The organism is Micromonospora sp. NPDC049114, assembly GCF_040648635.1.
Taxonomy (GTDB): Bacteria; Actinomycetota; Actinomycetes; order Mycobacteriales; family Micromonosporaceae; genus Micromonospora.
This window is the reverse complement of the sequence record NZ_JBEZEA010000007.1, coordinates 56,138-284,765: the sequence shown is the minus strand read 5'-3', so window position 1 is coordinate 284,765 and position 228,628 is coordinate 56,138. Positions and strand designations below refer to the sequence as shown.

At 72.4% G+C, this 228,628-nt stretch carries 204 protein-coding genes, 1 tRNA gene, 1 other RNA gene, 2 pseudogenes and 1 riboswitch (2 of these 209 cut by a window edge); of the genes and pseudogenes, 103 read left to right on the top strand and 105 right to left on the bottom strand.

Annotation, left to right across the window (positions count from 1 at the left end; genetic code table 11):
- The 4 genes from AB0B39_RS21720 to AB0B39_RS21705 form a co-directional block, all read left to right on the top strand.
- On the top strand, positions 1-1,054 hold the 3' portion of the coding sequence (locus AB0B39_RS21720; RefSeq protein WP_357496809.1) for an HD domain-containing protein. Its footprint begins 740 nt before the window's first position; 1,054 of the gene's 1,794 nt are visible here — the last part of the coding sequence; its start codon lies off the left edge, out of view; the stop codon is at positions 1,052-1,054.
- Positions 1,055-1,107: 53 nt separating this feature from the next.
- Positions 1,108-1,650: an NUDIX domain-containing protein gene (locus AB0B39_RS21715; protein WP_357575193.1), complete on the top strand. Its 543-nt coding sequence runs from the start codon at positions 1,108-1,110 to the stop codon at positions 1,648-1,650.
- Entirely contained in the window at positions 1,647-2,513 is an 867-nt protein-coding gene (locus AB0B39_RS21710; RefSeq protein WP_357575192.1) for a sugar phosphate nucleotidyltransferase, read from the top strand. The genes AB0B39_RS21715 and AB0B39_RS21710 overlap by 4 nt, the downstream gene beginning before the upstream one ends.
- A 126-nt stretch (positions 2,514-2,639) precedes the next feature.
- Positions 2,640-2,927 carry an Lrp/AsnC ligand binding domain-containing protein gene (locus tag AB0B39_RS21705; RefSeq protein WP_007463184.1) on the top strand — a complete coding sequence of 96 codons (288 nt, stop codon included), beginning with the start codon at positions 2,640-2,642 and terminating at the stop codon, positions 2,925-2,927.
- 86 nt (positions 2,928-3,013) lie between these two features.
- Here the strand turns inward: AB0B39_RS21705 and AB0B39_RS21700 are convergent, their stop codons facing one another.
- The 5 genes from AB0B39_RS21700 to AB0B39_RS21680 form a co-directional block, all read right to left on the bottom strand.
- The gene (locus AB0B39_RS21700) at positions 3,014-3,694 is read right to left on the bottom strand and encodes a DUF4142 domain-containing protein (protein WP_234586977.1); all 681 of its coding nucleotides are present in this window, start codon (positions 3,692-3,694) and stop codon (positions 3,014-3,016) included.
- A 195-nt stretch (positions 3,695-3,889) separates the two neighbouring features.
- Positions 3,890-5,521: a cytochrome b N-terminal domain-containing protein gene (locus AB0B39_RS21695; RefSeq protein WP_357496710.1), complete on the bottom strand. Its 1,632-nt coding sequence runs from the start codon at positions 5,519-5,521 to the stop codon at positions 3,890-3,892.
- Complete coding sequence (locus AB0B39_RS21690; protein ID WP_234586981.1) at positions 5,518-6,606, bottom strand: Rieske 2Fe-2S domain-containing protein; 1,089 nt, start codon at positions 6,604-6,606, stop codon at positions 5,518-5,520. The genes AB0B39_RS21695 and AB0B39_RS21690 overlap by 4 nt, the downstream gene beginning before the upstream one ends.
- A gap of 64 nt (positions 6,607-6,670) precedes the next feature.
- A complete protein-coding gene (locus AB0B39_RS21685; protein ID WP_357496707.1) occupies positions 6,671-7,507 on the bottom strand; it encodes a cytochrome c in 837 nt (278 codons plus the stop codon).
- A 72-nt stretch (positions 7,508-7,579) separates the two neighbouring features.
- The gene (locus tag AB0B39_RS21680) at positions 7,580-8,179 is read right to left on the bottom strand and encodes a heme-copper oxidase subunit III (RefSeq protein WP_039906645.1); all 600 of its coding nucleotides are present in this window, start codon (positions 8,177-8,179) and stop codon (positions 7,580-7,582) included.
- Between the two features lie 108 nt (positions 8,180-8,287).
- Between AB0B39_RS21680 and AB0B39_RS21675 the strand changes: the two genes are divergently transcribed.
- The 4 genes from AB0B39_RS21675 to AB0B39_RS21660 all read left to right on the top strand — a co-directional run bounded on the left by AB0B39_RS21675 (position 8,288) and on the right by AB0B39_RS21660 (position 11,379).
- Entirely contained in the window at positions 8,288-9,277 is a 990-nt protein-coding gene (locus AB0B39_RS21675) for a cytochrome c oxidase assembly protein (protein ID WP_357496705.1), read from the top strand.
- A gap of 105 nt (positions 9,278-9,382) precedes the next feature.
- Positions 9,383-9,778 carry a hypothetical protein gene (locus AB0B39_RS21670; protein WP_007463197.1) on the top strand — a complete coding sequence of 132 codons (396 nt, stop codon included), beginning with the start codon at positions 9,383-9,385 and terminating at the stop codon, positions 9,776-9,778.
- 89 nt (positions 9,779-9,867) lie between these two features.
- The gene (gene trpD / locus AB0B39_RS21665; protein WP_234586988.1) at positions 9,868-10,932 is read left to right on the top strand and encodes an anthranilate phosphoribosyltransferase; all 1,065 of its coding nucleotides are present in this window, start codon (positions 9,868-9,870) and stop codon (positions 10,930-10,932) included.
- A gap of 240 nt (positions 10,933-11,172) precedes the next feature.
- Positions 11,173-11,379, top strand: a complete 207-nt coding sequence (locus AB0B39_RS21660; protein ID WP_357496702.1) for a hypothetical protein — start codon at positions 11,173-11,175, stop codon at positions 11,377-11,379.
- A 216-nt stretch (positions 11,380-11,595) separates the two neighbouring features.
- Here AB0B39_RS21660 and AB0B39_RS21655 read toward each other — a convergent pair whose 3' ends face one another.
- Both AB0B39_RS21655 and coxB read right to left on the bottom strand, forming a co-directional pair.
- The gene (locus AB0B39_RS21655; RefSeq protein WP_234586992.1) at positions 11,596-12,021 is read right to left on the bottom strand and encodes a cytochrome c oxidase subunit 4; all 426 of its coding nucleotides are present in this window, start codon (positions 12,019-12,021) and stop codon (positions 11,596-11,598) included.
- 9 nt (positions 12,022-12,030) lie between these two features.
- Positions 12,031-13,002 carry a cytochrome c oxidase subunit II gene (gene coxB, locus AB0B39_RS21650; RefSeq protein ID WP_234586994.1) on the bottom strand — a complete coding sequence of 324 codons (972 nt, stop codon included), beginning with the start codon at positions 13,000-13,002 and terminating at the stop codon, positions 12,031-12,033.
- Positions 13,003-13,172: 170 nt separating this feature from the next.
- Here coxB and AB0B39_RS21645 point away from each other — a divergent pair, with 170 nt between their 5' ends.
- Both AB0B39_RS21645 and AB0B39_RS21640 read left to right on the top strand, forming a co-directional pair.
- The gene (locus AB0B39_RS21645) at positions 13,173-14,324 is read left to right on the top strand and encodes an aminotransferase class V-fold PLP-dependent enzyme (RefSeq protein WP_357575191.1); all 1,152 of its coding nucleotides are present in this window, start codon (positions 13,173-13,175) and stop codon (positions 14,322-14,324) included.
- Positions 14,321-14,554, top strand: coding sequence for a sulfurtransferase TusA family protein (locus tag AB0B39_RS21640; RefSeq protein ID WP_234587002.1), 234 nt, complete (start codon positions 14,321-14,323; stop codon positions 14,552-14,554). The genes AB0B39_RS21645 and AB0B39_RS21640 overlap by 4 nt, the downstream gene beginning before the upstream one ends.
- Before the next feature lie 139 nt (positions 14,555-14,693).
- Here the strand turns inward: AB0B39_RS21640 and AB0B39_RS21635 are convergent, their stop codons facing one another.
- From AB0B39_RS21635 to AB0B39_RS21625, 3 genes are all read right to left on the bottom strand, one after another.
- Positions 14,694-15,671, bottom strand: coding sequence for a carbohydrate kinase family protein (locus AB0B39_RS21635; protein ID WP_234587004.1), 978 nt, complete (start codon positions 15,669-15,671; stop codon positions 14,694-14,696).
- Positions 15,672-15,870: 199 nt separating this feature from the next.
- Complete coding sequence (gene erpA / locus AB0B39_RS21630; protein ID WP_234587006.1) at positions 15,871-16,239, bottom strand: iron-sulfur cluster insertion protein ErpA; 369 nt, start codon at positions 16,237-16,239, stop codon at positions 15,871-15,873.
- A gap of 205 nt (positions 16,240-16,444) precedes the next feature.
- Positions 16,445-17,584: a glycerate kinase gene (locus AB0B39_RS21625; RefSeq protein ID WP_357575190.1), complete on the bottom strand. Its 1,140-nt coding sequence runs from the start codon at positions 17,582-17,584 to the stop codon at positions 16,445-16,447.
- Positions 17,585-17,652: 68 nt separating this feature from the next.
- On the opposite strand from AB0B39_RS21625, the gene nadA reads away from it, so the two are divergent.
- The 6 genes from nadA (at position 17,653) to AB0B39_RS21595 (ending at position 28,427) form a co-directional block, all read left to right on the top strand.
- Positions 17,653-18,828 carry a quinolinate synthase NadA gene (gene nadA / locus AB0B39_RS21620; RefSeq protein WP_234587011.1) on the top strand — a complete coding sequence of 392 codons (1,176 nt, stop codon included), beginning with the start codon at positions 17,653-17,655 and terminating at the stop codon, positions 18,826-18,828.
- Between the two features lie 212 nt (positions 18,829-19,040).
- The gene (gene murA / locus AB0B39_RS21615; RefSeq protein ID WP_308195384.1) at positions 19,041-20,396 is read left to right on the top strand and encodes a UDP-N-acetylglucosamine 1-carboxyvinyltransferase; all 1,356 of its coding nucleotides are present in this window, start codon (positions 19,041-19,043) and stop codon (positions 20,394-20,396) included.
- A 113-nt stretch (positions 20,397-20,509) separates the two neighbouring features.
- Positions 20,510-21,103 (top strand): DUF3043 domain-containing protein, encoded by a 594-nt coding sequence (locus tag AB0B39_RS21610; protein WP_357575189.1) that lies wholly within the window; start codon positions 20,510-20,512, stop codon positions 21,101-21,103.
- A 177-nt stretch (positions 21,104-21,280) separates the two neighbouring features.
- Complete coding sequence (locus AB0B39_RS21605; RefSeq protein WP_357496692.1) at positions 21,281-21,841, top strand: XRE family transcriptional regulator; 561 nt, start codon at positions 21,281-21,283, stop codon at positions 21,839-21,841.
- Positions 21,842-22,215: 374 nt separating this feature from the next.
- Positions 22,216-27,384: a WG repeat-containing protein gene (locus AB0B39_RS21600; RefSeq protein WP_357575188.1), complete on the top strand. Its 5,169-nt coding sequence runs from the start codon at positions 22,216-22,218 to the stop codon at positions 27,382-27,384.
- Positions 27,385-27,428: 44 nt separating this feature from the next.
- Complete coding sequence (locus tag AB0B39_RS21595) at positions 27,429-28,427, top strand: aldo/keto reductase family protein (protein WP_357496688.1); 999 nt, start codon at positions 27,429-27,431, stop codon at positions 28,425-28,427.
- Between the two features lie 53 nt (positions 28,428-28,480).
- Here AB0B39_RS21595 and AB0B39_RS21590 read toward each other — a convergent pair whose 3' ends face one another.
- Together AB0B39_RS21590 and AB0B39_RS21585 are read right to left on the bottom strand one after the other, a co-directional pair.
- Positions 28,481-29,278, bottom strand: coding sequence for a site-2 protease family protein (locus AB0B39_RS21590; protein ID WP_357496686.1), 798 nt, complete (start codon positions 29,276-29,278; stop codon positions 28,481-28,483).
- Positions 29,278-29,478 carry a hypothetical protein gene (locus AB0B39_RS21585; RefSeq protein WP_030337978.1) on the bottom strand — a complete coding sequence of 67 codons (201 nt, stop codon included), beginning with the start codon at positions 29,476-29,478 and terminating at the stop codon, positions 29,278-29,280. The genes AB0B39_RS21590 and AB0B39_RS21585 overlap by 1 nt, the downstream gene beginning before the upstream one ends.
- A 145-nt stretch (positions 29,479-29,623) precedes the next feature.
- Here AB0B39_RS21585 and AB0B39_RS21580 point away from each other — a divergent pair, with 145 nt between their 5' ends.
- The 4 genes from AB0B39_RS21580 (at position 29,624) to AB0B39_RS21565 (ending at position 35,735) form a co-directional block, all read left to right on the top strand.
- Positions 29,624-31,462, top strand: coding sequence for a protein kinase (locus tag AB0B39_RS21580; protein WP_357575187.1), 1,839 nt, complete (start codon positions 29,624-29,626; stop codon positions 31,460-31,462).
- 174 nt (positions 31,463-31,636) lie between these two features.
- On the top strand, positions 31,637-33,607 hold the full coding sequence (locus tag AB0B39_RS21575) for a bifunctional adenosylcobinamide kinase/adenosylcobinamide-phosphate guanylyltransferase (RefSeq protein WP_357575186.1): 1,971 nt from the start codon (positions 31,637-31,639) through the stop codon (positions 33,605-33,607).
- Positions 33,597-34,370: an adenosylcobinamide-GDP ribazoletransferase gene (locus AB0B39_RS21570; protein ID WP_357575185.1), complete on the top strand. Its 774-nt coding sequence runs from the start codon at positions 33,597-33,599 to the stop codon at positions 34,368-34,370. The genes AB0B39_RS21575 and AB0B39_RS21570 overlap by 11 nt, the downstream gene beginning before the upstream one ends.
- Before the next feature lie 66 nt (positions 34,371-34,436).
- The gene (locus AB0B39_RS21565; protein WP_357496680.1) at positions 34,437-35,735 is read left to right on the top strand and encodes a DUF2314 domain-containing protein; all 1,299 of its coding nucleotides are present in this window, start codon (positions 34,437-34,439) and stop codon (positions 35,733-35,735) included.
- Between the two features lie 150 nt (positions 35,736-35,885).
- On the opposite strand, the gene gcvT is transcribed toward AB0B39_RS21565, so the two are convergent.
- Positions 35,886-37,016, bottom strand: coding sequence for a glycine cleavage system aminomethyltransferase GcvT (gene gcvT, locus AB0B39_RS21560; protein ID WP_357575184.1), 1,131 nt, complete (start codon positions 37,014-37,016; stop codon positions 35,886-35,888).
- 162 nt (positions 37,017-37,178) lie between these two features.
- On the opposite strand from gcvT, the gene AB0B39_RS21555 reads away from it, so the two are divergent.
- The gene (locus AB0B39_RS21555; protein WP_357496676.1) at positions 37,179-38,753 is read left to right on the top strand and encodes a leucyl aminopeptidase; all 1,575 of its coding nucleotides are present in this window, start codon (positions 37,179-37,181) and stop codon (positions 38,751-38,753) included.
- A 39-nt stretch (positions 38,754-38,792) separates the two neighbouring features.
- Here the strand turns inward: AB0B39_RS21555 and AB0B39_RS21550 are convergent, their stop codons facing one another.
- Positions 38,793-39,122 (bottom strand): hypothetical protein, encoded by a 330-nt coding sequence (locus tag AB0B39_RS21550; RefSeq protein ID WP_357575183.1) that lies wholly within the window; start codon positions 39,120-39,122, stop codon positions 38,793-38,795.
- 178 nt (positions 39,123-39,300) lie between these two features.
- Between AB0B39_RS21550 and lpdA the strand changes: the two genes are divergently transcribed.
- Together lpdA and sucB are read left to right on the top strand one after the other, a co-directional pair.
- Positions 39,301-40,692: a dihydrolipoyl dehydrogenase gene (gene lpdA / locus AB0B39_RS21545; protein WP_357496672.1), complete on the top strand. Its 1,392-nt coding sequence runs from the start codon at positions 39,301-39,303 to the stop codon at positions 40,690-40,692.
- A 67-nt stretch (positions 40,693-40,759) separates the two neighbouring features.
- Positions 40,760-42,604: a 2-oxoglutarate dehydrogenase, E2 component, dihydrolipoamide succinyltransferase gene (gene sucB / locus AB0B39_RS21540; protein ID WP_357496670.1), complete on the top strand. Its 1,845-nt coding sequence runs from the start codon at positions 40,760-40,762 to the stop codon at positions 42,602-42,604.
- A 63-nt stretch (positions 42,605-42,667) separates the two neighbouring features.
- Here sucB and AB0B39_RS21535 read toward each other — a convergent pair whose 3' ends face one another.
- A complete protein-coding gene (locus tag AB0B39_RS21535) occupies positions 42,668-43,603 on the bottom strand; it encodes an SDR family NAD(P)-dependent oxidoreductase (protein ID WP_357575182.1) in 936 nt (311 codons plus the stop codon).
- Between the two features lie 46 nt (positions 43,604-43,649).
- Here AB0B39_RS21535 and AB0B39_RS21530 point away from each other — a divergent pair, with 46 nt between their 5' ends.
- The 3 genes from AB0B39_RS21530 (at position 43,650) to AB0B39_RS21520 (ending at position 45,793) form a co-directional block, all read left to right on the top strand.
- Positions 43,650-43,817: a hypothetical protein gene (locus AB0B39_RS21530; protein WP_357575181.1), complete on the top strand. Its 168-nt coding sequence runs from the start codon at positions 43,650-43,652 to the stop codon at positions 43,815-43,817.
- Between the two features lie 45 nt (positions 43,818-43,862).
- Positions 43,863-45,200: a low temperature requirement protein A gene (locus AB0B39_RS21525; RefSeq protein ID WP_357496664.1), complete on the top strand. Its 1,338-nt coding sequence runs from the start codon at positions 43,863-43,865 to the stop codon at positions 45,198-45,200.
- Positions 45,201-45,292: 92 nt separating this feature from the next.
- Positions 45,293-45,793, top strand: a complete 501-nt coding sequence (locus tag AB0B39_RS21520; RefSeq protein ID WP_357575180.1) for a hemerythrin domain-containing protein — start codon at positions 45,293-45,295, stop codon at positions 45,791-45,793.
- Between the two features lie 150 nt (positions 45,794-45,943).
- Here the strand turns inward: AB0B39_RS21520 and AB0B39_RS21515 are convergent, their stop codons facing one another.
- On the bottom strand, positions 45,944-46,330 hold the full coding sequence (locus tag AB0B39_RS21515; protein ID WP_234590299.1) for a MerR family transcriptional regulator: 387 nt from the start codon (positions 46,328-46,330) through the stop codon (positions 45,944-45,946).
- A gap of 60 nt (positions 46,331-46,390) precedes the next feature.
- Here AB0B39_RS21515 and AB0B39_RS21510 point away from each other — a divergent pair, with 60 nt between their 5' ends.
- Entirely contained in the window at positions 46,391-47,380 is a 990-nt protein-coding gene (locus AB0B39_RS21510) for an aldo/keto reductase (RefSeq protein ID WP_357575179.1), read from the top strand.
- A gap of 145 nt (positions 47,381-47,525) precedes the next feature.
- Complete coding sequence (locus tag AB0B39_RS21505; RefSeq protein WP_357496657.1) at positions 47,526-48,425, top strand: TIGR01777 family oxidoreductase; 900 nt, start codon at positions 47,526-47,528, stop codon at positions 48,423-48,425.
- Between the two features lie 97 nt (positions 48,426-48,522).
- Here AB0B39_RS21505 and AB0B39_RS21500 read toward each other — a convergent pair whose 3' ends face one another.
- Positions 48,523-49,764: a PHB depolymerase family esterase gene (locus AB0B39_RS21500; protein ID WP_357575178.1), complete on the bottom strand. Its 1,242-nt coding sequence runs from the start codon at positions 49,762-49,764 to the stop codon at positions 48,523-48,525.
- A 212-nt stretch (positions 49,765-49,976) separates the two neighbouring features.
- Here AB0B39_RS21500 and AB0B39_RS21495 point away from each other — a divergent pair, with 212 nt between their 5' ends.
- Both AB0B39_RS21495 and lipB read left to right on the top strand, forming a co-directional pair.
- Positions 49,977-51,809, top strand: a complete 1,833-nt coding sequence (locus AB0B39_RS21495; RefSeq protein ID WP_357496653.1) for a DUF2079 domain-containing protein — start codon at positions 49,977-49,979, stop codon at positions 51,807-51,809.
- A gap of 75 nt (positions 51,810-51,884) precedes the next feature.
- The gene (gene lipB, locus AB0B39_RS21490) at positions 51,885-52,526 is read left to right on the top strand and encodes a lipoyl(octanoyl) transferase LipB (RefSeq protein WP_234590279.1); all 642 of its coding nucleotides are present in this window, start codon (positions 51,885-51,887) and stop codon (positions 52,524-52,526) included.
- 21 nt (positions 52,527-52,547) lie between these two features.
- On the opposite strand, the gene aspS is transcribed toward lipB, so the two are convergent.
- Positions 52,548-53,834, bottom strand: a complete 1,287-nt coding sequence (gene aspS, locus AB0B39_RS21485; RefSeq protein ID WP_357575177.1) for an aspartate--tRNA(Asn) ligase — start codon at positions 53,832-53,834, stop codon at positions 52,548-52,550.
- A 439-nt stretch (positions 53,835-54,273) separates the two neighbouring features.
- Between aspS and lipA the strand changes: the two genes are divergently transcribed.
- Together lipA and AB0B39_RS21475 are read left to right on the top strand one after the other, a co-directional pair.
- Complete coding sequence (gene lipA, locus AB0B39_RS21480; RefSeq protein ID WP_354861387.1) at positions 54,274-55,269, top strand: lipoyl synthase; 996 nt, start codon at positions 54,274-54,276, stop codon at positions 55,267-55,269.
- A 52-nt stretch (positions 55,270-55,321) separates the two neighbouring features.
- Complete coding sequence (locus AB0B39_RS21475) at positions 55,322-56,932, top strand: hypothetical protein (protein WP_357575176.1); 1,611 nt, start codon at positions 55,322-55,324, stop codon at positions 56,930-56,932.
- A 12-nt stretch (positions 56,933-56,944) separates the two neighbouring features.
- On the opposite strand, the gene AB0B39_RS21470 is transcribed toward AB0B39_RS21475, so the two are convergent.
- Together AB0B39_RS21470 and AB0B39_RS21465 are read right to left on the bottom strand one after the other, a co-directional pair.
- Complete coding sequence (locus AB0B39_RS21470) at positions 56,945-59,836, bottom strand: AAA family ATPase (RefSeq protein WP_357575175.1); 2,892 nt, start codon at positions 59,834-59,836, stop codon at positions 56,945-56,947.
- A 296-nt stretch (positions 59,837-60,132) separates the two neighbouring features.
- Positions 60,133-60,303, bottom strand: coding sequence for a hypothetical protein (locus AB0B39_RS21465; RefSeq protein ID WP_234590919.1), 171 nt, complete (start codon positions 60,301-60,303; stop codon positions 60,133-60,135).
- Between the two features lie 206 nt (positions 60,304-60,509).
- Between AB0B39_RS21465 and AB0B39_RS21460 the strand changes: the two genes are divergently transcribed.
- The gene (locus tag AB0B39_RS21460) at positions 60,510-61,193 is read left to right on the top strand and encodes a DUF4191 domain-containing protein (RefSeq protein ID WP_234590917.1); all 684 of its coding nucleotides are present in this window, start codon (positions 60,510-60,512) and stop codon (positions 61,191-61,193) included.
- 396 nt (positions 61,194-61,589) lie between these two features.
- Here the strand turns inward: AB0B39_RS21460 and AB0B39_RS21455 are convergent, their stop codons facing one another.
- Positions 61,590-61,988: an RDD family protein gene (locus tag AB0B39_RS21455; protein WP_357496642.1), complete on the bottom strand. Its 399-nt coding sequence runs from the start codon at positions 61,986-61,988 to the stop codon at positions 61,590-61,592.
- 261 nt (positions 61,989-62,249) lie between these two features.
- Between AB0B39_RS21455 and glnA (AB0B39_RS21450) the strand changes: the two genes are divergently transcribed.
- Positions 62,250-63,674, top strand: coding sequence for a type I glutamate--ammonia ligase (gene glnA / locus AB0B39_RS21450; RefSeq protein ID WP_234590915.1), 1,425 nt, complete (start codon positions 62,250-62,252; stop codon positions 63,672-63,674).
- A 69-nt stretch (positions 63,675-63,743) separates the two neighbouring features.
- Here glnA (AB0B39_RS21450) and AB0B39_RS21445 read toward each other — a convergent pair whose 3' ends face one another.
- Complete coding sequence (locus tag AB0B39_RS21445) at positions 63,744-64,211, bottom strand: hypothetical protein (protein WP_357496640.1); 468 nt, start codon at positions 64,209-64,211, stop codon at positions 63,744-63,746.
- Positions 64,212-64,317: 106 nt separating this feature from the next.
- On the opposite strand from AB0B39_RS21445, the gene AB0B39_RS21440 reads away from it, so the two are divergent.
- Complete coding sequence (locus AB0B39_RS21440; protein WP_357496638.1) at positions 64,318-68,625, top strand: hypothetical protein; 4,308 nt, start codon at positions 64,318-64,320, stop codon at positions 68,623-68,625.
- Between the two features lie 167 nt (positions 68,626-68,792).
- Here AB0B39_RS21440 and AB0B39_RS21435 read toward each other — a convergent pair whose 3' ends face one another.
- Complete coding sequence (locus AB0B39_RS21435; protein WP_357496636.1) at positions 68,793-69,395, bottom strand: DUF1963 domain-containing protein; 603 nt, start codon at positions 69,393-69,395, stop codon at positions 68,793-68,795.
- A gap of 135 nt (positions 69,396-69,530) precedes the next feature.
- Between AB0B39_RS21435 and AB0B39_RS21430 the strand changes: the two genes are divergently transcribed.
- Complete coding sequence (locus AB0B39_RS21430; protein WP_357496634.1) at positions 69,531-69,896, top strand: helix-turn-helix transcriptional regulator; 366 nt, start codon at positions 69,531-69,533, stop codon at positions 69,894-69,896.
- Complete coding sequence (locus AB0B39_RS21425) at positions 69,893-70,870, top strand: hypothetical protein (RefSeq protein WP_357575174.1); 978 nt, start codon at positions 69,893-69,895, stop codon at positions 70,868-70,870. Before AB0B39_RS21430 ends, AB0B39_RS21425 begins: the two co-directional genes overlap by 4 nt.
- Positions 70,871-70,964: 94 nt before the next feature.
- On the opposite strand, the gene mptB (AB0B39_RS21420) is transcribed toward AB0B39_RS21425, so the two are convergent.
- Together mptB (AB0B39_RS21420) and mptB (AB0B39_RS21415) are read right to left on the bottom strand one after the other, a co-directional pair.
- The gene (gene mptB, locus AB0B39_RS21420; RefSeq protein ID WP_357575173.1) at positions 70,965-72,458 is read right to left on the bottom strand and encodes a polyprenol phosphomannose-dependent alpha 1,6 mannosyltransferase MptB; all 1,494 of its coding nucleotides are present in this window, start codon (positions 72,456-72,458) and stop codon (positions 70,965-70,967) included.
- Positions 72,459-72,472: 14 nt separating this feature from the next.
- The gene (gene mptB, locus AB0B39_RS21415; protein ID WP_357575172.1) at positions 72,473-73,873 is read right to left on the bottom strand and encodes a polyprenol phosphomannose-dependent alpha 1,6 mannosyltransferase MptB; all 1,401 of its coding nucleotides are present in this window, start codon (positions 73,871-73,873) and stop codon (positions 72,473-72,475) included.
- Between the two features lie 44 nt (positions 73,874-73,917).
- Between mptB (AB0B39_RS21415) and AB0B39_RS21410 the strand changes: the two genes are divergently transcribed.
- Complete coding sequence (locus tag AB0B39_RS21410) at positions 73,918-75,552, top strand: hypothetical protein (protein ID WP_357575171.1); 1,635 nt, start codon at positions 73,918-73,920, stop codon at positions 75,550-75,552.
- Positions 75,553-75,559: 7 nt separating this feature from the next.
- Here AB0B39_RS21410 and AB0B39_RS21405 read toward each other — a convergent pair whose 3' ends face one another.
- Positions 75,560-78,682 (bottom strand): bifunctional [glutamine synthetase] adenylyltransferase/[glutamine synthetase]-adenylyl-L-tyrosine phosphorylase, encoded by a 3,123-nt coding sequence (locus tag AB0B39_RS21405; RefSeq protein WP_357575170.1) that lies wholly within the window; start codon positions 78,680-78,682, stop codon positions 75,560-75,562.
- The gene (locus tag AB0B39_RS21400; protein ID WP_234586542.1) at positions 78,682-79,449 is read right to left on the bottom strand and encodes a type 1 glutamine amidotransferase; all 768 of its coding nucleotides are present in this window, start codon (positions 79,447-79,449) and stop codon (positions 78,682-78,684) included. Before AB0B39_RS21400 ends, AB0B39_RS21405 begins: the two co-directional genes overlap by 1 nt.
- Before the next feature lie 125 nt (positions 79,450-79,574).
- On the opposite strand from AB0B39_RS21400, the gene AB0B39_RS21395 reads away from it, so the two are divergent.
- Positions 79,575-80,510 (top strand): LD-carboxypeptidase, encoded by a 936-nt coding sequence (locus tag AB0B39_RS21395; protein ID WP_357575169.1) that lies wholly within the window; start codon positions 79,575-79,577, stop codon positions 80,508-80,510.
- A gap of 108 nt (positions 80,511-80,618) precedes the next feature.
- On the opposite strand, the gene AB0B39_RS21390 is transcribed toward AB0B39_RS21395, so the two are convergent.
- Positions 80,619-81,509: a virginiamycin B lyase gene (locus AB0B39_RS21390; RefSeq protein WP_357575168.1), complete on the bottom strand. Its 891-nt coding sequence runs from the start codon at positions 81,507-81,509 to the stop codon at positions 80,619-80,621.
- 202 nt (positions 81,510-81,711) lie between these two features.
- On the opposite strand from AB0B39_RS21390, the gene AB0B39_RS21385 reads away from it, so the two are divergent.
- Entirely contained in the window at positions 81,712-82,191 is a 480-nt protein-coding gene (locus AB0B39_RS21385) for a hypothetical protein (protein ID WP_357496618.1), read from the top strand.
- 226 nt (positions 82,192-82,417) lie between these two features.
- Here AB0B39_RS21385 and AB0B39_RS21380 read toward each other — a convergent pair whose 3' ends face one another.
- From AB0B39_RS21380 to glnA (AB0B39_RS21365), 4 genes are all read right to left on the bottom strand, one after another.
- Positions 82,418-82,795, bottom strand: a complete 378-nt coding sequence (locus AB0B39_RS21380; RefSeq protein ID WP_234586532.1) for a VOC family protein — start codon at positions 82,793-82,795, stop codon at positions 82,418-82,420.
- A gap of 127 nt (positions 82,796-82,922) precedes the next feature.
- A complete protein-coding gene (locus AB0B39_RS21375; protein ID WP_357575167.1) occupies positions 82,923-83,615 on the bottom strand; it encodes a YafY family protein in 693 nt (230 codons plus the stop codon).
- 100 nt (positions 83,616-83,715) lie between these two features.
- Positions 83,716-84,141, bottom strand: a complete 426-nt coding sequence (locus AB0B39_RS21370; RefSeq protein WP_234586527.1) for a DUF350 domain-containing protein — start codon at positions 84,139-84,141, stop codon at positions 83,716-83,718.
- 87 nt (positions 84,142-84,228) lie between these two features.
- Entirely contained in the window at positions 84,229-85,578 is a 1,350-nt protein-coding gene (gene glnA / locus AB0B39_RS21365) for a type I glutamate--ammonia ligase (RefSeq protein WP_007463316.1), read from the bottom strand.
- 239 nt (positions 85,579-85,817) lie between these two features.
- Between glnA (AB0B39_RS21365) and AB0B39_RS21360 the strand changes: the two genes are divergently transcribed.
- The 4 genes from AB0B39_RS21360 to AB0B39_RS21345 all read left to right on the top strand — a co-directional run bounded on the left by AB0B39_RS21360 (position 85,818) and on the right by AB0B39_RS21345 (position 90,515).
- Positions 85,818-87,575: an NAD+ synthase gene (locus AB0B39_RS21360; protein ID WP_357575166.1), complete on the top strand. Its 1,758-nt coding sequence runs from the start codon at positions 85,818-85,820 to the stop codon at positions 87,573-87,575.
- Positions 87,576-87,750: 175 nt separating this feature from the next.
- On the top strand, positions 87,751-88,596 hold the full coding sequence (panB, locus tag AB0B39_RS21355; RefSeq protein ID WP_357496609.1) for a 3-methyl-2-oxobutanoate hydroxymethyltransferase: 846 nt from the start codon (positions 87,751-87,753) through the stop codon (positions 88,594-88,596).
- Positions 88,597-88,669: 73 nt separating this feature from the next.
- Entirely contained in the window at positions 88,670-89,911 is a 1,242-nt protein-coding gene (locus AB0B39_RS21350; RefSeq protein ID WP_357575165.1) for a DUF222 domain-containing protein, read from the top strand.
- Between the two features lie 226 nt (positions 89,912-90,137).
- On the top strand, positions 90,138-90,515 hold the full coding sequence (locus tag AB0B39_RS21345) for a hypothetical protein (RefSeq protein ID WP_234586519.1): 378 nt from the start codon (positions 90,138-90,140) through the stop codon (positions 90,513-90,515).
- A gap of 45 nt (positions 90,516-90,560) precedes the next feature.
- On the opposite strand, the gene npdG is transcribed toward AB0B39_RS21345, so the two are convergent.
- The 4 genes from npdG to AB0B39_RS21325 all read right to left on the bottom strand — a co-directional run bounded on the left by npdG (position 90,561) and on the right by AB0B39_RS21325 (position 94,250).
- The gene (gene npdG / locus AB0B39_RS21340; protein WP_234586517.1) at positions 90,561-91,259 is read right to left on the bottom strand and encodes an NADPH-dependent F420 reductase; all 699 of its coding nucleotides are present in this window, start codon (positions 91,257-91,259) and stop codon (positions 90,561-90,563) included.
- 230 nt (positions 91,260-91,489) lie between these two features.
- On the bottom strand, positions 91,490-92,920 hold the full coding sequence (locus AB0B39_RS21335) for an RNB domain-containing ribonuclease (RefSeq protein WP_357575164.1): 1,431 nt from the start codon (positions 92,918-92,920) through the stop codon (positions 91,490-91,492).
- Between the two features lie 86 nt (positions 92,921-93,006).
- Complete coding sequence (locus tag AB0B39_RS21330; RefSeq protein ID WP_357575163.1) at positions 93,007-93,963, bottom strand: histone; 957 nt, start codon at positions 93,961-93,963, stop codon at positions 93,007-93,009.
- 83 nt (positions 93,964-94,046) lie between these two features.
- Positions 94,047-94,250 carry a hypothetical protein gene (locus tag AB0B39_RS21325; RefSeq protein ID WP_357496599.1) on the bottom strand — a complete coding sequence of 68 codons (204 nt, stop codon included), beginning with the start codon at positions 94,248-94,250 and terminating at the stop codon, positions 94,047-94,049.
- A gap of 250 nt (positions 94,251-94,500) precedes the next feature.
- On the opposite strand from AB0B39_RS21325, the gene AB0B39_RS21320 reads away from it, so the two are divergent.
- Positions 94,501-94,998, top strand: coding sequence for an NUDIX domain-containing protein (locus tag AB0B39_RS21320; RefSeq protein WP_357496597.1), 498 nt, complete (start codon positions 94,501-94,503; stop codon positions 94,996-94,998).
- A gap of 9 nt (positions 94,999-95,007) precedes the next feature.
- On the opposite strand, the gene AB0B39_RS21315 is transcribed toward AB0B39_RS21320, so the two are convergent.
- Both AB0B39_RS21315 and AB0B39_RS21310 read right to left on the bottom strand, forming a co-directional pair.
- Complete coding sequence (locus AB0B39_RS21315; protein WP_357575162.1) at positions 95,008-95,874, bottom strand: AraC family transcriptional regulator; 867 nt, start codon at positions 95,872-95,874, stop codon at positions 95,008-95,010.
- A 165-nt stretch (positions 95,875-96,039) separates the two neighbouring features.
- Positions 96,040-96,627 (bottom strand): GNAT family N-acetyltransferase, encoded by a 588-nt coding sequence (locus tag AB0B39_RS21310; protein ID WP_357575161.1) that lies wholly within the window; start codon positions 96,625-96,627, stop codon positions 96,040-96,042.
- A 66-nt stretch (positions 96,628-96,693) separates the two neighbouring features.
- Between AB0B39_RS21310 and AB0B39_RS21305 the strand changes: the two genes are divergently transcribed.
- On the top strand, positions 96,694-97,578 hold the full coding sequence (locus AB0B39_RS21305) for a transglutaminase domain-containing protein (protein ID WP_357575160.1): 885 nt from the start codon (positions 96,694-96,696) through the stop codon (positions 97,576-97,578).
- On the opposite strand, the gene AB0B39_RS21300 is transcribed toward AB0B39_RS21305, so the two are convergent.
- The 3 genes from AB0B39_RS21300 to soxR form a co-directional block, all read right to left on the bottom strand.
- Positions 97,565-98,506: a redoxin family protein gene (locus AB0B39_RS21300; protein WP_357575159.1), complete on the bottom strand. Its 942-nt coding sequence runs from the start codon at positions 98,504-98,506 to the stop codon at positions 97,565-97,567. The two genes, AB0B39_RS21305 and AB0B39_RS21300, sit on opposite strands and share 14 nt — an antisense overlap.
- Positions 98,507-99,733 carry an epoxide hydrolase family protein gene (locus tag AB0B39_RS21295; RefSeq protein ID WP_357575158.1) on the bottom strand — a complete coding sequence of 409 codons (1,227 nt, stop codon included), beginning with the start codon at positions 99,731-99,733 and terminating at the stop codon, positions 98,507-98,509.
- Positions 99,734-99,897: 164 nt separating this feature from the next.
- Positions 99,898-100,356 (bottom strand): redox-sensitive transcriptional activator SoxR, encoded by a 459-nt coding sequence (gene soxR, locus AB0B39_RS21290; protein WP_357575157.1) that lies wholly within the window; start codon positions 100,354-100,356, stop codon positions 99,898-99,900.
- Positions 100,357-100,441: 85 nt separating this feature from the next.
- Between soxR and AB0B39_RS21285 the strand changes: the two genes are divergently transcribed.
- Entirely contained in the window at positions 100,442-101,329 is an 888-nt protein-coding gene (locus tag AB0B39_RS21285; protein WP_357496585.1) for an NmrA/HSCARG family protein, read from the top strand.
- 19 nt (positions 101,330-101,348) lie between these two features.
- Here the strand turns inward: AB0B39_RS21285 and AB0B39_RS21280 are convergent, their stop codons facing one another.
- Positions 101,349-101,795, bottom strand: a complete 447-nt coding sequence (locus tag AB0B39_RS21280) for a hypothetical protein (protein WP_357496583.1) — start codon at positions 101,793-101,795, stop codon at positions 101,349-101,351.
- A 127-nt stretch (positions 101,796-101,922) separates the two neighbouring features.
- On the opposite strand from AB0B39_RS21280, the gene AB0B39_RS21275 reads away from it, so the two are divergent.
- On the top strand, positions 101,923-102,843 hold the full coding sequence (locus AB0B39_RS21275) for an expansin EXLX1 family cellulose-binding protein (RefSeq protein ID WP_357496581.1): 921 nt from the start codon (positions 101,923-101,925) through the stop codon (positions 102,841-102,843).
- Positions 102,844-103,147: 304 nt separating this feature from the next.
- Positions 103,148-105,943 (top strand): TIM-barrel domain-containing protein, encoded by a 2,796-nt coding sequence (locus AB0B39_RS21270; RefSeq protein WP_357575156.1) that lies wholly within the window; start codon positions 103,148-103,150, stop codon positions 105,941-105,943.
- A gap of 50 nt (positions 105,944-105,993) precedes the next feature.
- Here the strand turns inward: AB0B39_RS21270 and AB0B39_RS21265 are convergent, their stop codons facing one another.
- From AB0B39_RS21265 to AB0B39_RS21250, 4 genes are all read right to left on the bottom strand, one after another.
- Positions 105,994-106,434 (bottom strand): MerR family transcriptional regulator, encoded by a 441-nt coding sequence (locus AB0B39_RS21265; protein ID WP_357575155.1) that lies wholly within the window; start codon positions 106,432-106,434, stop codon positions 105,994-105,996.
- On the bottom strand, positions 106,431-106,784 hold the full coding sequence (locus tag AB0B39_RS21260; protein ID WP_357575154.1) for a hypothetical protein: 354 nt from the start codon (positions 106,782-106,784) through the stop codon (positions 106,431-106,433). The genes AB0B39_RS21265 and AB0B39_RS21260 overlap by 4 nt, the downstream gene beginning before the upstream one ends.
- An 84-nt stretch (positions 106,785-106,868) precedes the next feature.
- Positions 106,869-107,144, bottom strand: a complete 276-nt coding sequence (locus AB0B39_RS21255; protein ID WP_357575153.1) for a hypothetical protein — start codon at positions 107,142-107,144, stop codon at positions 106,869-106,871.
- On the bottom strand, positions 107,141-107,407 hold the full coding sequence (locus tag AB0B39_RS21250; protein WP_357575215.1) for a hypothetical protein: 267 nt from the start codon (positions 107,405-107,407) through the stop codon (positions 107,141-107,143). The genes AB0B39_RS21255 and AB0B39_RS21250 overlap by 4 nt, the downstream gene beginning before the upstream one ends.
- A gap of 268 nt (positions 107,408-107,675) precedes the next feature.
- Here AB0B39_RS21250 and AB0B39_RS21245 point away from each other — a divergent pair.
- From AB0B39_RS21245 to AB0B39_RS21235, 3 genes and pseudogenes are all read left to right on the top strand, one after another.
- A pseudogene (locus AB0B39_RS21245) lies at positions 107,676-108,231 on the top strand (helix-turn-helix transcriptional regulator).
- Complete coding sequence (locus AB0B39_RS21240) at positions 108,218-108,409, top strand: DUF397 domain-containing protein (RefSeq protein WP_357575152.1); 192 nt, start codon at positions 108,218-108,220, stop codon at positions 108,407-108,409. Before AB0B39_RS21245 ends, AB0B39_RS21240 begins: the two are co-directional and overlap by 14 nt.
- A 115-nt stretch (positions 108,410-108,524) precedes the next feature.
- Positions 108,525-108,716 (top strand): DUF397 domain-containing protein, encoded by a 192-nt coding sequence (locus AB0B39_RS21235; protein ID WP_357575151.1) that lies wholly within the window; start codon positions 108,525-108,527, stop codon positions 108,714-108,716.
- Between the two features lie 83 nt (positions 108,717-108,799).
- Here AB0B39_RS21235 and AB0B39_RS21230 read toward each other — a convergent pair whose 3' ends face one another.
- A complete protein-coding gene (locus AB0B39_RS21230; RefSeq protein WP_357575150.1) occupies positions 108,800-109,336 on the bottom strand; it encodes a hypothetical protein in 537 nt (178 codons plus the stop codon).
- A gap of 475 nt (positions 109,337-109,811) precedes the next feature.
- Between AB0B39_RS21230 and AB0B39_RS21225 the strand changes: the two genes are divergently transcribed.
- A complete protein-coding gene (locus AB0B39_RS21225) occupies positions 109,812-110,150 on the top strand; it encodes a hypothetical protein (protein ID WP_357575149.1) in 339 nt (112 codons plus the stop codon).
- Positions 110,151-110,300: 150 nt separating this feature from the next.
- Positions 110,301-110,774 carry a hypothetical protein gene (locus AB0B39_RS21220; RefSeq protein ID WP_357575148.1) on the top strand — a complete coding sequence of 158 codons (474 nt, stop codon included), beginning with the start codon at positions 110,301-110,303 and terminating at the stop codon, positions 110,772-110,774.
- Here AB0B39_RS21220 and AB0B39_RS21215 read toward each other — a convergent pair.
- Both AB0B39_RS21215 and rnpB read right to left on the bottom strand, forming a co-directional pair.
- The gene (locus AB0B39_RS21215; RefSeq protein ID WP_357575147.1) at positions 110,762-111,049 is read right to left on the bottom strand and encodes a hypothetical protein; all 288 of its coding nucleotides are present in this window, start codon (positions 111,047-111,049) and stop codon (positions 110,762-110,764) included. The genes AB0B39_RS21220 and AB0B39_RS21215 overlap by 13 nt on opposite strands.
- A gap of 401 nt (positions 111,050-111,450) precedes the next feature.
- Positions 111,451-111,867: RNase P RNA component class A (rnpB, locus tag AB0B39_RS21210), an RNA gene on the bottom strand.
- A 127-nt stretch (positions 111,868-111,994) separates the two neighbouring features.
- On the opposite strand from rnpB, the gene AB0B39_RS21205 reads away from it, so the two are divergent.
- Positions 111,995-112,756: a sulfite exporter TauE/SafE family protein gene (locus AB0B39_RS21205; RefSeq protein WP_357575146.1), complete on the top strand. Its 762-nt coding sequence runs from the start codon at positions 111,995-111,997 to the stop codon at positions 112,754-112,756.
- A 123-nt stretch (positions 112,757-112,879) separates the two neighbouring features.
- On the opposite strand, the gene AB0B39_RS21200 is transcribed toward AB0B39_RS21205, so the two are convergent.
- The gene (locus AB0B39_RS21200) at positions 112,880-114,112 is read right to left on the bottom strand and encodes an MFS transporter (RefSeq protein WP_357575145.1); all 1,233 of its coding nucleotides are present in this window, start codon (positions 114,110-114,112) and stop codon (positions 112,880-112,882) included.
- A gap of 54 nt (positions 114,113-114,166) precedes the next feature.
- Here AB0B39_RS21200 and AB0B39_RS21195 point away from each other — a divergent pair, with 54 nt between their 5' ends.
- Positions 114,167-114,628 carry a MarR family transcriptional regulator gene (locus AB0B39_RS21195; protein WP_357575144.1) on the top strand — a complete coding sequence of 154 codons (462 nt, stop codon included), beginning with the start codon at positions 114,167-114,169 and terminating at the stop codon, positions 114,626-114,628.
- 204 nt (positions 114,629-114,832) lie between these two features.
- On the opposite strand, the gene AB0B39_RS21190 is transcribed toward AB0B39_RS21195, so the two are convergent.
- Positions 114,833-115,723 carry an NmrA/HSCARG family protein gene (locus AB0B39_RS21190; protein ID WP_357575143.1) on the bottom strand — a complete coding sequence of 297 codons (891 nt, stop codon included), beginning with the start codon at positions 115,721-115,723 and terminating at the stop codon, positions 114,833-114,835.
- An 86-nt stretch (positions 115,724-115,809) separates the two neighbouring features.
- Here AB0B39_RS21190 and AB0B39_RS21185 point away from each other — a divergent pair, with 86 nt between their 5' ends.
- The gene (locus AB0B39_RS21185; RefSeq protein ID WP_357575142.1) at positions 115,810-116,352 is read left to right on the top strand and encodes a helix-turn-helix domain-containing protein; all 543 of its coding nucleotides are present in this window, start codon (positions 115,810-115,812) and stop codon (positions 116,350-116,352) included.
- Between the two features lie 81 nt (positions 116,353-116,433).
- On the opposite strand, the gene mctP is transcribed toward AB0B39_RS21185, so the two are convergent.
- From mctP to AB0B39_RS21150, 7 genes are all read right to left on the bottom strand, one after another.
- On the bottom strand, positions 116,434-118,083 hold the full coding sequence (mctP, locus tag AB0B39_RS21180) for a monocarboxylate uptake permease MctP (protein ID WP_357575141.1): 1,650 nt from the start codon (positions 118,081-118,083) through the stop codon (positions 116,434-116,436).
- Positions 118,083-118,325 carry a DUF3311 domain-containing protein gene (locus AB0B39_RS21175; RefSeq protein WP_357575140.1) on the bottom strand — a complete coding sequence of 81 codons (243 nt, stop codon included), beginning with the start codon at positions 118,323-118,325 and terminating at the stop codon, positions 118,083-118,085. The genes mctP and AB0B39_RS21175 overlap by 1 nt, the downstream gene beginning before the upstream one ends.
- Before the next feature lie 219 nt (positions 118,326-118,544).
- On the bottom strand, positions 118,545-119,705 hold the full coding sequence (locus AB0B39_RS21170; RefSeq protein WP_357575139.1) for a bifunctional RNase H/acid phosphatase: 1,161 nt from the start codon (positions 119,703-119,705) through the stop codon (positions 118,545-118,547).
- Positions 119,706-119,708: 3 nt separating this feature from the next.
- Positions 119,709-120,446 carry a C4-type zinc ribbon domain-containing protein gene (locus AB0B39_RS21165; RefSeq protein WP_357496551.1) on the bottom strand — a complete coding sequence of 246 codons (738 nt, stop codon included), beginning with the start codon at positions 120,444-120,446 and terminating at the stop codon, positions 119,709-119,711.
- Entirely contained in the window at positions 120,436-121,272 is an 837-nt protein-coding gene (locus tag AB0B39_RS21160; RefSeq protein ID WP_357575214.1) for a Nif3-like dinuclear metal center hexameric protein, read from the bottom strand. Before AB0B39_RS21160 ends, AB0B39_RS21165 begins: the two co-directional genes overlap by 11 nt.
- A 130-nt stretch (positions 121,273-121,402) precedes the next feature.
- Entirely contained in the window at positions 121,403-121,975 is a 573-nt protein-coding gene (locus tag AB0B39_RS21155; protein WP_234586453.1) for a flavoprotein, read from the bottom strand.
- Between the two features lie 16 nt (positions 121,976-121,991).
- On the bottom strand, positions 121,992-123,221 hold the full coding sequence (locus tag AB0B39_RS21150) for a helix-turn-helix domain-containing protein (RefSeq protein ID WP_234586449.1): 1,230 nt from the start codon (positions 123,219-123,221) through the stop codon (positions 121,992-121,994).
- A gap of 249 nt (positions 123,222-123,470) precedes the next feature.
- Here AB0B39_RS21150 and AB0B39_RS21145 point away from each other — a divergent pair, with 249 nt between their 5' ends.
- Complete coding sequence (locus AB0B39_RS21145) at positions 123,471-124,142, top strand: bifunctional DNA primase/polymerase (protein ID WP_357496805.1); 672 nt, start codon at positions 123,471-123,473, stop codon at positions 124,140-124,142.
- Positions 124,143-124,525: 383 nt separating this feature from the next.
- Here AB0B39_RS21145 and AB0B39_RS21140 read toward each other — a convergent pair whose 3' ends face one another.
- Genes AB0B39_RS21140 through AB0B39_RS21120 form a run of 5 tightly spaced genes read right to left on the bottom strand, consistent with a single transcriptional unit; the run spans position 124,526 to position 130,841 of the window.
- Complete coding sequence (locus AB0B39_RS21140) at positions 124,526-125,248, bottom strand: FAD:protein FMN transferase (RefSeq protein ID WP_357496803.1); 723 nt, start codon at positions 125,246-125,248, stop codon at positions 124,526-124,528.
- Between the two features lie 49 nt (positions 125,249-125,297).
- Complete coding sequence (locus tag AB0B39_RS21135) at positions 125,298-125,894, bottom strand: FMN-binding protein (protein ID WP_357575138.1); 597 nt, start codon at positions 125,892-125,894, stop codon at positions 125,298-125,300.
- Between the two features lie 11 nt (positions 125,895-125,905).
- A complete protein-coding gene (locus AB0B39_RS21130; RefSeq protein ID WP_357496546.1) occupies positions 125,906-127,327 on the bottom strand; it encodes a ferredoxin reductase family protein in 1,422 nt (473 codons plus the stop codon).
- Entirely contained in the window at positions 127,324-128,706 is a 1,383-nt protein-coding gene (locus tag AB0B39_RS21125) for a DUF1501 domain-containing protein (protein WP_357496544.1), read from the bottom strand. The genes AB0B39_RS21130 and AB0B39_RS21125 overlap by 4 nt, the downstream gene beginning before the upstream one ends.
- Positions 128,707-128,714: 8 nt before the next feature.
- Positions 128,715-130,841 (bottom strand): DUF1800 family protein, encoded by a 2,127-nt coding sequence (locus AB0B39_RS21120; RefSeq protein WP_357575137.1) that lies wholly within the window; start codon positions 130,839-130,841, stop codon positions 128,715-128,717.
- Positions 130,842-131,271: 430 nt separating this feature from the next.
- On the opposite strand from AB0B39_RS21120, the gene AB0B39_RS21115 reads away from it, so the two are divergent.
- A complete protein-coding gene (locus tag AB0B39_RS21115; RefSeq protein WP_234586377.1) occupies positions 131,272-131,529 on the top strand; it encodes a DUF3040 domain-containing protein in 258 nt (85 codons plus the stop codon).
- A gap of 4 nt (positions 131,530-131,533) precedes the next feature.
- On the opposite strand, the gene AB0B39_RS21110 is transcribed toward AB0B39_RS21115, so the two are convergent.
- Together AB0B39_RS21110 and AB0B39_RS21105 are read right to left on the bottom strand one after the other, a co-directional pair.
- The gene (locus AB0B39_RS21110) at positions 131,534-132,448 is read right to left on the bottom strand and encodes an SWIM zinc finger family protein (protein WP_357575136.1); all 915 of its coding nucleotides are present in this window, start codon (positions 132,446-132,448) and stop codon (positions 131,534-131,536) included.
- A complete protein-coding gene (locus AB0B39_RS21105; protein ID WP_357575135.1) occupies positions 132,448-135,807 on the bottom strand; it encodes a DEAD/DEAH box helicase in 3,360 nt (1,119 codons plus the stop codon). The genes AB0B39_RS21110 and AB0B39_RS21105 overlap by 1 nt, the downstream gene beginning before the upstream one ends.
- A gap of 158 nt (positions 135,808-135,965) precedes the next feature.
- Between AB0B39_RS21105 and AB0B39_RS21100 the strand changes: the two genes are divergently transcribed.
- The gene (locus AB0B39_RS21100; RefSeq protein WP_357575134.1) at positions 135,966-136,838 is read left to right on the top strand and encodes a PfkB family carbohydrate kinase; all 873 of its coding nucleotides are present in this window, start codon (positions 135,966-135,968) and stop codon (positions 136,836-136,838) included.
- A 17-nt stretch (positions 136,839-136,855) separates the two neighbouring features.
- Here the strand turns inward: AB0B39_RS21100 and AB0B39_RS21095 are convergent, their stop codons facing one another.
- Entirely contained in the window at positions 136,856-137,377 is a 522-nt protein-coding gene (locus AB0B39_RS21095) for a DinB family protein (RefSeq protein WP_234589233.1), read from the bottom strand.
- Positions 137,378-137,459: 82 nt separating this feature from the next.
- On the opposite strand from AB0B39_RS21095, the gene AB0B39_RS21090 reads away from it, so the two are divergent.
- The gene (locus tag AB0B39_RS21090) at positions 137,460-137,666 is read left to right on the top strand and encodes a hypothetical protein (RefSeq protein ID WP_357496534.1); all 207 of its coding nucleotides are present in this window, start codon (positions 137,460-137,462) and stop codon (positions 137,664-137,666) included.
- Between the two features lie 7 nt (positions 137,667-137,673).
- Here AB0B39_RS21090 and AB0B39_RS21085 read toward each other — a convergent pair whose 3' ends face one another.
- Both AB0B39_RS21085 and AB0B39_RS21080 read right to left on the bottom strand, forming a co-directional pair.
- Positions 137,674-138,816, bottom strand: a complete 1,143-nt coding sequence (locus AB0B39_RS21085) for a polysaccharide pyruvyl transferase family protein (protein WP_357496532.1) — start codon at positions 138,814-138,816, stop codon at positions 137,674-137,676.
- A gap of 80 nt (positions 138,817-138,896) precedes the next feature.
- Positions 138,897-139,385 (bottom strand): N-acetyltransferase, encoded by a 489-nt coding sequence (locus tag AB0B39_RS21080; RefSeq protein WP_357575133.1) that lies wholly within the window; start codon positions 139,383-139,385, stop codon positions 138,897-138,899.
- Between the two features lie 159 nt (positions 139,386-139,544).
- Here AB0B39_RS21080 and AB0B39_RS21075 point away from each other — a divergent pair, with 159 nt between their 5' ends.
- On the top strand, positions 139,545-140,477 hold the full coding sequence (locus AB0B39_RS21075; protein ID WP_357575132.1) for a phosphotransferase: 933 nt from the start codon (positions 139,545-139,547) through the stop codon (positions 140,475-140,477).
- Between the two features lie 53 nt (positions 140,478-140,530).
- Here the strand turns inward: AB0B39_RS21075 and AB0B39_RS21070 are convergent, their stop codons facing one another.
- On the bottom strand, positions 140,531-141,160 hold the full coding sequence (locus tag AB0B39_RS21070) for an HAD-IA family hydrolase (RefSeq protein ID WP_357496526.1): 630 nt from the start codon (positions 141,158-141,160) through the stop codon (positions 140,531-140,533).
- Here AB0B39_RS21070 and AB0B39_RS21065 point away from each other — a divergent pair.
- Positions 141,141-141,347, top strand: a pseudogene (locus AB0B39_RS21065) (SDR family oxidoreductase); the annotation flags it as partial. The gene AB0B39_RS21070 and the pseudogene AB0B39_RS21065 overlap by 20 nt on opposite strands.
- A gap of 31 nt (positions 141,348-141,378) precedes the next feature.
- On the opposite strand, the gene AB0B39_RS21060 reads toward AB0B39_RS21065, so the two are convergent.
- A complete protein-coding gene (locus AB0B39_RS21060; protein WP_357575131.1) occupies positions 141,379-141,927 on the bottom strand; it encodes a hypothetical protein in 549 nt (182 codons plus the stop codon).
- 46 nt (positions 141,928-141,973) lie between these two features.
- Positions 141,974-142,525, bottom strand: a complete 552-nt coding sequence (locus AB0B39_RS21055; protein ID WP_357496520.1) for a DinB family protein — start codon at positions 142,523-142,525, stop codon at positions 141,974-141,976.
- Positions 142,526-142,813: 288 nt separating this feature from the next.
- On the opposite strand from AB0B39_RS21055, the gene AB0B39_RS21050 reads away from it, so the two are divergent.
- From AB0B39_RS21050 to AB0B39_RS21040, 3 genes are all read left to right on the top strand, one after another.
- On the top strand, positions 142,814-143,686 hold the full coding sequence (locus AB0B39_RS21050) for a class I SAM-dependent methyltransferase (protein ID WP_357575130.1): 873 nt from the start codon (positions 142,814-142,816) through the stop codon (positions 143,684-143,686).
- Between the two features lie 168 nt (positions 143,687-143,854).
- Positions 143,855-145,300 carry an RICIN domain-containing protein gene (locus AB0B39_RS21045; protein WP_357575129.1) on the top strand — a complete coding sequence of 482 codons (1,446 nt, stop codon included), beginning with the start codon at positions 143,855-143,857 and terminating at the stop codon, positions 145,298-145,300.
- An 817-nt stretch (positions 145,301-146,117) separates the two neighbouring features.
- On the top strand, positions 146,118-146,357 hold the full coding sequence (locus AB0B39_RS21040; protein ID WP_357496512.1) for a winged helix-turn-helix domain-containing protein: 240 nt from the start codon (positions 146,118-146,120) through the stop codon (positions 146,355-146,357).
- Positions 146,358-146,513: 156 nt separating this feature from the next.
- Here AB0B39_RS21040 and AB0B39_RS21035 read toward each other — a convergent pair.
- The 6 genes from AB0B39_RS21035 to AB0B39_RS21010 form a co-directional block, all read right to left on the bottom strand.
- A tRNA-Val gene (locus tag AB0B39_RS21035) sits at positions 146,514-146,588 on the bottom strand.
- Positions 146,589-146,663: 75 nt separating this feature from the next.
- Entirely contained in the window at positions 146,664-147,131 is a 468-nt protein-coding gene (locus tag AB0B39_RS21030) for a peroxiredoxin (protein WP_357496510.1), read from the bottom strand.
- A gap of 88 nt (positions 147,132-147,219) precedes the next feature.
- Complete coding sequence (locus tag AB0B39_RS21025) at positions 147,220-147,657, bottom strand: DUF3052 domain-containing protein (RefSeq protein ID WP_030330240.1); 438 nt, start codon at positions 147,655-147,657, stop codon at positions 147,220-147,222.
- A gap of 112 nt (positions 147,658-147,769) precedes the next feature.
- Complete coding sequence (locus tag AB0B39_RS21020) at positions 147,770-150,268, bottom strand: thiamine pyrophosphate-dependent enzyme (protein ID WP_357575128.1); 2,499 nt, start codon at positions 150,266-150,268, stop codon at positions 147,770-147,772.
- A gap of 51 nt (positions 150,269-150,319) precedes the next feature.
- Positions 150,320-150,724, bottom strand: a complete 405-nt coding sequence (locus tag AB0B39_RS21015; protein WP_357496801.1) for a MarR family transcriptional regulator — start codon at positions 150,722-150,724, stop codon at positions 150,320-150,322.
- Between the two features lie 340 nt (positions 150,725-151,064).
- Complete coding sequence (locus AB0B39_RS21010; RefSeq protein WP_357496506.1) at positions 151,065-151,469, bottom strand: YjbQ family protein; 405 nt, start codon at positions 151,467-151,469, stop codon at positions 151,065-151,067.
- 227 nt (positions 151,470-151,696) lie between these two features.
- Between AB0B39_RS21010 and aceE the strand changes: the two genes are divergently transcribed.
- Positions 151,697-154,435, top strand: a complete 2,739-nt coding sequence (aceE, locus tag AB0B39_RS21005; protein WP_357575127.1) for a pyruvate dehydrogenase (acetyl-transferring), homodimeric type — start codon at positions 151,697-151,699, stop codon at positions 154,433-154,435.
- A gap of 281 nt (positions 154,436-154,716) precedes the next feature.
- Here aceE and AB0B39_RS21000 read toward each other — a convergent pair whose 3' ends face one another.
- Positions 154,717-155,163: an SRPBCC domain-containing protein gene (locus AB0B39_RS21000; RefSeq protein ID WP_234589259.1), complete on the bottom strand. Its 447-nt coding sequence runs from the start codon at positions 155,161-155,163 to the stop codon at positions 154,717-154,719.
- 188 nt (positions 155,164-155,351) lie between these two features.
- Between AB0B39_RS21000 and AB0B39_RS20995 the strand changes: the two genes are divergently transcribed.
- Genes AB0B39_RS20995 through gltX form a run of 3 tightly spaced genes read left to right on the top strand, consistent with a single transcriptional unit; the run spans position 155,352 to position 159,436 of the window.
- Positions 155,352-156,701, top strand: a complete 1,350-nt coding sequence (locus AB0B39_RS20995) for a GH1 family beta-glucosidase (protein ID WP_234589265.1) — start codon at positions 155,352-155,354, stop codon at positions 156,699-156,701.
- Positions 156,698-157,975, top strand: coding sequence for an MFS transporter (locus tag AB0B39_RS20990; protein WP_234589266.1), 1,278 nt, complete (start codon positions 156,698-156,700; stop codon positions 157,973-157,975). Before AB0B39_RS20995 ends, AB0B39_RS20990 begins: the two co-directional genes overlap by 4 nt.
- 51 nt (positions 157,976-158,026) lie before the next feature.
- The gene (gltX, locus tag AB0B39_RS20985) at positions 158,027-159,436 is read left to right on the top strand and encodes a glutamate--tRNA ligase (RefSeq protein WP_357575126.1); all 1,410 of its coding nucleotides are present in this window, start codon (positions 158,027-158,029) and stop codon (positions 159,434-159,436) included.
- 171 nt (positions 159,437-159,607) lie between these two features.
- Here gltX and AB0B39_RS20980 read toward each other — a convergent pair whose 3' ends face one another.
- Entirely contained in the window at positions 159,608-160,246 is a 639-nt protein-coding gene (locus AB0B39_RS20980; RefSeq protein ID WP_357575125.1) for a copper resistance protein CopC, read from the bottom strand.
- 241 nt (positions 160,247-160,487) lie between these two features.
- Here AB0B39_RS20980 and AB0B39_RS20975 point away from each other — a divergent pair, with 241 nt between their 5' ends.
- Entirely contained in the window at positions 160,488-161,138 is a 651-nt protein-coding gene (locus AB0B39_RS20975) for a hypothetical protein (protein ID WP_357496496.1), read from the top strand.
- Positions 161,139-161,173: 35 nt separating this feature from the next.
- On the opposite strand, the gene AB0B39_RS20970 is transcribed toward AB0B39_RS20975, so the two are convergent.
- Positions 161,174-161,506: a hypothetical protein gene (locus tag AB0B39_RS20970; RefSeq protein ID WP_357575124.1), complete on the bottom strand. Its 333-nt coding sequence runs from the start codon at positions 161,504-161,506 to the stop codon at positions 161,174-161,176.
- Positions 161,507-161,611: 105 nt separating this feature from the next.
- Positions 161,612-162,151 carry a hypothetical protein gene (locus AB0B39_RS20965; RefSeq protein ID WP_234589191.1) on the bottom strand — a complete coding sequence of 180 codons (540 nt, stop codon included), beginning with the start codon at positions 162,149-162,151 and terminating at the stop codon, positions 161,612-161,614.
- A gap of 202 nt (positions 162,152-162,353) precedes the next feature.
- Between AB0B39_RS20965 and AB0B39_RS20960 the strand changes: the two genes are divergently transcribed.
- The 7 genes from AB0B39_RS20960 (at position 162,354) to fabF (ending at position 169,122) form a co-directional block, all read left to right on the top strand.
- Entirely contained in the window at positions 162,354-163,556 is a 1,203-nt protein-coding gene (locus AB0B39_RS20960; RefSeq protein WP_357575123.1) for a histidine kinase, read from the top strand.
- A complete protein-coding gene (locus tag AB0B39_RS20955) occupies positions 163,553-164,242 on the top strand; it encodes a response regulator transcription factor (protein ID WP_357496488.1) in 690 nt (229 codons plus the stop codon). Before AB0B39_RS20960 ends, AB0B39_RS20955 begins: the two co-directional genes overlap by 4 nt.
- 47 nt (positions 164,243-164,289) lie before the next feature.
- A complete protein-coding gene (locus AB0B39_RS20950) occupies positions 164,290-165,591 on the top strand; it encodes a helix-turn-helix domain-containing protein (protein ID WP_357496486.1) in 1,302 nt (433 codons plus the stop codon).
- Positions 165,592-165,669: 78 nt separating this feature from the next.
- Positions 165,670-166,626, top strand: a complete 957-nt coding sequence (locus AB0B39_RS20945; protein ID WP_357496484.1) for an ACP S-malonyltransferase — start codon at positions 165,670-165,672, stop codon at positions 166,624-166,626.
- A complete protein-coding gene (locus tag AB0B39_RS20940; protein WP_234589205.1) occupies positions 166,623-167,567 on the top strand; it encodes a beta-ketoacyl-ACP synthase III in 945 nt (314 codons plus the stop codon). The genes AB0B39_RS20945 and AB0B39_RS20940 overlap by 4 nt, the downstream gene beginning before the upstream one ends.
- 86 nt (positions 167,568-167,653) lie before the next feature.
- Positions 167,654-167,893: an acyl carrier protein gene (locus tag AB0B39_RS20935; RefSeq protein WP_007463517.1), complete on the top strand. Its 240-nt coding sequence runs from the start codon at positions 167,654-167,656 to the stop codon at positions 167,891-167,893.
- Positions 167,894-167,895: 2 nt separating this feature from the next.
- Positions 167,896-169,122 (top strand): beta-ketoacyl-ACP synthase II, encoded by a 1,227-nt coding sequence (fabF, locus tag AB0B39_RS20930; RefSeq protein WP_234589208.1) that lies wholly within the window; start codon positions 167,896-167,898, stop codon positions 169,120-169,122.
- A 75-nt stretch (positions 169,123-169,197) separates the two neighbouring features.
- On the opposite strand, the gene AB0B39_RS20925 is transcribed toward fabF, so the two are convergent.
- From AB0B39_RS20925 to AB0B39_RS20915, 3 genes are all read right to left on the bottom strand, one after another.
- Positions 169,198-169,416, bottom strand: a complete 219-nt coding sequence (locus tag AB0B39_RS20925) for a hypothetical protein (RefSeq protein WP_234589209.1) — start codon at positions 169,414-169,416, stop codon at positions 169,198-169,200.
- Between the two features lie 66 nt (positions 169,417-169,482).
- Positions 169,483-171,207, bottom strand: coding sequence for a glycoside hydrolase family 3 N-terminal domain-containing protein (locus tag AB0B39_RS20920; RefSeq protein ID WP_357575122.1), 1,725 nt, complete (start codon positions 171,205-171,207; stop codon positions 169,483-169,485).
- 93 nt (positions 171,208-171,300) lie between these two features.
- The gene (locus AB0B39_RS20915; protein WP_007463525.1) at positions 171,301-171,792 is read right to left on the bottom strand and encodes a DUF3145 domain-containing protein; all 492 of its coding nucleotides are present in this window, start codon (positions 171,790-171,792) and stop codon (positions 171,301-171,303) included.
- Positions 171,793-172,101: 309 nt separating this feature from the next.
- Here AB0B39_RS20915 and AB0B39_RS20910 point away from each other — a divergent pair, with 309 nt between their 5' ends.
- On the top strand, positions 172,102-172,431 hold the full coding sequence (locus tag AB0B39_RS20910) for a hypothetical protein (RefSeq protein WP_007463527.1): 330 nt from the start codon (positions 172,102-172,104) through the stop codon (positions 172,429-172,431).
- A 70-nt stretch (positions 172,432-172,501) separates the two neighbouring features.
- On the opposite strand, the gene AB0B39_RS20905 is transcribed toward AB0B39_RS20910, so the two are convergent.
- A complete protein-coding gene (locus tag AB0B39_RS20905) occupies positions 172,502-173,122 on the bottom strand; it encodes a carbonic anhydrase (protein WP_357496477.1) in 621 nt (206 codons plus the stop codon).
- A 147-nt stretch (positions 173,123-173,269) separates the two neighbouring features.
- Here AB0B39_RS20905 and AB0B39_RS20900 point away from each other — a divergent pair, with 147 nt between their 5' ends.
- From AB0B39_RS20900 to AB0B39_RS20880, 5 genes are all read left to right on the top strand, one after another.
- Positions 173,270-174,214, top strand: coding sequence for an alpha/beta hydrolase (locus AB0B39_RS20900; RefSeq protein WP_357575121.1), 945 nt, complete (start codon positions 173,270-173,272; stop codon positions 174,212-174,214).
- Positions 174,215-174,321: 107 nt separating this feature from the next.
- Positions 174,322-176,439, top strand: a complete 2,118-nt coding sequence (locus AB0B39_RS20895; RefSeq protein ID WP_357496472.1) for an AAA family ATPase — start codon at positions 174,322-174,324, stop codon at positions 176,437-176,439.
- A 106-nt stretch (positions 176,440-176,545) separates the two neighbouring features.
- Positions 176,546-177,463: a cation diffusion facilitator family transporter gene (locus AB0B39_RS20890; protein ID WP_234589214.1), complete on the top strand. Its 918-nt coding sequence runs from the start codon at positions 176,546-176,548 to the stop codon at positions 177,461-177,463.
- Between the two features lie 141 nt (positions 177,464-177,604).
- Positions 177,605-177,736: riboswitch (cyclic di-AMP (ydaO/yuaA leader) on the top strand.
- 53 nt (positions 177,737-177,789) lie between these two features.
- A complete protein-coding gene (locus AB0B39_RS20885; protein ID WP_357496799.1) occupies positions 177,790-178,809 on the top strand; it encodes a hypothetical protein in 1,020 nt (339 codons plus the stop codon).
- A gap of 121 nt (positions 178,810-178,930) precedes the next feature.
- A complete protein-coding gene (locus tag AB0B39_RS20880) occupies positions 178,931-179,479 on the top strand; it encodes a hypothetical protein (protein WP_357496470.1) in 549 nt (182 codons plus the stop codon).
- 472 nt (positions 179,480-179,951) lie between these two features.
- Here AB0B39_RS20880 and AB0B39_RS20875 read toward each other — a convergent pair whose 3' ends face one another.
- The gene (locus tag AB0B39_RS20875) at positions 179,952-180,404 is read right to left on the bottom strand and encodes an SRPBCC family protein (protein WP_234589216.1); all 453 of its coding nucleotides are present in this window, start codon (positions 180,402-180,404) and stop codon (positions 179,952-179,954) included.
- A 171-nt stretch (positions 180,405-180,575) separates the two neighbouring features.
- Between AB0B39_RS20875 and AB0B39_RS20870 the strand changes: the two genes are divergently transcribed.
- Positions 180,576-181,553, top strand: coding sequence for a PfkB family carbohydrate kinase (locus AB0B39_RS20870; protein ID WP_357496467.1), 978 nt, complete (start codon positions 180,576-180,578; stop codon positions 181,551-181,553).
- Positions 181,550-182,377, top strand: coding sequence for a 5'/3'-nucleotidase SurE (locus tag AB0B39_RS20865; RefSeq protein ID WP_357575120.1), 828 nt, complete (start codon positions 181,550-181,552; stop codon positions 182,375-182,377). The genes AB0B39_RS20870 and AB0B39_RS20865 overlap by 4 nt, the downstream gene beginning before the upstream one ends.
- A 10-nt stretch (positions 182,378-182,387) precedes the next feature.
- Here the strand turns inward: AB0B39_RS20865 and AB0B39_RS20860 are convergent, their stop codons facing one another.
- Positions 182,388-182,750 carry an STAS domain-containing protein gene (locus tag AB0B39_RS20860; RefSeq protein ID WP_007463546.1) on the bottom strand — a complete coding sequence of 121 codons (363 nt, stop codon included), beginning with the start codon at positions 182,748-182,750 and terminating at the stop codon, positions 182,388-182,390.
- 401 nt (positions 182,751-183,151) lie between these two features.
- Between AB0B39_RS20860 and AB0B39_RS20855 the strand changes: the two genes are divergently transcribed.
- Positions 183,152-183,292 (top strand): hypothetical protein, encoded by a 141-nt coding sequence (locus AB0B39_RS20855; RefSeq protein ID WP_234589220.1) that lies wholly within the window; start codon positions 183,152-183,154, stop codon positions 183,290-183,292.
- Between the two features lie 137 nt (positions 183,293-183,429).
- Positions 183,430-183,837 (top strand): hypothetical protein, encoded by a 408-nt coding sequence (locus AB0B39_RS20850; RefSeq protein WP_234589221.1) that lies wholly within the window; start codon positions 183,430-183,432, stop codon positions 183,835-183,837.
- Between the two features lie 174 nt (positions 183,838-184,011).
- Here AB0B39_RS20850 and AB0B39_RS20845 read toward each other — a convergent pair whose 3' ends face one another.
- The gene (locus AB0B39_RS20845; RefSeq protein WP_357575119.1) at positions 184,012-186,837 is read right to left on the bottom strand and encodes a cellulose binding domain-containing protein; all 2,826 of its coding nucleotides are present in this window, start codon (positions 186,835-186,837) and stop codon (positions 184,012-184,014) included.
- Positions 186,838-187,260: 423 nt separating this feature from the next.
- Between AB0B39_RS20845 and AB0B39_RS20840 the strand changes: the two genes are divergently transcribed.
- The 3 genes from AB0B39_RS20840 to AB0B39_RS20830 are packed head-to-tail and all read left to right on the top strand — an operon-like array spanning position 187,261 to position 189,050.
- Positions 187,261-187,947, top strand: coding sequence for a BON domain-containing protein (locus AB0B39_RS20840; protein WP_357496460.1), 687 nt, complete (start codon positions 187,261-187,263; stop codon positions 187,945-187,947).
- 60 nt (positions 187,948-188,007) lie between these two features.
- Entirely contained in the window at positions 188,008-188,505 is a 498-nt protein-coding gene (locus AB0B39_RS20835; protein WP_357496458.1) for a redoxin domain-containing protein, read from the top strand.
- The gene (locus tag AB0B39_RS20830) at positions 188,502-189,050 is read left to right on the top strand and encodes a thioredoxin domain-containing protein (RefSeq protein ID WP_234589225.1); all 549 of its coding nucleotides are present in this window, start codon (positions 188,502-188,504) and stop codon (positions 189,048-189,050) included. The genes AB0B39_RS20835 and AB0B39_RS20830 overlap by 4 nt, the downstream gene beginning before the upstream one ends.
- Before the next feature lie 32 nt (positions 189,051-189,082).
- Here AB0B39_RS20830 and AB0B39_RS20825 read toward each other — a convergent pair whose 3' ends face one another.
- Positions 189,083-191,890 (bottom strand): LuxR C-terminal-related transcriptional regulator, encoded by a 2,808-nt coding sequence (locus tag AB0B39_RS20825; protein ID WP_357575213.1) that lies wholly within the window; start codon positions 191,888-191,890, stop codon positions 189,083-189,085.
- A gap of 201 nt (positions 191,891-192,091) precedes the next feature.
- Between AB0B39_RS20825 and AB0B39_RS20820 the strand changes: the two genes are divergently transcribed.
- The 5 genes from AB0B39_RS20820 (at position 192,092) to serS (ending at position 197,455) form a co-directional block, all read left to right on the top strand.
- Entirely contained in the window at positions 192,092-192,541 is a 450-nt protein-coding gene (locus tag AB0B39_RS20820; protein ID WP_357575118.1) for a hypothetical protein, read from the top strand.
- Entirely contained in the window at positions 192,538-193,686 is a 1,149-nt protein-coding gene (locus AB0B39_RS20815; protein ID WP_357575117.1) for an alcohol dehydrogenase catalytic domain-containing protein, read from the top strand. The genes AB0B39_RS20820 and AB0B39_RS20815 overlap by 4 nt, the downstream gene beginning before the upstream one ends.
- Before the next feature lie 49 nt (positions 193,687-193,735).
- On the top strand, positions 193,736-194,941 hold the full coding sequence (locus AB0B39_RS20810) for a saccharopine dehydrogenase NADP-binding domain-containing protein (protein WP_357575116.1): 1,206 nt from the start codon (positions 193,736-193,738) through the stop codon (positions 194,939-194,941).
- Positions 194,942-194,966: 25 nt separating this feature from the next.
- Complete coding sequence (locus AB0B39_RS20805) at positions 194,967-196,076, top strand: MerR family transcriptional regulator (protein ID WP_357575115.1); 1,110 nt, start codon at positions 194,967-194,969, stop codon at positions 196,074-196,076.
- 95 nt (positions 196,077-196,171) lie between these two features.
- Complete coding sequence (serS, locus tag AB0B39_RS20800) at positions 196,172-197,455, top strand: serine--tRNA ligase (RefSeq protein ID WP_357575114.1); 1,284 nt, start codon at positions 196,172-196,174, stop codon at positions 197,453-197,455.
- A gap of 20 nt (positions 197,456-197,475) precedes the next feature.
- Here the strand turns inward: serS and AB0B39_RS20795 are convergent, their stop codons facing one another.
- The 4 genes from AB0B39_RS20795 to AB0B39_RS20780 are packed head-to-tail and all read right to left on the bottom strand — an operon-like array spanning position 197,476 to position 202,122.
- Positions 197,476-198,348, bottom strand: a complete 873-nt coding sequence (locus tag AB0B39_RS20795) for a cytochrome c biogenesis CcdA family protein (protein ID WP_357575113.1) — start codon at positions 198,346-198,348, stop codon at positions 197,476-197,478.
- Positions 198,345-198,962: a thioredoxin-like domain-containing protein gene (locus AB0B39_RS20790; RefSeq protein WP_357575112.1), complete on the bottom strand. Its 618-nt coding sequence runs from the start codon at positions 198,960-198,962 to the stop codon at positions 198,345-198,347. Before AB0B39_RS20790 ends, AB0B39_RS20795 begins: the two co-directional genes overlap by 4 nt.
- A 41-nt stretch (positions 198,963-199,003) precedes the next feature.
- A complete protein-coding gene (locus tag AB0B39_RS20785; protein WP_234584438.1) occupies positions 199,004-200,467 on the bottom strand; it encodes an NADH-quinone oxidoreductase subunit NuoF family protein in 1,464 nt (487 codons plus the stop codon).
- Positions 200,467-202,122, bottom strand: coding sequence for a hypothetical protein (locus AB0B39_RS20780; RefSeq protein WP_357575111.1), 1,656 nt, complete (start codon positions 202,120-202,122; stop codon positions 200,467-200,469). Before AB0B39_RS20780 ends, AB0B39_RS20785 begins: the two co-directional genes overlap by 1 nt.
- Before the next feature lie 268 nt (positions 202,123-202,390).
- On the opposite strand from AB0B39_RS20780, the gene AB0B39_RS20775 reads away from it, so the two are divergent.
- Both AB0B39_RS20775 and AB0B39_RS20770 read left to right on the top strand, forming a co-directional pair.
- Positions 202,391-203,836, top strand: a complete 1,446-nt coding sequence (locus AB0B39_RS20775) for an alpha-amylase family protein (RefSeq protein ID WP_357575110.1) — start codon at positions 202,391-202,393, stop codon at positions 203,834-203,836.
- 76 nt (positions 203,837-203,912) lie between these two features.
- On the top strand, positions 203,913-204,824 hold the full coding sequence (locus AB0B39_RS20770) for a L,D-transpeptidase family protein (protein WP_357575109.1): 912 nt from the start codon (positions 203,913-203,915) through the stop codon (positions 204,822-204,824).
- Positions 204,825-204,834: 10 nt separating this feature from the next.
- Here the strand turns inward: AB0B39_RS20770 and AB0B39_RS20765 are convergent, their stop codons facing one another.
- Genes AB0B39_RS20765 through AB0B39_RS20750 form a run of 4 tightly spaced genes read right to left on the bottom strand, consistent with a single transcriptional unit; the run spans position 204,835 to position 208,337 of the window.
- Positions 204,835-205,467 carry a response regulator transcription factor gene (locus AB0B39_RS20765; protein WP_357575108.1) on the bottom strand — a complete coding sequence of 211 codons (633 nt, stop codon included), beginning with the start codon at positions 205,465-205,467 and terminating at the stop codon, positions 204,835-204,837.
- Complete coding sequence (locus AB0B39_RS20760; protein WP_357575107.1) at positions 205,464-206,594, bottom strand: histidine kinase; 1,131 nt, start codon at positions 206,592-206,594, stop codon at positions 205,464-205,466. Before AB0B39_RS20760 ends, AB0B39_RS20765 begins: the two co-directional genes overlap by 4 nt.
- A 26-nt stretch (positions 206,595-206,620) precedes the next feature.
- Positions 206,621-207,436 (bottom strand): ABC transporter permease, encoded by an 816-nt coding sequence (locus AB0B39_RS20755; protein ID WP_357575106.1) that lies wholly within the window; start codon positions 207,434-207,436, stop codon positions 206,621-206,623.
- Between the two features lies 1 nt (position 207,437).
- Complete coding sequence (locus AB0B39_RS20750) at positions 207,438-208,337, bottom strand: ABC transporter ATP-binding protein (protein WP_357575105.1); 900 nt, start codon at positions 208,335-208,337, stop codon at positions 207,438-207,440.
- Positions 208,338-208,519: 182 nt separating this feature from the next.
- On the opposite strand from AB0B39_RS20750, the gene AB0B39_RS20745 reads away from it, so the two are divergent.
- Positions 208,520-209,374 carry an alpha/beta fold hydrolase gene (locus tag AB0B39_RS20745; protein WP_357575104.1) on the top strand — a complete coding sequence of 285 codons (855 nt, stop codon included), beginning with the start codon at positions 208,520-208,522 and terminating at the stop codon, positions 209,372-209,374.
- Between the two features lie 43 nt (positions 209,375-209,417).
- On the opposite strand, the gene AB0B39_RS20740 is transcribed toward AB0B39_RS20745, so the two are convergent.
- The 6 genes from AB0B39_RS20740 to AB0B39_RS20715 form a co-directional block, all read right to left on the bottom strand.
- Positions 209,418-211,481 (bottom strand): DEAD/DEAH box helicase, encoded by a 2,064-nt coding sequence (locus AB0B39_RS20740; RefSeq protein WP_357575212.1) that lies wholly within the window; start codon positions 211,479-211,481, stop codon positions 209,418-209,420.
- Between the two features lie 37 nt (positions 211,482-211,518).
- On the bottom strand, positions 211,519-212,823 hold the full coding sequence (gene brxD, locus AB0B39_RS20735; protein ID WP_357575103.1) for a BREX system ATP-binding protein BrxD: 1,305 nt from the start codon (positions 212,821-212,823) through the stop codon (positions 211,519-211,521).
- A complete protein-coding gene (gene pglZ, locus AB0B39_RS20730; protein ID WP_357575102.1) occupies positions 212,820-215,528 on the bottom strand; it encodes a BREX-2 system phosphatase PglZ in 2,709 nt (902 codons plus the stop codon). Before pglZ ends, brxD begins: the two co-directional genes overlap by 4 nt.
- A gap of 79 nt (positions 215,529-215,607) precedes the next feature.
- Positions 215,608-219,435, bottom strand: a complete 3,828-nt coding sequence (locus AB0B39_RS20725) for a phage resistance protein (protein WP_357575101.1) — start codon at positions 219,433-219,435, stop codon at positions 215,608-215,610.
- Positions 219,436-219,557: 122 nt separating this feature from the next.
- On the bottom strand, positions 219,558-219,812 hold the full coding sequence (locus AB0B39_RS20720) for a hypothetical protein (protein WP_357575100.1): 255 nt from the start codon (positions 219,810-219,812) through the stop codon (positions 219,558-219,560).
- The gene (locus tag AB0B39_RS20715; protein WP_357575099.1) at positions 219,809-220,123 is read right to left on the bottom strand and encodes a DivIVA domain-containing protein; all 315 of its coding nucleotides are present in this window, start codon (positions 220,121-220,123) and stop codon (positions 219,809-219,811) included. Before AB0B39_RS20715 ends, AB0B39_RS20720 begins: the two co-directional genes overlap by 4 nt.
- Before the next feature lie 367 nt (positions 220,124-220,490).
- Here AB0B39_RS20715 and AB0B39_RS20710 point away from each other — a divergent pair, with 367 nt between their 5' ends.
- The 4 genes from AB0B39_RS20710 (at position 220,491) to AB0B39_RS20695 (ending at position 223,774) form a co-directional block, all read left to right on the top strand.
- On the top strand, positions 220,491-221,369 hold the full coding sequence (locus tag AB0B39_RS20710; protein WP_357575098.1) for a helix-turn-helix transcriptional regulator: 879 nt from the start codon (positions 220,491-220,493) through the stop codon (positions 221,367-221,369).
- Entirely contained in the window at positions 221,362-221,562 is a 201-nt protein-coding gene (locus tag AB0B39_RS20705) for a DUF397 domain-containing protein (protein WP_357575097.1), read from the top strand. Before AB0B39_RS20710 ends, AB0B39_RS20705 begins: the two co-directional genes overlap by 8 nt.
- A 316-nt stretch (positions 221,563-221,878) precedes the next feature.
- Positions 221,879-222,448 carry a hypothetical protein gene (locus AB0B39_RS20700; RefSeq protein ID WP_357575096.1) on the top strand — a complete coding sequence of 190 codons (570 nt, stop codon included), beginning with the start codon at positions 221,879-221,881 and terminating at the stop codon, positions 222,446-222,448.
- Between the two features lie 69 nt (positions 222,449-222,517).
- Positions 222,518-223,774, top strand: coding sequence for a hypothetical protein (locus AB0B39_RS20695; protein ID WP_357575095.1), 1,257 nt, complete (start codon positions 222,518-222,520; stop codon positions 223,772-223,774).
- 46 nt (positions 223,775-223,820) lie between these two features.
- On the opposite strand, the gene pglX is transcribed toward AB0B39_RS20695, so the two are convergent.
- Entirely contained in the window at positions 223,821-227,390 is a 3,570-nt protein-coding gene (gene pglX, locus AB0B39_RS20690) for a BREX-2 system adenine-specific DNA-methyltransferase PglX (protein WP_357575094.1), read from the bottom strand.
- Between the two features lie 34 nt (positions 227,391-227,424).
- Positions 227,425-228,628, bottom strand: partial view of a DUF262 domain-containing protein gene (locus AB0B39_RS20685; protein ID WP_357575093.1) — the 3' portion only. The gene runs 494 nt beyond the window's last position; only the last 1,204 of its 1,698 coding nucleotides appear in the window; its start codon lies off the right edge, out of view; its stop codon occupies positions 227,425-227,427.

The following is a 228,628-nucleotide window of genomic DNA, read 5'->3' as shown; positions in this document are numbered from 1 at the left end:
CCTCGACGCGGTGGTGACCCGGGCCCGGGTGGCGCTGCGCCGCAGCCGGGTCGACGCCGAGGTGAGCCCGCGCCCGCGGCACCTCTACTCGATCTGGAAGGACACCATCGCCGGCGGCCACACCGCCCCGTACGACCTGCCCCGCATCTCGGTGGTGGTCGACGGCCCGGCCACCGACTGTTACGCCGCACTGGGCGCGATCCACGGCACGTGGCGGCCGATCCCGGGCCGTTTCAAGGACTTCATCGCCTCACCCAAGAACAACCTCTACCGCTCGCTGCACACCAGCGTCTGCGGCCCACAGGACCGCACGGTGGAGGTGCTGATCCGCACCGAGGAGATGCACCGCTCGGCCGAGTACGGCATCGCCGCCGACTTCCGCTTCCCGCGCTCGGGCAGCGGCGGCGCAGCGGCGCGCGCCGAGCAGTTGGACTGGCTGCGCCGCGTGCTCGACTGGGAGCCGGACGCGGCCGACCCGGCCCAGTTCTACGAGTCGCTGCGCTGCGACCTCGCCGAGGGCCAGATCCAGGTCTTCGCCGACGGGCGTCAGGTGGTGCTGCCGGCCGGCGCCACACCTGTCGACCTGGCGTACGAGCTGGGCAGCCAGCGGGGCGACCACTGCCTCGCCGCCCGGATCAACGGCCGGCTCGCGCCGCTGAGCTCGGAGCTGGACGAGGGCGACGTGGTGGAGATCTTCACCGAGAGCGACGGCGACAACGGCTTCGAGGCAGGCGTGGCGCCACGCGGCCCGCGCAAGGAATGGCTGGGCTTCGTCAAGTCGCCGAACGCGCAGATGCAGATCAACAGGTGGTTCGCCGAGCACACCGAGCCGGGCATCACGATCAGCGACAAGGTCCGCCTCGGTCGGGCCACCATCGGGCTCGCCCTGCGCCAGCACAACCGCGGCCTCGCCAGCGACCTGCCGCTGCTGCGGCTCTCCGAGGAGCTGGGCTATCCCGACCTGGAGACCCTGCTGGTCGCGGTCTTCGACCGGGTGATCGAACCGGACACCGTGGTACGCCAGCTCATCGACCTGGTCGACCATCGACAGTGACCGGCCCGGCCCCAGCGCGTCCGAAGGACATTCGTGACCACTAGCCTGGGGTCATGATCCCCCGTTCCCGCGCCACCGGTCGGGCCATCTTCTACCAGGCCTTCTACCGGCTGCCTCTGCCGGTGCGCCGTCGCCTGGTCAAGCTGGCCGTGCCCAAGTACATCGTCGGGGCGGTCACCCTGGTCCGCGATTCCGAGGCGACGGGCGCCGGCCGGCTGCTGATGCTGCGTCAACCCCCGGGCAAGGGCTGGTCACTGCCCGCCGGCCTGCTCAACCGGGCCGAGCCTCCGGTCGTGGGGGCGGCCCGGGAGCTGTTCGAGGAGTCCGGCATCCGGCTTGCACCGTCCCGGCTGCGCCCGGCGGTGCCGAACGCGATCGTGCACGCCAAGGGCTGGGTGGACATGGTCTTCGAGACGGAGATGCCGGCGTCCAGCACCGAACTGACCGTCGACGGCGCGGAGGTCTTCGAGGCCGCCTGGCATCCGCTGGACGACCTGCCCAAGCTGACCTGGCCGACGGCCCGGCTGCTCGCCTACTACGACATCGGGCCCCTGGCCGGGCAGTTCCCGCCTCCGGTGCCCGACACCGCGCCGTGAGCGCAACGGGCGGGCCGGCGGACGTCTGCGCGGTCGTGCTCGCCGCGGGTGAGGGCACCCGGCTGCGCCCGCTCACCGCGCGGGTGCCCAAGGCGCTCTGCCCGGTCGGCAACATGCCACTGCTGGACCGGGCGCTGGCCCGCCTGGCCGGCCTCGGCCTGAGCGGTCCCGCACGCGTCGCGGTGAACGCCTGCTACCTCGCCGACCAGGTGGTCGCGCACGTCGGCGATCGCGCCCACCTGTCGGTGGAGCCCGGTGACCCGCTCGGCACCGCCGGTGGGGTGGCCAACCTGCGGGACTGGATCGCCGGTCGGCCGGTGCTGGTCGGCAACGCCGACGCGTACCTGGCCGCCCCCGCCACTCCCCCGGGCCCGGACGTGGCCGCGCTGCTGGACGGCTGGGACGGGGACTCCGTACGCCTGCTCGGGCAGCCCGCCCCCGACCCGACCGCACCGGGCACCTTCGCCGGGCACTGCTTCACCGGCTTCTCGCTGCTGCCGTGGCGACTGGTCCGCGACCTGCCGGTGGTCTTCTCCGACCTGGTACGCGCGGTGTGGCGTCCGGCGGAGGCGGCCGGCGCGCTGGAGGTCGTGCCCTACCCGGGCACGTTCTACGACACCGGCACCCCCGCCGACTACCTGGCGGCCAACCTGCACGCCGCGGGCGGCGACGTGCTGGTCGACCCGGCCGCCACGGTGACCGGCCGCTGCGTGGAGTCGGTGGTCGGCGCGGGCGCACGGGTCGAGGGCGACGTGCGCCGCACCGTGGTCTGGCCGGACGCCCTCGTGCGCAGCGGCGAGCGGCTGCACGACGTGATCCGGTTCGGCGACGGCGGCACGGTGCACGCCGCCGCTCACGGCTGACCCGCAGACCCGCGCCGGCGGGCGGACGGCTACCGCGCGGGAGGACGGGCGTCGGGTACACCCGACCCCGGTCCCGTCGGGAACATCTAGCATGGGCGACGACGCCGACGAACGGAGAATTGCCCCGTGATCACCGCGATCGTGCTGATCGACTGCGCCACCGACGCGATCCCCGAGGTGGCGGAGACCCTGGCCAATGTCACCGGCGTCAGCGAGGTCTACTCGGTGGCCGGGCACGTCGACCTCATCGCCATCGTCCGGGTCCGCGAGTTCGACCAGATCGCACAGGTCATCGCGGGCAGCATCTCCAAGGTGCCGGGTGTGCTGAACACGGAGTCGCACATCGCGTTCCGGGCGTACTCCCAGCTCGACCTCGAGGAGACGTTCGCGATCGGCCTCGCCGACGCCGACTGACCCGCCCGGCCGCGCGGACGGCCGGCCCCGGACGTGGCGCGGCCGGTCCACCCGCGTGGGTGGACCGGCCGTCTGCTGCCGCTACGTCAGCTCTCGCTGGGAGCGGGCCGCTCGGTGGTGCCGAGGCCCGGTTCCGGGGACTCGGTGATGCCACCCGGAGCGGGCGACTCGGTGGTGGTGCCACCCGGAGCCGGTGCCGAGGTACCCGGGCTGGGCGTACCGCTGGCGCTGGTCTGCGGGACCGGAATGCCCAACTGGTTGGCGAGCTGAACCAGCTCGTCGTAGTGCGCCTGCAGCGTCGGCAGGGCGGTCTGCGCCAACTGGACCACCGACTGCTCGGAGCCCTGCGAGATCTCCGTCTGGGTGGCCTGGATGGCCTGGACGTGACCGGCCAGCTCACTGGTCACCCAGAGCCTGTCGAACTCCGCGCCGCTGGCATTGTTCAGCTTGTCGATGACCGCCTGCTGGTCGGCCGTGGGCTCGTTCGGCAGTTGGACGTTGAGCTGGGACGCGGTCTGCTGCACCGTCTGGTCCAGCTGGGTGTGGTCGGTCTTGAACATCGCGCCCAGGTCCTTGACCCCCTGGTTCTGGCCCTTCTGCTGAGCCAGGTCACCGGCGGTGATCTCGAACAGGTTCACCTGGTGCACCGCCTGCAGATACTGGGTGTCCTGCGTCGACGGCTGTGCCGCGGCCTGCGCGGCCGCAGCCGGCGCGACACCTACCAGCACCAGCGCGGCCAACAGGCCGAGGCGTTTGAGACCCAACATGCTTCCCCCCCTTGAGACGTTGGACCGCACGGATACCCGGCTCACGGGGGTTATTCCTGCGATCGCCCGACGCGCGGGGTCGACCGGTCCCGCCGTGGCCGTCCGACTCCTGCTTGGATGGGCGCCGCGACACCGACAACGACGTGGCGCCCGCCGGAAGTCCGGCGGGCGCCACGAGGGGTTGCTGTCGGGAGGTCAGTGGCGGCTCTCGCCGCTGCCGATCTCCGCGCGTTCTCCCCGGGGCTCGACCGGCGGGTGACCCGGCGAGACCGGCGCCTCGACCGGCTTCTCGATCGGGTAGAAGAAGCCCCGGACCGCCGGGCCGAGGGCCCCGAGCCGGTTCATCTTCTTCGGCACCACCCAGCCGACGTAGTCCAGCTCGCCGTGGCCGTCCGCGTGCCCGTTCGCCGCGCTCAGCGGCTGGTGGACCTCGACGAACCGGCCGTCCGGCAGGCGCCGGATGATGCCGGTCTCCACGCCGTGCGCGAGCACCTCCCGGTCGTGCTGCTGCAGACCCAGGCAGAGCCGGTAGGTGATGTAGTACGCCAGCGGCGGGGCGATCAGCAGGCCGACCCGGCCCGCCCACGTCATCGCGTTCAGGCTGATCTGGAACTTGTCGGCGATCACGTCGTTGGCGCCCGAGAGCGTCAACACGATGTAGAAGGCGACGGCCATGGCGCCGACGGCCGTACGGGCCGGAACGTCACGGGGCCGCTGGAGCAGGTTGTGGCTCTTGCGGTCCTTGAGGTGCCGGGCCTCCAGGAACGGGTACATCGTCGACAGGCCGACCAGGATGCCGGGAAGCACGACCGTCGGCCAGAACAGCGGCGGGATGACGTACCCGTCGCCGATCGGGATGTTGATCTCCCAGGCCGGCATGAGTCGGGTCGAGCCGTCGAGGAACATGACGTACCAGTCGGGCTGGCTGGCGGCCGAGACCACCCACGCCTCGTACGGGCCGAACAGCCAGATCGGGTTGATCTGGAACAGACCGCCCAGCAGCGCGATGACGCCGAAGACGACCATGAAGAAGCCGCCCTGCTTCAGCGCGTAGCGGGGGAACATCCGCTCGCCGACCACGTTGCCGTTGGTCCGGCCGGGGCCGGGCCACTGGGTGTGCTTCTGCTTGAAGACCAGGCCCAGGTGGGCGCTGATCAGCGCGAGCAGCAGACCCGGGATCAGCAGGACGTGGGCGATGAAGAACCGGCTGATGATGATCGTGCCGGGGAACTCGCCACCGAAGATCGACGACGTGAGCCAGGAGCCGATCACCGGGATGGACAGCATGATCGCCGAGGCGATCCGCAGACCGGTGCCGGACAGGCCGTCGTCCGGCAGCGAGTAGCCGGTGAAGCCGGCCAGGAAGCCGACCCAGAACAGCAGCGAGCCGATGATCCAGTTGGTCTCACGCGGCTTGCGGAACGCGCCGGTGAAGAACACCCGCAGCATGTGCACGACGATCGCGGCCATGAACAGCAGCGCCGCCCAGTGGTGCATCTGCCGCATCACCAGGCCACCGCGGACGTCGAACGACAGGTCCAGGCTGGAGGCGTACGCGGCGGACATCGGGGTGCCCTGCAACGGCGCGTAGCTGCCGTCGTAGACCACCTCGGTCATCGCCGGCTCGTAGAAGAAGGTGAGGAACACACCGGTCAGGAGCAGCACGATGAACGAGAACAGCGCGATCTCGCCCAGCAGGAACGACCAGTGGTCCGGGAAGACCTTGTTCAGCAGCCGACGGAGCGGGGTGGCCACCTGGAAGCGGTCGTCCACCCCCACCGCGGCCTTGCCCGGCGTGGCTGCCAGGTCAAACTTTCGACGCTTCATGGCCGCTCCCAGAAATCAGGCCCGACGGTCTCGGTGTAGTCGGACTTCGCCACGAAGAAGCCCTCGGAGTCCACCTCGATCGGCAGCTGCGGCAGCCGCCGGCTGGCGGGGCCGAAGACGGGCCGGGCGTTGTCGGTGATCAGGAACTGGGACTGGTGGCACGGGCAGAGCAGCCGGTTGGTCTGCTGCTCGAAGAGGCTCGCGGGGCAGCCGGCGTGCGTGCAGATCTTGGAGAACGCCGCGTAGTTGCCCCACATGTAGTCGCCGTGGCCGACCCGCTCGTTGGCCCGGCGCGACTCCTGCGCGTCCGAGTCACGCAGGTGGATCAGCAGCGTCGGCGAGTCGGCGTGCCTGTTGCTCACGCCGTGCTCGATGCCCGGGAAGACCGTCAACTGGCCGCCGGTGCTGATGTCCGCCGGGCGCACCGGGCGGCCGTCCTCGCGGACGAGCCGGATCCGCTGGCCGCCCTCGGGGGTGGCGAAGCCGGTGGTGAACATCTGGTTGTTCTTGTGCGGCTGCGAGATCAGGCCGCCGACCAGCGGCGCCGCCGCGACCGCGGCGACCGGCGCGAGACCGGCCAGCAGCGAGATGCCGAGCAGGGGACGACGCTTCACACCCAGCTCGTCGGCCATGTAGAGCATCGTCTGGCCGGTGATGGTGCGACCGTCGGCGTCCACCGCGCCCTCGTGCCGGTCCTGGATCGAGACCTCCTTGGGCAGCAACTTCTTGCCCCAGGTCAGGATGCCGAAGCCGACGGCGAGCAGCGCGATGCCGAGGGTGGCGCCCAGCAGCGGCGTGTAGAACTTGTCGCCGCCGCGACCCGGCGCGTACTGCCAGGGCCACCAGATGTAGATGGCCAGGAACGCGGTCGCCGCCAGGCCGGTGATCAGGAAGAAGCCGGCCACCACCCGGGTCAGCCGACGCTCGGCCTTGGTGCCGGGCAGCACCTGCGGCTCGTAGTGCACGATCTCGATGTCGTCCCGACGCGCGCCCTCACGGACGATGTCGAACCGGGTCAGCCTGGGGTCGTTCACGTCGAGCGGCTCCCGGCCCTGCGGGGCCTGGTGCTCGGTGTGCGTGCTCATGCCGTCACCTCGCTACGGGTGGCGCCGAGCGGCACCACGGCACTGAATCTGACGATCCGCTCGGTCACGACTTGCCCGCAATCCACAGGCTAGCGAACACGAGCGCCACAATGCCAACCAGGAAGATCGCCAGGCCCTCGGTGGACGGCCCGTACCGACCGAGGTTGAACCCGCCCGGGTCCTGGTCGGTCTTCAGCGTCTCCTGGATGTAGGCGATGATGTCGGCCTTCTGCTCCGGCGTGATCTGGTTGTCGCCGAACACCGGCATGTTCTGCGGGCCGCTCAGCATCGCCGCGTAGATCTGCCGGTCGGTGGCCGGGTGCAGGCTCGGGGCGAACTTGCCCGACGAGAGCGCGCCACCGCCACCGCCGAAGGCGTGGCACTGCGAGCAGTTGATCCGGAACAGCTCACCGCCGGCCGCGACGTTGCCGCCGTCGCGGAGGTCGTCGCCCTCGGGGACGACCGGGCCGCCACCCAGCTCCTGGATGTACTGGCCGAGCTGACGGGTCTGCTCGTCGGTGAAGACCGGCGGCTTGCGGTGCGCCTGGGCCTCCTGGCGGGCCAGCGGCATCCGGCCCGAGCTGACCTGGAACTCGACCGAGGCCGCGCCGACGCCGATCAGGCTCGGCCCGCGGCCCTCGACGCCCTGGGCGTTGCGTCCGTGGCAGGTCACACAGCTCACGTCGAACAGCGCCTTGCCCTCGGCTGCGGCGCCGGTCAGCGGCGGATTGTCCTGCGCCTGCGCACCGGGGGCGAAGACGGTGTAGGCGCCGCCGGCGAGCATCAGCGCGGCGAACAGCCGGACCGCGGCGCCCAGCCGGCGGCGGCCCCTGCTGCGCGCGGCGGGCCGCCCGCGCAAGCGCGCGAGCAGACCGCGTCGGCGGTCGTTGTCAGAAGTCATGAGCTGTGTCCTTAACCGGTTGGACCTTGTCTCAGGGGACGGAGCAGCGGCGCGGTTCGTGACGCGCCAAGATCACTGAAGCCAGTAGATCATGGCGTACAGGCCGATCCACACGACGTCGACGAAGTGCCAGTAGTACGACACGACGATCGCCGAGGTCGCCTGCGCCGGGGTGAACCGGCCCATGGTCGTGCGGACCATGAAGATGATGAAGGCGATCAGACCGCCGGTCACGTGCAGGCCGTGGAAGCCGGTCGTCAGGTAGAACATCGAGCCGTAACCGTCGACGTTGAGCTTGACGCCGTCCTCCACCAGGTGGCGGTACTCGTTCACCTGGCCGAGCACGAAGATCAGGCCCATCACGAAGGTGACGGTGAACCAGCGACGCAGCGCGTGCACGTCACCCTTCTCCGCCGCGAAGACGCCGAGCTGGCAGGTCACCGAGGACAGCACGAGGATCACCGTGAAGGTGGTCGCGTACGGGATGTTCAGCGACTCGGTGTGCTTCTCCCACTGCTCCGGCGCTGCCGCACGGATCGAGAAGTACATCGCGAAGAGCGCCGCGAAGAACATGAGTTCGCTGGAGAGCCACACGATCGTCCCGACGCTGACCATGTTGGGTCGCGTCAGAGAGTGGATCCGGCTCTTGTCAATGGCTGGGGCCGCAGTCACGCCGTCATTATTGCCCCTGACCGGGGCCGGCGATCAGCGGGGTGGCAAACCTGCGCCTTCCGTGGCCCGGGCGTCAGGGTCCGGTTCGCCTGGCCTAGCCTGAAAAGCGTGCTGCACGTCGATCTGATCCTCGCCGCCACCTCGGCCGTCCCGGCCGATGTGCTCGCGGCCACTCCGGCCGGCCCGTCGGTGCTCGCCGCCGGGGCCGGGGCGACCCCGCCGCCGTTCACCGTCGGCGCGGTGCTCACCGAGACCCGGCTGGACAGCTGGCTGGCCCTGGGCCTGGTGCTCGCCGCCGGCCTCTACCTCTACGGGGTGCACCGGCTGCGCCTCCGCGGGGACCGCTGGCCGATCGCCCGTACGGCGTTCTTCCTCGGCCCCGGCCTCGGCGGCATCGCGCTGGTCACGGTCAGCGGGCTGCACGCCTACGACACCGCGCTGCTGTCGGTGCACATGGTCCAGCACATGGTGCTCTCCATGGTGTCGCCGATCTTCCTGGCGCTGGGCGCACCGATGACGCTCGCCCTGCGGACCCTGCCCGTCGGGCCGCGCAAGCGCCTCCTGGCGATCGTGCACAGCCGCGTCGCCCGGGTCTACAGCTTCCCGCTGGTGGCGTTCGCCATCTTCGTGGTCAACCCGTTCGCGCTGTACTTCAGCGACCTGTACCGCTTCACCCTGGAACACGCCTGGGCGCACGAGCTGGTGCACGCGCACTTCATCATGACCGGCTGCGTGTTCTTCTGGCCGCTGCTCGGCCTCGACCCGCTCCCGGGCCGCTGGCCGTACCCGGCACGGGCCCTGCTGATGCTGCTCTCCGTGCCCTTCCACACCGTGCTCGGGCTCACCATCATGCAGAGCACCACGCTCTTCGGCGGCGACTGGTATCCGTCGCTCAACCTGAGCTGGGCCGACCCCAAGGCCGACCAGGTGGTCGCCGGGGGCATCCTCTGGGCCGGCGGTGAGTTCGTCAGTGTGACCATGCTCGCGGTGCTGGTCGTGCAGTGGGTGAAGCAGTCCGAACGGGAGGCCCGCCGGGTGGACCGCGAGCTGGACCGCCAGGAGGCCCGCGAGCGCGCCGCCGACGCCGCGACGACCTGAGCTGCGCAGACGGTACGCCAGCGGCCGAGCGTCGGGCGGGATGTCGACTACGTCACGTCGACCGGTACGATCGGCGGGCAGCTACGAGGTGGGAGCCTGTCAGCCATGAGCGATCGTCTGTGCACCGTCCTGCTCTACAGCGACGACCCGCAGGTCCGTGACCGGATGCGGCTCGCTGTCGGCACCCGGCCCGCCCCCGGGCTGCAGATCGAGTTCGTCGACGCGTCGACGTACGCCGAGACCATCCGGCTGGTCGACGACTACGAGATCGACCTGCTGGTGCTCGACGGTGAGGCGAGCCCCGGCGGCGGCATCGGCATCGCCCGCCAGATCAAGGACGATCGGGACGACGCCCCTCCCACCTGCCTGGTGATCGCCCGCGCCGCGGACCGATGGCTCGCCGCGTACGCCGAGGTCGACGCGACGCTGGTGCACCCGCTCGACCCGGTGACCACCGGCAGCACGGTGGCCGAGCTGCTGCGGACGCACGCACCCGCCTGACGTCCCCCGCTCTCCGGCACCGACACGGCGCCGGACCAGCCGGCGCCGATTCCAGCCCACCCGCACTTCGTACGCTCGGGAGGCCCGCAATGGGCGATCGGACCTGGCCGCACCTGCTCAACTCGCTGCTGCGCGGCGAGGAGCTGTCCACCGCCGACACCGCCTGGGCCATGGGCGAGATCATGGCCGGCTCGGCGGGCGCCGCGCAGGTCGCCGGCTTCGCCGTGGCGCTGCGGGCCAAGGGCGAGACCTCGGCCGAGCTGGCCGGCCTGGTGGAGACCATGCTGAGCCGGGCCGTTCCGGTCGACCTGCCCGACGACCTGCGCTCGACGGCGCTCGACGTGGTGGGCACCGGCGGTGACCTCGCCCACACGGTCAACATCTCCACCATGGCCGCCCTGGTCGTGGCGGGCGCCGGTGTCCGGGTGGTCAAGCACGGCAACCGGGCGGCGTCCTCCTCCTGCGGCACCGCGGACCTGCTGGAGTTCCTCGGCGTCCCGCTCGACCTCGACCCGGACGCCATCGTGCGCTGCGTCACCGAGGCCGGGATCGGGTTCTGCTTCGCCGCCCGGTTCCACCCGGGAATGCGGCACACCGGGCCGGTCCGCCGGGAGCTGGGCGTCCCCACCGTGTTCAACTTCCTCGGCCCGCTCACCAACCCGGCCCGCCCCCGCGCCGGCGCCGTCGGCTGCTTCGACGCACGGATGGCGTCGGTGATGGCCGGCGTGTTCGCCGCCCGGGGTGACTCGGTGCTGGTGATGCGCGGCGAGGACGGGCTGGACGAGTTCACCACTGCCGCGCCGACCCGGGTGTGGGCGGCACAGGGCGGCACCGTACGCGAGGCTGTGCTGGACGCGACCGACCTGGGGGTACCTCGGTCCACCCTCGGTGACCTGCGCGGCGGTGACGCCGCGTACAACGCCGGCGTGGCCCGTCGCCTGCTGGCCGGTGAGACCGGCCCGGTCCGCGACGCGGTGCTGGTCAACGCGGCGGCGGCGCTCGCGACCCAGGGTCCGCTGGACGGCGACCTGACCGAGGCGCTGCGCGCCGGCCTGGACCGCGCCGCCGAGTCGATCGACTCGGGCGCGGCGGCGGCCACCCTGGACCGCTGGATCGAGACCGCCACCACCGCCGAGGCGGCCACCACCGCCTGATCCGCAGTCCGGGACGCGCGCGTCCCGGGCGATCCAACCGGGGTTCCTGGACAGGTGTCCGGCCGAACGCGGGGTGGCCCACGTCCGGGTGGCGTCGGTGCCCGGCGGACGGTGCGCGGACGGCCGGCGCGGAGATTTGTCGGACCCGCGTGGGAAACTACAGGCGAGTAGTTCTCCGCTTCCGATGTGCGTCGCTGTCGCATTTCGGCTGCGGCTCGCCTGGAGTGAGAGGAGACGCCCGTGTCGCACCGCGATCTCTACTGCGACGTCTGCGAGGGCGTGGCACCGTTCGAGGCGCCGCCCTGCGCTGACGGCCACGGCAGCGACTGTCCCGAGCTGATCTGCACCGGTTGCGGCGCGGCCGTGGTGATCGCCACGTTCGCCGCCCCCGTCACCCGGCTGGCCGACCGCCGCCGTCGCCAGCCCACCCGGCGCTACGCCGCCTGACCCGCGCCGCCCGACCCGCGCCGCCTGACCCGCGCCGCCCGACCCGCGCCGCCTGACCCGCGCCGCCCCGAGCGGCCCCGCGACGCCGGTGGGCCGCCGCCCCCACCGCGCCGACGCGGTCGCATCCGGATGCGCCACGACGAAGGCCCGCTCCCCCGAGGAGGGTGCGGGCCTTCGTGGCGGTACGGGATCGGTCGCGCCGGGCGACCGGGTGGATCAGTGCTCGGCCGTGCGCCGGGTGCCGGTGTAGTACTCGAACAGCAGGCCACAGGCGGCGAAGACGACCGCCACCAGGCCGGCGCCGATCAGCCAGAACTGCCAGAACACCATGCCCAGCGCGGCGATCGCGGCGGCCAGCGCCAGACCGAACGGCCAGTAGCTGCCCGGGCTGAAGAAGCCGACCTCACCGGCGCCATCGGCGATCTCGGCGTCCGGCCGGTCCTCCGGGCGCAGATCGATACGGCGGGAGACGAACCAGAAGAAGCCACCGCACATCGAGCAGAGCAGGAACGACAGCAGCAGGGCGACGGTGCCCACCCACTCGATGTTGCCGGACTCACCGTGGGTCCAGGCGCCGTAGAGGATGGTCGCGCCGAAGAGGAACCCGGCGATGATCAGGAAGATACGCCACTCGGTCTTCATGCGGCTGCCTCAGCTTCCCGTGCCGGCCGGAGCGTCGTCCGGGTTGAAGTTGCTCTGCGTCCGTCGGGTGTCGAACGGCTGCGTGGTCTCCGCGTACGGCTGCTCGCCGATCGCGGCCAGCGCGTCCTGAGTCGACTTGCCACTCTGCTTCGCCGCGAGGAACTGGTCGTACTTCTCCGGCGAGACCACCCGCAGTTCGAAGTTCATGAACGCGTGGTAGCTGCCGCACAGCTCGGCGCAGCGGCCGACGTACGCGCCCTCGGCGTCCAGGCTGGAGACCTCGAAGACGTTGCGGATCTTGCCCGGCATGACGTCCCGCTTGAACAGCAGCTCCGGCACCCAGAAGGAGTGGATGACGTCGCGGCTGGTCTCCTCGAACCGGATGGACCGGTTGGTCGGCAGCACGAGCACCGGGATGACCTCACTGGTGCCGAGCGTCGACGCGGTGGTCTTGGCTTCCGTGCCCTGACCGTCGCGGTAGTTGAACTGCCAGTTCCACTTGAAGGCGACGACCTCGACCGTGACGTCCGGGTTCTTCGACAACTTGTCGACGTCGGTCTGCACGATCGCCGTGTAGTAGAAGAGCACGGATACGATCAGGATCGGCGCGATGGTGTAGAGGAACTCCATCGGCAGGTTGTAGCGCGTCTGCACCGGCAGCGCGTTGCCGCGCTTGCGGTAGCGCACGACACACCAGAAGATCAGGCCCCACACGAAGACGCCGACCGCGAGCGCGGCGACGCAGGAGGCGATCCACAGGTCGTACATCCGGTGCGACTCGGCCGAGATGCCGCCCTGCGGCCAACCGAAGCCGTCGAACGTCTGGCCCACGTCACAGCCCGTGAGCAGAACCAGCAGTGCCACGCCCCCGAGACCGAGCCCGGCCAACCGACCAGCACCGCGTCCCCGGCGTCCACCGACCCCTGGGGCAGCACCGTGCCGTACGGCCGACGGCCGTACCTCCGAACTCCTTGCGACCACCTGGTCCTGCCTCCCTAGCGCGCCGCGGTGCGTCTTTCCTGCGCACCGGCGGCAAAGGCGTCACCGACGGTCGCAGATTACTCGACCATGACGGACTCGGCCGTGGTGGGGTCACTGTCCGCCCCCATCGGGGGGATCCTGGGCATAACGTCGCGATAGCGTACTGATCCGTGAGTGCCTCTTCGGTCTACCTGGACGCGGCGACCGCCGCGCCCCTGCATCCGGTCGCCCGGCAGGCGCTGCTGGCCGCCCTGGAGGACGGCTGGGCCGACCCGGGAAAGCTCTACAGCCAGGCACGCCGTGCGCGGCAACTGCTCGACGCCGCCCGCGAGGCGGCCGCGCAGACGCTCGGCGTCCGCGCCGACGAGCTGTCCTTCACCAGCAGCGGTACGACCGCAGCCCACGGCGCGGTGCTCGGTGGCCTGGCGGGACGGCACCGGGCCGGGGCGACCCTGGTGCACTCCGCGATCGAGCACTCCGCAGTCCTGCACGCCGCCGAGCGGCACGTCGCGGCCGGCGGCGTCGCCCACGCGGTGCCCGTCGACCGGGTGGGTCGGCTGGATCTGGCCGAGTGGTCGACGGCCGTCCGGGCGCCCGGCGTCGCGCTGGCCGCGCTGATCACCGCCAGTCACGAGGTGGGCACCGTGCAGCCGGTCGCCGAGGCGGCGGCCGTCTGCGCCGACGTCGGGGTGCCGCTCTACGTCGACGCGGCCCAGTCGGTCGGGCGGGTGCCCCTGCCGGCCGGCTGGTCCATGCTCAGCGCCAGCGCCCACAAGTGGGGCGGGCCACCCGGGGTGGGGCTGCTGGCGGTCCGCAAGGGCACCCGCTGGGAGTCGCCCTGGCCGGCCGACGAGCGCGAGGGTGGGCGTACCCCCGGGGTGGTGAACCTGCCCGCGGTGGTGGCGGCGGCGGCGAGCCTGCGCGCGGCGGCGGCCGACGCGGCGGCCGAGGAGGCCCGGCTGGCGCCGCTGGTGGACCGGATCCGGGCGCGGGTGGCGGCCGAGGTGCCCGACGTCGAGGTGGTCGGCGACCCGGTCCTGCGCCTGCCGCACCTGGTGACGTTCTCCTGCCTGTACGTCGACGGCGAGACGCTGCTGCACGCGCTGGACCGGCGGGGGTTCGCGGTGTCGTCCGGCTCGTCCTGCACGTCGTCCACCCTGCGGCCGTCGCACGTGCTGGAGGCGATGGGAGTGCTCTCGCACGGCAACGTCCGGGTCAGCCTGCACCGGGACACGACCGAATCCGACGTCGAGCGGTTCCTCGCCGAACTGCCCGGGATCGTCGCCGGGCTGCGCGCCGACGCCGGGGTGGTGGGGCTGTGACGATGCCGGACGAGGTGCTCGACTGCCGGGGCCAGCGCTGCCCGCTGCCGGTGATCGCGGCGGCCCGCCGGATGCCGCAGGTGCCGGTCGGCACGGTGGTCCGGGTGCTCGCCGACGACCCGGCCGCGGCGGTGGACATCCCCGCCTGGTGCCGGATGCGCGGCCAGGAGTTCCTCGGCGCGGTGACCGGCCCGGACGGCCCCGCCTACGACATCCGCCGCACCCACTAACCCCACCCGGCCCCGCGATCCCGCCCTCGCCCTCGCGATCTTGCACTTTCTGCCCTGACAAACCCGCGCATAAGCCGCGAAACAGCGACAGAAAGTGCAAGATCGCGGTGCCGGGCGGGGCAGGGCGGGGCGGGGCGGGTTACGGGAGGAGGTGGGGGCGGATCTCTTCGGCGGCGGCGTCGCCGTAGGACTCGGCGAGGCGCTTGACGAACAGGTCGCGGCGGACGTCGTACTCCTGGGTGCCCACCGTCTCCAGGACCAGCGTGGCCAGCAGGGAGCCGACCTGGGCGGCCCGCTCAAGGCCGAGGCCCCAGGAGAGCGCGGTGAAGAAGCCGGCCCGGAAGCCGTCGCCCACCCCGGTCGGGTCGACCGCCCGGATCTCCCGGGCGATGGGCACGTGGATCGGGTCGATGCCGCGGCCGGCGATCTCCACGCCGTCCTTGCCCAGCGTGGTGACCCGCACCTTGACCAGGTCCAGCAGCTGGTCGTCGGTCAGCTGCGCCTTGCTCTGCAGCAGCGACTTCTCGTAGTCGTTGGTCATCAGGTACTCGGCGCCCTCGATCAGCGCCACCACGTCCTCGCCGGGCATCCGGGCGAGCTGCTGGGAGGGGTCGGCGGCGAAGGCGTACCCACGGCTGCGGCACTCGGCCGAGTGCCGCAGCATCGCCTCCGGGTCGTTGGCGCTGACCAGCACCAGGTCCAGCCCGCCGAGCCGGTCGGCGACGGGGGCCAGCTCGATGTTGCGGGCCTCGCTCATCGCACCCGCGTAGAACGACGCGATCTGGCACATGTCGGTGTCGGTGGTGCAGACGAACCGCGCCGTGTGCGCCACCTCACTGATGTGCACGGAGTCACAGTCCACGCCGTGCCGCTCCAGCCAGGAGCGGTAGTCGGCGAAGTCCGCGCCCACCGCCCCGAGCAGCACCGGGCGCAGCCCGAGCTGCCCCATGCCGAAGGAGATGTTCGCCGCGACCCCGCCACGGCGGAGCACCAGGTCGTCCACCAGGAAGGAGAGGGAAACCTTGTGCAGCTGATCGGCGATGAGCTGGTCGGCGAACCGACCCGGGAAGCTCATCAGGTGATCGGTGGCGATCGAGCCGGTCACGGCGATCTTCATGTCAACCCTCAGGGTCGGGAGCAGGGCGCGGTCAGCCTACCGGCCCGGCAACCCGGACGTGTCCGGTCGGTCGGGCAACGGCAACCGCCCGTCCACCCGTGCACCCGGGTCACCCGGGACCGCTCCCACCATCGGCCCGACACGACGACGGGGCCGTCCCGCAGGACGGCCCCGTCGTCGGTGGTGCGTGGTGCGCGACTCAGTTGAACGAGTCGCCGCAGGCGCAGGAGTTGCCCGCGTTGGGGTTGTCGATGGTGAAGCCCTGGGCGTCGATCCGGTCGGCGAAGTCGATCGTCGCGCCGGACAGGTAGGGGGCGCTCATCCGGTCGACGACGACCTCGACGCCACCGAAGTCGCTGACGACGTCACCGTCGAGCGAACGCTCGTCGAAGAAGAGCTGGTACCGCAGGCCGGAGCAGCCACCCGGCTGCACCGCGACGCGGAGCCGCAGGTCGTCGCGGCCCTCCTGCTCGATCAGGGCCTTGACCTTCTGCGCCGCGACGTCGGTGAGGACGACGGAAGTAGGGGCCTGGGCCTCGGTCGACTCGGTCTGCGCTGGCGTGGTCACGTGGAAGTCTCCCTGCGCGGTTTTGGGTCCGGTCGCACTGGCCAACGCCGCGCGCCGTCCAGTGATTCCCGGTTGTGGTCCGGTTCCGATCGTACGCCGCCCCGGCCGGACGTACCCGCGTGGCGGGACCAGCGCCCCAGGTCGGCCCGGACGCGACGGCCTGGAGCGGGTCGGTGGAGCGCTCCGCGGCCCCAGCGCCGGGCGCTCAGCGGCTCCACTGCCGGGCCAGTCGGGCGCCCAGCTCGCGCAGCCCGTCGGCGGGACGGCTCAACGCGGCGTCGAGCCCGCCGGCCTGCTCCCCACCGAAGTGCTCGACCAGGCTGTACGCGTCGGTCACCCCCGCCGAGGCGGCCTCCCGTCGGCCGGTGCTGACCTGCCCGGCCACCACCACGCAGGGCACCCCACGATCCCGGGCGGCGCCGGCCACCCCGGCGACGACCTTGCCGCGCAGCGACTGGTGGTCGAAGGACCCCTCCCCGGTGATCACCAGGTCGGCGGTGTCGAGCGCGGCGTCCAGCCGGGTGGCCCGGGTGACCAGGCCGATGCCCGACTCGCAGGCGCCGCCGAGCGCGAGGATGGCCGCGCCGAGGCCGCCGGCGGCGCCACCGCCGGGCAGCGCGCCGAGCCCCGCCGGGCAGCCGGGAAGGTCACGCTCCAGCACCGCCGCGAAACGCTCCAGGGCCGCGTCGAGCAGCAGCACGTCGGCGCGGTCGGCGCCCTTCTGCGGGCCGAACACGTTGCTCGCGCCGTGCAGGCCGAGCAGCGGGTTGTCCACGTCGGTGGCGGCGACGAGCCGGGCGCCGCGCAGCCGGGGAGCGCCGTCGAGGGCGTCGACCAGGGCCAGGGCCGCCCCGCCGTACGGCAGCGCCGCGCCCGTGGCGTCGAGGGGCGTCGCGCCCAGCGCGGCGAGCATGCCGGCGCCGGCGTCGTTGGTCGAGGAGCCGCCCAGCCCGATCACCACCGTCCGGGCCCCGCTCTCCACGGCGGCGGTCACCAGCAGACCCAGCCCGTACGACGTGGTGGTCTTCGGGTCGCGCTCGGCCGCGGAGAGCAGGTGCAGGCCGCAGGCCTGCGCGCTCTCCAGGTAGGCCGTCGTGCCGTCGACGGTGAGCAGGATCTCACCGGCCGCGGGCCGGCCCAGCGGGTCGACTGTCGGCACCGTCACCCGCCGGCCGCCGAGCGCCTCGGCGAGCACCTCCACGAAGCCGGGCCCGCCGTCGGCGAGTGGCCGGATCAGCAGCTCGTCACCATCGGCGACGCTGCGCCAACCGTCCGCCACCGCGGCGGCGACCTCCGGTGCGGGCAGGGTGCCGGCGAACTTGTCCGGGCAGAGCAGCACGCGCATGTCGAGCAGTGTGGCAGCCCACACCGAGCGGAGCTGCGGCGCGCTCGCGCTGTGGGACCATGGGCTACGTGACTTCGACCTGGGTGGAACCCTCCAACACGGCGACGGCTCTGCTGCTGCTCGGCCGGGGCAGCGACCCCGACACCGAGCGCGGCGTCGAGTGTCCGGGCGACCTGCCGGCGCCGAGCGACCCGGATCTGGTGGCCCGTGCCACGGCGGCGAAGGCGAAGCTGGGCAGCAAGGTGTTCGTGCTGGGGCACCACTACCAGCGCGACGAGGTGATCCAGTTCGCGGACGTGACAGGCGACTCGTTCAAGCTGGCCCGGGAGGCCGCGGCCCGGCCGGACGCCGAGTACATCGTCTTCTGCGGCGTGCACTTCATGGCCGAGAGCGCCGACATCCTCACCACGGACGCGCAGCGGGTGATCCTTCCCGACCTGGCCGCTGGCTGTTCGATGGCGGACATGGCCGTGCTGGGTCAGGTCGAGGCCGCCTGGGACACGCTGACCGAGCTGGGCATCGCCGCCGAGACCGTCCCGGTGACGTACATGAACTCCTCGGCCGACATCAAGGGTTTCGTCGGCCGCAACGGCGGCGTGGTCTGCACCTCGTCCAACGCCAAGCGCGCCCTGGACTGGGCGTTCGAGCAGGGCTCGAAGGTGCTCTTCCTGCCAGACCAGCACCTGGGCCGCAACACGGCGGTGCTGGAGATGGGCCTGTCGCTGGACGACTGCGTGCTCTACGACCCGCACAAGCCCGGTGGCGGGCTCACGCCGGAGCAGCTGCGTGACGCCAAGATGATCCTGTGGCGGGGGCACTGCTCGGTGCACGGCCGGTTCACCCTGGAGAGCGTCAACGACGTGCGGGCGCGGGTGCCCGGGGTCAACGTGCTGGTCCACCCGGAGTGCCGGCACGAGGTGGTCACGGCCGCCGATCACGTCGGCTCGACCGAGTACATCATCAAGACCATCGAGGCGGCGCCGGCCGGCTCGGCGTGGGCGCTGGGCACCGAACTGAACCTGGTCCGCCGGTTGGCGCTGGCCCACCCGGACAAGCAGATCATGTTCCTGGACAAGGCTGTCTGCTACTGCTCGACCATGAACCGGATCGATCTGCCGCACCTGGTCTGGGCCCTGGAGGAGCTGGTCGCGGGTCGGGTCGTCAACCAGATCACTGTCGACGCCGACACCGCGCACCACGCCCGGGTGGCGCTGGACCAGATGCTCGCCCTGCCCGGTGCGTGATCACGATCTGTGACGTCCTTGGTACGCAAAAGTGCCGGATCACCGATTAATGCCACACACGCCGGTCTGACCGAGTCCTTTTTCGTCACCGAGGGCTATGCTGCCGAGGCGAGGACGCAAGCGGGCCGTTTCGATATGGCCGCATCCGGGGTAGCGACAGAGTTCAGGCTCCCCACCATCAACACAGCAGCACCGACGCGCTGGAGGTTGCGTTGACCGACGACGTCCTGATCGTGCATGGAGGCACTCCGCTCGAAGGGCGGATCCGCGTGCGCGGCGCGAAGAACCTGGTTTCGAAGGCGATGGTCGCCGCACTGCTGGGCGACAGCCCGAGCCGGCTGTTCGACGTGCCGAAGATCCGCGACGTCGAGGTGGTCCGGGGTCTGCTCGGTCTGCACGGCGTCAAGGTGACCGACGGCGCCGAGGACGGCGAGCTCGTCTTCGACCCGGCGAACGTTGAGAGCGCCAGCACCGACCAGATCAACGTGCACGCCGGTTCGAGCCGGATCCCGATCCTGTTCTGCGGGCCGCTGCTGCACCGGCTCGGGCACGCGTTCATCCCGGATCTGGGCGGCTGCCACATCGGCCCGCGCCCGATCGACTTCCACCTGCAGGCGCTGCGGGAGTTCGGCGCGACTGTCGACAAGCGGCCCGAGGGTCTGCACCTGTCCGCGCCGAACGGCCTGCACGGCACCAAGTTCGCCCTGCCGTACCCGAGCGTCGGCGCCACCGAGCAGGTGCTGCTGACCGCGGTGATGGCCGAGGGTGTCACCGAGCTGCGCAACGCCGCGGTGGAGCCGGAGATCATCGACCTGATCTGCATCCTGCAGAAGATGGGCGCGATCATCAAGGTCCACACCGACCGGGTGATCGAGATCCAGGGCGTGCCGAAGCTGCACGGGTACACCCACCGCCCGATCCCCGACCGGATCGAGGCCGCCAGCTGGGCCGCGGCCGCGCTGGCCACCCGTGGCCACGTCGAGGTGCTCGGCGCGCAGCAGGCCGACATGATGACCTTCCTGAACATCTTCCGGTCCGTCGGCGGCGAGTACGAGGTCACCGACACCCGGCCGCCGAAGCTGGGCGACCCGGGCCAGGAGGGCGGCATCCGCTTCTGGCACCCCGGCGGCGAGTTGAACGCGGTGGCGCTGGAGACCGACGTCCACCCCGGCTTCATGACCGACTGGCAGCAGCCGCTGGTCGTGGCGCTGACCCAGGCCCGCGGCCTGTCGATCGTGCACGAGACGGTCTACGAGCAGCGGCTGGGCTACACCGAGGCGCTGAACTCGATGGGCGCCAACATCCAGGTCTACCGGGACTGCCTCGGCGGCACCCCGTGCCGCTTCGGCCGGCGCAACTTCAAGCACTCGGCGGTGATCGCCGGGCCGAGCAAGCTGCACGCCGCCGACCTGGTCATCCCGGACCTGCGGGCCGGTTTCAGCCACCTGATCGCCGCGCTCGCCGCCGAGGGCACCTCCCGGGTGTACGGCGTCGACCTGATCAACCGCGGCTACGAGGACTTCGAGGCGAAGCTCGCCGACCTGGGCGCGCACGCCGAGCGTCCGTAACCTCTCGCACCAATCGTTCGGCCCCGACGGCTCCAGGTCGCGCTGCGACCTGGAGCCGTCCGCCGCCGTACCGCGATGTGCACCGGGCGCGGACCGTTGGCTACCCTTGCCGCGTGCCGTCGCTCTTTCGCCGCAAGTCCAACGACCTCGTCGACGAGGCCGTCTCCTCGGTGACCTCCGAGGAGACCGCCGAACGTCCCCGGGGTTACACCCCGGCCAAGGGTCGGGAGACGCCGAAGCGGCCGACCGTCGGCCGTCGCCCGGCCGGCCCCACCCGTCCCCTCACCAAGGAGGAGGAGCGGGAGCGGCGCCGCCAGCTGCGTACCGAGGCCGCGGCCGAGTTCCGCCGCGAGGGTGGCCCCCGCGACCGGGGCCCGGAGCGGCTGCTGGCACGCAACGTGGTCGACTCCCGGCGTACCGTCGGCACCTGGTTCTTCGGCGGCGCGCTGATCGTGCTGATCGGCTCGAACGCGGCGATGCCGCCGGTGGTGCGGCTGATCTCCAACGTGCTCTGGGGCGCGCTGGCCCTGGGTGTGGTCGTCGACTCGCTGCTGATCTGCCGCAAGATCGGCAAGCTGGTCCGGGAGCGCTTCCCGAAGAGCGACCAGCGGATGGGCTCGCTCTATCTCTACGCCGTGATGCGGTCGATCACCTTCCGGCGGATGCGCGCTCCGGCTCCTCAGGTCAACCTCGGCGACAAGGTCTGATCCCGGCTCCGGCGGGCCCGCGTCGCCCCGGCGGCGGCTCCGGCCGCGTTGGGGGCAAAGCACAGCGGGAAGCATCCGGGCCGCGGCTGTTCGTTGTACCGTGCGCGTAGTTCATCACGGTGAACAGGTCGCCCGTTGTTCGTCACCGCGAACGTTGATCCACTGGAGCGAACACGCATGCCTGGAGAACCGGCTGCCCCGTTGGCCACCATCGCTGCCGCGCTGCGCCGCGAACGGGAACGCGTCGGTGTCTCGCTGGCCGAGCTGGCTCGTCGGGCGGGGGTGGCGGAGTCGACGCTCGCCCACCTGGAGTCGGGGACCGGCAACCCGAGCGTCGAGACGCTCTGGGCGCTCGGCGCGGCGCTGGGCGTCCCGATCAGCCGGCTCGTGGAGCCGGCCCACGTCGACATCCGGGTGATCCGCGCCGGGGAGGGACCCCGGGTCGGTTCCGAACAGGCCGACTTCACCGGGACGCTGCTCAGCGCCGGCACGTCGCACCTGCGCCGGGACGTCTACCTGATCGAGTTGGAGCCGGGCGCGGTCCGGGAGGCGGACGGGCACACCCCGCGCAGCATCGAGCACGTGGTGGTGGCCGCCGGGCGGCTGCGCGTCGGCCCCGAGGCGGGCACCGTGGACCTCGGCCCGGGTGACTACGCGACATTCCCCGGCGACACACCGCACCGGTACGAGGCGCTGGTCCCCGGCACCTTCGCCGTCCTCGTCATGGAGCATCCCTGACCCGATGCTCCGGTCCACCTGGCTGGCGGGTGGGGTATCGTCGAAGGTCAGATTCGGTTATCGACCTAAATGTCCGGAACCATCGGATAACGTTTGCGCTCGTGGACGGTGCCACAGTGGCGGTGAACGAGCCCACGCCGTTACCCTCCATCCGCAGCCACGCCCTGCCGGAACGGGCGACCCGACCGGCACGCGAGGCCCCAGCGCGACAATGTGCAACGAGGTGACAACGCCGTGAGCGAGCGGACGCGAGCCGGCCACCGGGGCGTGGCAGGCGGCGACCGGACGCCCATGGGTCAGCGGGGCCCGACCTCGGCCACCTCACCGTCGACGGGGAGCGGCCACGCGGCCGGGTGTGGCGACGGGCTCGACGGATGAACGGCCGCTACACCGACCGGTGGCGGGACCCGAACGAGCCGTCCTGGGTGGTCGAGCCGACCACCGAATGGCACCCTCAGTTCCCCGGCCAGCGCTACCCCGGCGACATCGGCGTCACCCACCAGCCCGCACCGCCGCGCGGGCGGGCGACAGTGGTCGGTCGTACCGAGGTGCCGCCGCTCGCGCCCACCCGACCGGACGGCACCTACCTCGGCCGCTCCTGGGCCGACGAGCCTCCGGGCGAGCCGGCCCCCAACGGCCGGTGGGGGCCGGACGACGAGCCGGGTGAGACTTCGTCCTACGGCTGGACGCGCGGTGACGAGCGCCCCGCCGACACGGCGCACCACGGCCGATCCGAGACACCGCACTACGACCATGAGCCGTACCGTCGACCGCTCCCCGAGCCGCCCCGACGCGAGGAGCGCCGCTCCCCCGAGTCGGACCGGCGGACCGCCTGGTCCGACCGGCGTCCCGGCGACGACCGGGGACCGGCCCGGGAGGCCGCCTGGCACCGCGAGCAGCCCACTTCCGAGCGGTACGACGGCCGTGCGCCTCGACCCGAGCCGGTCGACCGGGACCGGGCGTACCCGACGGCGCCACCCGTCTCCCCCGGGCCCTACTCCCCCGCACCACGCGGTGACTCCGGCTGGGTGCCCGAGCCGAACGAGGCGCCACGCCGGCGCGGCACGTCGGAGCGGCCGGCCGCGAGTCACTACCGGCACCCCGGCGACGGGTACGGCACCCGACCGGCCAGGGGCCACGACGGCCGCCCGACCGACGGCTGGGCCGCCGAGGGGGCCGGCCAGTGGGCACCCGTGGACAGCCGGTCCCGCTACCGCGCCGACGGCCACCCCGACCGCCTCCCCGACGAGGCCCGCCGCTCGGAACGAAGCGTTGCCGACGACGCCCGCCGCTCGGAACGCCTACCCGACGACGCCCGGCGCTCGGAGCGGGGCGTTGCCGACGGCCGGTCCCGCGTGGACGCTGGCCCCGGTGCCCACACCGACCGGCAGCGCCGGCCCGACGAGGCGTTCGGTCCGCCACAGACGTCCGACGGCGGGAGGCGGCGTCGCCCCGAACCGGAGACGCCGGAGCAGCCCCGCCACGACGGCGAGCGTCGCCGTCCCGATGTCGAGCCGCACCGGCAGCAACCTCGCGAGGCGGCAGCCCGCGCCGAGGCGTACCCGGACCGGCGTCCGCGCGAGAACGCCCGGCCGGAGCGGTACGGCGAGGAGCTGTACCGCGAGGAGACCTACCGCGAGCCGCGGTCGCAGCCCGGCCCCCGCTCGGGTGGCGGCCTGCCCTGGCCTGCGCCTGGTCCGGTGCACCCGGACCGCACACGGGAGCCGGGCTACCGGCCCGAGCCGCACTACGGCGCCGAGCCGGAGGTGTCGCCACGACCGGCGACGCGACCCGCACGGCCAGCGGCGGAGCCGCCCCGGTACGACGATCGGCCCGCGCGTCCCGCCGCGACGGCGCCGCCCACCTCCGGCCGGGCCACCCCCGTCCCGCCCACACCCGTCTCCCCGGCCGCACCGGGCACCGGCCGGGCCACCCCGGTGCCACCCACACCCGTCTCCCCGGCCGCACCGGGCACCGGCCGGGCGACTCCGATCCCGCCCACACCCGTCTCCCCTGCCGCGCCCGGCACCGGCCGGTCGACTCCGGTTCGTCCGGTGTCGCCGGCAGCGCCCGCCGCGCCCGGCCGGGACCGGCCGGTATCCGCGGCCCCTGTCTCTCCCGCTGCGGCGGACAACGGGTGGCAACCGTCCACGTCGTCCACGCGCGCCGAGCGCGACCGGCCGGTGTCGGCCACTCCGGTCTCCCCGGCGGACGTCCCCGTCTCCGGTCCACCGGCCGCCCGACTGCGGCTGGAGTTCCTGCCCGCCCCGGTGGATCCGCCGGCGGCGGACGAGCGGCCGGAGCCGCCGCAGCGGCCCGAGCACCGCACACCCACCGAACCGGCGTCGACTGCCGACCCGCGCGCCACCGCTCCACCGCGCTATCCCGGCCCGGACAACCGCGCGCACCCGACACCGCCGGCCCGGCAGGACCAGCAGACGCATCCCAGCCCCGGGCAGCGGCCCTCGCCGCCTGCGGATGACCGCCCACCGGTCGCGCCCCCACCGGCCTGGCAGCGGCCGGAGCAACCCGCCAGCCCCGCGACGCCGACGTCCTCGGCACCCGCGCCGGACGCCGAGCCGGCGCTCCCGATCGCCCCTGGCGTACCGCGTCGCTACGTGCCCCCGGCACCTTCGGAAGCGCCCGTGCCGACTCCAGCGGAGCCAGCGGAGGCGTTGACCAGGGGACCGGAAGCCTGGTTCAGCCCCGGCACCCAGCCGGTCGAGCCCGACCAGGACGAGACACCAGCGGACCAGCGATCGGCCGCGGAACCCGAGACCACCACCGTCGCCGAGACGAGCGGGGACTGGAAGCCCGGCGACGGGTCGGCCGGCTCGCCGCCACACGCCGAGGACGAGCAGGACCCGTCGGCGGCGTCCGCCCAACCGCTGGTCGGCGACCCCGCAACCGATCGACGACCCGACTCGACCGTCGAAGCCGCTGCGACACCGATCGCCGAACCGCTCTCCCCACCTCCGAGCCGGCCGGTGTCCGCACCGCCAGCCGATCCGACCGCCGCACGCCCCGCCCCACCCGACTCGGCACAGCCCGACTCGGCACAGCCCGACTCGGCACCGCAGGACGTGGCACGGCCGGTGTCGGCACCGCCCGATCCGGCCTGGCCAGTCTCGGCGCCGCCGACACCCGCGTCGCCGGATTCGACACGGCCGGTCTCGGCACCGCCGGGCGCCGCGACGTCCGACTCGGCCTGGCCGGTCTCGGCACCGCCCGTCTCCGCAACGCCCGACTCCGCCTGGCCCGTCTCGGCACCGCCCGCTCCTGCGCCGGCCGACTCGACCCGGCCCATCTCGGCACCGCCCGCTCCTGCGCCGGCCGACTCGACCCGGCCCATCTCGGCACCGCCGACACCCGCGCCGCCGGGCTCCGCCTGGCCCGTCTCGGCGCCGCCGGCCTCCGCCACGTCGGTGGAGGTGGCCGAGGGTGAGCGTCGCTCCTGGGTCGACGACCTCGCCACCCACGGGGAGCCCACCACCGAGCCGACGCCGACCGACGGACGGGAGCCGGTCTCCGGACCGCCGGCACACCCGGTCTCCGGTGCTCCACACACCTGGTCGGACGAGCTGGTCGACGATGCGGACGACACGACGGCAACCGTCGAGCCGACATCGGGCGATAGCCACCGTCCGCACAGCGGTGAGTCGTACGCCGAGACGCCGGGACACCACAACGACCTCGCCGCCGACGACGGCCACGACGCCGCCGGCCCGACGAGCACGCCGACCGCCGACGCGTCCACCGATGCGTCGCGGGACGGCCTGGTCGACGCCGAACCGTCGGACCGGCCGGCATCGCCCGCGTCGAGCAGCGCGTACCCGTCGACCGCCAGCCCGGACACGGTTACCGACCCGGCAGGGTCGGGTTCGACGACCGATGGGACGCGCACGCCGCCCGAGCCGGCGGCCGAACCGCCCATCGCGACGGCGCCCGCCCCCGCACCGCTCGCCTCCGCACCGCCGGCCGCGCCCGTCTCCGCGCCACCTGCTGCGCAGGCACCCGTCTCCGCACCGCCCGCCTCGGCAGCACCGGCCGCGCAGGCACCCGTCTCCGCGCCACCAGCGACGCCTGTCTCCGCGCCACCCGTCTCCGCCCCGCCCGCCGCGCCCGTGTCTCCCGCTGCCGCCGTACCGCTCGCTGGCATTCCCGGGCCGCGCAGCGGGTCGTCCGACCAGGACGCGCAGGTGTCGGCGCCGCCCGCCACGGCGCCGGAGACGCCCCGCCGTTCGCTGGCCGATCAGGGCGATCCGGAGCAGGTCCTGGCCGCGTACCGCTGGCGGCTGGACCCGGTGAGCCTGCGCGAGGAGCTGACCGAGCCGGACGCCATGCGGGCCATCCGACGGCGGTTGACCGAGAAGCTGGGCTCGGCCGTGGACAACAAGGCCCGTGCGCGGCTGCTCAGCCTGCGCGCGGTCGCCTCGCGGATCCTCGGCGACCTCGACGACGCGTTGGCCGACGGCCGGCTCGCCCTCACCTACGCGGAGGCCACCGGCGAGCTGCGCCGGACCGCGCTGGCCCAGGCCCGGCTGGCGCACGTCCTGCGCTGGCGGGGCGACTACGCCGAGGCCGACCAGCTCTTCGCGGAGGCCAACTCGATCGAACTGCCCGACCGGCTGCGAGCCGCCCTGCACGAGCACGCCGGGCGGTGCTCCTATGACCAGGGTCGGCTGATGGAGGCCTGCCACCACTTCGAGCGGGCGCTGGACCTGCGCGGGGCCGGCGACGCCGAGCTGCTGGACCGGATCCGGGTGGCCCTGGACGCGGTCACCGCGCGGGCTTCGGCCGACGGCTTCGGGCCGTACCCCCGGAGTCGCGACGAGGTGCTCGACCGGGACCGGCCCCCGCAGCCGGACCGCGACGGACCGCTGTGGGGTTACACCGACCACGCCGGCGACGTCGTCATCCCCGCCCGGTACGCCGAGGCGCAGCCCTTCCACGACGGGCTGGCCTGGGTCCGGCGACCGGACACCGACCGGTGGTCCCTGATCAACCTTCTGGGTACGACGGTGATCCCGCCCTCGTACCGGGCGGTGCGCCCGTTCAGCGACGGCCTGGCCTGGGTGGTCACCGACGGCGGATGGACGGCGATCGACCCGACCGGCGCGGTGCAGGTTCCGCCGAACTTCGCCGACGTACGGCCGTTCCGCCGAGGGCTGGCCGCGGTGAAGCGCGAGGGGTGGGGCGCGGTCGACCGGACCGGCCGGATCGTGGTGCCGACCCGCTACCACGGCTTCGTCACCGAGCTGACCGACGCGGGTCCGGTCGACGGCTTCACCGACGAGGGTCTCGTCGTCGTCGACGTGGCAGGTCGGCGCGGTGTGGTGGACCGGACCGGCGCGGTGCTGGTGCAGCCGTCGTACCCGATGGTGGTCATCCACCCGGTGGCGTTCCTGGTGGTCAGCGGCAGCGGCCGGTGGGGCGCGCTGGACCGGCGGGGTGGGCCGCTGATCGACCTGGTGCACCCCGATCGCGCGGCCGTGCTGGAGGAGATCGACCGGCTGTTGACCGACGCGAACCCGGTGCTGTGAGTCGCCGCACGGCGATCGTGATCCACCGGAGCTAGGGTCGGAGTATGGAATTCCGACACCTGGGCCGTTCCGGCCTGATGGTCAGCGAGATCTCGTACGGCAACTGGATCACCCACGGTTCACAGGTCGAGGAGGACGCGGCGAACGCGTGCGTCCGGGCCGCCCTCGACGCGGGGATCACCACCTTCGACACCGCCGACGTGTACGCCGGCACCCGGGCCGAGGACGTGCTCGGCCGGGCGCTGCAGAACGAGCGTCGCGAGGGCCTGGAGATCTTCACCAAGGTCTACTGGCCCACCGGGCCGGGTCGCAACGACCGTGGCCTGTCCCGCAAGCACATCATGGAGTCGATCAACGGCTCCCTGCGCCGGCTGCGCACCGACTACGTGGACCTCTACCAGGCCCACCGGTACGACTACAGCACGCCGCTGGAGGAGACGATGGAGGCGTTCGCCGACGTCGTGCACTCCGGTAAGGCGCACTACATCGGCGTTTCCGAGTGGACCGCCGAGCAGCTGCGGGCGGCCCACTCCCTCGCCCGGGAGCTGCGCATCCCGCTGGTCTCCAACCAGCCGCAGTATTCGATGCTGTGGCGGGTCATCGAGGCCGAGGTCGTGCCGGCCAGCGAGGAGCTGGGCATCGGCCAGATCGTCTGGTCGCCGATGGCCCAGGGCGTGCTCTCCGGCAAGTACCTGCCGGGGCAGCCGCCGCCGGCCGGTTCCCGGGCCACCGACGAGAAGTCGGGCGCGAACTTCATCTCGCGGTTCATGAACGACGACGTCCTGACCCGGGTGCAGCAGCTCAAGCCGCTCGCCGAGCAGGCCGGGCTGAGCATGGCCCAGCTGGCCGTGGCGTGGGTCCTGCAGAACCCGAACGTGTCGTCGGCGATCATCGGCGCGTCCCGCCCCGAGCAGGTGCACGACAACGTGAAGGCGGCCGGGGTGAAGCTCGACGCCGGGCTGCTCAAGGCCATCGACGAGATCGTCGAGCCGGTCACCGAGCGGGACCCGGCGAAGACCGAGTCCCCCGCCGAGCGGCCCTGACGCGGGTCCGGTCCGGTCGGCGCACCCGCGCCGACCGGACCGGACAGCTCGGCTCAGCCCTGCCAGAACCGGATCAGGTCCAGGCCCGCGGCGTAGAGCCAGGAGGGCAGACCGAGCAGGTCACCGACGGCGAAGACCGCGTCGAAGAACCAGCCGCCGATGCGCGGGTTCCACAGCAGCGCGAACAGCAGAATGAAGCCGTACGGGGCGAACAGGTCGTACATCCTGCGCCACTGCGGATTGAGCCACGGCTGGATCATGTTGCCGCCGTCCAGGCCGGGCACCGGCAGCAGGTTGAGCACACTCGCGGTGAGCTGCAGGAACGCCAGCAGCGCCACCCCGGCCCAGAACTCCACCGGGCCACCCGAGGACGTGCCGAGTCGCACCGCCAGCACGAGCAGCAACGTGAACAGCACGTTGGTCGCCGGGCCGGCGAGGCTGACCAGGGTGTGCCGCAGCCGCCCCGGAATGGCGTGCCGGTCCACCCACACCGCACCGCCGGGCAGACCGATGCCGCCGAGCAGCACCACCACCACCGGCAGCACGATCGACAGCAGGGGGTGGGTGTACTTGAACGGGTTGAGCGTCAGGTAACCGCGGTGGGCGATGTCCCGGTCACCGGCGCGGTAGGCCACCACCGCGTGGGCGTACTCGTGCAGGCAGAGCGACACCAGCCAGCCGGACACCACGAACAGGAACACGTCGAGGCGGACGCTGCCGTACCCGTTCCAGGCCAGCACCCCGCTGACCGCGAAGAGCGCGACCAGGCCGAGGAACACCGGGCTGGGCCGGAACGCCGCCTTGGGCACGCCGAGCACCAGCCCGTCGGCCCCCGGCCGGTCGTAGGCCATCACTCGGCCGTGGGCAGCAGGCTCATCCGGTACTCCACCCGGTCGTCCTCGACGAGCGCGACCGAGGTGACGCCGGACGCCGCGAGCTCACGCCAGGTCTGACCGATCCAGGATTCGGCGTCGGCCTGGCTGCCGAACGATTCCGCCGGGCCCTCCACCGTCTGACCGTCCGTGCCCTCGTACCGCCAGCTCCACGCCATGCCGCGTCTCCCCTCGCCGCTGAAGTCCCCGTGGGACGAACCCCCGCAAGCGTAGTCGGCCCGGCGCGCAACGGCCGCTCGCTCGCCCCCGCGGCAGCCCACGGGGTGGATCAATCCGATCGACGCCGGCCGGTACGGTGGCTCGGTGCTGACTCGGGGAGTGCTGCTCGGCGACCGCTACCGGCTGGGCGAGCGGGTGGCGACGGGCGGGATGGGCGCGGTCTGGCGCGGCACCGACGTGCTGTTGGAGCGCGAGGTGGCGGTGAAGGTGCTGCTGCCGTCGCTGGTCGCCGACGCCGAGTTCACCGCCCGCTTCCGCGCCGAGGCGCGGATGCTCGCGGCGTTGCGGCACCCCGGCGTGGTCGCGGTGCACGACGTCGGGCAGGCCGCGCTCGCCGACGGCAGCCGGGTCGACTACCTGGTGATGGAGTACGTCGAGGGCGAACCGTTGTCGGCCCGGGTACGCACGGCGGGGCGACTGGACGCGGCCACCACCATGTCGGTGCTGGCGCAGGCGGCCGACGCCCTGCACACCGCCCACCTCGCCGGCATCGTGCACCGGGACGTGAAGCCCGGCAACCTGCTGGTCAAGGCGGACGGTCGGGTGGTGCTCGTCGACTTCGGTATCGCCCGGTCCCGCAGCATGGCCGGGTTGACCGCCGCGAACATGGTGCTCGGCACCGCCGCGTACATGTCTCCCGAGCAGGCCACCGGCCAGCCGGTCGCCGCCGCCACGGACGTCTACGCCCTCGGGGCGGTGGCGTACTTCTGCCTGGCCGGGCGGCCACCGTTCGACGGCGACAACCCGCTCGCGGTGGCGTTGCGGCACGCCCAGGACGAGCCGGCCCCGCTGCCGCCGGACACGCCGCCCGCGGTGGCGGCGGTGATCGCGCGGGCGATGGCCAAGCGGCCGGCGGAACGGTACGCCAGCGCCGCTGAGTTGGCCGCTGCCGCCGCTGACGCCCGCGACGCGACCCTGGCCAGCATCCCGCCGTCCGCCCGCCCTCCGTGGGCGGTGGCCGCCCCGGCGACGCCCGTGGTGGGCGCCACCACCCCACCGGCCCTCGCGCCGCCGGTTCCGGGCACCACCCCGGCCCTGGCGCCGCCGGCCTCGCCCGTTCCGATTTCGACGCCGCTCGTGCCGACCGGCGTGCCGACGCCGCAGCCGGTCCCGCCCACGGACCCGGCCGGGCCACCGGCCTTCCGGGCCGGGCTGGCCCCGATCCGGCAGGCCGAGACCGGGCCGACCCGCGAGGATCCGTTGCCGACGTCGTCGAGCCGGCGACGCGGGCCGCTGCTGGTCGGGGTGGGCGCGATCGTTCTGATCGCGCTGGTCGGCGGGGCCGTGACGGCGCTGCGTCCGGACGCCGGGCCGGGCGCGACGACAGGCTCGGCGGCGCTGGCGGGTGAATCGACGTCGGGCGCCGTCGTCGCGCCACCGGCCACCGACACCACCACCCCGGCATCCCGGGCCGGTGGCACGCCGAGCGCCGCCCGGACCGCGACCGCCACACCGACCGGTGGCGACCGATCGGGTACGCCCGCCAGCGGCAGCCCGGCCACCCGCAGCGCGGCACCGGGGACCACGCCGACCGGGGCGGCCAGCGGCAGACCGACGTCCAGCGGCAGCCCGGCGGGCCGGCCCAACCCGTACACGGCGGCGCAGGCGTGCGGCAGCGGCTATCAGGTGATCGACTCGGCGACGCTGACCGACGGTGGCGGCCGCCGGCAGGGCCGCGTCTACCTGCTCTACCACTCGGGTAACGGCAACAACTGCGTGGTCACCCTCAAGGACACCGCGGTCGGGGCCAGGACGGCCGCGTCGGCGTACCTGGAGGTGCAGGGACGGGCCCGCAGCACCGACAGCGGGTCGTTCGACTACTACGCGGGGCCGGTGCGGGCCGCCGCCGCTGGCGCGTGCGTGAAGTGGGGCGGCGCCACCGGCGGGGTGAGCTACGGCAGTGGGTTCGAACACTGCGGCTGACCACCGACGAACGCCGACGATCGCAGGTGCTTCGCACGACGCCGCCCGGTCCGGTCGTCACCTGGCGACAGGGAAGCGGACGCTTGCCTGCAATGGACGCGGAACGGACTGTCGACAGTCGGTAGGGCTGGGGCGACGTGCCCAGACCCGGGGCATGAGAACTAAGGTACGGACATGTCCGTTGACGGGTGGAACACGGTCCTGGTGCTCGGCGGTATCCGGTCCGGCAAGTCCGAGTTCGCCGAGTCCCTGGTCGCCGACGCGCCGGTGGTCCGCTACGTCGCCACCGCGCCGGAGGGCGACCCGGAGGACACCGAGTGGGCGACCCGGCTGGCGACGCATCGCGCCCGACGACCGGGCAGCTGGACCACCGAGGAGACCGCCGGAGAGCCGCGCCGGCTCGCGGACGTGCTCGAATCCGCCGAGCCCAACGAGACGCTCCTCGTGGACGACCTGGGCGGCTGGGTGACGGTGCTGCTCGACCCGGAGCACCAGCCCGCCGACGACGTGGCGACGATCGCCGAACTGGCCGAGGCGATCCGCACCTGCGCTGCGCGGGTGGTGCTGGTGAGCCCCGAGGTCGGGCTGTCGCTGGTGCCGACCACCCCGCTGGGCCGGGCGTTCACCGACGCGCTCGGCGCGGCCAACCGCGCGGTCGCCGACGCCTGCGACGCCGTGGTGCTGGTGGTGGCGGGCCAACCGGCCTGGCTGAAGCCGGCACCCACCACCGCTGCCGCCGCCGCGACCGTGAGCGCGTCGGCGAGCCCCGTCTCACCGGCCGCGAGCCAGACCGGCACGGGCCGGGCCGGCGCACACCAGGCCGGCACGAGCCTGCTCGACGCCGGGCCCACCCCCGAGGTCCAGCTGCCCGACGTGCTGACCCACACCCCGCCGGCCGCCCCCAACCAGGAGCCCGGCAACCCCTGGGCCGCGCCGACCATGGCGCTGCCGATGGTGGCCACCGGGCTGGTCATCCAGCCGGGCATGGAGCTGCCGATGCCCGACGACTACGCCGGCCCGCAGGCGGTGGACCGGCTGGCCACATTGGACGTGCCCGGTGCCGGGCTGGGCGTGCTGGACCGGGTGGTCGGCTTCGCCGCGGCCACCCAGGGCACGTCGACGCCGGCCGCCTGGGGCTCGGTGCGGGTGCTGCTGCTCAACGGCGACCACGCCGGCGGCGCGTCGGCCGGCACCGTCGCGGGCGAGTCGGCGCGTCGCGCCGCCCAGGCGCGCGCCGGACGGGGCGCGCTGGCCCGGCTGGCCGCCGAGAGCGGCGCGAGCCTGCAGGTGGTCGACACCCCCGCCTCCGCGCCGATGGAGACCCAGCCGGCCCTCACCGGCGAGCAGGTCGAGTCGGCGCTGCGCTACGGCTGGCGCCTGGCCGAGCAGGCCGCCGACGCAGGCGTACAACTGCTGGTCCTGGGAGCGTGCGGTGCCGGCACCGAGGCGGCAGCGGCGGCGGTGCTGGCGGCCACGGCCGGCGCGGAACCACCTGCGGTGCTGGGCCGGGTGATCACCGACTCCGGTGAGATCGACGACGCGGCCTGGATGGTCCGCTGCGCGGCGGTGCGCGACGCGCTGCACCGCACCCGCCGCTCGCCGCGCGGCGCGAAGGACGTGCTGTCCGAGCTGGGCGGCGGCGACGTGGCGGTGGCCACCGGCGTGCTGCTGGGCGCCACCGCCCGCCGGGTGCCGGTGCTGCTGGACGGGCCGGTCGGGCTGGCCGCCGGGATGGTCAGCCGGGACCTGGCCGGGCAGGCGCGGCACTGGTGCCTGTTGGCCGACCACGGCCAGCATCCCGCGGTGCGGCTGGCCGCCGACGTGCTTGGCCTCACGCCCCTGCTCGACCTGCGACTGGACCTCGGCGAGGGCGCCAACGCCCTGGTCGCGTTGCCGCTGCTGCGCTCGGTGCTGGCACTGGCCGCCGCGCTGCCGGTGCACCCGTCGCTGACCGGCGACACGGACCCGACCGACGAGCCGGAAGCCGACCCGGAGACCGACGACGCCGAGCCGGACTACGCCGAGCCGGCGTACACCGGGCCCGACTACACCGACCCGGAGTTCACCGAGCCGGAACCGGCCGGGCCGGGGCCGACCCGCACGGCCACCGACGAGCAGCCGGCGTCGGGCTGGCGTGCCGGCTGAGCCGCGGCTCGTCGCGGGCGCCCGGCTGGCGATCACCACCTTCAGCACGTTGCCGGTACGCGCCGGGCGGATCGACCGCCCGGTGGCGGGTACCGCGATGGCGCTCGCCCCGGCCGCCGGCGCGCTGCTCGGCGTGCTGCTCGGCGGCGTCCTGCTGCTGACCGGCACGCTCGCTCCCCCGCTGGTGGCCGCCGGCGTGACGGTGGGCGCCGCCGCCCTGCTGACCCGGGGACTGCACCTGGACGGGCTGGCCGACACCGTGGACGCGCTCGGGTCGTACCGGCGGGGTGCCGCCGCGCTGGAGATCATGAAGAAGCCGGACGTCGGGCCGTTCGGCGTCGTCGCCCTGGTGGTCGTACTCCTGGTGCAGGCCGCTGCGCTCGCCGACCTGGCCGGCCGGTCCTGGCCGGCGTGTCTCGCGGCGGTGGTGGCGGCCAGCGCGGCCGGGCGGCTGGGTGTGACCGTGGCGTGCCGGCGGGGCGTGCCCGCGGCCCGGCCGGACGGGCTGGGGGCCATGGTGGCGGGAACCGTCGGCCCGGTGGCGCTTGCCGTGGGCGCGGTCGCCGTCGTGCTGCTGGCGGTGCCCGCGGTGCCGGGCCGCCCGTGGCAGGGACCGGTCGCCGTCGTCGCCGCGCTCGCCGTCGCGGTGCCGCTGCTGGCCCACGTGGTACGCCGGCTCGGCGGCATCACCGGCGACGTGCTCGGCGCGACAGTCGAGGTGGTCACCACGCTGGTCTACCTGGGTGTGGTGCTGTCCGCCTGAAGCGGGCGCGGCCGGCCGGGTAGCGTTCGGCTCGACAGCACCGGCACGGCCACCGGGGGAACCCACATGCTCATCACTGACGACTTCCTGCCCGTACCGGTGCCGGAGTCGCTCAGCGCGACCTACCTGGTGCCGATGGCGGGGCTGCCGAAGGTCAGCGCGAAGACTGCGGTGGCGGCGCTGACCGGCCGGCTGGCCGAGCCGGTGCACGGGCTCGCCCGGCAGATGCTGGACAGCCCGCTGATGAGCGTGGACACCCGGCCGATCGCCGAGTTCCCCGCGCTCCCGCCGGATCTGCTCACCGCGTTCGGCGCCACCGAGGCGCAGTTGGCCCGGCTGGCCGCGGCGACACACCTGGTCGTGGTCCAGGCGGAGTACCGGCCGGGGTGGCCACCCGCGCACGAGTGGGCGGCCCGGGCGGTCGCGGCCGCCGTGGCGGAGTCCGTCGACGGCGACGTCGTGGACGTCTTCGGCCTCCAGTTCCTCGACCCGGCGACCGCGCTGCGCTCACTCCCCGACGAGAACGGCCGGATCCGGCTTGTCGACTGGGTGCTGGTGCCGTACTCCTCGGACACCGAGGGGCTGTGGTTCACCACGAAGGGGCTGCGGCGCTTCGGCCTGCTGGAGTTGCAGACCCAGGGGGTGCCCGACCATCTGACCCGCGCCTGGGGCGCGGTGATGACCGGGGCGGCCCGGCGGCTGCTGCGCGACTGGACCGACGGGCTCACCGGCGAGGAGGTGCCGGCGTTCGTGCAGCTGCCGGTGCTGGCGACGGTGACCGGGCACGACATCGCCGTGGCGTACGGCAATCCGGAGCAGCACGGCGCGACGGCCCCGGTGCTGCTGCGCCTGGAACTGGACCCGGCGACCGACCCGGAGGCCGACTCGTTCCTGAGCCTGCGGCCGCCGGCCGGGCATCCCGGCCCGGACGGGCGCTACTACGCCGCCGCCTGCGCGACGTTGTTCTCCGGCATCCAGCCGGACGTGCGCTACGCGCGTTCCGGTGACGCGATGAGCCGCGCGGTCGCCACCGCCCGCGCCGCGCTGGGCGACGCCCGGGCCCGCTTCGTCGCCGGCCAGCTACCGGCGGAGTCGCAGCTGGTCGTCAAGTACGGCCTGCCGGGCGACGACGGGCCCGAGTACGTCTGGGCGGGCGTCACCTCGTGGGAGACCCCGGAGCGGATCGTCGGCGTCAGCGCCAGCGACGCCAACACCGACGAGAGCGTACGCATCGGCGCCCCCGTGGTGGTGGAGGCGACAGACGTCGTTGACTGGGCGGTCCTGAACGCGACAGGAGTCATCGAAGGCGGCTGGACCCAGGCGGTCCTGGACTCCGGCGAACCCCCCACCACCCCAACCCCCTAACCCACCCCACCCCACCGCCCGCCGCCCCCACCCTCCCTCGCCCGGTGATCAAGAGATTTGGGTCAGAATCTCGCCCGAGAATGACGCAAAGCTCTTGATCACCAGGGCGAGGGCGGGCGGCGGACCCGTGGGAGTCGGGGGTGGGTGGGGTTAGTGGGTTGAGGGGGTTACGAAGGGGGGTTTCTGCAGGCGCAGGGGGGCTTGGCGGCCTCGGATGTTGACCTGCACCTCGTCGCCTTCGGCCAGGCTGGCGTCCGTGTCCAGCAGGGCCAGGGCGATGCCCTGCTTGCGGGTCGGGCTGAAGGTGCCGCTGGTCACCGTGCCGACCTGCTTGTCACCCACGTGCAGCGTCATACCGGGGCGCGGGATGGCGCGGTCGACCGCCACCAGGCCGCGCAGCGTACGTCGAGGGCCGGCGGCCTTCTCGGCGAGCAGCGCGTCGCGGCCCCAGAAGGCCGGCTTGTCCCACCCGACCGCCCAGCTCGAGCGGGCCTGCACCGGGGTGATGTCCAGCGAGAGGTCCTGCCCGTGCAGCGGGTAGCCCATCTCGGTGCGCAGCGTGTCCCGGGCGGCCAGCCCGCAGGCGCGCAGCTCGAACGCCTCGCCGGCGGCGAAGAGGGCATCCCACACGGTCACCGCGTGCTCCGCCGGCACCACCAGCTCGTAGCCCAGCTCGCCGGTGTAGCCGGTGCGGCAGACGGTCAGCTCCACGGCGGCGAGGTTGGCGGCGTCGAAGCTCATGTAGCCGTGCTCGGTGGGCAGATCGAGGGCGGCGAGCAGTTCGCCCGAGCGGGGGCCCTGCACGGCCAGCACCGCGTACGCCTCGTGCTCGTCGGTGACGGTGATCCGCTCCGGGGCGGCGGCGCGCAGCCGGCGCACCACCTCGGCGGTGTTCGCGGCGTTCGGGATGAGGAAGACGTGGTCGTCGGCGTACAGGTAGGCGATGATGTCGTCCACCACGCCGCCGGTGGCGTCGTCGCAGCACAGCGTGTACTGCGCTCGGCCGGGCCCGATGCGGCGCAGGTCGTTGCTGAGGCAGGAGTTGACGAACTCGGCCGCGCCGGGGCCGGTCACCCGGGCCTTGCCCAGGTGCGACACGTCGAAGACCCCCACCGCCGTACGCACCGCGGCGTGCTCCTTGAGCACCCCGCCGCCGGCGTACTCCAGCGGCATCTCCCAGCCCCCGAAGGGGGCGAACTTGGCGCCGGCGGCGGTGTGCCGCTCGTGCAGCGGGGAACGACGCAGCCGGGTCGCGGCGGCGTCGGAGGTCACGTCGGTCATGGGTGGCAACTTACCGGGGGCAACGCCGCTGGTTAGCATCGGCGGGACCCCGTTGGCGTGATCGACGGGACAGCCCTGACGTCCGGCGGGTAGGTTCCGCCGGAGACCTTCACCGCTGGTACGCGACGTCGCGACCGGCCCGGCCCGCCCGGAGTAGCTTCAGTGACATCACCCCGCACCACCAACCTGAGCCTGGTCGACACCGACCCGGCCGAGCTCGCCGTCGACGCGATCGTGATCGGCGTGCACAGCCAGACCGGAGAGCAGGGCGCCACCAGCGGCCTCGCCGGCACCCTGCTGCTCGCCAGCGGCGCGGAGAGCATCGCCGTCGCCTTCGACGGCAAGCTGACCGAGACCCTCGCGCTGCTCGGTGCGACAGGTGGGCCGGGTGAGGTCATCAAGCTGGCCACGCTGGGCACCGTCACCGCTCCGCTGGTCGTCGCGGTCGGGCTCGGCCCGGAGCCGACGGGCGCCGCCCCGGCGCCGGAGACGCTGCGCCGGGCCGCCGGCGCGGCGGTCCGGGCCCTGGCGGGGGCGCCGAAGGTGGCGCTGAGCATGCCGCTGCCCGACGACTCGGACGCGCCGGCCGCGCTGCGCGCGGTCGCGGAGGGCGCGCTGCTCGGCGGGTACCGGTTCGCCGGCTACAAGACCCGTCCGCAGCCGACCCGGCGCGAGCCGGTGGCCGAGGTGCTGATCTCCGTTCCGGACGCCGCCGAGCCGGCCGCCCAGGCGGAGATCACCCGCGCGCAGGCGGTCGCCGGCGCGGTGCGGCTCAGCCGGGACTGGGTGAACACCGCCCCGAACGAGCTGCGGCCCCCGTCGTTCGCCGACGCCGTGGCCGCCGCCGCCCGTGACGCGGGCCTCGGCGTCGAGGTGCTGGACGAGGCGGCACTGGCCGCGGGCGGGTACGGCGGCATCATCGCGGTCGGGCAGGGCTCGGAGGCCCCGCCGCGACTGGTGAAGCTCACCTACACCCCGCAGGACGGCGGCAACGGCAAGCGGGTCGCGCTCGTCGGCAAGGGGATCACCTTCGACACCGGTGGCATCTCGATCAAGCCGGCGCAGGGCATGTGGGAGATGAAGTCCGACATGGCGGGCGCCGCCGCGGTGGGCGCTGCCATGCTGGCGATCGCCGCGCTGAAGCCGGCCGTGGCGGTCAGCGCGTACCTGCCGATGGCCGAGAACATGCCGTCGGGCACCAGCTACCGGCCGGGCGACGTGATCAGCATGTTCAGCGGCAAGAAGGTGGAGGTGCTCAACACCGACGCCGAGGGCCGCATGGTCCTGGCCGACGCCATCGCCCGCGCGTGCGCCGACGGCACCGACTACCTGTTCGAGACCTCCACCCTCACCGGCGGTCAGGTGATCGCGCTGGGCAAGCGGGTGGCCGGCGTGATGGGCACGCCCGAGCTGTGCGAGCGGGTCCGGACGGTCGGCGATGCGGTCGGCGAGCCGGCCTGGCCGATGCCGCTGCCGGACGACGTGCGCAAGGGCATGGACTCCGACGTTGCGGACATCTCGCAGGTCAACGCCGGAATGGACCGGGCCGGGCACATGCTGCAGGGCGGCGTCTTCCTGCGCGAGTTCGTGGCCGACGACGTGGCGTGGGCGCACATCGACATCGCGGGGCCGGGCTACCACTCGGGCGAGCCGACCGGCTACTGGACCAAGGGCGGCACGGGCGTGCCGGTCCGCACGCTGGTGCAGCTGGTCGAGGACGTCGCCGCCAACGGCTGACGTGGTGCCGAGGGGCCCCGGGTGGGGCCCCTCGGCAGGTCAGTACTGCTCGGGGCGGCGCTTGCGGCGTTCGTTGAAGTCGCGCATCCGCTGCGGGTAGCCCATCAGCCGGACGTCGTACACCGGGATGCCCATCCGGTACGCGAAGCGCCGCGCGCCGTCCGGGCCGTCGATGCGGCGGCGTGTCCACTCCCCGTCGTCGGCGATCAGGATGACTGTGGTCTGGGTGACAGTCGTCCGGGGCTCGATGAACGCCTCGACGCCGCGCCGACTGCGGATGAAGTTCGCGAGATGGTCCAGATCCCCACTGTCGGCCGCGCGGTCGTGGCTCAGCACACGCGCCTGCTTCCGGCGCCGGAACAACCCCACCGAACCTCTCCCCCATGTCACGTCATCGACAACGGTGCCAAGGGTACGTGTCGATGACGTGTCGTTGGGCACCTCACTACGCACCCTGTGCCCGGTGGTGACAAGATGACCGAGGTGGGGTGTGTCCGTGTTACCCCTCCGTGACCCCCGATGCAGTGACGCGACCTGGGAGTTGGACGTGAGCGAGCCGAACGAAGCGACCTTCGACATTGTCATCCTCGGAGGTGGCAGCGGCGGCTACGCGGCGGCGCTGCGCGCCGCCCAGCTGGACCTGTCCGTCGCGCTCATCGAAAAGGGCAAGCTCGGCGGGACCTGCCTGCACAACGGCTGCATCCCGACCAAGGCGCTGCTGCACGCGGCGGAGATCGCCGACCAGACCCGCGAGTCGGAGCAGTTCGGCGTGAAGGCCGAGCTGGTCGGCGTCGACATGGCCGGCGTCAACTCGTACAAGGACGGCGTGATCTCCCGCCTGTACAAGGGTCTGCAGGGCCTGGTGGGTGGCTCGAAGAAGATCACCTTCGTGGCCGGCGCCGGCAAGCTGGTCGGCAAGAACGTGGTCGAGGTGGACGGCAAGCGCTACACCGGCCGCAACGTCGTGCTGGCCTCCGGCTCGTACGCCAAGAGCCTGCCCGGCCTGGAGGTCGACGGCGAGCGGATCATCACGAGCGACCACGCGCTGACCCTGGACCGGGTCCCCTCGTCGGTGATCGTCCTCGGCGGCGGCGTGATCGGCGTCGAGTTCGCCAGCGTGTGGAAGTCCTTCGGCGCTGACGTGACGATCGTCGAGGCGCTGCCCCGACTGGTCGCGGCCGAGGACGAGGAGTCGTCCAAGGCGCTGGAGCGGGCGTTCCGCAAGCGGAAGATCAACTTCAAGGTCGGCAAGCCGTTCGAGAAGGTCGAGAAGACCGAGAACGGCGTCAAGCTGACCATTCAGGGCGGCGAGACCGTCGAGGCGGAGCTGCTGCTGGTCGCCGTCGGTCGCGGCCCGAACACCGCCAACCTCGGGTACGAGGAGCAGGGCGTCAAGATGGACCGCGGCTACGTGCTGACCGACGAGCGGCTGCGCACCAGCGTGCCGAACGTCTACGCCGTCGGCGACATCGTGCCCGGCCTCCAGCTCGCGCACCGGGGCTTCCAGCAGGGCATCTTCGTCGCCGAGGAGATCGCCGGGCAGACCCCGGCCGTCATCGACGAGGTGGGCATCCCGCGGGTCACCTACTGCGACCCGGAGCTGGCGTCGGTGGGTCTGACCGAGACGAAGGCCAAGGAGCAGTACGGGGCCGACAAGGTCCAGACGTACAACTACCCGCTGGGCGGTAACGGCAAGAGCCAGATCCTCAAGACCACCGGCTTCGTGAAGCTGGTCCGGGTCGAGGACGGCCCCGTCGTCGGCGTCCACATGGTCGGCGCGCGGGTGGGTGAGCTGATCGGTGAGGCGCAGCTCATCTACAACTGGGAGGCCTACCCGGCCGAGGTCGCCCAGCTCGTGCACGCCCACCCCACCCAGAACGAGGCCCTGGGCGAGGCGCACCTGGCCCTCGCCGGCAAGCCGCTGCACGCGCACGCCTGATCACCCAAACCGCGGCGTCCGGCGACGGGCGAAGATCCCCCAAGGGGAATGAAGGAGTCTGGAGAACATGCCGGTATCGGTCACCATGCCCCGGCTCGGCGAGAGCGTCACCGAGGGCACCGTCACGCGCTGGCTCAAGCAGGAGGGCGACACGGTCGAGGTCGACGAGCCCCTGCTCGAGGTCTCGACCGACAAGGTCGACACCGAGATCCCGTCGCCCGCGGCGGGCGTGCTGAGCCGGATCGTGGTCGGCGAGGACGAGACCGCCGAGGTCGGCAGCGAGCTGGCCGTCATCGCCGGTGAGGGCGAGTCGACCGGTGGCGGCGAGGCCGCGCCGCAGGAGCAGGCCCCGGCCGAGGAGGTCGAGCCGGCCGCCGAGCCGACGGCCGCCGCCGAGGGCACCGCCGACGAGGTGGCCCAGGACGAGGCCCCGGCCGAGACGCCGGCTCCGGCCGCCGCGTCGTCGGGCGAGGGCACCGCGGTGAAGATGCCGGCCCTGGGTGAGAGCGTCACCGAGGGTACGGTCACGCGCTGGCTCAAGCAGGTCGGCGACACCATCGAGGTGGACGAGCCGCTGCTGGAGGTCTCCACCGACAAGGTGGACACGGAGATCCCGTCGCCGGTCGCCGGCACGGTGCTGGAGATCAAGGTCGCCGAGGACGAGACCGCCGACGTCGGCGCCGACCTGGCGATCATCGGCGTCGCCGGTGGTGCCCCCGCTCAGGCCAAGCCCGAGCCGAAGCCCGAGCCGAAGGCGGAGGCCGCGCCGGCGCCGAAGGCCGAGCCGAAGCCGGAGCCGAAGGTCGAGGAGCCCACGTCGGGCGTGTCGTACAACGAGCCGGCCGCTGAGGCGGAGACCTCGGCGCAGCCGGCGCAGGCCGAGCAGGCGGCTCAGCCGTCCGCGCCGACCGCCGCGCCGCAGCGCCCGTCCGCTCCGGCGCCGGGTGGCGGCGAGGAGGCCGCCGGATACGTCACCCCGCTGGTCCGCAAGCTGGCCAGCGAGCACGGCGTCGACCTGGCCTCGCTCAACGGCACCGGTGTGGGTGGCCGCATCCGCAAGCAGGACGTCCTCGACGCGGCCGAGAAGGCCAAGGCCGCCAAGGCCGCGCCGGCTCCGGCCGCACAGCCGGCCGCCGCGCCGTCGGCCCCTGCGGCCAAGCCGGCCGCCAAGGCGCAGCCGAGCGCCAAGCGGGGCACCACGGAGAAGCTGCCGAGGATCCGGGCGACAATCGCCAAGCGGATGCAGCAGTCGCTGCACGAGACGGCGCAGCTGACCACTGTCGTCGAGGTCGACGTCACCAAGGTCGCCAAGCTGCGGGCCCAGGCCAAGGACTCGTTCCTGGCCAAGCACGGCGTGAAGCTGTCCTTCCTGCCGTTTTTCGCCCTCGCCGCCATCGAGGCCCTGCAGACCCACCCGATCATCCAGGCGAGCATGGACCTGGACGGTGGCACGATCACCTACCCGGCCGCCGAGCACCTCGGTATCGCCGTGGACACCGAGCGCGGCCTGCTCGTGCCGGTCATCCACAACGCCGGTGACCTCAACATGGGCGGCATCGCCAAGCGGATCGCCGACCTGGCCGAGCGCACCCGGAACAACAAGATCACCCCGGACGAGATGGCCGGCGCGACCTTCACGCTCACCAACACGGGCAGCCGGGGCGCTCTCTTCGACACTCCGATCGTGCCGTCGCCGCAGTCGGCGATGCTCGGTACGGGTGCCGTGGTGAAGCGTCCGGTCGTGGTCAACGACCCGGAGCTGGGCGAGGTCATCGCGGTCCGGTCGATGGTCTACCTGGCCATGTCCTACGACCACCGCCTGATCGACGGTGCCGACGCGGCCCGCTTCCTGACCGCGGTCAAGGAGCGGCTGGAGGGCGGCAACTTCGAGTCGGAGCTGGGCCTGGCCTGATCCGCAGTAACGCCGAAAGGGGCGCCCCGGTCGTCGACCGGGGCGCCCCTTCGTCTCCGCCGCTCAGCCCTTGAGCAGATCCGTCGAGACCTTCCAGAGCCGTTCGGCGGCCTCCGGGTCCAGCGCGTAGTCGGCGACGCCGGTGCGGCCGCCGGGCCGGGCCGGGGCGGCCTGCTGACAGTCCTCGAAGTAGCGCCCGCCCACGCCGTCGAGCAGTGGCGAGGCGGCGACCAGCACCGAGGTGGCGGCGCCCTGTTCGACGGTCTTCCAGGCCGCCGCGTTACCGGCGCGCATCCGATTCAGCTCCTCCTCGCTCACGTAACGCTGGAGGTTGGTCTGGATCGCGCCGGGCATCAGCGAGTTGGCGAAGATGCCGTCGTCGGCCCAGCGGCGGGTCGCCTCCACGGCGAAGAGCACGTTTGCCGTCTTGGACTGCCCGTACGCCTGCCACGGCTCGTACTCGCGGCGGTCGTACTGGATGTCGTCGAAGACCACCGGCGAGCGCAGGTGGGCGGCGGAGCTGACCGAGGCGATCCGGGCCCCGTCGGCGGCGGCGAGCGCCGGACGCAGCCCGGTGGCGAGCGCGAAGTGCCCGAGGTGGTTGGTGGCGAACTGCATCTCCCAACCCTGTGGGGTGCGGCTCAGGGGGGCGGCCATGATGCCGGCGTTGTTGACCAGGATGTGCAGCGGGCCGTCCCAGTTGGCCACGAAGTCGGCGACCGAATCCTGGTCGGCGAGGTCGAGCGGGGCGATCAGCACACGGTCGTTGCCTGTGGTGCCGGTGATGTCGTCGGCGGCCTCCTGGCCGGCGTCGGGGTTGCGCACGGCCAGGGTGACCTCCGCGCCGGCGCTGGCCAGGGCACGGGCGGTCTCCACGCCGATGCCCGACGAGCCGCCGGTGACTATCGCCCGCCGGCCAACGAGGTCCACGCCCCGGATCACGTCCATGGCCGTGGAGTCATGGGCGAACGAAGTGGTGATCGGATTGCTCGTCGTCATGATTCATCCTTGTCCAGGGTGGGGCGGGCCGGTCGGTCCGCGCCCGTTGCGGGCGGACGCGCTGCACAACCGCGAACGGCTGCTTCCGGCCGCGGTCCAGGCGGTTTCCCGCCCCGGACCGGAGGTAACGTCCGGCGCCCACCCGTACGCCCGGAGCCGGCACCGGCTGCTCGACCTGCTGGTGGGCGGCCTGCGGTCGCGCGACGCGGGCTGACCCGTTCCGTCCTCCGGGCAGGCCGGACGCTGCCAGAGTGGGACCGTGGGCGGCTTCCGGCGGGGTGGACAACTGGGACCAGCCGTCCCGATCGCCCCCGGCGCACGGGTGGACAAGTTCGAGGTCTTCTTCGACCTGGTCTTCGTCTTCTCGTTCTTCATCATCACTCGCGCCACGGCCGCGAACATCTCCGGTCGACAGCTGCTGCACGCCGCCCTGGTGCTGGCCGTGCTCTGGTGGTGCTGGGTGGTGCACAGCCTGGTCGCCACTCGGGTACGGCTCGGCGAGGGTTACGTCCCGGTGCTCATGGTGGTGGCGATGGCCGCCCTGTTCGCGTTCGCACTGGCGCTGCCACAGGCGTTCAGCGACCCGAAGGGCAGCGCCGGTGGTCCGATGCTGGTGGCCGTCAGCTACGTGGTGGTCCGTGGCATCCACTGGATCCTCTACCAGCATGTGGTGCGGGACAGCCCGCAGGAGCGCCGGCAACTGCGCCGGTTCGCCCCCGAACTGGCCGCCAGCATCGTCCTGCTGCTGGCCGCCGCGCTGATCCCGCCGCAGATCGCCGACCCGAACCAGGCCGCGATGGTCCGGGACGGCCTGTGGATCGCCGTGGTGGTGGTCCAGTTCGCCACCGGCTTCATCGTCGGCACCTGGGGCTGGGGGGTGACCAGCGCCGAGCACTGGACCGAACGCTACGACCTCATCCTGATCATCGCGCTGGGCGAGTCCGTCATCTCCACCGGCGTGGGCGGCAACCTGCTCGGCAAGCCGGTGACCTGGCCGGCGGTGGCGGCCGCCACGCTCAGCATCGTGGTCACCGCCGCCCTCTGGTGGGCGCACTTCGACTTCATCGGCCCGGCCGCCCGGATCGCCCTGCACGCGGCGGAGGGCGCTCCCCGGGTGGCGATGGCCCGTGACGCGTACGCGTACCTCTACCTGCCGATGATCGCCGGGATCATCCTCTTCTCCATCGGCAACGAGGAGATCCTGCACAAGATCACCGACCCGGCCGGCGGCCTTGCCGAGAAGGCCGACGGGCCGGCCGTACCGATGCTCTTCGGCGGGCTGATCTGCTACTACGCCGTCAACATCCTGTTCCAGCTCCGGACCCTGCGTACCCTCAGCTGGAGCCGGGTGGGCGTCATCGTGGTGCTGACCGCGGCCCTGCCGGTCGGCCAGCATCTGCCCGCCTTGGGCGCGCTCACCCTCGCGACGGTGATCTGCGTGGCGCTGGTGGCCGTGGAGGTGATGGTGATGTCGACGTCCCGGCACGCGCTGCGCGCCGTCGTCTTCGAGGAGCGGACCAGCCACGAGGCGCACGAGGCCGCGTGGCGGGCCCGCTGGCACGACCTCCGGGAGCCGGACGAGCCCACCACGCCGTGACCGCCGGAGGGTAAGCTCCGGCACAGCGTCGCGGTGCACCCGGCACGAAGGCCGCCGTGGGCATGGAGGCGCGGGGACAGCATGGGACGAACGTGCACCCGAACAGTTCACCCGCCGAGCGGCTCGCCGCCGTCGGCAACCAGATGATCGAGATCCACCTCTGGCTCGGCGCGGAGCTGGCCCGCCTGCGGGCCGACCTCGGTGACACCCCCAGCGGCGACGCCCGCCCGTCGCGCGACCTGCGGGCCCACTGTCTGACCTTCTGCGCCGCGCTCGGCCGCCACCACACAGGTGAGGACGCGGGCGCGTTCCGGGTCCTGGCCGACGAGGTGCCCGAGCTGCGCCCGGTCCTGGCCAACCTGATCGTCGACCACGAGGTCGTGGCGGGGATTCTGGGCCGGGTCGAGGAACTGCTGGGCGACGACCGCCCGCTGCCGACCACCCAGGTACGCGCCGAGCTGGACGGGTTGGCCGCCCTGCTGGAGTCGCACTTCCGCTACGAGGAGAAGCGGCTGGTCAGCGCCCTGAACGCGCTGACCGGTCGACCCGGGACCGCCGAGCAACTGCTCGGCCTGACGGCGCCGACCGGCTGAGCCGAGATCGACTCCCGGTCGCCGACCTGCCGGTGTCGCCGACCGGGGAGACCGCCACCTCGGCGTGCCGCAGCGCATGACCCACGCCGGCCCGGGAATCCGCCACCTCGGCGTGCCGCAGCGCGCGGCCCGCGCCGGCCCGCCCGGCCGTCACCGGTCGTCGTCCGGCGGGGTCGGGCCGGGCAGGCGCTCGTAGAAGCGGATCTTCTCCCGGAGGTGGTCGTACTGGCGCTGGAGCAGGCGCATCTGCTCCTCGACCTGGGCCGCGTGTCGTTGCAGCAGCTCGCGCCGTTCGTCGACGGTGTGCTCGCCCTCGCGGGCGAGGGCCGCGTACCGGCACATCTGGGCGATCGGCATCCCGGTGTCGCGCAGGCAGCGGAACAGCACCAGCCAGCTCAGGTCGTCGTCGGTGAAGACGCGCTGGCCGCCCGCCGTGCGATTCACGTCGGCCAGCAGGCCGATCTTCTCGTAGTACCGCAGCGTGTCCAGGCTGAAGCCGCTGCGCCGGGCGGCCTCCGCGGGCGCGTAACCGGTCATGTCTCGGCATGGTAGCCACCCCTTGACCTGGAGCGCACTCCAGGTTGGAGGCTGGTCCGCATGACGACGACACGAACGCTGGGACGCAGCGGCATCGAGGTGAGCGCGATCGGGATGGGGTGCTGGGCGATCGGCGGCCCGCTCTGGGGTGACGACGGCCAGCCGTTCGGTTGGGGAGAGGTGGACGACGACGAGTCGATCCGGACCATCCACCGGGCCCTCGATCTCGGGGTGACCCTGTTCGACACGGCCAGCAACTACGGCGCCGGGCACAGCGAGCGCATCCTCGGTCGGGCCCTGGCGGGTCGCCGGGACGAGGCGGTGATCGCCACCAAGTTCGGCAACGTCAGCGACGAGGCCACCCGGCGGGCGCTCGGCACCGACGCCAGCCCGGCGTTCGCCGTGCGCAGCCTGGAGGATTCACTGCGGCGGCTCGGCACCGACCACGTGGACCTCTACCAGCTGCACATCAACGAACTGCCGACGCCCGCCGCGCTCGATCTGGTCGGCACCCTGGAGGACCTGGTCGACCGGGGCAAGATCCGGGCGTACGGCTGGAGCACCGACAACCCGGCCTCGGCGGACGCGTTCGCGGCGGCTGGCAAGAACTGTGCCGCCATCCAGCACGACGAGTCGGTGCTGAGCGACAACGCGGCGGTGCTCGCCGTCTGCGACCGCCACGACCTGGCCAGCCTCAACCGGGGGCCGCTGGCGATGGGCCTGCTCACCGGGTCGAGCCGCACGCTCGGCGCGGACGACGTGCGCGGTCGGGCGCCCGAGTGGTTGCAGTGGTTCACCGACGGCCGGCCCACGCCGCAGTGGGCGGCACGGGTCGAGCAGGTCCGCGCGGCGCTCACCGCGGACGGTCGGACCCTCGCGCAGGGCGCGCTGGGCTGGCTGCTGGCCCGCAGCCCGCGCACGGTGCCGATTCCCGGCCTCCGCACGGTGGCCCAGACCGACGAGAACCTGGCGACCCTGACCCTGGGCCCGCTCCCGCAGGAGCAATACGCCGAGGTGGAAAACCTCCTGGCCGACCTACGCCAAGCCTGACCCCCACCCCGTTCTTCGCCGATCTTGCACTTGCTGTCCCGGCAGAACGGACCTTGCCGGGCAGAACGACGACACAAAGTGCAAGATCGGCGGGGAGTGGGGCCGGGGCGCGTCCGAGGGTGACGTTTTCGACGAAGATAAGGGCATGCGGATCCTTCTGGCCGGCGCGTCCGGCTTTCTCGGCAGCCGGCTGGGCGACCGGCTCGCCGCCGACGGGCACGAGGTCACCCGGTTGGTGCGCCGACCGGCGCGCGACCCGCGAGAGCGGCAGTGGGACCCGGCGGCCGGCCATCTCGACCCGGCGGCGGTCGCCGGCGCGGACGCCGTCATCAACCTGGCCGGCGCGGGCGTCGGCGACAAGCGCTGGAACGACGACTACCGGCGGCTGATCCGCACCAGCCGGGTGGACAGCAGCACGACGCTGGCGACGACGATCGCCGGGTTGCCGGCCGCCGACCGACCGAAGGCGCTGCTCAACTCGTCGGCCGTCGGCTGGTACGGCAACACGGGCGACCGGGTCGTCGAGGAGGACGCGCCCGCCGGCGAGGGTTTCCTGGCCGACGTCTGCCGGGTGTGGGAGGCCGCGACCCGTCCGGCCGAGGACGCCGGCGTACGCGTGGTGCGACTGCGCACCGGCCTGCCCCTGCACCGCGACGGTGGGCTGCTCAAGCCGCAGTTGCTGCCGTTCCGGCTGGGCATCGCCGGACGGCTGGGCAGTGGCCGGCAGTGGCTGCCGTGGATCTCGATGGCCGACTGGCTGGACGCGACCCTCTTCCTGCTGGCCCACGACGAGATCGCCGGCCCGGTCAACGTGGTGGGGCCGCATCCGGTGACCAATGCCGAGTTCACCCGGGAGCTGGCCCGCCAGCTGCACCGGCCCGCGATCATCCCGATTCCCGCCCTGGCCCTGAAGGTGGCGCTGGGCGGCTTCGCCCACGAGGCCCTGACCAGCACGAGAGTCCACCCCGGAGTCCTGACCAAGGCCAACTACCCCTACCACCACCGAACCCTCCCCCAGGCCCTCCAGGCGGCCCTGACCGCCTGACACAGCGCGTCGATCATGAAGTTATTGCCCGTCACGTCGGCGTGTCGTGGCAATAACTTCATGATCAACGGGGTCAGCCTGGGGGTGGGGTTGGGGGTCAGCAGCCGATCACCCAGTAGTTGGGGGCGGTCTGCTTGAGGGTGCTCGTGTAGAAGGTGTTGTAGAGGCCCATGCGCTGGTTGGAGCCGTTCGCGTAGGCGTAGCCGCCGGACTGGTACGCCCGACCGGCCGTGACGTGGGCGTAGTTGCTCGCTGTCACGCAGGTCGCCGGCGTGGTCGGGGTCGGGCTCGGCGTCGGGCTGGCCGTGGGGCTCGGCGTGCTGGTGGGGGTGGCCGTGGGGGTCGGGGTGGGGGTGCTGCCGCCGCCGTTGAGGCCGAAGAAGAGCGCGTCGCGGTACGTCGAGCAGATGGTGTCCAGGAAGTAGGCGCCGGCGGTGCCGCACTGGTCAGCGGCGGAGCCCGGGTCGACCGGGGTGCCGTGGCCCATGCCGGAGACCCGGTAGAGGCGTACCTCGTCGTTGCCGTACACCTCCAGGCTGGTGTTGGCGGGCAGCGACGACGTGCTGGTCGGCGTCTGCGAGATCCCCCGCACGTTGGTCCACTGGTCGCGGGACTCGGTGCCGTTGAGCGGGGTGACAGTGGTGTCCGACGTGCCGTGCCAGATGGCCACCCGGGGGCGCGGGCCGGTGTAGCCGGAGTAGGCGCCACGGACCAGGTCGCCCCAGGCGGCCGGGCTCTTGTCGGTGCCCGGGTTCATGCAGCTGAACGCGTTGACCATGCTCGTGGCGCAGCGGTACGGGATGCCGGCGATGATCGAGCCGGCGGCGAAGACGTCCGGGTACGTCGCGAGCATGACCGCGCTCATCGCCCCGCCCGCCGAGAGGCCGCTGACGAAGACCCGGGAGCCGTCGACCGCGTAGTTCGCCTTGGCGTGGTCGACCATCTGCTTGATCGACAGCGCCTCGCCCTGCCCCCGGGTGGTGTCGCCGCTCTCGAAGAAGTTGAAGCAGGAGTTGGCGTTGTTGCCGGACGGCTGCTGGGCGACGATGAGCGTGAACTTCCACAGGTCGGCGTACTTCTGCCAGCCGGAACCGCTGAAGTAGCCGGAGGCGTTCTGCGTGCACCCGTGCAGCAGCACCACGGCCGGGGAGTTGGCCGGCAGGTTGTCCGGCCGGTAGGCGTACATGGCGAGGTTGCCCGGGTTGGAGCCGAACCCGGTGACCTGGGTGAGGCTGGCGGCCTGGGCGGGCGTGGCGAGGGTGATCGCCCCCGCCACGGCAAGGACGAGCCCGGCGGCCGCACCGAGCAGCCGGTTGAGGGTGGATGTGGAGCGGCGCACGGCGGCCTCCTGAGAGGGGCAGACTGTGAACTGGGTCACGGTCGAGTTGCCGAGACGTTACGACGATGTGTCGCCGCTATGACATGGGGCACACTCACACATTCACGGCAGCCGTTGTGTACGACGAACCATGGCCACCGCGCAGGCAGCGGAGTCGACAACAACCGCCGGTCTGACCGGCTCGTCCAGGTCCGGTTGGTAACGTCCGCTGCGTGCCGTCCTCCCCGTCGCTGGCCACCGGGCCCGCACCCGCGTCGCCGCCGCGCGCCCTCCGGGACCGCCGGGCCGACCTGATCGTCGTGCTGGTGGCGCTCGCGCTCGCCGTCTGGGTGACCAGCGGCCTGTGGCGGGACCCGAACGTTCGCGCGATCACCGTCAACTCCAGCGACCAGGCGCTGTTCGAGTGGCTGCTGGCCTTCGGCGGGCACGCGGTCACCCACGGGGAGAACCCCTTCTTCACGTACCTGATCAACGTCCCGGACGGCGTGAACCTCGCGGTCAACACCTCGATCACGGTGTACGCGGTGGTCTTCGCCCCGCTCACGTACCTCATCGGGCCACCGGCGACGTTCCTGGTGATCCTCACGCTGAACCTGCTCGCCACCGCGCTGGCCTGGTACTGGCTGCTCTCACGGCACGTGGTGCGCAGCCGCCTCGCCGCGGGGGTCGGCGGCCTGTTCATCGCGTACTCCCCCGGCATGGTCTCGCACGCCAACGCCCACCTGAACTGGACCGCCGGCTGGCTGGTGCCGCTGCTGATCTGGCGGCTGTTCGCGCTGCGCCGCCCCGGGCACTGGCTGCGCGACGGGGTGATCCTCGGCGCTCTGGTCGCGGTGGCCTTCTCGATCGCCGCCGAGGGCCTGTTCTTCGCCGCCCTCGCGCTCGGCGTGTTCGTGGCCGTCTGGGCGCTGCACCCGGCCCACCGGGCCGAGGCCCGCGCCGCGCTGCCCAATTTCCTGCGCGGGCTCGGCGTGACCGCCGTTGTCGCCGGGGTGCTGCTGTCGTACCCGCTGTGGCTGCACTTCGCCGGGCCGCAGCGGTTCCACGGCACCGGCTTCGACCCGGTGATCCACTCCGAGGACATCGCCGCGTTCGTCGCCTTCCCGCGCCGGTCCCTGGCCGGGGAGGTCGGGCTGGGCACCTCGCTGGCGCCGAACCCCACCGAGGAGAACTCGTTCTTCGGTATCCCTCTGCTGGTGCTCACCGTGGTCTGCTTCGTCGTGCTCTGGCGACGCGCCGACCCCGGCCGTCGGGCCGTCCTCTGGGCGCTGGGCGTCGTCGCGGTGATCTTCACGGTGCTGTCCTTCGGGCCGGTGGCGAAAATCGACGGACGCCGTACCGACCTGCCCATGCCGTTCGACGTGCTCGGGCAGCTGCCGGTCGTGAACGCCGCGCTGCCCGCCCGGCTGGCCCTGGTGGTGGCACCGGTGATCGGGGTGCTGCTGGCGTACACCCTCGACCAGCTGCGGGCCGCGCCGCCCCGGCACCGGTCGACGGAGCTGGCCTGGTCGCTGGGGTTCGCGGTGGCCCTGCTGCCGCTGCTGCCCACCCCGCTGCTGACCCGGGAGCGCGAGCCCATCCCGCACTTCATCACGTCCGGCGCCTGGCGACAGTACGTCTCCGACGGCAACACGTTGACCCCGGTGCCGCTGGCCGTGGACATCTACCCCGACGGGCAACGCTGGCAGGCGTACGCCCTGTCGCACCGGCAGGGCGAGTTCGCGATCCCCGGCGGCTTCTTCCTCGGCCCCGGCGGCCCGGACGGGCGGGGCCGGATCGGGCCGGTGCCGCGCACCCTGAGCGCACTCATGGACCAGGCCGGCCGCACCGGGCTGGTGCCGATCATCACCGACGGCACGAAGCGGGAGGTCACCTCCGACCTGCGGCACTGGCGGATCGAGACGGTGGTCCTCGCCGACGAGGTGCACGGCGCGAAGTTCGAGGTCGACGAGGCTGCGGTCCGGCGGACGGCCACCGCGCTGTTCGGCGAGCCGCAGCGGGTCGACGACGTGTGGATCTGGCGCATCCCGCCGGCCGACCGGTAGACCCGCCCCTCGTTCCGACCCTGGTGAGGCGGCTCACGACGGATCCGAGCCCGCGGCGGGACTAGGCTGGACGCCGTGACGACGACGACCTCCGGCCTGACGGCCGTCCGCGCCGGCCTGCTCGACTACCAGGCCGCCTGGGACGAGCAGCGGCGCCTGCACGAGTCGGTGGTGGCGGGCGAGCGCGGCGACACCGTGTTGCTGCTGGAGCACCCGAGCGTCTACACCGCGGGCAAGCGCACCGAGCCGTGGGACCGGCCCATGGACGGCACCCCGGTCGTCGACGTGGACCGGGGCGGCAAGATCACCTGGCACGGCCCGGGGCAGCTCGTCGGCTACCCGATCCTGCGACTGCCCGACCCGGTGGACGTGGTCGCCTACGTCCGCCGCACCGAGGAGCTGCTCATCGACGTGTGCGCCGAGTTCGGCCTGGCCGCCGGCCGGGTCGAGGGCCGCAGCGGCGTCTGGGTGCCCGAGGACGACCGGGGGCCGGCCCGCAAGGTGGCCGCCATCGGCATCCGGGTGGCCCGGGGCGTCACCCTGCACGGCTTCTCGATCAACTGCGACTGCGACCTGACGTACTTCGACCGGATCGTCCCGTGCGGCATCCGCGACGCTGGCGTCACCTCGCTCACCGCCGAACTGGGCCGCCCGATCAGCGTCGCGGACGTGCTCCCGGTTGTCGAACGCCGGCTGTCCACCCTGACCGAGGTCTGAGCGCACAGCCGGCACCCGGCCCTACGGCGTCAGCCGGTGCAGGTCACGCGGGAACGCGGTGACCTCCCGGACGTTGGCCGCGCCGACCAGCCGGGCCACGAACCGTTCCAGCCCGATGGCGAACCCGCCGTGCGGCGGCATGCCGTGCCGGAACGCGTCCAGATAACCGGTGTACGGCTCGACCGGCTCACCCCGGGCCGCCAACGCCGCCAGGTAGTCGGCGTGCCGGTGCAGCCGCTGCCCGCCGGTGACCAGCTCCAGGCCACGAAAGAGCAGGTCGAACCCGTTCGAGTACGCGGGCCGCACCGGGTCCGGGTGGGTGTAGAACGGTCGCTTCGCCATCGGGTAGCCGGTGACGAAGAGAAAGTCGGACCCGTGTTCGCGGCGGGCCCACCCGCCCAGCGCCCGTTCGTGGGCCGGCGCGAGGTCCGGCTCGTCGGCGGGAGCCCCGGCGATCGCCAACGCCTCGGTGAAGTGCACCGCCGGGATCTGCACCGGCACGGCCGGCACCTCGACGCCCAGCGTCGCCAGGGCGCCACCGGCCCGCTCAGCCACCGCGCCCAGCATGCCGGCGACGACCTCGCGCAGCACCCGCATCACGTCGGTATGGTCGGCGACGAAGCCCAGCTCCGCGTCGAGCGACGTGTACTGCGCGAGGTGCCGGACGGTGTCGTGCGGTTCGGCCCGGAAGACCGGCCCCACCTCGTAGACACGTTCGAAGACGCCGACCATCAACTGCTTGTAGAACTGCGGCGACTGGGCCAGGTACGCGGGCCGGCCGAACCAGTCCAGCGCGAAGACGTTCGCCCCGCTCTCGGTGGACGAGCTGACCACCTTCGGCGTGTGGATCTCTACGAAGTCGCGGGCATCCAGGGCAGCCCGGAAGCCGGCCACGGCCGCCGCCGAGACGCGCAGCGCCGCCGAGCGGGTCGGATGACGCAGCGCGGTCGGGGCGTTGTCGAGCTGGGTGGGCAGGCTCGCGCTGAGCGCCGGCCGGTACAGGTCGAACGGCGGCGGCTCGGCAGGTGGGCCGAGCGGTCGTACCGTCGGGTCGGTCAGCTCGACCCCGGCGGGCGCGGTGCCGTTCGACGTGACCGTGGCGGTGACCTCGACGACTGTCTCCTCGGTGATTTTCTCCAGCTCGGCGCGGACGGCCGGGTCGGTGACGACGACCTGGGCGAGGCCGGCGGCGTCCCGCACGATCAGGAAGGCCACCGACTTCAGCAGGCGGCGGCGGTGCACCCAGCCGGCGATCCGGACGGTCTCGCCGACGTGGGCGGGCAGGTGGTGCGACAGGGTTCGGCGCATGACGGGCTGCTCCTCGGTCGATCGCGACGCCGCCACCGGGGCGACGGTGTCGCATCAGCCCCAGGGAGGTGTGGGCGAGCGGGAACCTCGCGGTGCCACCACACCTTCGCCCCCACCGGAGCGGGGGCCTCGTTCGTCGCCTGGTGACCGGGGCCAGCCGGGCGGGCTCTAGTAGGCGTCGCCGCCGTTCTGCCCGCAGCTCGGGAGGGTCTTCGCGCACCCGTCGCCAGACCGCCTCTCAGCACCGGCGGCTCTCTGTACTGGCGGGTCGGGGCGCTACTCGGCTCCGTCGTCGCTGTTGGCGGCGACGCTAACACCCGAACCCGGCGCGTGTGACGCCATTTTTGGGCTTGCCGGTGTCCGGCGTCACAACATCAGCGGCGTGACGCCGGTCGCCTGACGCACATAGACGGCTGCCATCCGGCGTAGGCTCGTTTTCGTGACGATCGAGCACTCCGCGCCGACGACCGGCCAGGCAGCGCGTACCGCAACGGCGGCCCCCGAGGGGCGTCGCCTGCTGCGGATCGAGGCGCGCAACGCCGAGACGCCGATCGAGCGCAAACCGCCATGGATCAAGGTCAAGGCCAAGATGGGCCCGGAGTACACCCAGCTGCGCGGGCTCGTGTCGCGCGAAGGGCTGCACACCGTCTGCCAGGAGGCCGGCTGCCCCAACATCTACGAGTGCTGGGAAGACCGGGAGGCCACGTTCCTCATCGGTGGTGACCAGTGCACCCGGCGCTGCGACTTCTGCCAGATCGACACCGGAAAGCCGGCCGAGTTCGACGCCGACGAGCCGCGTCGCGTCGCCGAGTCGGTCGTCTCGATGGGCCTGCGCTACGCCACCATCACCGGTGTCGCCCGTGACGACCTGCCCGACGGCGGCGCCTGGCTGTACGCCGAGACGGTCCGGCAGATCCACGCGCTGCAGCCCGGCTGCGGCGTCGAGCTGCTCATCCCCGACTTCAACGCCGTCCCCGAGCAGCTGGCCGAGGTCTTCGGCTCGCGGCCCGAGGTGCTGGCCCACAACGTGGAGACCGTGCCGCGCATCTTCAAGCGCATCCGGCCGGCATTCCGCTACGACCGCTCGCTGGACGTCATCCGGCAGGCCCGCGCCGACGGCCTGGTCACCAAGAGCAACCTGATCCTGGGCATGGGCGAGGAGCGCGCCGAGATCTCCCAGGCGCTGCGCGACCTGCACGAGGCGGGCTGCGAGCTGATCACCATCACGCAGTACCTGCGCCCCTCCCCCCGGCACCACCCGGTGACCCGGTGGGTCAAGCCGGAGGAGTTCGTGGAGCTGCGCGAGGAGGCCGAGGAGATCGGCTTCGCCGGGGTGATGAGCGGGCCGCTGGTGCGCTCGTCGTACCGGGCCGGCCGGCTCTACAAGCAGGCGCTCGACGCCCGCGCCGCCACCCCGGTGGCCACCGCCGGCTGACCCGCCGACAGCGCCGCACGGCCGTGCGGCGTCCGGGTGCCATGATCGAGCGATGACCGCCGGCGTACGCGAACAGCCGCGCGGCGCGGGTCGACCGCGTCCGCGGCCCGGTTCGCACCTCGGCCTGGTCGGCTGGCTCACCGGTCTTGCGGTACTCGCCGGGGTCAGCTACCGGCTCTGGCTGCTGAATCACGCCACTCCCCCGACGAACAGCGACGAGGCCACCATGGGGCTGGCCGCGCTGCACATCGCCCGGGGCGAGGACTTTCCGGTCTGGTTCTACGGCCAGCAGTACATGGGCCCGCTGGAGGCGTACCTGGCCGCGCCGGTGTTCGCGCTGTTCGGCCCGTCCCTGTTCGGTCTGCGGCTGCCCACGCTGGCGCTGTACGCGCTGTTCCTGCTGCTGACCTGGCGGCTCACGCTGCGGCTGACCGGGGACCGCTGGTTCGCCCTGCTGGTGGTGGCGCTGCTCGCCCTCGGTGCCGACCGGGTGGTCAAGAACCAGTTGATCGCCGGCGGTGGCTACCCCGAGATGAATGCGGCCGGGGCGGCGCTCGTCCTGCTCGCCGTCGACCTGGCCGCCGGCCGGCCGGGGTGGCGACCCGTCCGCTGGGCGGTCTGGGGGTTCCTGGCCGGGCTGCTGCTCTGGGTCGACCCGCTGGTGCTGCCGTACGTCGTGGCGACCGGGGCGGTGCTGGTCGGGTTCCGCCACCGGGAGCTGCGCGGGCGGGCCGGAGCGCTGCTCGGGGCGGCAGCCGTGCTGGGGGCCGCGCCGCTGCTGGGGCACAGCCTGCTGACCGGCCGCAACCCCCTGCACGCGGTGCTCGCCGCCGGCGGGGCGGACGCCACCGCGAGCTGGGCGGACCGGCTGCACGGCGGGCTGCTGCTCGGGCCGCCGCTGGGCATGGGTTTCTGCGGCCCCGGCTCCTGCGCCACCTGGCAACTGTGGTGGGCGTACGCGCTGCCGGTGCTGCTGGTCGTCGCCGCCGCCACAGCCTGGCGGGCACTCCGCCACCCACCCGGCTCACGCGGCGCGGACGGCTCGACGCCCCGGGTCGCGGCGGCCATGCGGCTGGCTCTCGTGCTGGCCGCGGCGGCGACCCTCGCCGCGTACACGCTGAGCAGTTCCTCCGGTCTGACCCCGGTGGAGAGTTCGCGCTACCTGTCCACGCTGCTCATCTCCGTACCGGCGCTGCTCTGGCCGGTCTGGACGCTGGCCCGGCGCGGTCCCGGGTGGCCGGTGACCCGGCTGGGCGCGTTCGTCGTCCTCGCCGCCACGCTGGTCACCGCCGCGTACGCCAGCGGGCAGGCGGCCCGGACGGCCCCGGCGACCCGGACGGCCGAGGCCCGGCACGCCGAGCTGGTGGCCACGCTGCGCCACCTCGGCGTACGACACGTCCGCGCCGACTACTGGACCTGCAACCGCCTCACCTTCGCGAGCGGCGAGGAGGTGGTCTGCGCGGTGGTCGACGACACCCTGCGTCCCGGCTTCGACCGCTACCCCGCGTACCGCCGCGAGGTGGAGCGTGCAGCGGCGCCGGCCTGGGTCGCGCCGACCGGCTCACCGCTGGCGGCCCGGCTCGACGAGCGGCTCGGCACCGACCCGGCCGACCTGGACCTGGTCACAGTCGACGGCTGGCGGATCTACCTGCCGCGCGGCTGAAAAGACCACCCGTCAGCGGGGCGCGGCGGGCTCGGCGAGCAGACCGAGACGACGGGCCAGCGCGGCCGCCTCCCCGCGGTTGGTCACGCCCAGCTTGGCGATGATCCGGGAAACGTGCACGCTTGCCGTCTTCGGGGAGATGAACAGGCGCTCGGCGATCCGGCTGTTGCTGTGCCCCTCGGCGACCAGCCGCAGCACCTCCCGCTCCCGGGACGTCAGCAGATCGGCACCGCCCCCACCGTTGCCCGCCCCCCGCAGGCCGACCCGCCGCGCCAGCGTGGCGGCCGTCTCGGCAAGCGGCGTCGCGCCCAGCCGCCGGGCGATCTGGGCCGCCTCGGTGACCGTCGCCGACACCTCGTCGCGCTCGCCCGCCGCCGCGGCGGCCTCGGCCAGCGCCAGCAACGCCCGACCGAGCGGGTACGGCTGACCGTCGACGCGCCACGCCTGCACCGCCGCCCGCCACGCCGGCACCGCCTCGTCGTCCGCCGCCAGCAGAGCGCTGACCTGGGCGGCGTGCGCCCGCGCGGCCGGGTGTCGCGCCGGCAGGTCGGCGGCGAGCGCGGCGACGGCGGCAGCCAGCTCCCCGTCACCCACCCGGGCTGCGGTACGCGCGGCGGCGCTCAGCACCGGCCAACCCTCGCGGGGCAGGTGCGGCAGGCTGTCGTCGGCCACCGCGACGCGGGCCGCGCGGACCGCCTCGATCTTGTCGTCGGCGGCCAGCGCCGCCTCGATGCCCAGCTCGTGCAGGGGCAGGCGGTGGTTCGGCCACAGGTAGGGCCGGGCGAGGAAGGCCAACGCGCGGTCGACCATCTCGTCGGCTCCCGGGTGCGCCCGCGCCAACCGCAGACCGGCGCCCAGCTGCAACCAGTGCAGCCCGGTGACGCCGGACAGGTCGATGCGGGCCGCCTCCGCACAGACCGTCTCGGCCTCGTCCCACCGGCCCAGCGCGATGAGCGCCTCGGCCCGGTTGGACAGCAGGTACGCCCCGGCCGAGCGGCTGATCCCCACCCGCCGCGCCTCGGCCAGGCCGGCCTCGGCCGCCTGCGCGGACTCGGCGTAGCGGCCCAGCTCGCAGAGCACGTCCGACTGGAACACCTTGACCAGCACGAGAGCCGCCGGGTCCCCGGCCGCCTGGGCCACGGCCTCGGCACTGCCCAGCTCCGCCAACCGGTTGTCCAGCTGCTGGTGGCAGAGCAGGGCGATCCTCGTCGGCAGCAGGACCAGTTCCTCGCCGAGCGCCTCGGCGTCCGTGCTCGCCTCGGCGGCGACCAGGGCCGCCTGCTCAGGATCGATCTTGACCAGGTGGGCGGCGATGTCGGCGAGCAGCCGGACGCGCTCCACCCCGTAGGGCCCGCCGGCTGCCAGTCGGTACGCCTCATCCAGCTCCCGCCTGCCGTCGCTCTTGCCGAGCAGGGCCATCAGCCGGCCCCGCTGGTCCAGCAGGCGGGCGGCGCGCAGCGGCGTGGCGTCGGCGTCCACCTCGGCCAGTCCGGCGCGGGTCAACGTGATGGCGCGACTGAAGTCGCCGGCCGTCACCGCCGCGTCCAGGGTCTGCTCCAGCAACGCCAGGTGGTCCATGCCGAGCAGGTCGGCCGCGTCGGGCACCAGCTCCCACAGCTCCAACGCCCGTTCCAGCAGTCGACGCTGCTCGGCGTAGGCGTACCGGTCGGCGGCGGCGCAGGCCGCGACCCGGGCGGCGACAAGGGCGCGGGGGTGGTCGTGCGCCGCGTACCAGTGGTGGGCGATCTCGGCCGGGGCGCGGCCGGCGACCACCAGGTGCGGCTGGGCCTCGATCGCGGCGGCGAACCGCGCGTGCAGCCGGGCGTGCTCGCCGGGCAGCAACTCGTCGTGCACGGCCTCGCGGACCAGGGCGTGCCGGAACTCGTAGTCGCCGTCCGGGTCGGCCACCACCAGTTGGGCGGCGACCGCGGCGCGCAGCGCGTCCTCCAGCTCGGCCTCGGGCAGGCCGGCGACCTCGGCGAGCAGACCGTGGGCGAAGCGGGTGCCGCCGGCCGCCGCGATCCGCAGCACCCGCTGGGCCGGCTCGGGCAACCGGTCCACCCGGGCCAGCAGCAGGTCGCGCAGCGTCTCGGGCAGCGCCGCGCAGCCGAGCGGGGAGCCGGCGACGGCCAACTCCTCGATGAAGAAGGGGTTGCCCTGCGTACGGTCGTGGATGTCGTCGACGGCACGCGGCGCCGGCTCGCCGCCGAGCAGGTCGGCGAGGATCGCGCCGGTACCGTCGCGGTCCAGCCGGCCCAGCTCGACCCGCTCGACACCGCGGGCCCGGTCCAGCTCGGCGAGGAACGGGCGCAGCGGATGGCCACGCTGCAACTCGTCGGTGCGGTAGGTGCAGACCAGCAGCAGCCGGCCCGGCCGCGCGGCCCGGACCAGGAAACCGATCAGGTCCCGGGTGGAACGGTCCGCCCAGTGCAGGTCCTCGATGATCAGCAGCAGTGGCCGGACGTCGGCGAGCCGCTGGAACAGTTCGGCGACCAGGTCGAACAGGTATCCGCGTGGGGCGTCGGTAAGTGGTCGCGTGCTCGGGGCGGTCAACCCCGCCGGCATCCGGCCCAGCTCCGGCAGCAGGCGGGCGAACTCCGCCTCGTAGCCGGCGAAGACCTCCGCCCCGTCGGCGCGCAACACCGCGCGCAGCGCAGCGGCGAACGGCGCGAACGGCAGGCCCGCCTCACCCAGCTCCAGGCACTGACCGACCAGCACCCGGGCGCCCCCGGCGGTGGCCCCGACCGCGAACTCCTCCAGCAGCCGGGTCTTGCCCACGCCCGCCTCGCCACCGACCAGCACGGTGGCCGGCTCGCCCTTCCCGGCCCGGCCCAGCGCGTCCCGCAGCGCCGCGATCTCACGGTGGCGGCCGACGAGGACGGAACTGGCGGCACGTACGGTCACGGGACCGAGCATGCCATGACCGGGCGACGCACCGTCCCCGCCGATCGGCCGGCGACGCGGCGACGGGGCTGCCCCGCCTCCTGGCCCGCCGGTCGACGGCTCGGACCGGAGCCCGCCGGCCGACGGTCCGGACCCGGGCCCGCCGGCCGACGGTCCGGACCCGGGCCCGCCGGTCGACGGTCCGGACCCGGGCCCGCCGGCTGACGGCTCGGACCCGGGTGCCGGGTCGTCGTGCCGGCCGGCCGGTGGGACGGGCGCGGTGGGTGCGGTGGGTGCGGTGGGTGCGGCGGTCGGGGTCACCGGCGGTCGTCACCCGTGCGGCGGGTCGGCTGGCGGCGGCCCAACCAGGCACGACCCGAGCGGCGCGGCACCGACCGGGCGAGCCGTTCCGCCGCAGCCTCGGCCCGCAGCTCAGCGGCGTGGGTACGGTGCACGGAGAGCAGGAAATCTACGTCGTTGCCGAACATGTCGGGCTCCTTCGTCGCGTCGTCGTTGTCTGCTGACGACTCTTCGCGCGAAGGCCCCGGCCCGGCATGGGCACACCGCCTCATCTTGCCCGGCCGCACCCTCCTTACCCGCCCGGTCGGGGCGGGTAAGGCGACGTAAGGTACTCAGCCGGCCGGCACCCGGACGCGGATCAACGCGGCCGGCGGGGACCACTAGACTCTGCGACATGGCAAAGCCCCAGGAGAAGGTCTCGTTCGGCCAGCGGCTGAAGCAGATCGGGATGGTGTTCCAGTTCACCGCCAAGCAGGACCGGTGGTTCGCGCCGCTGGTTGCCGCAGCGGTGCTCATCCCGCTCGCGCTCACCGTGGTCGCGGTGATCCTCTGGAGCTGGATCTGGCTGCCGATCGGCATCCTCTTCGTCCTGCTCGCGGTGCTGATCGTGCTGAACCTGCGGTCCAACAAGGCGATGATGAACGCCGCCGAGGGGCAGCCCGGCGCAGCGGCGCAGATCATGGACAACATGCGCGGCGACTGGCGGGTCACCCCTGCCGTCAGCTCGACCACCCAGATGGACATGGTTCACCTGGTGATCGGCCGGCCCGGCGTGATCCTGCTGGCCGAGGGCAACCCGCAGCGGGTGCGCGGCCTGCTCGGGCAGGAGAAGCGACGGCTGGCCAAGGTCATCGGCTCCGCCCCGCTGCACGACTACGTAATCGGCCAGCAGGAGGGCGAGCTGCCGATCCGCAAGCTGCGCACGACGCTGCTGCGGCTGCCCCGCGCGCTCAGCGGCAAGGACGTCAACGCGCTGGACAAGCGACTCAAGGCGCTCACCGCCCGTCCGCAGATGCCCAAGGGCGCGATCCCGAAGAACATGCGGCCGCCGGGCGGTGCCCGCCAGCCGCGACGCTGACCCGTACACCGCGAAAGAGCCGGACCCAGACGGGTCCGGCTCTTTTCGCGCCTCGCGCCTCGCGCCCCGCGCCTCGCGCCTCGCGCCCCGCGCCCCGCGCCTCGCGCCTCGCGCCCCGCGCCCCGCGCCCATGCTCCGCGCAACATCCCCGATGTTGCTGTCTCCGACGCGCGGGAGGCAGCAACATCCCCGATGTTGCGCGGATCTTGCCAGGTCTTCCCGTTCGGAGGGCGGGATCTTGTCGGCGTCGGCCTGCGGGAGGCGGGCCTCCGACAGGCACGCCGCGGAGGTGACAGCCGATCCGGCCGGCGAGGGCCCGAGCGGTGCGGAGGCGGGCGGGGCGGGATCGCGGGAGTCCGGGTGCCCGGGTGCCCGGGTGCCCGGGTGCCGGGCGTGTCAGCCGCGCGGGGCGTCGACGATGACCGAGTCGACGAGGCGGTCGTGCACGCCCCGACGGTGCTCGTCCATGATCAGCGCGGGGACGACGAGCGCCAGCAGCACGCCCCGGGCCAGCGCGCGGGGTACGCCGATCCGGCCCCCGTCGTGCCAGTTCACGCAGCGGACCTTGGTGACGTACATGCCCGGCGTCTGGGCGAAGAGGCCGAGGAAGATGCCGTACTCCAGGATCAGCACCAACACGGGCGCCCAGCCGTCGCGTACCGGATCGGCGAAGATGTTGGCCACCAGCAGGCAGAGCACCCAGTCGATGATCAACGCTCCGAAGCGCCGACCCAGGCTCGGCGGGGTGAAGGTGGGATCGGTGGCCGGCGCTGCCGGGACGTACGGATTGGTCACAGCGATCAAGGGTATCCGCGTCCGGATCGGGGCCTCGGATCGCCGTCACCACTGCGTGCCGATTCGGGCCAATGGCATGAAGTGTCATTACACTGGCACAGCCGGTACGGCGTTCGCGCAGGCTGAGTGCGTGGACAGGAGCGTCGCTGACGCTCCGCGAGGGACGTAACACGGCAGAAACACTCAAGACACGGCCGGGCAACCCCCCGGCCATAGCGTCGCCAGGAGCCTAGCCACCCCGTGGACGTGCCAGGAGGATGTGTGTTCGCCAATCCCGAGGAACTGCTGCGATACCTCAAGAACGAGGACGTGAAGTTCGTCGACGTTCGTTTCTGTGACCTGCCCGGCGTGATGCAGCACTTCAACCTGCCGGTCGAGTCCGTCAACGACGACCTCTTCACCGACGGCCTCGCGTTCGACGGTTCGTCGATCCGCGGTTTCCAGGCGATCCACGAGTCGGACATGCTCCTGCTCCCGGACGTCGCCACCGCGTTCATCGACCCGTTCCGGGCGCAGAAGACCCTCGCGCTCAACTTCTTCATCCACGACCCGTTCACCCGCGAGGCCTACACCCGCGACCCGCGCAACGTCGCGAAGAAGGCCGAGGCGTACCTCGCCGCGAGCGGCATCGCCGACACCGCCTACTTCGGCGCCGAGGCGGAGTTCTACATCTTCGACTCGATCCGCCACGAGACCTCGGCGCACCAGTCGTTCTACTACATCGACTCGGTCGAGGGCGCGTGGAACACCGGTCGCGAGGAGGAGGGCGGCAACCGCGGTTACAAGACCGCGTACAAGGGCGGCTACTTCCCGGTGCCCCCAGTCGACCACTACGCCGACCTGCGCGACTCGATCGTGCGTCGGCTCGTCGACAGCGGCTTCACCGTGGAGCGTTCGCACCACGAGGTGGGCACCGCCGGCCAGTCCGAGATCAACTACAAGTTCTCGACGCTGCTGCACGCCGCCGACCAGCTCCAGCTCTTCAAGTACATCGTGAAGAACGAGGCCTGGGCCAACGGCAAGACCGCGACGTTCATGCCCAAGCCGCTGTTCGGCGACAACGGCTCCGGCATGCACACCCACCAGAGCCTCTGGCTCAACGGTGAGCCGCTGTTCTACGACGAGACCGGCTACGCCGGCCTGTCCGACACCGCCCGCTGGTACATCGGCGGTCTGCTGCACCACGCGCCGTCGCTGCTGGCCTTCACCAACCCGACGGTCAACTCGTACCGCCGCCTGGTGCCCGGCTACGAGGCGCCGGTCAACCTGGTCTACTCGCAGCGCAACCGCTCCGCCTGCACCCGCATCCCGGTGACCGGCAGCAACGCGAAGGCCAAGCGCGTCGAGTTCCGCGTGCCGGACCCGTCGGCAAACGTCTACCTGGCCTTCTCGGCCATGATGATGGCCGGCCTGGACGGCATCAAGAGCAAGATCGAGCCGCCGACGCCGATCGACAAGGACCTCTACGACCTCCCGCCGGAGGAGTGGGGCGACGTCAAGCAGGTCCCGGGCTCGCTGCCGGCCGTGCTCGACTCGCTGGAGGCCGACCACGACTACCTGCTCGACGGCGGCGTCTTCACCCCCGACCTGATCTCCACCTGGGTCGACTGGAAGCGCGCCAACGAGGTCGACCCGGTGCGTCTGCGCCCGACCCCGCACGAGTTCGCCATGTACTACGACTGCTGAGCCTGATCAAGGGCTCTGACCTGGAGCAACAGGATCGCTACTGATCTTGGGTACAGGTTGGGTACAACTTCACGAAACGGCGGTCATGCCCGGCTCACAGCCGGCGTGGCCGCCGTTTCGTGTTGGCCGAGCGCGCCGTCGATGAGCAGCCGGGTCCGGTCGAGCACGTAGTAGTGCCCACCGCGCCGGCAGGCCGACCGCTTCCCGGGCGCTCGCCCAGGTATGGGAGGCCGCCGCGTTGACGGGCTCGCCGCCAACACCCTTGAACAGCAGGCGTGCGGCCCGGCGGACCGGCCGGCGACGGTCCGTGTCGTCGTCGACTTCGACCGCGTCGCAGCTGTCGGTCAGGTGCTGACGCAGCGCCACCACCACGACATCAGGCAGCTCGACGGTGCGGGCGCTGGTGTTGGTCTTGACGACCAGGTGGTCGATAAGTCCACAAGGGAGGACCGTAGGCGTGATTGCGGTCGGCCTTGACTCACCGTCCAGTCCGGCACCGGGTGGCCGGTTGACGGGGTGAACGGTCGGCGTGGTCATTGGCGGTTATCTGACTGTCCGGGTGATCAGCGGGTGTGGGGATTGTTGCGGTGGCGTGGGTGTACCAGGGTGGAACGGTGCGGTCACAGTCCGGGGTGGTGGGTGGATGTTGCGGCTTGAGGTGTTGGACTTCGCGGGGCCGATGCGGTGGCGGTGGCGGCTGACCGACGCCGACGGCGGCCGGTTTCTGGCTGATCATGTTGTGGAGTTGGATGCCGGGGAGTGGCAGTACGAGGCGTTCACCGCGCTGGACGAGTACCTGTTCTGGCATGCAGCGCCGGATCGGCGGTTGGCCAGTGAGGCGCAACTGGTTGCGCAGGTGGGGGCGTGGATCGGGGAGCGGGTGCTGGGCCCGGTAGCGGTGGCGCTTGCCGAGTGGCAGGAGCCGGTGCGGCTGGAGGTGCCGGCCGAGGCGCAGGTGTTGGCGTACCGGCCGTGGGAGCTGGCCCACGTCGGGGGTCAAGCGTTGGCGGTGCAGTGGGTGAATTTCGTCGTCGACCCGGTGGGCCGGACGCCGCGGGTCAAGAGGCCGGTGGGGGATCGGCTGCGGATGCTGGCGGTCTTCAGCCTGCCGGAGGACGCGTCGGCGTTGAACCTGCGCCGGGAACGCTACGCGTTGGCGCAGCTGGTGCAGGAGATTGCCGCGGCCAATGAGAAGGCGGTGGAGTTGCGGGTGTTGCAGTACGGCGCCACCCGCAAACGGCTGGAGGACGCCCTGCTCGAAGAGGCCGGCTGGGACGTGCTGCACATTTCCGGGCATGGCCTGCCGGCCGGGCTGCTGCTGGAGAAGGACACGGGACAACGGGATCTGATTTCCAGCCGCGAGTTGGTGAACCTGTTGAATGTGGTCGGTCGGCAGATCAAGTTGGTCACCCTGTCCACCTGCGAGTCGGCGGCGGTGACCGCGGCCGAACATCTGCGCCTGCTCGGTCTGCGCCCCGCAGACCCCGCACACGGTGCGGCCGGCCCGGACGGGTACGGCACTGACGGCGCCACCCCGGGCGGCGGCTCGGACCAGGCGGAGGGGGCGTTGCCGGCGGTGGCCACCGAGTTGGTGCGCCGGCTGGACTGCGCGGTGCTGGCGATGCGGTATCCGGTGGTGGACGATTTCGCGATCGCCCTCGCCGGCTCGTTTTACCAGCTGGTGTTGGGTAAGGGGCAGCCGGTGGCGCGGGCGCTGGGGCTGACGTTGCCGCGGGTGGTGCAGGATCCCCCGACCGCGGGGGCGCCGGCGTTGTCGGTGACCACCCCGGCGTTGTTCGGCGCCCGAGCCGGCGAGCTGAGGCTGGACGCGCCGCCCGGGCAGCCGGTGGTGTTCCAGGCCGAGCAACAGAAACTCGCCCGGTTCGACCCGCAGCCGCAGCGTTTCGTGGGCCGGGTGGGGCCGATGACCCGGGCCACCGCCGCGCTGGCCCCGCGCAGCGGCCGCAGCGGGGTGCTGTTTCACGGGATGGCCGGGGCCGGGAAGACCGCCTGCGCGCTGGAGTTGGCGTACACCCACGAGGACGGGTTCGCCCGGCTGGTGTGGCATCAGGCCCCGCCGGAGGGCCACGACATCACCGCCGCGCTCACCGCGTTCGCCCTGGATCTGGAGGCGCAGCTGCCCGGAATTCGGCTGGCGCACCTGGTCGACGACACTGCCGCGTTGCAGGCCTTTCTGCCGACCCTGACCGAGTTCCTCGAACGTCAGCGGGTGCTGCTGGTTCTGGACAACCTGGAATCGTTGCTCACCGACACCGGCGGGTGGCGCGACCAGCGGTGGCAGCTGCTGATCGACGCGCTCACCGGCCACGGCGGCTTGTCCCGGGTGGTGTTGACCTCCCGCCGCCCGATCGCTGGGCTGCCGCCCGGGGTGCTGGTGGAGCCGGTGCACGCGCTGTCGCTGACCGAGGCGGTGCTGCTGGCTCGGGAATGGCCGCACCTGCGCGCCCTGCTCGACGGCGCCAGCCGCGGCCTCGACGCACGCCAGGCCCGAGCGCTGGCCGCCCGCACCCTCGCCGTGGTGCAGGGCCACCCGAAGCTGATCGAGCTGGCCGACGGGCAAGCTCAGGATCCGGCCGCGCTGCAGTCCCGGCTGGACGAGGCGGACCAGACCTGGCTGGACACCGGCACCCGCCTGGATGCCTTCCTGCAGCACGGGGAGGCGTCTGCCACTGGCGAGGACTATCTGCGGGTGCTCGACGGCTGGACCCGCGGCACCACCGGCACCCTGCCCGCCGCCTCGGCCACCCTGTTCGGGTTGCTGTGCTGCCTGGAACAAGACGACCGCCTCGGCCTCGTGGTCGAGGGCAGCTGGGCCGAGTTGTGGCAGCGGCTGGACAAACCCGGCCCGCCCCCCGACCTGGACGCTGCCCTGGCGCCGCTGCTGGAGCAGGCTTTGGTCGCGGTGGACCGGAACCCGGACACCGGCCGGCCGGCGCGGTTCCACCTGCATCCCGGCGTCGCCGAGGCCGGCCGCACCATGATCGGCCCCGATCTGGGCAACGCCGTGGACACCGAACTCGCCGCCTACTGGCTAGCCCTCTTGGACGCTGCTGCGCAGCGGGAGCGGGAGGAGCTGGGCTGGCTGGTCCGCCGGGCGGCGCTGGCCGCCGCCCCCTACCTGATCCGGCAACACCAGTGGCAGCAGGTGCTGTATCCGATAGAGGCGGTCCTCAACCGCAGCGCCTCGCCGGGGACTGCGGCGGCGGTGCTGCCGCTGCTGGCCAGGGCCCGCGAGGGCGGCCGCGGCAGCGATGTGGAACTGCGCGCCGGGCGGCTGCACGCACGAGCCCTGAGGTCCATCCGACCCCACCACGCCGCCACAGAACTACGTGACCTGCTCGACACCGCCGTCGCCCAGCAGAACTTCCCACTGGCCTCGGCGATCGCGACGGACCTCGTCAACCTCCACCGTAGGCTGGGTCGGTTCGACGACGCCCTCAGCCTGGCCGAGGATCAGAAGGAGTACACCCGCCAGGCCGGATGGGGTCCCTGGACCCAGCTGCTCGATGAGGCGCAGCGGCTGCAGATCCTCGTCCGTCAGGGGCATGCCGACCAGGTGCTCGCCGCCGTGCAACAGCTCCGTCCGGCGATGGCCGCCCTCCCCGAGTCCTCCGATACACCCGAGGCCTCAGACCCCTTCAACGTCCGGGAGGTGATCTTCGACCTCGGCCGTACGGCGGCCCAGGATCTCGGCCGGTGGCAGCAGGCGCTGGACTTCAGCGCCGAGATACTCGCCTCCCAGCGGGGGCGGGGGGCCAGCGACGCCGAGCAGGCCTTCTCGGCGCTCAACGAATACGGGCCGCTGTTGCGGCTGGGCCGGGTCGGTGAGGCCCGGACCCTGCTGCAGTGGTGCCGGACGGTCTTCGAAGCCGACCACAACATCACCATGCTGGGCAAGGTGCTGTCCGCTCTGGCCGACGTGGAGGATCAGCTGGGTCACGGCGGCCCGGCGATCGAGCTGGGCAAGGATGCCCTGCGGCTGGGCTACGCGGCCGGGGAGCCGGACGGCATCGGGGTCAGCCACACCAACCTCGCCCTTTACCTGAACCGGTACGGCGGCGAGCGGCAGCAGGTGTGGGCCCATCGCCTGGCCGCCGCCGTGATCGGATACCAGACCGGTGCCGGGGAGCTGACCGGACGTGTCCGCGCCCTCGCCCGACTGCTTGCCCGGGACGAGGCGCCGCCCCCGGCAGCGTTCGCCGACGTGTGCCGCATCGTCGACCAGGTCGACGGAGTGCACCTGGCCGATCTGGTGGCCCGGCTACCCGCCCGCGCCCCGGACGGGCAGGCGGCGCTGGATGAGGTGCTCCGCCTGGCCCGCTCCCTGCCCCCCGAGGAGGAAGCCGACCTGCAGCGGCACCTGACCTGGTGGGAACCGGTGATCGCCGCCCTGATCGCCGCCGAGGGCGGTGACCCGGACGCCGCTGCCGCCCTCGACCAGGCCCTCACCGCCCGCGGGGAGCAGAGTGACTGGCGGCAGCTGGCCGAGGTGCTGCGCCGCATCCACGCCGGCGACCACACCCCAGCACTGGACGGGCTCGACCCGATCGACACCGCGATCGTCCGCCGCCTCCTGGATGCCCTCGCCGGCGAGGTCACCGTCGATCTCGACGCCTGGCACACCCTCACCAACAACGAGGAGAAGTGGCTGGATGCGCTGATGGACGTCACGGTCGCGGCGGCCAGCGGCGACCCCGACGCCACCGCGCAGCTCACCCCGGTCCTCGACGATCTCGCCGCCGACCCAGAGGGCGCGGCGTTCGCGGCAGTGCTCCACCGCATCCTCGCCGGCGACCGCGACCCCACCCTGCTCGACGGGCTCGACCCGGATACCGCCGCGGTGGTCACCGCGATCCTGGACCGGCTCACCCCGGCCGCCACAGCGCCCACCGATCAGGCCGCCCCGCCCACCACCCGGGACGACTCGTGAACCGACCTCACCTCACCGACCAGATCGGCGCCCTGCCCGACGAGCAGGACGTCACCGTGCTCGCCCCGGTCCTCAAACGCCGAGGTAGCTCTTGTCGGCCTACTCGGTGAATGCGGGGAAGGAGCGCATCTGGTCGAAGCGGCCGGCGGCCAGGTCGTCGAATCTGATCAAGAAGCGACCGAAGTGACAAAGAACTCGGTGGGGAACTGGGCGAGCGGCACCCATTCCCGAATCAGTCGGGATTCCTCTTCGCGGCGCCAGCGGATCCTCTCGGGCCGCGCAAGGTCAGGTCCGGTCGCCAGTCGGGCCCGCAGGCTGGCACGCGCCATCTGCTCCTCCGGAGAGTACGAGCCTCCGATTCGTTTCGTGTATCCACCGATGCGCAGGGATGCCAGGCCGTTCTCCGTGGGCCAGAGATCCTGGACCAGCTCGATGAGTTCGTCGGTGTACGTCAGCTCCCTGACCAGCTGCTGCACGGTGTCCGAGGCGAACATGAGGTTCTCGTCCACCGGCAGGGGAAGCCGCTCCACCTTCGGAAGGGCCGCGCAGTCGAGGGACGCGACGAACGGCAACGGAATCCCGCGCTCGGACGGCCACTCGGCGTCGACAGGTAGCCGGGGCAGTCCGCCGCTCTGCCCGACCACGTCCTCGCCGCCGTCACCGCCACCTACCCAGATCGCGAATCGCAGCTGCTCGGCGAACCGGTCAACCTGATCCGCCGGAATGCCCCGCTCCATCGCCTCGCGGCGAAACGGTCCGTATAGCTCCACAGCGGAGCATGATCGCAGATGGGTGCTCCGGGGCCGTCGCAGGCCGGTGGGCCACTTCGACCCCTGGTATCCGATCAGATGCGCGCCGAGCGGCGCCGCCCCCCGGCATACCTTCGTATCCGATATATTACGGCGATGGATACACCACTGCGTGAACCCACGTTCCTGATCCTCACCGCGCTCGCCGCCGAGCCGATGCACGGCTACGGGCTGATCCGCGAGGTCGCCGTCCTCTCCGACAACCGTGTGTCGCTCCGCCCCGGGACGCTCTACGGGGCACTCGACCGGCTGGTCGACGCCGGTCTCGTCGAGGTCGACCGGGAGGAGGTGGTGGACAGCCGTCTGCGCCGCTACTACCGGCTCTCCCCCGCCGGTGACGCCACCCTGAGCGCCGAGACCGAGCGGCTCCGGCGCAACGTCGAGGCCGCCACCAGGCGGCTGGCGGAGCGGGCCCGCACCGCCCGGCCGGCCGCCCCGCGTATCGCCGGAGGGTTGGCATGACCGATCTTGAGCGACGTTACCTGCGGCTGCTGCTCGCCTACCCCGCCGAGTACCGGCGCTCCCGTGGCGCCGAGATCGTCGGCACGTACCTGGACCTGGCCACGCCGGGCCGCCGCTGGCCGGCGCCCGCGGACGCCGCGGACCTCCTGCGCGGCGGGCTGCGTCAGCGGGTACGCGCCGCCGGCGTGATCCACCTCGTCCCGGGCGTACGCCTCGCGGCCGCCGTGGCCCTGTTCACCGCCACCATGCTCGCCGGCGTGTGGACGGTGCTCGAACTGCGCCCCGCACCGCCGGGCTTCGGTGAGCCGTCGGTCGGGCCGTTCGTCTCGCTCGGCATCGTGGCGTGGGTCGGCTGGCTGTTCGCCGCGGCGGCGCAGGCGCTGACACCCGGCAGGTGGCGCCGACGCGCGGTCGCGCTCGCGGCGCTCCTCACTGTCGCGCTCGTCCCCGCCGCCGCGCTCACGGACCTGCCCCGTCCGCCGCTGTTCGTGCTGCTCCCCCAGGTCGGGTTGGGGCTGGTGGCGCTCGGCGCGTCCGGCGAGCGGCAGGTGTCGCTGCGGGTGACGCCGCTGGTCGCGGCCGTCGCCGGCCTGGTGGCGGCAGCGAGCCTGACGCCGGAAAGCCTCGCCTGGACCTACCGCGCGGGGACCGCGGGTCAGGCCCTGCTCAACGCCGCCGTGGCGGTGCTCGCGGTGGCCGTGCTGCTCGCCGTGGGACTGGCGCTGCGCGGCGACCACCGGGGCGGCTGGGCCCTGTTGACCCTGTTCACCCCGGTGGGCCTGCTGGCCCTGCAACCACTGGCCGGGGCCGCCGACGGCGTGCCGGCCGAGTTCAACCCGAGCTGGACGGCACTCGCCGCGACGGCGGCCGTGGTCGGCCTGGTCGGCCCCGCCCTGCTACCGGTGGCACTCGCCGTACGCGCCCGGCTGGCCCGGCCCTCCACCCCCGGCGCCACCTGGAACACGCACCGCTGACCGCGCCCACCCCGCACGTCCCTGCTGCTGCTGCCGCTGCCGCAAGATCGTGCTCGATTCAGGAAGTAGTGGCCTCGCAGGTCCGGCGATGCCACTACTTCCCTGTTCGAGCGCGATCGTGAGCAGCGGACCGACGCGGCGGACGCTTCAGCCCGTTCTGACCGACCCGAAGGAGCAGGAACAGGAGCAGAGCGGTCATCGCCACCGCGCCGGGGGCCTTCGTGAAGCGGGCCAGGTTGGTGCCGTCGGGCAGGACCAGGAACGTCGCCACCCCGGCCGGCAGCACGAACCAGGTGGTCCGGGTGGCGGTGAGCGCGAGCAGGGCCAGCGGCCAGGTCGCGTACCAGGGGTAGAAGACCGGGGACAGGACCACAGTGGCGGCCAGGGCCAGGCCGGCGCCGTGCAGCGTGACCCGGGCGCGGTCCAGGGTCGGATCATCCGAGGCCCGCCGGGCCCTCAGCCACAGGACCACCACCACGATCGCGAGCAGCAGCAGCGCCACCGCCCGGACCACCGGCACCGCCTGCGGGTCGCCCCCGACCAGCGCGCCGGCGTAGTCCACCAGCAGGCCGACGGCGGTGGGCGGCGACGTCCACTGTTCGGAGTCTCCGCTGCGGGTCAGCCCGCCCACCCAGCCGAAGCCGAGACCGGACAGCACCGAGGTGACCAGCAACGCGGCCAGCATCCCGCCGGCCAGAGCGCCGCCGTCGCGCAGCAGCGCCCGTACGGTGTGCCGGCCGTGCACCGCGGCCAGCGCGGCGAACGGTGTTACCACCACGGCGGTGGCCTTCACCGTGACCGCCAGGCCGAGCAGGGCCCCGGCGGCGAGCAGCGCCCCCGGTCGACCCGGCCGTCGGATCACCAGCAGGAGCGCACAGAGCAGCAGCCCGAGCATGACGGCGTCGTTGTGCGCCCCGGCCACCAGGTGCACGCCGACCACCGGCGCGGCCAGCGCCAACCAGGCCGCCCGCCGGGTCGGCACGCCGGCCGCCCGCGCCAGGGCGGGCAGGCAGTACGCCGCCAGGAGCAGGCCAGCCACGGCGAAGACCCGCAGCAGTACGACCGTGCCGGTGAGCCCGCCGCCCAGCGTGACCGCGAGCGCCGCGAGCAGCACGAAGACCGGCCCGTACGGGGCAGGCGTGTCCCGCCAGATCGGCGCCACCGTCTCCACCCACGGGCAGCCGGCCGCCGCCACCGGAACCGCGTACGGGTCGACGCCGTGCGCGTACGTCCAGCCCTGGCAGGCGTACGAGTAGACGTCCCGGCTGCCCAGCGGCGGCGCGACCAGCATCGGTAGGACCCACAGCCCGGCGGTGACGTACGCCCACCGGCCCGACGGCGCACCGGCGCGCAGTGACCACCAGGCGCCGACCAGCAGCGCCGTGCCGACAAGCCAGCAGGTCAGCGTGGTCGGCCCGTGCGGGGCCCGCCAGATCGACACCGGTGTCGCGCCCAGCGGGGCGTCGGGCAGCGCCCCGCCGAGATACCCGGCGACGGTGAGCAGGACCGCGCCGACCAGGCCGGCGTACCTGGCGAGCCGGGCCACCGAAGGGCCGGCAAGCGGCGGCGACGCGCCGGGAGCGGTCACCGGCGCACCTTCCCTCAGTCGGCGGCGACCGGCTGACGGGCCGCCCGAGCCGACCGTACCAACCGGACGACCAGCACGATCACCAACAGCGTCATCAGCGGCGCCCCGACCGACTTGGTGAACCGGGCCAGCCCGGTGCCGTCGGGCAGCACCAGGAACGACGCGACCAGCGCGACCACCATGAACCATCCGGTACGCCGGGCGGTGGCCGCGAGCACCGCGAGGGGCCAGATCCAGTACCAGGGGTGGAACAGCGGCGCGAGGGCGACAGTGGCGGCCAGCGCCAGGGCGGCGTGCCACAGCGGCTCGCGGGTGCGGGCCCGCCACCACAACCACACCAGCAGCAGCGCCAGCACTGCCATGCCGATCCCCCGGGTGACCGGCAGGGCGTCGATGTGCCCGCCGAAGGGAACCGCCAGGTAACCAACGGTCTGGCCGACCGCCGTGGACGGCGACGTCCAGGCGATCACGTCGCCGCCTCGGGCCAGGCCGCCGACCCAGCCGAAGTCCAGTCCGGCGGCGAAGGTCACCCCGACCACGACGGCGACCGCGCCGCCGACGACCCAGCCGCCGTGGCGGATCAGCGCGCGGATCGAGTACCCGCCGACGATCGCGGCCAGCGCCGCGAACGGCACCACGACCAGCGCCGTCACCTTGATTGCGGCGGCCAGCCCGAGCAGCGCGCCCCCGGCGAGCAGCGGGCCGGGGCGGCCGGGCCGCGAGGCGATCACCGCCAGCCCGGCGACCAGCAGGCCGACCATCAGGGCGTCGTTGTGCGCGCCGCCGACCAGGTGCACGGCGACCAGCGGGCAGGCGAGCGTCAGCCAGACCGCCCGGGCGGCCGGTACGCCGGCTCGCCGGGCCAGCACCGGCAGGCTGACCGCGGTCAGCGCGACCCCCGCCACGGCGATCAGCCGGAACACCACTATCGCGCCGGTCAGTGAGCCGGTGGCCTTGACCACCGCGCCGGCGAGCACCACGAACAGCGGCCCGTACGGCGCCGGCGTGTCGCGCCAGATGTAGGAGATGGTGTCCAGCCAGGGGCAGGGCAGCGCGGAGACACCCTGCTCGTACGGGTTGATCCCGGCGGCGTAGCTGGCGCCCTGGCAGGCGTACGCGTAGACGTCGCGGCTGGCCAGCGGCGGCGCGATCAGCACCGGCAGCAGCCAGAGCCCGACTGTGACAAGCGCCCACCGGGTCGACGGCACGCTGTCGCGCAGCGACCACCAGGCGTACGCCAGCAGCGCGGTGCCGACCAGCCAGGCGGCGAGGACCAGCGGCCCGTTCGGGCCCTGCCAGATGCTGACCGGGGTGGAGCGCAGGGGCGAGCCGGGTAGGGCGCCGCCGAGGAACGCGGCGACGGCGAGCAACACCGAGCCGACCAGTCCGGTCCAGCGCGCGAGGTGGTGAGGCACGCCGGACATGCTGCCAGTACGGTTGTCGCGGTACGGAGGTGGGCATGCGGCGCAGTCGGGTGGTGGCGGTGGCCACCGGTTCCGCAGTCGTGCTCGGCGCGCTCTGGCTGGCCCTGCCGCTGATGGGCTCGGACCTCGCCGCCCAGGTCGCCCGGGCGGACTTCTTCGCCGCGCACGGTCTGACACCTGTCGATCTGCGCTGGTACGGCGGGGTGCAGCAGTTCGGCTACAGCCTCGTGTCCCAGCCGGTGATGGCCCTGCTCGGCGTGCGGGTCACCGGTGCGCTGGCGCTCGTGGCGTCGGCCGCCGCGCTGGCCGCGCTGCTGGTCCGCAGCCCGGTGCCCCGACCGCTGCTGGGCAGCGTGGTCGGCGTGGTCACGCTGGCCGGCAACCTGGTCTCCGGCCGGGTGACGTACGCCCTGGGTGTCGCGTTCGGGCTGGCCGCGCTGCTGGCGCTGACTCGGGGCGTACCCCGGAATCGGCGTCTCGCGCTCGCCGCGGTCGGCGCGCTGCTGGCGTCGGCGACGAGCCCGGTGGCGGGCCTGTTCGTCGGCCTGGCGGGCGCGGCGTTGCTGCTCGCCCGCCGCTACGCCGACGGTCTGACGCTGGGTGTCGCGGCGGCCGTGCCGCTGGCCGCGACCGCGCTGCTCTTCGGCGACGGCGGCTGGATGAACATCAGCCGCACCGACACCCTGCGGGCGGTGGTGACCGGCCTGGTGGTGGCGGCGCTGGTGGCGTACCGGCCGGTGCGGTACGGCGCGCTCCTCTCCGCCGCCGGGGTGCTCGTCGCCGCGCTGGTCCACACCCCGGTGGGGTTGAACGCGACCCGGCTGGCGACGATGTTCGCGCTGCCGGTGCTGGCCGCCGCCGCCCGGCCGCCGGCCTGGCTCACCGCCCGCCTCACCCGCCGGCCCGTCGACCGCCCCGCGCCGCCCAACGCCGCGCCGCCCAACGCCGCGCCGCCGCAGCGGTCGCGGCGGGCCCGCCTGCTGGGCGGTGTGGGCCTGACCGCGCTGCTGGTGGCCGTCTGCGGGTGGCAGCCGCCGGTGGTCCCCGCCGACCTGCGCGGCATCGGCGACCCGACCAGCGCTCCCGGCTACCACGCGCCGCTGCGGGCGTTCCTGGCCGGGCAGCGGCTCACCGGCCGGGTGGAGGTGCCGCCGACGCGCAACTACTGGGAGGCGGCCCGCCTCGGTGAGGTGCCGCTGGCCCGCGGCTGGCTGCGGCAGGCCGACATCGACCGCAACCCGCTGTTCTTCACCACGGTGCCCGGCGCGGCGGGCACCGGCGTGCCGCTGACCCGGGAGAGCTACCGGGCGTGGCTGGCGGAGAACGCCGTGCAGTACGTGGCGGTGCCGGACGCCCCGCTGTCCTGGGTGGGACGGGCCGAGGCGGAGCTGGTCGAGGGCGGCCTGCCGTACCTGACGCCGGTCTGGTCCGGCGCGCACTGGCGGGTCTGGGCGGTGGCCGACCCGACGCCGCTGGTCGCCGCGCCCGCCGAACTGGTCCGCGCCGACGGCGCGGCGCTGACCTTCCGGGCCCCGACCGCCGGCCCGGTGGCCGTCCGGGTCCGGCACAGCCGGTGGCTGGTCGCCTCCGGCGGCGCCACCGTCACCGCCGACGGGGACTGGAGCACCGTCACCGTTCCGCACGCCGGCGAGTACACCGTCGGCAGTTGACCCGGCGCTACGCCTCCAGCACCCGCTGGGCGGCGGCGCGGGAGCGCCGGCCGGTGCGCAGGTACTCGTCGAGGAACTCCCCCGGATCGTCGCGGCCGAGCAGCCGGACCACCCCGGCCAGCTCCACCCCGTGCCGGGGAAGCTGGTCACCGGCGCGGCCCCGGACCAGCATCAACGCGTTGCGCACCTGCGCGGCCAGGGACCAGCCGGCGGCCATCTCCGCGGCGTCCGCCGGGTCGACCAGGCCGGCCCGCTCGGCCGCCGCGAGGGCGTCGAGGGTACACGTGCCGCGCAGCTCCGGGACTCTGCCCGCGTGCCGGAGCTGGACGAGCTGGACGGCCCACTCCACGTCGGCCAGCCCGCCCCGGCCCAGCTTGGTGTGGGTGGCCGGGTCGGCGCCGCGCGGCAGCCGTTCGTTCTCCACCCGGGCCTTGATCCGGCGGATCTCGACGACCTGCTCGCGGGTCAGCCCGTCGGCCGGGTAGCGCACCGGCTCGATCATCGCCTCGAACTCGGCGCCCAGGTCGGCGTCACCGCAGACGAACCGTGCCCGCAGCAGCGCCTGCGCCTCCCACACCCGGGACCAGCGGGCGTAGTACTGCGCGTACGCGGCGAGGCTGCGCACCAGCGGACCCTGCCGGCCCTCGGGACGCAGGTCGGCGTCGACACCGAGCGGCGGGTCGGGCGCGGGTACCCCCAGCAGTCGCCGCAGCTCCTCCGCGATCGCGTGCGCGGCGGCGCTGGCCGCGCTCTCGCTGCTGCCGGCGGGCGGGTCGTAGACGAAGAGCACGTCGGCGTCGGAGAGGTAGTTCGACTCGTACCCGCCGAGCCGGCCCATCCCGATCACCGCGAACCGCAGCCCTTCCGGCGCCTTCTGGCTGGCCCGGGCGGCGCGCAGCGCGGCGGCGAGCGTGGCGTCGGTGACGTCGGAGAGCGCCGTGCCGACCTCGGTGATGTCGGCCAGACCGACGGCCGGCCGCGTCGTGCCGTCCGGCCGCGTCGGGGTGGGGGCGAGCGCGCCGGCGCGGCAGAGCACGTCCGCGCACGCCACCCGGACCAGTTCCCGGCGGCGCAGCGCCCGCACCGCGCGGGTCGCCTCGACCGGGTCGGTGTGTCGGGCCGCCGCCGCCAGGAAGCCCTCCCGCAGCACCGCCCGTGGGCGCGGCGCCAACTCGTTCTCCTCGGCGAGCAGCCGCAGCGCCTCCGGATCGCGGGCGAGCAGGTCGGCGACGTACCGGGAGAGGGCCAGGACCCGGGCCAGCCGCCGGGCGACGGGACCGCCGTCGCGCAGCAGCCGCAGGTACCAGGGGGTGCTGCCCAGCTTGTCGGAGACCTTGCGGTAGTTGAGCAGCCCCCGGTCCGGCTCCGGCGCGTCGGCGAACTCGCTCAGCAGCACCGGCAGCAGGGTCCGCTGGATGGCCGCGGTGCGGCTCACCCCGCCGGTGAGCGCCTGGAGGTGCCGCAACGCCCCGGCCGGGTCGGCGAAACCGAGGATCTCCAACCGGTGCCGCGCGGCCTCCGGGGTGAGTCGCAGCCCGTCGGCGGGCACCCGGGCCACCGACTCCAGCAGCGGTCGGTAGAGCAGCTTGGCGTGCAGCCGGCGTACCTCGGTGGCGTGGGTGACCCACTCGGCCCGGAAGCTCTCCACGGCGCTGCGCCCCGGCGTGGCGGTGAAACCCAGCGCGGCGGCCAGCCAGCGCAGCGCGGACGGTTCGGTGGGCACGGTGTGCGTACGGCGCAGGGCCTGCAACTGGAGTCGGTGCTCGACGCTGCGCAGGAAGCGGTAGCCGCGCAGCAGTGACTCGCCGTCGGCGCGGCCGACGTAGCCGCCGGCGACCAGCGCGCGCAGCGCCGGGATGGTGCCCGGCGCCCGCAGCGTCTCGTCGCCCCGGCCGTGCACGAGTTGCAGGAGCTGGACGGCGAACTCGATGTCGCGCAGCCCGCCGGGACCGCGTTTGATCTCGCGTTCCAGCTCCTTCGGCGGGATGTTGTCGATGATCCGGCGGCGCATCGCGCGGACGTCCTCGACCGCCTCGGGTCGTTCGGCGGCCCGCCACACCAGCGGAGCGAGCTGGTCGATCCACTCCTGGGCCAGCGGCAGGTCACCGGCGGCCGGACGGGCCTTGAGCAGCGCCTGGAACTCCCAGGTACGCGCCCACCGCCGGTAGTAGGCCAGGTGGCTGGCGAGGGTGCGCACCAGCGGGCCGCGACTGCCCTCGGGCCGCAGGGCGGCGTCCACCGGCCAGGCGACCATGCCGCAGATGGAGATCAGCCGGGTCGCCACCTGGGTCGCGGCGGGCAGGTCGGTGTCCTCGGCCGCCACGAAGATCACGTCCACGTCGGAGACGTAGTTCAGTTCACCGCCGCCGCACTTGCCCATCGCCACCACGGCCAGCCGGGGCCGCTCGGTGCCGTCGGCCAGCTCGTCGACGGCGATCTCGTACGCCGCGGCCAGGGTCGCGTCGGCCAGCGCGGACAGCGCACCCATGGTCTGCTCCAGGGCCCGGCCGCCGGTGAGGTCGGCCGCCGCGATCCGCAGCAACGCCAGCCGGTACGCGGTCCGCAGCACCGCCACGGGGTTGCCGTCGCCGGCCGGTTCCAGTCGCCCCTCGGCGATCGGCGCGAGCCCATCCGGGGCGGTGCGCAGCGCCAGACAGTGCTCCGGGTTGGCCACCAGGTGATCACCGAGCGCCGACGACGCGCCCAGGACGGCGATCAGTCGCCGCCGCAGCCCGGGATCGGTGTGCAGCTCCGCGATCAGCGGCGAGCGCGCGCCGCTGCCGCTACCGCTCGGCGTGCTGGCGCCGCTTCCGCCGGCGGCGCTGGCGGGGGGCGTGCGGGCGCTCGGCGCGCTGGCGGCCCGCGTGCTGGCGGCGCTGGTGCCGTTGGTCCGCGTCTCGGCCTCGACGATGCGGTGCAGTTGGCGCAGCGCCAGATCCGGGTCGGCGGCCCGGGACAGCGCGGCCAGCAGCTCCGTGGCCGTCTCGTCGACCGGCTCCTGCTCGACCGGCTGCCAGAGGCCCAGCCCGTCCGGGCCGAGCAGGTCGGCGGCGCGAGCGCCGCCGTCGCCGTCGGCGACCCCGAAGCCGTACCGGGCGAGCCGACCCGGCGCCCTCGTCGGCCGGCTCATCAGTGCCCGAGCAGCGGCAGGCCACGCCGCGTCGTGCTGTCGTCCAACTCGCCGAGGGCCAGCGCCGCGAACCGGGCGGCGAACGGCTGCCACACCTCCTCGACGTCCACCATCACCGAGTCGCAGGCCGCCACGACCAGCTCCGGGTCGTAGCCCAGCTCCGCGAGCTGGGCCGAGTCGGTGGCCCAGTCGGCGATCATCGCGGTGTCGCACTCGATGTGGAACTGCAGCCCCCAGGCCCGGTCGCCGAGCCGGAACGCCTGGTGCGGGTACCGGGTGGAGGCGGCCAGCAGGGTGGCGCCCCGGGGCAGCTCGGTGATCTCGTCGGAGTGCCACTGGAGCACGTCCGGGATCAGCGGCACGTACCGGAACAGCGGGTCACCCTCGGCGGCGTCGCGCCGGCCGACCACGCCGGGGCCGATCTCCGGCCCGGACGGGCTCCGCTCGACCAGACCGGCATGCGCGGTGGCGAGCAGCTGCGCGCCCAGGCAGACGGCCAGCGTCGGCACCCGGTAGCGGACCGCCTTGCGCAGCAGCCCCTCCACCGCCGGGAACCAGTGTGCGCCGGGCGAGCCGTCCGGCAGGGGGTACGCCTGCTGGTCGCCGCCGAGCACCACCAGCGCCGCGTACCCCTCCAGGTCGGCGGGGAGCTCGTCGCCGGCGTGCGGGCGGACCACCCACAGCTCCAGCCCTGCCTCGGTCAGCCACTCACCCAACCGGCGTGCGTCGTCCGTCGGGTCGTTCTCGATCACCAGCGCGGTTGCCACGCGTCGAGGCTAGCCGGTACGTCGCACAGCGCCACGCCCCGCCACGGTGGTCGGCGCGTACAGAGGCGTCGACGGCCGGAGTTCGCTGCTCGTCGGGCCCCGCGGTGTCGTTAGGCTCTGCGATTGTGATCAACGAGGATTCGGCCGTCGTCCGCCCGCCCGTCCTGCGCCCCGGGGACACGGTGCTGCTGGTGTCACCGTCCGGGCCGACCTCGCCGGAGCGGGTCGCCCGGGGGATGGAGTTGCTCACCGGGTGGGGCCTGCGGCCGGTGCCGGCGCCCAACGCGTACGCCCGCCACGGCTACCTCGCCGGCACCGACGACCTGCGGGCCGCCGACCTCAACGCGGCGTTCGCCGACCCGCAGGTGCGGGGCGTGATCTGCACCCGGGGCGGGTACGGCGCACAGCGGATCGTGGACGCCATCGACATGGCCGCCGTCCGCCGCGACCCGAAGGTGGTGGCCGGCTTCTCGGACATCACCGCGTTGCAGCTCGCCCTGTGGCGAGGCGCCCGGCTGGCCGGCGTGCACGGCCCGGGGGCCGCCTGGCGGGACGAGCGGACGTCGCTGCGCTCCGCCGAGGCCCTGCACGCGGCGTTGATGACCACCGAGCCGGTGACCGTCGAGGCGGTGCCCACCGAGGAGACCTTCGGCGTACGGGTGCCGGGTCGCGCCACCGGCACCCTGCTGGGCGGCAACCTGTGCCTGATCGCCGCGTCGGTCGGCACCGCGGACCTGCCCGACCTGACCGGTGCCGTGCTGTTGATCGAGGACGTGCAGGAACCCCCGTACAAGGTCGACCGGATGCTCACCCACCTGCGCCGCGCCGGCGCGCTGGACGGGCTGGCCGGCGTGGCGATCGGGCAGTTCACCGAATGCGGGGACGGCTGGGAAACCACGATCGTCGACGTCCTCACCGAACGCCTCGGCGACCTGGGCGTACCGATCCTCGGCGGCCTCCCCATCGGCCACGGCCCCGACCAGCTGACCGTCCCGGTAGGCACCACCGCAACCCTGGACACCGACACCGGAACCCTCACGGTCTCCCCCGCTGTCCGCTAACCCCACCCACCCGCCCGCACCCCTTTCCCGGCGGTGATCAAGAGGTTCGGGTCATTTCCGGGCCGGATCGTGACGCGAACCTCTTGATCACCGGGGTCAGGGGGTGGGTCAGGGGGTGGGGTTCGGGGTCAGGTGGGCTACTGCGCCGATCTCCAGGGCTGCCCAGACTCCGTCGGAGGTCCGGGTGATGCCGTGGGGTTCCGAGCGCGGGGTGGGCAGGTCGTAGCTCTCGATCCGTCCGGTGGGACCGATGTGCCCGATCCGGTTCGCGCCCCACTCGGTGAACCACGCGCCGCCGGCCGGGTCGGCCACGATGGCGTGCGGCCGGGCGTTCCGGTCCGGTAACGGGATCTCGGTCACCTCGCCGTCCGGGGTGACCCGGCCGAGCTGACCGGCCGCGATCTCCACGAACCAGATGGCCCCGTCCGCGCCGAGCGCGAGGCCGACCGGCCCGGCGTCCGCGGTGGGCAACGGGTGCAGCGTCACCCGGCCGTCGAGGTCGATCCGGCCGATCGCGTTCGCCCGGTTGAGGGTGAACCAGAGAGCGTCGTCCGCGCCGGCGGTGATCATCGAGGCGAACCCGCCGGTCACGGGCAGCGGAAACGCGGTTACCGTCCCGTCGGTGTCCACCCGGCCGATCGCGTCGGAGGTCATGCCCGCGTACCAGAGCGCGCCGTCGGGCCCGGCCGCGATGCCGCCCGGCCCGGTGCCGGCCGGCAGGGCGATCGTGCGCTGCTCGCCGTCGACGCTGAGCCGACCGATCCGGTCGTCCCCGGAGCGGGTGAACCAGAGCGCGCCGTCCGGACCCGCCGTGATGATCAACGGGCGGCCGCCGGCCGGCTCCAGCGGGTACGTCCGGACCCCGCCGTCGGACCCCAGGCGGGCGATCCCGCCGGCCTGGACCAGCGTCAGCCACAACGCGCCGTCGGGCCCAACCGTGATGCCGTACGGGCCGGAGTCCGACCCGGCGAGCGGAATCTCCCGAATGTCGACGGTCATCGTGCGGTGTCCCTCCGTTGGCGACCACCAACACTGGCCGCCGGACCAATGACGACACAACCGATTTCAGCGAGCGCCGCCTCGATCGGCAGCCCGCTGCTCGATTGTCAGCTGGCTGACAGGGTCGCCATGGGTCGCGCCCAGGATCGCCCGTCACTGTCGGTGACGACATTGCCGCATCACCGACCTTCTGGAGGACAGCATGTCCCGCACCATCCGTAGGAAGCACCTGCTGGCCGGCCTGGCCACCGCGGGCGTCCTCGGCGTGGGGATCGCCGCCCCGACGATCGCGTTCGCCGCGGACACCCCGACCCCGACCGCCAGCACCGCCCCCGCCCCTGGAGCGAAGGCCGACCGGCAGGGTGAGTTCGCCGAGGCGCTCGCCAAGGAGTTGGGAGTCCCCACCGACAAGGTGACCGCCGCACTGGAGAAGGTCCGCGAGCAGCACCGGCCCGCCGACCGTCCGGCACGCCCGTCCGCCGAGGACCGGCAGGCCGCGCTCAAGGAGCGGCTGGACCAGGCGGTCAAGGACGGCAAGCTCACCCAGGAGCAGGCCGACGCCATCACCAAGGCCGTCGAGGCCGGCGTCTTCCCCGGCCCCGGCGGCGGCCACCGTGGGCCGGGCGGCGGTGACCGTGGGCCGGCCGGCCACGGCGCTCCCGCAGGTACGCCGGGCAAGTAGCCCGACGGGTCGGCCTCCGACCACCCCGGGCTGGGGTGGTCCGGCGTGATCCACCCCGTTTCGCCGATGTGGCGGCGTCCCTCGCACCCGGACACCGCCACATCGGCGACCTGGAGTCGATCATGCGCGTGGGACCGACGTCGGCCCGCCAGCGCGCGAGATCCGCGCGGCTCAGCCCTTGCTGGCGGGACCGACGTCGGCCCCGGGCGCGCGGGATCCGCGCGCCTCAGCCCTTGCTGGGCGGGGGTGCGAACACGCCGAGGCGATTTCCCGCCGGGTCGAGCAGGTGGGCGAGCGTGAGACCGCTGGGTGCGGTCCGTGCGGGCATCAGCACCTTCGCGCCGGCGGCCTCGGCTCGCCGGCAGGTCTCCGCGACGTCGTCGACCTCGGCGTAGAACACCGCGTAGTTCGGGGACGTCCCGTCGGTCGCCCGGATGGCCCCACCGATTCCGGTGTCACCGCCGGCACCCGTCACCCGATAGGACCCGCCGCTACCCGCGCCCTGCTCTTCGAAGGTCCAGCCGAACAGCTCGCCGTAGAAGCGTTCCGCCTCCTCCGGCCGGTCGGTGCCGATCTCGAACCAGGTGATGGGCGTCGTGGACACGTGCTGCCTCCAGAGTTGCCGGGACGGCGGTTCGCCGTCGTCCAGAGCAGTTTCGAGGCCGTCCGCGACACCGTCCTGTCGGTGTTTCCGGATCACCCGACGGAGATCGGTGTGTGAAGGACCCGCCTCAGACCAGGCTCAGCGGCCGGACCCGTTCCCGGGGGATGTCGAGATCCGTCAGGCGCAGCTCCCGGACCACCACCTCGGGCAGCGCCTGGACGTCCCCGATCCGGTCGGTACGGAAGCAGCGCAGCTCGTCGCGCATGCGGCACCAGGCGAGCAGATACCAGTGTCGGGGGTTGCCGAGGTAGCCCAGCGGTTCGACGTCGCGCACCGAGTCGACGCCGGCGCGGTCGGCGTACCGGATGCGCAGCACCCGCCGCGCGGTGACCGCGTCGGCGACGGTGGCCGGGACGGGCGTGGTCGGCCCGTCGCCGATCAGGTGCACCCGGCCGGCGAGGCGGTGCGCCTCGGCGGCGTCGGCGGCCGGCAGCACCGCCACCAGCTTGCGCAGTGCGGTGGCGCCCGGCCCGGCGAACGGGGTGCCGGCGAGCCGGTGCAGCGCGACGGCCATCGCCACCGCCTCGGCCGGGGTCAGGTTGACCGGCGGCAGGGTGCGGCTGCGGTCCAGGACGTAGCCGCCGGTGCGCCCGGGCTCGGCCCAGATCGGCACCCCGGCCTCCTGGAGCGCGCCGATGTCCCGCTCGATGGTCCGGCTGCTCACCTCGAAGTGGGCGGCGAGCCAGCGGGCGCTGCGGGGCCGGGGCGACACCGCGCGCAGCTCCTCGACCAGGGCGTAGAGCCGGTCCGTGCGGTTCATGCCCGGCACGCTACGGCCGGGGTACGACGACCACCCCCGGACGCGGCAGGCTCAAGCGGCCACGCTCAGAACACCGGCCTCAGGCCACCGACCACCCGCGTCAGGCGATGCAGGCGCAGACGATCAGCGCCGCGCCGAAGTGCGTGGCGGCGCTGACCCGGGCCGCGGGGTGCGGCTCGGACGAGCAGATGACCTCACCGAGCTTGCCCGGGGTGAGCAGGTCGAGCACGAAGAAGGCCAGCGCCATGATGGCCAGCCCGACGAGCCCGAAGAGCACGGTGGAGGCCAGCCCCCGGCCGAAGTCGCTGTAGCTGGTCAGGATCGCCGTGAAGACGATGCCGGCGATGCCGAGCTGGTTGGCGGCGAGCAGCAACCCCGCGTTGGCGTTGCGCTCGACCCAGATCAGCTCCCGCAACCGTCCCGGGGTCAGCAGGTCGACGAGCCCGAACCCGGCAGCCATCAGCCCGACGCCGACGATCCCGAACACGACGCTCTGCCAGGCACCGCTGAGCAGATCCTCCAGCACCGACTGCCTCCCGACTCTCCGCCCGGAGGGGTACCGGCGCGGTGATCGAGACGATAGCGGCAGCGCGCCACCGCGTCAGCCCCGCGACTACAGCGCCAGGTAGCGCTGCCGCTCGTACGGGGTGACCTCGCGGCGGTACTGCTCCCACTCGGCCCGCTTGTTGCGCAGGAAGAAGTCGAAGACGTGCTCGCCGAGCACCTCGGCGACCAGTTCGGATTCGGCCATCACGTCGATCGCCTCGGCCAGGTTCTCCGGCAGCGCCTCGTATCCCATGGCGCGGCGCTCGGCGCTGCTCAGCGACCAGACGTCGTCCTCGGCGCCCGGCGGCAGCTCGTAGCCCTCCTCGATGCCCTTCAGCCCGGCGCCGAGCAGCACCGCGAAGGCGAGGTACGGGTTGGTCGCCGAGTCCAGCGACCGGACCTCGACCCGGGCGGAGTTCGGCTTGCCGTACGCCGGGACGCGGACCAGCGCGGACCGGTTCAGGTGACCCCAGCAGACGTACGCCGGGCTCTCGGTGATCCGGTCGGGCAGGGCCTGCGGGAAGAGCCGCTTGTACGAGTTGACCCACTGGTTGGTGACCGCCGTGTACTCCCGGGCGTGCACCAGCAGGCCGGCGATGAAGGACTTCGCCACCTTGGAGAGCTTCATCGGGTCGCCACCGTCGTGGAAGGCGTTGCGCTCGCCCTCGAACAGCGACAGGTGGGTGTGCATGCCGCTGCCCGGCTGGTCGGTGAACGGCTTCGGCATGAAGCTGGCCTGCACGCCGGTGGAGAGCGCGACCTCCTTCACCACGTGCCGGAAGGTCATGATGTTGTCGGCGGTGGTCAGCGCGTCGGCGTAGCGCAGGTCGATCTCCTGCTGGCCGGGGGCGACCTCGTGGTGGCTGAACTCCACCGAGATGCCGATCCGCTCCAGCGCCAGCACGCCCTGGCGGCGGAAGTCGCGGGCCACCGCGTGGGTGGTGTGCTCGAAGTAGCCGCCGGTGTCCACCGGGGTGGGCACCGAGCCGTCCTGCGGGCCGTTCTCCAGCAGGAAGAACTCGATCTCGGGGTGGGTGTAGAAGGTGAAGCCCTTCTCGGCCGCCTTGGACAGCGCGCGGCGCAGCACGTGCCGCGGGTCGGCCCAGGAGGGGCCGCCGTCGGGCAGCAGGATGTCGCAGAACATCCGGGCGCTCTCGCCGCTGACTCCGCCCTCGAACGGGAAGACCTGGAAGGTGGTCGGGTCCGGCATGGCCACCATGTCCGATTCGAAGACCCGGGCGAAGCCTTCGATGGCCGAGCCGTCGAAGCCGATGCCCTCCTCGAAGGCCGCTTCCAGCTCCGCGGGCGCCACCGAGACGCTCTTGAGCGTGCCCAGCACGTCCGTGAACCACAGCCGGACGAACCGGATGTCCCGCTCTTCCAGCGTACGGAGGACGAACTCCTGCTGACGGTCCACTTCCCCAACCCCTCGCGACACTCTTTTTGTCCGCCTTGGCCGGGCTGCACCCGACCTGACCGCCCAGTGTTCCCGGGCCTGGTTACGCAGACGTTACGCGAACCGCCGCCGTCCGTCCCCTCGTGTCCCGCCCGCCGAGCGGTACCGATCCGGCCTGCTCGGTCACGGCCGCTCACGCGTGGCCGCCGTCTCGTCCGACGGTGCGGATTGCTCCGGCCTTGCTGGGGCAAGATGAGGACATGCCCACCCTGCGTCTCGCCCTGTCCCAGGTCAACCCGAGCGTCGGCGACCTCGCCGGCAATGCCGACCTGGTCCGCAGCTGGACCCGCCAGGCCGCCGACGCCGGCGCCCAGCTCGTGCTCTTTCCGGAGATGATGCTGACCGGCTACCCGGTCGAGGATCTGGTCTTTCGGCGTTCCTTCGTCGCCGCGTCCCAGGCCGCCGTCGAGCGGCTCGCCGCCGACCTGGCCGAGGACGGTCTCGGCGACCTGCCGGTCGTCGTCGGCTACCTGGACGCCGACGGGCCGCCGCAGGTCAGCGGGGACGCCGAACCGGGCCGGGGTGCCCGCAACGCCGCCGCGCTGCTGCACCGGGGCACTGTGGTGGCCCGCTACTTCAAGCACCACCTGCCCAACTACGGCGTCTTCGACGAGGACCGCTACTTCGTCTCGGGCAACCAGCTGACCGTGGTGCGGATCGGCGGGGTGGACGTCGCGCTGACCATCTGCGAGGACCTGTGGCAGGCCGGCGGGCCGTTCGCCGCCGCCCGGCAGGCCGGCGTCGGCCTGGTGGTCAACATCAACGGTTCGCCGTACGAGCTGAACAAGGACGACATCCGGCTGCCGCTGGTTCGCCGCCGGGCCGCCGAGGCGAACGCGGTCATCGCGTACGTCAACATGATCGGCGGCCAGGACGAGCTGGTCTTCGAGGGCGACTCGATGATCGTCGCCTCGGACGGCGAACTGCTCACCCGCGCCCCGCAGTTCGTCGAGCACCTGCTCGTGCACGACGTCGAGCTGCCGGCCGCGACCACGGCCCCGGGCAGCCAGAACGTCGCGGACGGCATGCGGGTGGCTCATTACACGCTGGACGTGATCCCGCCCGCGCCGCCCGGCCCGGCCGCCGCCGGCGGGCTGATCGAGCCGGTGGCCGACGAGGCCGAGGTGTGGCACGCGCTGGTGCTCGGCCTGCGCGACTACGTCAACAAGAACCGGTTCGCGTCGGTGGTGCTCGGCCTCTCCGGTGGCATCGACTCGGCGGTGGTGGCCGCCCTCGCCGTCGACGCGCTCGGCCCGGACCGGGTGGTCGGGGTGTCGCTGCCCAGCCAGCACTCCTCCGAGCACTCCCGTGAGGACGCCGCCGACCTGGCCAAGCGCACCGGGCTGGACTACCGCGTCGAGCCGATCCAGCCGATGGTGGACGCCTTCCTCGCCAACCTGTCGCTGTCCGGGATCGCCGTGGAGAACCTCCAGGCCCGGGTCCGCGGCGTCATCCTGATGGCGCTGTCGAACCAGGAGGGCCACCTGGTGCTCACCACCGGCAACAAGAGCGAGCTGGCGGTCGGCTACTCCACCCTGTACGGCGACTCGGTGGGCGGCTTCAACCCGATCAAGGATGTCTGGAAGACGCTGGTCTGGCGGCTGGCGAAGTGGCGCAACGCGGACGCGGCCCGCCGCGGCGACACCGCCCCGATCCCGGAGAACTCGATCGGCAAGCCGCCGAGCGCCGAGCTGAGCCCGGGCCAGCTCGACAGCGATTCCCTGCCCGACTACGACGTGCTGGACCCGATCCTCATCGGTTACGTCGACGGCGACCTGGGCCGCGACGGGCTGGTCGAGTCGGGCCACGACCCGGCCGTGGTCGACAAGGTGCTGCGGCTGGTGGATACCGCCGAGTACAAGCGACGCCAGTCGGCGCCCGGCACGAAGATCTCCATGAAGGCGTTCGGCCGCGACCGTCGACTGCCGATCACCAACCGGTGGCGCGAGCACGGCTGACCTCGTACACCCGGGTCGGGTTCACCGGACCCGGCCCGGCGCGGTGCGGCGGGCCCGGTGCGCGACGGTCGTGAGTGACATCTTCCACTGGGCTCTGCCGTCGCCGGGCCTGGCGGTGCGACGATCGCGACGGAACCCGGGGACCGCGCAGGCGGCCTCGAGGAAGGAGACAGTCATGACCGAGTCCACTCCGAACGAGGTGACCGCGCTGTACGGCGGACCGGCCACCCGTCGGGTCCGCACCCGCGACCTGATCGCCGCCAAGGAGCGTGGCGAGCGGTGGCCGATGCTCACCTCGTACGACCAGTACACGGCGGGGATCTTCGACCGGGCCGGCGTGCCGGTGCTGCTGGTCGGCGACTCGGCCGCGAACAACGTGTTCGGCTACGAGACCACCCTGCCGGTGACCGCCGACGACCTGCTCCCGCTGGTACGGGCCGTGGTGCGCTCGACCCGGCAGGCCCTCGTCGTGGGTGACCTGCCCTTCGGCTCGTACGAGGAGGGCCCGACCCAGGCGCTGCGCACCGCCGTCCGGTTCATGAAGGAGGGCGGCTGCCACGCGGTGAAGCTGGAGGGCGGCCGACGCTGCGCCGCGCAGATCGCCGCGATCGTCGGCGCCGGCATCCCGGTGATGGCGCACATCGGCTTCACCCCGCAGAGTGAGCACACCCTGGGCGGCTACCGCGTGCAGGGCCGGGGCGACACGGCCGACGAGGTGCTGGCCGACGCGCGGGCGGTGGCCGAGGCCGGCGCGTTCGCAGTGGTGCTGGAGATGGTGCCGGGTGAGGTGGCCAAGCAGATCACCCACGAACTGGCGATCCCCACTGTCGGCATCGGCGCCGGCCCGGACACCGACGCCCAGGTGCTGGTCTGGCAGGACATGGCCGGCCTGCGCACCGGCAAGGCCCCGCGCTTCGTGAAGCGCTACGCCGAGCTGGCCGACGTCCTCACCGACGCCACCCGCCGTTTCGCCGACGAGGTCCGTGGCGGCGAGTTCCCGAGCGCCGAACACACCTTCTAGAGCGGTCCGGGCCGTGACGAATCAATCGATCTTGGTCGCTGAAAGTGTCGTACAGGTGTTCTAGTCTCGGGTCATGATGGAGGGGTTGGCGCAGGCAGAGGCCACGGTCACGGCCTGCGCCGACTCGGCCGCCTGGGCTCTGCCCGAGCAGGGCCTGATCGCCGCGCTCGACGCCGCGCACCGCGTCGAGCAGCGCCTCGCCGCCATCAAGCTGGCCCTGATCCGCGAGCTCGACTGTCGCGGCACGCCCATCGCGCAGGGCGCGTCCTCCACGGCGGTGTGGCTGCGCGAACGCCTTCACCTCACCGTCCCCACCGCCCGCCGCCTCGTCGACCTGGCCACCACCCTCGACACCGGCAACGCCGGTGTACGACAGGCGCTGGCCGACGCCGACATCACCCTCGACCAGGCGCGCGTCATCGCCGACACCGTCACCACCGTCGAGAGCGCCGCAGGCAGCGCGGCCGCCGACAAGGCCGTCGGCCTGCTGGTCGAGTGGGCCAGGCAGTTCGACCCGACCCTGCTGCGCAAACTCGGCACCCGCATTCTCGACCACGTCGCACCCGACGTCGCCGACCGAGCCGCCCTGGACGCCGAGGATCGCCGAGCCGCCCGCGACCGCCACGTCACCATCTCCACCCTCACCGACGGCCGGCTGCGCCTCACCGGCACCCTCGACACCGAGACCGCCGGCCTGCTCCGCGCGGCCATCGACCCCCTGACCGCGCCCACCGGCCCCGACGACCAACGCTCCCCCGGCCAACGCCGCCACGACGCCCTCGGCGACCTGTGCCGACTCAGCCTGCGTACCGGCGAGCTACCCGAACACGGCGGCGAGCCCGCGCAGCTCGTCGTCACCACCAGCTACGACAACCTCGGCCGGCAGCTCGGCGCAGGCACGTTGGACACCGGTTTCGACCTCGCCCCGGAGACCGTGCGGCGCCTCGCCTGCGACGCCGCCATCCTGCCCGCCGTCCTCGGCAGCACTAGCCAGACCCTCGACGTCGGCCGACAACGCCGCCTCATCACCGGCCCACTCCGCCGCGCCCTCGTCCTGCGCGACCGCGGCTGCGCCTTCCCCGGCTGCGACCGCCCACCCCGCTGGTGCGACGCCCACCACATCCACCACTGGGCCGACGGCGGCGACACCAGCCTGACCAACGCCGTGCTGCTCTGCGGCCACCACCACCGACACGTCCACCACGGCGACTGGGCCGTCCGATTGGCCGCCGACGGCCACCCCGACTTCATCCCACCCGCCTGGCTCGACCCCGAACAGATCCCCCGCCGCAACGTCTACCACCAGCGGACGTAACCACACCGAGGCGACCCCACATCCCGGGGCCGGTCGCGTGCTCGGTGGTCGGTGGTCGGCGGTCGGACAACCATCCCGGGGTCGGCCGCGTGCTCGGTGGTCGGTGGTCGGGCAACCATCCCTGGACCGGCCGCGCTCGGTGGTCGGGCAACCCCATCCCTGGGCCGAGCGTGCGGCGCGGCCGGAGGGGAACACACGCCTCGCGAGCGGTGCCTACTGTTGCGGGGTGGAGCTTGACTACTACTCGGTCGGCGAAGGCGTCGACATCACCGCCGATCGGGCCGATCTCTGTCGCCTCGCCGACCTGGTTGCGGGAGGGGGCGAGCAGAGCCTCGCGCAACCCGCGCATCCGCGGCACCTGCGCGGTGTCGTCGTCGAGGTGACGCAGGGTCCCGTTGCCGTCGGTGTCGATGATCGCGGCTATCTGACCGTCCGCGGCGGCGCGGAGAGCCGGTCCTTCCTCGCCGATCTACTACGGGACGTGGCCGCCATGGACGACGGCGGCCACGTTCACCTGGAACACGTCGAGGGCCACCCGCATCTGGCGCCGGACAGCGTGCCGCTCATCCTCAACAGTCCACACGGCGGGATGCCCCGACGCTGATCGGGCGAAGGCACGCCCAGAACCGAGCCGTTGTGTCAGAAGCTGTCAGAGGTCGGTGACGCGGATGCCGGCGTGCGCCTTGTAGCGCTTGTTGATGGCGATCAGATTCGCGGTGAACGCCTCGATCTGGTGGGCGTTGCGCAGCCGGCCGGCGTAGATGCCGCGCATCCCGGGAATCCGGGCGGCGAGCGCGCCGACGATGTCGACGAGCTCCCGGTCTTCGGTGCAGATCAGCACGTCGAGGTCGATCCGGTCGACCTCGGGGTCGGCCAGCAGCGGGGCGCTGACGTGGTTGAACGCGGCGCAGACGCGGGAGTCGGGCAGCAGCGCGGCGGCCTGCTGGACGGCGCTGCCCTCGTCGACGGTGAGGGCGTACGGGCCCTGCTTGTCGAAGCCCAGCGGGTTGACGCAGTCGACGACGATCGTGCCGGCGAGCGGCTCGGCGAGGGCGGCGACGGTGGCGGCGTGCCCGTCCCACGGGACCGCGATGATCACGACGTCGCTGCGACGGGCCACCTCGTCGTTGGCCGCGCCGGTGATGCGGACGTCGGCAGGCATCCGGGGCAGAGCGGCGATCTCGGCGGCGGACTCGGCGGCCCGCTCCGCCGATCGGGAGCCGATCAGCACCGTCTGCCCGGCCCGGGCGAGCCGGTAGGCGAGGCCACGGCCCTGATCGCCGGTGCCGCCGATGATGCCGACCGTCAGCCCGGACACGTCGGGCAGCGTGCTCGCGTCGTATGCCATGGGCTCATCCTCGCAAACCGCCCGGTCCGTCAGCAGCGCCGGCCGCTGTGACAATCCCCGCTACCCGACCGCCCGCCGACGAAGCCCCGCCGACGTGGTCGGCCAGACCCGCCGGCACGGCCGCCCAGGAACAGTCGGCACCGCCCCGCCAGACGAGCCCGACACCGCCCCGCAGCAACCGCCGACGACGCCAGCCAGCCAGCCGACAGGGCACGGCCGGAACAGCCGGTTCAGGCCAGCTCGAACAGCACCGTGCGGGCCGCCGGGTCGGCGGTGACCAGGCGCACCCGGACCCGTTCGCCGAGCGGCAGCGCACCGAGGCAGCGGCCACGGACCGGTGGGGCGTCCAGGGCCACCGTTCCGCCGGGCGGGCGGGGTCGGGACTTGCCGTTGGGTGGGGCGTCCACGTCGAGCACCGCCGCGTCGAAGGTCTCCCCCACCCGGTGCTCCAGCAGCACCGCCTCGGTGAGCTCGACGGCACCGCGGCTGGCCGCCGAGGCGGTCCGGTCGGTGCTGGCCATCACCTCGGGCAGCCGGGGCAGCGCCGCGCGGGCCCAGTCGGGCACCTCGCGGCCCGCGTGCAGGGCCAGGCAGACCTCGGTGGCGTACCGGTCGGCGAGGCGCCGCAACGGCGCCGTGACATGGGCGTACGCGGCGGCCACCCCGCCGTGCTCCGGCTGCTCCGGGCGGGCGCCGTCGAAGGCGGTGTACGCGGCGCCACGCATCAACTCTGCCGCCTGGTCGATGAACGCGGCGGAACGCGGCTGCGCGGCGTCCAGGCCGGCGATCACCTCACCGGGGCCCGCGCCGTCCGGCCAGTGCACGCCCAGCGGGGCGGCGGCCGCCCGCAGGCGTTGCACCGCCTCCGGCTTCGGCGGTGGCATCGTCCGCAGCAGGCCCACCCCGCCGGCCAGCATGATGTCGGCGGCGGCCATCCCGGTCAGCAGCGAGATCTGCGCGTTGTGCTCCTCCATCGGCACCGGCCCGCGCAGCACCAGCCGCCAGCCGTCGCCGTCGGGCTCCACGTCCTGCTCGGGCAGCGGCAGGTTGATGGCGCCCCGGCGCAGCCCCCGGGCGGTCAGCCGCTCGCCGATCTCGGGCAGCAGCGCGATCGGCTCGGGCAGCCGACCGGCGTCGGCGGCGGCCTGCACCCCGGTGTAGTCGAGCTTCGCCCGGCTGCGCACCAGGGCGCGCTCCAGCTCGACGGCCACGGTGCCGCCGTCGGCGTCCAGGTCGATGGTCCACACCACGGCCGCCCGGTCGTCGTCGGGCAGCAGACTGGCCGCGCCCTCGCTGAGCGTCACCGGGTGCAGCGGCACGTTGCCGTCCGGCAGGTAGACCGTCTGCCCGCGCCGCCAGGTCTCCTCCTCGAGCGCGCCGCCCGGGTCGACGTGCGCGGCGACGTCCGCGATCGCGTACCGCACGCGGTAGCCGCCGCCCGGCCGGCGGGCCAGGTGCATCGCCTGGTCCAGGTCACGCGAGGTGGCCGGGTCGACAGTGACGAACGGGACGTCGGTGCGGTCGACGGACGGCCGGGGCGGCGCGGCAGCCGCCGCGTCGGCCTCCCGTTGGGCGTCCGCCGGGAAGCCCTCGGGCAGGCCGAGTTCGCGGCGCAGCGCGCCGAAGTCGATGCGGGGCGCGAGTACGCGTCGGATGACCACGGGTCAATCCTGACAGCGCCGCCGGTGATCCGCTTCCGGTGACCGGCCGAGATCTCCGTCGGTGTCGAGTCGAGGCTGCCGTGCGCTCAGCCGGTCGCCTTCCGGGCGGTGCTGCGCGTACCCCGGGGGGTGGTGGCTCGTGCGGCGACCGGGCGGGCGGGTGACTTGCGGGCGGTCACCTTGCGGGCCGGAGCCTTGGCAGCGGTCGTCTTCTTCGCCGGAGCCTTCTTCGCCGCCGCCTTGCGGGCGGTGGTCGACGAGGTGCCGGTCGCTTTCTTCGCCGGGGCGTTGCGGGCGCCACCGCTCGGGCGGGTGGAAGCGGTCTTCTTCGCCGCCGTCTTCTTCGCGGGGGCCTTCTTCGCCGCCGTCTTCTTCGCCGGGGCCTTCTTGGCTGCCGTCTTCTTCGCCGTGGACGCCTTGGTCGCGACCTTGCGCGCGGGCGCCTTCGCGGCGGCGGTGGTCCTCTTCGCCGCCGACGCCGTGGTCTTCTTCGCCGCGCCTGTCGTCTTCTTCGCAGCGCTCGTCGTCTTCTTGGCGGCGCTGGCCGTCTTCTTCGCCGTACCGGTAGTCCTGCTCGCGGCGGTGGTGCTCTTGCGCGCCGGGGACGTCGAGGTCCGCTTCGCGGCGGTGGTCGTCTTGCGGGTGGCGGGCGAGGTGCCGGCCGGAGCCTTCCTGGCCGGCGCCTTCCTGGCCGCCGCGCTGGTCCGGGTCGTGGCCTTCTTCGCCGCCGCGGTCTTCTTCGCCGCCGCGGTCTTGGCGGCGGCGGTGGTGGCGGCCGTCCTGGTGGGGGCGGTCTTGGTCGCGGTGGTCTTGGTCGCGGTCTTCTTCGCCGGGGCCTTCTTCGCCGCCGTGGTGGTCTTCCCGGCCGGGGCACGCCCCGCGCCGCCGGCCGCCTTGCGGGCCGGCGCCTTCGCGGCGGCCGTGGTGGACTTGCGTACGGGGGTGGTCCGGCTCGCCGCCGTGTTGCGTTCCGCCGCGGCGGTCTTCTTCGCGGTGGTGCGCCGGACTGTCGGACGGGTGGTGGCCTGCTGTGCTTCGGCCATCGTGGTTTCCTCCTCGGGGGACGTGCTCTCGCGTGCGTCCTCGCGGAGCACGAACTACCGCGACGCGGGCCGTCCCGCGCCGTCTACCTGTCCTCCCCGGCCCAACGGGCGTCCTCGGCCTCCCACGCCTCGTTCCGCTCCTGCACTCGCTGCAGGGCGTTCTCCGCGTCGGCCGCCGAGTTGTACGGGCCGAGGACGTGCTTCGCCGGACACACGTCGGCGTCCGTCTCGACCCGGTGATGCCGGGTGCACCAGTAGAACTGCCCTTTACGTTCGCTGTCGCTCATGGCAATCACTGTGCACCGCGAACCGGCTGACCGCCACCGGATCACACAAGTCGCCGAACCCTCTCCACAGTAGAGACGCTTACCGCGCTGCGGGCGAGAACACCGAAAGAAGTGCAGGTGGGGGCACTGGCCACGCGAAAAAGCCGGGGGAGTACGCGCGCTTTCGTCGTACCGTCGCCTGGTCGGGCTGAGCGCGACGCGGCGTCGACGGGACGGCGGCGGCCGCCCACGCGCGGCCTATGATCGCCCGATGGCGGTACCGGACTACATCGTGGGGATGCGCAAACACGTCGGCCACGACCTGCTGTGGCTGCCCAGCGTCAGCGCGGTGATCCGCAACGACGCCGGCGAGCTGCTGCTGGGCCAACGCTCCGACGACGGACGATGGTCGGTGATCAGCGGTTTCGTCGAGCCGGGCGAGCAGCCGGCCACGGCGCTCGTCCGGGAGGTACGGGAGGAGACGGGCCTGGACGTGGCGCCGGTACGCCTTTCCAGTGCCGTCTCGCACCCGCACACCTACCCCAACGGGGACCACTGCGAATACCTGAACCTGGGCTTCGTCTGCCGGGTCGTGGCCGGCACCGCCCGGGTCAACGACGACGAGTCGCTGGCCGTGCGGTGGTTCGACGTGGATCGGCTGCCCGAGTTGGACAAGCACGCGCTGCTGGTCCTCGCCTACGCGCTGCGCGAGAACCAGTCGGCCGGCTACCTGCCGCCCGGTACGACCTGGGACGACGTCCCCGACTGAGCCGCCCCGTCAGGACGCGACCCGTTCGACGGGGATCCACAGCTCGGCGTCCGCCGTGGTCCCGTCCGCCGACACCCGGACCCGGGAGATCTCCGGTCCCGGCCGGCTGCGGTACGGGTTGGACGGGAACCACTGGGTGAAGACGTCCCGCCACAGGTACTGCACTGCCTGCGGAAACGCTCCGGAGGTGGTGAACACGGCCCACGTTCCGGCCGCCACCGGCAGCGCGTCCAGGTCCTCCGGTGGCGTGGCGCCGGTGACCGCCCCGTGCCAGTAGTCCAACTCGCTGCCCTCGGCCCGACCGTCGGCGAGGTTGTCGCTGACGTTGACGATCCCGGTCGGCTCCTGATCGGAGAGCGCCTCGATCCGGGCGGTCGTCTCCGCGTCGATGCTGCGGATGAACGCGACGATCGCCGGGTTCATCCCCTCGTGCACCAGCGGGACGCGGGCCTTGCGCCCCACCAGCGCGAACGCGTCCTTCGTGACGATGCGGTACTCCATGCTGCCACTCCCTTCCACGGTGAGTCGGAAGGACATCCGGGGCTGGGCGCGCAGCGCTGCCTGCGTACGCCGAGCTTCTCCCGGCCCCACGCCGTGCACGGCGTGGAACGCCCGGGCGAACGCCTCGGCCGATCCGTAGCCGTGGCGCACGGCGACGTCGAGCAACGTCCGCTCCCCCGCCAGCACGTCCGCCCCGGCGACGGTGAGCCGACGCCGACGGATGTACTCCGACAGCGGCATGCCGGCCAGCGCGGAGAACAGCCGCCGGAAGTGGTACTCCGACGTCAGCGCGATCCGGGCCAGGTCGGCCACCTCGATCTGCTGGTCGAGGTGCCGCTCGATGTGCGCCATGGCCTCGTTGAGCCGCTCCAGCACCCGGGCCTCCTTCCCTTACGAGCAGCAACGCTAGGCGGCAGGCCAGGTGGCCCACCCGACATCCGGTGCCCGCATCGGTCGGGTCAGGTGGACAGAAACTGTCCAAGATCGGGCGGCCGGCCGCGCCAGCTCGCGGTCCGGGGTTGATCCGCCAACCGGGACGTCTCAGCGGGGCGACTGTTGCATGATCCAGGTCGGCACGGGCTCGGGCAGCGAACCCAGTGCCTCCCAGCCGGCGCGGCGGTACAGCTCGACGTTGGCCGGGTTGCTGGTCTCCAGGATCGCCGGCAGGCCGTCGGCGGCGGCGCGGGCCAGCCCGGCCCGCATGACCGCGCGGCCCCAGCCACGTCCGGCGCTGTGCGGGTGGGTGCCGAGGACACCGAGATACCAGAACGGGTACGTCGGCAGGGCCGCGTGCACAGCCTCGTCGTAGCCCTGGACGCGGGCCCGCACGTCAGCGGGGTATCGCGCCTCCGCAGGCGATCCGTGCCCGGCCGCCGGGGATCCGGTCGAGGGCTCGGCCGGGGGCTCCCAGATGGCGACGGACGCACCGCCACCTGTCATCCAGATCGACGACCGGTGCACCCGCTTGTCGAAGAGGTCCCCGAAGAAGGTGGCGGCGTGGCGCGGGTAGGTCTCCTCGTCGGGGAACAGGAACCGCAGGATGGGATCCTTGACGAACGCGGCGACCAGTGAATCGACCACCGCATCGCGGTCGGCTGGGGTGGCGATGGTGATCTCGGGCGCTGTCACAGCAGTCGACACTAGCCGGGAAAAGCGCCTTGACCCTGACACGGTGGCAGGACGAAGACTCGCCTCATGGACGTCGACAGCTACCGCAAGCACTCCCCGTACAGCGACCCGGGCCGGCATGCCGCTCTGCTCGACGCCGTGCCCGCCGACATCGCCACCGTGGCCGCGACCGCCCGCAACGTGATCGTCCACTACCGGGCCGGCGGCGTCGAGTTGCCCGGCGACCGGCTGGAGGAGGTGAACAGCCGCTGGGTGGAGCGCATTCTCGACACCGACCAGTCCCGCTTCGCCCTGCCCCTGCGCACCGAGCGCCCGGCCGCCGACCGGGTGGCCGGCTGCTGCCGGGACCACACGCTGCTCTCGGTCGCGCTGCTGCGTCAGCACGGCATCCCGAGCCGCAGCCGGGTCGGCTTCGCCTCCTACTTCACCCCCGGCTGGCACTACGATCACGTGCTGGTGGAGTACTGGAACGGCCACCGCTGGGTCTGGGCCGACCCGGAAATCGACCCGGCCGGCGACTGGCGGTTCGACGGCTACGACATCGATCCGACGGCGGGGCTCTTCGACTCGGCGGCGCGGGTCTGGTCGGCGTACCGCGCCGGAACGATCGATCCCGACGTCTACGGCGTGGCCCCCGACCTGCCGGTCCACGGCGCCTGGTTCATCTACGACTACGTCCTGCACGAGCTGGCCCATCGGCGCAAGGACGAGTTGCTGCTGTGGGACAGCTTCGGCGCGATGACCGACGACCTCGCCGACGCCGACCTCACGCTCGCCGACGAGATCGCCGCGTTACTGCTGGCCGCCGACGACGGCGACGAGGCCGCGGAGAAGGCGCTCGCCGACCGGTACGCCACCGACAGCCGTCTGCGTCCCGGCGCTCGGGTACGCAGCTTCTCACCGGTCTCGGACGCGGTGAGCACTGTCGATCTGCGCGTCAGCCGAAGGTGAAGGCGTACGCCTCGGCGCCGGGTTCGCCGAACGTGACCTCCAGGGTCCGCTCCCGGACCGCGCCGTCCTGGCGCACGAGCTGGTAGAGGCGGCCGTCCGCCAGCACGCCGTTGCCGTCCTCGTCGACGTCGACGCCGTGGGACGGGCCGGGGGCCTCGCCGTCGAGGAGCACCCGGAACGGGATCGACCGCCCCGTCCCGGGGGCCAGCACGAGATGCGCGTCCCGGGCGTGGAACCGGAAGGCGATGCGGCCGCCGGCCCGGTCGACCGCGACGTTCTCCGACCCGATCGTCCACTCGCCCGACAGGGCCCACTGGTTGAGGACCAGGCTCTCGGGGAGGTCGTAGGCGCGGCGTTCGTCGAGCGCGGGTCCGTTCGGCGACGCGAAGTGTTCGCCGCGACTGAACCCGAGGTACGTCTCGGGCGTCCGCAGACTGTCCCAGTCGGCCTCCGCCTCCGGGCCGAGCCCGTTGACGGGTACGGGGTCGCGCTCGACGCCGAGCAGGTGCTGGAGAACCCGCTCGGACTGCTCGTAGCGCCCCTCACCGAAGTGCTCGTCGCGGATGACCCCGTCGGTGTCGACGAAGTACAGCGCCGGCCAGTACTGGTTGGCGAAGGCACGCCAGATCGCGTAGTCGTTGTCGACCGCGACCGGGTAGTCGATCGAGCGCGCCGCGACCGCCCGGCGCACCCAGTCGACCTGGTGCTCGAAGCTGAACTCCGGCGTGTGCACCCCGACGACGACGAGGCCGTCGTCGCGGTAGGCCTGCGACCAGGCCCGGACGTACGGCTCCTGGCGCAGCCAGTTGATGCAGGTGAGCGTCCAGAAGTTCACCAGGACGACGCGCCCGCGCAGCTCGGCGGGGCCGAGTGGCTCGGAGTTGAGCCACTCGGCCGCCCCGTTGAACGGGGGCAGGTGCACGGCCATCTAGCGCAGCGACCGGAAGGCGGTGCGAAGCTCCTCGGAGAAGATCTTCGGCTGCTCCCAGGCCGCGAAGTGCCCGCCCACGTCGAGCTTGTTGTAGTAGATGAGGTTCGGGTACGCCTGCTCGGCCCAGCTCTGCGGGGCCTCGTACAGCTCGTCGGGGAAGACGCTCACCGCCACCGGCACGTTGACGCCCTTGGCGGCGAAGAACGAGAGCTTGTTCTCCGCGTACAGGCGGGACGCCGAGATCGCGGTGTTCGTCAGCCAGTAGAGCGAGATGTTGTCCAGGATGTCGTCGCGGGTCAGGCCCGCCTGGGCGCCCTCGAAGACCTGCGCGATCAGGGCCAGGCTCTTCGCGTCGTGGTCGAGCAGGAACGACGCCAGGCCGACCGGAGAGTCGGCCAGCGCGGTGAGCGTCTGCGGCCGCGTCGCCATCATGAGGGCGTACGCGACGTGCTTCCAGACGTAGTTGGCTTCCTCGGCGGCACGCATCTCGTCGGCGGACAGGCCGGAGGGCAGCGAGCCCATGGCGTTGTTCGCGCCGGTGGTGTCGCCCTGGAACAGCAGGTCGATCTCGGGTGGGATCGCACCGGGCATGTTGGTGTGGATGCCGAGCAGTTGCGGGGGCGCCTGAATGCCCATCTGGTCGACGATGACCGCGCCCCAGTCGCCGCCCTGGGCCACGAACCGGTCGTAGCCGAGGCGCGTCATCAGCTCGGTCCAGGCGGTCGCGATCTTCTGCGGGTTCCACCCGGACTCGGTCGGCTTGCCGGAGAAGCCGTGGCCGGGCAACGACGGGATGACCAGGTGGAAGGCGTCCGACGCGCTCGCGCCGTGAGCGGTCGGGTTGGTCAACGGTTCGATGATCTTCATTTGCTCGATCACGGATCCGGGCCACCCGTGGGTGACGATGAGCGGCAGCGCATCCTCGTGCTTCGAGCGCACGTGGATGAAGTGGATGTCCACCCCGTCGATGGTGGTCATGAACTGCGGTAGGGCGTTCAGCCGCGATTCGACAGTGCGCCAGTCGTACTCATTTTCCCAATAACGCGCGACGGCCTGGATCGTCGCGAGTGGCACGCCCTGCGACTGGTCGTCGACGATTTCCTTTTCCGGCCACCGCGTGGCCGCGATTCGCCGTTTCATGTCGTCGAGGTCCGCTTGAGGGATTTCCACCGTGAACGGGCGGATCTCCGTGGTGCCGGGACGTGTCTTCGTCTTGACCGCCATGCGTGCTTCCTCTCTGTCTGAGTTCGCGCCTCGCGAGGGGAATCATGCGGTGAGGGCACTGCCCGGACTTGTGCGCCGATTTCGAGAAGGGCACGCCGCCGCCATATCTCGGAGCGTAGAACGACGCCGACGGGCGTCGTGGCCATACCGGCAGACGGCCGTGATCAGTCCGTCCGCGGCAGACGACGTGCGCCGGGGCCCTCACGACCGAGCACGTCACGGGGGTTCGTCAGATGGCAGGCCCGCAGCGAGAGACAGCCGCAGCCGATGCATTCGGTGAGGTCGTCCCGCAACGCCTGCAGGTGGGCGATGCGCGCGTCGAGTTCGGTACGCCAGGCCGCGGACAGCCGGTTCCAGTCGTCATGGGTCGGCGTGCGTTCGCTGGGGAGCTGGTCCAGGGCTTCCCGGATCGCCGTCAGCGAGATGCCGACGCGCTGCGACGCCCGGATGAAGGCGACCCGGCGCAGCGTGTCGCGACCGTACCGACGTTGGTTGCTCGCCGTCCGGGTGCTGCGAATGAGGCCCTTGCGTTCGTAGAAGTGCAGCGCGGAGATGGCCACGCCGCTGCGCTCGGCGACCTGTCCGACGCTGAGTTCGTGGAAGGCGGTGCGGGCCCTCGGCATGGCCCGAGCCTAACCCTTGCCCTCAACCATGGTTGAGGGCACAGACTCGGCGTCGTCCACGAACCGCGATCGGGGAGGCCGCACCGTGACCACCGTTCTCGTCATCGGCGCCACCGGAAAGCAGGGCGGCGCCGTCGCCGAACTGCTGCTCGACCACGCCCACGACGTCACCGCCTACGTGCGATCGCCCGAGTCGCCGTCCGCCGTGGCACTGGCCGCCGCCGGGGTACGGCTCGCCGTCGGTGACCTGGCCGATCCGCAGGCGCTCGCCAGAGCCGCCCACGGCGCCGACGCGATCTTCGGGCTGTCCGTGCCGTTCGGCGCCGGTGGCAAGGACGAGGAGGTCGCCCAGGGTCGCCTCCTGGTGGACACCGCGGCGCGGGCCGACGCGCATCTCGTCTACTCCTCCGTACGCGGCGCCGACCGGATGGTCGCCACCGACATCGACCACGCCGACAGCAAACAGCTCGTCGAGGCGTACCTGCGGGAACAGCAGGTCCGTGCCACAGTCCTCGGGCCGGTGTACTTCATGGAGAACGCCCTGAACGTCGGCTTCAGCCGGCTCACCGACGGCGTCCTGGCCAACCCGCTGTCCCCGGGCAAGCCGCTGGACCAGGTGACCGTCCGGGACATCGCCGGCCTCGCCGTGCACGCCATCGAGCACCCGGACCGCTTCGTCGGCGAGCGGATCGACGTCGTCTCCGACCGGGTCACCGGCGAGGAGGCGGCCCGCATCCTCGGCGATGTGCTCGGCCGCGAGATCCCGTACCGGCGGATGCCGCTCGACCAGGTCCGGCAGTGGGCCGGCGACGAGATCGGCGACATGTTCCAACGCTTCGAGGACACCACCGACTTCGCCGACATCGACGCGCTGCACGCCAGGTACCCGGACGTCGCCTGGCACAGCTACGCCGACTGGGCCCGCACCGTCGACTGGGACCGCGTCCTCGCAAGGCCGACGACCGCACGATAGCCACGCGGCTGTCCGGCCGTCAGGGCATATTCGCGTAACGCAGTGGGAGCGGAGGTCGTGGCCGACGCCAGACGACGTACGCCAGGATGGCGGCGACGGTCAGCAGTGCCACGCCGATGAGAAGGATGAACCAAGGCGTTCGATCGCCAACCTCGCGCACCCCGAAGCAGGGGTTGCTCTCGGCGTAGTGGACGTGAATGCGCTCGCCGGCGGTCACGGCCCGGTTCGCGTCGACCGCCGCACTAAAGTCCGCTTCACATGTCTCACCGCGGCTCGTCGTGAACTGAACCGTCAGGATGGTTCGCGCACCGCGATGCTCGACGTCGCGCACCACGGCCGATGCCTCCGACGCTCCGCGGTCAGCCGCGATCGACCAGATCACGAGGCCCGTGACGGTCATCGCGAAGACGAGGTAGAACGCCGAGAAGACCCGTAGGAAGGTTCGGCTCGGGCGTCGACGGTTCATGGCCGGAACTCTAGAAGGGGCCGACAACGCGACAGTCGCAACGGACTGCGCCCTTGCCAAACCAGCGCGTGACGGTTCGCTCGACGGCTTTGCGCTGCCGTGGCGTGGTGCGGCAACATCAGCCGCCGTGACGGCACCAGGCACGGATCCGGAGAACGCCACCCCGGCCGGCGACAACGGCACGCCCCGGTTGAAGCGGCGGGTCCGGCACTGGTTGGCCGGCACCGGGATCGCCGCTCTGGCCGCCGTACTCGGCATCACCCTCGCCGTACGCGGCGGCGCCACCCCGGCCTGCGCCGCGCCACCCGCGGGCAACACCGTCCACAAGGGAACGGCGAGCTTCTACGACGCGGGCCGCTCGGGCGGCACCTGCTCCTTCCCGGGCCCTCCCGCGGACCGGCTCTACGTGGCCCTCGGCGCGTCGCAGTACTCCGGGGCGGCGGCCTGCGGCAGTTACCTGGACGTCAGCGGCCCGAAGGGCACGGTCCGGGTGATGGTCATGGACCAATGCGGCGGGTGCGGGCCTAGCAAGATCGACCTCTCCGACGAGGCGTTCGCCCGGATCGCCGACCGGGCGCAGGGCATCGCGCAGGTGACGTACCGGGCGGTGGTGGACCCGCCGCTCGACGGCGGCCTCACCTTCCGGCTCAAGGGCGGCGCGTCGCAGTGGTGGTTCGCCGTGCAGGTCGGCAACCACGGCAACCCGCTGCGCTCGGTCGAGGCGAAGGGGCCGAGCGGGGGCTTCCGCAAGGCGGCCCGTCAGGTCGACAACTACTGGACCATCGAGGACGGGATCGGCCCCGGGCCGTACACGATCAGGGTCACCGACGTGTACGGCCACCAGACGACCGCCACGGGCATCCGCATGACGCCGAAGCAGGTCCAACGCACCTCGGCCTCCCTTCTCGCCGCCGTCCCGCCGTCACCTTCACCCTCGCCCTCGCCTTCGCTTTCGCCCTCGCCGACGCCGGTGGCGGAGTCAGCCGCGCCGACGACGACGGTCGAGGCCCTGGCCGGCGCAGCCCCACTGGCCGCCGCACCCTGCTGACCGGCGACCCGCGTCCCGCAGCGCGGCGGGCGGCGGTCGGCGCGGCGTGATCCACTCGGGATCGCCGATGTGGCGGCGTCCGAGCGGCCTGATACCCCCAGATCGCCGACCTGGAGTGGATCATCCCGGGCGTCGGCTTGCGGCAGACCGGTCCGGAGGCGTGGCGTCCTACGAGCCCGTGGTCATGCATGGGTGGTGCGGGAAAGAGAGAAGGGACACCCTTCGAGGCCCGTTGACATGTGTTTCCGGCGAGTGACAGCGTTGTCATCGACTCATTTCCTCCATATGAGACGAGGAGCGCATCTTGCTCTATCGGAACTCACCGCGCCGCCGCACGACGGCAGCCGCCGCGGCCGGCATTCTCATCACGGGGCTGGCGCTCGCTCCGGCCGGGCCGGCGCAGGCCAGACCCAACAAGGGCCAGGACACAGCCGTACGCTCGGGCAACGCTCGGTTCGAGGTGCTGTCCCCGACCCTGATCCGCACCGAGTACCAGAAGGACGGCAGGTTCACCGACGCCGCCACCTTCAACGCCATCGGGCGCGACGACTTCCCCCGTACGCGGTTCACCAAGCACGTCGACCACGGCTGGCTCACCATCGACACAGGTGAGATGACGCTGCGCTACCAGGTCGGCTCAGGGGCGTTCACCGCCGACAACCTGACGGTGCGGCTCAAGACCGGCAAGCAGGTCGTGCAGGGCCAGCCCTGGGCCAGCCACACCGCTCCGGCGTGCGCGTTCGGCGCGCTCTGCGAGGCCGAGTCACTACAGCTGAGCGGTCCCGGCGTGGCCACCGACCACCGGGGATACAGCGGGCGCGGCTTCGCGGCCGGTTTCGCCTCGTCCGGCGACTCGGTCACGTTCGCGCTCGACGCACCGGCAGGCGGCACGAAGCAGCTCTGGGTCCGCTACGCCAACAGCACCGGCGGCGACGGTCAGAACGTGGCCCGCACCCTGACGGTCACGGTCGACGGCGACGCCGGTCGTACGCTGACGCTGCCGCCCACAGCGAACTGGGACACCTGGGGTCTGGCCAGCGTGCCTGTCGACCTCACCGCGGGTCGGCACGAGATCAGCGTCGTGCGGGGTCCCAACGACTCCGGCAACGTGAACGTCGACAGCCTCGCGGTGGTCAACCCGGGTGACCCGCTCCCGGCGCCGGCCGCGCCCCAGCCGCAGCCCCTGCGCTTCGGCACGCTGGCGGAGGCCGAGACCGGCGCGCTGACCGGCGGCGCGCGGCCCGCGAACGACCACAACGGCGCTTCCGGTACGGGATTCCTTGCCGGCCTGGAGAGCACCACGGCCGCCGTCGCGCTCACCGTGACGGATGTTCCGTCCCCGGGTGCCTACCAGGTGCAGATCCGCTACGCCAACGGCCAGGCCGGCGCCCAGCCGAGCCAGGCGCGCACCATGTCGGTCACGGCCGGGACGGCGACGCCGGTCACGGCGACTCTTCCGACGACCAGCGGGTGGGACTACTGGAACACCGTTTCCGTCCCGGTCCACCTCGACCGTGGCACCAACACGGTGACGCTGGGGTGCCCCACGGACGCCAGTTGCAACGTCAACATCGACACGGTCGCCGTCACGAGCAAGGACTCCCCGCTGCTCGCCCCGCACGCGCCGCTCGGCGGCTACCGCCGGGGCCTGGACGGCGTGACCGGTTCCGCGCTCACCGCCCCGGGCCTGCTCTACCAGGACGGCTGGTACCTCCTCGACGACTCGGCCTCGGCATTGCGCACCACCAAGCCCCGACCCGCCGCCGAGCAGGACGGCTACGTCTTCGCGTACGGGCAGGACTTCACCCGGGCCCTGAAGGACCTGGCGACCCTGACCGGGCCCACGAAGCTGCTGCCGAAGTGGGCGTACGGGGTGTGGTACTCCGAGTACTACGACCGCACCGCCACCGAGTTCCAGAACCTGGTGGCCCGGGCCAAGGGCGAAGGCGTACCGCTGGATGTTCTTGTTCTTGACACGGACATCAAGGCGCCGGACAAGTGGAACGGCTGGAGCATCGACCCCACCCGGATCCCCGACCCGAAGGCGTTCTTCGACTGGGCGAAGAAGCAGGGCCTGCACACCGGCATCAACATCCACCCGAGCATCCTCGGCTCGGACCCGAAGTTCGCGCAGGCGCAGGCCACCGCGAAGGGCAAGCTCCAGCGCGTCGGCTGCAACGGCGGCCCCGACTGCTACGCGTTCGACTTCGGCGACCCGGACCAGCTCAAGGCGTATATGCAGCTGCACGACGAGATGCTGCCCAAGGGCAGCAAGGGTCCGGACCTGTGGTGGCTGGACTGGTGCTGCGACAACACGAAGTCCTCCCTGCCCGGGGTGACCGCGGACGCGTGGATCAACCAGCAGTACGCCGACAAGACCGGCTTCGCGTTCTCGCGGGCGTACGGCTCGTTGCAGGCCGGCGGCTACGGCAGCCCGACCCCGGTGGCGACCGGCCCCTGGGCCGACAAGCGCACCACGCTGCACTTCACCGGCGACACCACCAGCGACTGGTCGACGCTGCGAATGGAGGTCGGGTACACGCCCGGTGAGTCGGCAGCGACCGGGCTGGCCGCCGTCAGCCACGACATCGGCGGGCACACCGGCGGCCTCCAGGAACCGGGCAGCGAACCGGGCAGCACCAAGCTGCCCGACGACCTCTACGCCCGGTGGGTGCAGTTCGGCACGTTCCAGCCGATCGACCGGCTGCACTCCAACCACAGTGACCGGCTGCCCTGGCAGTACGGCCCGGCGGCCAACGCGTCGGCCAAGAAGTTCCTGAACCTGCGCAAGGAACTGCAGCCGTACACCTACGCCGCCGCCAAGGAGGCCACCCGCACGGGTACGCCGATCGTCCGCTCGATGTACCTGGCGTACCCGAACGAGCAGGCCGCGTACGCCACCGCCGGCTCGCAGTACCTCTACGGCCCGGACTACCTGGTGGCGCCGGTGACGACGCCGGGCACCACCGCCACGACGTCGGTGTGGTTCCCGCCGGGCAACAGCTGGACCGACATCTTCACCGGCAAGACGTACCGGGGCGGCACCACGCAGAACATCACCACCACGCTGGACACCATGCCGGTGTTCAAGAAGCACTGAGACGGCGTTCCGGACACCGGCCGGGTGGGGTAACCCACCCGGCCGGTTCGTCAGTTGGCGTGACGGTGCTCCGCCAGTTCCGCGAAGGGCAGGGGGCAGCAGGTGTTTGCGGCGCAGGTGACCAGGTCGTCACAGCCGGCCGAGATGGCGTCCCGCAGGGTGTCGCGGATGACTGTCAGGTCCGCCAACCTCTGCTCGATCTCGACAAGTTTCTTCCTGGCACGCGCCTGGAGGCCGGTGTCGGATCGACCCCGGTGCTGGTGTCTGCCGGCGTCGAGCAGGTCCGCCACCTCGTTGAGGGTGAAGCCCAGGCGTTGCGCGGTCTTGATGACGCGCAGCAGGGTGACCGTCTCGGCCGGGTAGAGCCGGTGCCCGCCCGGCGAACGCTGCGGCGGGTCGAGCAGGCCCCGCCGCTCGTAGTAGCGCAGCGTCTGCTGGTTGACCCCTGCCGCGTCGGCCAGATGCCCGCTGCGCAGGCCCGACCCGGTCAACTCCGGGTCCGCGGAGACCGGGCCCGCTCGGCGAGGGCGTCGAGCACGTCGGCGTGGGCCGCCGGCACCCGGACGTCCAGCGAGAGCGAGGCGGGGTCCGGCCGGGAAAGGTCGAAAGTGAAGAACGAGCAGCAGGACGACTCACGGGCCGCCAGGTCCCGCGCCATCTCCTCGACCCGCACGGCACCGTCGAGCTGAAAGCGCAGATGCCGCGCCGACAGCCGGTCGATGCCCCGCACCGCGTCGACGAAGAACCGATCCCACTCGGCGAGCCGCAGCGGCCGCTCGGCCGTCGGGAGGGTGCAGGCATCCGGCACCCAGCCGCCGTCAGTGGTGTGGCGATCACTCATGCCCTCGACGGTAAGCCTGTACCCAGGTATCGGATGCAAGCCCGACGGCCTGACTGGGCCACCATCGCCGGCACGCACAGGACCTCAGGTTCGACCGGACCGGCGGGGCCGTCGGGCCAGGGACAACCAGCCGAGGAACCTGTCGTGCATCGCCGCCACGTTTGGACGCAGACCCAGGTCGTACGCGTCGTCGATCGCCTCCCGCATGGACGCGGCCAGGTAGAACGCCAGCGCGATCGAATGACCGTAGAACTCGGTCGCGAGGGCGAGCCGAGCCGGCCCGCACGGCCAGGGCGCGGCGCAGTTGCGACACAGCCACGCCGGACGCATCGGCAGGTGCGGGCGAGGACGCGCGATCATCCGACCCGCACCGGGCTTCGGCGGCGTTTGGCTGGCCTGATCGGTGCGACGGGCAGGGACTGCAAACGCACGCCCGCTCGCCGCACGTACAACTCGCGCCGCGCCACCGCGTCGCCCGCCGCGTTCAGCTGGTAACCCTCAATCCAGACCCATCCGTCGTACGTGTGCCGCTCCGGCAGCTCACGGAGGACGCGTACGAAGATCGGGCGCAGGAACTGCACGCTGGCCGCGGTGGTCAGCTGGACCACGTCGCCGGCCCGCATCGGCTTCTCGGGCTTGCCGTCAGGCACGGTCTCCCCCTGGTGCTGATGGGAAGGGACCGCTCCCGTGAGTGCTCGCCCACCGGGAGCGGCCCCGCTACGAACGCGACCGCCGGGTCTCGTGGTCCCTACCAGCCGCGCCGCCTGGTGACACTCTGCTGCCCAGGCCACTACGCTCGGAAGGTGTTCCAGGTGTCCGGGCCGGAGCTGGCGGACAGGCCCCAGGGGTGTGGCACCTCGGGTAGTCGATCTCCGATTTGAGGAGCGTTGAATGGCTGACGTGCCAAGTCCCCTCGCGGACTTCATCGCGAGCGAGATCCGCCGTGCTCGTGGAGCGTCCGGGATGACGCAGGAGTCGTTCGGCCGGGCTGCGGGTTTCAGCGCCTCGCATGTCAGCGCCGTGGAGAGCGGCACCCGAGCGCTGACGATGCCGGCACAAGATCCTCACCGGTGACAGCCCGCCGCAGGTGGTGGCCGTGCTGGACGAGTCCACGCTTCACCGCGCTGGCGATGAACACGCGGGCATCATGGCCGAGCAGGTCGCCCACCTCATCACCGTCGCCGAGTTGCCGCACGTTCACGTGCACGTGATCCCGGCGGGCGCCGGCCTCCACATCGGGCTGTCCGGGCCTTTCGCGCTCGCACGAGCCGGCGACGGCACCTGGGTCGGGCACCTCGAAAATCAGCTCGGCGGGATCGTGGTCGACAACGAAGATGGGCTACATACTCTTCAGACGAGGTGGGAGAACGTGAGGAACGAGGCGCTCCCGCGTCGACAGTCCAACGAGCTGATGAAGGAAGTGCACAGCCACCATGGACCTCACTAACGCAATCTGGCGCAAGTCCCGGCGCAGCGGATCGTCCGGAGGCAACTGCGTCGAAGTCGCCGACAACCTGCCCGGCGTGGTCGGTGTCCGGGACAGCAAGGACCCTGCCGGCCCGGCCCTGACGTTCGATCCGGCGACCTGGCGGGCGTTCATCACCCAGGTCCCTGAGCGGTCGTAACCATGGCCAGGCGCGCGAGGACTTGCGCCGGACCAAACTGCCGCAACCGACCACATCCCAGATCACCGCGTTACCGCGACAGCCATCGACCTGCTGAAGAAGGTTGAGACCCATCATGGACCTAAGTCACGCCCGGTGGCGCAAGTCCACCCGCAGTGGCGCGAGCGGCGGGAACTGCGTCGAGGTGGCAAGCAACCTGCCCGGCCTGGTCGGCGTCCGGGACAGCAAGGACCCTGCCGGCCCGGCCCTGACATTCGATCCGGCGACTTGGCGGGCGTTCATCACCCAGGTCTCAGAGCGGCCATAACCGGTACGGCGGACACGGCACGCCCGCATCGCTCGGCGTCTGGGGTCCATCCTCAGGTTGGGCGGTAAAGGCAAGGGGTTGGGCTAGTCGAGCTTGACCGCCCGCTCCTGCGCCTTGCGGATAAGACTTCGAGGGACTCGCCGCCAGGATCGCGGGAGCGCTAACGCGTTCTTCGAAGCCCCGATGAACTGGTATCGGGCCACCCACAGCTGATCTCGCAGGGGTGCGTCGTTGACCTTCGCGGTGGCTGGGTCGCCCTTCAGCAGACCGCAGTAGCGTTTGCAGACGACCCGTACCTCCTGTGCTGCGTCCACGATCTCCGGAGTCGCCAGCAGCCGCAGCCTCGTCTGCACCTCTTGCATACGCAGCTCTACGTCGTGAGCCCTTCGGTAGATGTCGTCGACCTCGCCGTGGCTGAGGTCATCGATCATCCTGATGCCGTCTTTGACGATTGCCTTGCACGTGAAACTCGCGTCGAGGAAAGCCGACAGCGAGTCCACCAGCTCTTCCCGTGCCCATTTTGTGTTCTCTCGTCGAGCAGCGGCAACCAACCCCGCTCCGGCGAAGATCGCAGCTATGGTGGCCGCGACAGCTGACACGACGGGGGCAACGTTCGTCATGCAGGGCATCCTGGCCTAACGACTCCCAAGCCGGAAGCCGTGGCGGGCGTCGCCAGGGGCGTCCGAGCAACGCGGCGCGGGCCGGGCCCCACAACCTGGGCTGTCAGTCTGGATTGCCGAATTGACCCTTACTGGATCAAGGCATCGCGCTCCGGGCGGTGCTGGGCGGCAAGCCCGGCCGGCGGTGTGCCATCGACAGCCGCCGGGAGACCGCCCCCAAGGGAGTAGGAGCCAGCTCCAAGCCAGGCCGTGACGGAAGCCTGCGGGGCCACTCTGTACGGATGGCCAGGGCTTCCGCCTGCCGCGCCAGTCCAACCCCAGGACTGGCTTGCCACCGGGTCACCGGGAAGGAAGCAGATCAGGAGGCACCCAGCCTGATCGTGCTCCGCAGCCGTACCCTCGTGATCGTCGAGGAGGTAGCCGGGTGACCATTTCGTGGAGTGCTACGTCTCCGACGTCAGGGAAGTTCGCTTCGGTGGAGCGGTCGGACTTCGCTGGCCTCATCGAGCGGTTCGACGAACTGCGTGCCCAGGGGCGCGGCTACCTCGAAGTAAGGGGCACCGCCGTGTTCCCTGTGCTGACGCTCGGGTTCGCGGGTTCTGCGGCGGTCGTCCATCTGATGACGGACGAGGACGCCATGTCCCTCCTGGCCGCCGATAAGCCTGCGGACGCAGATGCGGAAGTGGTGGTGCTGGACGACCGGGTCGACTTCACCGCGGACTTCGTTCTCAATCTCGAACGCGCCTGGCAGGTTGTCGAAGAGTTCGTCCGCACGGGTGATCCGCGTCGGGCAGGAGAGTGGCGCGAGTTGTAGTGATGGCTATGGTGGATTGCGCCTCAAGGATGGGTCTCTGCTGCCGAATTTCTCTGTTTTGGATCAAGGCACCGACAGCCGCCGGGACACCGCCCCGGGAGGCTCAGTATCGGATTGCCAGGCGACCAGGACGCCTGAACCATCCACCGGGTGGACATCTTCGCCCAGTGGGTCCGCGTCTCCTGGACCAAGCAGTCACGCGGAGGCCACCACGCCGCCCGCCGCAACGCCCTGCCTACGGCGTTCACGCTGCCGCAGCACCATGCACCCCTCACCCACGAGGTGACGATGCACGAGCATGACGGCTTCCAACCAGTCATCTCCCTGCACAACGGCCCACCATCCTGCGATGCCGTCCAACTTCGCCACACCGAGGATCAGCTCCGCGTCGAGCTGATCCCGACGGCTTGGGGCATGCCCCGCCGACACCGCCGCCCGCCAGCCGTCTGCCTCCCCCGAGGCCAATGGCTGCGCTGGCAGATCAACTACCGCTTCACCCACCACTGCACCGGAGATTGGCTCTACCGCCTCGACACGCTGAACATCGCCCACGGTCCCGTACCCGCCGACGTCTTCTTGACCGAACCACATCAGAGCATCGATGAACGGGCCTACCTGCGCTGACCGCAGCCGACGCACGGCGGTACGGAAGCCGGCGGGTCGGCCTGGTCGCGTGGTCGGGGCTTCCGGCTGCCGCGCCAGTCCAACCCCGGGACATGAAGCGCAGCAACCACATGGCGCAGGCAGTACTCAAGGCTGTGGCCGTCGACCCTGATCGCCGCACCAGCGAGCCGCTCACCCGAGATCACCACGGTCCAGGGCTTACGCTCCCGCTCCCCGTCAATCTTGACCAGACCGACCAGACCCATCTCCCCCAGCTGCTCCAGCAGCTCCGGCACGCACTCATCCCACCTCATCCAGGAATGGGATCACCAAGACCGCTACGGAAGCCAGCGGGCCGGCCTGGTCGTGCGTCGGGGCTTCCGGCTGCCGCGCCAGTCCAACCCCGGGACTGGCTTGCCACCGACTCAGCGGGGCGCGGCACCAGCTCCACCGCCAAGACGTATCCGGCCTCCCCCGCAGCCGCCGGCTCGACTCCGGAACCATCGAGTGCCGGCCCGGAGATGGCCCACGACGGCACACCCAACCCCGCTCAAGGGGAGCCAATTGAGCCGTCGCTCAGGGCGTCAGGGCGTCGTCAGGGCGTCGAACGCCGGCCAATGTTGACCAACGCCGACCATCGACACCCGAACATAGAACCAGCTCAGCGCCTTGATCACGGCTCTGGGCTGGTGGGCGACGGACGAGTCGACCTGTACGCCGGATTCTGTGCGCGGCGCGTACCCCAAAGGGGTTTGCGCCGGCGGCGGCCATCCATCTCGGCCTGCCGTTGCCGGCAGGCTCCAGCGGCCTACCCGCAGACATCGGGCGGGCAGCCCTCAAGCGTCTGCGCCGGGTCGTCATCTTGCGGTGACGGCCCTTGCTTGGCCTTGCTCCGGGTGGGGTTTACCGAGCCACCCCGGTCACCCGGGGTGCTGGTGGGCTCTTACCCCACCGTTTCACCCTTACCGTCCCCGTTGGGGTCGGCGGTCTGTTTTCTGTGGCACTGTCCCGCGGGTCGCCCCGGGTTGCCGTTAACAACCACCCTGCCCTGTGGAGTCCGGACGTTCCTCGGCGGCGGGCCGGAGCCCGCCGACGCGACCGCCCGGTCGACTCGTCCGTCGCGCTCTCATCCTAACGACGAGCATGCCGCCGGTATTGCCGCCCCGCCTGGGCAAGATCGGGCAGCTCATGGACGATCCGGCGACGCCAGCTCAGAAGCCGACAGCTAGCCTCGTGGGTCTATGGATCTCTCCCACGCCGCGCTGCTGCTCGCCGCCGGTCTCGCCGCTGGCACGGTCAACGCGGTGGCCGGTGGCGGTTCACTGATCACCTTCCCGGCGCTGATCGCGATCGGGTTGCCGCCGGTGCCGGCGAACGTGAGCAACTCCGTCGCCGTGTTCCCGGGCTACGTGGCCAGCGTGGCGGGCAGCCGGCAGGACCTGCCGCGCCCTCGGGCGCTGGCCACGCTGGTGCCCACCACCATCGTGGGCACGATCGTCGGGGCGCTGCTGTTGCTGGCCACCCCGGCCCGCGCGTTCGAGCTGGTCGTACCATTTCTGGTTCTTGGCGCGACAGCGGTCCTGGCCTTCCAGGGCCCGCTGCGCCGGCTGGTCGGCCACCCCCGCGCCCTGTCGCCGCGGCGACGGACGGTCGCGGTGCAGACGATGGTCGCGCTCGGCGCGGTGTACGGCGGGTACTTCGGCGCGGCGCTCGGCGTGATGCTGGTCGCCGGCCTGGCCCTGGTGCTGGACGCGACGCTGGCGCGGGTGAGCGCCATCAAGAATCTGCTCTCCGCGTTGGTGGGCCTCACGACGCTTGTGGTGTTCGCCCTGTTCGGCCCGGTGAACTGGGCGGCGGTCGCGGTGGTCGCGCCGGCCACGCTGATCGGGGGGTACGCGGGCGCCCGGCTGGTCCGCCGGCTGCCGCCGGTGGTGCTCAAGACGCTGATCGTGGTGTTCGGTACGACGATCGGCCTCTACCTGCTCTGGCGTGCCCTGAACTGAGCGGCGGCAAGCCAAGATCCGCGCAACTTCCGGGATGGTGCTGCCTCAGCGAGCCCGGAGGCAGCAGTTTCCCCGAAAGTGCGCGGATCTTGAGAGGCTCAGCGGCCAGGCCGGGAGAAGCCGTCAGTACGCCTCGCCCACCGGTTCCTCGGCGGTGTTCTCGGCGCTCGCGGCGGTGCGGTTCCAGCGGGACCACAGCACCCGCTCGCCGTAGCCGGCGGCCATCACGTGCGCGAAGGCCAGGTAGACCAGCACGCCGACGGCGAGCACCCCGAAGCCGACCCAGAACGGCAGCGACAGCGACTGCTCGGCGAGCTTGCCGGAGATGATCGGCGCAGGCGCGGCGGCACCCCAGCGGACCAAATTGAACGCGCCGGTGGCGACGCGCCGGTCGCTGGAGCCGAGGCCGAGCGCCAGGTCGGTGAGGTTGGCGTTGGCCAGGCCCATGCAGAGGCCGGCGAGCACGAGCACCACGATCGCCTCGGTGGTGCTGGTGGAGGTGGCGAAGAGGACCATGCAGACCAGCAGGCCGGCGATGGCCACGCCGACGGTCTGCACCGCGCCGATGCGGTGGGCCAGCCGGTGACCGATCACCAGGATGCCGGTGGCCAGGCCGAGACCCCAGCCGGTGAATGCGAGGCCCAGCGGGACGATGTCCAGACCGAGGAAGAGCGGCGTGTAGCCGAGCACCACGAAGAACACGAAGTTGTACGCGGCGGTCACCGCGCAGAGGGCGATGAACGCCGGTCGGCGGTAGGTGGCGAAGATCTGGCCGACGCGTACTGGGGCCTGCCGGTTGGTGGGTTCGCGGAGTTTGCGGGAGGCCACGCCGAGGGCGAGGACCATGAAGACGCCGCAGACGAAGAACGGCAGCCGCCAGCTGACCTGGCCGAGCAGGCCACCGATCAGCGGTCCGACGGCGAAGCCGAGACCCAGGGCGGTCTCGAAGAGGCCGACCACCCATTCCCGGTCGACGGCCAGGTTGACCAGCACCACCATGGCGGTGGCGAAGAACATCGCGTTGCCCAGCCCCCAGACGCCCCGCAGCACGGAGAGCTGCACGATGTTGTCGCTGAACGAGGCGAGGATCGCGGCGACGCCCACCACGGAGACGCCGGTGATCAGCACCGGCTTGAAGCCGAACCGGCCGCTGGCCAGCGTCGCCGGGATCATGCCGACGGCCATCACCGCGATGTACGCGGTGAACAGCAGCTCGACCTGCCAGGCGGTGACGCCGATCGCCTCGCCGATGGCCGGCAGGATCGGGTCGACGACGGCGATGCCGGCGATGGCGAGAAAGGCCACCAGCGTGGTGGCGTAGATGGCACTGCGGTTCGGTTCGGAACGCCGATCCACTCCGACTCCTCAATTAGCTGTATCGTACAGGTACTTATTCTGTATCATACAGCTATGAGCGACGACCAAGACGCGAGCACCCTCGGCCGGATCGAGACCGAGGTGGCCCTGTTGATGCGCTTCGGCGAGGCCACCCGGCGGGCCACCGGCACCGCCGAGCACCGGGTGCTCGACCGCGCGGCGTACGTCATCCTGCGCCACCTGGCCGACGCCGGCCCGCAGAACGTCTCGGCGCTCGCCGCCCGACTCAACCTGGACGGCTCCACCGTCACCCGGCAGGTGTCCGCGCTTCAACGGGACGGCCTGATCACCCGTACCCCCGACCCGACGGACGGCCGGGGCACTGTCATCTCCCCCACCCCGGCCGGCCTGCAGCGGATGGCCGCCGTGCAGACCGCCCGCACCCGGCTCTACGGCGACATGCTGGCCGACTGGAGCGCCGAGGACCGGGCCTCCCTGGCAACCCTGCTGGGCCGCCTCAACCAGGCCCTGGTGAACCGCAACCGCACCCGCTGACCCCGCGTGGCGGTGTCGTGGTCTGGCTCACCGCGCCATCGAGTCGCGCGAAAAGCCCTTCCACCGCCAAGATCGCGCAAGATCCTGGTTGTAGTGGCCTCCTGCGCGGCCAACACCACTACAACAACGATCGAGCACGATCTTGCGGTGAAGCCGCCGGGCCCGCCCGGCGCGGAAGCCCACACCTGGCACGGGGACCGGGTTTCAGGAGAACGTCCGTCGCGCCCACGTGCGGAAGTCCGTGGCGGGCAGGCCGAGTGCCCGGGTCATCTCCGGGCGGGCGGGGCTGCCGTTCTCGTTGATCTGCTCGACCGCGTTGACCATGGCGGGCAGCAGGCCACGCTCGACTGCCTGCTGCGGGGTGAGCACCGGAGCGGTGATCGTGCGCCCGGTGACCTCACTCAGAATGGCCGCGACCTCGGTCATGGTGAGCAGGTCACCGGCGAGTTCGACATCCAGGCCGTCGAACTTCTCCGGGTTGGCGAACGCGGTCGCCGCGGCCTCCCCGATGTCGTCGACGGCGATCCACGGAAGCCGGGTGTCCGCGGCGAAGCCGGTGATGATCGTGCCGCTGGACCAGTCGCCGAAGAGGTAGGACCAGCCGACGAGGTTCTCCATGAAGGTCGAGGGCTTGAGGACGGTCCAGTGCGCGAAACCACCAGAGCGCACCATCTCGTCGATGGCCGCCTTGCTTTCCCAGTAGTGCCTGTCCCACCGGCCCTCGGCCCAGCCGGGCTGGTTGCGGTGGAACTCGCCGGCACCCGAGACGCTGCTGTGCACGACGTGCGACACGCCGGCGCGGCGCGCTGCCTCGACGACGTTGCGACCGCGGGTCACCTCGGCGTTGCCCTGCAGGTCCGTCACATCCGGATACGGGATGGAGAAGAGGCCGTCCATTCCGTCCGCCGCGGCGAGCAGCGACTCCACGTCGTCCAGGTCCCCCTTGACCAGTTCGGCGCCCCGATTCCGCAGCGCCTGGGCGCTGTCGGTGCCCAGATCACGGACCAGGGCACGAACGTCGACGCCCCGGTCGAGCAGCGCTCGGGCCGTGGCCCCGCCCTGCTTGCCCGTCGCGCCGATGACGAGAACAGCCATGATGCCTCCCGAGAAACAAGCGGGGTGGCCCCCCACTTCTCGTCGGCTACGATATGGGGGACCACCCCACTTCTGCAAGGCGGACCATGAGAGCGGACGCGCAGCGCAACTACGACCTCATCGTCACGGCGGCAGCCGAGGCGATCGCCCGCGACGGCGCGTACGCCTCGCTCGAGGAGATCGCCCGATCCGCCGGGGTGGGATCGGCGACCCTGCACCGGCACTTCCCCACCCGGTGGTCGCTGCTCCAGGCGGTCTTCCGCGGCTGTGTGCACAACCTGGCAACGCGTGCCGGCGACCTGCTCGCCACGCCGGACGCCCTCGACGCCCTGACGACCTGGTTGCACGAGGTCACCGCGTACGCCACGACAACCCGCGGCCTCGCGGATTCGCTCCTGAACGAGCCCGTCGAGCAGACCGACGCCTGCGGCGCGACGCTCGTCGCCGCCGGTGAACCGCTGCTGCGCCGAGCCATCGTCGAGGGTTCGGTACGGCCCGACGTCACCATGGCCGACCTGATGATCCTCGCCAACGGCATCTCGCTGGCTGCGCAACCCATGGGCGCGGCCAAGGCGGAACAGCTACTGACCCTTGCCCTGCGGGGGATCGGCTCGGCGAGCCGACCGTAGCCGTACGCCGCGAAAGCGCCGCCGCCCCGACAGACCGACGCGACGGTCTACCGGGGCGGCGGCGCTCGCCCGGGGGACGGTTCAGGCGACAGGTTCGCGGGCCGGGTCGGCGTCGCGGTCGACGCCGGGAGTGATGCGGGGGTCGCCCTCGTCGGCGAAGTAGTCGTCCGGCGTGGTGCCGTCGACTCCCTCGGGCGCCTTGACGGCCCGCAGGATCAGCGTCAGCAGGGCGGCGACCGCCACGTTGACCAGCACCGCCACGATGCCCACGTAGATCGTCTTGGGCGTGTCGAAGCCGAACTTCTCCAGCGGGAACGCGGACCCGCCGAAGTGCTTCCGGGTGGGACTGGCCACCTGGTAGAGCATCCACATGCCGAGCCCCATGCCGGCGACCCAGCCGACGATCAGGGCGGTGCGGTGGAACCAGCGGGTGTAGAGGCCCAGCGCCACGGCCGGCAGCGTCTGCAGGATGATCACGCCGCCGATGAGCTGGAGGTCGATCGAGAACTGCGGGTCGAGGAACACGATGCAGGCCACGGCCCCGACCTTGACCACCAGCGAGGTGATCTTCGAGACGTTCGCCTCCTGCGCGGCGGTGGCGTCCCGCTTCAGGTACTCCTTGTAGATGTTGCGGGTGAACAGGTTCGCCGCGGCGATCGACATGATCGCCGCCGGCACCAGCGCGCCGATGCCGATGGCGGCGTACGCGACCCCGGCGAACCAGTCCGGGAACTGCTGGTCGAACAGCAGCGGCACGATCGTGTTGTTGTCGACGCTGCCCGCCGACGCCCCCGGCAGCGGCTTCACGCCGGCAGCGATGGCCATGTAGCCGAGCAACGCGATCAGACCGAGCAGCAGGCTGTACGCCGGCAGCGCCGACATGTTGCGCTTGATCACGTCACGGTTCCGGCTGGCCAGCACGCCGGTGATGCTGTGCGGGTAGAGGAACAGCGCCAGCGCCGAGCCGAACGCCAGCGTGACGTACTGCAACTGGTTGTTGCCGTTGAGCAGGATGCCGTCGTTCGGGTTCGGTGACGCCTGGAACTTCGCGTCCGCCGCGTCGAAGATGTCACCCCAACCGCCGAGCTTGTACGGCAGGTAGATGACCGCCACCAGGATCACGATGTAGATCAGGCTGTCCTTGACGAACGCGATCAGCGCCGGTGCGCGCAGCCCCGACTGGTAGGTGTACGCCGCCAGGATGGCGAACGCGATGATGATCGGCAGGTGCCGGGCGAGGGCGCTGTCACCCGTGACGCCCATCGTCTTGAGGACCGCCTCGATGCCCACCAGTTGCAGCGCGATGTAGGGCATCGTGGCCACGATGCCGGTGATCGCGATCAGCAGCGCCAGCACCGGCGAGTCGAACCGCGTACGGACGAAGTCGGCAGGGGTGACGAAGCCGTGCCGGTGCGAGACCGACCAGAGCCGGATCAGCACCAGGAAGACCAGCGGATACACGACGATCGTGTACGGCACCGCGAAGAACCCGGCCGCCCCGGCGCCGAACATCAGCGCCGGCACCGCCACGAAGGTGTACGCGGTGTAGAGGTCGCCGCCGACCAGGAACCAGGTGATCCAGCCGCCGAAGCTGCGCCCGCCCAGGCCCCACTCGTCGAGGTGCGCCATGTCCGTCGGCCGCCGCCACCGCGCGGCCACGAAGCCCATCGCGCTGACCAGCAGGAACAGCAGGGAGAAGACGATGATCTCGGTGAGATGGTCCCGCCACATCAGCGCTCACCCCGCTTCTTCGTCATCTGGTAGACGAGCGTGGTCGTGGAGACGCCGAGCAGGATCCAGGCCAGTTGCAGCCAGTAGTAGCGCGGAAACCCGAAGATCCGGGGCGCGTCACCGTTGAAGAACACCGGGATCAGCGGCACCACGATGGGGAGAAAGAGCAACCAGTTCCAGGGGCTGTGGTCCTTCGCCCGGGATCGCGCCGTGGTGGGCGCCTCCGGTTCCGGTGCAGCCATCTGACACACCTCCGGGGAGTCGTGGCACTCGATGTAACGGCCGGAGGCTACGACTCTGTGACCGCCGTCACGATCAGCGCGCGGACAGCTCTGCGCCGAACGGCGCACCGGCTGCGCCGAACGGCGCGACAGTTCGCCGGTGGACGAGGTGCAGCGGGCGCCCGAGGACCACAGCTCAGGCGGTGCAGCGAGGTGCGACGGACGCCGCAGGGGCGCGGCTCAGGCAGCGGGCAGGTGCGCGGTGTCGTTGACCGTGCGGACCGCGATGCCGCCGTCGGGCCACAGGTCGAGCACCGAGATGCCGGCCGCGTCCAGGAAGAGCCGGTGCAGGAAGGCGTCGCTGGCCGCGAGGGCGTCGCGCAGCGCCAGCTTGATCGGCGAGACGTGCGAGACGACCACCACGGTCTCCCCGGGGTACGCCGCCGGCAGCGCGCCGACGACCCGGTGGACGCGTTCGGCCACGTGGGTGAACGACTCGCCGCCCGGTGGGGCGATCCGCGGTGAGGCGAGCCAGGCGTCCATCTCCCCCGGCCACTGCTGGCGTACCTCGGCGAAGGTGCGCCCCTCCCACTGCCCGAAGTCGCACTCGATCAGGTCGGCCTCGGTGCGGACCGGCACGTCACCGAGCGCCCCGGCGATCGCCGCGGCGGTGGCCGTACACCGGGACAGGGGTGAGCTGAGCACGGCCGCGACGGACGGGGCCAGCGCGGCCACCCGGGCGCCGGTGGCGGCGGCCTGGGCCCGGCCGCGCTCGGAGAGCGGCACGTCGCCGCGGCCGGAGTAGCGACCCTGCTCGGTGTACGCGGTCTCGCCGTGCCGCACGAGGATCAGGCGGGTGGCGGTGAAGCTCGGACGGGGCTCCCAGGAGGCCGGCGCGGTGCCCGGGTCGCTGCCCGTCGCGGCGCCCCCGGCCGGGGCGCTGGCCGAGGCCGGTGCGCCGAGGGAGGCCGGCGGCGGGGTGGGTCGGCCGGCGGCGGCGTCCATGGCGGCGTTGGCCAGCGCGTCGGCGTGCCGGTTCTGCTCGCGGGGGATCCAGGTGAAGCGGACCGCGCCGAAGCGGCCCACAAGCGTGGCCGCCTGGGCGGCGAGCGGCCGCAGGCCCGGGTGCTTGATCTGCCACCGGCCGCACATCTGCTCGACCACCAGCTTGGAGTCCATCCGGACGTCCACCTCGGCGGCGTCCAGCTCGGCGGCGGCCCGCAGACCGGCGATCAGGCCCTGGTACTCGGCGACGTTGTTGGTCGCCGTACCCAGCGACTCGGAGCGCTCGGCGAGCACCTCGCCGGTCTCCGGGTCGCGCACCACCGCGCCGTAGCCGGCCGGCCCCGGGTTGCCCCGGGACCCGCCGTCGGCCTCGACGACGACCACGCGCGGCGCCACGACCTACAGGCCCGACTCGTTGGTACGGACCATGATCCGTCGGCAGTCCTCGCAGCGGACCACGTCGTCCGGGGCCGCCTTGCGGATGCGCGCCAGGTCGGCGCCGGAGAGGTCCAGCCGGCAGCCGCCGCAGCGACCCGCCGTGAGCAGTGCCGCGCCCAACCCGGTGTCCTCGCGGATCTTGTCGTAGAGGGTGACCAGCTCGGCCGGGAGGTCGGCCGCGAGCGGCTGCCGGGCCCCCCGCTTGAACTCCTCCTCCTTGGCGATCTCGGCCAGCGCGTCGTCGCGGCGCTGCTCGGTGGCGGCCCGCTTCTCCCGGGTGTCGGCCAGCCGCTGCTCCACGCCGTCCAGCACGCCCTGCGCGGTCTCCCGCTGCTCCATCAGCTCCAGCTCGGCGTCCTCCAGGTCACCCTGGCGCCGGTTGAGTGAGGTCAGCTCGTGCTGGAGCGCCTCCAGCTCCCGGGCCGGGCCGGTGCCGGCGGCGAGCCGGTTCTGGTCCTTCTCCTTGCGGGCCCGCACCTGCTCGACGTCCTTCTCCAGGCGGGCGATGTCCCGGTCCAGGTCGTCGACCGCGACCTGGGCGCGTACCCGCTCGTCCTCCAGCGACGACAGCTCCCGGGCCAGCGCCTCCAGTTCGGCGCGCTCCGGCAGCGAGCGGCGGCGGTGCGCGAGCTGGGCGAGGTTGGTGTCGATCGCCTGAAGGTCGAGCAGGCGGCGCTGGACCTGGGGGTCAGCCTTCACGGTCGGGCTCCTTGTCGTCCACAACGGGTGCGGCGGCGTGCACGGTCCACGGGTCGGTGTCCAGGTCGGACACCAGCGTCTCGACGCCCGGCGCCTCTCGCAGGAGGGCGGCCAGGTCGTCCAGCCACGGTCGTTCGGTCGCCCAGTGGGCGGCGTCGATCAGGGCGGGACCATCGGCGGCGAGGTGCTCGCTGGCCGGATGGTGCCGCAGGTCGGAGGTGAGATACGCGTCCACCCCGGCGGCGGCCGCGGCGCCGAGGAAGCTGTCCCCCGACCCACCGCTGACGGCGAGGGTACGAACCATACGCCCGGGATCCCCCGCGGCGCGAACTCCCCAGGCCGTGACGGGGAGCACGGCGGCGGCGTGCCGGGTCAGCTCGGCGAGGGTCATCGGGCGGGGCAACTCCCCGATCCGGCCGATGCCCCGGTCGTCGCCCTCGGCGGCGGAGCCGGTCGCCGGCCGCTGCAACGGACGCAGCCCGGTCAGGCCGAACCGGGCGGCGAGGGCGTCGGAGACGCCGGGGGACGCGACGTCGGCGTTGGTGTGCGCCGCGTACAGCGCCACGCCGGCCCGGATCAGCTGGTGGACGATCCGCCCCTTGACTGTCGTCGCCGCGACCGAGGAGACACCCCGCAGCAGCAGCGGGTGGTGCGCGACGATCATGTCCGCGCCGACGGCCAGCGCCTCGGCGACCGTCTCGGGCACCACGTCGACCACGCAGAGCACCCGGCGGACCGGGGCGGTCGGCTCGCCGAGCACCAGGCCGACGCGGTCCCACTCCTCGGCCCAGCTCGGCGGGTACCGCCGTTCCAACTCGGCGACCACGTCCGCCACCGTGGGGGTGGTTGCGCTGATGCTCACGGCGGGCCAGCTTACCGGCGCGGGGACCGTCGGGCGGCGACGCCCGGCCCGGCCGCGCCGGTCCGTCGACCCGGGGAAGGCAACCGCCGGGCGCTCAGGCGGCCCGGTACGCGACGGTCCGCAGCGCGGCCAGTGGCATCTGCCAGGGGAACGCGTGCAGGTGCTGCTCACCCGTCCCGGGTGGGTGCAGGGCGACGACATGATCACCGAAGAGCACCGTGACGCCCCAGTCGGCCAGCCGGGCCACGCCGGCCCGGAACGCCGGGTGGGCGGCCATCGCGACGTTGGTGTACGGCACCGCGACGATGGGGATGCCCTTGCCCTGCGCCTCGACGAGCAGCCCGAGAGCGAGGGTGTCGGCGATGCCGGCGGCCCACTTGTTGACCGTGTTCACGGTCGCCGGGCAGACGATCATGGCGTCGGCCGGCGGCAGCACGTCCGGGTCGCCGGGATTCTTGTAGTGCGTCCGCACCGGGTGGCCGGTCTGCCGGACCAGGGCCGGCTGGTCGACGAACTTGGCGCCGTCCGGCGTGGTGACCACGCAGACGTCCCAGTCGTCCGACTGGGCCAACTCCACCAGACGGCCGACGTGGCGGGCCAGCGGCGAACCGCAGGCGATGACGTAGAGCACCGCACGGTGCTCGCTGGTGTGTGGTGCGCCGGTCATCACGCCGGCTCCGCGCTCATACCCCTACTCCCATGTGCTCAGCCAACTCCGCAATCGGAGAAGGCGGCGCACCACGTGTGCGACGAAGGACGTCCGACATCACCTCGTGGGCGATCGGCCGGCAGCGGATCTCCGACGGCGCGAGCCGATCGCCGAGCAGCAGCATCTCGCCGGCGTTCGCCACGTCGCCGATCTGGGCGTACCCCCGGGCGATGTCGAGCAGGTGGTGGGCGCGGCGCTCGGGCAGCAACGCGTTGAACGCGGGCTCCACGATGCGCACCTGGTGCACCTCCACCGCGCGGCCCCCGTCACCCAGCTCGACGGCGGCAGCGGCCCGGTGCAACTCGACGTTCGTCGGGCCGAACGAGGTCCAGTAGTGGTTGTAGTCGCCGCCGAGCAGGGTGGCGGCCTCCTGCGCACAGTTGATCAGGTCGTCGACGCTTGCCGAGTCGCCGATCCGCGACGCCGCCATGGCCCCCTGCAACAGCAGCATCCCGTAGACGGACAGCCGGGCGGGCGAGACCTCGTTGCTGCCGCCCGGAGCCAACCGGTTGGCGATCTGGACGTTCAGCTCCAGAGCCGGCCGGGCCCGACCCATGGCGACCAGGGCGTTGCAGACCCGGGTGGTGGCGATGCCGGCCAGCAGCGGGTCGTCGGCCCGCTGGGCCACCGCCATCGACCGGTCGGCGGCCAGCCAGGCCAGCTCGCACTCGCCGAGCTTGCGCAGCACCGACGAGGCGATCTGGTAGACCTGCCCGAGCAGGTGGGCCGCCTCCGGCGCCTGCGCTCCCCCGTAGGCGGCGTCGGCCGCCTGAGCGTCGCGCAGCAGCTTGGGCAGCGCCCGGGTGAGCATTCCGTAGCGGCCGTACTGGTAGGTGAGCCAGGCATGGTTGACGGCCTTGCGCATGTCGTCCAGCGGAGGCGGGTACGGCACGGCGTCGAAGTAGGCGCTCATCGAGTCGTACCGCTCCAGGGCCGCCCGGATCTCCTGCACCTCGACCTGGTCGATGCAGTTCAGCGCGTCGGTACGCCGCTCCGGGTCACGGCCCAGCAGCAGTTGCACGTCCATCTGCAGGATGTCGGCGATCTCGTAGAGGACGGAGAACTTGTCCAGCCGGCGAACGCCCCGCTCGACCTTGTCCACCCAGCTCTTCGACTTGCCCAGGCGGTCGGCGAAGACCTGCTGCGACATCTTGCGTCGCCCACGCCAGTAGGCCACTCGCCGTCCAATGGGTAGCTCGTCCATCTCCCCATCCCTCCCCTGCCGCCTCCACCCATCGGGTGCCGGCGATGTCCGCGGGTGCGGCGATCCATCGTTCGTCTTGCAGTTTTCGCTGGTCGCACAGTCTGTACGTCAGCCGGACAGCCAGTCCTCGTACTTTTCGTGCAAGTTGCACGAGCCGTTCGTCAACCTCAACGATCGTGGGTTACGGCAGTGACGGTGCTCGACATGCGACCTGGCGTTCGCCGGGCCCGACGAGGGGAGATGGCACACATGTGGGGGAACGTCGTACCGCGCGTCGCCGAACTGTCGCCGCTGGAACGCGTCCGGTTGCGCCGGGTCGCCATCCGGTACGCCGTACACGGCTGGGAGGTGACCCCCGGCGCGTGCCTCGCCCGCAGCCGGTTCGTGTGCGGTCGGGCCGGCTGCCCCACGGTGGGCTGCCACCCCGCCCTGGAGAACTGGGAGTTGGCCGCCACCACCGACCCGGCCCGGGTGGCCACCTGGTGGCGCACCCGCCCGCACGGCGTGCTGCTGCCCACCGGGCGGACCTTCGACGTGCTGGAGGTGCCCGCCCACCTCGGTCGGCACGTGCTCGACGCCGTGCAGGTCCACCCGGCCGGCACCGGCGTACGTGGGCCCGTGCTGGTCACGCCCACCGGCCGGTGGATGTTCCTGGTCCGCCCCGGCGACCCGCTCCGACCGGAGTTGGAGCACTGCTTCCACGTCGTGCGGCACGGGCCGGGCTCGTGGATCCCGGCGCCACCCACCCGGCTGCCCGAGGGGACCGTCCGCTGGGCGGTCGCCCCGGAGCAGGCCCGCTGGCAGCTTCCGGACTCCTACCTGGTGCAGAACACCCTGATCGAGGCGCTGCTGGCCAGCGGGGTGACGCTCGCCCCCGACCTGCTCCCGGGTCACCTGCCCCTGCCCCGCCGGGGCAGGTGACCCGGCCCCGGCCGACGATTCGATCCGGTGGCCGACAGCGTCGCCGAGCGGCCGGTGCTCGTTGAGCAGGTGACAGCGCGAACGCGCGCCACGAACGGGGGAACGATGTCCACGCACGACAGATCGCCGTATCCCGGCGGCACCGAACCGCCCCGTCGCAGCCACCGGCGGCACCGCTGGGCGGGCACCCGCCCGGCCGGCTCGCGCCCCGGGCGGCCCCGCCCCACCGGCACCCGCCCCGCCGGCACCCATCGCCCGCTGCGCTAGACCCCACCCCCACCCACCCCACGCCGCCGATCTTGCACTTTGTGTCGCGGCAAGCCCTGTCAAAGGGCGACGAAGCAGCGACAGAAACTGCAAGATCGCGGACACGGGCGCGGGGTCTAGACCGTCAGGGGGAGCGCGGTGGAGTGGAACTGGCGGGCGTCGTCGGTGACGACCGCGTGTGTGTGGTCCGTCAGACGGTCCAGCCAGCCGATCCCCGCCGCGCCCATGGCCAGGGCGGCGGTGGCGTACGCGTCGGCGACGCCGAGATCGCTGCCGACCACTGTCACCGAGCGCAGCCCGCCGGCCGGCGCACCCCGCCGGGGATCCAGCACGTGCCGACCGCGCTCGTAGACCCCGGAGGTGGCCACGGCCAGGTCGGTGCCGGCGAGCACCAGACACGTCGCCATCGCGTCCCAGGGGTGCCGGATGCCGATCCGCCAAGGCTCCCCCGTCGGCGAGAAGCCGCGGACGCGCACGTCACCGCCGGCGTTGACGCAGTGGTTCGCCGCGCCGGCGGCGAGCAGCCGGTCGGAGGCGACCTGCGCCGCCCAGCCCTTCACGAACCCGGACGGGTCGAGCCGCCCGGTGGCGTACGCGTCGAAGAAGCCGTCGGTGGCGCCCCACAGGTCGGCGCACGCCTCCAGCACGAAGCGCAGGTCCGCCGACGCCTCGGAGAGCAGCACCTCGCCCCGGTCGAAGCGGCACACCTCGCTGTCGGGTTTGTACGTGCTGAAGCGGCCGTCCACCTCGCGCATCCAGGCGAAGACGTCATCGGCCAGCTCCCGCAGGCGCGCGGACGGCAGGTCGTCGGCGAGGTCCAGGGTGATCGTCGTACCCATGATCTGTTCGACCCGGCACAGCCCGGGTCGGGTCAGCGCGGGCGGCACGTCAGAACGCCTGCTCGATCGCGGCCCGCAGCGACTGCTTGTACGAGTTGCTGGTCTCGGTGGCGCCGGAGACGGTGTTGAGGTTGGCGCTCTGCTTCTGCACCACCTCACCGCCGGAGCCGTTGTACATGCTCCGGACGTCGCCGCTGTGGATGTCGGACTCTCCACCGCTGGGCAGCTGCAACGTCACCGCGTCGACGATCTTGTTGCCGGAGACCACGATCTGGACCTGCACGTACCCGTACTCGTTCTTCTCTTCCGATCCGGTCACCCGGCGGGTGGTCGACTGGGGCGCCTTGGTGGTGGTGCGCGGCGCGGTCGGGGCCTTCGCGGTGGTCTTGGTGCCCGACGGCCGCGCGGTGGTCCTGGTCGGCTTGGGCGACGACGACGGGCCGGCGGTCACCGACGGCTTCGGTGCCCCGGCGGTCGGGGCGGCGGCCGGGTCGGCGCTCGGGTCGACGCCCGGCCCGGAGGGGTTGACCGGCTGCGCGGTCGGCAGGTTCTGGGCGACCTGGGTGGCGCCGGGCGAGCCCTTGAGCACCACCAGCGCGGTCGTGCTGGCAGCCAGTCCGGTGATCGCGAACAACGCGCGACGCATGCGATGCCTTCCTACAGCTCGAAGGTGGCCAGGTGGATCTGCCGGCGGGGCACGCCGGCGCGGCGCAGCGCGCGCACCGACTGCTCGACCAGCCCGGGAGGCCCACAGAGATAGACGTCGCGCCGGGCCACGTCGGGCACCAGTTGGCGCAGCCCGTCCGGGCTCATGAGCTGGCGGGGGCCGGGGTCGTCGCGGGAGCCGATGACGTACCAGATCGACGTGTCGCGTTCCTGGGCCAGCCAGTCCAGTTCCCGGCTGAGCAGCACGTCGGCAGGCGTACGGGCCCGGTAGATCAGGGCGGCGCCCGGCGGCAGCTCCTCCAGCATGGCCCGGATGGGCGTGATGCCGCTGCCACCGGCGATCAGCAGCGCCCGCTCGCGCACCCGGTGCGCGGCGGTGAAGGTGCCCGACGGTCCGTGCGCCCACACCCGGGTCCCCGGTTCCAGGTCGCGCAGGTCGGCGGTGTGCCGGCCGACGACCTTGACGGTGAGTCGCAGCCAGCGGCCGTTGGCGGCGGCCGAGACGGAGAAGGGGTGCGACTGCCACCAGCAGCCGGGGGTGAGGAAGCGCCAGCGGAAGTACTGCCCGCCGAGCATTTCCAGGCGACCCAGCCGCTCCCCGGTGAGGTAGATGGAGATGGTGTCCGGGCTCTCCGCGACCACGTCGGCGACCCGCAGCCGGTAGCGCAGGTTGAACGCCAGTGGCGCGATCACCCGGCCCCAGAGCAGGGCGGCGACCACCAGCAGGTAGAGCGCGATCCAGCCGGTCCGCACCGGGCCCGGCTTGTAGAGCTGCGCGCCGTGGGTGAACTGGTGCCCGTAACCGAGCAGCAGCACCAGATAACTCGACCGGTGCAGCAGGTGCCACACCTCGTAGGGCAGCGCCCGACGGATCGCCCGGACGCTGCTGAAGCCGACCACGAGCATGATGCCGGTGGCGACGAAGGCCGAGAGCATGTCCTCGTAGTCGCCGAGCAGCGTGCCCACCTCGGCCAGGACCGACTGGTTCCGCAGGTCGGCGTACCCGACGAGGATCAGCGACAGGTGCGACAGCACGGCTACCAGCAGCGTCGCGCCGATGTCGCGGTGCCAGCGGGCGAGCTGCTCGCCGCCGATCCACCGCTCCAGCACCGGCAGCCGGCTCATCATGAGCACCTGCACGAGCAGCAGGTAGCCGGCGATCAGGCCGGTGATCCGGCCGGCGGCGGTGACGGTGGCCGCGGTGGTCCGCAGCGAGCCGGCGGGGGTGCCCAGCCACCAGGGCAGCACGCTGGCGAGCAGCCCGACCAGGAGCAGCGCGGCCAGCAGCCGGCGGCCGCCGGGTCCGCGCCGCGCCGGGATCTGCGGGGGTACGGGCGCAGCCGACCGGCCGCCGTGCCGGGACGAGGTCGTCCCGGTGCGGCGGCCGGCGGCGTGGGTGTGCGAATGCGTCACGCGTACAGCTTCATCGGTGCGTACTTCATGCGGGGGAACACCTTCTGCACCTCGGCGTTGGTGAGCCCGAAGCGGCCCTGCGCCAGGGAGCCGTACACGTTGAACATGTTGTTGTATTCCGGCACGTCGCCGGAGTCCAGCTTGTCCAGGCCGTTCCAGGTGCCGAGCAGCGAGCCGGCCAGCTTCTTGCCGGACAGGACGGTGACCACTCCGCCGTGCCCGTGGTCCGTGCCGCCCTTGTTGGAGCCGACCCGGCGGCCGAACTCGCTGGACACCATGATCGTCACGTCGGCGGCCTGCGGGCCGAGGTCGGTGAAGAAGGCGGCCATCGCGCTGGCCAGCTCGCCCAGCCGGCGGTGCAGCTGACCGCCCGCCTGGGTGCCCTGGTTCTCGTGGGTGTCGTAGCCGCCCATGCCGACGGTGGCGACCCGGACGTTGGCGCCGCCCTTGATCAACTGGGCGAGCTGCTGGAACGCGTTGCCGACGCCCTCGTACTTGACGCCCGCGGCGGGCTGGTACGGCTTGGCGGCGAGCTTCTGCGCCGTGGCCAGCGCGCCCATGCCCTCCTGCACAGCCTCCTCGACCGGGTGGTTGATCCCGGTGAAGAGCCCCTTGATGGCCTTCTCGGTGGCGGCCCGGAACTTGTCGTCGCCATTGAGCCGCAGCGAGCCGACGTTGTTCAGCGAGAGCGCGCCGTTGTTGCCGACCAGCGAGCGGGGCAGCGTGCTGCCGATGCCGACGCTGCGGAACGCGGTGCCCTTGCCGAGGTTGTCGACCAGTCCGTCCAGCCAGCCCCGGCCGCCGGTCTCGTTGGGCAGACCGCCCAGGTTGCAGGCGTCCGCGGCCTGGAAGTGGCTGCGGGACAGCCGCTCGTCGGAGACCGCCGGGATGAAGCCGAGCTGACCGGCCTTGAGGTACTGCTCCAGCGGCTTGAACGCGCTGGTCAGCTTGAAGCCACGGGACAGGGCCAGCGAGTCGTTGCCGAGCAACAGCTCGGGGCGACCCTTGGCGAGCACCGGGTCGTTGTCCGGCGCGACGAGGCTCAGCCCGTCCAGCCCGCCGTAGAGGAAGACGTGGATCAGGGTGCCGGTCTTGGTCGCCGCGAACGACGCCGAGGTGGTGACGAACTGGGCGGTGGCCAGGGCGGTGGCGGTCGCCGCCGCACCGGCGACGAACGTCCGCCGGGTGACGCCGCGGCCGTCCTGCTGGGCCTCCTCCAGGTCCTCAAGCGTGCGGTAGCGGTCGGCCTCGGCCGCGTTCTCGGCGGCGACCAGGTCGGCCTCCGCGCGCAGCAGCGCCTCGGCCGGGTTGTCGGCCAGCCGCCCGAGGTCGGGGCATTCGGGGTGCAGGGGGAAAGAGTTGTACACAGTCTTCTCCATCGGGTGCCTCACCGGAGGTGGTGCTGGGGGGACGCGAGGATCGCCCGCGCGACGGCGGTGATGGCCCCGTTGAACGTGGCATCGACCTTGGCGGTCGCCGGCACGCCGGCCACGCCGAGGATCAGGTTCTTCTCCCGGGTGCTCAGCTTCTGGTTGACCAGTCGCATCGAGAGCGCGTCCACGTACGCCCCGGCCGTGGCCGGCGGCTTGGCGACCAGCTTCTCCGGCGCCGTGTACGTGAAGACGGTGCGGTAGCCCGCCACGATCTCGCCGGCCTCGTTCCAGCCGTTGACCATCGTGCCGGCCGAGGTCCACGCGACGTAGACGTCGGGGTAGCCGTCCGGGGTGGGCTGGCCCATCGGGTACTGGCCCAGCTCGCGCAGCTTGTCGTGGATCTGCCGCAGGCCCCGGGCGAACGGGGTGCGCTTGTTGTCGCCGTTGTCGTTCTTCGCCGACGCCTCCGGCGAGACACCCAGGGCGCGGTACGTGCCGACCAGGTACTCCATCGGCCGGCGCACCTTCTGACCCACCGCCGCCCAGAACTCCGACGAGCTGAACAGCGTCATCAGCACCGGCTTGATCATGCCGTTGTTGCTGGTGTACGACTTGGCCAGCCGGTCCACGAGGGACTTCGGCGGGGTGTCCGAGACGAACCGGGTCGCGAGGCTCTGCGCCACGTACTTCGCGGTCGAGGGGTGCAGCGCGATGTAGGTGATGTACTTGTCGATCGCCGCGTCCACGGCGGCGATCTCCTTGGCCGTCGGGTTGTTGACGTCCTTGATGCTGAACGTGTTGGCGTGGGTGAAGCCGAGGACCTTCACCTTGCCCATGTAGTGCTGGTTGACGCGCAGGACGTACTGGCCCTTGTCGTCGACGCCACGGCCGGTCTGCAGCATGGCGGCCTGGCGCACGTCCTTCTCGGTGTAGCCACCGTCGACGCCCACCGAGTACAGCTCCAGGTTCTCCCGGGCCAGGTTCTCGTTGATCGCGTCCTTGCGGGAGTCCTTCTGGTTCAGGTAGATCAGCAGCGCGGGGTGCTTGTTCGCCGCGACCAGCATCTCGGGGTAACTGCCCAGCGCGTGCTTGCGCACCACGTCCTTGTCGAACGACGTGCGGTACACCTCGCCGCCGTCGAAGTCGGCGGCGACGTGCAGGAAGTCGTTCCAGAAGTCGACCATCACCTCGAACAGCTGGCGCTTCGACCAGATCTGCCGGGCCAGGGTGGCGTCGACGACCTCGCGCTCCGGCTGGGCGCCCTGGTCGTTGAGCTTGTCGCGCTGGTCGCGCAACTGCTGGACGGAGAGCGTCTGGGTGGGCAGCTCGGCGAGCTTCAGCTCGGCCTTGCTCGGCTCGATCTTGTCCGGGTCGAGCTGTCCGCGGATCCACGCGTCGATGCCCTGGCGCTTGATGTCGGCGACCACGGCGGGCGTCGCGCCGAAGGTGGCCCGCCGCGCCAGGTGCAGGATCGGGTCCTTGGCGAGCACCGTCTTGACGGTCACCTTGGTCTCCGCGGCGGCAGCCGCCGGGCCGGAGAAGGTCCGGCCGCCGGTCGGCGCGTTCTTCTTCAGCGCCTCGCCGGCCCGAGAGCCCATGTAACTCTCGTTCTGCTCGGTGTAGGTACGCACCGTGCTGGGCTGCTGGCCGCTGGGCCGCGCCGCGGTCCCGTCGGTCACCGTGCTGCCCGTCGCGTCCGCGGCCGCCTCGTCACCGAAGAGGCTGCGGAACTGCGGCGTCATGGCGAGCGCCGCGCCACCGGCCACGACGGCGGCGGTGCCACCGAGCGCGACAATGGCCTTGCGCCGGCCGACCTTGCGGCCCGGCTCGTCGTCATCGTCCAGGGTGGGCAGTCCGGCGCCGGCCGGACGCGCCGGGGCCGGACGACCCAGACCCTCCGGGCCGACCCACTGCGGCCCACGCGGGGCGGGGGCGGGTTGTCCGGCGTGCGCGTACCCGTCGCCGTACTGCTCGCGCGGGTCGCCCTGCGCCGGGTAGCCGCCCTGGTAGGGGTGGGGCGAGTCGTATCCGTACGACGCGGAGGCGGTGGGGTCGCCGTAGCTGTCCGAGGTGTGGTGCTGGCGTCCGTCCCAGCCGCGGTCGTCCCGCGGTCGACGTGGTGGCACATTCTGGTCGGCCATGTACCAATCCCGATTTCTGATGAGCGCCGGAAGCTGCGACCGAGCGGGTGCGGCAGGTGCGGCGACTGTTGCCTGAGGGGGTTGCTACGGCAAGGTAACCAAGCGCTCAGGTGCCTTCAAGGTGAGCCGAACTCGCCGGTGAGGGCACTTAAGACAGCCCTCACCACAGCCTTCGGGGCGGGCCGGCGACCCGGGCCGGGCTCGGACCTTCCCAGCAGGGCGGACGTGCGGCAGCCGGGTACGGATCGGACCACACCGCCGTACGCGACACGTTCCGCGCCGTTCACCACCACAGGCAAACTTAAGGTTCGGCTAAGCCGGACGTGAGGTGTCCTCACGCTGGGAAAAGTAGGAGGAGCGGGCGAGCGTGAGCCGCCGCCGCAGCGGGTATGCCGCCGAACCGCTGAACGCGTGAGGGGAAGGCAGCGCCATGCTCAGCAAAGAGGATCAGCGCAGGTTCGACCAGATCACCCGTCAGCTCCGGGAGAGTGACCCGGCCTTCTTCGCCCGGCTGGACCACCGGGTCCGAGCCCGCAGGGGCCGCTACCTGATGTTGTTGACCATCGTGCTGTGGGCGTCGCTCCCGGCGATGGCCGTGTTCGCCGGCCGGCTGGCCGGCGCGATCTGCGCGGTGGTGCTGGTGGCCAACGCGGCGATCATGTGGCGGTTCCGCCGCCGCTGGACGTGACCGCTCACCCCGGGCCGAACGCCCGGTACGCGCGACGTAGCCGCTCCAGCAGGCCCGGCCCTCCGATGGCCGGCGCCGGCGGGCCGAGCTGGCGCAGCAGGAGATCCGGCCCGGTAGCCAGCCGGGGCGGCCGGTCGGGCAGCGGCACCGGCGACGCCCAGAAGCGGTCTGCCGCCTCCGCGAGGGGGGTGACCGCCAGCCCGGCAAGCGCCCGGGCCGCACCGACCGGCGGCAGGGCGTCCACCGCGGACGGAACGTCGTCCGATGTGGACCCGTCCTCGTCACGGGTGGCGGTCGGCGCGGGCGACACCGCAGTGCCGGTGGCCTCGGCCCGCCGGGCGCGCAACCGGTCGAGCAGGTCCGCCCGCGAGCGACCACGCCAGTGCAGCAGCTCGAACGGGTCCGCGTCGAACGCCTCGGCGAGCAGATAGAACGTGGCCGCGAGGTGCTTGCACGGCACCGCGAAGTCGGGGCAGTTGCAGCGTTGGGTCAGCTCGTCGACGGCGGCCGGGAAGAGCGGGGCGCCCGCCGCCACGAACAGCTCCTCCAGCTCGTCGGGCAGGTCCCCGGCGAGCAGGCGGGCGCTGAAGAACGCCTGCCCGGCCAACTCGTCCTCGACCCGGGTCCAGAGTTCGGCCGGGAACGCCGCCAGCGCGATGGACACCTCGTACGGCCGGGGCCGGGAACCCTGCACCTGGGCGGTGACCCGGCCCGGCGCGATGTCGAGCCGGAGCACCTGGCCCGCCCGCGCGTACGACCGGCCACGGGTCAGCCGGGTGCCGAGCGCGAACGACTCCAGCACCTCCAGGAAGCGCCGGGACCACCAGGACCGCCCGATCGCGCCCTTGGCGCTGCGCGCCCGCAGCCCGCCGTCGACCTTGCGGGGTCTCCCGTAGTCGGCGAACCGGTCGGTGCTCACTACTCCACCACCGCCCCGGCTTCCAGGGCGAACAGCTCCCGCAGCTGCCCCGTGGACAGCTCGGTGATCCACTGTTCGCCGGTGCCCACCACCCGCTCGGCGAGGGCGCGCTTGTCGGCGATCATGGCGGCGACCTTCTCCTCCACGGTGCCGGCGCAGACGAACTTGCGGACCTGCACCCGCCGGCGCTGCCCGATCCGGAACGCCCGGTCGGTGGCCTGGTCCTCGACCGCCGGGTTCCACCACCTGTCCACGTGCACCACGTGGTTGGCGGCGGTCAGGGTGAGCCCGGTGCCACCGGCCTTGAGGGAAAGGACGAACAGCGGCGGCCCGTCGGCCGACTGGAAGCGCTGCACCAGGGCGTCCCGTTCGGCCTTGCCGAGCCCACCGTGCAGGAACAGCACCTCCCGGCCGAACCGCGCCGACAGGTGACCGCGCAACATCGCGCCGAACTCCGCGTACTGGGTGAACAGCAGCGCCCGCTCCCCCGCCGCGAGCACCTCCTCCAGGATCTCGGTCAGCCGGGCCAGCTTTCCGGAGCGGCCCTCCAGCGCCGAGCCGTCGCGCAGCAGTTGGGCGGGGTGGTTGCAGACCTGCTTGAGCCGGGTCATGGTGGCCAGCACCAGCCCGCGTCGCTCGATGCCGTCGCTGGTCTCGATCCGGGCCAGCATGTCGTCGACCACCACCCGGTACAGGGCGGCCTGCTCGGCGGTGAGGTTGCAGAGCACCTCCATCTCCAGCTTCTCCGGCAGGTCCGAGATGATCGACGAGTCGGTCTTGAGCCGGCGCAGCACGAACGGGCCGGTGATCCGGCGCAGCCGCTCGGCGGCCTCGGCGTCGCCGTGCCGCTCGATCGGCTCGGCGAACCGCTTGCGGAACGTCGCGGCCGGGCCGAGCAGCCCCGGATTGGCGAACTGCATGATCGACCAGAGGTCGGCGAGCCGGTTCTCCACAGGCGTACCGGTCACCGCCACCCGCTGTCGGGCCGGCAGCGCCCGGACCGCCTCGGCCTGCCGGGTCGACGCGTTCTTGATCGCCTGCGCCTCGTCCACCACCACCCGGTGCCAGTCGATACCGGCCAGGTCGACGGCGTCGCGCGCGGCCACCGAGTAGGTGGTGAGGACCAGGTCCGCGCCGTGCGCGGCAGTCGTGAACTCCGCCCCCCGCGCCCGCTCCGCCCCATGGTGTACGTGCACCCGCAGCCCGGGCGTGAACTTCGCGGCCTCCCGCTGCCAGTTGCCGACCAGCGACATCGGACAGACGAGCAGGGTTGGCCCGGCGTCCGGCGGGTCCCCGGCGAGCAGCGCCAGCAACTGCACGGTCTTGCCCAGCCCCATGTCGTCGGCGAGCACGCCGCCCAGGCCCAGCGACCGCAGGAACGCCAGCCAGGCCAGTCCACGCCGCTGGTACGGCCGCAGCGTCCCCGCAAAGCCCGGCGGCGGGTCGAGCGGGGTGAGCCGGCGTTCGACAGCACCGGCGAGCAGGTCGCCCAACGCCCCGTCGGCGGTCACCTCCAGCACCGGCAGCGCCTCGGTGTCGTCGCCGTCGGCGAGTCCGAGGCGCAACAGGTCGGCGACGGTCAGCTCGCCGGCCGAGCGCAGCAGACGCAGACCGGCCGCGAGGCGACCCGGGTCCAGCTCCACCCACCGGCCACGCAGCCGTACCAGCGGGGTCTTCAGCTCCGCCAGCGCGGCCAGCTCGTCGGCGGACAGCGGCTGATCGCCGAGCGCGACCTCCCAGCGGTAGTCGACGAGCGCGTCCAACCCGACTCCGGCCTCGGTGCTGGCCACCGTGCCGGGCGCGGTCCGGCTGCGGGCGCGCAGCCGAGCGCCGAGCCGCGCCGACGGACGCCGCCACCACGACGGCAGCAGCACCCCGAAACCGGCGGCGTGCAGCACCGGGGCGCCCTCGCTGAGGAACCGGTGCGCGCCCTCGACGTCCAACTCCATGGCCTCGGGTGCTGCGGTGCGCAGCGCGGCGTCCAGGTCGGGCCAGAGCCGGCTGGCCCGCCCCAGCTCCGCGAGCAGGGTCTCCTGCGGGCTGGCCGTACGGTCGGCGAGACCGTCGAGCGTGTGCGACCGCCAGACCTCCCCGGCGTCGATGTGCAGCCCCGGCTCGTCGGCCGCCTGCAACCCGAACTCCAGCCGCCACCGTGCGCCGACGGCCGGCGCGTCCTCGCTGGCCTCCGCCGACCCGGCCGGGCCGCTGCCGACCGGCTCGCCAGGACGACGGCCGCCTTCCGTCGCGGCACCCGCGGCCAGCGCACCGCCGCCTTCCGTCGCGCCACCCTCGGGCAGCGCACCGCCGCCCGGCCGGCCCGGGGCAGGGGCGGACGGCACGGCGTCGCCGGTCCGGCTGGCGGCGAGTGTGAGCGGCGCATCTCCCGGCAGCGGGCGGGTGGCCAGGATCGGCTCGGTGACCTCGTCGGGCGCCGGCTCCACCAGCCGGAAGCTGGCCCGGACGGCACCGCCTGCCGCGTCGCGCTGCCAGTCGTCGAGTTCGGCGCGCAGCATGTCCAGTGCGGCCCGGTCGACGGTGAAGTCGCGGCGGGGGCCGGCGAGCGCGGCCAACCAGGCCGGCGCGGGCCCGCCGGGACGCACCCCTCGGGCCAGCGTCGTGGCCGCGAGGGCCACCCGGGCGGCGGCGTCGGTGAGCGCGTCGAGAGCGTCCGCCACCAGCGCCGCACCCGTCACCTCGGTGGCACCGGACGTGGCCGCCGCGCGGGCGGCGGGCGGTAGGGCCAGCGCCAGCGACCGCGCCCAGACCGCGTCGGTGCCGGTCAACAGCGGACGCCAGACGGCCCGCGCGACCACCTGGCCCGCCCGGTCCGCCGCCGACCCGGCCCCACCGGCAGCAACCGGGCCGGCAGCGGTCGCGTGGACCGGCGCGTGGACGCCGGGCAGGACGCGGCCCCGGGCGACCAGGTCGGCGGCGAAGTCGGCCAGTTCGGCGAGGTGGCGCAGGGTCGCCCCGGGCACCGCCGGGAGGTCGTCCAGGGCGCGCAGCAGTGCAAGGGCGTCGTCCGGGGCGTACAGCAGGGTGGGCACCTGCCACGCGGCGAGGGTGAGCCGGCCGCGGGCCGGGGGTGCGACGGCGGTCCGGATCAGCTCGGGTGAGTCGGTCGGCACGCCCGCCCGGGTGGGCAGGGTGAGCAGCGCGGTGGCCGGACGGGCCGGTTCGGCCGCGTCGGCGAGGGCCGCGACGAGGTCGGCGTGGCCGGCGGCGAAGGGGTGCGGGCGCTCCCGGGGTGGCCGGCCGGGACGCGTCGGAGCCGGCGGCGCGGCGCTGTCCTCGGCCCAGACCGCGAGGCCGGTGGTCGAGTCGTCGCCGGGCTTCCACAGCCCATGGATGACCAGCACCTACTCCCCCTTTGCCGCCCGCGCCCAGGATAGGCGGCCCGGTGCGACGCGCGTCAGCGCCCACCGCACGACACCCGCGGCCGCTGTGCTGATCAGGTGAGGGTGTCCGCGCGTCGGCGACAAGGCACCCGGCACCGGGCTGGGTTAGCGTCGGCACCATGGTCGATCTCCTGGTCGTCGGCGGGCTCGGGGTGGATGTGCGGGTTCGGGTGCCCGCGCTGCCGCTGCCGGCCGCCGACTCGCACACCGTCGAACCGATCGAGCTGCGGATCGGCAACACCGGCGCCGGGGTGGCGCTGGCCGGCCGGGCGCTCGACCTGCGGGTCCGGGTGGTCGACACGCTCGGTGCGGACCCGGCCGGCGATCTGGTCCGGGCGGCGCTGACCCGGGCCGGGGTGCCTGCGGTGCTGGCGCAGGACAGCGGCGGCACCCGGCGGTCGGTGAACCTGGTGGACCCGGGCGGTCGGCGCACCTCGCTGTACGACCCACGCCCGTGGCAGGGCGAACCGCCGTTCTCGCCCGGTCAGATCGCCGAACTGGTCGCGGACGCCCGGCACGTACACCTGTCGATCATGGATTGGGTCGTGCCGTCGCTGGCCGCCGTGCGGGCCGCGCTCCCGGCGGGCGTGTCGCTCTCCACCGACCTGCACGACTGGGACGGCACGAACCCCTACCACCGGCCGTTCGCCGAGGCCGCCGATCTGGTCCTGGTCAGCGGGGTGCGGCTGGGCGAGCGGGCCGCCGCGCTCGCCGGCACGCTGGCGCCCCGGACCGTTGTGGTGACCCGCGGCGCGGACGGCGCCGAGCTGTACCCGGGCGACGGCACGCGGGTGGTGGTGCCGCCCGCCGCCGCGCCGGGACCGGTGGTGGACAGCAACGGGGCCGGCGACGCGTTCGCGGCCGGGCTGATCGCCGGCAGGCTGCGGGGCGAGCCCCTGACGGAGGCGGCCCGGTACGCGGCTCGGGTCGCCGCAGCGGCCTGCGCCCACGACGGCATGGAGTATCCGCCGGGCCTGTTACCCGCCGGATGACGACGGGGCGGCCGGCCTCAGAGCGCGCCGGTCGACCCGTCGGTCAGTTCGCGCAGGATGTCGGCGTGACCGGCGTGCCGGGCGGTCTCCTCGATCAGGTGGACCAGGATCCAGCGCACCGACACCTCACCGAGCTGCGGGTGCGGCACCACGTGGTCGAGGTCGAAACGCGCGGCGACCTCCCGGGACCGGGCGCAGGCCCGCTCGTACGCCTCGACGAGCCCGTCGAGCGTGTCGCGTTCGTCGAGGGTGAAGCTCGCGACCGCGTCCTCTTCCGAGTTCAGGTAGACGTCACCCGGCTCGGGCGCGAGCAGCACCGGAAACCAGTTCCGCTCGACAAGCGTCAGGTGCTTGACCAGCCCGGCGAGCGTGGTCGCGGAGGGCACCAGCCGGCGGGCCGCGTCGGCGTCGGACAGGCCACGCAGCTTGCGCAGCAGCACGCCACGGTGAAAGTCGAGGAACGAGGTCAGCACGGCGCGCTCGTCCCCGACGCGGGCGAGCACCGGGCCGAGCGTCGGATCGATGGTCTGCTCCGTCATTCGCCGACCGTAACCACGTCGGGGCCCCCGCGCTGCCCCGCATCCCGCTGCGAGGTGCCGTCGCGACGGGCAGGATGGGCGCATGGCTTCCTCCGTGCAGATCCTCCTCGTCGGCGGCGCGGCGGACGGGCAGACCGTGACCGTCGAGCTGGACACCAACGGCCGCCCGCCGCTCACCCACCACCACATCGGGTCCGGTGGGCTGGCGGGGGCGCAGATCTACGAGTTGGAGTCCGCCCGCGAGGAGAGCCGCGAGTGGCGCTACCGGTGGACCGGGCCGGCGGTGTGATCCCGGGTCAGACCCGGGTGAGGGACTGAGTGCGCAGCCTGTCCAGCACGCCACGGGTGACCTCCGAGGTGCCCCGCGCCTGCTCGCAGACCTCCGCGACCCGCCGGGCCGTGGCCTCGGCACGTTCCTCGCGTTCGTCCCAGAGCCGGTCGACCTCGGCCAGCAGCGGCCCCTCCACCTCCCGCTCCACGCCCCGCAGCGCCGGCACACCGAGCCGCTGGGCCAGGTCGAAGACCTTGCCGGCGTACGGCAACGGCAGGAACGGCGTGCCCACCATCGCCGCGAAGATCAGAAAGTGCAGGCGCATGCCGACGGCCAGGTCGAAGTGGCGCATCAGCCCGAGCACCTGCTCCGGTGAGTAGGTGCCGTGCAGGATCCGCCCCCGCTCGGCGGCGACCATGTGCGACAACACCCCGTGCGAGTGCCGGATGTCGTCGCGTTCCATGGGCACGAACAGCACGTACGCGTCGATGCGGTGCACCAGGAAGTCACCGATCTGGGCCAGCAGCCGGTGGTAACCGTCGACGTCGAGGCGTTCGGCGGCCCGTCCCGGCTCGCGCACGCTGATCCCGACCAGCCTCTTCCCGGCCGGCACCCCCTCCTCGCTGAGCAGGTGCGCCGGGAAGTCGGCCGGCTGCAGCAGGAACGCCGGGTCGGCGGTGACAGTGATCGGGTTGAGCAGTCCCGCCTCTTCCAGGACCATCCGGGACTCCTGGTCGCGGACCGTCACCTGGGTCGCGCCGGCGAGCGTCTCCCGGACCATCCCGGTGTCGACCGCGTCGCTGAGCGGCCCGACTCCCACCGCGTACGTGATGAGGGGCAGGCCCCGTTCCTGGGCGACCCGGACGACCCGCAGGTAGCGGCGGGCCTCCCGGTCGTAGAGGATCCCGCCGCCACCCAGGATGAGCAGGTCGAGCTGAGCGAGCACCAGCGCCGAGTCGGTACGGCTGACGCCCTCCCAGGGCACCGCCTCCACGTCGGGGTGGGCGGCCCGGGTGTGTTCCGGGTTGCGGGAGAAGACGATGATCCGGGCGTTCGGTTCCTGCGTGCGTAGATCGGTGAGCAGGCCGGTGAGGATCGCCTCGTCGCCGAGGTTCCGGCCGCCGTACGAGCCGAGCACACCGATGGTCAGTCCGGCGCCATGCGTCATCCGTCGCTCCTCCCCGGGTGCGGTCCGCAGCGGTTTCCCGCTGGTCGGGCGAACAGTCCTGCCCGAGGGACCGTCCCGGCTCAGTCCGTCGGGTCGATGCGCTTGGCCATCTGCTGCGCGGTCACCTCGAAGCCCAGACTCCGGTAGAGCCCCATCGCCACGGTGTTCGTACCGAAGACGTTCAACCCCAGCTCGGGCACCCCGAGTTCGGCCAGTTCGGCCTCGATGAGCTGGATCATCCGCCGCGCGTGGCCACGCCCCCGGTGTTCCGGATGCACCTCGATGTTCTGAATCCACGCCCGGGTCGGGCCGCCCGCGTTGCCCACCCCGGGCAGGCTCACCCAGATCCACCCGACCTCGGTGTCGTCGACCCGCGCCATCCGCAGCAGTACCCCCTCGGTGGCCGCGCCCGCCGGCAGCCCTTCCCGCAGCTGCTGCGCCGACCGCTCCCGGGCCGCCTCCGGTGTCATGCCCCGGTGCGCGGCCAGATCCTCGGCGTAGCCCACCTCCAGCGGTTCCCACAGCCGGGCCAGTTCCTGCTCGGTCATCGGCGTCAATGTCAACTCCACCGGGGCCTCCCCTTCGACGTCTCACTCAGCGCGTAGTGCAGCAGAACCACGCGCGGCGCCGCCACCGTGATACCCGAGATGGGCCTCGACCCGGCCGATCGCCCGGACATGCCCGGAAAACGGGTTGTTCGTCGGGCGGGCCGGGCGCACCGTGGCGGGATGCAGGGGACAGTGACGCGGATCGGCTGGGGTGATCTGCCGGCGGCGGTCCGGTCCGCGGTGGAGGGCATCATCGGTGACCGGGTGATCGAGGCGGTGTCCCAGTCGGGAGGCTTCTCGCCGGGCACCGCCGACCGGGTCCGCACCGCGACCGGCCGGCGGGCCTTCGTGAAGGCGGTCAGCTCGGCCCTGAACCCGGACAGCCCGGTCCTGCACCGCGCCGAGGCCCGTACCGCCGGCGCGCTACCCGCGACAGCGCCGACGCCCCGCCTGCTGGGCTGCCACGACGACGGCGAGTGGGTGGCGCTGGTCTTCTCCGACGTGGACGGACGGCACCCGAGCACCCCGTGGCGGGTCGACGAGCTGACCCGCGTGCTGGGCGCCCTGGAGGCGCTGGCCGCCGCGCTCACCCCGAACCCCGTCGCGCACGTCCCGGCGGCCGCCGAGCTGCTGGCCGGGGATTTCGCCGGCTGGCACCGGATCGCCGCCGACCCGCCGCCACGACTCGATCCGTGGGTTCGGGCGCACCTCGACGAGCTGCGGACGGCCGCCGACGAGGGCGTCGCCGCGTTGAGCGGGGACACGCTCTGCCATGTGGACGTACGGGCCGACAACCTGCTGATCGACGCGGCCGGCACGGTGACCGTCGTCGACTGGCCGTGGGCCTGCCGGGGGCCGGCCTGGCTGGACACCGCGTTGCTGCTGGTGAACGTGCGACTGCACGGCGGGCACGACACCGAGGCGATGCTGCGCCGGTTGCCGCTCACCGCGGATGTCGACCCGGCGGCGCTGACCGGGGTGTACGCCGGGCTGGCCGGATTCTTCGCCGACAGCGCCCGCCGTCCGCCGCCGGCCGGCATCCCCACCGTACGGGCGTTCCAGCAGGCGCAGGCCGACGCCCTGCTCCCCTGGCTGGCCCAGCGGCTCGCCTGACGCGGCAGGTCGACGCCGTCGCGCTGCCGGTGCCGGTACCGCGGTGCTGCCGGTCAGCGTGCCGTGGGCGCCGACGCCAACCCGTACGCCAGCTGCGTCAGGTCGACCAGCCGCAGGTCGCCGTCGAGTCCCTTGAGCGCGGCGGTCATCGCGCCGGCCGCGCGCCCGGCCTGCAACCCGACCTCGGCGTCCTCGACGACCAGGCAGCGCGCGGGTGGCACGCCGAGCAGCGCGGCGGCGCGCAGGTAGCCCTCCGGGGCCGGCTTGCCCGCGCGCACGTCCTCGACGGTGACCAGCACGGGCGCGGTGATGCCGGCGGCACCGAGCCGGGCCTCGGCCAGCCGGAGATCGGCGCTGGTCACCACGGCCCAGGGCATCCCCAACCGGGCCACCGTCGACAGCAGCTCGAGGGCGCCCGGGGTGGCTGTCACGTCGGACAGGTCGTCGTACTGCAACGCCAACTGCCGGGCCGCCGCCACGGCGACCGCCGCGTCGTCGAGCGACGGAAGGAGCCGGCGGATCGTCTGATCGGCGGGTCTGCCGTGCGCGATCGCGAGCGCCGCCGCCGGCTCGACGGCGTACTCGGACGCCCAGCGCTCCCAGGCACGCTCGACGGCGGCGTCGGAGTCGACAAGCGTGCCGTCCATGTCGAACAGCACCGCGTCGATGTCTGCCAGCTCCATGATCACGCTCCCCCGTACGCTCCGTCCCGAGGATAGGGCGTCCCTGACCGGCGGCGGAAAACGGACCGCCGTCGGTCGCTACGCACGCCCGGCCGAGATCGCGGCGACCGTCGCACACCTGGCCAGTCCCGAAGCGGGCTTCGTGACCGGGGCGGTGGTCAACGTCGACGGGGGCTTCACCAGCTGAGGTGGCCCACCCCGCCTCCCGCCGGCCCGCGTCACCCCTCCCGGCCCAGCACCTGACGCACGACGTCGACGAACGCGACGCGGTGATTGGTCCGTGCCTCGATGGCCGCGAGCCAACGCTCCCGGTGCCGGTCGCGAAGCGGCGCCGCCTCGTCGCCCGGCTCGTCGGCGAGGCGGCGCTGCTCGGCGTACTCCGTCGTGAGGCTGGCCAGCACCGACCGGCCCGCCGACGCGACGTCCGCCGGCCCTTCCACCAACACCAGGTTGTACGCCTCGTCGACCGCGCGCATCGCCGCGTACGTCTCGTCGTAGCCGGGCCTGACCGCGTCCGGGCCCGGCTCGACCCACCGCCGGTCCAGCCGGCGGTACGCCGCGTCGCAGGCACCGAGGAACCCGATGTACGCGTCGCGGCGCAACTCGTCACGCCGGGTCGCCCACCGGTCGGCGCTCTCCTGCCGGGCGACGGTGAGCTGGTGGGCGAGTTGCCGGCGGGTGCTGAGCGCGCCGATCAGCCCGGTCAGGGCCGCGGCGCCCAACGTGGACAGTGAGGTGATCAGCGCGACGGCGACAGTGTCCTGCACGCGTCCATTCTGGCGGTGCCCCGGGCCGGGTCGCAGCGGGCCGCGTTCAGCGGGGCGGGTCCTCGCCGGTGAGCCCGTCCACCGACTCCCGGATCAGGTCCGCGTGCCCGACGTGCCGCGCGTACTCCTCGATGAGGTCGACCAGGACCCGGCGCAGGCTGGGTACCCGACCGTCGGGCCACTCGCCCCGGGCGAGCTGCTCCGGGCCGCCGTCGGCGAGCAGCTCGCCGACCGTGGCCCGGGACCGGGCCACGGCCTCCCGCCACAGCGTGTAGAGCTGCTCGGGGGTGTCCTCGGCGGCGGAGCGCCACTCCCAGCCGGGGTTCGCGTCCCAGTCGACGGTGTCCCACGGCGGCCCCGGTGAACGTCCGGCCAGCTTGAGCGAGAAGTAGAGGTCCTCGACCAGCGCCAGATGCTTGAGCAGCCCACCGAGGGTGATCGACGACGGGCCGAGCGTCGCCCGCAGGCCGGCGGCGTCGAGCCCGCCGGTCTTCCAGGCCAGTGTGGCGCGCTGGCGGTCCAGGGAGCCCAGGAGTGTGGCGGTCTCGTCGCCCGCGACGGGCGGCTCGGGATGACCGTGCTCGTCGACGTTCGTCATGGCCGTCGACGCTAACAGGCTGGCCGGGCTGCGCGTCGGGTCAGCGCCGGGTGCGGTTGCGGCGTACGGCCCACACGCCACCGGCGACAGCCACCGCCGCCGGCAGCAGACAACAGATGCTGAGGACCGCGAGGTGCCACGGTTTGATCGCGCCCATGACCGCGAAGGCTATCCGGCGCGGTCAAGTGATGATCGCGACGCACCTCGTCCGGCGGGCCGACCGGCTCCGCGGGGCGGTACCGTCGGCACGCAGAGCCGATGCCGGTGACACGGACAGGAGCGCGAGCGATGCCGAGGACGCCAGCCGCGAGCCGTACGGCGGTGCTCGTCTGCCAGGGCCGCGCGGCGGCGGACGGCCTGATCGCTGTCGGCCGGTTCGCGGACCCGACGGCCGCGCGCCTGCTCCGCGCCGACGAGCGCGAGGCCGTCCAGTGGGTACGCGATGCCGCTGTTCCCCAGCCGTGGCGGCAACGGGTCGACTACGAGACGGTCCGGGCCTGCGCCGAGATGATGGTGCCCCGCACTGTGGCGATCGACGACGCCGTACGGGACCACCGCAGCTCCCAGGTGGTGATCCTGGGGGCCGGGCTGGATGGTCGCGCCTGGCGGATGCCGGAACTCGCGGACAAGGCGGTCTTCGAGGTCGACCAGCCGAGCAGCCAACGCGACAAACGTGAACGCGCCGAGGGTCTGCCGGGCACCGCACCGACGTTCGTGGCGGTGGACTTCGGCCGTGACCGGCTCGCCGAGGCGCTGGCAACCGCCGGGCACCGCCCCGACGAGCCGACGACGTGGATCTGGGAAGGCGTCGTGCCGTATCTGACCAGGGCCGAAGTGTCCACGACGGTCGCCGCGATCGCCGCCTGCTCGGCACCGCACAGCCGTCTCGTCGTCAATTTCCAGTTGCCCGGGAAATCCCTGACGCTGGGCCGGCTCGTCGCACGGCTGCTGATGGCGTCCACCGGCCGGCGCAGCTTCTGGGCGACCGAGCCATGGCGCTCGACCTGGACGCCCGCCGCCATGACCGCCCTGCTGGCCCGACACGGCTTCACCGTCACCGGCGACCACGACCTGCTCGACACGGCGCGGGCGCTCGCCCTGCCGATCCGCCGTGCCACGTCACTCGCCCGCAGCCGGGTGATTGTCGCGGATCGCGCCTGACCCCGGTCGGACTCACCGGCTCTCCCAACGGCACCAGCCGGCGGATGAGGTCGTCGACGGCGACGATAGATGTAGATTGATGAATGGATTGACCAATGGCGCCGGAGTCCGCGGGTGCCGCCCCGATGCCGGCGGCGGTCGCCGCCCGCCCACGGAAGGACGAACGTCGTGAGACGCAACAGATGGCTGCCATCCCTGGTGGCAGCGCTCACCCTGGCCGGAACGGCGATCGTGGCGGTCACCACCCTGGCCGCCGCCCCGGCCCAGGCCGAGCCGGTCGCGATCCCCAACGGCACGCAGTTCACCGACACCGCCGGCAACCTGGTGCACGCGCACGGCGGTGGGGTGCTCAAGGTCGGCGACTACTACTACTGGTTCGGTGAGAACCGCAACGCCAACAACACGTTCCGGGCGGTCTCCGTCTACCGCTCCACCAACCTGCGCGACTGGGAGTTCCGCAACAACGTTCTGACCCAGTCGTCGGCGGCGGAACTGCAATCGGCAAACATCGAGCGGCCGAAGGTCATCTACAACGCCAGCACCAACCGGTACGTGATGTGGATGCACAAGGAGAACGGCTCCGACTACGGCGAGGCCAGGGCCGCCGTCGCCTCCTCGGCCACCGTGGACGGCGCCTACACCTACCACGGCAGCTTCCGGCCGCTGGGCAACATGTCGCGGGACATCACGCTCTACAACGACGGCGGTACGGCCTACATGATCTCCGCCGGCGACGAGAACCGCGACCTCCTCATCTACCGCCTCACCGCCGACTACCTCACCGTGGCCACGCTGGTCGGCAACTTCTGGAACGACGGCAACCGTGAGGCACCGGCCCTGTTCAAGCGCGGTAGCACCTACTTCCTGCTCACCTCGGGCCTGACCGGCTGGAGCCCGAACCAGGCCAGGTACGCCACAGCGTCCAGCATCTCCGGTCCGTGGACCGGCATGACCAACGTCGCCGACTCGACCACCTACCGCTCCCAGCCGGCCTTCGTGCTCCCCATCCAGGGCACGTCGACGACGAGCTACCTCTACCTCGGCGACCGCTGGGCCGGCGCCTGGGGCGGGCCGGTCAACGACTCCCAGTACGTGTGGTTGCCGATCGACTTCCCCTCCGCCACGACCATGAGCCTGACCTGGTATCCCACCATCACCATCGACGCCGTCACGGGCACCGTCACCGGGCAGGCGCCGTCCTACTACCGCATCACCAACCGCAACAGCGGCAAGGTGGTCGACGTGCTGGACCACGCCGTCACCGACAACGCCGAAGTCAAACAGTGGTCCTGGAACGGCGGCGCGAACCAGAAGTGGGAGTTCCGCGACGCCGGTAGCGGCTACTTCCGGATCGTCAACCAGAACAGCGGCAAATGCCTCGACGTCGCCGACGCCTCCACCGCCAACAACGCCAACGTCATTCAGTACACCTGTGGCGGGGGCACCAACCAGCAGTGGCAGTGGGTCGCCACCGGCACCTACTACCAGCTGCGCGCCCGACACAGCGGCAAGTGCCTGGACGTGGTGAGCAGCGGCACCGCAGACGGCACCGACATCACTCAGTACACCTGCGGAAGCGGCACCAACCAGCAGTGGACCCGCACCCAGTCCTGACATCGCCGCCGTCGGACGAGGCGCTGGATGCGAACCTTCGGGCGCTCGTTCCTGAGGTGGCCCCGCTTGTGTTGGCGGACCTGCTCATCCCAGACTTCCTGGTCGTAGTCCGGGTCCGGTGGGATCCACTTGTGGGAGCCGTCGCTGTAGTGGAACTTCTCGTCGCCAGGCCGCAGGATGCTCATCGGGTCCAGCCGAGGAAGCGGTAGTGCAGGTGGCTGGCGGGAACGTGGGCCAGGTCCTGGGCGGCGTCGACGAGGTGGTCGGCCAGGTAGAGAGCCAGCGACACCCGGGCTCGGTCGTACTCGGCTCGCAGCTCCCGGCACCGGGTCTGACACGGCCACTCCTCCGCACAGCCGCCGCACGTCCAGGCCGGCCTGACCGGGTGGTGAGTGGTCACGACGGGCCGTCCTGGCTGGGCCAGTGGCCGCGGTTGATCGGAATGCGGTGGCGGCTTCGACACGGCAGCTCGCCTCCGCAGCGGCAGATGCGCCGCCAATGCCGCCAGGACCAGACGGGCCGGTGACGGCGAGCCAAAGTCAGCGCCACCACCAAGACGTACTCGTCGTACGAGACTCGCTTCACCAGCTCGCCACTCCCGCTCGCGCCGTGGTCTGCCGTGCTGCCCAAGTCAAAGGACGCACTGCCGCCTCCTCGTGCCGCAGCAATCTGGAGGCGTGGATGCCCGAACGCGGGGACGCGCCGGACATCCACGCCGGCGAGGGCGGCCCACAGCGCCAACCGAGGGAATCGACCTCCTCGGCAACCTCCCACAGGTACCGTTGGGTAGTCAAGGGCTGACGTAGGTGGTCTACTCGTGTTGCCAACCGAGGAGAACCAGGTGCCACCGCGTTACCGCTACGAACAGATCGCCGACGACCTCGCCGAACGCATCGCGTCCGGCGAGTTCCAGCCCGGCTCCAAGCTGCCCAGTCGGCGGGAGCTGATCGAGCACTACGAGGTCACCGAGCCGGTGATCGACCGTGCCATGCAGGTATTACGGATCAAGGGTATGACTGAGACCCTGCCCGGCGTGGGAGTCTTCGTCGCGGAATAGCCGGGCCGTGAACTGCCGAGTCCGGACCTGCTCGCGCCAAGCTCATGCCATGCGGCAGGCGTTCGTCCGGGAAGCTCGACGGACGGCTGACCACCACTGCTGTCACCGCTCCGGAACTTATCTTCTCGGGGCGGCTTTGTGCTGCTGGGGAAGGGGTGGTGGGCGCGGCAGGTTTCGAACCTGCGACCCCCCGCTTGTAAGGCGGGTGCTCTCCCACTGAGCTACGCGCCCGGATCGCCCGTGTGCGGCGGGCCGGTGGCTGGCAAGCCTACCTGCTCGCCGCCGGCCCGGCCGCACGGCGTACCACTATCCGGCGGTCGCGTCGGCGATGGCCTTGCGCCAGCCCTGCTGGTCGCGGGCCTCGCCGGGGCCGTTCATCTCGGCGAAGCGGACCACGCCGGCCTTGTCGATGACGAAGGTGCCCCGGTTGGCGAAGCCGGCCACGTCGTTGAAGACCCCGTACGCCTGGGCGACGGCGCCGTGCGGCCAGAAGTCGGCAAGCATCGGGAACTGGTAGCCCTCCCGGTCGGCCCAGATCTTGTGGCTGTAGGCCGAGTCGACGCTGACGGTCAGCACCTGGACGTCGTCGTTCACGTACTCGTCGAGGTTGTCCCGCACCTCGGCCAGCTCGCCCTGGCAGGTGCCGGTGAAGGCCAGCGGGTAGAAGACCAGCAGCACGGTGCGCCTGCCCCGAAAGTCCGACAGGCGGACCTCCTGGTTGTTCTGGTCCTTCAGCACGAAGTCGGGCGCCTCGGCGCCAACTTCGATCGGCATGCGGACTCCTCGGGGTCGAGTCGGGGGATGACGCCAGCCTGCCACACCCGGCGGTGCGGACCGCCGGGCGCGAGGAAGCGATGGCGGGCTACTTCTTGGCCTTGGCCCCTCGGCGCAGCACCAGGCGGGCGCCGCTCCAGTCCCGGCCGGCGTTGACGGTAGAGGTCTGCTGGAGGCCGGCGGTGGGCGCGGACTCCGCGACCTCACTCGGCTCAACGTGCCCCTCGCGCCCCGCCTTCGGGGTGAGCAGCCACACGACCCCGTTGTCGGCCAGCGGGCCGAGGGCGTCGACGAGCAGCTCGAAGAGGTCACCGTCGCCGTCGCGGTACCACACCAGCACCGCGTCGACCACCTCGTCGGTGTCCTCGTCGACCAGATCTCCACAGCGGTCGGTCAGGGCGTCGCGGAGATCCTGGTCGACGTCGTCGTCGTACCCCATCTCCATGACGACCATCCCCGGTTCGATGCCGAACCGGTCCGCCAGGCTGCGTACCCCGTCGGCGGCCTGACCAGCGGTCGCGCTCACTGTCGCGTGCCTCCTCATTTCGTCAGTGCTCGCGGCGTCGGGCCGACGCCGTCAGGCAAAGTCCACACAGTTGCGCCTCTGCGCGCAAGTGGCGCACCGAGTGGAACGGAATTTACCGTGCCAGCAGCGTACGGGCACCGTCGGTAATGGCTTCCGGGGAGACCAGAACCTGACGCGCTGCCGGACCTAATGGTACAAAAGAGTCAACTCCGGCCACCCGCCGCGCGGCGCCCACATATCCGGCGTCGACCAGCGCGGCGATCACACCCTCGCCGACTCCGCCGGAACGGCGGGTCTCGTCCACCACCAGCACCCGGCCGGTCGCCGAGGACTCCCGGATGATGTCGGCCACCGGCAGGGGCGCCAGCCAGCGCAGATCCACCACGCGGGTGCCCACCCCCTCCTCGGCGAGGACGGCCGCGGCCCGCAGCGACATCCGCACCCCGTTACCGAAGGTGATGATGGTCAGGTCGTCGGACGAGCCGACCCGGTAGACCCGGGCCCGGCCGATCGGCACGTGACCGGCCACCCACGAGCCGGGCTCCGGATAGCCGGCCAGCCACTCCCCGTCACCCTCGGCATACAGGTCACGGGTGTGGTACAGCGCGATCGGCTCCAGGAACACGCAGACACTGCCGTCCACCGCCGCGCTCGCCAGGCAGGTCCGCAGCATGGGCGCGGCGTCGTCCGGCCGCGCCGGCACCGCGACCACCAGACCCGGCACATCCCGGAGTACGGCCACCGAGTTGTCGTTGTGGAAGTGCCCGCCGAACCCCTCCTGGTACGCCAGCCCGGCGACCCGCACGACCATCGGGTTGCGAAAGGCGCCCCGCGAGAAGAACTGCATGGTGGCGGCCTCGCCGCGCAGCTGGTCCTCGGCGTTGTGCAGGTACGCCAGGTACTGGATCTCCGGCACCGGCAGCATCCCGGCCAGCCCGGCGCCGAGGCCCAGCCCGAGCACCGACGTCTCGTCGAGCAGGGTGTCGAAGACCCGGGCCGCGCCGAACCGGTCCCGCAGGCCCTTCGTCACGCCGTACACGCCGCCCTTGGCGGCCACGTCCTCGCCGAAGACGGCCATCTGGGGGTGATCGAGCAGCCCGTCGGCGAGCGCCGCGTTGATGCTCTGCGCGAGGGTGAGCGGGCCGGCCAGCTCCGGCGGTTTGCCCCCGAACGCCTCCTCCCGCGCCGCCGAGCCCGGCCCGCTGGCCCGTGCCGCCGCGTCCGCCACCGCCCGCGCCACCCGCACCGGGCGGCGGGGCGCCAGCGTCGACACCACATCGGCGGCGGAGGTCAGCTTCGGCTCGCCCAGCACCTCCTCGGCCAGCCGGCGGACCTGCCAGCCGGTTTCGTCGTACCGGGCCAGCAGCTCCTCGGCCGTCGCCACACCGGCGTCGACGAGCTGCCGGGCGGTGGCGGCCACCGGATCCCGCGCAAGGTCCTCGGCCAGCTCGGCGGGGCTGCGGTACGCCGACTCCGCGTCCGCGCCGGCGTGGCCCATCAGCCGGACCGTGCGCAAGTGCAGCACGGCGGGCCGCCGGTGCCGGCGTACCCACGCCGCGGCCTCGCGCGCCACCTCGTACGCCCGCACCGGGTCGGCCCCGTCGGCGCTGAAGTAGTGGATGCCCGGTTTGGCGCGCAGCGTCGCCTCGACCCAGCCCTCCGGCGAGCGGACGCTGATGCCCAGCCCGTTGTCCTCGCAGACGAAGAGCACGGGGATGCGCAACCCGGCGTGGTCGTACCAGCCGGCGGTGTTGAAGGCGGCGGTGGCGCTGGCGTGGTTGACCGACGCGTCGCCGAACGAGCAGACCACGATGGCGTCCGGCGGCCAGGGAGCGTGCGCCGCCCCCGCTCCGCTGCCGACCCGCACCCCGGCCCCGGCACGCCGCCCGACGGTGTCCAGCCGGCGCAGCCGCTCCACGGCCAGCCCCATCCCGACCGCGCGGGGCAGGTGCGAGGCGATGGTGGAGGTGGTCGGCACGATCGCCAGGTCGGCGCGGCCGAACACCTTGTGCCGGCCGCCGGCGATCGGCTCCTCGCTGGAGGCGACCATGCCGCGCAGCACGTCGCGGGCGGCCTCGGCGTACCGCGCGAACGCGCCGGTGCTCGGCGCGGACCCGGCCGGCTCCGGCTCGGCGGCCGACTCCGGATCGTCGGCAGGCTCGCGCACGGTGGCCGACTCCCGGTCGGTGGCCCGCTGCGGGTCGGCGGCGGGCTCCCGGTCGGTGGCCGGTTCGGCGTCGGCGGTGTCGGTCGGCGCCGTGGCGTCGGCGACCTGGGCCGCCCGCACGCAGTAGAACGCCCCGGAGCGGTAGTGCAGCAACGCCGGGTCGGTGGGGCGCAGCGCGGCGGCGACCGCCGCGTTGCCCTCGTGCCCGGCCGAGCCGATGGTGTAGAAACCCTCCCCGAAACTGCGCAGCCAACGACCGGCGAGGTCGAGCTGGCGGCTGGTCACCTGCGCGTCGAACAGTTCCAGCAGGCGCGCGCCGGTCAGCGGGGCGTCGTCGGTGACCGGGTCGGCGGGGTCACGCCTCCGCTGCGTGGCAGGCAGCGCCGCCAGCGTCTCCCGGAACCGGTCGTCGAGATCTTGCGGGGTGGTCACGTCCGACAGCATTACCGACGCGGGCCATGCTCGCCCAGTGGGACACGGCCCGCGCGCGTCGACTCACGCCGGATCGCACGGCTCCGGGCAGCCGCCGTCGGACACCTTCCACACCAGGTCACGCAGGGTGGACAGCTCCTGGTCACTCAGCCCGGCCAGAAGTCGGGAGTCGGACATCACCTCGGCCACCCGGCCCCGCACACCCCGACCGTCACCGGTCACCACGAGCGTCTTCTGCCGGCGGTCGGTCGGGTCGGTACGACGCTCGACCAGGCCGGCCTGCTCCAGCCGGTCGACCAGCGCCGTCACGTTGGACCGGTCACAGCCCAGCCGATCGGCGAGGTCCCGGGCGGGCAGTGGACGGTCCGGGTCCAGCTCGTGCAACGCCCGGGCCGTGGCCGGGGTGAGCCCCAACTCGGCGAACTCGGTGCCCTGCCGGTGCCGCAGCGAGGCGGTCAGGTGTGCCATCCGGCGCACCACGTCGGCCGCGAGGCCGGCCCGGTCCACCGGTCGACCCGCCGCGGAAACCACCTCCGGTGCCACCGCCACATCGTACGCACCACGGCGAGGCCCAGCTCAACGACCAGATCCGCGCCCACCCGGAAGCGGCACACCATCAGTGAAAGTGCTGCCTCAGCACCCGCCGAGACAGCACTTTCCGGGTAGTTGCGCGGATCTTGAGGAGGCACAGCGGCGCGGCGCCCATGATCGCGCTGCAACAGGGAAGTAGTGGCCTCCCCCGCGGCACGACACCACTACAACAAGGATCGAGCACGATCTTGCCGGGGCGCAGCGGGGCGCGGCGGGGTCAGGCGGGGAGGAACGAGAAGCGGACCTGGCGGGTGGGATTGTCGCCGTTGGTGTCGACCAGGCAGATGGACTGCCAGGTGCCGAGGGCGAGCCGTCCGGCGAGCACCGGCAGCGTCGCGTACGGCGGGACGAAGGCCGGCAGCACGTGGTCCCGGCCGTGGCCGGGCGAGCCGTGCCGGTGCCGCCAGCGGTTGTCGGTGGGCAGCAGGGCGTCCAGGGCGGTGAGCAGGTCGTCGTCGGAGCCCGATCCGGTCTCGATGATCGCCAGTCCGGCGGTGGCGTGCGGCACGAAGACATGCAGCAGGCCGTCTCCCTCGCCGGAGACGAAGTTCTGGGCCTCGGCGGTGATGTCCCGGACGGCCGGCCGGGACCCGGTCTGGACGGTGATCACGTCACTGCGCATACGCCGGATTCTGCCGCAGCTCGGGCCGAACGTCGGCGTTGCCGCCAACAGGCGCGCGCCAAGAGGCACGCCAACCGGTACGGCGATCCGCGTCGGCCGTCGCGCTAAGTTACCGACGGGTACCTGTGTCGCTCATCGCGTCGGGGGGACCTAGACGTGACGACGGGTGCCACCAGGGGGCAGGATGGCGCTAGAGACCTATCCCACACACAACCGAGGGAACGCCTGTGGCTACGGAACGCAAGCGCCCGGTGATCAGCGACGGCCTACCGAGCCAGCTTCCGGACATCGACCCTGAAGAGACAAGCGAATGGGTCGAGTCGCTTGACGGTGTCATCGACGAGCGCGGCGCCAAACGCGCCCGCTACGTCATGCTGCGCCTGCTGGAGCGGGCCCGTGAGCGCCAGGTCGGGGTTCCGCCCCTGACCACCACCGACTACATCAACACGATCCCGCCGGAGCAGGAACCCTGGTTCCCGGGTGACGAGCACGTCGAGCGGCGCATCCGGGCGTACGTCCGGTGGAACGCCGCCATGCTGGTGCACCGGGCGCAGCGCCCGGAGATCGGCGTCGGCGGGCACATCTCCACCTTCGCCAGCTCGGCGTCTCTGTACGAGGTGGGCTTCAACCACTTCTTCCGGGGCAAGAACCACCCCGGCGGTGGCGACCAGATCTACTACCAGGGTCACGCCTCCCCCGGCATGTACGCGCGGGCGTTCCTGGAGGGGCGGCTCAGCGAGCACCAGCTCGACGGGTTCCGCCAGGAGCTGTCGCACCCAGGTGGTGGGCTGCCCTCGTACCCGCACCCGCGGCTGATGCCGGACTTCTGGGAGTTCCCCACCGTCTCGATGGGTCTCGGCGGCCTGAACGCGATCTACCAGGCCCGGTTCAACAGGTACCTGCAGCACCGCGGCATCAAGGACACCTCGCAGCAGCACGTGTGGGCGTTCCTCGGCGACGGCGAGATGGACGAGCCCGAGACGCTTGGCGCGATCGGTGTGGCCGCCCGCGAGGAGCTGGACAACCTCACCTTCGTGATCAACTGCAACCTCCAGCGGCTGGACGGCCCGGTCCGGGGCAACGGCAAGGTCATGCAGGAGCTGGAGGCGTTCTTCCGGGGCGCCGGCTGGAACGTCATCAAGGTGGTCTGGGGCCGTGAGTGGGACCCGCTGCTCGCGGCGGACACCGACGGCGCGCTGGTCAACCTCATGAACACCACGACCGACGGCGACTACCAGACCTACAAGGCCGAGTCCGGCGCGTACGTGCGCGAGCACTTCTTCGGCCGCGACGCCCGGACCCGCAAGATGGTCGAGCCGCTGAGCGACGACGAGATCTGGAACCTCAAGCGGGGTGGGCACGACTACCGCAAGCTCTACGCGGCCTACAAGGCGGCCACCGAGCACACCGGTCAGCCGACGGTCATCCTGGCGAAGACGATCAAGGGCTGGACGCTCGGCTCGCACTTCGAGGGCCGCAACGCGACCCACCAGATGAAGAAGCTGACGCTGGAGGACCTGAAGACCTTCCGCGACCGGCTCTACCTGGACATCCCGGACAAGGCGCTGGAGGACAACCCCTACCTGCCGCCGTACTACCAGCCGGGTGAGAAGTCCGAGGAGCTGGCCTACCTCAAGGAGCGCCGCGAGCAGCTCGGCGGCTACCTGCCGTCCCGGCGGACCAGCACCAAGCGGCTGACCATCCCCGGTCCGGAGCGGTTCGCCGACGTCAAGCGCGGCTCGGGCAAGCAGAAGGTGGCCACCACCATGGCCTTCGTCCGCCTGCTCAAGGACATCATGAAGGACAAGGAGTTCGGCAAGCGCTGGGTGCCGATCATCCCGGACGAGGCCCGCACCTTCGGCCTCGACTCGATCTTCCCGACCGCGAAGATCTACTCGCCGCACGGGCAGCGCTACACCTCTGTCGACCGGGAGCTGTTCCTGTCGTACAAGGAGTCGACGACCGGGCAGATCCTGCACGAGGGCATCAACGAGGCCGGTTCGGTCGCCTCGTTCACCGCCGCGGGCTCGGCGTACGCCACCCACGACGAGCCGATGATCCCGATGTACATCTTCTACTCGATGTTCGGGTTCCAGCGGACCGCCGACGGGCTGTGGGCGGCTGCCGACCAGATGGCGCGGGGCTTCCTGCTCGGTGCGACCGCCGGTCGGACGACGCTCAACGGTGAGGGCCTGCAGCACGAGGACGGCCACTCGATGTTGATCGCCGCCACCAACCCGGCGGTGGTCGCGTACGACCCGGCGTTCTCCTTCGAGATCGCGCACATCATGGAAGCCGGCCTGCACCGGATGTACGGGGACGCGCAGGAGAACGTCTTCTACTACCTGACGGTCTACAACGAGCCGATCCTGCAGCCGGCCGAGCCGGCCGGGGTGGACGTGGAGGGCCTGCTCAAGGGCATCTACCGCTACTCCCCGGCACCGCAGGTCGACGGCCCGAAGGCCAACGTCCTCGCCTCCGGCACGGGCATGCAGTGGGCGCTCAAGGCCCAGCAGCTGCTCGCCCAGGACTGGGGCGTGGCCGCCGACGTCTGGTCGGTGACCTCCTGGACCGAGCTGCGTCGCGACGCGGTGGAGACCGAGGAGTACAACCTGCTCAACCCGGGCGCCGAGGCCAAGGTGCCGTACGTCGCGCAGAAGCTGGCCGACGCGGACGGCCCGAAGGTCGCGGTCAGCGACTGGATGCGTGCCGTACCGGACCTGATCGCCCGCTGGGTACCCGGCGACTACACGTCGCTGGGCACCGACGGCTTCGGGATGTCGGACACCCGGCACGCGCTGCGCCGGCACTTCCACGTCGACGCCGAGTCGATCGTGGTCGCCACGCTGCGGCAGCTCGCCCGCAGCGGCGCGGTGCCGGCCACCGTGCCGGCCGAGGCCGCCAAGAAGTACGCGATCGACGACGTCAACGCCGCTCCCGTCGGGGAGACCGGCGGCGACAGCTGATCCAGCACGACCAGAAGGGCCCGGCGCCAAAGCGCCGGGCCCTTCCGCGTCCCGCTCCCACCGTCCACCGCGTGGATCCCGACTGACCCTCCACCGCGTGGATCATGGAGTTGTGGTGGGGGACGAAGCGGTGAAATCACCCTGTTCCGGGCACCACAACTCCATGATCGACGCGGTTCAGGGGCGGGGCAGGGGCGGGTACGGGTTGGCGGTGGCCGACGTTCCTGGTGGGGACGCCGGGCCACCGCCGGGGCGGGTGACGCCAGGAGGATGGGCGCTCGTCAGCCGACGGCGGCCAGGTCGGTGAGCCGGGCCAGCGAGTCCTCCAGGTCGGCGCCGACCCGACGCAGTCCGAGACGCAACAGGGCCGCCTTGACGGGACCGGCCGGCCAGCGGACGACGATGAGTCGGACGATCGTCCCGCCCTCCTCCTCGTCCTCGGTCAGCTGGACGTAGATCTCGGTGCGCGCCTCCGCACGAGCACCGGCACCCTTGGCCCGTTCCCGCCAGCCGATCAGCGTCGGCTCCTGATAGGCGATCACCTCGGCCTCATGCGCCGAACCGCGCCCCGCCTGGACCAGTTGCCGCCGCCCGAAGCCCTCTCCGGAGAGCACTTCGGCCGCGCGGACCCCCGCCAGCCAGGCCGGTAACTGCTCAGCCCGCTGTACGACGTCCCAGACCACTTCCACCGGCGCCGCCACGTGCGCACTGCGTTCCACGAGGATCATTTCCGTCTTTCCTCCAGTGAGGACATCCCACGATATCGGCACTCTATGCGCTAAATCGGACTTACACGGACGGGTTAGGAAAAAGACACGCCGATCAACCATTGCGGATTGCGCCAACCCGGCCTATGGCGCATTCATCGACAGCGCCCTAGAGTCCCGAACACGTTTCACGTTGACCGGGAGGGCGCATGCCTACCGCACCGATTCCCGAGTTCCCCGCCGGCTTCCGCTGGGGCGTCTCCACGTCCGCCCACCAGATCGAGGGCGCCACCACGGCCGGCGGACGCGGACCGTCCATCTGGGACACCTTCGCGCGCTCCCCCGGCCGGATCAGCGACGGCAGCAGCGGGGAGATCGCCTGCGACCACTACCACCGGTACGCCGAGGACGTGGCGCTGCTGGCCGGTCTGGGCGTCTCCGCCTACCGGTTCTCGATCGCCTGGCCCCGGGTGCAGCCCAGCGGCAGCGGCCCGACCAACGCCGCCGGTCTGGACTTCTACGACCGCCTCGTCGACGAGCTGCTGGCCGTCGGCGTCGACCCGGTGGCCACCCTCTACCACTGGGACCTGCCCCAACCCCTGCAGGACGCCGGCGGCTGGCTCAACCGCGACACCGCCGCCCGCTTCGCCGACTACGCCGAGCGGACCGCCGCCCGCCTCGGCGACCGCGTCCGGCTCTGGATCACCCTGAACGAGCCGTTCATCCACATGAGCCTCGGCTACGGCATGGGCGTGCACGCCCCCGGCGAGATGCTGCTCTTCGACGCCTTCGCAGCCGCCCACCACCAACTGCTCGGGCACGGGCTCGCGGTCGCCGCGCTGCGCGGCAACAGCGCCAGCCCGGTGGCGATCGCCAACAACTACTCCCCCGTGCGGGTGCTCGGCGACAGCGACGCCGACCGGGCCGCCGGGGCCGCGTACGAGGCCCTGCACAACCGGCTCTTCACCGACCCGCTGCTCGGACGCGGCTACCCGGATCTGCCCGGTCTCGACCCGAGCGTCATTCACCCCGGCGACCTGGACACCATCGCGGCGCCCATCGACGCGCTGGGGGTCAACTACTACAACCCCACCGGCGTACGGGCCGCCGAGGAGGGCTCGCCGCTGCCGTTCGACCTGGTGCCGCTGGAGGGCTACCCGCGTACCGCCTTCGACTGGCCGGTCGCCCCCGACGGGCTGCGCGAACTGCTCGGCTGGCTGCGGGACACGTACGGCGACGCGCTGCCGCCCATCGAGATCACCGAGAGCGGCTGCGCGTACGACGACGTACCCGACGCCGACGGACAGGTCGCGGATCCGGAGCGCATCGCGTACCTCGACGGGCACCTGCGGGCGGTCCGGGCCGCCATCGACGACGGGGTGGACGTCCGCGGGTACTTCGTCTGGTCGCTGCTGGACAACTGGGAGTGGGCCGAGGGGTTCACCAAGCGCTTCGGGCTGGTGCACGTCGACTACGCCGACCAGAGGCGTACCCCGAAGTCGTCGTACACCTGGCTGCGGGACGTGATCGCGGCCGCGCGGGAGGGTTCGGCGCGGTGACCACCCTCGACCCCACACCGGCGTCGCTGCCGGCGGCGCTCGCCGAGCCGATCGTGCCGGTGCGACGCGGCTGGATCGGTCTGGTCTTCGCGGCCAACCTCGGCGTGTGGATGGCGTTCTTCACCCCGATCCAGGTGCTGCTGCCGCAGCAGATCGAGCGGATCGCGCCCGGCGACAAGGAGACCATGCTGGCGGTGGTCACCGGCCTGGGCGCGCTGGCGGCGGTGCTGGCCAACCCCCTGGCGGGCGCGCTGTCCGACCGGACCTGCCTGCGGATCTTCGGCCGGGAGTTCGGTCGTCGGCACGTCTGGACCGCCGGCGGCGCGGTGCTCGGGGCGGCGGCGCTGGTGCTGCTGGCCCAGCAGCGGACCATCCTCGGGGTCGCCGTCGGTTGGGTCGCCGCCCAGGTCTGCTTCAACGCGATGCTGGCCAGCCTCACGGCCGCCATCCCGGACCGGGTTCCGGTGGCGCAGCGCGGCGCGGTCTCCGGCTGGGTGGGCATGCCGCAGGCGCTCGGGCTGGTGCTCGGCGCGGTGCTGGTCACCGCAGTCGTCACCGGCAACGCCGCCGGCTACGTGGCCATCGCGGTGGCCATTCTGGTGCTGTCGCTGCCGTTCGCGCTGCTCACCCCCGACGACCGACTGCCCCGCGCGCACCGCCCGGCACTGCGGGCGCGGGCGCTGTTCGCCTCGATGTGGATCAGCCCGCGTCAACACCCGGACTTCGCCTGGGCGTGGATCACCCGGTTCCTGGTCCAGTTGGGCAACGCACTCGGCACCCTCTACCTGCTGTACTTCCTCACCGACGGGGTGCACCACCCCGACCCCGAGGGCGGCCTGCTGGTGCTGATCCTGCTCTACACGCTCGGCATGATGCTGACCGCGGTGGTGGCCGGCCGGCTGTCGGACCGCTCCGGGCGGCGCAAGGTCTACGTGATCGTCTCCGGCCTGATCATGGCGGTCGCGGCGCTGCTGCTCGCCGTCGCGCCGGTCTGGCCGATGGCCATCGTCGCCGCCCTGCTGCTCGGCGCCGGCTACGGCGTCTACCTCTCGGTGGACGCCGCCCTGATCACCCAGGTGCTGCCCCGGGCCACCGACCGCGCCAAGGACCTCGGCGTGATCAACATTGCCAACTCCGCGCCGCAGGTGCTCGGCCCGGCTCTCTCCGCCCCGCTCGTCGTCCACCTGGGCGGCTATCCGACCCTCTACGCGGTCACGGCCGCGGTCACCCTGGTCGGCAGCGCCCTGGTCGTCAAGATCCGCTCGGTGCCCTGAGTCGGGGGGCCGTGGCCAAAAGCGGTCGCCGGCCGCCGTAGGCTGGGGGACGTGACGGTACGTGTGCGCTTCGCCCCCTCCCCGACCGGTATGTTCCACGTCGGCGGCGCCCGCTCGGCGCTGCAGAACTGGATCTACGCCAAGCAGCAGGGCGGGGTGTTCGTGCTGCGCATCGAGGACACCGACGCGGCCCGCAACAAGCCCGAGTGGACCGAGGGCATCCTCTCCGCGCTGGACTGGATCGGCATCTCCCGGGGCAGCTACGAGGGGCCCTACTTCCAGTCGGCGAACGCCGGCGAGCACCGGGCCGCCGCCACCCGGCTCTACGAGTCGGGCCGGGCCTACTACTGCGACTGCACCCGCGAGGACGTGCAGGCCCGTACCGGCTCGCAGTACCAGGGCTACGACGGCTACCACCGCGACCTCGGTCTCGGCCCGGGGCCGGGGCACGCGCTGCGCTTCCGTACGCCCGACGAGGGCACCACAGTGGTCGTCGACCTGATCCGTGGTGAGCCCACCTTCGAGAACAAGCTCATCGAGGACTTCGTCATCGCCCGCGGCGACGGCTCGCCGGTCTTCCTGCTGGCCAACGTCGTCGACGACATGACCATGGGGATCACCCACGTCATCCGGGCCGAGGAGCACCTGCCCAACACCCCCAAGCAGCAGTTGCTCTGGGACGCCCTCGGGGTCAAGCCGCCGGTCTGGGCGCACGTGCCGGTGGTGGTCAACGAGAAGCGGCAGAAGCTCTCCAAGCGCCGCGACAAGGTCGCCCTGGAGGCGTACCGCGACGAGGGCTACCTCGCCGGCGCGATGCGCAACTACCTGATGCTGCTCGGTTGGGCGCCCTCGGGCGACCGGGAGATCGTGCCCTGGTCGGTCATCGAGGACGAGTTCCGGCTGGAGGAGGTCAACCCCTCCCCCGCGTTCTTCGACGAGAAGAAGCTGCGCGCCTTCAACGGGGAGTACATTCGGGCGCTGCCGGTGCCCGAGTTCATCGACGCCTGCCAGCCGTGGCTGACCGGCACCGGGACCCTCGCGCCGCCGCCGTGGCAGCCGGAGGAGTTCGACGCCGACGCCTTCGCCGCCGTCGCGCCACTGGCCCAGACCCGGATTGCCGTGCTCAGCGAGATCGTGCCGAACGTCGACTTCCTCTTCCTGGCGTCGCCGCTGATCGACGAGGCGGCCTGGACCAAGACCATGAAAGACGGCTCGGCCGACCTGCTGGACGGCGCCGTCGCGGCCTTCGAGGCGCTGGAGTCCTGGGACGCCGAGTCGCTGAAGTCGACGCTGGAGGCGGTCGGCGCCGAGCGCGGCCTCAAGCTCGGCAAGACGCAGGCGCCCGTCCGGGTCGCGGTCACCGGCCGCACCGTCGGCCTGCCGCTGTTCGAGTCGCTGGAGGTGCTCGGCCGCGAGCGCACCCTGACCCGGATGCGCGCCGCCCGGCTCCGCCTGCCCTGACAGTCCGACCGGCAACGGGCCGGCGTAGTACCTGCGCGTCGCCGCCTTTGCTCTGCTTCAACCCACGCAACACCCGGTGTCCGAATATCGGACGCGAAGTGTTGCCTCCGCTGAAGCAGAGCAAAGGGACACGCGGACACCCCGTTCACCGGGCCTGCGGCGATCGTTTGATCAGTGCGCCCGGTTCCTGCGACGGAACACCAGGCCGGCGGCGAGAGCAGCGAGCAGCACCAGGCCGCCGAGCGCCCAGAGCCACCAGCGGCCACCGGAGTCGGACCGCTCCGAGGCCGCTGGCACAGCGGACGCCGTTGAGCTGCCCGTCGGCGCCGATGGCGGCCCGACCGAGGACGGGTCGACTCCCGAGGGCCCGACCGAGGGCGAGCCGGTCGGCGCTGCCGCCGGGCCGGTGCCGCCGGCCGAGGGGCTGGCGGACGGGTCGGCGGCAGTGCCGGTGGTGAGGGTGAACCGCACCTCGCCCTTGATCGGGTGGCCGTCGCTGGACGCGAGCTGGTAACCGACGATGTAGAGCCCGGCCGCGCCCGGCTTGAACGGCACGCGTACGCGGCTGCCGTCGAAGGTCGGCTGCCCGCCGGCGACCACATTGTCCGGTCCGGTTATTGTGATCTTCGTCGTAGCGGGGGCCGGCTTGGCCAGGAACCGAAGCTCGACCCGGGCGGGCGCGGTGGCCACCCGGGCGCCGTCGCGCGGATCGCTGCCGGTCAGCGAGTTGTGCGCGGCGGCCGGTGTCACCGGGGCCAGCAACGACACACCGAACGCCACGCCGAGCACCACTGGCACAACCCGTGCCATTCGTGTAACCCTGCCCCCCATGAACCCCTCCGTAAGGGTACGATCCGCCCGCTGATCAAACAGCTCCTCATTAGTCGAGCAGAGATCGCAGATAGTTCCAAATACTGTTCCACACGCTGCATTTCATCGACGTTCTGCGGAGTCTGTAAGAGTGGGGCCGACCGCCCGGTCGGTGTCGTCACCGGCCGACCGACCCGGACGTCACAACGAAGCCATCCATCGAACGGGGCGAGGAGGCGGGATGGTCCGACAGATGAGGCGCTGGGTCGCCGTGCTGGCGGGCACGCTGGCGGCGGCACTGCTGGCGCTCGGCACCGCCGGCCCGGCCAGCGCGGCGCCCAAGCCGGCGCCCGCCGGTGTGGACATCACCGGTGAAGGGCTCACCGAGCCGCTGCGGCTGCGGCCGGACACCCAGCCCACGCACGTGGTGGCGGTCATCGACCAGGTCAACTTCTTCGCCCGTAACGGCATGCCGACCGGGCCGAAGGCAGCCGACCTCGGTCCGAAGTACACGGTAGTGGTGCTCGCTGGTGAGACGCCGAAGCAGACGTACGACCTCTACCCCAAGGCGGCCGGCGGCCCGCGCGTCTACCGTCCGGCGAAGCAGCCGGACGGTCGCAAGACCAGCGCCGGCTGGTTCCTCGGGCGGCTCAGCATGTCCGAGACGTTGCGCACCGCCGGGGTGCCGCTGGAGCGGCAGTTCGACACGGTCAGTGGCGGCGTGGGTGGCGGCGAGCGGGTGCTCCCGGAGGACACGATGGACCCGGCGCGGGACATCGACGAGGCGCTCGGCGAGTTGCAGCGACTGCTGCTGCTCAACGTCGCGGTGATGCTGACCATCACGGTCGGTCTCGCCGGGATCGCCCTGCTGATCCGCCGCCGGACCCGCTGACCCACCGGCGGCGGGTCAGACCCGCCGTCGCGCGGTCAGCACCAGCGGCGCGGCGGGCGCTCCCGTCGGGTGGCCCGCTGACGCGGCCGGACCGGGCCGTGTCGGTGCGCCCCCGCCCACCCGGGCAGTTCGCTGCGGCAGCCAGTGACGTCGTCCGGCTCGGGCGGCGCCGGCTCGGTGGCCCGTTGGCGTGGCACGGCCACGTCGTCGTCGGCCCGCTCGGCCGGGCGACCGCCGGTCGAATCCGCCGGGTGCGCCGACGCCCCGCCGACCGGCCGGCGCGGCTTGCCCGCCGCCTGCGGGTCGTGGTGCCCCAGCCGGCAGGGCTCGCCCTGGGCGCAGCCGTGCTCGGCCTCCCCGTGCGCCATCCCCGGTCTCCTCACGCTCGCACTCACGCGCAGGGGCGCTCCCCCCGACGTGCCCTGCCACCGTACTGGCCGGGACCGACGGCCTGTGCACGGCGTACCCCGGGGTCAGCGCTTCGGGCGGCGAGGGAACAGCGTCTCCCAGACCGGGAAGGCGACCAGCCAGATGAGGATCACGACGGTGAGGCTGCGGATCCAGTTGCCCAGTTCACGGGTTCGTTCCGCGTCGTTCACCCAGATGATCGCCGCGCCGAGCAGGCCGCACGCGACAGCCCAGCCGAGGAGCGCCTTGGCCCACTCCCGCCACTCGTGGCGGGCGCGGGCCCAGCCGTACCGGGGAGGCCGCACCGGCGGCGGGCCACCGGCGAACCGGTGGGCGAAGCGCTGGTCCGCCCAGCGCACCATCGAGTGCCCGAAGGCCACCGAGAAGCCGAGATAGGCGGCGGCGAGACCGTGACTGACCCCTGCGGTAGCGCCGCGGCGCAGGTCGATCACCGACGCGGCGAGCAGGGCCAGATCCACCAGCGGTACGCAGACCAGCAGCGCCGCGCCGAGGCGGGGCCGGCGCAGCGGATAGCGGGCCACCAGCCCGGCGCCCAGCAGCACCCAGAACGCGATCTCACAACCGATGATCACCGCGACCACCATGGCGACCTCCCCCCGTCGTCGCCACCCAGCGTCGCCGATCGACGGGGCTCGGGCCTCGACGCCGCAGACGAGATCGTGGTCCTCCCTTCGACGGACCAACCCCGCGGGCGCGCTCGACGTACCCCTTTCGGCGCATGTCGGAGCCGGCGGGCTCCTTCCCCGGTCGGAGTCGGAGGGTCGACGGCTGTGGTGGGATCGGGGCATGCGACCGCCACCCTGGCTCGGCTCCGGCACGGCCGGCCGGGACCTCACGCTGGCCGGCGCGTCGCTGGTCGGCGGCCTGGTGCTGTACGGCCTGGGCATGCAGCCGCAGATCGTTCCGCATCCGGACGTGCCGCCCGCGCTGTTCCTGGCGCCGCTGCTGGCGGTGTGCGTGGCCGTCGGTTTGCGTCGGGTCGCGCCCCGCACCAGCCTGGCGGTGGGGACCGGGGCGCTCGTGGTGGACACGGCGCTGGGCAACTCGCTGGGCACCGTCGTGATCTACACGCAGGTGCTCTACGACGCCTGCGTGTACGGCCCGCCCCGGCTGTGGCGGTGGCTGCTGGGGATCACCGCGACGCTGAGCGCGATCGGGACGGTGGCCGGCGTGCTCGGCTTCGGGCAGTGGCGCGGGGCGGCCGTCGGGGTGCCGGTGGTGCTCGCCGGGCTGCTGCCGGTGCTGACCGGGATCAGCGTGCGGCAGTACCGCGACCAGGCCGCCGCCGAGCGGGCACGGGCCGAGCAGACCGCCCGGCTGGTCGAGTTGGACCGCCGCCAGGCGGTCGGCGCCGAACGGGCGCGGATGGCCCGGGAACTGCACGACGTGGTCGCCAACCACCTGAGCGCCGTGGCCATCCACGCCACCGCCGTGCTGTCCGTACCAGGGCTGGAGCGTGGCCAGGTGGAGTCGGCGTTGCGGGTGATCCGGGAGAGCAGCGTGCAGGGCCTGGCCGAGATGCGGCAGATGATCGAGCTGTTGCGCGAGCCGGAGGCGGGTGAGCGGAGCACGGCGGGCGTGGTCGGCGCGGTGCCGGAGGCGGTCACGGCGCGGCTCGCCGAGGCGGACGGGTTGATCGAGCGGATCCGTGCGGCGGGCCTCGCGGTACGGGTGCACACCGACGGCACGCCGGGTCCGCTGCCGGTGGGGGTCGACCTCGCCGCGTACCGGATCGTGCAGGAGTCGCTGACCAATGCCCTCAAGCACGGCACGGGCGAGGCGGAGCTGACCATCGCGTACCGGCCGGCGGAGGTGGTGCTGACTGTGGAGAACCCGGTGCGCCCGGACGGGTCACCGCTGCCGGGCGCCGGGGCCGGGCTGATCGGGATGCGGGAGCGCGCCGCGCTGCTGGCCGGCCGGTTCACCGCCGGGCCGCACGACGGCCGCTGGCAGGTCCGGGCCGCGCTGCCCACCGGGGAGGGCGGGTGACCGCGCCGGCGCCGGGCTCGGGCGACGCCGCCCCGGTACGGGTGGTGCTCGCGGACGATCAGCCGGCGGTACGGGCGGGGCTGGCCCTGATCCTGGGCGGCTCGCCGGGCATCGAGGTGGTCGGCGAGGCGGCCGACGGCGACGAGGCGGTCCGGCTGTGCCGGGAGGTACGCCCCGACGTGGCGGTGCTGGACGTGCGGATGCCGCGCCTCGACGGGATCGCCGCGACCAGGGCGATCGTCACCGACCAGCTCGCCGACGTGCTGGTGCTGACGACGTTCGACCTGGACGAGTACGTCTTCGGCGCGCTGCGCGCCGGGGCGTCCGGGTTCCTGCTCAAGGACACCGACGCGGCGGGGCTGGTGGCGGCGGTGCACACCGTGGCGCGCGGTGAGGGGTTCATCGCCCCCTCGGTGACCCGTCGTCTGATCGCCGCCTTCGCGGCCACCGCGCCCGGTGCCTCGGCGGCCACCCGGTCCGCGCTGGACACGCTGACCCCGCGCGAACGCGATGTGCTGGCCTGCCTCGGCCTGGGCCTGTCCAACCAGCAGATCGCCGACCGGTTGGCGCTGGCGGAGAGCACCACCAAGACCCACGTGAGCCGGATCCTGGCGAAGCTGGACCTGCGCAGCCGGGTGCAGGCGGCGATCCTGGCCCAGGAGCTGGGCCTGCCCGCGCCACCGTGACCCCTGCGCCGGGACCGGCCGTCCCGGGAGCACCGACCGGTGCCGGCGTGGATGGCCTGCTCACGACGTGTCAGGCTAGGGCGGTGAGTACGCCCGAGGGTGGGGAGCTGGCGGCCACGCTGCGCCGGATCGAGCGTTCGGCGGGAGCGCTGGCCACCGCCAGCGTGGCCCGGATGGACGAGACGCTGCCGTGGTTCCGCGCCCTGCCCGCCGACCAGCGCTCCTGGGTGATGCTGGTGGCCCAGGCGGGCGCCCGGTCGTTGGTGCAGTGGCTGCGCGACGGCGGCGGCACGGCGGACAGCACCCAGGAGGTCTCCGACGAGGTGTTCGCCGCGGCGCCGCAGGCGCTGGCCCGGTCGATCACCCTCCAGCAGACCGTGGCACTGATCAAGGTGACCATCGACGTCGTCGAGGAGCAGGTGTCGCAGCTGGCCGCCGAGGGCGAGGAGCAGTTGCTGCGCGAGGCGGTGCTGCGCTTCTCCCGGGAGATCGCGTTCGCCGCCGCCCGGGTGTACGCGCGGGCCGCCGAGTCACGCGGCGCGTGGGACGCCCGGTTGCAGGCGTTGCTGGTCGACGCGCTGCTGCGCGGTGACTCGCCGGACGTCCTGGCGAGCCGGGCCGCCGCGCTGGGCTGGGCGGACGCGCCGCCGGTCGCGGTGGCGGTCGGCCGGTCCCCCGGCGGTGAGGTCTCCGCCGTGCTGCACGTGGTGTACCGGCAGGCACGGCGGATCGGCGTCGAGGTGATCGGCGGGGTGCACGGCGACCGGTTGGTGATCGTGCTGGGCGGCGCGGCGGATCCGCTGAGCGCCACCGGCAAGCTGCTGGACGCGTTCGGTGACGGCCCGGTGGTGGTCGGCCCGGCCGTACCCAGTCTGGATGAGGCGACGGAGTCGGCGCGGGCCGCGCTGTCCGGTTTCCGGGCGGCGCCGGCGTGGCCGACCGCCCCCCGGCCGGTGCCGGCCGCGGACCTGCTGCCGGAGCGGGCCCTCGCCGGCGACGCGGAGGCGCGTCGCCGGTTGCGCCACGACGTGTACGCGACGCTGGTGCGCGCCGGTGGCGAGTTGCTGGAGACGCTGGACGCCTTCCTGGCCGCCGGTGGCACACTGGAGAGCGCGGCGCGGGCGCTGTTCGTGCACCCCAACACGGTGCGGTACCGGTTGCGTCGCATCGCCGAGGTGACCGGCTTCTCGCCGCTGTCGCCGCGGGACGCGTTCGCCCTCCAGGTGGCGTTGACTGTCGGTCGGCTGGATCCGGTGGTCCCGGTGGTCACGGCGGTCCCGACCCAGACATTGACCCCGGCCGCCCGGAAATCCACCCAAAGCAGTGATGATCCCCGCCGATCTTTGTGAGAAACCTCCAAAGGTTCTAGTGCGGTTTGGTGGGCCTCGGCACAGCGCTACCCACGCGTATCCGGGAGAGTCATAGGCGTGCTCGCCGTACTTAGTCCCGGCCAGGGTTCCCAGAAACCCGGCTTCCTGACCCCCTGGCTCGACCTGACCGGCACCGAGGCGCGACTGCGCTGGTTCTCGGCGCTGGCCGGGGTGGACCTGGTGCATCTCGGCACCGCCGCCGACGCCGAGGAAATCAAGGACACCGCCCGCACCCAGCCGCTGCTCGTCGCGGCGGCGCTGCTCGCCGCCGAGCACCTGCCGCTGGACGCCGTGACGCTCACCGCCGGCCACAGCGTCGGTGAGCTGGGCGCCGCGGCGGTGGCCGGGGTGCTCTCGGCCGAAGCCGCGGTCACCCTCGCCGGCATCCGGGGCCGGGAGATGGCCGCCGCGTGCGCGCTGGAGCCGACCGGGATGGCGGCCGTGCTCGGCGGCGACCCGGACGAGGTGCTCGCCGCGATCGACGCGCACGGGCTACACCCGGCCAACCGCAACGGCGCCGGCCAGATCGTCGCCGCCGGCGCGCTGGACGGGCTGGACAAGTTCGCCGCCGACCCGCCGGCGAAGACCCGCGTCATCCGACTCCAGGTCGCCGGCGCGTTCCACACGCCGTACATGGCCCCGGCCGAGACCGCGCTGGCCACGGTCGCCGCCGGGATCGCCCCCGCCGATCCGGCCCGTCTCCTGTTGTCGAACCTCGACGGCACCGCCGTCACCGACGGGCAGGAGCTGGTGCGCCGGCTGGTCCGCCAGGTCACCGCCCCGGTGCGCTGGGACCTGTGCATGCGCACGCTGGCCGAGCGCGGCGTGACCGGCGTGATCGAGCTGCCCCCGGCCGGCACCCTCGCCGGTCTGGTCAAGCGGGAGCTCAAGGGCGAGGGCGCCCCGGAGATCGTCACCCTGAACACCCCGGACGACCTGCCGGCCGCCCGGGACCTGATCGCCCGCCACGGCACGCCGGGCCAACCGCTCGCCCCCATCGGAGGACACTCATGACCGGCAGTCGCATCGTCTCGATGGGGCACTACCAGCCATCCCGGGTGGTGACCAACGACGACATCGCCCAGCTCGTGGACACCAACGACGAGTGGATCCGCGACCGGGTCGGCATCGTCACCCGGCGGATCGCCGACAGCGAGACGGTGGCCGACATGGCCGCCGCGGCCGCCGGCAAGGCGCTGGCCAACTCGGGGCTCACCGCCGCCGACATCGACCTGGTCGTGGTCGCCACCTGCTCCTCGATCGACCGCAGCCCCAACGTGGCCTGCCGGGTCGCCGCGAAGCTGGGCATCGCCGCGCCGGGCGCGTTCGACGTCAACACCGCCTGCTCGGGCTTCGCGTACGCCCTCGGCACCGTGGACCACGCCATCCGGGCCGGGGCGTCGCGCAACGCGCTCGTGATCGGCGCCGAGAAGCTGTCCGACTTCACCGACTGGACCGACCGCTCCACCTGCATCATCTTCGGTGACGGCGCGGGCGCCGCGGTGGTCACCGCCACGGCCGACGACGAGCCGGCCGGCATCGGCCCGGTCGTCTGGGGCTCCGCGCCGGAGAAGAGCGAGGCGGTACGCATCGAGGGCTGGCGCCCGTACATCCAGCAGGAGGGCCAGTCGGTGTTCCGCTGGGCCACCACGGCGATCGCGCCGCTGGCTCTGCAGGCGTGCGAACGGGCCGGGGTCGACCCGTCGGAGCTGGCCGCCTTCGTGCCGCACCAGGCCAACGCGCGGATCATCGACGGCATCGCCAAGCGGCTCAACATCCCCGACGCGATCATCGCGAAGGACATCGTCGAGTCCGGCAACACCTCGGCGGCGAGCGTGCCGCTGGCCCTGTCGAAGCTGGTCGAGCGTCGGGAGGTGCCTTCGGGCGCCCCGGTGCTGCTGTTCGGCTTCGGCGGTGGCCTGACCTACGCCGGTCAGGTCGTCCGCTGCCCCTGAAACCCCCTCGGGCGCGTACGCGCTCCAGGAGCGGCGGTCGGCGAGGTCGGCCGCCGGAGAACCCCCTATGAGAGGAACCAACCGCAATGACCCGTGACGAGATCACCACCGGCCTCGCCGAGATCCTCGAAGAGGTTGCCGGGGTGAACCCGGACGACGTGGCCGAGGGGAAGTCCTTCACCGACGACCTCGATGTCGACTCGCTCTCCATGGTGGAGGTCGTCGTGGCCGCCGAGGAGAAGTTCGGCGTCAAGATCCCGGACAACGAGGTGCAGAACCTCAAGACCGTCGGGGACGCCGTCAGCTTCATCGAGGCGCAGTCCTGATCATGAGTCGTCCTGACGTCGTCGTCACCGGGCTCGGCGCGACGACCCCGCTTGGCGGGGACGTCGCGTCGACCTGGGACGCCATGCTCGCCGGCCGCTCCGGGGTGAGTGCCCTCACCCAGGAGTGGGCCGCGCAACTGCCGGTCCGGATCGCCGCCCAGCTGGCCGTGGAGCCGTCCGAGGTGCTGGACCGGGTCCGACTGCGCCGGCTCGACCGCTCCGAGGCGATCGCGATCATCGCGGCGCAGCAGGCCTGGGCGGACGCCGGCCTCGCCGACTCCGGCCTGGACGGGGAGCGGCTGGCCGTCAGCGTCGGCTCCGGCATCGGCGGTGCCACCACCCTGCTCGCCCAGGACGACATCCTGGAGGCGTCCGGGCCGCGGCGGGTCTCCCCGCACACGATCCCGATGCTGATGCCGAACGGTCCGGCCGCCTGGGTCGGGTTGGAGCTGGGCGCCAAGGCCGGCGTGCACACGGTGGCCAGCGCCTGCGCCACCGGCGCCGAGGCGATCGCGCTCGGTCTGGACATCATCCGCGCCGGCCGGGCCGACGTGGTGGTGGCCGGCGGCACCGAGGCGGTCATCCACCCGCTGCCGATCGCCGGTTTCAGCTCGATGCGGGCCATGTCGACCCGCAACGACGACCCGGAGCGCGCCTCCCGCCCGTGGGACCGGGGCCGCGACGGCTTCGTCCTCGGTGAGGGCGCGGGCATCGTGGTGCTGGAGCGTGCCGACCACGCCGCAGCCCGCGGCGCCCGGGTGTACGCGCGCCTCGCCGGCGCCGGCATCACCTCCGACGCGTACGACATCGTGCAGCCGCACGCCGAGGGTGAGGGCGCCATCCGGGCCATCGCCCGGGCGATCGCGGACGCGGACATCGCCAAGCAGGACATCGTGCACGTCAACGCGCACGCCACGTCGACCCCGGTCGGCGACATGCTGGAGATCGGCGCGCTGCACAAGGCGCTCGGCGACCACCCGGTGCTGGCCGCGACGAAGTCGATGACCGGTCACCTGCTCGGTGCGGCCGGTGCGCTGGAGTCGATCGCCACGATCCTGGCCATCCGCGACGGCGTCGTCCCTCCGACGATCAACCTCGACGACCCGGAGCCGGGCCTCAGCCTGGAGGTCGCCGCGCACAAGGCACGCCACATGGAGATCCCCGCCGCGCTGAACAACGCGTTCGGCTTCGGCGGCCACAACGTGGCGCTCGTCTTCGCACGGCCGTAAGACAGCGGCCGTGACACAGCGGCCGAGCTGCGGTTTCACCGAAGGGCCCCCTCGCGAGGGGGCCCTTCGGCACGTTCAGCCCCGGTTGCGGGGATGCTGCCTGGCGGTGCGTTCGTTGCCGTGGCGGTAGTTGCCGGTCCAGCGGGCCATCACCAGCTGCGGGTCGTCGTCGACCTCGGCGAGGAACTCCGCCGCCCGGGTGCCGCGCAGTTTGCCCGCCACCCGGCCGTGATGCGTGATCACCACCGTGCCGTCAGCACGCCTGTCGTACCGGAAGCCCTGTGGAGTTGCCATGCGACGAGGCTGCCAGGTCGACGCCCTCTCCGGCGACGCGATTTCCGGCCCGCGGGCCCGGGGGAATCACGCGCCGCAGGTGGTGGCAGGCAGGCCGGGCACCGCCACCGGGGACCGACCACCCGGGCGGGCCTTACCGGCCAGCACGGCGGCCAGGGCGGTCATCGACGCCCGGCTGGAGGAGTACGTCGCCAGCAGCGTCGGCGAGGTGGCCTTGGCCAGCACGTACGGGGTGTCCATGGCGACGGTGACCGCCGCGTCGGCGCGCAGGTCACTGTCGCCGTCGCCGTAGCCGACGAGATGCACCACGGTCCCGCCGCTCGGCTTCACGGTCACACCGGCCTTGGTCAACGCGGTGGTGAGCGCCGCCCGGGTGCCGTCGCGGCCATTGGAGGAGGTGACGGTCACGGGCCCGTGCACCGCTTTGCCGCAGGCGCCCCGCAGCACGGTGACCGCACCGGCGGCCAGCGCGTCCGCCGCCGCCCGGTGCGCCGGGGTGTTCAGCGTGGACATCGGCTCGGTGGGGGCCGTCGCCAGTCGGAACTTCATGGTCAGCACCCGGGTGACCGCGTCGACCAGCCGGGCGCGGGGCAGCGAGCCTCCGCGCAGGGCGGCGAGCAGCCCGTCGTACGCCTGACCGACGTTCGGGGTCATGAGGATCAGGTCGTTGCCGGCGTTCAGCGCCCGGACGGCGGCCTCGCCGGGTGCCCACCGCTTCGCCGGCGGCATGTTCATCCCGTCGGTGATCACCACGCCCTGGAAGCCGAGCTGGCCTCGCAGCACGTCGGTGAGCAGCTTGTGGGAGAAGGTCGCCGGGGTGCCCGGGTCGATGGCCTGCGCGTCCAGGTGGCCGGACATCACGGCCATCGCGCCGGCCTCGAACCCGGCGGTGAACGGTGGCCACGCGCCGCTCTGCAACGCCGCCGCGGACTGGGTGAGCACCGGCAGGTCCTTGTGCGAGTCGTCAGCGCTGTGGCCGTGCCCCGGGAAGTGCTTCAGGGTGGCCGCGACGCCGCTGGCCTGCAGGCCCCGGACCGCGCCGCCGACCTGGGCGGCGGCCTGCTTGGGGTCGGCCCCGTACGACCGGGAGCCGATCACCGTGCTGCGGGTGGCCAGCACGTCGGCCACCGGGGCGAAGTCGATGTTGATGCCCAGCGCGGCGAGTTCGGCGCCGGCGGCCCGCCAGGCGGCCTCGGTCAGCTTCGGGTCGCCGGCCGCGCCGGCGGCGAGCGCGCTGGGCAGGATGGTGACCCCGTCGGTGACCCGGGTGACGACGCCGTACTCCTGGTCGGTGCCGATCAGGAAGGGCGCCGGGCCGGCGGCCAGCCGTCCGGCGGCGCCCCGCAGCCCGGTGGTCAGCTCGTGGACCTGCTTGGGGTTGTCGACGTTGGTGGTCTCCTGGTTGCCCTTGGTCGGGTCGTCGGCGCTGAAGCCGACCAGGATCAGCCCACCGAGCCGGTACTTGGCGATCATGTCGGCGGGGGTGTCGACACCGGCGAGGGCCTGGTTACCGGCGGCGGAGCCGGTCGAGACCTTCGTGGCGGAGTCGCCGTACGCGTACGGCATCAGCACCTGCCCGACCAGGTCCTCGTCGGAGAGCGTCGCGACGAGGGCGGCGGCCCGCGCGGCCGGGTCGTCGGACGGGGTCGCGGCGGGAGCGCTCGGGGCCGCCGAGGCGCCGGTCGGACCGGGCGTCGGATCGGGCCGGTCCGGGGCGCCGGAGCAGCCGGAGACGAGCAGGGCGGTCAGGGCGGCGACGGCGACACCGGCGTGTCGCGGGCGAATCGGCACCCGCCCATCCCACCAGCTTCCCCCTTATCGGGGCAACTTGACCTTACCGGTCGCAGCGCCAGGGAGCGGCTGGCCAGCGGACGGTGCCGGCGGTCAGCCCACCCGGGTGAGCAACGTCACCGGCGCCCCGTCCCCGGCGTACCGGTAGGGCTCCAGGTCAGCGTCCCAGGCGGTGCCGAGCGCCTTGTCGAGGGCGTGCGACAGCGCCTCCGGGGCCCGCGCGGAGGCCATCAGCGCCCGCAGCCGGTCCTCGCCGAGTTGGATGTCGCCGGCCGCCCCGACAGTGGCCCGGAAGAGGCCACGGGCGGGCACGTACATGAAGCGCTCACCGTCGGCGCCGGGACTCGGCTCCTCGGTGACCTCGAAACGGATCATGGGCCACTGCCGGAGGGCAGCAGCCAGCTCGGCGCCCGTCCCCGGACGGCCGGTCCACCCGCACTCGGCCCGGCGTGCGCCGGGGTCGACGGGCTGAGCCGTCCACTGCAGGTTGACCGGCGCGGCTAGGACGCGCGCGATCGCCCACTCGACGTGCGAGCACACGGCGAGCGGGGTCGAGTGGACGTATACGACGCCACGCGTTGGCACGGTGACCTCCCGGAGAGCGAGGTGCGTCTTCCCCTACGACCTCGTCCACCAGAGTGGCTCGTGCAACACATGATTACCCGTGTGACGGATGGTGCGCCAGAGAATCGGAAAATTCGCCGGCCGGAATAGCCGGACGGGTGGTCTCCGTTGCCTCTCAGGACACCGCGACGACCAGCCTGATGTCGTGGTCCTGTACAGTTCCATCGGCGGCTTGTGCCGCGCACAACTTCGTGGGTCGACCCCGGTGGTGGCCCGCACACAGCCCCCGGACGTTCCAGTCCTCCCGTACGTCTTGCAAGGAGTACCTCCGTGGCGAGCAACACCTCTAAGACCGCGCGCGCGTCCGTCCGGGCCGGCCAGGCTGGCCAGGGTGGCGCCCTCAGCGTGCTGGGCGAGTTCAAGTACCTCATCCCGCTCAACGGCGGCAAGCACGCCTACGTGCGCAACCTGACCAACGGCAAGACCGCGCACCTGCGCACCGACTCCGACGCCTTCGTCGAGGAGATCCGGGTGCTGGCCGCCGCCGGCCACGCCGCCAAGATCCGGGCGGAGATCAACAACCTGGCTGCCGTTCACCCGAACGACGGCTGGGAGGCCACCGAGAAGCGCCTGGTCGCGGCCGGCGTCTTCGAGGGCTGAGCCCTCCCCCACCACAGCACCAGCAAACCGCCCGCCGGGAGTTCCCGGCGGGCGGTTTCGCGTTCGGCACTCAGGTGGGGTCGAGCAGGGCGACCTCGCCGGTGCGCAGGTCGTAGAGGCCACCCACCACCGCCACGCGACCGGCCGCGACCGGGCCGACCAGCAGGTCGTCCGCGCGCAACGCGTGGACCGTACGCCGCACGTGCCGGCGGATCGCCAGGGGATGCACCGCCGGATCATCGAGCCCGACCTCGGTGACCGCCGGAGCGATCTCGTCGACCAGGTGGGCGAGCGAACCGCCGGGCCGCTCCCCCGAGCGCAGCGCGTCCACCGTCGCTCCCACCGCCCCGCACCGCTCGTGCCCGAGCACCAGCACCAACGGCACGCCGAGCTGACCCACCACGTACTCGATGGAGCCGCGCACCGCACGGTCGAGCACGTGCCCACCGGTACGGATCACGCAGATCGCGCCGAAGGTCTGGTCGAAGATCGCCTCCAGCGGCACCCGCGAGTCGATGCAGCCGAGCACCACCGCGTACGGCTGCTGGTCCCCGGAGGCGGCCGCCGCGGCGGTGACGTCGTGGCCGTGCACGGGTTGGCCGCTGATGAACCGCCGGTTGCCGGCGAGCAGCTCGGCCAGCGCGGCGCGGGGCGTACCGCCGGCCTGCCGCCCCTGTCCCGCCACCTCCATGCCGTTCAGCTTGGCCCGCGGGCCGCGGCCACGGGCGGGGTCGGGAATGTTCGCCGGGCGCGATTGGCGGGGTGTTCCGGCGGGTAGCCGGTGTTACCGCCGGGTAATCCGGTGCTGGTGATGCCGGGGCGGCCCGGGGAGGTGGCGATGCCGGAGCGGTTCGAGGTCGGTATGCCCGACGGCGTACGGCTGCACGTGGAGGTCACGGGGCCCGCGGACGCCCCGGTCACTGCCGTCCTGCTGCACGGCTGGACGCTGGACGGGCGCAGCTGGCACCGGCAGGTGGACGCGCTCACCACCTCGTCCGGCGACGCGGTGCGGGTGGTCGCCTACGACGCGCGCGGCCACGGCCGGTCCAGCTGCATGGCGCTGCCCACCGCCACCCTGGCCCAGCTCGGCGACGATCTGGCGGCCGTTCTCGACGCGGTCGCGCCCAGCGGTCAGGTGATCCTGGTCGGGCACTCGATGGGCGGAATGACGATCATGGAGTACGCGCACCGCCACCCCGACCATTTCGCCGCCCGTACGGCCGGCCTGGTCTTCGTCTCCACCACCGCCGAGGGGCACACGCACACCGTCTACGGGCTCTCGCCGCGCATCGCCCGGCTGATCCGGCTCGCCGAGACGACGGGCGCCGGTGTCCTGGCCCGGTGCGGCTCGTGGCGCGCGCCCCGGGCGCTGCTGAACGCGCTGCAACCGAGCATCCGGTGGATGCTCTTCGGCGACCGCTGCGATCCCTCCGACATCCGGCTGGTGACCTCAGCGGTGGCCCGCGCCTCGCTGCGCTCGATCGGCGGCTTCCGCGCCTCGATCGGCGCCCAGCACCGGCTGGACACCCTCACCGCGCTGGCCCACCTGCCGGCCGCCGCCCTGGTCGGCGACCGGGACCGGCTGACCCCACCGCCGTGCGCCGAATCGATCGCCGCCGCACTGCCGGCCACCGAGCTGACCGTCTGTCCGGGCGCCGGACACATGCTGATGATGGAACGCCCGGACGAGGTGAACGCCGCGCTGACCGGCGTACTGCGTCGGGTGCTCGCCGCACCGGCGCGCGACGGGCTCGACGCGAGCGCGACCGGGACGCGTCGCTGAGCACGTTCGCGCACCTCGGGCGCGAAGCGCCGGGCTCGGGGCCGTACCCTTCTGCGGTTGGCCCGCGCGGTTCGCGCCGCTTGCCGGCGACATCGAAGGAGCGTGCGTTGACCGACCAGACCGCCCTGGAGCAGGAGATCGCCGTCGAGCAACGGCACCTCGACCGGGTGTACGCCCGACTGGCCGAGCTGCGCCAGTCCGCGGTTCGGGCCGAACGCGACGGCTACCGGATGGCGCGGGTCGGCACGTTCGGCGCGCTGGTCGAGCGCGACGCGATGGTCTTTCACGCCGCGCAGCGGCGGCACACCCTCGACGCCGAGCACGAGGGGCTGGTCTTCGGCCGCCTGGACCTGCGCGAGGGGCAGGTGCTGCACGTCGGGCGGCTCGGCATCCGCGACGAGGACGCCACGACGCTTGTCGTCGACTGGCGCGCGCCGGCCGCCTCCGCGTTCTACCAGGCCACCCCCGCGCAGCCGCTGGGCGTGGTGCGTCGCCGCACGATCGGGTCCCGCGCCGAGCGGGTGACCCGGATCGAGGACGACCTGCTGGACCCCACCGCCGCGCCGGAGGGGATGACAGTGGTCGGCGACGGCGCGTTGCTGGCCACCCTGTCCCGGGCCACCGGTCGGGGCATGCGCGACATCGTGGCGACTATCCAGCGGGAGCAGGACGAGGCGATCCGGTCGCCCGGCTCCGGGGTGACGATCGTCGCGGGCGGCCCGGGCACCGGCAAGACGGCTGTCGCCCTGCACCGGGCGGCCTTCCTGCTCTACTCCGACCGCAGCCGGTACGCCGGCGGGGGAATCCTGGTGGTCGGGCCGTCCACAGTCTTCGTCGAGTACATCGCCTCGGTGCTGCCCTCGCTCGGCGAGGACACGGCCACCCTGCACTCGCTGGGCACCCTCTTTCCCGGGATGACCGCCACCCGCACCGACCCGCCCGAGGTGGCGGCGGTGAAGGGCTCACTGCGGATGCGCCGGGTGCTGGAGCGCGCCGCCCGCGACGCGGTGCCGGGCGGCCCGGGTGAGCTGCGGCTGCTCTACCGGGGCACGCTGCTGCGGCTGGACCGGGCCGAGCTGGACCGGATCCGGGACCGCGCGCTGCACCGTGGCGCCCGGCGCAACGAGGCACGCCGGGCCGGCTTCGACGGTGTGTTCGCCGCGCTCTGGGCGCAGGCCCGCGCGGTGGGCATCACCCGGCTGCCGGAGCAGCGGGCCTTCGAGGGCGAGATCGCCGAGCGGCCGGAGTTCCGGGAGTTCCTCAAGGCGTGGTGGCCGCGCCTGCACCCCCGGCACGTGCTCGGCTGGCTGGCTCGCCCGGACCGGCTGCGTCGGTACGCCGGCGGGATCCTCTCCGGCGCGGAGATCAGGCTGCTCACCACCGCGTACCAGAGCCTGGAGACCGCGGGTCTGACCATCGCGGACGTGGCGCTGCTGGACGAGTTGGACGCGCTGCTCGGCAAGCCCATGCAGCCGGCGCGAGCCCGGCGCGATCCGTTCCAGCTCGCTGGGGGCGTACGCGAGCTGAGCACCGCCAGCGACCGGCAGCGGGCCGCCCGCGCGGCGGCCCGGGAGCGTCCCGAGGACTACCGGGAGTACGCGCACGTGGTGGTGGACGAGGCGCAGGACGTCTCGCCGATGCAGTGGCGGATGGTCGGGCGGCGGGGCCGTCTGGCCTCCTGGACCGTCGTGGGCGACCCGGCGCAGACCGCGTGGACGGGTGATCCCGAGGAGCTGACCCGCGCCCGGGACCAGGCGCTGGGCCGGCGCAAGCGGCACGATTTCACGCTCACCACCAACTACCGCAACTCGGCGGAGATCTTCGCGGTGGCGGCGGCGGAGATCCGCCGGCTCTACCCGGACCTGTCGCTGCCGACCGCCGTCCGCTCCACCGGGGTCGACCCGGTCGAGCTGGTGGTGCCGCCGGCCGGCTTGGAGACCGCGGTCGTGGAGGCGGCCTCCGGCCTGCTGGCCGAGGTGGACGGCACGGTCGGGGTGATCACGCCGGTCACCCGTCGCGACGAGGTCGCCGGTTGGCTCGGCTCACTCGGCGCGGCGCGGCTGCAGGTGGTGACCAGCCTGGAGGCGAAGGGCATGGAGTACGACGCTGTGGTGCTGGTCGCCCCGAGCGAGATCCGGGCCGATCCGGGCTCCGGCGTACGCACGCTCTACGTGGCGCTCTCGCGGGCCACTCAGCGGCTCACCACCATCGACCCGACCGGCTGACCTGCGGGTTGCGGGGTCGGCGGGTGGACCCTTCCGTACAGTTGCATACATAGCGATGTGAGCATACATTTGACCGGGTCCCGGGTGGCGAAGGAGGGTGGATCTCGTGGGAGCAGGTCATGACCACCACCACGGGTCGGTCGCCAACGCCGCCCACCAGCACCGGGGCCGACTCTGGGCCGCGTTCGGGCTGCTCGCCACCCTGATGGTGGTCGAGGGCGTGACCGCCTTCCACACTGGCTCGCTCGCCCTGCTCTCCGACGCCGGGCACATGTTCACCGACGTGCTGGGCATCGGGATGGCGCTCGCCGCGATCACCGCCACCCGGCGGGCCACCGGCGACCCGCAGCGCACCTTCGGGCTCTACCGCCTCGAGGTGCTCGCCGCCCTGGCCAACGCCGTCCTGCTCTCCGGCGTGGCGGTCTACGTGCTGATCGAGGCGATCGGGCGGTTCGGCGACCCCCACGAGGTGCTGACCGGCCCGATGCTCGCGGTGGCCGTCCTCGGCCTGCTCGCCAACGTGGTCGCGTTCGCGCTGCTGCGCGCCGGCGCCCGGGAGAGCATCAACCTCCAGGGCGCCTACCTGGAGGTGCTCGGCGATCTGCTCGGCTCGCTCGGCGTGATCGGCGCGGCGCTGCTCATCGCGGTCACCGAGTGGTGGTGGGCCGACCCGTTGGTAGCGGTCGCCATCGGCGTGTTCATCCTGCCGCGCACCTGGCGGCTGGGTCGCGCCGCCGTCCGCATCCTGGTGCAGGCCGCCCCGGAACACCTCCAGGTCACCGCCGTGCACGACCGACTGGCCGCGGTGCCCGGCGTCGTCGAGGTGCACGACCTGCACGTCTGGACGCTCACCTCGGGCATGGAGGTGGCCTCCGCACACCTGATCATGGCGCCCGGCGGGGAGGTCGGCGCGGTGCTCACCGCGGCGCGCAGCGCCCTGCGGGAGGACTTCCGCATCGAGCACGCCACGCTCCAGATCGAGCCCGGCGCCGCCCCGGACGCCTGCGGTTCGATCGAGTGGTGATCCCTTAACTGACGAAATGACCGTTCAGCAGTCATTTTGGGTGGTGGCGCGGACACCTTCCGTCACATCGACTGCACACGCCCCACCTGCACCGGTAGGCTCGTCCCCGGCCACCACCCGGCGGCGCCCTCCCGGCGCCGGTGGCGGCCGCCGCCTAATCACCCGAGAGGGCGAACCGGGGAACCATGTTCCTGGGGTGCATCCGCGTCAGCGGTAGGGATCTTCCGTCCCGAACCCGTCAGCTAACCCGGTCGGCGGCTGACGGAAGGACATGCGTAGTGGCACCAGCACGACCACCCGCCGCCCGACTCGCGGCACTGATCGTCATGATGGTCACCCTCGGCGTCGCCCTCCCGGTGGGCGCCGCCACCGCCGCTCCCCCCGGCGGCCTGCGGGCCGCCGCGGCACCCGACGGCGACGAGGAGGGCGGCACCCCCGCGCTGCGGGCCCAACTGGAGGCCGCCAGCAAGGGCTACCTGGACGCGAAGCGCGCCCTGGACACCTCCGTCCAGCGACAGCAGCAACTCGCGGCAAAGCTGAAGACCACCGAGGCCGAGATGACCGTGCGCAACGGCAAGGTCGGCGAGATCGCCGGCGTGGCCTACCGCACCGGCCGGCTCAGCACCGTCTCGGCGCTGCTCAACACCAACACCCCCGAGGGCTTCATGGACCGGGCGGCCGCGCTGGACGTGGTGGCCGCCAACGAGGACCGGGTACTGCGCGACCTGCACGCCACCCGGGACGAGGCCAACCGCACCCGCACCGCCCTGGACGGCGAGATCCGCGAGCAGCGCAAGCAGGTCGAGGTGATGGCCAAGCGCAAGGAGCAGGCCGAACGGGCCCTGACGGTGGCCACCAGCAAGCCGCGCACCACCGCCGCCGACACCAGCTCCAACCGGGGCACCTCCACCGCCAACGCCCAGCCCGCGCCGCGCAACTCCGACGGCTCCTGGCCGTCCGAGTCGTGCAGCATCAACGACCCCACCCCGGCCAGCGGCTGCATCACCCCCCGCACCCTGCACGCCCTCAACCAGGCGAAGGCCGCCGGCTTCACCCGGTACGTCTCCTGTCACCGCTCGGGCGGCTCGGGCGAACACCCGAAGGGTCGGGCCTGTGACTTCGCCGCGCAGAAGGGCGGCTTCGGCGGGGACGCCACCGGCGGCGACAAGACGTACGGCAGCAATCTGGCCGCCTACTTCATCCGCAACTCCGACCGGCTCGCCGTGCTCTACGTGATCTGGTACAGGCAGATCTGGCTGCCCAGCAGCGGGTGGAAGTCGTACAGCGGGGGGAACGGCGACCCCTCCAGCGACCACACCAACCACGTACACCTGTCGGTGTACTGACCCTGTCGGTGGCCGGCGCACCGTCGAGCGGGTGCGCCGGCCCCGGGTACGTCAGCGGACGTACCCCGGACGTCGCCGGCGGTCGGACGACCCGGCCGGGCCGGGCCGGCAGCATTCGGGTATGCCGCGAATACCGCCCGCCACCCGCAAGGCGCTGCTCACCCTGCACCTCATCACCTCGCTCGGTTGGCTCGGAGCCGACCTGGTGCTGCTCACCCTCGGCATCGCGGCACAGCGCGGCGCCGACCCGGCAGTGGTCTACCCGGTCGCCGGGCTCGTCGGCACGGTGCTGTTCGCGCCGCTGAGCGTGCTCGTCTGGCTCGTCGGCGTCGCCAGCGCGCTGCTCACCCCGTGGGGCCTGGTGCGCTACCGGTGGGTGCTGGTCAAGCTGGTGATCACCACGGTGATGGTCGGGCTGGTGCTGTTCCTGCTCACCCCGAACCTGCGGCACGCGAGCGCGCTGGGCGCCGCCCTGCCCGCCCGGGACCGCGCCGACCTGGTGATCGCGCCCGCGGTGTCGACCAGCCTCATGATCATCGCGACAGTGCTCTCCACGTACAAGCCCTGGGGACGCCGACCCGCGCGACCTCGCCGCCCCGGGACCGCACGAGCCGCGACGCAGGCTCCTCGCGCCGCCAGCACCGGGCATGATCGCGCGATGACGGGGTGACCAACGCCGTCACCATCGCGATGACGCCGGGGACGGGCGAGGTACGAGCCTGATCACGACGGCCGCGCGCCGGGTGCCAAGGGGGTGCGCACGTCCTTTGCTCTGCTTCAGCGGAGGCAACACGGATGGCCCTCGCCTGTCGACTCCGCTGAAGCAGAGCAAAGGACCACGCTCACGCATCCGGTCGCCGGGTCGGGCCAGGCCGGGTCGAGCCGGGTTGCGCCAGGCCAGGCCGCGTTGCGCCAGTCCGGGCCGCGTCATGCCAGGCCAGGCCGGGCCACGTCACGCCAGGCCACGTCACGCCAGGCCGGGCCACGTCACGCCAGGCCGGGCCACATCACGCCAGGCCGGGCCGGGCCGCGCCAGGCCGGGCCGGGCCGCGCCAGGCCGGGCCGCCTTGCGTTGCGCCGAACCGGACGGTCCCGGCTGCGCTGGCGTCGCGGCTATCAGGCGGCCTCGACGGGTCGCGGGCTCAGGGCGCGGGGCGGTCGAGGGCCGCGCCGAGGCGGGTGGCCAGGGCGAGGTGGGCGGCGCGGGCCTGGCCGAAGGCGTACCGGAACAGGGGTGTCGGCGCGCGCAGGGTGATGTCGACGTCGATCCGGACCAGCCCGTCCGGCTCGGCGCGCAGCCGCGTGTGGTTGCGGACGGTGGTGGCCGGCCACTGGCGGGCCACCGTGACGATCTCGTCCGGCTCGCAGATCAGCACATCCGCCTGGTAGGTGGTGCGAAAGCGCAACGGCCCCACCGCCAGCCTGTCGTTGATCGTGTAGCTGGCCTGCGCGCCCGGACGGGGCCGCACCCGGCGGACCCGGACGATCAGGGGGTGCAGGTCGCCCTGGCGGGTCAGGTCGCTCAACAACGCCGCAGCCTCGGCGAGTGAGCAGCGGGCCTGGACGGTGTAGCTGAAGCTGTCGCTGCTGAGCACACCGTCTCCCGACGTCGCTGGTCGCACGATCGTCCCGTACCCGGCGCACGCTGGCAACGCCCGGACGGACACCGTGCGTTGTCCCGGTATTCGCGCAGCGTTCCGATTACGGTCGGCTGATAGGAAATCACCGGTTGCGACGAAGGGTGGACGCATGTTCGGTGACGACCGGTGAGCGGGCACGTGATGGTCTTCGCGCCCACCCCACAGCTGACGGTGACCGTGGACCAGCCGAACGACCAGCCCGAACTGCACCTGCACCCCGGCGGCCAGGGCGTCTGGCAGGCCCGCATGGTGCTGTCGCTCGGGGTCCACGTGGTGCTCTGCGCCGCGCTCGGTGGCGAGATCGGTCAGGTGCTGGAGCCGCTGCTGGTCAGCGAGGGGGTGGACCTGAAGGTGGTGGTGCGCGACTCCGGCAGCGGCGGGTACGTGCACGACCGGCGGGGCGGATCCCGACAGGAGGTCGTGGACGTCCCCGGGGACCGACTGAGCCGCCACGAGCTGGACGAGTTGTACAACCTGGCACTCGGCGAGGGACTGCGCGCCGACGTGAGCGTCCTCAGTGGTCCGAACGCGCCGTGGCTCGTCCCGGCCGACCTGTACCGCCGCTTCGCCGCCGACCTCGGCGCCAACGGCAGCCGCGTGGTGGTCGACCTGTCGGGCGATCACCTGGGCGCCGTACTGGACAGCGGCGTGTTCTTTCTCAAGGTGAGTCACGAGGAGCTGATCCGGGACGGTCGCGCCCGCAGTGCAGATGGCCCCGAGCTGACCCGAGCGATGTACGACCTGCACGCCGCCGGCGCCGAGACGGTGGTGGTGAGCCGAGCCGACCAGCCGGCGCTGGCGCTCATCGACGGGGAACTCTTCGAGGTGCGGATGCCCCGGCTGGAGGCCGCCGATCCGCGTGGTGCGGGCGACTCGATGACCGCCGGGGTGGCGGCCGTGATCGCCAGTGGTGGCGACATCCGGACCGCCATCCGCACCGGCGCCGCGGCCGGAGCGCTGAACGTGACCCGGCACGGGCTGGGCACCGGACGGCTGGACTCGATCACCGGACTGGTGGAGCGGGTCCAACTGGTCCCGGCGGACAGCCGACAGCAGGAGCGGACCACCCCCGACGAACTGGCCGACCGGGTGGTCGAGCGATGACGCTGCGGGTGCTCGTCACCAACGACGACGGGATCGCCGCGCCGGGCATCCGGGCGTTGGCGCTGGCCGCCGCCCAGCGGGGCCTGGACGTGGTGGTCGCGGCGCCGCGGGAGGAAGCCAGTGGCGCCAGCGCCGCGATGAGCGCTGTGGAACGGGACGGACGCGTGGTGGTGCACGACCATCCGCTGCCCGACCTGGCGGGTGTGCCGGCGTACGGGGTCGCCGGCTCGCCCGGCTTCATCACGCTGATCGCGCTGCACGGCGCGTTCGGCCCGCCGCCGACGGTCGTGCTGTCGGGCATCAACCGGGGCGCCAACGCCGGCCGCGCCGTGCTGCACTCCGGCACGGTGGGCGCCGCCTTCACCGCCGCCTCGAACGGGTGCCGGGCGATGGCCGTCTCACTGGACGTGCTCTCCGCGGGCGAGGCGACGGCCGGCAGCGGCGGGGCCGCGGTGGACGCCGCAGCCCGGGTACGCGACGCCGAACGGCACTGGGACACCGCCGCGCGGGTCGCCCTGGACCTGCTCCCCCGGTTGACCGCCGCGCCGCCGGAGAGCGTGCTCAACGTCAACGCACCCGACCTGCCGCACGGACAGTTGCGCGGGGTACGTCGCGGCTCCCTGGCCAGCTTCGGTCAGGTGCAGATGACGGTGGCCGAGTCGGGGCACGGCTTCGTGCGTACTGCGCTGGAGGAGCCCGGCCAGGCCGCGCAGCCCGGGACGGACCTGGCGTTGCTGGCCGCCGGGTACGCGTCGGTGACGGCCATCCGGGCGGTCACCGAGGTGACCGACGTGGACCTGATCGGTCTGGACGAGCAACCCTGACGGCCGGCGCTCAGGCGCCCGGAAGCACCTCGGGGGTGGCGGCCCCGGCGAAGTAGGGCTCCGGTGCGCCGAAGAGACCGAGCAGACCGGTCACCCAGAGTTGACGGTGCACGAACCGGCTGGGCTCGGTGACCACCAGCTTGACGCCGCTGACCTCGGCGGTCTGGAAGCCGGCGACCATGGCGCTGATGCCGACCGAGTCGATGAAGGTGACCAGCCTCATGTTCAGCTCGATGCGGAGCGGGCGGCTCTTGGCCAGCACCTCCGCAATCGCTTCACGCACCTCGTACGCTGTGTCGACGTCGATCTCGCCCCGGGGGGCGATCTCCACGACACCACCGGACAGGACCGACTTCACGATCGACAGGCTCACGCGAGCACCTCCACCCGCCCGTCCCCCGGGCGTCTCATCAGTACGCGGGCCGCGACCGAGAGTATTCCTCCGACGGCCTCGGTCGCCACCCCTCGGGATGAGCAATTCACGGATCCGGGCGCACAAAGTCGCCCATATCCCCACTTTTCGGTATCTGATCAACCAATACTTTTCGTTATCTGACCACTCCACGATCGGTCGGAACCGACGCGTCGCCGGACCAGGGTAGCGGGCGCGACCCGACACGCCCGACAACCGACCCACCCCGTACGCCGGCACCGACTGGGACCGGCGTGTCGTGTCCGGGTCCCGCGAACGCGTCAGGTCCGATCCCGTCGGGCGGTTGCCGACGCCACCTAGCATCAGCCCCGGGACACCCACCGTGACGGAGAGGACCTTCGATGATCAAGCGACTGGCCGGGCTGGCCGGAGTCGGCGTGCTGCTCGCCCTCGTGCTGGCCTGCGGTTTCGGCGGCGGGGACGACGATGACGACGACGATGACGACTTCGCCCGCGGCGCGGCCGTGGTGGCCGTGCGCTGAGGATCCGGTGAGCCGCGGCCGACCGGGTTTGCGCCCGACCGGCCCGGGGCACTGCGACATCAGCGAAACCTGCCGCGCTGGACAGACGCCGAGGTCCGAAGTGGCCGGCGGCTTCGGCACCCGAGGAGGTAACCACGATGTTCGGAACCAACCTGCTGGACCGGCGCAGCAAGCCGGAGCGGATCGCGGACCAGGCGTGGGAGCACCTGCTCTCCGCCGTCAGCTCCGCAGGCGACAGTGTCCGGGACACCGCCCGTTCGGCCCGTCGCAGCAGCGGCGATCTCGCCGACGGGGCGGGTGACCTGGTCGGCTCCGCGGCGGAGGAGGCCCGTCGTCGGGCCTCGCGCGCCTTCGACGCGCTCGCCGGGCGCCAGCCGGCGCTGCCGTGGACGCTCCTGATCGGGGCCGCGCTGGTCGGCGCGGCGGTCGGCTGGGCCGTCGGCTCCGCTGCCCGTGCCGCCGGCAGCCGGGACGACCGCGCGGTGGACGACGTCGAGTTCGTCGACGTCGACCGCCCCAACTCCCCCGTCGGCCTGGACGACTAGCTCCCGACAACCCGAACGGGCCCCGCCGACCTTCTGGTCGACGGGGCCCGTTCGCATTGCCCGCTCGGTGGCTCGACGATCGGGATCGGGCCGGTCCGCCGGGGTGCCGGACCCCTCAGGCAGCCCCGGCGGACCGGTGTTCTCGGGTGGCCCGGACGACGCCGGGCCACCGGGTCAGCGACTCGTGCAGCTCACGGTGGCCGGTGGCGCGTTGCTGCCGGTCCAGGAAGCGAGGAAGCCGATCGTGGTGCTGGCGCCGGCGCCGAGCGCGCCGTTCCAGCCGCTGTCCACGACCGAGACGACCGCCCCGGTCTGGGTGTGGGTGCCGCCCCAGAGCTGACTGATCTGCTGGCCGTTGGGGAAGGTCCAGCCCAGCGTCCAGCCGGCGATGGGCCGGGTGCCCGGGTTGCTGACCACCACTTCCGCCTGGAATCCACCCGACCAGGAGCCGGTCACCCGGTAGGCCGCCGCACATCCCCCAGCCGGGGGCGGCGTGGTGGGAGGCGGCGTCGTCGGAGGCGGCGTGGTCGGAGGCGGCGTGGTCGGAGGCGGCGTCGTCGGAGGCGGCGTCGTCGGAGGCGGCGTCGTCGGAGGCGGCGTCGTCGGAGGCGGCGTCGTCGGAGGCGGCGTCGTCGGGGGCGGCGTCGTCGGAGGCGGCGTCGTCGGAGGCGGCGTCGTCGGGGGCGGGGTGGTCGGCGTGCCGCCGGTGCGGTCGGCGACCAGGATGCCGCGACCGTTGGTGCCGAGGTAGACGCGGCCGTAGACGCGGGGGTCGCCGGTCAGCGCCTCGGTCGGGTTGCCGTACTGGTGGCGGTCGTCGTTGATGCGGACCCAGGTCGTTCCGCCGTCGTCGGAGCGGTGCACGCCGGCCTGACCGTCCACGGTGCCGTAGAGGAAGACGGCGGGGTTGGTCCGGCCGGGGGCCGCCTTGCCGAAGCCGACGTTGCCGGAGGCGCTGACACCGCCCAGCTTGGTGAAGCTGGCACCGGAGTCGGTGGAGCGCCACAGCCCACCCGGCCCGGCCAGCCACAGCTCACCCGTCCGACCGGGCAGCGCCTTGAACCGTACGTCGGTGGTGGGCAACCCGGTCGCCGCCGTGGCGGTGAAGGTCGCGCCGCCGTTGGTGCTCAGGTAGACCCGCCCGCCGCTGAAGCCGTAGAACCGGTTGCTGTCGACCCGGTCGGACTCGATGATCGCGTTGGCGGGGATGCCGGTGGACGGCGACCACGAGTTGCCGAAGCCGACGGAGTAGACGACGCGCTGGCCGGCGTCGCCGGGCGACCAGACGAACCGGCTGCCGTCGGCCGCCGCCGCGACCGTGCCGCCGGTGTTGACGCCGGACGGCTCGGTGCCCTGGAACCAGGTCGCGCCGCCGTCGGTGGAGAAGGCGACGTGGCTGTCGTTGGGACGGTCCGCGTCGGTGAAGTTGCCGGCACGGACCAGCACGGCCGGCTTGCTCTCGGCGTAGTCCAGGCTGGTGGTGCTCGTGAAGACCGGCTGGGTGAAGAGCATTGACGGGATGGTGTCGAGGTCGGTGTGTCGGAACCCGCCGACGTCGCCGAGCGCGCTGATCAGTGGCGCCCCGCTGGGCGGGCTGATCAGGTCGAGGACTGCGGTCTCCTCCAGGCCCCGGACCATCGGCCGGAGGGTGAGCTGACCGCCGGTGTCCCACTTGGTGAGGTCCGTGGTGCCGTAGATGGTGGCGCCGGTGCCGTACATCATCCGGTTGGAGTCGTGCGGGTCGATCTCGACCGACTCGTTCATCCAGCCGAGCTTGGGCGTCTCCTCCGGAGGCGCCGGGTTGGTGCCGAAGGTCAGCCAGGGCACCGAGCTGATGTCCATGGTGTAGCGCTTGGACCGCTGCGGGTAGCTGGTGAAGTCCCAGATCCGGGTCCAGCTCGCCCCGCCGTCGGTGCTGCGGAAGAAGATCGCGTCCGGCCACCAGGAGACCTGGGTGGCCACCATCAGCGTGTTCGGGTGCTGCCGGTCGATGGTCAGACCGCTGTAGCCGAAGTAGTCGTCGCCGCTGGTGGAGGGAATCGGGCTGATCCGCGTCCAGACACCGGTCGAGCGGGTGAACTTCCAGACGTCGCCCTTGCCGCCGTCGTACGGGCCGCCGGTGTCGCTGGTGGCGATGTAGAGGTGACCGCCGACCGGGTCGACGACACCCTTGTGCGCCAGGTAGCCGGTGGGTTGCCCGGGGATACGCGTCCAGGTCACACCGCCGTCGGTGCTGCGGTAGACGGGATTCTCCTTGTCCGCCACGCCCACGTAGATCGTCTGGGTGGTGGACCCGGCGGTGCCTGTGCTCTTGTCGAAGCTGACCCAGGTGAGGCCCTGGTTCTGCCCGTTGTAGCCGTTCGGGTCACTGGGGTCGGCCCGGTAGTTGCCGGCGTTCGGGAAGGCGGTGACCCGGGCCCACGTGGCCCCGTAGTCGGTGCTGCGCCACAGCCCGTTGCCGCCCTCGGCGCCGTAGTAGACGATGTTGTTCCGGTTGGGGTCGACGGCCAGCCGCTCCCCCATGCCCCGGCCCGGCATGTTGCCACCGTTCTTGAACGGCAACTCGGTGATCTGCCAGGTGGCGCCCTTGTCGGACGAGCGCAGGATCGCGCCGTTGTTCGGGTCCCAGCCGTTGGTGTACATGCCGACGGCCGCGTACACCCGGTTGGTCTGCACCGGGTCGGTGGCGATGCTGACGACGCCGTTGTAGCCCCAGCGGTCCGCGCCGACCCAGTCGAGCAGCGGCGTCCACGACTGGCTGGACTGCTCCCAGCGGTAGGCCCCGCCGATGTCCGTCCGCGCGTAGATCAGGTTCTTCTCGGTGGGGTTGAAGACGATGCCGGGCACGAAGCCGCCGCCGCCGACCGGGACGTTGCGCCAGGTGTACGCCTCGGCGGCGGCCGGGGCCGCGGCAGAGCCCGCGGCGGTGATGGGGACCGCCACGACGGCCGTGGCGACCGCCAACGCCGAGACGAGAGCGCCGGCCAGTGATCTGGGCATCTGTGGTTCCTCTCCGGGGGTGGAGACCCGGGAGACGGGATCGACCAGTGTGACGTCGCGGCTCGGGGGACGGGCGACGACGCGGGGAAGGATCGACCGGAGGTGGTGCGCCGTGGCCCGGGGGACGGACGACGACGCGGGGGGACGGATCGGAGCTTGCCCTGGCTCCAACCACCCGACGCGAGGCTCCCGCGATCGAGGAACGCACTCACCCTAACCGATTCGACGCCGCTATGGAAGCGCTCCCATCATCGACGGCGGTGCCCGGTCGACGCGCGGCACGGGCAGGTCCGGCCGGTCCGTCGTCCGGATCGGGTGAGGTCCGCTCACCCCGGTGGCCGGCACGATCGGACCCCGGCGGGCCTGCCGGCCACGGCCGTCACCCGGTCCGCCAGCCAGCGCACGCAGCGGAGGGAGGGCCCGATGGCCGTCGCGACGATCACGCGGACCGACCAGGACATCCAGTCCGCCGTACTCGACGAGTTGACCTGGGAACCCCGGGTGCAGCCGCACGAGATCGGCGTCACCGTCGCCGAGGGCGTCGTCACGTTGACCGGGCGGGTGGACAGCTACGCGAAGAAGTGGGCCGGGGAACGGGCCGCGCACCGGGTCGTCGGAGTACGGGCGGTCGCGAACGATCTGACCGTGCAGCTGCCCGGCGGCGACGAGCGTGCCGACCCGGACCTGGCCGCCGCGGCGGGCCACGCCTTGGAGTGGGACGCGTTCGTGCCCATCGAGAAGCTCCAGGTCACCGTCTCGGCCGGCTGGGTGACGCTGCACGGCGAGGTCGAGTGGGAGTACCAGCGCCGGGCCGCCGAACGGGCGGTCTGCCGGCTCACCGGCGTACGGGGGGTCAGCAACGGCGTCACCGTCCGGCCGAACGCGCCGCCGGACGGCGTGAACGTTGCCGATCAGATCGTGGACGCGCTGGCCCGGGCCGGCGCCACCGAGGCCGAGCGGATCACCGTCCGGGTGCACGGCGACACGGCGGTGCTCGCCGGACTGGTGCATTCCATGCCCGAACGCGCCGAGGTGGAGCAGGTGGCCTGGTCCGCACCGGGCATCCGGGAGGTTCAGAACCACATCGCTGTCGCACCGGTCCTGCGCTGAGCGCGCAACCACCCGGGGCGGGTGAGCCGGCCTCACCCGCCCCGCCGGCAGGCTGGGTGCATGAGTGATCCGAACGGGCTGATCCAACCCGGGCGCCCCGCGCCCGGCTTCACCCTGGCGAGCACTCCGGACGGGCGCCAGACCGGCCCCGAGCAGTTCCGGGGTCGCCCGGTCGTGCTCGTCTTCTACCCCGCCGACTGGAGCCCCGTCTGCGGGGACCAGATGTCGCTCTACCAGGCGGCGGCACCGGTGTTCGACCAGTACCAGGCGATGGTGCTCGGCATCTCGGTGGACAGCATCTGGTCGCACCGGGCGTTCGCCGAGAGCAGGGGCATCGCCTTCCCGCTGCTGTCCGACTTCGAGCCCAAGGGCGAGGTGGCCCGCCGGTACGGCGCGTACACCCCGCAGGGTGAGGCGGCCCGGGCGCTGGTGGTGCTCGACCAGGCCGGGACTGTGGCGTGGAGCTACCTGTCGGCACCCGACGTCAACCCGGGCGCGGACGGGATCTTCGACGCCCTGGACAACCTCGCCCGCGATCGGAAGGTGATGGCCGGATGACCACGCCACTTCAGGTCACCGCCCGGCTCCGGGAGCCGGTGACCATCGAGGACCACGTCCGCGGGCCGTCCAACGCCCCGGTGACGATCATCGAGTACGGCGACTTCCAGTGCCGGTTCTGCGGTGCCGCGTACCCGAACCTGCACGAGTTGCTGCGCCAGCGCGCCGACACGGTACGGCTGATCTACCGCTACTTCCCGATCGCCAACGTCCACCCGTACGCCGAACGGGCCGCGGAGACGGCGGAGGCCGCCGCGTCGCGGGGCAAGTTCTGGGAGATGCACGACTGGCTGTACGAACACCAGGACCAGTTGGACCCCGTGCACCTCTCGCTCGGCGTCGAGCAGCTCGGCCTGCCCACGGACGAGCTGAACGCCGAGGTGGAGCGCGGGGCGTACGCCGACCGGGTCCGTCGGGACTTCGTCGGCGGTATCCGCAGCGGTGTCAACGGCACGCCGACGCTCTTCGTCAACGACGTCCGGCACGACGGCGGGTACGACCTGCCCGACCTGCTGGCCGCCGTGGACGCGGCGGCGAACGCCTGACGTCACGCCGGTCCGGGCGGCTGCCCGGCCGCTCAGATCAGCCGCAGCTCGCGCGCCCGCCGGACCGCCTCGCGCCGGCGGGTCGCGCCGAGCTTGCGGTAGATGTTGCGCACGTGGGTCTTCACCGTGTTGATCGACAACGACAGCTCGGCGGCGATCTCCACGTTGGACAGGATGCTCTGCAGGTAGCGCAGGATGGTCAACTCCCGCTCGGTGAGCGGCTCGTCGAGCAGTCCACCCGGCTCGGCCGCCGGCCGGGGTGTGCTCTCCTCGACGCCCCGGACGAGATCGCTGACCAGCGAGAAGTGCGCGGTGCCGGCATCCAGGTGGGCGGCCAGCAGGTCCCGCACCGACGGTTGGGCCCGGGTGAACGCCCGGCGGCAGCCCTGCGGGCCGGCCAGGTCCAGCACCTGCTCCAGGACGCGTCCGGCCCGGCGTGCGTCCCCGGCCCGGTCGGCGAGCACCGCCTCCAGCAGGCCGGCGTCCAGGCGTACCGGAAGGGGCCAGTCGGCGGCCGGCGGCGCCTGCCAGCCCGGCAACGCCCGCCCGGCGGCGCCGAGGTCCCCGGCGCGCAGCTCCAGCCGGGCCAGCGCGACGTCGAGCGCCGGGGTGGCCGCCTCGCCGGTCACATCGGCCAGCAGGTCGCGGGCGCTGTCCAGGTCACCCCGCTCGGCCCGGGTCTCGACCTCGGCCGCCCGGAGCAGGCCGGACAGTTCGGCGGCGGCCGGCTCGTCGGGCAGCGCCTCCCGGGCGCGGGCGAGCAGCCGCTGGGCGGCCGCCGGGTCGCCGGCGTCCCGGTCGAGCGCCGCGCGACACCACGCGAAGACCGCCGCCGCCACCGGCTCCGCGCTCGACCCCGACCGGTCGGACGTACCGGCCTCGGCGAGGCCGACCCCACCGGCCGCTCCCGCCGGGCCCGCCGTGCCCGCCACGCCGGTGGCCGGGGCGGCGAGCGTGAGGTTCGCGACAGCTTCCTCGGGCTGGTCGCGGTGCAGGGCCACCACCGCCAGCGCCAGGTACGCGTAGCCGCAGTCGAGCCGGCAGGACCAGCCTCGACAGAGCGGCATGCCCAACGCGTCGCGGGCCGCCGCCTCGGCCGCGCCCAGGTCACCGCGCACGGCGAGCAGGAGCGCGGAGCGGCTGGCGGCGACCAGCTCGGTACGCGGCCGACCCGCCTCCCGGGCCGCCGCCCGGGCGCGGACGAACCGCCCGTCGGGCAGCGCGCCGGCCGACAGCTCGACGAGACCCAGCGCGGTGCCCGTGAAGGCCCGCAGGTCCGCGTCGTCGGCGTCCGACGGGCGGGTCGACAACGGCTCGGGCACCCGAGCCGCCCGGCCGTCCTGCCCGACCGCCTGGCGATCCGGCACCCCGACCGGTGGGCTGTCGGTCGGGCGGGTACGCAGCAGCCGGGCGGCGGCGGCACGCGCCTGCGGGAGGTCACCGGCGAGCCGGGCCAGGGTCAGCTCCAGCGCGGTGGCCAGCCGCAGGAACCGGTCCCGCCGCGGCACGGGTAGCGCGCCGGCCTGCCCGGCGGCCCTGCGCAGGTGGTCGGTCGCGGCGGGCAGGTCACCGGCGTACGCGCGCTCGGCGGCACAGGCCAGAGCCACCTCCGGATCGGCGTGCACCACCTCCGGCGGCGGGGACGGCGGGGACGACGACAGCGACCCGCCCACCGGGTCGCTGTCGTAGCGGGTCAGCTCCGGCCAGTGTGCGACGAACAGGTCGCCGGCCAGGTCCCACCGGCCACCGGCGAGGGCGTGCCGCAACCCGTCGGCCGGGCGGCCCGCGCCGGCGTACCAGTCGGCCGCTCGCGCGTGCAGCTCCCGCACCTCGTCAGCGGGCATCCGGGCCAGCTCGGCGCGGAGCAGGTCGGCGAGCAGCGGGTCACAGCGGTACCAGGGCGGGCGGGTGCCCTCGGGGTGCAGCAGGCCACCGGCCCCGGCCAGGTCGGCCAGCGCCTGCCCGGCGTCCGCGCGGCCGGTCAGCGCCTCGGCCAGATCGGCGCAGACCGTCTCGGCGAGGGCCGTACGGCGCAGCAGGTCCCGGTCGGCCGGGTCGACGGCGGCCAGCACCTCCTCGTGCAGATAGCCGGCGATCTCCGGTTGGTCGCCGCCGAACTGCCCCACCCAGCGCTCGGGGTCGGGTTGCCCGCGCAACGCCAGCGCGGCGATCCGCAGCGCCGCCGGCCAACCCCCGGTGCGTTCGCGTAGCCGGCGCACCGCCGCCGCCGGCAGTGGTGCGCCGTGCGCGGTCAGCAGGTCGGCCACCTCGTCGTCGGTGAAGGCCAGCTCCTGTGGGCCGATCTCGGTCAGCTCACCGGCGAGGCGCAGCCGGTGCAGGGCCAGCGGCAGCCCGGCCCGCGCACCGACCACCAGGTGCAGCCGCTGCTCGGAGTGCCGCAGCAGGAACTCCAGCCCGGTCAGCGCCGCCGGGTCGGTGATCCGGTGCAGATCGTCCAGGACCAGCAGGACGGGCTGCTCCGCCGCCGCGAGCCCGGCCGCCAGCAGCTCCAGCTGGTCCGGGCGCGGCGGGCCGGTGGGCAGCGGCGTCACCAGGTCGTCGTCCGGCGCCCCGGTGGCCGTGCGCAACGCCGCCGCCAGGTACGCCCAGAGCCGGTCGCCGTCGTCGCCGGTCTCCACCGACACCCATGCCGGCCCGGACGTCGACCCGGGGTCGGCCAACCGGACCCAGGAGGCGAGCAGTGTGGTCTTGCCCCAGCCGGCGGGCGCGGCGACCAGGGTGACCGGCCCGGCACCCCCCTCGTCGAGCCGGCGCAGCAGGCGGGGCCGGGCCACCACCGGCTCGGGCGGCACGGTCGGGGTCAGTCGCGACGCCAGCAGCGGCGGCTGCTCCCCCCGGCGTTGCGGCGCCGTGCCGACTCGCGCGTGATCCTGCTGCTCCGGCACCCGGCCCCACCCCCACGACGCGCTCCACCCCCGGTCGGCGAGCGGTTACCCGGCCCGAACCTGTTCACCCCTTCCGGGCGAGCCCGCTTCACCCGGCCGCGACCGATGATCACGGGACGTGGACCGGGAGGACGGATGGGACCGATCAGACGGCTGGCGCGGGCGAGATCCGCCCTCGGCGCCGGCGCGTGGGCCGGGGCGGCGCGGCTGGTGCGCGTACCGCTGCGGCGTGGCCGGCCCGGCGCGGACCGCTTCCGGAGCGCGGCCACCGGGTGGGAGGTCGTGACGGTGGACCGACCCCCGGACCAGGTCCTTCCCGGCGGCCGGTGGCCGGAGCCGTTGCGCGACCTGGACGACGCGGTCGAGGTGCGGGTACGGCCGGCGCCCGGTGACCGGGGCACCGAGTTGGCCGCCCGCCCGCTGGCCGGGGCCGTCGCGGCGACCGGTCTGGCCGCGCATCTGGTCGGCGACGACCCGCGACTGCTGGTCCGCCGGACCCTGCGGCAGGTCAAGCAGCGCGTGGAGGCCGGCGAAGTGCTGCGCGCGGACCGCTCGGCACTGGACCGCGGGGCGGCCCGCGGGTGAGGGCGCTGTGCTGGGTGGCCGCCGACGAGCTGGCGGTACGCGAGGTGCCCGACCCGGAGCTGCGCAACGAGCGGGACGTCATCGTCCGCGTCCGCCGCAGCGCCACCAGCGGCGTCGACCTGCCGCTCCTGGCCGGCCGGGACCCGCTGCTGCGCGCCGGTGACGTGCTGGGGACGGAGTTCCTGGGCGAGGTCGTCGAGACCGGTCCGGCGGTCCGGCGACACCGGGTCGGCGACCGGGTGGTGGTCGGCGCGAGTGTCGCGTGCGGCGGTTGCTGGTACTGCCGGCGGGGACGGCACTCCTGCTGCGACAACGGCGGCACCGACGTGGCGAGCGTCGATCCGGGCCTGGGGCGTTCGGACGCCGGCTGTTTCGGCCGGCCCCGCGCGGCGGGTGGCTTCGCGGGCGGCCACGCCGAGTACGTCCGGGTGCCGTACGCCGACGTGGGCGCGTTCCGGGTGCCGGACGCGGTCGGCGACGACCGGGCGCTGTTCGCCGCCGACGCGGCGCCCACCGGCTGGCTGGCGGCCGAGCTGGGCGAGGTGCGACCCGGCGACGTGGTGGCGGTGTGGGGCGCCGGGGCGGTGGGTCAGTTGACCGCTCGCGCCGCGACCCTGCGCGGCGCTGCCCGGGTGCTCGTCGTCGACAGGCACGCCGACCGGCTGCGGATGGCCGAGCGGCACGCCGGGGCGGAGACGCTGGACTACCGCAGCACCGACGTCGCGGCGGAGCTGCGGGAGCGCAGCGGTGGACGCGGCCCGGACGTGTGCGTGGTCGCGGTGGGCGTACCGCCGACCAGGTCGGTCGCCGATCGGTTGACCGGCCGGGACGTCGACCGCCCGGACGCGGTGCGCGAGGCGGTGCACGCCTGCCGCAAGGACGGCGTGGTGGTGGTGCTCGGCGGGGCCCAGGGGCACGTGGACGCGTTCGCGCTGGGCGCGGTGACCGACAAGCGGCTCACCCTGCGGGGATCGCGCCGGCCGGACCTGCGCGACGTGCCGATGCTGCTGCACCGGATGGCCCGCGACGAGCTGCGCACCGAGCACCTGGCCACCCACCGGCTGCCGCTCGAGGACGGCCCCCGCGGGTACGCGCTGTTCGCCGACCGCGCCGACGGCTGCGTCCGGGCCGTGTTCACGCCGTGACCGCGCCTGCCGATCGGCGCTGGGCGATGGCGGGTGGCAGACTCGGGGGATGGCTGGGGAGCGGGCGTACGACGTGGTGCTGTTCGGGGCGACCGGCTTCACCGGAGGGCTGACGGCCGAGTATCTTGCCCGGCACGCGCCGCCCGGGTTGCGGTGGGCGCTGGCCGGGCGCAACGCCGATCGCCTCGCCGCCGTGCGCGACCGGCTCGCCGCGATCGACCCCGCCCTGGCCGACCTGCCGCTGCTCACCGCCGACGTGACCGACGCCGGTTCGCTGCGGGCCGTTGCGGAGAGCGCCCGCGTGGTCGCCAGCACCGTCGGCCCGTACGTCCACCACGGGCAGCCACTTGTCGCGGCCTGCGCCCGGGCCGGCACCGACTACCTGGACATCACCGGGGAGTCGGAGTTCGTCGACCTGATGTACGTCCGCCACCACGCCGAGGCGACCGCCAGCGGCGCCCGGTTGGTGCACGCCTGCGGGTTCGACTCCATCCCGCACGACCTGGGCGTCTGGTTCACCGTCAAGCAGCTGCCCGCCGACGTCCCGATCACCGTGGACGGCTACGTCCGCGCCGGTGGCCGGTTCTCCGCCGGGACGTACCATTCCGCCCTCACCGCGTTCGCCCGGACCGGGGAGGCCAGCCGGGCCGCCCGGGCCCGCCGTGCGGTCGAGCCGCGCCCGGTCGACCGCCGGGTCCGGGCGGTGCCGGGCCGGCTGGCCCGCTCGACGGAGCTGGGCATCTGGACCGTGCCGCTGCCCACCATCGACCCGCAGGTGATCCGCCGGTCGGCCGCGAGCCGCCCGGAGTACGGCCCGGACTTTCGCTACCGGCACTTCGCCGCCGTGAAGCGACTGCCGACCGTGCTGGTCAGCGCGGTGGGGCTCGGCGCGGTTGTCGGCCTGGTGAAGGTGCCGCCCACCCGGCGTTGGCTGCTCGGGCGGCTCGCCTCCGGGCAGGGCCCGACCCCGCAGCAGCGGGCATCGTCCTGGTTCCGGGTCCGGTTCGTCGGCACCGGCGGCGGCAGGCGCGTGGTCACCGAGGTCGCGGGGGGCGACCCGGGCTACGACGAGACGGCGAAGATGCTCGCCGAGTCGGCGCTGTGCCTGGCGTTCGACGACCTGCCGCCGACCGCCGGCCAGCTCACCCCGGTCGCGGCGATGGGTGACGCGCTGCTGGCCCGGCTGGTCCGGGCCGGGCTCACCTTCCGGGTGATCGAGCAGGACGAGACGACCCGGGCACGCCCGGCCGCTTGACCCTCGACCAGGTCGAGGGGGCAGGATGCCCGACGTGGTGAGCGACCTGCACAGCATCGGCGAGTTGGCCCGGGCCAGCGGCCTGACCGTCAGCGCGCTGCGCTTCTACGACTCGGCGGGTGTGCTGGCGCCGGCCCTGGTCGATCCGGTGACCGGCTACCGCTGGTACACCGACGAGCAGATCGGCCCGGCCCGGCTGGTCGCGGGGCTGCGCCGGGTCGGCATGCCGGTGCCCGAGATCGCCGCCGCCGTCCGCGCCGAGCCGGCCGAGGTGCACCGGCTGCTCGACGCGCACCTGCGCCGGCTGGCCGACGGGCTGGCCGACGCCCGCCGCGAGATCGTCCGGCTCCGGGCCCTGGTCGACCCGACGCCCACGACGGTGACCACGCTGCTGCTCTCCCCCGCCGAGCTGGCCGCCGCGCTCGACGCGGTGCGCTTCGCCGTCGGCGTGGACGCGGAGCTGCCGGCGCTGTCCGGCGTGCTGCTCGACGTCGAGCCGGACGGTGTGCGGCTGGTCGCCACCGATCGGCACCGGCTCGCGCTGGCCCGGGCCGGCGCGGCCGTCGACGGGCCGTCCGCGCGGGTGCTCGTGCCGGTGGACCTCGTCGACCGGCTACGCCGGCTGCTCGACCCCGCCGACGCCCGGCCGGTGCGGCTGACAGTGGCCGGCGTCGACCTGGCGGTGACGGTGGCCGGTCGGACGCTGACGGGCACCGCCCTGCCGTACGACTTCCCGGACTACCGTCGGCTGCTGCGCGAGGCGGTCGGCGCCCGGCCGGCCGCGTACCGCATCCCGGTGGACGTGGTGGCGCTGCGCGCGGCGCTGCGCGACCCGGCCGCCCCCACGCTGGCCCGCGAGTACGCCGGCACGCCGCTGGCGGTCTCCGTCCTCGGTCTCGACGACCACGGCGGCCTGCGCCTGCTGCACCCGGCCGAGCTGTCCACGGCCGACCCGACGCCCGATCCCATGCGCGGGCTGCGGTTCGGGGTCAACGGCGGGTATCTGCTCGACGCGCTGGACGCGGCCGGCGGCCCCCAGCTGGTGCTGGAGCTGGACGGGCCGATCGCCCCGCTGGCCCTGCGCCGGCCGAACGACGAGGACACCTTCTCCGTGCTGATGCCGATCCGGCTGTAAAACCCGTCGCGCTCCCCGTAGTCGGGTGGAAACGTGCGCGACGGTAGCATCTGATGGTTCACCAGTGAACCCCGGACGGAGGCGTACGGAGCAGCATGCTCGACATGGAGTTGATCCGGAAGGATCGCGAGGCGGTGGCGACCGCGCTGGCGAAGCGTCTGGATCCCGCCGAGGTCGATCGGGCCCTGGACGAGATTCAGCGGCTCGACCAGGAACGGCGTTCCCTGATCACGGAGATCGATGCCGACCGGCAGCGCCGCAAGGCGGAGGCCCGGGCGTACGCGCAGGCGAAGCGCGCCGGCAACGAGCCGCAGGTCACCGCCCCCGACGCGGAGCGTAAGCAGCTCGCCGAGCTGGAGTCCCAGTTGGACGAGGTGCAGGCCCGGCTGCGCGACGCGATGAGCGAGCTGCCGAACCTGCCCAGCGACGACGTCCTGCCCGGCGGCAAGGAGGCGAACCGGGTCGTCAAGACCTTCGGCGAGCCACCGGCGATCGAGAAGGTCCGCGACCACGTGGAGCTGTCCCGCGCGCTGGGTCTGGTCGACTACGAGCGCGGCGTCAAGCTCGGCGGCTCCGGCTTCTGGATCTACACGGGGGTCGGCGCGCGGCTGGAGTGGGCGCTGCTCAACTACTTCGTCGACCAGCACATCAAGGCCGGGTACGAGTTCCTGCTCCCGCCGCACCTGCTGCTCGACTCGGCCGGTTTCGCCGCCGGCCAGTTCCCCAAGTTCTACGACGACGTCTACCACCTGGACTCCGACTCCGCGCCGCGCGGGCAGTTCCTGCTGCCCACGTCGGAGACGGCGATCCTGGGCGCGTACCAGGACGAGATCCTGGAGACCACGAAGCTGCCGTTGAAGGCGTTCGCGTACACGCCCTGCTACCGGCGCGAGTCGGCCGGGTCGCACTCGGACGAGCGCGGCACGGTGCGCGGGCACCAGTTCAACAAGGTGGAGATCTTCCAGTTCACCCTGCCCGAGCAGGCGGACGCGGCACTGGAGGAGATGCTCGCCCACGCCGAGAGCCTGGTCGAGGGGCTGGGTCTGCACTACCAGCGGACGCTGCTCTCGGCGGGCGACGCGAGCGCCTCGATGAAGAAGACCCTCGACATCGAGGTGTGGATGCCGAGCACGGGCAAGTACAAGGAGGTGTCGTCGGTCTCCTGGGCCGGCGACTACCAGGCCCGCCGGGCGGCCATCCGCTACCGCGAGCCGGGCGCCAAGCAGACCCGCTTCGTGCACACCCTCAACGGCTCCGCGCTGGCCACCAGCCGGCTCTTCCCGGCCATCCTGGAGCAGAACCAGCAGCCCGACGGCAGCGTCCTGATCCCCGAGGTCCTCCAGGACCGCCTGGGAACAGACCGCCTGACCCCCCGCTGAACCCTGCGTCGATCATGAAGTTATTGCCCCTCACCACGGCGTGTCGGGGCAATAACTTCATGATCAACAGGGCGGCGGCGGGTCAGGGCTGCCAGGGTCAGCAGCGCCGCCAGGGTCGTCAGGAGCACCGCCGGGCCTACCGTGTCGACGGTTTCGGCCAGGGCGTGCTGCACCTGCGAGGCCGCGCGGATGATCGGATCTTCGAGAGCTTCCCGGCGGCCGGCGGCCAGCCGTAGCTCGTACCAGCCGTACCAGGCGACGTACCCACCCGCGAGCAGCAGCACCAGGCCGCTGAGCCGGGGCACCAGCGCGCCGGCGACCCGCAACCGGGCCACCAGCGAATCGCGCAGCAGCGCCACGCCGAGCGCGGCGACAGCGACCACCAGACCCATCCCGAGGGCGTACGCGCCGAACAGCGCCAGCCCGCGGCCGGTCGAGCCGGCCTGGAGGCTGGTCACCACGATGGCCAGGAACGGTGCGATGGCGCAGCCCAACGACGCCAGCGCGTACGCCGCGCCGAACAGCGCCATCGACGGCCAGGACCTCGTCAGCCGGGGCGCCCGCGCGGACCACCCCGGCGCGGGCAGCCGCCGACCGGCGAGCAGCCAACAGCCGGCCACCACCAGCAGCAGCCCGAGCGCCACGGTCAGCCACGGCAGCCGGGGACGCAGCCAGCCGGCCAGCGGCGCGAGCGCCAGGCCGAAGGCGCCGAAGACCACCACGTACCCCAGGGTGAGCCCGGCCGCCGCGGTGAGCGCGCGGCCGACCGCGCCGCGGGCGTCCGACGCTCCGGCGACCAACAGCGAGAGGTACGCGGGCAGCAGCGCGAAGCCGCACGGGTTGACCGCGCCGAGCATGCCGGCGGTCAGCGCGAGCAGCAGCGGGGCGGTCACGCCCCGGCCAGGGCGGCGACGCGGGCGCTGAGCGCCTCACCGTCCAGGAAGCCCTGATGGACGACGGTGCCGTCCCGGTCGATGATCACGAAGATGCTCTGCTCGGTCACCGTGAACCGCTTCCAGAGCACGCCCTTGCGGTCGTCGATCTGCGGCATGTCGCCGAGGTCGAACTCGCTGACGAAGTTCTTCATGTCCCGCTGCTCGCCGAGCCCGGCGACACCGACGATCGGCACGGTGTCGCGGTAGCGGGGCGCGATCTCGGCCACCGTCCACGCCTGGCTGGCGCAGGTGGCGCACCACGGCGCCCAGAACCAGAGCACCACCGGCCGGCCGGCCAGTCGCGTCGCGTCGAACGCGCTGCCGGTGAGGGTGGTGCCGGTGAAGCGCAGGATGTCCGGGACCGGGGCCGGCGCGGCCGACGGTGCGCCGGTCGCGGGGGCAGCCGGGGTGGCCGCGGAGCTGGCCGGGGTCGGCGGGGTCCCGGCGGCGGTGGCGTCGGGCGGCACCGTGCCGGTGCAGGACGCCGTGGCGAGCAGGGCGGCGACGAGCGCCCCCACGATGGCGGCGCGGGGCGGGTACGCCGCCGCTGTCCACCCGATCGGCTTGCGCATCCGCAGCTCCGTTCGACAGGTGTGGTGGTCAGTGCCCTTTCCTACTCGGCCTTCGCGAGACGCAGGGCGAGTTCCGGGCAGACCTTGACGGCCTTCAGGGCGCCCTCGCGCAGCCAGGTCGGCACGGGTGTGGTCGGGAACGCCGGATAGCCGTTGCCGTCCAGCCGGATGAAGTCCGGCACCACGTGCGCGCAGAGGCCGTGCCCGTCGCAGCGGGACCAGTCCAGGGTGAGCTTCTGCGGGTTGGGGTCGGGTGCGCCGGGCAGCCCCATGACGCCCTTGACCCGCCGGCCGCAGCCGTCGCCGGTGCTGTGCAGCCGCAGGTCCTCGGCGAAGACCTCGATCGCGGAGAGGGCGAACCGCGCCGTGCCGTCCGGGTGGCTGCACGCGCCGCGGCCCTTGACCTCGCCGGCGGCGGCCCGCACCACGTCGGCCGGTTGGCTGCCCGCCACGGCCAGGTCGACAGCGCGGGCCAGGTCCGGCAGGCCCATCTTGCACGGGCCGCACTGGCCGGCGGACTCCCCGGCCAGGTAGCGCACCACCTGGGCGGCCTCGCCGAGCGGACAGGTGTCCACACCGATCGGGACGATGATGCCGGCGCCGAGGGTGCCGCCCACCGCGGCCAGGCCCTTGCGGGAGACCTCGGCCTTCTCCGCGGCCTCCGGGGTGATCCACTTGCCGTGGTAGCCGCCCATCAGGATGCCCTGGACGTCCGGGACCTCGCACAGGTCGAGAACGTCGCGCAGCGGCATGCCCGCCGTGCACTCCACCACCGCCGGCCGGCCCGCCGCGCCGGTCACCGTGAGCAGCACGGTGCCCGGCTCGTCGTCGGTGCCGAGCGCCGCGTACTCGTACGGGCCGAGTCGCGCGCCGACGGCGAGCTGGGCGTACGTCTCGGCGTTGGACAGCAGAGTGGGCAGACCGCCGACGCCCGAGTCGCTGGAGCGCTTCTTGGTGCCCGGAGGGATGTGCGGCAGCCCGTTGATGCCGTTGACCAGAGCACCGCCCTCGCCGGAGATGAACCGGTGCGGCACGGTGACGATTGTTGTCGGCACCGGCATCCGGCGCTCCGCGAGAGCCTCCATCAGCGAGTCCCGGCCGACACCGTCGTCGGCGACGCCGATGACGATCTCCTCGGCGTCCAGCGCGTACGCGGCCAGCGCCGCGCCGTCGAGGATCAGGTGCGGAGCGCGGGTGAGCAGCACCTTGTCCTTCCAGCTGGCCGGCTCGCCCTCGGTGGCGTTGACGACCACCACCGCGGCGAGGTCCTGCCGCTCGCAGGACTCCAGCACGGCGCGCAGCTTGCGGGCGAACGGGAAACCCGCCCCGCCCTTGCCCTTGAGCTGCATGCCCTCGACGAGCCGGAGCAACTGCGCCGGCTCCATCGGACCGATCGGCCCGTGCACCTCCTCGTGCGCGGCCAGGTCGAGCCGGCCGAACTCGGCGAAGCCGGCGGTCAGCCGAGGCTCACCGACGCAGGCCACCGGCGGCACCGTCGTCCGCATCACTTCGCCTCACCCCGCAGCCCGGCCCAGTACGCCCCGTCCACGGCGTCCGCGCTGGCCTTGCGGCGCTTGGCGGACCGGCCCTCGCCGGAGGCCCGTCGGGCCCTCCGCGACGCCAGGTCGACGAGGGTGGGGGTGTCGTCGACGGGCGGCGGCACTTCCTCGGGCACGTACCGCGCCGGCGGGCGCCAGTAGTCCGGCTCCTCGGGCAGGTCATCGTCGACGCTGTGCCGGCCGCTGCCGCTGCGCGGCGCCGCCGAGATCGGGCCGGCCGAGATCGGCTCGGCGGAGACCGGGCCGGCGGAGATCGGCTCGGCAGCCTGCCAGCGGCGCGGGCTGTCCCACGGCTCCTCCGGCTCCTCGACCACCCGGCGGGGCGGCGCGGAGTACCGGGTGCCCTCGTCCTCGGAGCGGGACCGGCGGCTGCCGCGCTCGGCGGCCGGCTCCTCGGCGCGACGGCGTCGGGTCGGGGCGGCCTCCTCGTCCCGGTCCCGGCTGCGCGACGCGCGCCGCCGGGTCACCGGCTCCAACTCCTCCTCGTCGCGGAGACGGGTGCCGGTCTCCTCGACACTGCGCCGGCTCGACCGGCGGGTCGTGGTCTCCGCCTCGTCGCGCCGTCCACGCGTCGGTCGGTCGGCGTCCTGCCGAGCCGCCGGCGCCTCGTCCCGCCGTCGTCGACTGGGCCGGGTCGGCTCGACGAGCGAGCCGGGCTCGGGCACCACCGGAACGGTGAACCGCTCGGGGTCGCGCCGCCGGGGGCCGGCCGGGGCCGTCCAGGTGGCGGTGGTGGCCTCCGCCCAGGCCGGGCGCTTGTCCTCGCTCGTGTCCCGGCGGCGGCTCAGGCCGGCCAGCAGCGAGCGCCCGCGGCTCTCCTCGGTGCCCCGCCCGGCCAGCACCGCGTTGCGCACGGCGGCCTGGTGCTGCTCGCGGCTGCGCCGGCCGATGGTGACCGAGAGCCGGACCAGCAGCGCAAACACGACAAGCAGGACGCAGGCGAGGTAGCTGAGCACCACCCAGGACGCCGCGGCCCGACCGGCGTTGAGGCCGTGCAGGATCGCGAAGGGCCAGGCGAGGTACGCGGCGGAGTGCAGGGCCCGCCAGAGCCACTTCGGACCGACGCCGGCGAAGCGGGCCCGGATGATGCCAGTCCAGATCACGCTGACCATGAGCAGAGCGGCCACCGTGCCGAGGCCGACGTAGAGGCCGCGGCCACCGACGAACGGCACCAGCGAGTCGGTCGCCGCCGCGCGACCGGTAGCGATCTTGGTGAGGACGTGGAAGAACAGTCCGGCCACGCCCAGGACGCCTGTGGCGCGGTGCGCCGACTGCATCAGCACCCGGTGCGAGATGCCCAGCACCAGCCGGTCGGTGGCGAGCAGGCCCAGCATCACGGTGAGACTCAACGACACCAGGGAGATCACCCCGGCGAAGAACTCGGTGAAGAAGAAGCCGTACGCGTACGCCGTCTGACCGGCGCCGGTCAGCATTGTCGCCGCCCAGAGCGCGGCCAGCACGGACGCGATCAGCAACGTCGTCGCCGAGCGCGACCGGGTCCGCACCCCCCGACTGCTGGTGCTGGTCCGGACCTCGGTGGCCTTCTGGTTCTGCTTTGCCCGGGCCATCTGCTCCTCGATCGTCTCGCGGCGGCGTACCACCGGCCGACCCCTGCTCCCCCATCCAGTACGGACCGGCGGGGCGAGCGGATCACCCGGGGACGGAAATTTCTGGGCCGGATCGAACCGACCGACGCCGGGACGCGTGTAGCGGCCACCATGGACAGTGATCACCGTCCATGCATTGACAGTCGTTGCAACACGCTTGTAACCTTTCGGCAAATTTCAGCATGGGTTGCAAGATTCGAGCAACCGATGCAATTCCGCCGCCGCACCACCACCCCCACCCCCGCTCCCGTCAGGAGTCCCGATGCACCGACGTCGACGCGGCTCGGCGATCCTCGCCCTCGGCCTGGTCGCCAGCCTGCTCGTCCCCCTCACCGCGACGGCACCCCCGGCCGCCGCCAGCCCGTCCGGCGCCAAGAAGGTCATCGTCCAGCTCTTCGAGTGGAACTGGCCGTCGGTGGCCAGCGAGTGCCAGAGCACGCTCGGCCCGAAGGGCTACGGCTACGTCCAGGTCTCGCCCCCGCAGGAGCACGTGCGGGGCAACCAGTGGTGGCTGGCGTACCAGCCGGTCAGCTACCGGATCGAGTCCCGCAAGGGCACCCGGGCCCAGTTCCAGTCGATGGTCAACACCTGTCACGCGGCAGGCGTGAAGGTGCTCGTCGACGCCGTCATCAACCACATGTCCGGTCAGGACAACGGCGGCACCGGCTGGGCCGGCTCGTCGTACTCGCACTACGACTACCCGGGCATCTACCAGACCCAGGACTTCCACCACTGCGGGCGCAACGGCGGCGACGACATCGCCAACTACAACGACAGGTACGAGGTGCAGAACTGCGAGCTGGTCAACCTGTCGGACCTCAGGACCGAGTCGGACTACGTCCGGACGAAGATCGCGTCGTACCTCAACGACCTGCTCTCGCTCGGCGTCGACGGTTTCCGGCTGGACGCCAGCAAGCACATGCCGGCCGCCGACATCGCCGCGATCAAGGCCAAGCTGTCCCGCTCGGCGTACCTCGTGCAGGAGGTCATCTACGGCGCCGGCGAGCCGGTCCAGCCGACCGAGTACACCGGCAACGGTGACGTGCACGAGTTCCGCTACGGCAAGGACCTGGCCCGGGTCTTCCGCTCCGAGCGGCTCGCCTACCTGAAGAACTTCGGTGAGGGCTGGGGGCACCTGCCCACCGGGTCGGCCGCGGTGTTCGTGGACAACCACGACACCCAGCGGGACAGCAGCGGGGTGCTGACCTACCGCGACCGGGGGATCTACGCCCTCGCCAACGCCTTCATGCTGGCCTGGCCGTACGGCTCGCCGACCGTCATGTCCAGCTACACCTTCAGCAACCGCGAAGCCGGCCCGCCCTCGGACGGCAACAACAAGACGCTGAACACCGCCTGCTACTCCGGCTGGGAGTGCGAGCATCGCTGGCCGGTGATCGCCAACATGGTCGGCTTCCGCAACGCCACCGAGGGCACGGGCGTGGCCAACTGGTACGACAACGGCAACAACCACATCGCGTTCAGCCGCAGCGGCAAGGGCTTCGTCACCCTCAACGACGAGGACGCCGCCGTGAACGGTCGCTCGTACTACACCGGGCTGCCCGCCGGCCGGTACTGCGACGTCATCCACGGCACGTACGCGGGCGGCACGTGCAGCGGACCGGTGATCACCGTGGACGGTAACGGCTGGTTCGCCGCGAACGTGCCGGCGCACGACGCGGTGGCCATCCACATCGGCGCGCGGGTCTGACCGACCCCGGGGCCTCCGGCCGGCGGGTATCGCCGAACCGGGGGCCCCGGACCGTCCACCGCCATAAAGTGTTTTGGTGCCGTTTGACCGAATGTCCCCGTACCGCCGCCGGGCCGGCTGGATCGCCGCCGGCATCGCCGTACCCGTGCTGCTGGCCGCCGCGCTGCTGGTCGGCCAGGCTCTCACCCCCCGCTCGACGGCCCCCGACAGTCGGAACGTGGCGGCAGCCGACCCGACGCCGAGCAGCGTCGAGCAGCGCCCGCAGGAGTCGGTCCCGCCGGCCGCGCCCGCACCGGACGGTCTGCCGGTGCTCGACTACGACCCCGCGCCCAAGGGTTTTCCCGCCGACCCGGCCACGATGGACGTCACGCCCCTGACCGAGGGCGTGCACCCGACCCGGCGGATCGCCGCGTACGACGCGCCCGGCGGACGGCCGCTGGCCTTCTTCGAACCGGCGCTCGCCGGTGTCGAGCTGACCGTGCCGATCGCCGAACGGCGGGTTGGCTGGACGGCCGTCCTGCTGCCCTCGGCCAACCGGCGCCTGGCCTGGCTGGCGCCGGGCGGGTTCGACACCGTGGCGCTGCGCGACCAGATCGTGGTGGAGCGCAAGGTGCACCGGCTCACCTGGTACCGGGCCGGCAAGGCGATGCGCTCCTGGGAGACGAGCCTCGGCCAGTCCGGGCAGGAGACCCCCCTCGGGCGGACCTTCATCCTGGGCCGCACCCCACCGCCCGAGGAGGTGTACGGCGGAGTGGACATCTACGCCCTCGGCTCGGTCCCCGACGACCCGGAGGCGGTGCCCACCGGACTGCGCGGCGCGCACATCGGCCTGCACACCTGGCACAACGACGACGAACTGGGCGAGAACACGACCAATGGCTGCATCCGGGTCACCCCCAGCGGCCAGCGGAAACTGCTCGCCGAGGTCCGACCCGGCACCAGCCTGGTGGTGGTCGACCAGCTCGCCACCCCACCGTCGACCGCCTGAGCGGGGCCGCTCAGTCGCCGAGCAGCCAGCCGTTCTGCTCGGCGATGCGCACGGCCGCAGCCCGGTTGCGGGCGCCGGTCTTGCCGATCGCCGCGGACAGGTGGTTGCGCACCGTCCCCTCGGACAGGTGCAGCGCCTTCGCCAGCTCGGCGACCGTGCCACCGGCGCGGGCCGCCCGCAGCACCTCGGTCTCCCGCTCGGTCAGCGGGCTCGCCCCGGTGGCCAGGGTCTCCGCCGCCAGCGTCGGGTCGACCACCCGCAGGCCCGCGTGCACCCGACGGACCGCGTCGGCGAGCTGCCGGGCCGGAGTGTCCTTGACCACGAAGCCGTTCGCGCCGGCCTCCATGGCGCGACGCAGGTAGCCGGGCCGACCGAACGTGGTCACCACCAGCACCCGGCAGGCCGGCAGCGCCACCCGCAACGCGGCGGTGGCGGCGATCCCGTCCAGGCCGGGCATCTCCACGTCCAGCAGGGCCACGTCGGGCGGGTGCTTAAGGGCCGCGGGCACCACCTCGTCGCCCCGGCCCACCTCGGCCACCACGGTCAGGTCCGGCTCCAGCGACAGCAGCGCGGCCAGCGCGCCCCGCACCAGCGCCTGGTCGTCGGCGAGCAGCAGCCGGATCGGCGTCGATGAGCCGCTCACCGGGCCTCCGCCGGGGCGTGCACCCGCAGCAGGAAGCCGGTGCCGTCCCGCCGCCGACCCACCGTCACCACGGCATCCAACCGGCGGGCCCGCTCCCGCAGGCCGACCAGCCCGTATCCGGTGGCATCGGGAGTGGCCGGCCCCCGGCCGTCGTCGCCGACCTCGACCCCGTCCGGGCGCACCTGGATCGTGCAGCACCGCGCCCCGCTGTGCCGGACCACATTGGTCACCCCTTCACGCACCGTCCACCCGAACAACCGGTCCCACTCGGACGGCAGCTCCGGCACCTCGGCCGGCACCTGCGCCGCGATGCCCGCCGCGGCGAGGGCGGACCGCGCGCCGGCCAGCTCACCGGCGAGGGTGACCTCGCGGTACGCCCCGACGGTCTGCCGCACATCGGCCAGCGCCGCCCGCGCCAGCTTCTCCACCTCGGCGATCTCGGCGGCCGCCCGGACGGTGTCGACGTCGATCAGCCGCCCGGCCAGCTCGGCCTTGATCGCCACCACGGTCAGCGAGTGCCCGAGAATGTCGTGCAGGTCGCGCGCGGCGCGGGCCCGCTCCTCGGCGACCGCGAGCCGGCCGATCTCCTGCTGCGCGGCCTGCAACTCGCTGTTGCGCTGGGCCAGCCGGGACACGCCGAACATGGCGAACGAGGCGAGCAGCACCGCGAAGACGATGCCGTTCTCCGCCTCCCAGCCCGGCACCAGCCAGGACGCCAGCGCGGGAGTCACGGCGCAGAGCGCCACGGTGGCCGCCGCCTCCCACGGCGGCAGCAGGAACACCCCGGCCGCGGCCACGTAGACCAGGGTCGCCAGCCAGTCGCCGTCGGTGCCCGGGATGCTGGCCAGGCCCACCGCGAGCAGCACCAGCAGGCCCACCCGTGCCCGCCCCGCCGGGATCGGCAGCAGCAGCTGGCGCAGCCGGCGGGCCCACTGGAACAGCAGCACATAGCCCAGGCCGAAGACGACCAGGGCGGTCACCCCGACGATCCGCCGCCACGGCTCGGGCTGCTGCAGCGCGGTGGAGATCGGCACATTGAGGAAGAACAGCCATACGGCGGCCAGCAGCCAGCCGATGTACCGCCAGTGGCGGTTCATCGGCTGGGGCTGCCCCGTCGGGAGGTCCATCGGCTTCACGCTAGCGGTCGCGGCGGTCAGATCCGAGCGGTGTCCCGGCGGAACAGCCGGGCCGCGCCGACGCCGAAAGCCATGGTCCAGAAGGCCATGTTGGCCACCCCGGCCATGCTCACCCCGTCGCCGGTCAGCGGGGCGCGGGCCAGCTCACCCATGCCGTACACCGGGGTGAACTTCGCGGCCTGCTGGAGCACGTGCGGCAGCACCTCGACCGGCACGAACAGCCCGCCGAACATGGCCAGCACGGCCAGGATCGGCCCGATGAACTGCATGACGTTCTCGGCCGGCACCAGGTAGCCGATGAACAGACCGAACGCGGCGAAGACCAGCGAGCCGAGCCACGCGGCGAGCCCGGACAGCAGCCAGACGTCCAGCGGGAGGCGGACGCCGGCCGCCGCGCCCACCACGAACTCGATGACGACCGCGATCAGGCCGAGGGTCATCGCGGTGGCCACCTTCGTCGCCACGTAGGCGGTCGGGCGCAGCGGGGTGAGCCGCAACTGCCGGCTCCAGCCCAACGCCCGCTCGGTGGCCACCGCGCCGCCCGCGCTGGTGGTCGCCACCATCGCCGCGTACACGGCGAGGCTGATCATGACGTACGCCGTCACGGGTCGGCCGTTGTCCAGCGTCTGCCCCCGCTGCGGCAGGCCGAAGATGAGGAAGAAGACAGCCGGCATGATCAGCGTGAAGGCGAGGGTGCGGCGGTTGCGCAGCACCCGGCGCAGTTCGATGCCGAGGACGACCGGGGCGAAGCCGCCCATTGCGGGCAGCCGGCGGTCGGGCTGGGTGGGACGGTCGGTGCGGGTGGCGGCGGGGGTGGCCGGCAGGGTCGACATCTCAGGCTCCGATGTGCTCGGTGGTCAGGGCGAGGAAGGCGTCCTCGAGATTGCGGGAGGTGATCTCCACGTCCCGGGCGGCGGTCCGGGTGAGCAGGTGACGGGCGATCGCGTCCGAGTCGCCGGTACGCACCAGCACGCTGTCGCCGCGGACCTCCACGGCGTCCACGCCGGGCAGCGCGGCGAGCGCGGCCTGGTCCGCGCCGGGCAGGGTGGCTCGCACCGTACGGCCGGCGGCCAGGTTCTTGATCTCCGCGGTGGTGCCGTCGGCGACGATCCGTCCCTGTCGGACCAGCACGATCCGGTCGGCGTACGCGTCCGCCTCGTCCAGGTAGTGGGTGGCGAAGATGACCGTCCTGCCGTCGCGGGCGTCGCGGCGCAGTGCCTGCCAGAAGTCCCGGCGGCCCTCGACGTCCATTCCCGTGGTCGGCTCGTCGAGCACCATCAGGTCCGGGTCGGGCAGCAGGGCCAGCGCGAAACGCAGCCGCTGCTGCTGACCGCCGGAGCACCGCCCCACGATGCGGTCGGCGATGTCGGCGATGCCGGCGCGCTCCAACACCTCGGCGGCCGGGCGGGTGTGCCGGTAGAAGTGGGCGGTCATCCGCACGGTCTCGCCGACGGTGAGGTCCTTGAGCAGCCCGCCGGTCTGGAGTACGGCGGCGATCCGACCCCGGGCCACCGCGTCGTCGGCGGTGCCGCCCAGGACGCGGACCGTGCCCGCGTCCGGGCGGGCCAGGCCGAGCAGCATGTCGATGGTGGTGGTCTTGCCCGCCCCGTTGGGGCCGAGGAACGCCACCACCTCGCCGGGCTGCACCCGCAGGCTCAGCCCGTCGACCGCGGTGACCGTACCGAAGGTCTTGGTGAGGCCGTTCAGCTCGACGGCCGGATGCGTACTGGTCATGCCATAGATGCTCGGGCGTCGCGGACGTCGGCTCCCGGAGCAGCCGTCACGTTCCGGCCGTGACATTTGTCAGGGGCCATGCGCCGCACCCACCGACCCCGTGTGCGCGCCGCAGTGGGAGGAATTCCCGGCGCGGCAGCGGGTAAGCGCGCGGCCGGACGCCGCGACACCGGGAGGACGCGATGGGTGCCACGCCGCAGGGCCGGGTCGACACGGTCGTGCTGATCCACGGACTCTGGATGACCTCGCGCAGCTGGCAGGGGTGGATCGAGCGGTTCACCGAGCGCGGGATGCACGTCATCGCCCCCGCCTGGCCCGGGATGGACCGGTCCGTGGAGCAGTTGCGCGACGACCCCGGCCCGATCGCCGAGCAGAGCATGGCCACGATCGTCGCCCACTACGACCGGATCATCCGGGCCCTGCCCCGACCGCCGATCATCATGGGGCACTCGTTCGGCGGCCTGTTCGCCCAGGTCCTCGCCGACCGGGGCCTCGGCGCGGCGGTGGTGGGGGTGCATCCGGCTGCGATCAAGGGGGTGCTCAAGGTGCCGCTGAGTCAGCTGCGCTCCGGCTTCCCGATCCTGCGCAGTCCCGCCAACCGGAGCAAAGCTGTCCCGTTCACCCCGGACGACTTCGCCTACACGTTCGGCAACACGATGAGCCGGGAGGACTCCGACCGGGCCTGGCAGCGCTACGCCGTTCCGGGCGCCGGTCGGGTGTTCTTCGAGGGCGCCTTCGCCAACCTCGACCCGCGCTCACCCGCCCGCGTCGACACCGGACGCGACGACCGCGCGCCGCTGCTGTTGATGGCGGGCGGAGAGGACCACGTGGTGCCGGCGTCGGTGGTCCGCACCAACGCGGGGCTCTACCAGAAGTCCCGGGCGCTCACCGCGTACGAGGAGTTCCCCGGCCGGTCGCACTTCACCGTCGGGGCGCCCGGCTGGGAGGAGGTCGCCGACTACGCCCTGGACTGGGCGCTGCGCGCGGCGGCGCTGCCCCGGGAGGCGACGATCGCCAGCGAGGCCCCCCGCCGTTGAACGGCCATCGCCGATCCTCACGAAGGAACTAGTGCATTCAGTGCTAAAGGACGACGAACCGCACAGGTTCGTCCAGCACCACGGCAGCGCCGTCCAGGTCGGCCAGGCGCGTCGCGAGCGTCGCCGCGGCCAACCGTTTTGGCAGGGCCGCGCCGAACTTGAGACCATCCAGGGCCTTGTCGTTGACCTCTGGCAGGCACAGTCGGGTGGCGGCGTCCGCGGTGAGTGCCCGCCAGGTCGCAGGTGTGACATCTTCCCGCAGTCGGATGCTGTTGCCGTCGAAACGCTCCACCGGATCGACGACTTCGCCGAGCGTGGCGGTCAACGTGGCATTCGTGCGGAAACCCGCCCAGGTCCACCAGCGCAGGTCGCCGCCGCCCTCGCGGGCGATGACAGTCCCACCGGGATGCACCAGGTGTAGTTTTTCCTCGCGCTCCCGCGCTAGGCGAGTCAGCGCGCGACGGGTGAGGGCCACCGGCGGGTCCGCTCCTAGCAACACCTCACGGACCGCCCGCGTGATCTCGTGACCCCGGTACGCCCAGCCGGTGCCCGTCCAGCGAGCACGTCCGCCGCCGTCTGCGGGCTCGACGAAACACCGCCGACGACGCCAGTCGATGTACGTAACGCGCCAACTCCGGCCGCTCAACAGCAGGCGGCGTTCGCCCCGGACCTCCTCGGTGAGCAGGCTGGGATCGATCCGACCCAGCTCGCTACGGCCCAGGAGGACGGTGAACTCGGGCGGCCCGGTGAAGACGGCCGTCATCTCCATGAAGTGGCGACGGCCAAACCGCTCCTCGGCGGTGGGACCGATGAAGAGCATGCCCTCGTCCTGCTCCAGATAGCCGTGCTCGACGAGGTGTCGAACGATCGGTCGGGCGCTCTTCTCAAAGGGCGGCAGCTCGTTCCAGGCCTGGATCCAGGTTTCCGCACCGATCCGACCCTCCTGAAGGCAGAGCGCGAGCACCTGTTGAGCGACGATGTGCCGAGGTTCCGGCGGTGCGGTGACCGGCTCCACCCAACCTCGTGACCAGAGCAGGAGCAGCGCGGCCGCCTCCACGAGCGGCTGGCCACCGAGCGTCAGAAACAGGCAGTTCCGGCTGCTTCCCGGACGGCGACCGGTGCGCCCGAGCCGCTGCAGGAAGGACGCCACGGTAGCCGGCGCGTCGATCTGGATCACGCGGTCCAGGTCGCCGACGTCGATGCCGAGTTCGAGTGTGCTGGTGGAAACGATGACGCAGTCTCGTGACTCACCAAACGCCTGTTCCGCGCGGCGCCGCTCGTCCACGGACAGCGACGCATGCGACAGGAAGGTGGTAACGCCCTGCTCCCGTAGCAGTTGTCCGAGTTCCTCGACTGTCTGCCGGGATTCGCAGAAGACCAGCCGCTTTTCGCCCGGATGCAGGGCGGCGATCACGGCTGCGGCGTTGGTGAGCGAGCCGACGTAGTCCAGCTCGATCTCGCCCGCTGGTGCGCCACCCGCGATATGGACCACCTCGGGTGCGACGACCTCGGCCGGCCGGCTACCCGCGCCGGAGCCCTGGAGCCAGGTGAGCAGATGGTCGGGGTTCCCGACGGTGGCGGAGAGGCCGATCCGCTGCAGCGGCCGACCAGCCACCCGGGTCAAACGTTCCAAGACGGCGAGCAGGTGCCAACCTCGGTCATCTCCCGCAAAGGCGTGCGCCTCGTCAACGACCACTGCTTGAAGACCGGCGAAGAACTGGCGGTGGTCGACGTTGGCGCTGACCAGCATGGCTTCCAGTGACTCAGGTGTGGTCAGCAGGATGTCCGGCCGCTCGAAGAGTACGGCCCGCCGCCGCGAAGCGCCGATGTCCCCGTGCCAGAGGGCCACCCGCCGCCCGAGCCAACCGGCGTACTGCTCCAGCCGAGGCTCCAGGTTGTTGAGCAGCGCCTTCAGCGGGGCGAGGTAGAGCACCGACGTACCGGTCCACTGGTGCGCGGCCATCCGGGACAGCAGTGGGAACAGTGCGGCCTCCGTCTTGCCGCCCGCCGTCGGGGCGAGCAGGAGGGCATCCCGACCGCCCTGCACCGGGGCGATCGCAGCACGCTGCAGTGGGCGCAGGTCTCGCCAGCCCAGAGTGTTGACCACGTGGTGCACCACGACCGGGTCAAGATCCGGCAACACGTCAGAGCGTCAGTTCGATGTCGTCGGCGCGAGCGGCGGCGTTGCGTTCGACCTCGGTCAGCTCGTCGGCCCGCAGGGTCAGTGCGTAGTGCCGCCGCGGCTCCCAGTCGGCGAACTGGTCCACACGGTCGAAGACGTCCGCGACGAGCTTCTTCAGATAGACGCGGGGTGCCACCCCGACCTGACCGCCGAGCGCGCCGGTGACGGCACGGGCCAGTGTGGCGAGGTAGTCGTCATCCACCCGAGCGTCGACCTGTGCGCTGCCGTAGATGTCTCGGACCCGGCTGCCGAGTTCAACCAGTGCGTCGACAGCGAACCCGGATAGCCGCAGTTGGGTGGCTCGCGGGTTGTCCCAGCGCGGGTCGGGGCCGAGGTCGGTGGCGAGACGTTGCGCGAGCGGCGCGAGCCGCTGGACGCCCTGCGGGCCGTCGAAGAACGCGGGCGTCCCCGTGATCACCAGCAGGAGTCCAGGAAACCGGTCCGCGTGAACCTCGTCGATGAGCTGTCGAAGGGCGTTCAGTGCCTTGTCCCGCGCATCAGAGCGCACCCGCTGCAGCGTCTCAACCTCGTCCAGCACCAGTAGCAGCCCCTGATGCCCGCTGTCGCGCAGTACGGTAAGCAATCCTTGCAGGAAGCTAAGCGCGCCGTAATGGTCAAGGTCGCCCTTGACCCCGGCTGCCCGCCGCGCGGACGCGGCGACGTGCGGCTGCCCACCCAACCAGGCTGCCAGGCCGTCGGCGGTGAGGTGGTCACCGCTGGCGCTGGCGGCTCGGTAACCGCGCAGGGCTGCGGCGAAGCCCGGGGTGCTCCGCGAGATGTCGCCCAGCCGGCGTTCCAGAAGCTCGCCGACGGCCCGGTCCAGCGCCTCGGCATCGTCCTCGGTGACCGCGCCGCCGGCGAGAACGTCCTCTTCGAGCGCAAAGATCCAGCCATCGAGTACGGGTCGGAAGGCGCTTGGGGCGAACTGCTCGGTGCTGAGGTGTTCGACCAGCCGCCGGTAGACGGTCTCCATCCGATGCAGTGGTGTTTCCAGCTCGGAGATCTGCACCTCCGCGGCGGCGAAGCCCCGCCGCTTGGCGCGTTCGGCCAGCCACCGCGTGAAGAACGTCTTGCCGGCCCCATATTCGCCGCGCACGGCCTTGAAGACGCTCCCGCCGCTGGCGACCCGTTCCAGGTCGTCGTCTAGCGCGGCGGTGAACCGGTCCAGCCCGACCGCGAGCGCGTCGAGTCCGTTGCTCGGGACTACCCCGCGCCGCAGCGCGTCGACGATGTCCCGGCGGCGGCGGGCCGACAATTCCACGGTCACCGCGGCTCCAGCTCGAACTGCTCGATCAGCAACGCGCGGTTGAGGTGAACGGTGCGGCCGTCCGCGTCGAGGGTGAGCACGGGATATCCCTCGACCTGAAGGAGCCGACGCAACGCTGTGATCGTGCCGTTGATCCGGTGCGCCGGTACGCCGGACCGGGCGGCGAGGGTGTCGAGGGTCGCCCGGTCACCGCCGGCGATCAGCGTGTTCAGCAGCGCGGCGACCCGTTCGTCGGCCAGGGGCAGCCGGGGGTCGCGCCGTTGGGCGTAGCGCTCACTGGAGAGCAGGGCTGCCACGAGGTCGGGCGCGGTGGGGACGGGCTGCGGTGCGGCGGTCGGCGCGACGACGGCCGGCATCAGGTCGAAGAGACCGTCGGTCTGCTGCTCGACGGATTTGCGCGGGCGACGCCGGGTTGCCGGCGCGGGGTCGGCCGGCGGGGGCGTGCTCTCCGTCAACGGTTCCCGCCACCAGTCCGGGCTGGCCACCGGCGCACCGGCCCAGCCGGGCACGGCGAGGTCGTCACCGGCGCTCAGCACGAGCAGTGGGATGACGGCTTCCGCCGGCGCCGCCCCGCCGTGGTAGCCCGCCTTGCGCGGCCCGTACCGCACCTCTTCCCGCCAGGGCAGGACGACGGATCCGCCGCCGAGCGCCACCCGGCTGCCGGCGACGGCCACTTCGGCGTCGCCGGGCGGGTCGGTGGGAGGTCGCCACCGGTTCTCACCGCTGGCGCTGGGCAGGGTGACCGACTCGGGGCCACGGTCCACGACGTGGCCGTGGTCGGAAACGACGATCACCACCCGATCGGCCGCGGAGGCCAACAGGTCGCCGACTGCGGTGATGGTGTCGTCGCCCCAGACGGTGGTACCCGGGTCGCTGCGGTCCAGAGCATCGTCGATCGTGTTGATTACGGCGGCGACCAGGGGGATCGATGGGTCGTCGAGGGCAGCCAGCACGTCCGGGTCCAGGGCTGCTCCAGCTCCGGCCCGCAACGCCGACTTGTGCAGCAGCCGCCCGGCGGCGAACCGTTGCTGGAACGCCTTCCGCTCGGCCTGCTGACCGCCGGCCGCGATGCGCCCGCTCAGCAGGCTGCACCGGCTGGCCTCGGTGACGGTGGGCAGAGCCGCCAGCACACCCGTGCGCGGGCCTCCATCGGGGGTGAGTTCCACCCAGGCGCCGTTGCGGGTGACGGACTCGGCCAGCTCGGTGGCGGCGGCGACACCCATGCCGTCCATGACGAGCAGCAGCACCCGGCGACCGGTGTCGAGGATCGGCTGGACCACCCGGTCGAGCACGTCTTCGACGCGCAGTAGCGCACCGGGCTGCGTCTCGGCGCTGGTGGCTGCGGCAAGCAGCGCGGCGAACTGCTGGTCGTGCCGAGAGCGGCGGGCGTCAACAGCCCGGTGCAGCAGACGGTACGCCTCGGCGACCTGTGAGTCGGGGTCCCCGGCGAAGATATCGAGTCGGGCCCGGTCGACCCAGCCGTCCTGCCGGACCTGCCGGTGCAGCGCGTCGAGCAGGGTGGCCGGTGGCCGGCCGTCGGTGGTGTGCAGCCAGCGCAGCAGGCGGACGGCCATCCGGGCGGTCTCGACCCGGCGCAGCTCGGCGGCCCGGTGCTCCTCGACCGTGGCGAGGGCCGACTGTGCCCGTGCCACCGCCGCCGGGTGCGCCGACCCGCCGGCCGGCACGGCGAGTCGTACTGCGTCGGCGAAGGCCCGCAGCCGCTGGACGAATCCGCTGGGCAGGACGGTCGAGGCGCCGAGCATGGCCGTGATGCCGATCTCGGCGGCGATCGCCTCGGCCCGGCGCAGCATCCGCATCGCCTCGTCCCGGCCGTTGTCACCCGACTCGACAGTCCGGTAGACCCACGCCTCGGCCGCCTGGTGCAGCGACTCGGCCTGCTGCGGGCTGGGCCGGAGCCCACCGAATCGGGGCTCCAGTCGGGTACGACCGACAGCCGCCTCCACCTGGACGGCGCCACCGCTGCCGGCGCTCCAGAGCAGCCCGGCCAGTAGCCCCAGCGGGATGACGTCGACGCCGTGTCCGGCGCGTACGGCGGCCATCATCGGGACGGCGGCATGGCCGGCGGTCCCGGTCAGGTACGCGGTGATGCCGTCGGCGACGGCCTCCGGCAGCTGGGTGAAGCGCAGTTGCCGCCGCGCATCGGTGCTCCACTGCACCAGGCCGCTGTCGTCGAGTTCGGCGGGTGGCAGGTCGAGCAGTTCCGAGGTGAGGCTGCGCAGCGCGTGGTCGCGGGTGAGGATCGCGCCGGGCGGGGCGGGCCACCCGTCGGCCGGAGCGTGATCGGTGAGCGCGTTGGCTACCCAGCGTCCGACCCGGACCAGGGTCGGGTCGAGGGCGGCCACCCCGCCGAACATCTGCCGGACCAGGTCCCACGGATCGATCTTGCGAACGGTCTGCTTGCTGAGGTGGGCGAGGAGGCCGTCGCCCAGCTCGCTGTCGGTCAGCTCGGTCAACAGCACCAGCCGTTCGCCGTCGGCCCGGTCGTGCAGGGCGGCGCGGGCGGCCAGCGGAGTGGGACACGGGACGACCCGGACCCGACAGCCGTTGATGCTGAGCACCGTTTCGGCCGGCCCGTCGGGGCGGGCCGTCAGCGCGATAGCGTCCGCCGGATCTCCCTCGGCCAGCCACGCCTCGACCTTGCGTCGGATCGCGTCGGGCTGGGCCACGCCGACCGGCACGCTCACGATGCCACCTCAGGACGACCGGCCACGGATCCCGCCGCGCCGGCTCCCTGGTGGGCGAGGCGGCCGACCGCCGAGCCGGTCACCGGATCTCCCAGGTGACCGTGACCCGCCGCCCGGCGGTGACCGCAGCCGCGATCTCGGCGGCGACCTTCTCCCAGGTCTCCACGTCAGCGACCTCGCGATGCTGCTGGGCGACCGCGATCGGCCCGGCGCCACCGGGCAGCGCAACCGGCCCCGAATCGCCTGGCCCCTCGATCTCAGCCGTACGACCCGGTCCGGCGCCGCCACCATTCGCGGGCACCTCGACAGGGTCGGACTCGCGGGGCTGCTGCCCCGGCACCGTGACGGTGGGGATCGTCCCCCCGCCGTTCGGCGTACCGCCGGGGTTGTTGTCTGTGCGGCCCTGCGGCGGGTTGGTGGCGAGCAGCGCCGCCGACGCGTCGACTGCCGTCTGGAGGGCGTCCACCAGGTCCTGCCCGTGTTGCTGGTGTCGGGCGACCTCCCGGAGCTGCCCGATGATTGCCTGCGCCTGCTCGTCCTGGACGGCCCGGGCCGAGATCGCCTGGAGCAGGGACCATTGGTGGCCACGGGCCATGGCGGCGACGATGGCTCCCGCCTGGCTGAGCAGCTCTCCTATGGCCTGGTCGTCGACGTCGCCCAGGTCGGCACGGGCAACCGTCTCGATGAGCACCACGTCGTCGCGCTCGGCGGCCAGCTCGGTCACGAGTCGGGCCGCGCGGCGAGCGGTGGCGAGCCGGCCCGTCGGGGCCGAGGTGTCCAGGCCCAGCACATCGGCGTGGGCTTCCAGCGCCTGGACGAGGTCGCCGACCGCTTTCGTGCGCGTGCTCGCCGCCGTGCGCAGCGTTCCGGCGAGTTCACCGAGGTTGGCCGGTGTCCGCCAGACGGGCAGCACACCCCCGAAGATCGCCGAACCCCGGCGGACCGCGTCTGCCCACGCCTGCTCGTCGGGCATCGGCGGGTGGCGCAGCTCCAGCTCGTCGCGCACGAGGGCGAGGTTGCCCACGTCGACCTTGCCGCCGTGCTGGTACCAGGCGAGCTGCTGCTCCAGCCCGAAAACGACGATGATCAGGTTTTGCAGCTCCCGGTCGAAGCCGAACGCGGCGGGCTCGTCGATGAGCCGGCGCAGCACGTGCACCGGGAAGTGGTCGGTGTAGCCCTCGTTGGCGGCGGCTTGCAGCAGGTGTTGGCTCCACCGGCAGGTGCTCGTGTTGAGCACGTAGCGGCCTTCGATCAGCTCGCCGAGCCGCAGGTTGTTGCAGACGCGGCGGAGGATGCGCTGGTCGACCGGGTTGGGCACGCTGATGCCGCGGGCGGGGTCGGCGGCGGCCAGCCGGGCGTACTCCAGGATCTTGGTCATCTCGCTGCGGGTGACGGGCTTCTCGTCGTCCGGCATGGCGGGCCGGCCCGGGTAGGACCAGGCGAGGAGTTCGCCGGTGAGGTTGTGGAACGCCTCGGCGAGGGTGCCGCCTCGGGGGTCGCCGACGTGCAGGCCGTCGGCGAGGGTGTGGAACACCCCGATGCTGTCGTCCTGCACGTCGGACCCGCGCGACGTGGCCGACCCGTACGCCTGCATCATGGCGCTGATCAGCGTGCCGCGCAGTTGGGTCTGGCGCTGCTGGAGGTAGACCCGGCCCTGCTGCCGGTCGGCGAGGGGCCAGTCGGCGGCCAGCGCGTTGAGCCGGTCGCCGGTGCCGTTGCCCAGTAGGTAGTTGATCCTCGCGAGCTGGCCGACCTTGCCCATGAGCTCGTCGGTCAGAAAGTAGGGCAGCCAGAAGACCGTCCGAGAGCCGCGTTCCAGGCGCTCGATCCGGGCGCGGTCCGCGCTGCGCTCGTAACCCTGCGGGTCGAACGGATAGTCGATGATGATGCGCCACGCCTCCCCGGTGGCGATAAGCGCGGAGACCGGCATGGTGTCGGGGTCGCGGACGTTGCCGAACTTGACCTGGACGGTGTGCCGCCGGCCGCGCCAGTCGCGGGAGTGCAGCAACTCGCCGAGCTGCCCCTCGGCGCCGGCGATGCCCATCTCCGCGGTGACCAGTTCCCGGATGAGCTGCTGCCGGACGCCGGTGGTGGTGGCCTCGTCCTCGGGGACCAGGTCGAGCAGCTTGTCGTAGTCGACGGTGTGCAGCTTGAGCGACACCACCGGGTCGGGGGTCTTGGTGAGGTGCAGCTCGCCGGCACCGTCGGCGACCCGGTTGAGCCGGTTGAGCACGATCTGCCGCTCGTAGCCAGGGATCGGCGAGGTGATCGAGCCGAAGTTCAGCGCGTGCAGCTTGGCGGCGGTGAGGTTGTGCAGGGCCGGCACTTCGGGGACCAGCGCGCCGAGCAGCACCGTCTTGACCAGCTTGTCGTCGAGCTGGAACTGCTGGTGGTCAGCCGCCTGCTCCTCGGTGATGCCGTTGAGGTTGAGCAGGATGGGACGCAGCTTCTGGGTGTAGAGGGTGCGGGCGGCCTGGAAGAGCTGCTTGAGTTTGGGCCGGTCGGGCAGCTCGCCGTGCAGCACCAGAGGGTCGAAGAGGGCGGCCACCCCGATCAGGTCGTTGACCCGCAGGGTGTCCCGCCGGTCGACGAGCAGCTCGGTCATCACCTTCAGCGCGGTGCGTTCCCGCTGCAACGCCTGAGAGAGGGCCACCAGGGTGGCGACCAGCGCGGGCGAGAACGGGTAGAGCTTGCGGAAGGCGGCGGCGTCGGAGCCGATGCCGGCGTCGCCGTACTGGGCGCCGAGCAGCAGGGCGTCCCAGACCTCCCGGTTGCCCTTCACGGCGGCGAACGCGTTGTCGATGACCGCCCGGCCCTCTTCGGTGAGTGGCTTGAGCAGCCGCTTCTCGGTGATCTCGGGCAGGTTGGTGTCGGCGAGGGCGATCTCGCCGAACCGGCCCTGGACGCTGCGCATGACGTGCGCGAGGGCCTCGCGCTCGGTGCCGCCGACCTGGGGGCCGAGGAAGTCCTCCAGGTTGCGCTGCCGGGCCACGAACGAGATCAGCGGCAGTGGCCGGGTGGCGTCGGCCGATTCGACGAGCTTGTTGAGCTTTGCGCCCTCCGTGTTGACGAAGGTGTGGTCGCTGATCTTCGTGGAGAGCCAGAGGATCAGCTCGTCGAGGAAGAGCACCAGGGCGTCGTACCCGAGGGCCTTGGCGTGCCGGGTGATCACGGCGAGGCCGGTGTCGAGATCGAGATACTCACCGCTGCGGACCGCGCCGGTGAAGAACGTGCTGGTCAGCGCGCTGACCAGCCGGTCCCGCTGCTCGGTGCCGGGTACCGCCGCCGCAGCGGCGGCGTAGCTCTGCGGGGTCCAGCCGTCGGCCTGGGCGCGCAGCGCGGCGAGTGAGAGGCCACCGCCGGCCGCGGGTGCGCCGCCACCGTCGCGCAGCGCCGCGAAGAAGGCGTCGTCGCCCATCCGCTCGCGCAGCCGTGCGGCGTCGTCGAGCATCGCGTCCGACCGATGTACGGCGGGGACGGGCGCCTCCGGGTGCAGCGCGGTGATCTGGTTGAGGTAGCCCTCCAGAACGGCCTGCTCGACGGAGCGCGCGTCGAGCATGTGGAAGGTGAGGGTGAGCAGCTTGCGGTCGCGCAGCCAGGGGTCGGCGGCGAGGACCGGCTCTGCCAAGCCGCGCACCTCGCGGGCCTCCGGGTTGTGCTGGAGGATCTCCCGTAGCACCGCCATGAAGTGCGACTTGCCGGAGCCGAACGAACCGTGCAGGAACATCGCCTGGGAGCGCCCGGTGGTGACGGCGTGCCCGATCCGGCGCAGCGCCTCGGCGAAGTTGTCCCGGAGCTGGTCGGTGACCACGTAGCGGCGCAGGTCTGCGCCCTCGGCGGCGCGGACGACGAAGTCACCGTCGCCGACCGAGGTCGGAATTTCGATCACGTCCCGTAGCAGGGTCATCACCGCTCCTCGCACTTGCGCCCCGTGAGGCCGGCGTCACCGGCAACCCGCCGATCCTAAGGTGTCATCCCCGCAGGTCCCAGCCCGCCGGTCCGGCGCTCAGGAGATCCGTCCCGCCGCGCTCAGCGCCGCCGGAAACGCCGGGAACACCCGCCGTCGTGGTCGGGCCGGAGCAGGCAGCGTCTGTCGCCGGGTAGCAGCCGGTCGCAGAAGACCCAGTGGCGTACGTGCTGCGCGTCCTCGGCCGACACCGTGGTGCCGCCCGGGTCGATCTGCGGCAGGACGTGCGTCCAGTGCGCCACCACCCGGGCGAGCCGCTGGGCCGAGACCAGGTCGTTCACGACCACCGGCAGGTGGATGACCCAGCGCTCGGTCACCGGTCGCACTCCCGCTCGTTGCGGGCGCGGGCCTGCTGGGACTGCCAGCGGCGCAGCGCGTCCTTGACCCGGTCGGTCTCCCGGCGACTCTGCGCGAGCGCGTCGTAGACCACGGCCAGGTCACCGGCGACCCGGTCGAGGAATTCCCGCACCTCCTGCGGGTCGAGCCCGCGACGGCCGAGCGGAGTCGGCCGGAAACCCCGCTCGCGCACCTGCCAGGGCCGCAGCGGATGGTAGGCCGCCGAGCGGTAGCAGGTCGGCCCGCTGACCGATCGTTGGCGACTCCGGGCACGCCGGAAGAAGACGCGCATGACAGGACCTGCCTCTCACCGTCGAGATTGACCTGTGGATGGGGTGAGCCCACCGGCCCACCCCGCACCGGTGGACCCACCCCGGCACCTGCCACCGCAGCCTTCAATCAGCAGTACGACAGCAGGGCACGCATGACCATTGAGCAGCGATAACTCCACAGTGGCCGCATGGGCAGTCAAGCACTGCGTCCGATCAGATGCAACGTCTAACGAAGGTCGTCTCAGCAGACTCGGATACTTCTAGGAGAACGCAGCGTGACGTGTCTATTGTTTCTGATACATAGGACGCGTTTAATTGGGCAGACGCGTGTCAACCACGACCTGACCATCGGAGGCAGGGGTGTCACAGGCCGTAACGGGATCGACCATGCTTCGGCGACAACTCGGCAGGAAGCTCGAAGCACTTCGCAAGGCCGCTGGACTGACGATGGAGAAGGCAGCCGAGGAACTGGACCGCGCACGTGCAACCCTTTACCGGATCGAAAGCGGCGCCGAGAACGTCCGCTTCCGCGCGGCGGACGTCAAGGAGATGCTCAAGCTCTACGGCGCCTCGGACGACGACACCGAGTTGGTCCTCGCGATGGCGGCGGCCACCCGCGAAAACAAGAACTGGTGGCACGACTACATCGGCTCCGGCCTGCCGCGCTGGTTCCAGCTCTATATCGGCTTGGAGGCTGCGGCCTCCAGCATCAGGCAGTACCAGGCCGAGTTGGTCCCCGGCCTACTCCAAACCCGCGCCTACGCCGAGCAGCTATTCAAAATGCCCGGCGGGGCGATCGAGACGCAGGACCGCGGCGGGCAAGAGCGAGCAATCCAGCTCCGGGTGGAGCGGCAGGCCCTTCTCACCCGATTTTCCGCCCCGCAACTCAGCGTGATAGTCAACGAAGCGGTGTTGCGGCGTTCCGTCGGCAGCGCCACGATCATGGTTGAACAGCTACACCAGATCCTGAAGGCCGCAGAGCTACCGAACGTAACCGTGCAGGTGCTGACTTTTTCTGGCGGCCTACACGCCGGGGCGATGGCCGGAGCCTTCTCGATTCTGGAGTTCCCCCGGGACAGCAGTGGCAAGGAGGTGGAACCGCCGGTGACGTACCTGGAGGCCGCGACCGGGGCGATCTACCTCGACAAGCCGCACGAGACCGACGCCTACAACATGATCTGGGCCGACATGACCAGCCGCGCCCTCAACGAGTCCCGATCGAAGAACCTGATCCAGCAAGTCGCAGAGGAGTACTCCCGTGCCTGACCTGACCGGTGCCGTCTGGCGCAAGTCAACCCGCAGCAACAACGGCGGGGAGTGTGTTGAGGTCGCCGACAACCTCCCCGGCGTTGTCGGGCTACGCGACAGCAAGGACCCGACGGGCCCGGCCCTGACCTTCAGCTCAGCAGCTTGGGCCACCTTCGTCCGAGCTGCAAAGGCCAGCCCCCTGAGCCACTAACGGAGGGCTGCGCAGCCTCGGAGCGTCTCGAGGGCTGCGCGCCCTGCTGCCGTCAGTGGGGCTCGACGGCGTCGCGTCGATGGCAACAATCGGCCCATGGGGTTCAGCGATCGACGCAACGGCGCGCGGAGCGGAAAACGAAGCAAGGACGCCCAGGCTGTGCAGGTGCAGCTCGAGAATCCATGGCCACCGGGTGGGACTCTCGGCGTGGTCACTATCGGAGGGCGGACCTTCCACAAGAACACCGACTGTCCTGGATACCGGCAGGGTGTTCGCCAAGCGGAGAAGAAGGGCCGCACCATCAACGAAGTCGAGCATGTCAGAGCCGCCGCCGCTCGTGATCGCGGCAAGGGTGTGTGTCGCCGCTGCTGGCCACGTACTTGATCTGATCACCGTCCTTCGGGGCGACAGATCTGACTCTCTGGCCCTGCTGGGGCTGGACGGACACCAGTATGTTCCGCTCATGATTCCGTCACACGAGTTCACCATGGACCAGCTCGATGCGGCGATCGACTTCGTGACCAGCAATGGCGCGGAGGACCGGGGGCAGACGATCTCCTATGCACGGGTTTTCCAGGCCGCCGGCTTGCCGAATCCCCAGAATCTGCACGAGAGCGGCGAGTCGCACCGAGTCACCGAGTTCATGGCCGCCTTTCATCACCGCTGCCAGGAACGGCAACTGCCACCGTTGGATGCCTTGGTGGTCCACGTCGCCGGGTCGCGCGCAGGGTTCCCCGGTGTCGGCTACTTCCGGGTCAACGGCAAGGCCGACCCCCGTGGAGAGCGGGTCGCGCCGGAGGCGCAGGTCGCCAGCACCCGTTTCTGGGAGATGCAACGCGAAGAGTGCAAGCGCTGGGGCATCAAGAGCCGGCGCGGCCAGCTCTAGAACTTGCCGACGACCAACCCATCCCTCAACCAGACAGGTCAGTCAATGGCACCTTCTCCTGCCAGCCTGATGGCGGCACTCACCAACCCTGGCGACTACGCCGTAAAGTCGGACAAGAAACTGGCGACGGCGGTACGCCGGGCGCTCTATCAGAAGACCGGGCTCGACGTCGACGTGCGCCCGGTCCCTGAGCTCGCAGGCATGCACGTTCGCTCCAACGTGAGGCCCTTCGATCTGTTGTTTGGCCTCGGCCGGACCACCAGCGCCCTTCCCGGCCTCCACTCGCCAGGCGCTGCGGGGCTTCCGGGGCTCGCTGCCCTCCGGACCGCGAGCCGCTGGGCCATCATTCGCTACCTCTGGGCATTCCACGAATACCGGCCGCAGATCTACCTGTCCGAACTGACCGAGCAGGTGAGGTTCCACCAGCGGACGCTCCTCTCGGAGCACTTCGGCATCGCCGTAGCGACGGATCTGGTCGAACAGTTCATTCTCAGACGCCCAGCAAAGGTCGTCGACGCGGACGCCGTGACCTTCGATCCCGTACTTGCCGAGGCGATGCGGAACCTGAAGGCACACAAGCCCGACTACTTCTGGTACGACACGCATGCGGGCCGCGTATCGGACGTGGTCGTGGTCGAGGTGAAGGGGAACAGCTCCAGCAGGCAAACGACCGTACGACAACTCGCACGCGGCGTTCAGCAGGTGCTCGTGCCGGTCAACGTTCCTGGGGCGACCATGCGCCGCATCGTCATCGGCGCATGCCTGCGAGGAGACGCGCTTGAGGCGTTTGCAGTAGAGGTCCCAGACCCAGACACGCGGACACGTCGTGTTGCCCTCGAGAGCCTGGCCGAAGACGAGGGATCGTCGCCCGAGACACTTGCCGACATTGACGAAGCCGACGACTACTTAAACACCGAGGTCAGTCAAGAACGGCTGACTGTGGAGGTGGAGGACCTCGACCAGGCGCGGTTGCTCGCATTCGCCGGGATTCCGTCCACCCTTGCCGGCATCCGAGTGAACCCTGGAGAGATCATGGAGGCGGTTAGCCAGCTGGAGGTGATCGACACCGCTCGCGGCGCTTTCCGCTGTGAGACCACGCGAATTCCGGTTGGCCCGCGGAGCCTGAACCTCAGGACGGGCGTCGCCGAGGAGTTCCTTGATCTGTTGAACCGTCAGGCGACATCTCCCCGTCGAGAGCGCTACCGCGCACAGTACGAGACGGGGATCTACACCCGGGTGCCGGGCAGTCCCCGAGGTCGCAGCGACGAGCCTCTCACCGTTGTCACGTCGGCAGACGGTTGCATGCTGTCCGTCTCGCTCGTCTGAACGCCCGTACCGGCTTGTCGCCCGCTCAACCTGCTTCTGCGGTTTGTTAGGGCAGCCCCGGCACGCCGCGAAGGAGGGTCAGCGCTGTGCGGTCGGAGCTGAGCTGGGCCAGCTCGGCGTTAATGAAGTCGGTGAAGAACTCGGCCGGTGATCCGGGGAACCCGGCCTGCTCACCCGAGTGCCACTGGTGTAGCCACGGCTCGATCTCGACCAGCCCGGCGAGCAGCGGTAGCAGCCGGTGCGCCGGCCACGCCTCCTGCGTCTTTCGGTCAAGGTAGACGGTGGCGAGCGCCTGCGCCTGCGCCAGGTGGTCCCACCCGGCCCAACCGAGCAGTGCGCTGCCGTCGCTGTCCCGCCCCGCCTGCGGGTACGAGATGAATCGCTCCTTTGGCACGTCGAGCTTCGTGCGCGCCTTCCAGTACGACGGCCGGACGAAGTCCGCCGAGGTGTACTTCGGCGGCACCTCGATCTCGACCTTCTCCCCCGCGTCCTCCCGGCGCTGCAACGCCCAAGTCCGCTCCCACTGCGCCCGCTTACGCAGCCCGGACGGCTTGTAACGGTGCGCTGGCAGGTACGGCACATGCTCGTCCGCGACAAGCAGGCCGAGCGTCTTGGTCAGGTCATAGTTGTCGTACCCGACCCACAGGTCCAGCACCGCTCGGAAATCCTGGTCGTGGCCGATCCGGTCGGCGAGCTGCGCCACCGACAGCGGCGTCGGCTGCCCACCCCACAGCTCCGGCGTTTCCAACCGGTCGAGCAACCAGTCCCGCAACGCTGCCGACTGCAATTTCTCCCATCCGTCGGTGGACCAGCGCCGCTTGCAGTCCGGCCGCTCCATCAGCCCGATGTACCGGTTGGCGGCGATGGTGGCAATTCGCCGCTCGACCAGGGAGCGGTACTCCACCGGCCAGTGCGGCTGCGGCCGGTCGATCGGCTTCGACCCGTGCCGGTTGAACCACTCGGTCTGCGCCCCGCTGGTGTGCAGGACAATCTCGAAGGCGCGCTCCCCCAACGCCAACTCCGGCGGGTTGGCGCAGGTCAGATCCTCGTCAATCAGCCCATAGAGCCGGTAGACCTCCCAGTCCAACTCCTCCTGCAACGCGATCATCCGCGCCCGCACCGAGTGGTACTCCGCCGCAGCCTCCGCGAGCCGCTGCCGGCTCGGCACCCCAGAGGCGGCAACCGCTGCCGGGGTCAGGCTTGCGAGCCGCTGCGCTAGCTGATCAATCTCCCGAGCCCGCCCCAACGGGTACGCCGAAGGCAGCGGAAACTCCTGAAGTTTAGTGCTGGTGAATTCAAAAAAACGTTCCCAGTCATCGCTAGTAAAGCCGCCGCCCTCACCTCGGATGCCTTTGTCGTGGCTTACCTGCTTCAGCCAGAAGCATGCGGTCGAGCTGTTCAATACCCCAAGCAGCCGCAGGTGATCGTCCTCCGTCGCACCCTCCGGCAGCTTGATAACCGGGGCGTGACGATTGAAAAGCCTTTCGCCTCGATCCAGCACAAAATGGTTGTGGGTAGAGATATCAGAAAAGACGATCGACAAGGGAGTGGCGACCCGCCGGCGATAAAACTCCCGATATTCGTGCCAAGCAAAGCCTGGGATGGTCCCGACAGGAACCCCGAATCGCTTGCGCACAAGAAGCAGTGTCCGGTTGGGCCACATGAAATGGCTGAGGTTCGAGGATTTCAGGTCAACAGGCTGCAGATCGTCGCCGTACGGCCACGCAGCCACAGTCTCCGGTGAAATAGCGAAGTCCCGAACTTCATCTCCCTCGACCATTGACCTAACGGGCAACCCGCCCCGCCGGACGGCCGTCGCTTCACCGTTCAGCAGATAGGCGTCATCTTCGCCTGTGATTACGTAAAAGCCGATTGCGTCCGCGGTTTCACGTAAGCGACTCGTCGACGCCCCATTGACCATCGCCATCAGCCCGACAGCGCCACCACCGGAAAGACTCCACGGATGAGCTGCAAACTGCCCACGAGGTATATCCGCTGCGCTTATCCATAATGACTCAGAGTTTGGCCGTTCGATCTGCGCAACGATCGCCCGCCACACAAGTCCCTCACTGGGGTCAACCGGGGCAGACGGTTCGCCGCGGACACCAAGTACAGCGCGAACAACAGGTGAACGGCGGCGTTTGTTGGCGCGGCCGACTAGGATCACCGTCGGGGTTCCGTGACCAGGGATGAATGCGCCCGAGGTGTCGACAATTTCGGTCAATTCGACGTCATGCGCGAGGTAGCTTTCAATCAGCTTCTTGCCAAATTCGCGCTTCATGAAAGCGTTGCCGGTGATCTGCCCGACATGACCAGCGCCGTCGCCGTGCTCGTCAGACCATTTCGCGAGGTCAAAAAAACGCTTCGCAAAAGGCACGGTCAACGCATACTGCCGGTGGCAGACGGTCGGGTAGATGCTGCGGTAGAGCTGGTTGCGGGCCGAATCGGCGACGGTGATGTAGGGCGGGTTGCCGACCACCACCGTGTATTGGTTCTCGGCCAGATAGTCCTCGAGCAGGTCGACGTCTTCGCTCTCATACGCGAAAATCTCCTTCTTCGCTGCCTCTGCCTCGTCGTCTTGCTGCTCCTGGCTCTTCAACATCTTGAGAAGGTCGCCCTGTGCTCGGGAGCTGAAGGCCCCCCACGGCAGCAGTGAGTCGCCGGTCGCGACCCGGATCGGCCACTCCGGCGTGCGTTCCAGCTTGGTCAGCCCGCATACCTTCATCGCGGCGATCAGCAGCCGGAAGCGGGCGATCGCCACCGCGAAGCCGTTGATGTCGACGCCGGTCACCTGGCCGAGCGCCCGTTCGGCGAGCACCTTCACGTCGGTGGCCGGCTCCCGGTCCCTCCACTTACCCACCAACCGGTGGAACGCGCCGAGCAGAAAGTGGCCGGACCCGCAGGTCGGGTCGATGACGCTAGTCGCGGCGAGGCCGAACTCCTTCACCGCGGGCTCGAAGGTGCGGTCGAGGATGAACTCCTCCACGAACTCCGGGGTCTGCAGCAGCGCGTACGTCTTCTTCGCGTGCGCGGACATATCCTGGTAGAGGTCGCCCAGGAAGCGGGTGTTCAGGTCGTCGCGGCGTAGCGACTCCTGACCGGCGCCGCGCCGGAAGAAGTCGCTCAGCTCCTCGGCGGCTGGGCCGGAGACGTCGAACCGCCACAGCGGGTTGTGCTGGTCGAAGATCTTGCCGGTGGCCTTTAGCTCCGCCAGATAGCGGAACGCCTCCCGCAGCCAGTGCCGGTCGTTGTGGCGGGGGTTGGCGATCAGGTACGCCTGCCGGTGCTGCACCGCCCGCTCGGCCGGCGCGGCCGGGTCGGCACCACCGATCCACAGCTTCTCGACCAGCTCGTTGTCCTCGCAGAACCGGACGAACACACAGCCGAGCACCCAGGCCACCGCCGCCTGGTCGAGCACGTCGTCGAGCCAGGTCTCGAAGCTGCCGCCGACCCGCTCGGCGGCCTTCGCTTGGTCGTACTCCTGGCGCAGCTCCGCCCGCAGGCCCGGCGCCTCCGCGACCTGCCCGCGCAGATCCTCCACGAGACCCCGCAGCGGTCCGCGCAGATCATTCGTCAGTCGCTTAGCCTGCTCTTGCAGCGCCTTGAGGTCGATCACCGCTAGATCCTAATGTCTGTCGCTCATCAGGCCACTAATCCGACGAGTCGTCGTCGGCCACGCCTTCGAGCCGCTCACCAAACGGTACGCCGATTCGTGTACCGAATGCTCGCAACCGCTCCTCCAGGAGTTTTGTCCGATCTTCCACGAAGAGATCGGCCCGTTCTTCCTTGAGCCGGTACCACGCCGACACCGGAACGCCGTGACTCTGAAGGATCCTGCGGGCGCCGTCAGAGGTGTACGGGCTGAATGATCCGTCGTTGACCAGGCCACCGTCGACGGGTAGGTCTTTCAGTGACTTCCACAGTCCGATGCCGGGCACGGTCGGAAAGACGAGTCGGTTCGCCGGTTCGGAGTGACCGGCGAAAACCGGCCGGTACGCCTGGGTCGGCCCCGAGGCGATCCGTTGCGCCACGTCGAACTCCTGCCCGAGGGCGTCCCGTCGCTTCGGAAACTCGCCGATCTCCCAGGCCACATACGCGAGGGTGCGGGCGCTGTTGAGGTTGAATGCATCCGGCATCGGCTGGACATCGGCCAGGTCAAGGGGTAGCTCGGCCTGACGCTCGGCGAAGTCCTGCATCTCGCGCAGCTTCGTTCGCAGCGTGGTTGAGTTCGCCCCTGCGAACGAGCCCGCCCATGAGGTCACCCAGAACCAGCGCCGCAGCTCATACCGCTGGTCGTCGTTCGGCTTCGGACAGTGGTGAAAAAAATTGGCGAGGACCACAAGTTGGTGCGCATAGGGCAGGAGCTGGGCCAGCGGAAGGCCGGCCCACCGGAGGAAGTCCACCGTCGCGTGTACCGCGCGCTCTGCATCGGGGACCGCGTCGATCAGCCGGTTCTGGAGCCGCCTGGCGACCGCCTCCCATCGCGGTGTCATCACATCCGGCTCATCAGCGAGCGCGAGTACGACCCGGAAGAGTGCCAGCCGCGGCAGCTCACCGAAGCCGGTGGTGGCCACCGACTCCACGATCTCGTCGATCCGGCTCGCCAATGTGGGCTGGTCTGACCGATGGGTCAGCGCCGAGACCATCTGGTCGGCGTCCATCCGCACGCCCTTGCGGTTGAGCCGGGTGTAGACGTCGACCGCCTGGTCCAGACCGCCGCCTTGCAGCCGGATCAGGGTGAGCTTGTAGTTCTTGATCCGCTGGGCGACCCGCTCGGCTTCCCGCACCAGGAGTTCCGCGCGTTCCCGCCCCACCCGCAACTCAAGGGTCCGGCTGAAGTTGAGGAAGTCGAGC

What these genes read in the sequence shown, in the direction of transcription:
- AB0B39_RS21465 (WP_234590919.1), bottom strand. Translation starts at nt 60,303, where the DNA reads ATGTTCGGCAACGACGTAGATTTCCTGCTCTCCGTGCACCGTACCCAC.
- AB0B39_RS21145 (WP_357496805.1), top strand. Translation starts at nt 123,471, where the DNA reads ATGTGGGGGAACGTCGTACCGCGCGTCGCCGAACTGTCGCCGCTGGAA.
- AB0B39_RS20845 (WP_357575119.1), bottom strand. Translation starts at nt 186,837, where the DNA reads ATGCCCAGATCACTGGCCGGCGCTCTCGTCTCGGCGTTGGCGGTCGCC.
- AB0B39_RS21440 (WP_357496638.1), top strand. Translation starts at nt 64,318, where the DNA reads ATGTTGCGGCTTGAGGTGTTGGACTTCGCGGGGCCGATGCGGTGGCGG.
- AB0B39_RS20755 (WP_357575106.1), bottom strand. Translation starts at nt 207,436, where the DNA reads ATGTCGACCCTGCCGGCCACCCCCGCCGCCACCCGCACCGACCGTCCC.
- AB0B39_RS21385 (WP_357496618.1), top strand. Translation starts at nt 81,712, where the DNA reads ATGTCCCGCACCATCCGTAGGAAGCACCTGCTGGCCGGCCTGGCCACC.
- AB0B39_RS21155 (WP_234586453.1), bottom strand. Translation starts at nt 121,975, where the DNA reads ATGACCGGCGCACCACACACCAGCGAGCACCGTGCGGTGCTCTACGTC.
- AB0B39_RS21095 (WP_234589233.1), bottom strand. Translation starts at nt 137,377, where the DNA reads ATGACGGAGCAGACCATCGATCCGACGCTCGGCCCGGTGCTCGCCCGC.
- AB0B39_RS20750 (WP_357575105.1), bottom strand. Translation starts at nt 208,337, where the DNA reads ATGACCAGTACGCATCCGGCCGTCGAGCTGAACGGCCTCACCAAGACC.
- AB0B39_RS21135 (WP_357575138.1), bottom strand. Translation starts at nt 125,894, where the DNA reads ATGCGTCGCGCGTTGTTCGCGATCACCGGACTGGCTGCCAGCACGACC.
- AB0B39_RS20925 (WP_234589209.1), bottom strand. Translation starts at nt 169,416, where the DNA reads ATGGCAACTCCACAGGGCTTCCGGTACGACAGGCGTGCTGACGGCACG.
- AB0B39_RS21305 (WP_357575160.1), top strand. Translation starts at nt 96,694, where the DNA reads ATGGACGTCGACAGCTACCGCAAGCACTCCCCGTACAGCGACCCGGGC.
- AB0B39_RS21690 (WP_234586981.1), bottom strand. Translation starts at nt 6,606, where the DNA reads ATGAGCACGCACACCGAGCACCAGGCCCCGCAGGGCCGGGAGCCGCTC.
- AB0B39_RS21600 (WP_357575188.1), top strand. Translation starts at nt 22,216, where the DNA reads ATGAACGGCCGCTACACCGACCGGTGGCGGGACCCGAACGAGCCGTCC.
- AB0B39_RS20935 (WP_007463517.1), top strand. Translation starts at nt 167,654, where the DNA reads ATGACCCGTGACGAGATCACCACCGGCCTCGCCGAGATCCTCGAAGAG.
- mctP (WP_357575141.1), bottom strand. Translation starts at nt 118,083, where the DNA reads ATGTGGCGGGACCATCTCACCGAGATCATCGTCTTCTCCCTGCTGTTC.
- AB0B39_RS20980 (WP_357575125.1), bottom strand. Translation starts at nt 160,246, where the DNA reads ATGGCACGGGTTGTGCCAGTGGTGCTCGGCGTGGCGTTCGGTGTGTCG.
- AB0B39_RS20775 (WP_357575110.1), top strand. Translation starts at nt 202,391, where the DNA reads ATGCACCGACGTCGACGCGGCTCGGCGATCCTCGCCCTCGGCCTGGTC.
- AB0B39_RS21325 (WP_357496599.1), bottom strand. Translation starts at nt 94,250, where the DNA reads ATGAGCGACAGCGAACGTAAAGGGCAGTTCTACTGGTGCACCCGGCAT.
- AB0B39_RS20695 (WP_357575095.1), top strand. Translation starts at nt 222,518, where the DNA reads ATGGCGGCACTCACCAACCCTGGCGACTACGCCGTAAAGTCGGACAAG.
- AB0B39_RS21230 (WP_357575150.1), bottom strand. Translation starts at nt 109,336, where the DNA reads ATGACGAACGTTGCCCCCGTCGTGTCAGCTGTCGCGGCCACCATAGCT.
- sucB (WP_357496670.1), top strand. Translation starts at nt 40,760, where the DNA reads ATGCCGGTATCGGTCACCATGCCCCGGCTCGGCGAGAGCGTCACCGAG.
- AB0B39_RS20710 (WP_357575098.1), top strand. Translation starts at nt 220,491, where the DNA reads ATGCTTCGGCGACAACTCGGCAGGAAGCTCGAAGCACTTCGCAAGGCC.
- AB0B39_RS21625 (WP_357575190.1), bottom strand. Translation starts at nt 17,584, where the DNA reads ATGCGCGTGCTGCTCTGCCCGGACAAGTTCGCCGGCACCCTGCCCGCA.
- AB0B39_RS20820 (WP_357575118.1), top strand. Translation starts at nt 192,092, where the DNA reads ATGGGACCGATCAGACGGCTGGCGCGGGCGAGATCCGCCCTCGGCGCC.
- AB0B39_RS20840 (WP_357496460.1), top strand. Translation starts at nt 187,261, where the DNA reads ATGGCCGTCGCGACGATCACGCGGACCGACCAGGACATCCAGTCCGCC.
- AB0B39_RS21425 (WP_357575174.1), top strand. Translation starts at nt 69,893, where the DNA reads ATGACCGATCTTGAGCGACGTTACCTGCGGCTGCTGCTCGCCTACCCC.
- AB0B39_RS21175 (WP_357575140.1), bottom strand. Translation starts at nt 118,325, where the DNA reads ATGGCTGCACCGGAACCGGAGGCGCCCACCACGGCGCGATCCCGGGCG.
- AB0B39_RS21250 (WP_357575215.1), bottom strand. Translation starts at nt 107,407, where the DNA reads ATGCGGGCCGGCGACGTGGTCCAGCTGACCACCGCGGCCAGCGTGCAG.
- AB0B39_RS20715 (WP_357575099.1), bottom strand. Translation starts at nt 220,123, where the DNA reads ATGCGCGTCTTCTTCCGGCGTGCCCGGAGTCGCCAACGATCGGTCAGC.
- AB0B39_RS21190 (WP_357575143.1), bottom strand. Translation starts at nt 115,723, where the DNA reads ATGGCTGTTCTCGTCATCGGCGCGACGGGCAAGCAGGGCGGGGCCACG.
- AB0B39_RS20975 (WP_357496496.1), top strand. Translation starts at nt 160,488, where the DNA reads ATGGTCCGACAGATGAGGCGCTGGGTCGCCGTGCTGGCGGGCACGCTG.
- soxR (WP_357575157.1), bottom strand. Translation starts at nt 100,356, where the DNA reads ATGCCGAGGGCCCGCACCGCCTTCCACGAACTCAGCGTCGGACAGGTC.
- AB0B39_RS20965 (WP_234589191.1), bottom strand. Translation starts at nt 162,151, where the DNA reads ATGGTGGTCGCGGTGATCATCGGTTGTGAGATCGCGTTCTGGGTGCTG.
- AB0B39_RS21125 (WP_357496544.1), bottom strand. Translation starts at nt 128,706, where the DNA reads ATGGAGAAGACTGTGTACAACTCTTTCCCCCTGCACCCCGAATGCCCC.
- AB0B39_RS21375 (WP_357575167.1), bottom strand. Translation starts at nt 83,615, where the DNA reads ATGAACCGCACGGACCGGCTCTACGCCCTGGTCGAGGAGCTGCGCGCG.
- AB0B39_RS21150 (WP_234586449.1), bottom strand. Translation starts at nt 123,221, where the DNA reads ATGGACGAGCTACCCATTGGACGGCGAGTGGCCTACTGGCGTGGGCGA.
- AB0B39_RS21565 (WP_357496680.1), top strand. Translation starts at nt 34,437, where the DNA reads ATGCTCATCACTGACGACTTCCTGCCCGTACCGGTGCCGGAGTCGCTC.
- AB0B39_RS20830 (WP_234589225.1), top strand. Translation starts at nt 188,502, where the DNA reads ATGACCACGCCACTTCAGGTCACCGCCCGGCTCCGGGAGCCGGTGACC.
- AB0B39_RS21115 (WP_234586377.1), top strand. Translation starts at nt 131,272, where the DNA reads ATGCTCAGCAAAGAGGATCAGCGCAGGTTCGACCAGATCACCCGTCAG.
- AB0B39_RS20885 (WP_357496799.1), top strand. Translation starts at nt 177,790, where the DNA reads ATGATGGTCACCCTCGGCGTCGCCCTCCCGGTGGGCGCCGCCACCGCC.
- AB0B39_RS20760 (WP_357575107.1), bottom strand. Translation starts at nt 206,594, where the DNA reads ATGGACCTCCCGACGGGGCAGCCCCAGCCGATGAACCGCCACTGGCGG.
- AB0B39_RS21330 (WP_357575163.1), bottom strand. Translation starts at nt 93,963, where the DNA reads ATGGCCGAAGCACAGCAGGCCACCACCCGTCCGACAGTCCGGCGCACC.
- AB0B39_RS21715 (WP_357575193.1), top strand. Translation starts at nt 1,108, where the DNA reads ATGATCCCCCGTTCCCGCGCCACCGGTCGGGCCATCTTCTACCAGGCC.
- fabF (WP_234589208.1), top strand. Translation starts at nt 167,896, where the DNA reads ATGAGTCGTCCTGACGTCGTCGTCACCGGGCTCGGCGCGACGACCCCG.
- AB0B39_RS20810 (WP_357575116.1), top strand. Translation starts at nt 193,736, where the DNA reads ATGGCTGGGGAGCGGGCGTACGACGTGGTGCTGTTCGGGGCGACCGGC.
- AB0B39_RS20745 (WP_357575104.1), top strand. Translation starts at nt 208,520, where the DNA reads ATGGGTGCCACGCCGCAGGGCCGGGTCGACACGGTCGTGCTGATCCAC.
- AB0B39_RS21655 (WP_234586992.1), bottom strand. Translation starts at nt 12,021, where the DNA reads ATGAAGACCGAGTGGCGTATCTTCCTGATCATCGCCGGGTTCCTCTTC.
- AB0B39_RS20905 (WP_357496477.1), bottom strand. Translation starts at nt 173,122, where the DNA reads ATGGAGGTGGCGGGACAGGGGCGGCAGGCCGGCGGTACGCCCCGCGCC.
- AB0B39_RS21460 (WP_234590917.1), top strand. Translation starts at nt 60,510, where the DNA reads ATGGCAAAGCCCCAGGAGAAGGTCTCGTTCGGCCAGCGGCTGAAGCAG.
- AB0B39_RS21320 (WP_357496597.1), top strand. Translation starts at nt 94,501, where the DNA reads ATGGCGGTACCGGACTACATCGTGGGGATGCGCAAACACGTCGGCCAC.
- AB0B39_RS21235 (WP_357575151.1), top strand. Translation starts at nt 108,525, where the DNA reads ATGGACCTAAGTCACGCCCGGTGGCGCAAGTCCACCCGCAGTGGCGCG.
- AB0B39_RS21590 (WP_357496686.1), bottom strand. Translation starts at nt 29,278, where the DNA reads ATGGCCTACGACCGGCCGGGGGCCGACGGGCTGGTGCTCGGCGTGCCC.
- AB0B39_RS21280 (WP_357496583.1), bottom strand. Translation starts at nt 101,795, where the DNA reads ATGAACCGTCGACGCCCGAGCCGAACCTTCCTACGGGTCTTCTCGGCG.
- AB0B39_RS20970 (WP_357575124.1), bottom strand. Translation starts at nt 161,506, where the DNA reads ATGGCGCACGGGGAGGCCGAGCACGGCTGCGCCCAGGGCGAGCCCTGC.
- AB0B39_RS21195 (WP_357575144.1), top strand. Translation starts at nt 114,167, where the DNA reads ATGAGCGACGACCAAGACGCGAGCACCCTCGGCCGGATCGAGACCGAG.
- AB0B39_RS21430 (WP_357496634.1), top strand. Translation starts at nt 69,531, where the DNA reads ATGGATACACCACTGCGTGAACCCACGTTCCTGATCCTCACCGCGCTC.
- AB0B39_RS21605 (WP_357496692.1), top strand. Translation starts at nt 21,281, where the DNA reads ATGCCTGGAGAACCGGCTGCCCCGTTGGCCACCATCGCTGCCGCGCTG.
- AB0B39_RS21295 (WP_357575158.1), bottom strand. Translation starts at nt 99,733, where the DNA reads ATGGCGGTCAAGACGAAGACACGTCCCGGCACCACGGAGATCCGCCCG.
- AB0B39_RS20995 (WP_234589265.1), top strand. Translation starts at nt 155,352, where the DNA reads ATGCCTACCGCACCGATTCCCGAGTTCCCCGCCGGCTTCCGCTGGGGC.
- AB0B39_RS21055 (WP_357496520.1), bottom strand. Translation starts at nt 142,525, where the DNA reads ATGACGAACGTCGACGAGCACGGTCATCCCGAGCCGCCCGTCGCGGGC.
- AB0B39_RS21070 (WP_357496526.1), bottom strand. Translation starts at nt 141,160, where the DNA reads ATGGAGCTGGCAGACATCGACGCGGTGCTGTTCGACATGGACGGCACG.
- AB0B39_RS21510 (WP_357575179.1), top strand. Translation starts at nt 46,391, where the DNA reads ATGACGACGACACGAACGCTGGGACGCAGCGGCATCGAGGTGAGCGCG.
- panB (WP_357496609.1), top strand. Translation starts at nt 87,751, where the DNA reads ATGACCGAGTCCACTCCGAACGAGGTGACCGCGCTGTACGGCGGACCG.
- AB0B39_RS21185 (WP_357575142.1), top strand. Translation starts at nt 115,810, where the DNA reads ATGAGAGCGGACGCGCAGCGCAACTACGACCTCATCGTCACGGCGGCA.
- AB0B39_RS21240 (WP_357575152.1), top strand. Translation starts at nt 108,218, where the DNA reads ATGGACCTCACTAACGCAATCTGGCGCAAGTCCCGGCGCAGCGGATCG.
- AB0B39_RS20900 (WP_357575121.1), top strand. Translation starts at nt 173,270, where the DNA reads ATGCCGGAGCGGTTCGAGGTCGGTATGCCCGACGGCGTACGGCTGCAC.
- AB0B39_RS21390 (WP_357575168.1), bottom strand. Translation starts at nt 81,509, where the DNA reads ATGACCGTCGACATTCGGGAGATTCCGCTCGCCGGGTCGGACTCCGGC.
- AB0B39_RS21445 (WP_357496640.1), bottom strand. Translation starts at nt 64,211, where the DNA reads ATGACCACGCCGACCGTTCACCCCGTCAACCGGCCACCCGGTGCCGGA.
- AB0B39_RS21100 (WP_357575134.1), top strand. Translation starts at nt 135,966, where the DNA reads ATGGTCGATCTCCTGGTCGTCGGCGGGCTCGGGGTGGATGTGCGGGTT.
- AB0B39_RS21635 (WP_234587004.1), bottom strand. Translation starts at nt 15,671, where the DNA reads ATGAAGATCGCCGTGACCGGCTCGATCGCCACCGATCACCTGATGAGC.
- AB0B39_RS20835 (WP_357496458.1), top strand. Translation starts at nt 188,008, where the DNA reads ATGAGTGATCCGAACGGGCTGATCCAACCCGGGCGCCCCGCGCCCGGC.
- AB0B39_RS20940 (WP_234589205.1), top strand. Translation starts at nt 166,623, where the DNA reads ATGACCGGCAGTCGCATCGTCTCGATGGGGCACTACCAGCCATCCCGG.
- AB0B39_RS20790 (WP_357575112.1), bottom strand. Translation starts at nt 198,962, where the DNA reads ATGCGCAAGCCGATCGGGTGGACAGCGGCGGCGTACCCGCCCCGCGCC.
- AB0B39_RS21205 (WP_357575146.1), top strand. Translation starts at nt 111,995, where the DNA reads ATGGATCTCTCCCACGCCGCGCTGCTGCTCGCCGCCGGTCTCGCCGCT.
- AB0B39_RS21010 (WP_357496506.1), bottom strand. Translation starts at nt 151,469, where the DNA reads ATGCGCAGTGACGTGATCACCGTCCAGACCGGGTCCCGGCCGGCCGTC.
- AB0B39_RS21085 (WP_357496532.1), bottom strand. Translation starts at nt 138,816, where the DNA reads ATGACGCATGGCGCCGGACTGACCATCGGTGTGCTCGGCTCGTACGGC.
- AB0B39_RS20880 (WP_357496470.1), top strand. Translation starts at nt 178,931, where the DNA reads ATGCCGCGAATACCGCCCGCCACCCGCAAGGCGCTGCTCACCCTGCAC.
- AB0B39_RS20850 (WP_234589221.1), top strand. Translation starts at nt 183,430, where the DNA reads ATGTTCGGAACCAACCTGCTGGACCGGCGCAGCAAGCCGGAGCGGATC.
- AB0B39_RS21090 (WP_357496534.1), top strand. Translation starts at nt 137,460, where the DNA reads ATGGCTTCCTCCGTGCAGATCCTCCTCGTCGGCGGCGCGGCGGACGGG.
- aspS (WP_357575177.1), bottom strand. Translation starts at nt 53,834, where the DNA reads ATGCGCCGAACCCTGTCGCACCACCTGCCCGCCCACGTCGGCGAGACC.
- AB0B39_RS21000 (WP_234589259.1), bottom strand. Translation starts at nt 155,163, where the DNA reads ATGATCCTCGTGGAACGCAGTGCGCACGTGGCGGCGCCGGTGGAAGTG.
- AB0B39_RS21300 (WP_357575159.1), bottom strand. Translation starts at nt 98,506, where the DNA reads ATGGCCGTGCACCTGCCCCCGTTCAACGGGGCGGCCGAGTGGCTCAAC.
- AB0B39_RS20700 (WP_357575096.1), top strand. Translation starts at nt 221,879, where the DNA reads ATGTCAGAGCCGCCGCCGCTCGTGATCGCGGCAAGGGTGTGTGTCGCC.
- AB0B39_RS21700 (WP_234586977.1), bottom strand. Translation starts at nt 3,694, where the DNA reads ATGTTGGGTCTCAAACGCCTCGGCCTGTTGGCCGCGCTGGTGCTGGTA.
- AB0B39_RS21260 (WP_357575154.1), bottom strand. Translation starts at nt 106,784, where the DNA reads ATGAGTGATCGCCACACCACTGACGGCGGCTGGGTGCCGGATGCCTGC.
- AB0B39_RS21595 (WP_357496688.1), top strand. Translation starts at nt 27,429, where the DNA reads ATGGAATTCCGACACCTGGGCCGTTCCGGCCTGATGGTCAGCGAGATC.
- AB0B39_RS21360 (WP_357575166.1), top strand. Translation starts at nt 85,818, where the DNA reads ATGCCCACCCTGCGTCTCGCCCTGTCCCAGGTCAACCCGAGCGTCGGC.
- AB0B39_RS21350 (WP_357575165.1), top strand. Translation starts at nt 88,670, where the DNA reads ATGATGGAGGGGTTGGCGCAGGCAGAGGCCACGGTCACGGCCTGCGCC.
- AB0B39_RS21405 (WP_357575170.1), bottom strand. Translation starts at nt 78,682, where the DNA reads ATGAGCCGGCCGACGAGGGCGCCGGGTCGGCTCGCCCGGTACGGCTTC.
- AB0B39_RS21410 (WP_357575171.1), top strand. Translation starts at nt 73,918, where the DNA reads ATGCGGCGCAGTCGGGTGGTGGCGGTGGCCACCGGTTCCGCAGTCGTG.
- AB0B39_RS21120 (WP_357575137.1), bottom strand. Translation starts at nt 130,841, where the DNA reads ATGGCCGACCAGAATGTGCCACCACGTCGACCGCGGGACGACCGCGGC.
- AB0B39_RS20725 (WP_357575101.1), bottom strand. Translation starts at nt 219,435, where the DNA reads ATGACCCTGCTACGGGACGTGATCGAAATTCCGACCTCGGTCGGCGAC.
- npdG (WP_234586517.1), bottom strand. Translation starts at nt 91,259, where the DNA reads ATGGCATACGACGCGAGCACGCTGCCCGACGTGTCCGGGCTGACGGTC.
- gcvT (WP_357575184.1), bottom strand. Translation starts at nt 37,016, where the DNA reads ATGACCGACGTGACCTCCGACGCCGCCGCGACCCGGCTGCGTCGTTCC.
- AB0B39_RS21505 (WP_357496657.1), top strand. Translation starts at nt 47,526, where the DNA reads ATGCGGATCCTTCTGGCCGGCGCGTCCGGCTTTCTCGGCAGCCGGCTG.
- AB0B39_RS20805 (WP_357575115.1), top strand. Translation starts at nt 194,967, where the DNA reads ATGCCCGACGTGGTGAGCGACCTGCACAGCATCGGCGAGTTGGCCCGG.
- AB0B39_RS21140 (WP_357496803.1), bottom strand. Translation starts at nt 125,248, where the DNA reads ATGGGTACGACGATCACCCTGGACCTCGCCGACGACCTGCCGTCCGCG.
- AB0B39_RS20865 (WP_357575120.1), top strand. Translation starts at nt 181,550, where the DNA reads ATGACGCTGCGGGTGCTCGTCACCAACGACGACGGGATCGCCGCGCCG.
- AB0B39_RS21020 (WP_357575128.1), bottom strand. Translation starts at nt 150,268, where the DNA reads ATGCTGTCGGACGTGACCACCCCGCAAGATCTCGACGACCGGTTCCGG.
- serS (WP_357575114.1), top strand. Translation starts at nt 196,172, where the DNA reads ATGCTCGACATGGAGTTGATCCGGAAGGATCGCGAGGCGGTGGCGACC.
- AB0B39_RS21685 (WP_357496707.1), bottom strand. Translation starts at nt 7,507, where the DNA reads ATGACTTCTGACAACGACCGCCGACGCGGTCTGCTCGCGCGCTTGCGC.
- AB0B39_RS20855 (WP_234589220.1), top strand. Translation starts at nt 183,152, where the DNA reads ATGATCAAGCGACTGGCCGGGCTGGCCGGAGTCGGCGTGCTGCTCGCC.
- trpD (WP_234586988.1), top strand. Translation starts at nt 9,868, where the DNA reads ATGGGCGATCGGACCTGGCCGCACCTGCTCAACTCGCTGCTGCGCGGC.
- AB0B39_RS21015 (WP_357496801.1), bottom strand. Translation starts at nt 150,724, where the DNA reads ATGGCACACCTGACCGCCTCGCTGCGGCACCGGCAGGGCACCGAGTTC.
- AB0B39_RS20960 (WP_357575123.1), top strand. Translation starts at nt 162,354, where the DNA reads ATGCGACCGCCACCCTGGCTCGGCTCCGGCACGGCCGGCCGGGACCTC.
- AB0B39_RS21255 (WP_357575153.1), bottom strand. Translation starts at nt 107,144, where the DNA reads ATGATCGCGCGTCCTCGCCCGCACCTGCCGATGCGTCCGGCGTGGCTG.
- AB0B39_RS21475 (WP_357575176.1), top strand. Translation starts at nt 55,322, where the DNA reads ATGACCGCCGGCGTACGCGAACAGCCGCGCGGCGCGGGTCGACCGCGT.
- AB0B39_RS21585 (WP_030337978.1), bottom strand. Translation starts at nt 29,478, where the DNA reads ATGGCGTGGAGCTGGCGGTACGAGGGCACGGACGGTCAGACGGTGGAG.
- AB0B39_RS21535 (WP_357575182.1), bottom strand. Translation starts at nt 43,603, where the DNA reads ATGACGACGAGCAATCCGATCACCACTTCGTTCGCCCATGACTCCACG.
- AB0B39_RS21575 (WP_357575186.1), top strand. Translation starts at nt 31,637, where the DNA reads ATGTCCGTTGACGGGTGGAACACGGTCCTGGTGCTCGGCGGTATCCGG.
- AB0B39_RS21515 (WP_234590299.1), bottom strand. Translation starts at nt 46,330, where the DNA reads ATGACCGGTTACGCGCCCGCGGAGGCCGCCCGGCGCAGCGGCTTCAGC.
- AB0B39_RS21075 (WP_357575132.1), top strand. Translation starts at nt 139,545, where the DNA reads ATGCAGGGGACAGTGACGCGGATCGGCTGGGGTGATCTGCCGGCGGCG.
- AB0B39_RS21695 (WP_357496710.1), bottom strand. Translation starts at nt 5,521, where the DNA reads ATGAAGCGTCGAAAGTTTGACCTGGCAGCCACGCCGGGCAAGGCCGCG.
- AB0B39_RS21670 (WP_007463197.1), top strand. Translation starts at nt 9,383, where the DNA reads ATGAGCGATCGTCTGTGCACCGTCCTGCTCTACAGCGACGACCCGCAG.
- AB0B39_RS20785 (WP_234584438.1), bottom strand. Translation starts at nt 200,467, where the DNA reads ATGCGGACGACGGTGCCGCCGGTGGCCTGCGTCGGTGAGCCTCGGCTG.
- AB0B39_RS21030 (WP_357496510.1), bottom strand. Translation starts at nt 147,131, where the DNA reads ATGCCGATCGAAGTTGGCGCCGAGGCGCCCGACTTCGTGCTGAAGGAC.
- AB0B39_RS21050 (WP_357575130.1), top strand. Translation starts at nt 142,814, where the DNA reads ATGCCGAGGACGCCAGCCGCGAGCCGTACGGCGGTGCTCGTCTGCCAG.